Here is a 165,567-nt window from a genome sequence, read left to right as displayed (position 1 = left end):
TCCGGCACGAAGACGTCGTTCAGGCCGATGTCGCCCGTCACCGAGGCGCGCAAGCTGAGCTTGTCGCCGATCTTGCCCGTGGTGAAGCCGTCGAAATCGCGCTCGACGATGAAGCCCCTGATCTTGCCGTCCAGCTTGGCCCAGACGATGGCCAGGTCGGCGATGGGCGAGTTGGTGATCCAGTATTTGCCGCCGTTCAGACGATAGCCGCCGTCGACCGCGACCGCCGTGGTCTTCATCGAGGCCGGGTCCGACCCGCCGTCGGCCTCGGTCAGGCCGAAGCAGCCGACCAGTTCGCCCGCCGCCATCTTGGGCAGGAACTTCGCCTTCTGCTCGTCCGAGCCGAAGGCGTAGATCGGATACATGGCCAGCGACGACTGCACGCTCATGGCCGAGCGATAGCCGCTGTCGACCGCCTCGACCTCGCGCGCGATCAGGCCATAGGCGACGTGCGATGCTTCGGAGCCGCCGTACTGCTCGGGCAGCATGGCGCCGAGGAAGCCCATCTCGCCCATCTCGGTCATGATGGCGCGATCGAAGACCTCGTCGCGGAAGGCGGCGACCACGCGCGGCAGCAGGGCCTCGCGCGCATAGGACCGCGCCGCGTCCTGAACCATCCGCTCCTCGTCCGTCAGGCGCCCCGTCAGGTCGAACGGGTCGTCCCAGCGGAAGGTTTGGGCGGAAGAAGCGGCGGAGTTCGACATGATGGGCGTTCCTGATGGACTGGAAGGTGCGGGAAGGCGCTTGCCAAGGCTGCGCGTTTAGATGATATAAAGCTATATCATTTGATCCAGCAATGCCCTTGTGCGGCGTATCATCGGGAGAAGGCATGGGCCGGGGCTCCACCCTCGTTGAAAAGATCATCGCCCGAGCCGCCGGTCTGGACCGGGTCGCGCCCGGCCAACTGGTGACGGCTCAGGTTGATCTGGCCTTTGCGCACGACAGTTCGGGGCCGCGTCGCTGGGCGCCGATGCTGCGCGAGCTGGGTGTGGGGCTATGGGATCCGCAGAAGGTCGCCATCGTTTCGGACCACTATGTCCCGGCGGTGGACGCCGAATCCGCGCGCATCCTGAAGCTGGCGCGAGAGTTCGCGGCCGAGCATCAGGTCGGCGCCTTCTTCGACATGGTGGGCATCTGTCATCTGGTCCTGCCCGAGCATGGCCTGATCCGGCCGGGCGCCTTCGTGGCGGGCGGCGACAGCCATTCGCCGACGGCGGGCGCGTTCGGCGCCTATGCGGCGGGCTATGGCGCCACCGACATGGCCGCCATCGTCGCCACGGGCGAGACCTGGCTGGCGGTGCCCGAGACGATCCGCGTCGAGTGGTCGGGCCGGTTCGGCGCGGGCGTGGCGGCCAAGGACATCATGCTGTTCCTGTGCCGCGAACTGGGCATGGACAACGCCTTCAAGGCGATCGAGTACGGCGGCGACACGGTCGAGGGCCTGTCGATGGCCGAGCGTATGGTCCTGTGCAACATGGCCGCCGAACTGGGCTGCGAGGCCGGGGTCGTGGCGCCGGACCGGACCACGTTCGACTATCTTCGCGCGGCCGGGCGTCCGGTCGAGGATGAGGCGGCGGCTCTGGCGCTGGCGTCGGACCGCGATGCCGCCTACGCCGCCGTCCACTGCTTCGATGCGGCGACGCTGCAGCCCCAGATCGCCGCGCCGCATGATCCGTCGCGCACTCAGGACGTGACCGAACACGCCGGGATCAAGGTGGATCAGTGCTATATCGGCGCCTGCGTCGGAGCCAAGATCGAAGACCTGCGCATGGCCGCCGCCGTGCTGAAGGGCCGCAAGGTGTCGCCGGACACCCGACTGTTGATCGCCCCGGCGTCGCAGAAGACCACGACGACAGCGACGCAGGACGGCACCTTGCAGACGCTGATGGAGGCGGGGGCGGTCCTGCTGCCGTCCGGCTGCGGCGCCTGCGCTGGCTATGGCGCCGGGGTGCTGGCGGATGGCGAGGTCTGCATCTCTTCGACCAACCGCAACTTCAAGGGGCGCATGGGGTCCAAGGAGGCGCAGGTCTATCTCGGCTCGCCCTATTCCGTGGCCGCCGCTGCCGTTGAAGGCCGCATCGCCGATCCGCGTCAGTTCCTGGGAGAGGCGGCATGAGCGGTCGGGCCTTCGTCTTCGGCGACAATATCGACACCGACGTCATGGCGCCTGGCACGCTGATGAAGCTGCCGCCCGAGGAACTGGCGCAGCATTGTCTGGCGGCTGTCGATCCTGACTTCGCCCGCACGGTGGCCAAGGGCGACTTCGTCGTCGGCGGCCGCAGCTTCGGCATCGGCTCGTCGCGCGAGCAGGCGGCGGTGTCGTTGAGCCTGCTGGGCGTGCGCGCCGTGATCGCGCGCTCTTTCGCTCGTATCTTCTGGCGCAATGCGATCAATCTGGGGGTGCCCTGCATCACCCTTGAACAAGCGGGCGAGATTTCCGCAGGCGACCGGCTGGAGGTCGATCTGGCGGCCGGGCGTCTGACGAATCTGACGACGGGGCAGGGCTATGATTTCGCGCCCCTGCCGCCGCACCTTATGGCCATGATGGATGACGGGGGGCTGATGTCGCACCTGAAGAAGAAGCTGGGGGGCGCCGCATGAGCGAGCGGTTGAACCTGCGTCGCCGGCTCAAACAGTCGCACGCCCTGCTGGCGCCGGGATGTTATGACGCCCTGTCCGGCCTGTTGATCCAGCAGGCGGGGTTCGAGGCGGCCTATTTGTCGGGCGCCTCGGTCGCCTATACCCAGCTGGGGCGGCCTGATATCGGCTTGGTCAGTCTGGATCACGTCGTTGACGTGGCGGCGCGCATCACCGAGCGTATCGACATCCCTCTGATCGTCGACGCCGATACCGGCTTCGGCAACGCCCTGAACATGGGCCGGACGGTGAGGCTTTTCGAGCGCGCGGGCGCCCGCGCGATCCAGATCGAGGACCAGACCTTCCCCAAGCGGTGCGGCCATCTGCGCGGCAAGGGCGTGATTTCGGGGCAGGAGATGGCGGGCAAGGTCCGCGCCGCCGTCGATGCGCGCCACGACGACGACACCCTGATCATCGCCCGCACCGACGCTATCGCGGTCGAAGGCTTTGAAGCGGCGATGGATCGCGCCGAACTGTTCCTTGAGGCCGGGGCCGACGTCCTGTTCGTCGAGGCGCCGCGTGATCTGGATCAGATGCGCGCGGTGGCCCAACGCTTCGCCGCCCGCGTTCCCCTGCTGGCCAATATGGTCGAGGGCGGAGACACGCCGCTGAGTTCGGCCGACAGTCTGTCCGAGCTGGGTTATCGTCTGGTGATCGCGCCGGGGGCCATGGTGCGCGCCGTCATTCCGGCTGTCGAAGCCTTCCTGTCGGTGCTGAAGCGCGACGGCGGCACGGCGGCGCACCGGGCGCACATGACCGACCTGATGGGGGTCAACGCCCGCATCGGCCTGGATGAGATGATGGCGCTGGGACAGCGATACGAAGCGCAGGAAGAGGAGAAGGCATGACCGTCGCGGACCCCAACCTCTACGACTACTGGCCCTATCGGGACCGGCCGAAGATCGTCTGGCCCGGCGGCAAGAAACTGGCCTTCTGGGTCGCGCCGAACATCGAGTTCTATGAGTTCGATCCCGCGAAGAACCCCGGCCGCGCCGGCTGGCCCAAGCCTGCGCCCGATGTCGTCGCCTATTCCCAGCGCGACTGGGGCAACCGCGTCGGTCACTGGCGACTGATGGAACTGCTGGACAAATACGGCCTGCGCGGCTCGGTGTCGCTGAACGTCGCCCTTTGCGACCACCATCCCGAGATCATCGAGGCCTGCGTCGAGCGGAACTGGGAGTTCTTTTCGCACGGCGTCTACAACACCCGCTATTCCTACGGCATGGACGAGGCGCAGGAGCGCGCCATCATCGAAGACGCCATCCGTACGGTCGAAAAGGCCAGCGGCCAGCGTATCCGCGGCTATCTGGCACCAGCGTTGACGCACACCGAGCGGACGCTGGACCTGATCGCCGAGAACGACTTCTGGTACACCTGCGACCTGTTCCAGGACGACCAGCCGCAGCCGGTGAAGACGGCGTCAGGCAAGTTGATTTCGCTGCCCTATTCGCTGGAGGTGAACGACGTCATCACCTACGGCGCACTGGGGATGAGCCCGGCGCGCTACACCGACATCCTGAAGCGGCACTTCGACCAGTTGCTGGAAGAGGGCGAGCAGAGCGGCACGGTCATGTGCATTCCCCTGCACGCCTATCTGGTCAGCCAGCCGCACCGCATCGGCCCGTTCGAAGAGGCGCTGAAACACATTATGGGCCACGCAGACGACGTGTGGTTCGCCACCGGCGCCGAGATCGCGGGCTACTATCGCGACCACTGCTGGGACCAGACGCAGGCCGATATCGCGGCAAGAGGCTGCGCGACCGGAGGAAAGGGGTTCGGCCATGGCGCTGCCTGAGGACTATCTGACCTATCCGCACCGCTCCTACGGCATGGATCAGACGCTGTATCCGTGGCGTCCGGCGACCGAGCGGTCGAAGATCGTCTGGCCGGACGGCAAGACGGCCGCCGCGATGATCGTGGTCCCGCTGGAGTTCCATCGCCTGAACCCGCAGGGCAAGCCGTTCAAGCACCCCGGCGCCATGCAGACGACCTATCCGGATCTGCGCCACTTCACGACGCGCGACTACGGCAATCGTGTGGGCGTTTTCCGCATTCTGGATGCGCTGAAGGCGAGGGGGCTGAAGGCGGTGTTTCCGACCAATGGGGTCCTGCTGGAACGCGTTCAGCCCTTGGTTGAGGCCATCCTCGCCGACGGGCACGAGATCGCCGCCTATGGCTGGGAGGCGGACTGCATCCACTGGAGCGGGCTTGAGCCGGGCGTCGAAGCGGAATGGATCGGCTGCACGCGCGACGCCTTCGACAGGGCGGGGCTGAAGCCGCGCGCCTGGATGAGCCCGGCGCGGCAGCAGTCGTTCCAGACGCTGGCGCTGATCGCCGAGGCAGGCTTCGATATCTGCCTGGACTGGGAGCAGGACACGGTTCCCGTGCCGATGCAGACGGAAAAGGGCGTGGTCTGGGCGGCGCCTTTATCGAATGAACTGGATGACCGCACCCTGCTGACCGTGCGCCTTCAGACCGAGGACGAATGGGCCGATCAGGTGCTTGAGGCGATCCGCCTGCACAAGGCCGAGGCCGACCGTTTCGGCGGCCAGGTCGTCGGCTTCACCCTGACACCCTACGTCAGCGGCCTGCCGTTCCGGATGAAGCCTGTCCGCAGCGTGCTGGACGGTCTGGCGCAGGACGACGCCGTATGGACCGCCGGCGTCTCAGAGATTGTCGAGGCGGCGCGCGCCTGAGGCCGCCGTCGTCCCGGCTCCAGACTCGGTCGTCGCCCCCAACCTTCGGCCGGGAAGCGTAAAAGCGTAAAAGGAAGGGCGGCGGATTTCGGTCCGCCGCCCTTCAATTCTTCAGGCTGCCGTCGGCTCAGCGCGAGGAAAGCCAGTCCAGCACGTCCTGCGCCGACACCACGTCGGCGTACTTCAGTTGAAGGTCCGTCAGATTGGCGTAGTGGTAGCTCTCGTGCTTGTCCGCCACGCACTCCTCGGCGACGATGGTGCGGAAACCATAGGACAGGCTGTCCACCGCCGTGGCGCGCACGCAGCCCGAGGTCGAGCCGCCCGTCACCAGCACCGTATCCACCTTGTGCCAGCGCAGGTAGGAGTTCAGCGGCGTCTCGAAGAAGGCCGAGGGCATCCGCTTGGTGTAGATCAGGTCCACAGCCTCATCGATCCGGCAGCGCGGATCGAGGGCGTGGCGCTCGGACCCGTATTTGATGTTCTGCAGGCTGTCGGGCGTGTCGGTGCGCGTGCCCCAGACCCCGGCGTCGCCGGCGTCGGCCTTATAGGCGACATGGCTCCAGATCACCGGCATCCCCTTGGCGCGCGCGGCGGCCGAGATGCGATTGGTGAAGCCGATCTGGTCAGGGTGGGTCACATAGGCCGTCTTTGGAAACAGATCGGGGCGGGTGTAGGATTGCTGGAAATCGACGTTCACCACGGCCAGTTTCTCGCCGAATCCAAAACGAGCGCGGGCGGGATTGGCCTTGACCGCTTCGAACAACTCGCGCGCTGTCTTGTTCTCGCGGATCATGGTCGGTTCGAAGACAAGGTCGCTCACAGTCGGTCTGTCCTTAATGGTATAAAGATAGGTCAACTATAGCCCGTCCTGCGGCGGGCGCCAGCCGATCCTGAAGCGGCGCAGCGGAAATCAGGCGCCGTCCTGCCAGTTTCCTTCCTCGCGGCGGCTGAGCAGGTGATAGCGGAATCGGTCAGCGTGATAATGGGCGTGAATGTACTGGACCGGCGTCCCGTCGGACCGGCGCATGATCCGTTCGATCCTGAGCAGGGGCGATCCGATCGCTACCTCAAGCGCCGAGGCTGCGGAGGTGTCCGCCCCCACGGCTGAAATCCACAGCTCGGCTTCATGCGGGGTCGCGCCGGCTCGCTCCAGAAGATCCAGCATGGACTGTTCGGCAAAGGCGGCGTCATCGCAGCTGCTGGCGACGAAATCCGGCAGCCACGACACCAGATAGGAAAAGGGCGTCTCGCCCAGTCGGCGAAGGCGGATGATGCGTTGGACCGGCGCGCCGGGGTCGACCGCCAAGGCGCGCGCGACATCGGCGTCGGCCGCCTCGACCCGGCTCTCCAGTAGTTCGACCTGGGTCTCGTGTCCCATGGTCTTGAGCGAATCCATCAGGGTGGAAAACGAACCCGTCACCACAGGCAGTTCGACCTGCGGCGTCACCACCGTGCCGCGCCCGCGATGACGTGTCACCAGACCAGCCTCGGCCAACTCATTGAGCGCCCGCTTGACCGTGATGCGCGAGGCGCCCAGCATTTCCGATATCTGGTGTTCGCCGGGCAGAAGGGAGCCAGCCGGAAACGCGCCGCGCCGGATGCGCTCGGCCAGCAGCAGACGGATCTGGTGGTAAAGGGGGACGGGCAGCTGATCGTCCAGAAGGTCGGGACGAAGATCCAGGGCGGCGTCTGTCGGCGAAGCGGATGTCATGCCGTCTTGTGTGGCTTGCCGCGGCGACGGAGACAACCCGCAGTAGCCAAGCCGCTAAGGTCTGATAATAAGAACAAGTTCGCTAATTGACGACGCAGGCGCAGACGCCGGCGTGTGGAGGATAAGCTTGGCCAGACAGGGCGCTGGGGCAGGAGCCGACATCGGTCGGCGCAGCCTCAAGGCGGACGGCGGATCCAGCAGTCTGCCGATCTACCACCAACTGACCACTATCCTGCGCCAGCAGATCAAGGACAGCGCCTTTGCGCCGGAACAGCCGCTGCCGTCCGAAATGCAGCTGGCGGCGGCCTATGACGTGTCGCGGGTAACCGTGCGGCGCGCGCTTGATCTGTTGGAGCGCGAAGGCTGGATCCGGCGCAAGCATGGCGTCGGCACCTTTGTCGCCCCTCGCGCCGACGAGGCGCAGCGAGAGGAGAGCCGAGTGTCCGGCCTGGTCGAGAACCTCATCACCCTGGGGCTTGAGACGACCGCGCGGTTGCTGGCCTATGAACCGGAGGCGCCGACTCCTGCCGCCGTGCTTCAGGCGCTGGATCTTCCGGCTGACGATCGCGCGCTGCGCATCGAGCGGCTGCGTTTCTTCAAGGACAAGCCGTTGTCGGTGACGACGGTGTGGCTGCCTCGCTCCGTCGCCCAACTGACGCCCAGGAGCGTTATCGATGACCGCCCGATCATGCGTATTCTTGAAGGCGGCGGGATTCGCGCGCAGCGCGCCGAACAGACCATCAGCGCCATTCCAGCCGACGATGCGGCGGCCAATAAGCTGAATGTGGCTATCGGGGCGCCGCTGCTGCGCCTGCGCCGGACGGTGTTCGACGGCGACGGCCGCCCGTTCGAGCATCAGGTCGGCCTCTATAATCCCGATCAATATGAATACCACATGCTGCTGACGCGCGATAACAGCTCGGCCCGTCCGCAGTGGCGCCACATCGGTTGACGCGAAGCGCGGCGGGACAGGCCCGCCGCAACCCCGTCGGGATCAGACGCCGAATTTGCGCAGCGGGACGTCGGCCAGAGGAAGGGTCGTCGTCTTCTCTTCGGTGAAGAAGGCCATGGAGGCGGCGGCCCCGTCGCGGCCGAGGCCCGAATCCTTCACGCCTCCGAAGGGCGCGCGCAGTTCACGCACCATCGGGGTGTTGACCCACATCAGACCGGTCCGCACCGCCTGGCTGACGCGCAGGGCCTTGTCGATGTTCTGCGTCCAGCAATAGCCGACCAGGCCGAACTGGCTTTCATTGGCCATGCGGACGGCGTCTTCCATGTCGCTGAATTTCACGAAGGCGGCGAAGGGGCCGAAGATTTCCTCCTGGCAGACGCGGTCGCTGTTGCTGGGGGCCAGGACGGCGGTCGGCTCGATGAAATAGCCCGGCTGGTCCAGCGCCTTGCCTCCGGTCAGCAGCGTCGCGCCCTGGCTCTGTGCGATGTCGACATAGGACAGGATATGCTGGCGGTGACGGGCTGAGGCGATCGGCCCGATTTCGGTGGCGTCGTCCAGAGGGTCGCCGACACGGATTTTCTGCGCTCGTTCGACGAAGCGGCCGACGAACTCGTCGAAGATGGAATCCTGGACAAGGATGCGCGACCCGGCCAGACACTGCTGGCCGTTGTTCGAGAAGATGGAGATCAGGGCGCCGTCCAAGGCCCGTTCCTGATCGGCGTCGGCGAAGATGATGTTGGCCGATTTTCCACCCAGTTCCATCGCGGCCGGCTTCAGCCGACGCCCGGCCGCCTGCATGATATGGCGGCCTGTCTCGGTGCCGCCAGTGAAGGCGATCAGGTCGACCTCGGGGTGATCCACCAGGGCGGCGCCTGTCGCCGCGCCGCGCCCGTTCACCAGGTTGACCACGCCCGGCGGTGTGACGGTGTTGATGATCTCGACCATCCGGGCCAGCGACAGCGGCGTCTGCTCCGACGGCTTCAGCACGCAGGTGTTGCCGAAGGCGATGGCCGAGGCGACCTTCATCGAGGCCAGCGCCAGCGGCGAGTTCCACGGCGCGATCAGGGCGGCCACCCCGACGGGGTGGCGGGTGACGAAGGTCAGGTGATCCTTGATCTGCTGCCAGACCTGACCCGGTTGTTGGCTGATCGCCTCGGCGAAGAAGCGGAAGTTGTAGGCGGCGCGCACAACCTGACGGCTGAGCACGTCGCGGCGGACGATCCCCGCATTCAGCGTCTCCAGCGTCGCGAGTTCCAGGGCGTTTGCGTCGATGGCGTCGGCGATCTGGTAAAGCACCGCTTGGCGGGCCTCCACCGACATGTCGCGCCACGCCGGGTCGTTGAAGGCCCGTCGGGCAGAGCGGACTGCGCGATCGACTTCCTCGGCGTCAGCCTCCTGCAGTTCGGAGATGATCTCGCCGTTGCCGGGGTAATAGGCGGGCAGGCGTTGGCCGCCGCGCTCACCGACATAGGCGCCGTCAATCAGGCTGGTGACGAGTTGGGGAGCCCAGTCGAAAGGAGAAGCGGGGAGAGCCATGAGCGGGCGTCCTGATACTGTGGCGACTTGTGTTGTGTTTAAGCTAATACGTGATGGGGGCGGATCGCAAGGCGAGACGATGCGGCGGTGTCAAAGCAGCAGTGCGTCTGATTGGACTGCCTACTGTTCGGAAGTCGAACCCCGTCCGCACATGAGGTTGCAACTGCCCTCTTGTCGGATCGGCGAACAAATGTATTAAGTCAGATACAAGTAGGCATGAGGTCGCCAGTATGCAGCAATGGGACGCCCAAGTGGTCATCGTCGGCGCCGGCCCGGTCGGGCTGAGCGCGGCCTTGCGGCTGGAAGCTTTCGGGATTTCGGCCGTCGTCCTTGAGGCAGAAGCGGAGTTGCCGGAAGACCTGCGGGCCTCGACGTTTCACCCGCCGACGCTGGACATGCTGGCCCAGTACGGCCTGGCCGATCCGTTGATCGCACAGGGTCTGAAGTGCGAGCAGTGGCAGATCCGCCAGCATGAGACGGGCGAGCGCGCCGTATTCGACCTGTCCTACCTGAAGGGCGAGACCCAGCATCCCTTCCGGCTTCAGTGCGAACAATTCCGTCTGTGCCGCATCCTGGCCGACCATCTGGCGGACGCCCGTCACGTCGATATCCGCATGGGCGCGACGGTGTCCGGCGTGACGCAGGACGAGGACGGCGTCAGCGTGCTCTATGAGCAGGATGGCCAGACGCAGGCGTTACGCTGCCGCTATCTGATCGGCGCCGATGGCGCCCGCAGCGCGGTGCGGACCCTGCTGGGCTGGGATCTGGACGGCAAGACCTATCCCGAGACGACCATTCTGGCGATTACCGACTTCCCCTTCGAGGACCACCTTGAGGGCCTGTCGAACGTCAACTACTGCTGGACCGAGGGCGGGACATTCTCTCTGCTCAAGCTCAAGGATTTCTGGCGCTGCAGCCTCTATCCGCGCGGCGAGGAGTCCATTGCGGACGCGCTGGACTGCGCCAGCATCGAGCGCAAGCTTCAGGCCATCGTCGCTCGGGATGAGCCCTATAGAGTGCTGGAGATCCGCCCCTATCGCGTGCATATGCGGATCGCGCCTGATTACCGCAGCGGCCGGGTCGTCCTGGCGGGCGACGCCGCCCACATCAACAGTCCTTCGGGCGGCATGGGCATGAACGGCGGCGTCCACGACGCCTTCAATCTGACCGAGAAGCTCAAGGCGGTTCTGGAGGGCGCCGATGAAGGTCTGCTGGACCTCTACACCCGGCAGCGCCGTCCCATCGCGGAGCAGGAGATTCTGGCGCAGGCGGATCGCAACCGTGGGCGGATGCAGGAGCGCGACCCGGAACGTCGCAAGGTCATGATGGCCGAGATGCAGGCCATGTTGGCCGATCCCGTGCGGCACAAGGACTATGTGATGCGTTCGTCGATGATCGATGGCCTGCGCAAGGCGGCGACGCTGACCTGAGGCGAGCTCCTCCGCGCGCCGCTGCTTGAGGGAGCGTCGGCGAAAGCGGAGCGGGGCGAGGGGCCGCGGGCCGGGATGCAGGGCGTCCCGGCCCGTTTTCATATCAGGCGCCCAACTGCCCCTTGAGGGCGTCGACCTCTTCCTGAAGCACATAGAAGACGCGGTCGGTCAGCGCCGCGTGGCGCGCGCGACGGGCCGTCTGCTGCGCCTCGGTCAGAATATGATGATCGACCGCGTCGGCTGTCAGGACGCCCTGGGCGGCCAACAGGTCCTCAAGCGTGGCGACTCGGTCGCTCAGGCCCGCGACCTCGGTGACGAGGGCGGTGATGATGGCGGTCAGGCGGTCGTTGGCCGTGTCCTCGAAGAAGGTGGGGCGGGGCGGTTTGGGCGTGGACATCAGAAAACTCCTCGAAACGAAATCAAAATAGGATGTCAGGCGCTCATCAAGCGGTCGCGAACGGCGGGAAAGCGGCTCCATAGCCGTTCGCGCCAGGGCGCATCGGGCGTCAGCCAGTCCGTGATCGACGGGCGGTCTTCAATTCCCAGGTTGCGCGCGACGGACCAGGCTGTGGCCAGGTTGGATGACAGGATCGGGACGTCGGTCTCGTCGCTGACGACGGCCAGGGCGGCCAGGCTGGGGGCGCCGGTGCCCATGGCGACGACGGCGTCGGCGACGCCGGCCTTCGCGCCCTGGCGCAGTCCCGTCAGCAGGGTGGAGGCCGTCTGGCCGTAAATCGGGTGGGCTGCGCCGGGCGCCAGGGGCGACTGGACGACGGCGACGACATCATAGCCGGCGGCGCGCCAATGAATCTCGGCGGCTGACGTCAGGGCTGACGGATAGGGGCTGACCAGAATGATGCGGCGCGCGCCGAGAGACTGCAGCGCGTCTTTCAGGGCGTCGGCGGCGCAGACGACGGGGCAGGGACCATCGAGACGTTCCAGCGCCTGTGGTCGACGTCGCGAGGGGCCAAGCAGATAGGTCGAGCCCGTGCAGGCGAAGGCGACGGCGTCTAGCGGCGCCTCGCTGAATGGCGTGAGCCATTCCTCCAGCCGTGTTTCGTAAGCCTTGAGCCTGACGGTCATCTCGGCGTTCGGTGCGTACATGCGCGCGGTCAGCAGATTGATGTCGGGGGGTAGCAGGACCGACAGTTCAGGCTCGGCTGTCGGGTTCTCGGCCGGGGTCAGCAAGGCGACGACGCCGCGCGCGCCTAGATCCGGTCGATGGCGATCCGTCGAGCGGATGGCACGAGCAGGAAGCGACGTTGAGGGCATGATCCGGTCCGACGAAGAGACTTCCGCACAAGAGGTATTTGAGATAATACATCATGAAGGACTGAACGCCAGTCGAACATGGAGGAGAGCGCATGATCATCGACCGTACGGCCACCCATGAGCTTCTGGCTCGGCCGCTTCACGACGAGGCGGCGCGCACTCAGTACATCGTCCAACTGAAGAACCGACTGCGCCGCTACGAGGCCGCCAACAGGACTGCGCTCGACGCCCGCGCCGGCCCTGCCTACGCCGCGATGTCCGGCAAGGCGCCTGAAACGGTCGAGGAGATCACGGCCGCCATGGTCGGCGATCCCTTCTACCAGATCTGGAGCGCCTTCAGCCGCAGCGCCCAGGATGTCATGTGGAACTCGGTCGGCGAGACCATCCAGCGCGAACTGCCGCGCATGAAGGCGGTCGCTGCCGGCTTGGCCAATGCGCCGGCCGGCGGCAGTTGCGAGACCAGCCCGACCTTTGTCGCGCCCTCGGACGCCTATGCGGGCCATATCCACGGCCAGCCGGGCGGCTACATGCTGGGCGAAGGTTCGGCGGACGATTTTGTCGCGGGCGCCTTCTATGAGAGCGGGGGCAACGCCTATTCGCTGGGCGTAGGCATCGGTACGCGCGACTCCAAGTCGGCGGCTGTCATCGAATTCCTGGCTGAGCGCTATCCCGGCTTCAAGCCGCGTCGCATCCTGGATCTGGCCTGTTCTTCGGGCGGCGCCACGGTCGGCTATGCGGCGGCTTTCCCCGAGGCGGAGATCTATGGCGTCGACGTGGCGCCGGGCCTGCTGCGCTACGCTCACCTCCGCGCTGAGGCGATGGGATTGAAGGCGCATTTCCGTCAGATGGATGCGGGCGACATGCCCTTCGAAGACGAAAGCTTCGATCTGGTCGTGTCGCACAACATGATGCACGAGGTCTCGCGCGACTCGCTCGGTCGCATTTTCAACGAGGCGCGCCGCGTGCTGCGCCCCGGCGGCGTGGTGGTGCATCAAGATGTGCCGATGAAGGGCGCCGATTTCAGCGCCTTCGAGAAGTTCATCTTCGCCTGGCAGACCAAGAACAATGACGAGCCCTTCTGGGACGAGTTCCTGGCGACCCAGGCGCCCGAAGTCATGCTCGAGGCGGGGTTCGCTCCCGACGAGGTGCTGGAGACGACGGTGCGGATGCGGGATGGGCCGCGCGCCTGGTACGTCGTGCTCGGCGAAAAGCCCGATGCCGAAGGGCGTCGGGGTTCGGCCCTTATCGGCTGACCAACTGCGGTCTGGTCCTAACAGGCCCCGGATGCATAGGCGTCCGGGGTCTTTTTGCATCCGCGCCCGCTTGGCTCGCCTTCAGTCTGCAAAGAAAAAGGCCCGCGGCGTGAACCGCGGGCACTGGGCCGGCTTCTGGGAGGAAGGTCAGAAGTTGGCTTCGTAGGTCAGTCCGATCTGGCGACCGCGAGGCAGGGAGCCTACGAAACCGCGACGGTTGGTGGTGAAGTCCGAGTAGCGAACGATGCCGACCGGATCGATGTTGTCGAAGATGTTGCGGCCGAACAGGATCACCCGGTGCGGCCCGCGCTCCCAGCCAAGCTGCACGTTGGCGGTGTCGCGGCCGTCGACCCAGGCCAGGTTGGCGACCTGATCATACTTCTTGGAGCGGAAGGAATAGGTGCCGTCGACGAAGAAGCGGTTCTCGCCGACGTACCAGGCGTAGTTGCTGCCCAAAGAATACTGGATCTTGGGCGCGTTGGGGATCGCCTTGCCGCGCACGTCGCCATCGCCGCCGGTCAGGGTGGCGAAATCCGGGTCCGTGGCGTTGGTGTATTCGGAGTCTGCATAGGCGAATGTGCCGCGCACAGACCAGTCGGAGGTGATCTTGGTTTGGGCCTCGACCTCGACGCCCTTGACCTCGACCTCGCCGACGTTGCGGATGAAGGACACGGTCTCGGTCGCCGACAGGTTGGCCACCTGCGTCATCTGCTGGTTCGACCAGTCGATGTAGTAGCCGGCCACGTTCAGGCGGACGCGGCGGTCAAACAGATCGCTCTTGAAGCCCAGTTCATAGTTCCAGGCGGTTTCCTCGCCGTAGGAACGATCGGCCGAGCTCAAGCGCACGTCGGTGTTGAATCCGCCCGGCTTGTTGCCGCGCGCTGCCAGGCCGTAGAACATCAGGTCGTCGGTGGCCTTGTACGACAGGGTGAAGCGAGGATTGGTCGAGCGGTAGGTCGCCTCATAGTCGAAGTTGGAGTCGCCGCCGGTCAGGTGCAGTTTCTCCTCGGCGACGCGCACCTCGGCCGTGCCCGACAACTTGTCGGTGAAGTCGAAGCCGACCAGGCCGAAAGCCGCCAGGTTTTCGGTTTCGATCGTGCCGTTGTTCTGCAGAGCGCGTGACACATAGCGATAGCGTCCGTCCCAGCGATCGCTGTTGAAGTAGTAGGCGCCCGCCATCCAGTGCAGGCGTTCGGCGCGCGGCGAGGCGATACGGAACTCCTGACTGAAGCCCTTGATGTTCACCCGATCATCGACATGCAGCGAGCCGCCCAGCAGACGCTGGGGCAGGTAATCGAGGTCGGCCTTACGGTGCTCTTCGGAGTCGTTGTAGGCGCTGATCGAGGTCAGGGTGTAGCCGCCATGATCGTATTCAGCGGTCAGGCTCAGTCGTCCGGTCTTGCGTTCGACGCCGCCGCCGCCGACTTCGTCCAGATTCAGGCCGATCATGTCGGGAGTGACGTTGATGGCGCCGCAGTAGTACTGGGTGCGGGTATCCAGGTAGCAGTTGTTGGCGGTCGAGCGCTGGATCGCCATCGGCTCATGGCCATCGTTGTTGTGGGCGTACGACCCGCGCAGGATGAAGCTCAACTCCGATGTCGGCGTGTACATCAGCGCAAGGGTGCCGCCGACGGTCTTTTCCTGACCGATGGTCTTGCCGTCACTGGGCGTGCCGGGCGCATTGTTCCGATACTCGCCGCCATAGGTGTAATAGTTGACCGAGGCCTGGGCGGACAGCACGTCCTTCACCAGCGGCCCGCTCAGACCCATCAGGAAGTTGTATTCGTCATGCTCGGCTGCGGTCGCGCGGATCAGGCCCTCGACCTCCTGCGAGGGTTTTCGCGTCGTATAGCTGATGGCGCCCGAGAACGTCTGACGGCCATACAGAGCCGACTGCGGTCCTTTGATCACTTCGACCTGGTCGACAAAGGCCATTTCGGTCGCGAACAGGCTGTCGGGGATATAGACGCCATCGATGAAGGAAGCGGCGTTGGGCGAGCCGAAGACGTTGGCCTGGCCGCGAATGACCGGGCGCTCGAAGCGGCGACCCTGATCCTTTTCGATGTTCAAGCCGGGCGCGATCGAAGACAGGTCCGTGACTTCGCGAATCCCGCGGCGCTGCATCTCTTCGGCGTTCAGCGCGGTGATGGCCAGGGGCACTTCTTGCAGGCGTTCGCTGGTCTTACGCGCCGTGACGATGATCTCATCGACCTGGACGGCGTCCTGTGCGGAGGCGGCGCTCGCCAGGACGGAAAGGCCGGCCGCGACGGCGGTCACGGCCAAGGCGTGGGTATGATGTCTCACGGTCACTCCCCTTTCATGCCCTTATTGCTGAGCATGTATCTTTATGAATACGAGCGATGTCGCCACAACCCGAGCTCTCTGTCAATCATTCGACGATTTTGCCCTGCAAGTTGGGGCAGGAGCGTGGGGCGCTGAACCAATGCGTCTGGCGTGAGGTATTCAAACTAACGCTTCGTGGCCCAGATTTTCGACTAGCGTCGGCAAGCGCCGCGAACCGATGAGCGAGGTGTTGGCGCCCTGCCGCACTGCCCCACTTACGGGATCATCAAAGTTGGAAGGGTGGAGCGCTGCCCGGCGTGGTCGACGCAGCTATGAACCACATCGCTTGATGCGTGGAACCTACATTGCTTCTGTCTGGCCTTCCGGCCAGCAGAGAGGGTAGTACTGGAAGAAATAGAGTCCTACGGCCGTTCTTTCGAAAAAGACGAAACAGGCAAATCGCTAAACTCCGCAACTCCAGACCTGCCAGAGACTGGACGCCAAAGGCCCTCAGAGCCGGGCCCAGAAGGCCAGAAATCAGGGCTAAGCAGGCGGTTTTGCGAGGAAGAAGGCGGGGATACGGAAGGCTGGCCCTCGGCCCCGCAGCCAGAGACGAGCTATGCGGGAAGTGTGGCGGACAGGGTGGGATTCGAACCCACGGTAGGCTTCCACCTACGGCGGTTTTCAAGACCGCTGCCTTAAACCACTCGGCCACCTGTCCCACGCGACTCGACTCGCGCTCGCCCGTGCATAGCGGCAAGCCGAGCGCGACCCAAGCGGAAAGCGTCAGGCGATCTTGCCGTTCGGCGGCGCATTCGGGCGGGTGACGAGCCAGATGCCGGCGCAAACCAGAATGAGGGCGATCAGGTAGCTCCAGCGCAGCATGGATTCTCCCAGAAAAACCGCCGACAGCGAGACGCCGAAGACCGGGATCAGAAAGTTGAAGGCGGCGATCATCCCCACCGGGTTGTGCTTCAGGAGCAGGCTCCACACCGCGAAGGCCACCGACGAGAGCAGGGCCAGATACAGGAGCAAAGTCCCCGATGTCAGGTCCAGTCCCTGAATCCGTCCGCCCATCGCCATGCCTGCGGCCGTCAGAATCAAGCCGCCGATGGCCAGTTGCCAGCCTGTCATGACCATGGGGTCCAGATTGCGCGACAGTCGCTTGCCATAGATGGAGGCGGCAGCCAGGACAAAGGCCGCGATCACGATGAAACCTTCGCCCAACAGGGTGAAGTCGAAGCCGAATTCACCCCCGCCGCCGAGGTTGACCACGACGACGCCCAGGAATCCGATCAGGCAGCCCAGCGCCTTGCGGCCGCTCAACCGATCATCCGCATAGATGAAGTGGGCCAGAACGACGCTGAAGAAGACGCTGGTCGCGTTCATGATGGAGGACTTCACGCCCGTGGCGTGCGCCAGGCCGATGTAGAAGAAAACGTACTGAATGGCCGTCTGGGTCAGCCCGAGCAGGGCGACTTGCCCGGCCTGACGGCCGCTCATGGCCAGAACCGGCTTCTTCATGCCCACGGCCACGATCAGCAGGATCACGCCGGCCAGGGCGAAACGCCAGCCCGCGAACAACAGTTGGCTCGCGATGTCGGTCGGCGCGACCTGCAACAGGGCGTAGCCGCTCTTGATGGCGGGAAATGCGCTGCCCCACAGGGCGCAACACAGGATCGCAAGAAGGAAGACCCCGGTTCGGGTCTTGTAGAGGGAAGTGTTCAAGGCGCTCAGTTCTGACGTCCAGCCGGGGAGGGGCTTTGACGCAAGGCCATACGCGCAAACTGAGCGTTAACCAAACTGGAAACCTCTGCCTCTATTCTCGCTCCGATTTCCTGTCGGCTGGAGTGCAGAGCGTTATGTGGGCGAGATTGTTGAAAGGGGCGATTATTCTCGCCGCCTTCTCAACCCTGGCGGCCTGCGCCAGCCTGGGCGGCAAGGGCGATGCGCCCATCAGCGCGCCCGTGGTGACCGACCCCGCTCCGTTCGTTTCGGGCACCATGCGTCCGTATCAGGTTCGCGGCCGCTGGTATCACCCCAAGGAACAGCCGAACTACGACGAGGTGGGCCAGGCGTCCTGGTACGGCAGCTATCATCACGGACGCTCCACCTCCACCGGCGAGCGCTTCGACATGAACGCCCTGACCGCCGCTCACAAGACCCTGCCGTTGCCTAGCCTGGTCGAGGTGACCAACCGCGCCAACGGCCGTCGGGTCATCCTTCGCGTCAATGATCGCGGTCCATTTGTCGACGGCCGCATCATCGACCTGTCGCGCGGGGCGGCTGAAGAACTGGGTCTCCTGCAGCAAGGCGTCGGGGACGTGCGGGTCCGCTATGTCGGGCGGGCGCCGCGTCAGGGCGGAGGAACCTCTCTTCGCCGAGCCGAGGTCGATAACGCGCCTCAGCCTCGAGCCCAGGTTCAGGCGCAAGCGACGCCTCAGTCCTCGGGACCGCGTCCCTATTATGAAAGCGTGACGGCCTCGAGCCCGCCCGCGCCGGTGTATGCGGCGGCGCAGCCAGCGGCCTTGAACGCCTATTGGGTGCAGGCGGGGGCCTATTCGGATCGTCGCGGCGCAGATCGGGTGGCGCGACGTCTCGGCGACAAGGCTGTGGTCCAGAACATCGACCGGGACGGCCGCGCGCTGTTCCGCGTCGTGGTCGGTCCCTGGCCCGATGCGGGGGCCGCTGAGCGGGCGCGTCAGGCTGTCGTCGCACGCGGGTTTGGCGACGCCCTGTTGATAGGCGGCTGAACGGGCTTGCTTCCCGCGCCTCGCTCGCCATTGTGCGCAGGTGCAGCGAGGCAGATTCATCACTTTCGAAGGCGGCGAGGGCGCCGGCAAGACGACCCAGGCGCGCCTGTTGGTCGAACGCTTGCGTGCGCGCGGGCTCGACGTGCTTCAGACGCGCGAGCCTGGCGGGTCGCCGGGCGCCGAGGAAATCCGCGGTATCGCCGTTTCGGGCGAGGCGGATCGATGGTCCGCGCGGACAGAGACCCTGCTGATGTATGCGGCGCGCTCGGACCATCTGGAACGGACCATTCTCCCCGCCCTGGCGGCTGGACGCTGGGTGGTCTGCGACCGCTTCGCCGATTCCAGCCGCGTCTATCAGGGCGCTGGCGGGGGAACGCCCGAAAGCCTGATCGAGGCCTTGGACGACGCCGTGGTCAATGGCGATCAACCCGACCTGACTCTAGTGTTCGACCTTCCGGTTGAAGTCGGACTGGATCGAGCCTTCGGGCGCGGCCTGTTCGAGACCCGTTTCGAATCCAAGGGATTGGCCTTCCACCAGAAACTGCGTGACGGCTTCCTCCAGGTGGCTGACCGTCACCCCGAACGGTGCGTCGTCCTCGATGCGACTGGAGAGGTGGAAGCGGTCTCGGCCCGTCTCTGGGCCGTGGTGGAGGAGCGGCTGCTTTGAGCGAGCATCCGCGCGACCGTTTCGATCTGATCGCCGATGCCCAGGCTGAGGAAGCCTTTCTGGACGCCCTGAACCGCGGCCGGTTGCACCACGCCTGGCTGCTGTGCGGAGTCGAGGGATCGGGCAAGGCCAGCTTCGCCTATCGCGCCGCGCGCCGCCTGTTGGGGGCCGCGCCGGACCCGTCGCGCGGGCCGCTGGGCGCCGCGCCGCATGACCCCGTCAGCCGCCTGGTGTCCGCCCAGGCCCATCCGGATCTTCTGGTGCTGGAACGCGCGGTGGAGGGCGGCAAGCTGAAGCGCGCCATTTCGGTCGATCAGGCCCGCGACCTGCCCGAATTCTTTGCCAAGAGCCCTTCGCAAGCCCGAAGCCGCGTCGCCATCATCGACGCGGCGGACGACCTGAATGTCAACGCCGCCAACGCCTTGCTCAAGATTCTTGAGGAACCGCCTGAAAACGGCGTGCTCTTCCTGGTCACCCATGCGCCGGGTCGGTTGCTGGCCACCATCCGATCGCGCTGTCGGCGGCTGACCTTTCCCATCTGGCCGGAAGCGCGCCTGGCGGAACTGGTCGAGCGGCGCACCGGCGTATCCCGCGATGAAGCGGTCGCGGCGGCGAGCATGGCGGGCGGTTCGCCCGGCGCAGCCCTGGATCTGGCCTCCGGAGCCATGACCGAAGTCGACCGTCTGGCTCGCGCCTGGGTCGAGGGGCCGGACGTGGACCGCGCAGAGCAATTGGCGATCGCCGACGGTTTCCGGGGCGCCGAAGGACAGGCGCGTTTCGAAGCCCTGATGGACCGCCTAATCGCCGCTGTGAAGCGTCGGGCCGTCGAATCCGAGGGGCGAGAAGGCGCGCGCTGGGCCGAGCTGTGGGGACGTCTGTCCGAGCTGCCCGATCGCGCCGCCGGGCTGAATCTTGATAAGGGAGACGTCCTGGCCGGAGCCCTGGCCGATATCGCCCGCACGAAAGCCGCCGCCTGATATGCTCATCGACAGTCACGTCAACCTTCACGCGCCTCAGTTCGATGAGGATCGCGAGGCGGTGATCGACCGTGCGCGCCAGTCGGGCGTGCGGCTGATGGTCGAGATTTCGGACAAGCTGTCGACCTTTGAGGCGACCCACGCCCTGGCGATGAACAATGCCGACATCTGGTGCACGGTCGGCGTCCATCCGCACGAGGCCAAGGACTATGCCGATCTGACCGCCGATCGCCTGATCGAACTGGCGGATCGTCCGCGCGTCATCGGCATCGGCGAATGCGGCCTGGACTTCCACTATGATCTCAGCCCGCGCGATGTTCAGGCCAAGGTCTTCCGCCAGCATATCGAAGCGGCGCGGCGCACCGAGCTTCCGTTGGTCATCCACACGCGCGAGGCCGATGAAGTCATGGCAGACATTCTGCGCGAGGAGCACGCCCGCGCGCCCTTCAAGTTCTTGATGCATTGCTACACAAGCGGCCTGGAACTGGCTGAAACAGCTATGGAACTCGGCGCCTGGTTCTCCGTTTCCGGCATCGCCACCTTCAAGGCGGCCGAAGAGGTGAGGGAGGTCATCCGCCGGATGCCTGAGGATCGCATCATCGTCGAAACCGACTGTCCCTATCTGGCGCCGATCCCACATCGCGGCCGCCGAAACGAGCCGGCCTACGTCGGCCTGGTGCTCGAAAAATTGGCCGAGGTCCGCGGCTGGACGCTCGAGCAGGCGGATCAACGAACAACCGACGCCTTCTTCAACCTGTTCGACCGCATTCCGAGGCCCGCGGAATGAACGGGCAGGACGAGCTGGAGGTCGTCATTCTCGGCTGCGGCTCGTCCGGCGGCGTGCCGCGCGGCGATGGCGACTGGGGCGACTGCGATCCTGCCGAGCCGCGCAACCGGCGCACCCGCTGCTCCATGCTGGCGCGACGCCATGGTCCGGACGGCGTGACTAGCGTGGTGATCGACACGTCTCCGGACTTTCGCCAGCAGATGCTGAGCGCCGGGACACGCCACATCGATGCGGTTCTCTACACCCACGATCACGCGGACCAGACCCACGGCATCGACGATCTGCGCGTCTTCGCCGTTCATGCCCGGCGACGAATTCCCGCCTGGATGGATGCGGCTACCCATCAGGCCCTGACACGGCGTTTCGACTACATCTTCGAAAGCCATCATGGCTATCCGGCCATTATCGAAGCCCAGCGGATCCCGCCGCACGGGCAACACTGGCGGATCGAGGGGCCTGGCGGCCCGATCCCCGTCAGGACCTTCGATCAGGCCCACGGACCGATACGCTCGGTGGGTTATCGTCTTGGGCCGATTGCTTATTCAAGCGATGTTTCCGGCCTGGACGACGCCGCCCTCGAGGCCGTTCGCGGCGCTGAACTCTGGATTATCGACGCGCTACGCTACACGCCGCATCCGACCCACGCCCACGTTGATCGGGCGCTGGAATGGATCGCGCGCGCAGAGGTGTCGAAAGCCGTGCTGACCAACCTGCATATCGATCTGGACTACAACGTCCTGTCGCGGTCTGTGCCTGCGAACGTCGAAGTTGCGTTCGACGGCTGGCGGGGAAGCTTTGGCGTCTGACGGCACGGGTCAGATCGATATCCGATATTTCGCAGACTGCTCGAGGTCTTGGTACCCAAACTCCGCTGGAGCTTGAAACAGATCGAGCGTTCCCCATCAAATGGGTCTTAAGCCTAGCTCGAGTGGCGAGGAAATTCTATAAAATGGGGCGCATAATCTGATTGATATCGATGTTCTGTCCACGTGAAGTAGGGGCCTATGTATAGTTTGCTGGAAAGTATTATTCCGTCCGCGAAAAACGTCTTGTTCGTTGTTGTTTTCCTGCTTTGGATAAGGACGATATTCGTCATCACTCCACAGCAACACGTCAGAGTGCTTGAAACTTTCGGTCGGTACAGCGGTTCCCGGGCGGCCGGTTTGTCGATCAAGGCGCCATGGCCTCTTCAAGTCGCGCGCCGGCCCTTCTCGCTTCAGACGAGGCAGATCGCCCTTCAATTGGGAGTGAAATCGAAGGACAACGCCTTCGTGACCATGCCGATCAGCTTGCAGTATCGCGCTATCCCGAACGCCGTGCAGGCGGCCTTCTACGAACTTCAGGACGCGGAAAAGCAGATCGAATCCTATGTCGCGACCGAGGCCCGGGCAGTCGCTGCGGCCAAGACCTTTGACCAGCTCTACACGGATCGGGACGAGTTTACGCAGACGGTGCGGGAGTCGCTTGATGAGGCCATGAATGGCTATGGATACGAGATCCGGGCCGTGCTGATCGACGATCCGCGACCGACGGAAGAAATGATCTCCGCCTTTAACGAGGTGCTCGCATCCCAAAGACGGCTTGAGGCTGCTGAGAATGACGGCGAGGCCGAGAAAATCAAACGAACCAAAAGCGCTGAAGCTTCGGCGGCGGCCATGACCATCACCGCCAGAGGGATCGCGGACAGTCGAAGCATCATCGCCGAAGGCAACGCCAAGGCCCTGGCGGCCTTTCGAGAGGATACGACGCTAACCGACATTGATGCGATGACCTTCATGATGGAGATCAACCGCCTCGAGGCGCTCAGGGATGCTGCCGCCCATGGAGGACGCACCGTTCTTGTCACGGGCGACGGCCCTGGCGCAGGTGCGGCGTCACCGGCGCTGTTTGGTGCGCTTGCAACCGAACAGGCGGCCAGTCCGGCTACGAAGAAACAGGCGACTGCATCCAGGCCTGCGTCGGCGTCTGGGTCATCCGATCCAGAGCCTGCGACCTAGACCCGAGGCGGTCGCTGGTCAGAGCCGCTGTGATGCTTGGCAGAGGCGTGGGGCCGCCTTCCTCGCCTTGACGGCGACCACCTTCGCGTGATGGGACGCGAACGTCTGCCTAGCGCGGGCGACCCATCTCCCGCCTCCGGACGGGGATGTCGTCGGCAGGCGAAAGCTCCATGTGTGAGAGCGTGACGTTCAGGTGCGTGCGTACCCGGTTGTGCTTCAAGCCTCGTCAGCGGTCGTGCTTGAACCTGATTGATCCTACTCCGGCCACAGCTCTCGCATCCGCTGCACCAGATCGTGAGAGGGCGGGCGGCCGCCCTGGGCGCCTGGGGGAGGCCATCGCCCGGCGAGAACGTCGGCGCGGACCGCCTGCGCTGAGGGCGGAGGAAAGCGCCAGCCGGCGGCGGTCAGGCGGGCTTTGACCTGCGATTCGGCTTGGGATTCGATGGGTTCAGCGGGGCGGACGGGAGCGTTCAGGGCGGAGGCGATGGTGTCGCCGTTGACGCCGACCGCCCAGGGATCGGCTCCGCGCTCCAGCAGCAGTTCGGCGATCCGGTAATTCCGCATGGCCACGGCGGCTTCCAGCGGCGTGCCCCCGGTGCGGTCGGCGCGGTTCACGTCGGCGCCGTGATCCAGCAGGAGCCGCACCGCGCCCAGGGAGTTCAGCGCGATGGCTTCGTCCAGCGGCCAAAAGGCGTCGGGTGCGACCGGGTCGGGCGATGCGCCTGCCTGAAGCAGGGCTTGGGCATGCCAGGGCTCGCGGGCGCGCAGGGCCAGGCTGAGCGAGGTCTCGCCGTTCGGACCGTCAGGCGGTGCGCCCTTTTCCAGCAGCAGGCTGACCATGGCCCGGTCGTCGCGCGCGACGGCCAGGGTCAGCAGGTCCAGATTCTGTCCGTCGCCGATGCGGGCAAGTGAAGGATCGGCGTCCAACAGACGGCGGGCCTTCGCCAGGTCGCCGTCGCGGACCGCCTCGACCATGTCGCGGGTGGAATGGCCGTCCCGGCCTAGCGCGGCCACGCTGGCCGGGGAGGGCAGGACGGTGCCGACGACGAAACCGTCGGCGCGGGCGTCGCAACCGCTCATCAGAACTCCAGCGAGAAGGATCGGCGTGAAGAGGCGCATCTTGGCGTTGAACGGCCTGCGGGTCGAGGCCGTTCCGCCGCCTTATCGCATGGCGTCCAGGCTGGACTGGAACCATTCGACGCCGTGTAGGGCGCCGGGCGTCCAGTTCCACCAGGACTTGTCCTCGGGCGGGGTCGGGGATACGGCGATGCGGTCGCCTACGGCCCCGGGCGCGTCGCCCGCCCATCCGCCGACCACGCCGCCGAGCGGGCCGAGCAGAGCCGACCCCAGACCGCCCAAGATGATCCGATCGCCGCCGTCCTGCAGCAGGCTGAGCGGATCGCCCTTGAGATAGAAGGCGTCGATGTCGGGCGTGGGGCGTCCGCCCGCCTGCGCGCTCTCGATCGTCGAGGCGTGCAGGCCGGAGGCGTTGAAGGTGTCTGCGTCGTGGCCCGACGCCAGGGACGCCGCCGAGGCCATGCCGCCGCCCAGCGAATGGCCGGTCAGGGTGACGTCCGCCTCGACGGCGGCCAGTCTCTGGCCGATGCGCAGGGCCTTGTCATAGTGCTCCGAGGACAGCCCCAGCGCCTGCTGGCCGTTGTTGAGCCAGTCCTCGCCCGCCTGGGAGCCGCGGAAGGCGACGACGTAGCGGGCCTGGCCGCCCTCGTCGCTGACATAGACGCGGGCGCGGAATTCGGAATCGGCGCGCTCCAGCAGGTCGGGCGTCAACCGCAAGCGGTCCAGGTCGTCCGGTCCGGCTACGCGCCAGCCGTCAGGCGGCGAAGGCGTGTCGTTGTAGACGTCGGCCGACAGCGCCAGATGCGTCCGCGCCGCGTCCAGGTCGACGACATTGTCCGAGCGGGCGGGGGCGGCGACGGCCTGGGTCTGCACCGGCATGGCGGGCGGCGGCGCCCAGTCCAGGGCGACGCGCGGATCATCGTCGAAGCGCGCTGTCGCGGGCGTCGTCTGAGGTTGGAACGATGTCGCGCCGATCCGGTCGATCTGCATGGTCGCCTCCCGATCCTATGCAGTCACCCTATCGCTGCTCGCCGAACCGCGCTGCTAGGGTCTTCCCTAGAGGTCTTCCCTCGACTGGGGGCCTTAGCGCACCGCGCCTGCGTGCAGGGCCTGGTCGAAGGCGGCGCGGGCGGGGCGAGGCAAGGCGTCGATGCGCGCTGACAGCCATTCGGAGACGTCCTGGCCGGGAGCGGGCGGGGCGACGCCTGCGCCTTGAGCGAAGTCGGGTAGGGCCTTGGGGTTGTGCGACAGCGCGGCGGCGATCCCGCCGGTGAAGAAGCCGGCGTCCTCGGCGCGAGGATGCCAGACGCCTCCGTCCTTCTGTTCTGAGGCGGACAGGGCGGGGACATCGGCCGTCAGCGCCGCCCATTGCCGCCCCAGATGCGCCGCCTCGCCGTTCTCCAGCATGGCGGCGGCGTAGGCCTGCAAGGCGCGGCGACCGCCCAGGCTGCTCTGAAGCTGGTTCGCCACGCCCGAAGGGTCGGCGTCCACGGCGGCGGCCAGGGCGGGCAGGGACGTCGCGTCGATCCGTGCGGCGGCCGCGATGAAGCTTTCGGCTGTGACGGCGGCCGAGGGCGTGGTTTCAGGCGTCTCGGGGGAGGAGTCGCAGGCGGTCAGCATGGTCAGGGTCGCCAGGATCGGAAGCCAACGGGGGGCAGGCAAGGCCGCGTCCTTTCCGTCCGGGCGCGGCCAGACTCTGAGGATCAGTTCAGCGGGATCCGCGTCACGGACTCCCAGCCCTCGTTGTAGCTGACTTCAGCCGGGCCGTCATAGGGGCGGCGGCCGTCCGCGCTGGTCGGGGTGGTCAGGGCCACGATGCTCTCGAACAGATCGGCCTGGCCGCTCTGATACTGGCTCAGGGCCGTGTCGAAGACCTGGTCGCTCAGCCAGCCAGTCGCATCGCTGACGCCCGGCCCCGGCAGCTTGCCGGTGGCGAAGCCGAAGATGGTCTTCAGAGTCTCGACATTCTCGGCGGCGCCCTTGTTCACGCCCTCGAAGGCTTCATGCAGGGCGCCGGAGAAGTAGCCCATGCGCTCGGCGGCCGGATAGAAGACGCCGCCGTCCTGCTGTGTCGGGGCGGTGAAGCGTTGCAGCATGTCGCCCTTCAGATCATTGCCGCGCGCCAGCTGGTCGACCAGGCCGCGGATCGTGTCGGCGCCGCCGTCCTGGCCCAGGGTCTCCTGCAGGAAGGCGGTCATGCCCTTGCCGGCCTGATAGTCCTGCTCCAGCGCCTCGACCACGCCGTTGACGTCGGATTTCAGCAGACCCTCCATGCTGGCGCGAATTTCGTCGGCGGCGTCGCCGGTTCCGATCGACGGCGTCAGCACGCCGTTGGCGCCCGAGACGCTGGCCATCTGGCGCCCCGCCAGTTCGAACACCCGCGCCTTCAGCTCGGCGTCGGGACTGGTGGCGGCGGCGTCGACGGCGGCGGCCAGCGGTCCGGCGTCATAGCTGTAGGTCGGCACGCCTCCCTGCATGTTCGTGTACATGGTCTGCTGGGTCCCGGCCTCGAAGACGGCCGACAGCTGGGTGTCGCTCAACGATCCATAAGCGGTGCTCAGCGCCGAGGCGTTGCCGCCCAGGCTGCCCAGCACATGGGCCACGGCCAGGCCTTCGGTGTCGCCCTGATCGGAGATCATCACGCCGCCCATGCCGTCGGCCTCGGTCGTCTGGGGCGCCAGGGCGGCGATGAAGCCGGTCTTCACGTCGGATGTCGCGTGGGCGGCGACGCCTTGCGCCAGCTCAAGCTTCTGCTCGCGGTTGTCATAGGCGTTGTAGACGCGCTCCAGCTGGGTGGCGTCCAGCGAGCCGCCCAGCGTCGTGTGCAGGTCGCGGCGCTCGTCCACGTTCAGCCCGCCGCCCATGCCGAGGAAGCCGGAGTTGTCGAGCTCGTCAGTCCACTTGTTCAGCTCGTCGTCGGACAGTTCGGAGACGACGGCGTTGCGCTCGTCCGCCGTCAGGCCGTTCAGCGTGGCGTTGATGTCTCGTAGGTCGCCCTGGGAGACGTCGTTGAAGAAGCCTTCGTCCAGGCGGTCGCGGATCGTGTTCAGCGCCTGATCGACCCGGCTGGTCGAGGGCGATCCAGCGACGGGGCCGCTGACGGGCGAAGCCAGGGCGCGGGTGTCGACGGACGGCGAAAGAGGCGTGACGGTCATGACCGGCTCCTGCACGATACGAGCGAATACTGGGGCGAGCCTATGGCCGGGACGGCGGCGGCATAAGCTGGGGGCGTCCTTAGCTAGGGACATCCCCTATGCCGGGCCGCCTGCGAACGGCGCCGCTAGGGAAAGCCCCCAGATTTCAGGCGCGCGGACAGACAGCAGAATGGCTGCACGGATCACCGCGTCTTCTGGAGCCGACCCATGTCTCTCGCCGCTTCTTCCGCCGCCAGTCAGTCAGCCGCCGCCGGCGTCCAAGGCTCAGCGCCCGCCCACACCGTCCGCTCGGGCGAGACCCTGTCCGCCATTGCTGAACGCTATGGCGTCAGCGTGGGCGACCTCTTGGCGGCGAACCGCCAGATCACCAATCCGAACCTGATCCATCCCGGCCAGACCGTCACCCTGCCGGCCGGCGCGGCGGAAGGCCGGGGCGCCGTACAGGCCGAGGCGGCCGCCTCCCATACGGTGCGCGGCGGGGACACCCTGTCGGGTATCGCCCAGCAATACGGGATGAGTTGGCGCGAGCTGGCGGCGGACAACGGCATCGCCAATCCGTCGCGGATCCAGGTTGGTCAGCAGATTCGTCTGAACGGCGCGGCGCCCGAGATGGCGACGCCGGCTTCCGAACCCGCCGCTGAAGCGACGGCGGCTGGGCAGGAAGGCGTCAATCCGAACCTGGGCGCCCTGTCGGCGCGCTATGAGACCGGCGGGCGAGGTCCCGGCACGGTGTCTTCCGGCTCGGGCGATCCGGGCGGGGTGTCCTACGGCTCCTATCAGCTGGCGGTGAACCGCAACCGGCCGCAGGAGTTCCTGGCCGCTGACGGCGCGCGCTGGGCCGATGAGTTCGGCGGGGCGGCGGCGGGCACGCGCGCCTTTTCCGACACCTGGCGCGCCATCGCCGCGCGCGAACCGGAAGCCTTCCAGGCCGCCCAGCACGCCTTCATCGAACGCACCCACTATGACGTGCAGTCCGCCCGGATCGAGAATGCGGGCCTCGACATCTCCAACCGCTCGCACGCGCTTCAGGACGTGGTGTGGTCGACCTCGGTCCATCACGGTCCGAACACGGCGGTCGTCACCCGCGCCATGGCGGCGGTCGAGCGCCAGGGGATCGACGCCTCCAGCCCCGACTATGACCGCGCGTTGATCAACGCCGTCTATGACGAGCGCGGCCGTCGCGACGGCAACGGCGAACTGGCCTATTTCTCCAGCTCGCGCGCCGATGTCCAGGCGGGGGTGGCCCAGCGGTTCGAGGACGAGCGCCGCGACGCCCTGAACATGCTGGACGGCCGCTGATTGCATGACTGAAACCAGCGCCATCTCTGGCGCGTCCGGCGCCTCGGCGGTCTCCGCCGGGGCGTCTTCTGCCGACAGCCGCTCATTGGCGGTCGGCGCCGCTGTTCACGCCATGGCCGAACTGGCCGGCGCGGTCCTGCCTGATCCGGCGGACAGTCTGGATCGCGGCGTGGCCCTGTCTCAGGTCTGGGCCGAGCAGGGCCAGCAGGGCGGGGCGGTGGTCGGCGACGACATGCGCGTGCTGGCCGCACAGACCGGCCAGGCGGTCGCGGCGCGGCTGAGCGCCGTCTCTCCGATCGAAACGGGCCGCATCGACCGCGCCCTGACCGATTTCGTGCGCGCGGTTCAGGATCACGCCCGCGCGACGCCGCACCTGACCGCGCCCTCCATGGTCGAGCCGATGCTGCGCGCCCTGGCGGCGGGCCTGGCGCGTGAAGAAGGCCCCGCCGCCGCCCGCGACAGCGCCGTCGAGCAGTTCGCCCGCATGGTGGACGCTGCGACCGCTTCACTGGAGCGGCGCTGAGGCAGATCCCTTGAAAAGCAAACCCCGCGGACCGAAGTCCGCGGGGTTCCACACTGAACCGCAGGTGAAGTTCAGCGCGTCGGCGTTGGGCCGAGGGCGATGCGCGGGCTGCCGGGCTCGCTGGTTTCAGAGGCGCCGCCCAGGGCTTCAGCCAATCCGCTCAACACGCCGGTCAGCAGCCAGGCGCCCAGGACGCCGCGCAGAGCGTCGCTGAAGGCCTGAAGCGCCTCGGGCAGGCCGGCGTTGCCGATCTTGGTCAGGTTGAAGTCTTCCTGGCTGACGGCGTCGCCGGTGATGCCGCTGGTCCAGCCCGATCTGACGGCGTCGTCCTCGCGGATGGTCAGGCCGTCGCGATAGGCGGCGTCGATGGCGTAGCCGTTGTTGCTCATGCTGATGTTCAGGTCGCCCAGCTGGTTCTGGCTGACGCCGTCGATGATCATGGCCTGGTCGCCGCGCGTGATGACCAGCTGGCTGGTGACGGTGGCGTTGGGGTTGTTGCCGAAGGGCTCGGTGTTGACGGTGATCTTAGTCCCGTTCTCGAGCTCCAGGGTCATGGTGTCCCAGAAGTCGCCGACGTGCTGGCCGTTGTAGTTGAAGTGCGGATCGCCCCAGATCTGGGTGACGTTGCCGTCGGCGTCGCGCACCACGAACTCGGAGTTGGCCTCGTTGATCTCCAGCGTATAGCCGTCGCCCAGGTCCACCGTGGCCTTGCCGTCCTGTGGCATGGAGGCCGAGAAGGCGGGGGCGGCGGGCTGGAAGGCGCCGTTGAGCATCACGCCCAACTGGAAGCCCATCTGGGCGAAGTTGGCCGCCGTGGCCATACGGTCGGCCACCGCGCCGAGCGCGAGCGTCCCGACGGCGGTGGAGAAGGCGGTGTTGATGTTGGTCATCGCGTGCAGCCCCGAGGTTGATCTTGCTGATCGGCATCGGACCACGCGGGGGCGGGGCTTCACAGTCAGGACGGTCCCCATCAGGGACGACCCTAGCTTCCTAACTCGAGCGCCGCCCCATCGCCTTCAACACCTCCAGAACCGTGTCGTGGCGGCCCATGATCTCGTTCAGCAGGGTCTGCACCAGGCCGGTCATCATGATCAGGATGATCAGGGTCGCCAGCCACGCCTTGATCGACAGCGACAGGGAGAAGACGTTCAGCTGCGGCGCATAGCGGTTGACCAGGCCCAGGGCGCCGTCGGTGACGAACAGCACCACCAGAACCGGCGAGGCAAACAGCACGGCCAGCGTCATCAGCCGCGTGAACTCGCCCTCGAACAGGCTGAGGCTGCTCATGGTCAGCACCGGCGTCAGGCTGCCGATGGGCCAGATGACGAAGCTGTCCAGGATTGTGCCGACCAGCAGCAGCAGGCCGCCGGAGAACATGAAGACGAAGTTGGCCAGCCGCCCCAGGAACTCGCCGTTCAGCGAGGTCTGATGGCCGCTGAGCGGGTCCACCACCTGGGCCATGGTGGCGCCGACCTTGGTGTCGATGATCTGGCCGGCGGCCTCGAACGCCCACAGCATGGTGGCGAAGAAGGAGCCGATGACCACCCCGACCAGGGCCTCCTTGCCGAACAGCAGGATCCACTGGACCGTCGGCAGGGTCATCTGGGCCACCTGCGGCTGCATGGTCAGCACCGCCAGGCCGAAGACCAGGAAGATGGAGTTGCGAACCATCGCCGGCACCGTCTGCGGCGACAGCAGCGGCATCAGCAGGAAGGTCGTCGCCACCCGCGTGGTCGACACCGCCACCAGGATGGCGTTGTCGAACAGACTGTCCAGACCCTCGAACACCTAGCGGCGCACCAGGGCCGGGAACTCGGTGAATATGCGGTCGCTGAACTGATACAGCGAGCCGCCGATCAGCGCCGCCGTGGCGAACAGGGTCAGCACGATGGCGAAGAATTTGGCCGTATACTGCAGGGTCTGTTCCTGAAGCTGCGTCGCCGACTGGATCACCGCCACGATCAGGCCGACGATGGAGGCGGCGATGATCGGCGGGGCCGACAGGAACAGGACGAGCCAGAGCGCCTGATTGACGAGCTCGATGGCCTGGGCGTTCATCATGGGCGTTCTCCTAGACGTAACTGAGCACAAGGCCGTGAGACAGCTTCACCCACCCGTCGATCAGCACGAACAGCAACAGCTTGAACGGTAAGGAGACTGTGGTCGGCGACAGCATCATCATCCCCATCGCCAGCAGTATGTTGGACACCACCAGGTCTATGATCAGGAAGGGCAGGAAGATCAGGAAGCCGATCTGAAAGGCCGTCGCCAGCTCCGACACGGTGAAGGCGGGCACGACGACCAGGAAGTCGCGCGCGGTGATCTCGGCGCGTTTTTCAGGCGTCGAGATGCGCTGGGCGGTGCGCAGGAAGAAGGCGCGCTCGCGCTCGGAGGAGTGCTTGATCAGAAAGTCGCGCAAGGGCTCCTTGGCGCTGTCGGCATAGGCGAACAACTGCTGGGTGTCGCTGAGGGCGGCGGTGGGCGGCATGTGGTTGGTGGCTTCGGCCATGCGCTGGCCGACCGGGAACATGACGTAGAGCGTCAGGATCAGCGCCATGCCGTTCAGCACGATGTTCGGCGGCACCTGCTGCAGGCCCAGGGCGTTGCGCAACAGGGACAGCACCACCACGATCTTGGTGAAGGACGTCACCATCACCGCCACGAAGGGCGCGAGCGCCAGCAGGATGACGGTGACGAGCGCCGAACCCGGCGAGAACTGGGACAGGTCCATGTCAGACGGCCTCCTTCGGGTCGGCGACGACGTCGATCAGCACGGCGTAGGCCTCGCCCAGCGACACCAGGCGACCGCGCGCGAAGGCCTGGCCGGCGCTGCGCAGGGTGACGCGCATCTCGGCGTCCAGTCCGGTCAAGGGTAGGACGGCGCCGGGGCGCAGGTCGGCCAGCGTCTTCAGCGGCACGACGGTCTCGCCCAGATCGACGGTCAAGGCGATCGGCGTGTCGGCCCCCGGCGTCAGTCCGTGCTCGTTCTCGGCAGGCGGGGCGGCGGCCTCGGTCATGCGGCTTTCCTTGCGTTGATGGGTGAAGTTTCGGGACGCGGGGGCGAACAGGCCGACGGCCGTCCCGCCGGGAATCGACAGGCGCGCGGACCAGGCGCTCTCCAGAGCGGGGATCAGCAACAGGTCGCCCGCGCGCAGGCTCGACAGATCAGCCGGAGACAATCGCGGCCCTTCGACGAGCAGTCGGGCGGGCAGGGGCAGGTTCAGTCCCGACGCTGCGTCTCCGGCGCGGCGCAGGCGCAAGGCCACGCCGGGCGGCAGGGACAGGCGCGCCTCATGCAACGTGCGCTCGCCGTCGCCGAGGCGGACCTCGACGTGCGCCGCATCGAACGTGTCGGAACGCACGCCGACAGGCGTCAGCGCCTCGGCGCCTGCGTCTTCCAGCGCCGCTAGCAGCGGCTCCAGCGTCGAGACGGCGGCTAGCAGGGCGGCGTGGTCGCCATTCTCGAAGGCCGCGCCGTCGATCGTCAGGGGCGCGACGCGGACGGGCCCGTGCGGCGTGGCGAAGACGGCCTGTTCGCCGACAAAGGCCTCGTCCTGATCGGGGATCAGAATGCTGACGCGCAGTTCATCCAGCGTCAGGCCGTCCAGGGCGGCGACGACGGCCGCGCGGGCGCGCACGGTCGGCTCGTCCAGCCGAAGCGGGCGCGCGGGCGCGAGCGAGGGAGGCAGGGCGTCCAGGGCCACGCTCACGCCTCCTCGACCTGGCCGGACACGGCCATGCGGACCAGATGAGTCAGGGTCGGCGCCTCCATCTTGGTCATGATGCGGGCGCGGTGCAGCTCGACCGTCTTGGGGCTGATGCCCAGGTCATAGGCGATGACCTTGTTGTAGGAACCGGCCACGACCAGATCCATGACCTCGCGTTCGCGCGCGGTCAGGCGTGACAACCTTTCCTGATAGGCGAGGGAAAGCGGAGAAGCGGTTGTTTCATATTCTGTTTCCGGTTGCGTGACGCGGAAGGCCAGGGCGATGGCCTCTTCCAGCGCCTTCTCCTGAAAGGGCTTTTCCAGAAAGGTGACGGCGCCGCGCCGCATGGCCTCGACCGCCAGGGGCACGTCGCCGTGGCCGGTCATGAAAATCACCGGCTGATCCAGCCCGCGCTCGCGCGCCGCCTCCATCAACTCCAGCCCCGACATCCCCGGCATCCGCACGTCCAGTAGGAAGCAGGCGGGTTCGGCCGGGCGCTCGGTCATGGCCTCCAGAAAGGCGACGGGCTCTTCCCAGCACTCGACCTCATAGCCCAGGCTTTCAAGCCACCAGGCGGCGGATTGGCGGAACTCGGCGTGGTCGTCGACCAGGCAAATGCGGCCGGACGGTCCTTCTGCCGGCGTTGCGACGGCGCTCATGGGCGGGCCTCCTCGGTCGGGATTTCGGCCGCGGCCAGCGGCAGGGCGATGTGAAAGACGCTGCCGCCCGTCTCGCCGGGCGTGAACCACAGGCGGCCGCGATGCAGTTCGATGATCGAGCGGCAGATGCCCAGGCCGACGCCCATGCCTCCGCTGCGCGTGCTGAAGAAGGGCGAGAAGACGCGGGCGCTTGCCTCTTCGGGCACGCCCGGCCCGGTGTCGGTCAGGGTCAGCTCGATCTGGCGCGCGTCGAGGCTGTGACGCGCCTCTATGGTCAGTTCACGCTGGGGCAGGTCGACGCCGCGCATGGCGTCCAGGGCGTTGCGCGCCAGGTTGACCAGCACCTGCTGGATCATGACCGGGTCGCCCAGGACGGCGGGCAGGTCCGGCGGCGTGGCGGCGCGCGCCGTCACCCGGTCGCGGGTGATCTCCCAGTCCAGCAGGTCCAGGGTGTTGCGGGCCAGCCGCGCCAGATCCAGCCGCTGCACCTGGGGCTGGCGCTGATCGACGAAGGTGCGGACGCGCTGGATCACGCCCGAGGCGTAGAGCGCCTGCTCGGTCGCGCGGTCCAGGGCCTCGGCGCCGGTCTCGACCGTCAGGGCGCCGCGCTGCAGCCGCGCCTTCAGCCCGCGCAGGATGTTGGCGATGGAGCCGATCGGCTGGTTCAGTTCATGGGCGATCATGGTGGCCATCTCGCCTACCGACAGCACGCGCGAGGTGGTCAGCAGCTCCTCGCGGTCGGCCAGGTGGCGCTGCTGGGCCTCCTGCCGCTCGGCGGCGTCGGACAGCTCCAGGAAGACCAGGCCGTCGGACAGGGCCAGGCGCGCGTCATGCACCCGGCGGCCGCCTAACTGGACGATCAGCGCGTCCGAGGCGCCCTCGCGCCGCGCCGCCGCGATCGCCTCGGTCAAGCCGGGCAGGCGGGCTTCGACGACCGACAGGGCCTCGCCCTCGCGCCATTCGGGGAAGGCGGCGGCGAAGGCGCTGGAGCGCCACGTCAGGCCGCGCGCGTCGAAGGCGGCGGCGCAGATGTTCAGCGCCGACAGGGCGGCGTCGGTCCATTGCGGCGCGTCGAGCGGGCGAAGGGCGGCGGTCATCGGCGCGCCTCCGGGCCGCAGGCGGCTAGGGAAGTCCCGCATGGCGGGGGCGCGCCGATGCGCCTAGATTGGCGGCCTAGCGTGGAGCGTTCCACGTCGAGGAGGCCGCCATGACCACGATCCGCACCGATAACGCGCCCCTTTCCGGCGTCTGGTCGCGCGATCTGTCGGCCTCGACGCCGCTGGGCGCAGAGGCGCGGGCTCACGGTCGCGGCGGCCAGGCCTTCGGCGATTTCTCCGCCTTCGCCGGCGACGACGTGCGCGTGCGGGTGTCGGATCGGCTGGATATGGACGCGGCCGCCCGCGCCATCGCAGATCATCTGACCGAAACCCGCGACAACGGCTTCGGCTGAGGCTATGCCTCGGTCATCGTGACCGATCTCGTTCTCAAGGCTGAACCCGACTGGGCCGGCGCGGCCCAGGCTCTGATCGACGGCTTGCATGGTCAGTCGACGCCCGATGCGCGCGTCACCGTGCTGCAGCGCGTCTGCGACGGTCTGGGCGAGGCCCTCTATCCCGGCTTCGTCAAGCTGCTGGCCGCCGTGGCGCGCTTCGGCGACGAGGAGGCGCGGCGTCTGGCCGCCGACGCCCTGGCGCGGGCCCTGACGACCGATCGCCTGCCCGCCACGCGCCTGCCCGCCTGGGGCGCGGCGGCCTTTTCGAGCCTGTCCGGGCCCGGCGGGGGGCTGATGACCAACGCCCGCAGCGTGGGGCCGCTGGAGTTCCTGTGCGTCTGGCTGACCCGCGACGTGGTGGGCCAGCCGCTGGAGGACGAGGCGTTCGAGCGCGCGGCCGCCCTGGTGCTGACCCTGATCCAGACCTCGCCCGAGGCGACGCGCCTCTATGCCGGAAAGTTGGCGGCGGACGCCGACAGCCCGACCGAGGGATTGCACAACCGCCAGAGCCGTCGCCTGGTGCGGCTGACCGCTGAAGGGTTGGCGGCGGGCCGCGCTCCGGCCGAGACGGCGCGCGCCGTGCTGGACGCCGCCCGCGCCGATCGCGACCAGGGCCGCTGGGATTTCACGCCGCGTTGAGATCATGGCTCACCGCACCCCGTCCGGCGGGCGATGCTCGCTGTCGGGATCGGCGGGGGCGACGCGCACCTCGGACACGGCCACGCCGCGCGCCTCCAGCCGACGGCGCATCAGCTCCAGCGCGCGCTCCAGCTCGGGCGTCGGCCGCTGGTGGGCGGCCAGTTGCAGCGTCAGGCCGCCGTCGGCCAGCCGCATGACCCCGAACCCGGCCAGGGCCAGGGTCCGGTCGGTGAACTGCACCTGCATGCCCTTGGCGGCGTCGGCCTGGGCCGCCAGCCAGGCCTTCTCCATCATCGACGCCATGGCCTCGACGTCGCCGGTGAAGCCCGCCGCTGCGGCGGGACCGCCCTGGACGGCGTTCAGGCCGGTCGCCCCTGCAATGTTCAACTGGCCCTCGGCCTTGTCCGCCTTGTCGTCGGCCTTGGCCTCTTCGCGCCGCGCGTCGTCGGGGCGGTCGCGGACGGGTTCGGCGTCTTCGTCGCGGCGGGCGAAGCGGGGCTGGCGCTCTCCCGCTTCGAGCGCATGGCGGCGCGCGGCGGCCTGATCCAGGGCGGCCTCGAAGGCGCCGCCGCTCCAAGCCGAGGGGGCGGGGCTGGCGGACCGTGCGGCGGGCGCGGACCGGGCGGGGGCGGAGTTGTTCACGGCGTCGGCCATCAGGCGCGGCCTCCCATAAGCAGTTGCAGGCGCGGGCGGCCCCGTTCCTCAAAATCGAGCTGTTCCTGGTCCTCGCGACGTCCGGCGCGCAGGGCCACGGCGCGACAAAGTTGGCCGTCGACGGCGTCGTGGCGGGCCGTGGCGCGCATCAGGGCGCGCAGGGCCTGATCCCGCTCGGCCTGGGCGGCCTCGACTGTGCGTTGGTCCTCGGCGCGGGCTTTGATCTCGGCCTCGCGGCGGTCGGCGATCAGGCCGCGTCGCGACAGGGCGCCTTCGATCAGGCGCGCGTCGCCGCCCCCGCCCGAGGCGAACCATTCGTCCAGGGTCTCGATATGGCGGCCCAGGGCAGCGATGGACTCCTCGCGCGCCTGCAACGCCGCCTGCGCCCGCGCCAGGGCGTCCTGGGCGACGGCGACCAGGCGGCGCGCGGCCTCGACCCTCTGCGCCCGCAGCCGGGCCAGGCGCCGCAGTAGGGTGATGCGGTCGCGCCCGCTCATGACGCGGCCTCGGCCAGCTGGGCCAGGGCCGCCTCGGCCGCGACGCCCTCATGCGCGCCTTGCTGCAACAGGGCGCGAAGGGCGGGCATTCGCTGCACGGCCTCGTCTGCCAGGGGATCGCCGCCGGGCTTGTACTCGCCGATCTGCAGCAGGAACTCGATCTCGGCGTATTTGGCCAGCCAGGCGCGGACCTTGCCCGCCGCCGCCTGATGCTCGGGCGAGGTCACGCGGGGCAAGACGCGGCTCAGGCTCGTCAGCGGGTCGATGGCCGGATAGTGGTTCGCCTGCGCCAGCTTGCGCGACAGATAGACGTGGCCGTCGAGGATGGAGCGGACCTCCTCGCCGATCGGGTCGCCGCCTTCCTCGTCCTCGATCAGCACGGTGTAGAAGGCGGTGATGGAGCCGCCCTCGATCGCGCCCGCCCGTTCGAACAGTCGGGGCAGTTCGGCGAAGACCGACGGCGGAAAGCCGCGACGCACGGCCGGTTCGCCGACCGACAGGCCGATCTCGCGCAGCGCGCGGGCGAAGCGGGTGACGGAGTCCATCTGCAGCATGACGCGCAGGCCCTGGGCGCGGAAACCTTCGGCGATGGCGGTGGCGGCGTGGGCGGCGCGGACGCGCTCCATCGCCGGGCGGTCTGAGGTGGCGACCACCACGACCGAGCGGGCCAGGCCCTCCGATCCCAAGCTGTCGTCGAGGAACTCGCGCACCTCGCGCCCGCGCTCGCCGATCAGGGCGATGACGTTGACGTCGGCGGCGCAGTGGCGGGCGAACATTCCCATCAGGGTCGACTTGCCGCCGCCCGCCATGGCGAAGACGCCGACCCTTTGGCCCACGCCGACGCTCAGCAGCGTATCGACCGCGCGCACGCCGGTCGGGAACAGGGCGCTGATCGGCGGTCGGGCCAGCGGATTGGGCGCGTCGGCATAGACGTCGCGCAGGGCGACCGGTCCCGCGATGGGGCCCAGGCCGTCCAGCGGGCGGCCGAAGGCGTCGATGACCCGGCCCAGCAGGCCGGGGCCGCTGGGGACTTCCGTCCGGTCGTCGGCGGCGATGACCTCGGCTTCGGGGCCGAGGCCGTTCAGGCTGGTCAGGGGCGTCAGTATGGCTGCGCCGTCGCTCAGGCCCACGACCTCGGCCTTGACCACGGGGCCGCCGGCGGGGTCGTGGATCTCGACCTGCTGGCCGATGCGGGCGTTCAGGCCGGTGGCGCGCACCGTGGTGCCGAAGGCCTGAACGACCCGCCCGCGCCGGTCCAGGGTGCGGGCGCGGCGCAGGGCGTCGTGCAGGCGCAGTTCGACGGCGTCGTGGCTCATGCAGCGCGCCCCCGCTCAAAGGCGCGCTCAAGGGCGGCGAGCTGGACTTCAAGCCCGGCGTGGCTGCGCCCGGCGGCGGTCTCGATGACGCAGTCGCCGGGGGCCAGGGCGTCGTCGGGCCGCACCTCGATCGCCGCGCCGATGGGCCACAGGCGGGTCGAGACGGCGCCGACGCCGTCGGGGGCGACGTGAACCACGACCGGCGCCTCGGGCAGGACGTCCTTCACCGCCCGCTCGGCCAGGGCCGCCAGCACGGCCTCTGGCGCTAATTCGGCTGCGATGCGGCGCACCACGTCCAGCGCCAGGCGCCCGGCGGTCTCGCGCAGGCGCTCGCGTTCGGCCTCCATCTCGCGGTGCAGGCGGGCGGCGCGTTCGGCGACGTCGCGGGCGGCGGCGGTCAGCCCGGCCTCATAGCCGGCGGCGTAGCCGTCGGCGCGACCCGCCTCGCCCTGGGCGGCGCGATGGGCTTCGACCTCGGCCAGCCGCGCCTGGGCCTGGGCCAGAAGTTCGACCGCCGCCTCGACGACGGCGCGCTCCTCGCGGCGGATGACGGCGCGGTCGGTCAGCAGAGCCGCGTCGGGCGCGGCGGCGATCAGGTGAAAGCTCATGCGGCGATCCCGCAGAGGGTCAGGGCCAGACGGCGCGCGGCCTCGGCTTGGTGGGCGTCGAGGCGCAGCAGGGGCGGAGCCAGGCCGTCGGCCAGGCGTCGGGCCGTCTCGCCCGACAGACCGGCCAGCAGGGCGGCGGCGCCCAGACCTTCCAGCGCCTCGGCGTCCAGCGCGCCGACCGGCGGCGTCTCGGGCCGCTGGGCAGGGGGCATGGCCAGAACGGCGTCCAGCGCGCCTTCGCCGATGCTGCGTCCGACGACGCCGAGCATCCGTCCGTCGATGCTGGTCGCCAGCCGCTCGGCCAGAAGCACGGCACCGCAGGTCGCAGCCAGGCGGCGGCGCTCGTTCAGGGGCAGGGCCGACCATGCGGGCGCCTTCAGGATGGCGGCGTAGTCCATCGGCGCGCGCGGCGGCGTCAGGCGGCGAGCCAGGGCGCGCGCGCGCGGCGAGCGCGCGGCGTCATCCGCGCCGTCCAGGGTGCGGGCCCGGCGCCACAGGGCGGCGCGTTCGGTCCTGGCGGCGCCCGGCGTCAAGCTTCGCCTCGCTTGGCGTCTGACTTGGCGCGCGGCTTGGGTCGCCGATAGAGGCCGTAGATGCCCAGTCCCGCCGCGCCCAGGATCAGCACGCCCAGCGGCAGGCTGAGCTGGGTGACGGCCGGGGCCTGCGGCTGGGTCAGGACTTCGGACGCCGGGAAGGCGACGACCGTGACCTTGTCGTATGGCAGGCCCTCGATCGAGTTGACCACCAGGGCCTTGATCGAACCTGTCTGGGCCGAGATGTCGTAGTCGGGCCGGTGCTTGATGAAGACCGAGGCGGAGGAGGGCGGCTTCTCCTGCGCCAGCGGGTCGCTTTCTGGCACGGCGATGTGGACGCGCGCCTGCACCACCCCGTCGATGGAGGAGATGGTCTGACCCAGCTCCTGCTGCAGCGCGTACATCATGCGCATCCGCTGCTCCATCGGCGAGGAGACGAAGCCCTCCTTCTGGAAGACCTCGCCCATGCTGGCGAAGTTCTGGCGCGGATAGCCCCGGTCGTGCAGCAGGGCGACCGCGCGGGAGAAGTCGCCGCGATCCGCCTTCAGCACCCAGTTGTCGCCGTCGCGAGTCTTGGAGGCGTCCAGCCCCTGAGCCTTGAGCACGGCGACCATCTCATTGGCGTCGCGTTCCGTCAGGCCGCCGTAAAGCTCCTGCTGGCCGCAGGCGGCGAGCAGGAGGGCCGCGCCCGCGAGGGCGGCGAGCGATCGGATTCGCATGACCGCCTCCCTCAGGACTGTTGCCGGAACAGCTGCTGTAGGCCGTCCGAGGTGCGGTTGGCCATGTTGGAGGTGAGTTGGCAGTTGAACATGAACTCGTGCGCGCGGACGGTCATCATGACCATCTCGCCCGGCGTCATGCCGCCGGCCTTGCCCTCGGCGGCCTGGGCCAGGGCGGCCAGGTCCGAGGCCTGACCGTTCACCTGCTCCAGGGCGCCCATCATGGTCTTCATGACGCCATTGGGCTCGGTCGGGGCGGCCGGAGCCGACAGGGGCGTGACGTGCAGCAGGTTCTGGAACTGCACCGCCTGACTGAGGGTGGCGTTGTAGCCGACGTCGATCTGCTGCGTCTGGAGTTGCAGCATCTCGGGCGGCATGGCCGCTGCGGCGGCTGAAGCTTCGAAGGACATGAGCCCCTCCTGTTGAAATGAAGGGCTCAGTTCTTGCGAGCCATGGTCTCCAGCGCCTTGCCGACGGAGTCGGTCGAGGTGGAGGAGGAGTTGGCCATGAAGTTCATGCGCATCGACTCGGCGGTCAGCATGGCCATGGTCGAGGGCTTGTCCTCGCCGCCCGGTCCGATCTGTTCGGACAGTTCGACGATGCGGCCGGCCTGGGCGTCCAGGGTCTGACCCCACGAATGGGCCATGGCCTCGAACCAGGAGCCGGGGCGCGCCTTGTCGCGCTCGCTGTTCAGGCCGGGCGAGACGGCCAGCATTCCGAGGCCGTTCAGACTTTGGGATGACATGGGAATTCTCCTTTTGGGCTGGGGTCAGAAGTTGAGTTCGGAACGGGAGCCGTTGCGCTCGACCAGGACGCGGGTGTCCTCGATCGAGACGATGCGGTGGCCGGTCGGCAGGACGGCGCCGGGGAAGTAGCGGGCGCCGTCGGCGGTGGTGACGTGGCCGCGCTCGCCGCCGATTACCGACACCACCCGCTTCCCGCCGCCCTGTTGAATGTCCTCGAAGCGGCCGCCCTCGTCGGCGCCCGGCAGCAGGCTGACGTCGATGCGACGCAGGCCCTTGACCTCGCCCATGGCCAGTCGCTCCAGACGGGCGGCTTCGTCAGGGTCGCTGCCGGTGACGTCCAGGCGCACCATGCCCGCGCCGACCGAGCGCGCGGCCGCCCTCACCCCGTTGGCGAGGTAGAGCTCCTCGACCTGGCGGGCGATGCCGTCGTGAGTCTGAAGCTCCAGGCGGGGGCGCCATTCGCGGGCCGCCAGGACGCGCTGCAGGCGCACGCGTTCGGCGTCCGAGGTCAGCATTCCCTCGATGCGCAGGTCGCCGGCCTCGGTCTTGATGACGACCAGCTTGTCGAAGCCTTCCTCCGACAGGACGGCCTGAACCTTGGCGGGCTTGGGCTGCGACTTGGGCCAGGCGGGGATGCCCGAACTGATGGCGAAAAGGGCCGAGATGGTGACCACGGCGATCAGCAGCACCGGAACGAACTTGGCCGAGCGCGACACCAGGGCGTTGGTGTTGTTCAGTAGATACTGCCAGTTGCGGCCGTCGTCGGCCGGTGCCGCGTCCTCATCGCCGTCATCGTCCGGCAAGGGGCGGGCGGCGGCCAGGATGCGCTCGGCCTCGCTCCAGCGCGGGCTTTCGGCCTCGCCGATGGCGACGGCGTTGTCGCCGATCAGCAGCGGCAGATAGAGGGGCAGGATGGCCTGGGCCGGGGCGGTCAGCTCATGCCCCAGCAAGGTCACGGCGCCGGAGGTCAGGTCCAGGTCGGCGGCGTCCGCCCGCGCCTTCAGCGTCAGCCGCACTCCCTCGGCGCTGGCGTCGCGCAGTACGATGTCGGCGTCCAGGTCATGGCCCACGGCGATGACGCGGCCCCGCTCCAGAGGCGCCGAGGCGCCGCGCACGCGCCCGGCCAGGACGCGAAGGACCAGGCTTTCGATCTCGGGGGCGGCGACGGCGTCGGCGGGCATGGCGGATCAGTCCTTGGCCGGTTCATAGGGGGTGAAGCCGGGCGGCGGCGCTTCGCGCACGGCGACGGCGGGCGTAGCGGCCGGGGCGGGCAGGGGGTCGTTCGGCGCCGAACCCTGGTTGAAGCCCATGCGCGATCCGCCCTTGGGCAGGGCCGGGGCGGCGGGCAGGGGCTGGGTTTCGGGCGAGCCGGGCATTGCGCCGAAGTCGAGACGCGGCGCAGGCGCTTCCTCGCCGATGGAGGCCAGGCGCGGCGTGATCAGGAACAGGCGCTCGATCCGGCCCGTCGAACGCTCCGAGCGACGGAACAGCAGGCCCACAGCCGGGATGTCGCCCAGCACCGGCACCTTGGTCACAGCGTTGACGTCCTGCTGCACCACCATGCCGCCCAGCAGCAGGCTTTGGCCTTCCAGGATCATGGCCTGGGTGTTCAGGGCCGCACGTTGCACGACCGGGATGTCGTCGACATCGGCGTCGGTCAGGGAGCCGTCCTCGATCTGGATCTGCATCCGGATGCGGGTCTGGTTCTGGTCGCGCAGGACGTGGGGCGTGACCTTCAGCGTGGTCCCGGCGGTGACGTTGTAGAGATCGACGTCCCGTTCGCCTTCCAGGCCGACGTAGAAGCTGCGGGTGTTCTCGAACAGGGCCTGGACGTTCGACAGGGTGACGATCTGCGGCCGCGAGACGATGCGGGCGACGCCTTCATCCTCCATCGCCGTGATGCGCGAGACGAAGTAGTCCCCGTTGCCGATGATGGTCGAGATGGCCAGGCCGTTGTTGCGCGGGGTGATGTCCTGGCCGCGACGCAGGCGGTCGTCGTTGCGTGTGCCGTCGCCGAACAGCACTCCGCCGCGCCCGTCGTCGAAGCGCCAGCTGATGCCCAGTTGACGGGCGCGAGTGGTGTCGATGTCGATGATGGTGGCCTGGATTTCGAGAAGCTGCGGCTCCTTGTCCAGGGCGGCGATCAGCGCCTCATAGGCGCCCATGCGGTCGGCCGTGTCGCGCACGATGACGGCGTTCAGGCGCGTGTCGGCCTGGATGCGTGCGTGCTGGACCGGCGCGCCGCCCGCCATCTGCTCATCCGCCAGCGCCAGACCGAGCGTGTCCGGCGTGGAGGTGAAGCCGCCATCGACATAGCTGGCGTCCATCAGGCCGTTCTGCGCCGCGCCCTGCGACGCCAGGCCCTGACCGCGCAGGCCCCCGACGCGCGGCGAGCGTCGCGTCTCGATGCGGCGGGCGACGGCGCCGTTCGGGTCGTTGCTGACCATGGCGCGCAGGATGGAGGCGACGCCTGGAATGGTGACTTCGCTCTGGGCCGTCTCAAAGGTCACGTCCTCGGCCCAGGCATAGCGCAGGGTGAAGACGCGATACTCATAGGTCGGTTGGGCGGCTTCGGCGCGGGCGCCGGGGCCGGCCCGGGCGATCTCGTCGATCTGCTGGATGAAGCGGCGGGTGCCGTTGGCGATCAGCATCTGCCCGGCGGGCTGAAGGGTGTTGCGGCTGTCCAGCAGGCCCATTTCCTGCGCCGTGGCGCGCACGCGGCGCAGCATTTGCGGCGAGGCGGGGATCGACTGACTGGTCAGTTCGGAGGTCTGATAAATGTAGACCGCCCCGCCGTCGTAATAGGCCACTAGGTCGAAGGCGTCCGCCACCTGGCTGAAGATGGTCGAGGCCGGGCCGCTGAAGGCGCCGTTCACCGTCCCTCGCAGGTTGGGGCTGATGATCACCGGCACGCCCAGCTGGCCGAAGAAGCTTTGCAGGAACTGACCCACCGGCTGTTCGCGCGGGGCGATCTGCAGGGTCTGGTTGCTGATCGGCGGGTCGCCCGCCGCAGCGGGCGCGGACAGGCCGAGCAGCGTGGCCAGGGAAGCCATGGCCAGGAGGGCGGTCTTGAAGCTCTTGCGGGCGGTCGGCGTCTTGATCGTCATGCAGGGTCCGTCGTTTCAGGCCGCAGCGGCCGTGGAGGCGGGGGGAGCGGAGGGGGCGGGAACAGCCGCCGGCGTCGCCGCGTCGAGGTCGGGCAGGGTGACCCGGCCGACGATCTCGAGCTTCAGACTGGGCAGCAACTCGTGGAAGGACAGGGCGGGGGTGTCGAACAGCTCGGGCTCGACCAGCTTGCGGATGTGACGGCGCAGGTCGATGGCGGCCAGCACGGCGTCGGCGTTCGTGTCGCGCACCGTCTTCTGAACGGCCTCGATGATCTGGCGGGCCATGTCCGGCTCCAGCGCCAGCTGCTGACCGGCGCCGCCGACGCGGATGGATTCGCGCAGGTGCTTCTCCAGCGCGGGCTCCAGCACGGCGGCCTTCAGCACCCCGTCGGGGGCGTAGCGGTGGCTGATCTGGCGACGCAGGGCCACGCGGGCGAACTCGGTCAGGGCCAGCGGATCCTTCTCGCGCTGACCGGCGTCGGCCAGGGATTCCAGGATGTCGCGCAGGTTGCGCAGCGGCACCTCTTCCTCGGCCAGGCGACGCATGATCTCGGCGATGCGGGCCAGGGGCAGGGCGCGCGCGACCTCCTTGACCACCTCGGGATAGCTCTCGCCGGCGCGGTTCAGCAGGATCGAGGCCTCCTGAATGCCGATGAACATCCCCGCGTTGCGGCGCAGCAGGCCGCGCACGCCGGCCAGAGTCGCATCCAGCGCATCTTCGGCCAGGCCGGGATCGCCCGCGCCCAGAGGCGCCTCGAACGCCATTAGCCGCCAGCGGTCGGCCGCCTCGGCCGGGCCGTAGCGCACGGTCACGCGCGGGAGGGCCACGCCCAGCGACGCCTCGAACTCGTCCAGCAGGGTCTCCAGGGCGGCGGTCAGGCGCTCCGGATCGGTCGCGCGCAGGGCGCGGCCGTCGATCTCCAGCAGCAGAGGCGTCATGGCGGCGCCTTCTGTCGGGCGTGTCTGGGTCGAGGCGATGGGACCGTCGGCTTCGGCGGCGGCGCGGCCGGTCAGGGCCTTGACCCTGCGCCCGGCCGACTTGCGCCAACGCGGCTCGATCATGACCGAGGCGGTCATGGCGACCGCGCCCAGCAGCAGGAAGACCACGGTCGGAAAGCCCGGCACTAGGGCCAACAGCCAGCACATCCCGCCCGCGACCAGGAAGACCTTGGGCTGGGCCGACAACTGGCGGTGCATCGAGGCGCCCAGGTGGGCGTCGGTCTCGGAATCGCCGCCGCGCGTCACCAGCAGGCCCGCCGACATGGCCGCCAGCAGGGCCGGGATCTGCATCACCATGCCGTCGCCGATGGTCAGGATGGAGTATTTCTGGACCGCCGCGCCGAAATCCATGCCGTTCTGCAGCATGCCCACGGCCAGACCGCCCAGCAGGTTGATCACCACGATGATGATCCCGGCGATGGCGTCGCCCTTCACGAACTTCATCGCGCCGTCGAGATTGCCGTTCAGCTTGCTCTCCATCTCGAGCAGGCGGCGACGGCGCTTGGCCTCGTCCTTGTCGATCAGGCCCGAGCGCAGATCGGAATCGATCGACAGCTGCTTGCCCGGCATCGCGTCCAGGCTGAAGCGGGCGGCGACCTCGGCCACCCGTTCGGCGCCCTTGGCGATGACGATGAACTGCACGACGGTGATGATCAGGAAGACCACCAGGCCGACGACCAGATTACCGCCCGCCACCATGTTGCCGAAGGTGTTGATGATCGCCCCGGCGTGGCCTTCCAGCAGGATCATCCGCGTCGTCGCGATCGACAGCGCCAGCCGGAACAGGGTCGTGATCAGCAGCAGGCTGGGGAAGACCGAGATGTCGACGATCGAGGCGATGTAGATCGACACCAGCAGCATCACCACGCCCGCGCTGATGTTGATCGCCACCAGGGCGTCGATCGCCAGCGACGGCAGGGGCATGATCATCATGGCGATGATCGCCGCCACCCCCGCCACCAGAAACAGGTCCGAGTAGCGACCGACGCCTCCGCCGTTATGGCGCAGGCCCAGCAGTTTCAGCGGGCTGGCGAAGGACATGGACGCGCCTTGTGGCTGCCGGCGGATCAGGCCGAACGGGAGATCGGTGAGAATTATCGGAAGGAGGAGCGGCGGGCGGTGAGGAGCTGGTCGTAGCGAGCCATGACCTTGCGGACGTAGTCCTGGGTCTCGCGGTAGGGCGGGATGTTGCGGCCGTAACGCTGCACGGCGCCTTCGCCGGCGTTGTAGGCGGCCAGCACCAGGCGCAGGTCGTTGCCGAACAGGCCCTGCAACGTCTTCAGGTAGCGCGAGGCGGCGCGAATGTTGGTTTCCGGTTCGTGCAGCCGCATCTCGTCGGCGACGCCGAAGCGACGGCCGGTGGCGGGCATCACCTGCATCAGGCCGCGAGCGCCGACGGGCGAGCGGGCGTTCGGGTCGTCAGCGGATTCCACGCTGATGATCGCCTGCAGGAGGGCCGGGTCGATGTCGTGTTCGCGCGCCGCCGCTGTGATCAGATCGCCGTGCGGAGTCCTGTTGCGATGCGGTCCCGCGCCGGTCGTGACACTTTCCGACCTGTAAAAAGCAACGGTTTCTGAGGAACCGATCACCTCGGTCGGCGACTCATTGTCGTAGATCAGCAGTTGCTGCGCCGCCTGAACCGCTCGCGGGGCGTGTGCAGAACAAGGCGTTGGTCCGACCGCTCCGCTTCCCAGCGCCAGGGAAAACTGGCTGACGGAAGCGGCTGAAGCGACCAGTTGCGGCGAGGTGACGCTACAGTCTTCCGCAATTGCGGAATGATTCCATGCAGTAATAACAAGTATTACTGTGCCGGTTACCGAGCAAAATTGTCTCACTTCGTATTTCGCCCGAAGCTATGTGAATTTCGATCTTGTGTGACAGCGATATTATTGCTCATGAATGTTGTCAACGAGATCGGTAATGAAAATTTTTGCCAGTAGGGTTAACCCTAGCTTGCTTTTTTTCTGAAGCGGTCAGGGTTCGGATAAAGTGTAAGCTTGACCATAAGCTTTGCCGTTTCTGTATTCGGCAAAGCTTGTTTTTGATGTTTTTCATCCCTGTTCGATGAAGCGGAGCGCGCGTGGCGGAGAAGAACGACGGCGGCGACAAGACAGAGCGGCCGACACCGAAACGGCTTCAGGACGCGCGCAAGAAGGGCGACGTCGCCAAGAGCAAGGACATCGGCTCCACCGCCGTGCTGCTGGCCTGGCTGCTGGTCGGCCTGATGCTGGCGGGGGCGGTGTTCGCGAATTTCGCCGCCCTGTTCGACGATGTATTCCGCGTGATGGACCAGCCGTTCGGCGACGCCTTCGAACAGGTCGCCTGGTCGGCGGCGCGGCGGTTCGTCTATCTGACGGCGCTGTTGCTGCTGCCGGTGGCCCTGTTCGCGTCGCTGATGGAGTTCCTGCAGACCGGGCCGGTCTTCACCCTCGAGAAGATGACGCCCAAGCTGGATCATCTGAACCCCGGCGAGGGGCTGAAGCGGATGTTCAACACCGACAACCTGTTCGAGGTGGCGAAGTCGCTGGTGAAGACGGCCTTGCTGCTGGGGCTGGCGGGGCTGATCCTATTCGGCCAGTTCGATCGCATCCTGCGCCTGCCGGCGGCGCAGCCGGGCGAGGTGCTGGGTGCGTTCGGCGCGGCGGGCTTTCACCTGCTGGGCTGGACCCTGGTGGTGTTCGTCTTTGTCGCCATCCTGGATTCGGCCTACCAGCGCTTCAGCTTCATGAAACGGCTGCGGATGAGCCGACGCGATATCCGCCAGGAGGCGAAGGACATGGAGGGGGATCCCACGGTCAAGGCGCGCCGCCGCGAACTGGCTCAGGAGTGGGCTCAATCCAGCGCCGTCGGGTCCGTGCGCGGCGCGGCGGCCCTGGTGGTCAATCCGACCCATATAGCCGTGTCCCTGGCCTATGATCCCGGCGAGCACGTCGTGCCCGTGGTGGCGGGCAAGGGCGACGGCCTGATCGCCCGCGCCATGCGCGGCATGGCCGAGCGCGAAGGGGTGCCGATCATCCGCAACGTTCCCCTGGCCCGCGCCCTGCACGAACAGGTGCCGGTCGAGGCCGTGGTGCCCGAGGACATGTTCGCCGCCGTCGCCGAGGTGATCCTGACGGCGCGCCGCTTGCGCGATGAAGCAGCGCGCGGCGAGACGCTCGACCCCGTCGATCTGACCGACGAGCTCGAAGGTCAGGGCGCAGATCCGGGCGAGGGCGCTGCGGTTGAAGCCGCTCCTGTCCGCAACGGTCCTCTCTTTCCCGCCATGCCCGACGACGGCGTGGCTTCCTCTCCGGAGACGCAATGACGCCGTTCGCCTTGTTGATGGACTTTCTGACCGTCCTGGTCGCGCTCGCCCTGGTGCTGGGGTTGGCCTTCTTCTCGATCCGCATGTTGAAGAAGGTCCAGAGCGGGGCGCCCAGCGGCGATGAGATACGCTTCATCCGTTCCCTGCCGTTGGGTGCGCGCGAGCGGGCGACCGTGGTGGTCTGGCGCGACGAGGTGCTGTTGCTGGGCGTCACGGCGGGCGGGATCACCGTTCTGGACCGTCGCGCCCGCACGGCCGAAGAGATCGCCGAGGATGCCGCCCGCGCCGAGGCCGCGAGCGTCCAGACAGCGGCGGTCGCCGCCCGCGTCCCGCCGCGTCTGCGTCGTTGGCTAGGGAAGTCCCTAGCTGGGGAACGGCCTGACTACCGAGGATAAGGGGCGGGTGGTTTCGTGAGGTCGTCGGGTTTCCGGGCGAGGCGCCTGGCCGGCGAACCGGAAACGCACACCATTCGGAGGAAAGATCATGTTCGGCATCGGCGGCGGCGGCTTCAATATCGGCAGCCTCATCAGCCAGGCGGCCCTGGCGGTCGCGACGGGCGGCACCTCGGCTCTGGTTCAGGCGGCTCTGACCCAGGTCGTGTCGTCCATCGGCCAGCAGGTCCTGCAACAGGTCGGTCAGGCTCTGGGCCTTCCGCAGTCGGTGATCGATCTGTCGATCGGCGCTTTCGCAGCAGCGACGGGCAACACGGGAGGCGCCTTCCAGAGCATCGGCGAATCCGCGGCGGGCCTGGCGCAGGCCACGGGCGGCGGCGCCTTCGAAGCCGGCGGCATCGAGCGTCAGATGAACGACATCGTTCAGGATCTGGTCGACAAGACCCTGGAGAAGGCCCGCACCGGCGGCCGCGATGAAGAAGGCAACGCCGTCCCCGGCGGCCTGAACGGCAAGAGCTTCATGCTGCGCCTGGCGCTGGCGCTGGGCAGCGTCCTGGACGCCAAGATGGAGCGCATGGCCGAGATCGGCGAGAAGATCGACGCCGAAAGCCAGAAGAAGAAGCCGAAGATGGGCAGCCTGTCTGCCGAAATGACGGCCGTCGGCAAGGAGTTGGATTTCGTGTCCCAAGCGCTGAACAACGCCCTGAAGTCGATCGGCGAATCCGCTTCGACCCTGGCTCGCAAGCAGGGATAAAGCCGGAAAGGCTGATTTGTGGAACGGCGGGCGAAACCTTCGCCCGCCGTTGTGCTTTTGAGGAATGAGCGTTTTTCAAAGTGATGGAGAGGCGGAGATGAGCGGCAAGCAGGTGTTTCTGGCGGGAGCGGTCGCAGCGGTTCTGCTCTGCGCGTCCCAGACTCAGGCTCAGGACTACGCCTTCCAGGGCTTCGCGACGGCGGACGCGATGAACCAGATGCACGCCGCCATGCGCGACAACATGATGGAGTCGTCCTCTCAGGCGCGTGCTCCCGCGCGAGGCGGAGTGGCGGCTGGAGCGGCGGCATCGGGCCGTCGCGCCGCCGCCTCCGCCCGCACCACATATCAGTCGTCGCCGGCCATCACGCAGCGCGTCAAACGCCAATTCGCGGACTTTGTCCGCTCGACAGGCGGCGACGGGGCGGGAATCGCGGCGGCGATGGATCAGCAGGACTTCTTCGCCCGCTGGGGACAGCACGTTTCACAATACGGCTTGCGTCGCGGTGATGTGGCGGACGCCATGACGGCCTACTGGATGCTGAACTGGCAGATCGCCAACGATGTGAGATCCGTCAGCAGGGCTCAGGTTCAGAGCGTTCAGTCGCAAGTTCGCGCCATGATGGGCGACAATCGTTCCTTTACAGGCCTGAATGACGCGCAGAAGCAGGAGATGGCGGAGGTACTCATCCTCAACTTCATCGCTCAGAGCGTCGCCTATGAAGACGCCATGCGGGACAATGACGCGACGATGCAGCGTCGCCTGCAGAACGCGGCGACGACACGGTTCCAGAATGAGATGAACGTCGATCTGCGCCAATTGCGACTGACGGGAAACGGGTTTGTAGCCGCTTCTTGAAAGGGGCAGGGCGGGAGCCCGGAGGCCAAACCCTCGTCTGAGAATATGCGGAGCGGTCTCTCTCCGGACCTTATGGTCTATGGGGCGGCTGGATTGGCGACCGTAGCCCTCGCCGTTGCGGCGATTGGCGCGGCCTTGCTTCGGCGACGGTAGGGTGAGGCGGGGACGCCCGGAGGACGGGCCCGGCGCTCACTCGGGAGATCCGGTCCTGCGGTAGAAGCCGTCGATATCGGATCCCATGCCGCAGAAACGGGCTGCGGCTCCGCCATCCTGAACGAACGCGCCCTCCGGCCCCATGCGGACTTGAATAACCGGTGCGTCCGCCCCGATGTCGGCGGCGGTGATCACGTTCAGTTCGCCCTCGAACGGAACCACGCGCGCAGCGATGACGTCCTCTCGGTTCTGCAGCCCGACCGCCTGAAGTTCACAGTCGGCGGCGGTCGCGGGGCCATTCGGCACGCCTCCGGCCCGGAAGGCGACGCGCCAGCCGGCGCTCTCGCGATTCAGGGTCATGGTCGCGTCCGCCGGTTCGTCGCGCTTGAACAAGGCGTCGTCGTCGGCGCCGGAGGCCGGCGCTGTATCCGTCATGACTCGAGGCGCGGCTTGCGAAGCTTCAACTACAGGCTTCTCGTTGGGAGCGCTGTCGGGGGACGGGCTGCAGGCCGTCAAACCGAGGAGAGCGATGGCGGCGGCGGCGGCGGCGGACAGGAAGTGCATGAAATCCTCGCAAAATCGACGCGTTAGGCAAGGAAGCATATCCAGAAATGAGCAACGGACAATATGCGGCGTGGTGCTCCGGTGCTCGATGCGCGTCGTAAGCCCCAGCGCTGGGTTGAGGCTTCCAGGCGACGTGAAGCAGAGCTGTCAGCGCTCCTGAATCGTCAGGCCCCAACTCGCTGAATTCCATAGAACTGCAGGTTCCTGGTTCATTGGAAACCAAGCGGCAAGGATTCTGGCTAACGGTCTTGCTCGGCCAGAAGTCGTCGCCGCTGTTTTTCGGAGAGAGACATGGCTGCCCGCACCTCCAGCGTTCCTAGTCCTAGGACGGGTATGTTCAAGGTGCGTTTTACATCGCCAGTGTTCGACAGGAGCCACGGATTGGATCGTGCCAAGCGGCGCAAAACCCATACTAAGCCTCGCTTGCGTGAGAACGACCTTAGCCGTTGCAGACGACAAAATCGGTCACAGCCCTCAGGACTTCGGGCGGAGAGCACGATACAACGTGCTACGGGAAACGCCCAAGGTAGCTGCGATCTCGGCCATCGTCTGATCGGGATGCTGCATCAGATGCCGCGCTTGAGTCAGTTGTCTCGGTGAAAGGGCAGGGGGAGCCCGCCCATCCGGCCTCGGGCGCGGGCAGCGGCTAAACCGGCCATTGTGCGTTCCCGGGTCAGATCGCGCTCCATTTCAGCTAGAGCCGCCATCATATGGAAGAAGAACCTTCCAGCGGGCGTGGTCGTGTCGATGCTATCAGTCAGGCTTCGAAACTCGATGCTTTCCTAGTTCAGCTTGGCGACGAGCTGACGCACCGTGCATCCAAGGCGATCAAGCTTCCACACAACCAGAGTGTCGCCTGAACGGAGGTGAGACAGAGCGGCGGCCAACCCAGGACGGTCCAGTCTGCTGCCGCCCAGCTTGTCAGAGAATATGCGGTCGCAGCCGGCCGCACTTAACGCGTCCGCCTGGAGCTCCAAATTCTGCTCATCAGTCGAGACTCTCGCGTAACCCAAGAGTATTTGCGTCAAAACCCGTTAGTGTGACGTCCGTTGAGACGCTGATTTCGCAACAGGTTACTGCAACACGACCGGCATAGAAATCCTGCCAGAGTGATCTGTACCGACTGTCATGTATCAGAAACAGTCATTTATGACGCAGCTGATTAGGTCTGTTTCTGACTCAAAGCAGTGCTTCGGAAGGTCCGCTTTCTGCATCATGCGGGTGTCCGCTGGAGCAACCCCTCAGCATACGCGCGACCGTGCGGGTGAAATTGTTTGGCCCTGACCGAGCCGCTACCGATAACGGGATGTCGCTCCTTCGGGCTGTTGGCGGTTTCTCTAGTCTCGCAGGGCATCAGCCTGTCTCTGTAGCGCCCTAGCAATCCGTTCAGCTTGGCGCTGGTGCTGGAAGGGCGTTGTGCGGGCCTCGCCCAAGGTCACGCACCAACCCTCGCCTGACGCGACGACCCGGTATTGGCGGGGCAATGCGGGATGCATCGGACGCCCCTCGATGTAACCGGTCATCATGGGCGACGCTCTCCGGCGGCGCCGGCTGGGCGCACGCCGAAAGCGAGGCCGACGAGCGTCATAGTCATCCACCAGACGTCAGGGGCGATGACTTTGACGGGCGTGCCGGTCAACGACTGCCGAAGAAGGCTGCAGCGGCTCATGTGTCGAGTTCCTTTCCTCGCCATGAAAGCCTGACCGGCCATAATCGGGCGATGCTGTTTGGAAGCTTCGGCGTAAGGCCCGCGTAAGGGGCTCTTTACGCGCGCCTTATGCGGGGGGCTGTGTTCCGCATGGCTCCCTTATGCCTCCAGGGTGTCTCCTCCGGCTCTCAGTCGAGCTGGAGGTGTCGGCATGGCCGATGTGATTTTTCTGGCGGTCGGCGGCGGGGCCTTTCTGGCCTTCGCCGCTCTCGCCGCTGCGTTGAAGAGGTTGTGACATGTGGCTGAACGTCCTGTGGGGCGCCGGAGCCCTCATCATCGCCGGCTACATGGTCGCGGCCCTGCTGCGTCCCGAGCGGTTCTGAACGGAGCCGCCTTCTCATGAACATTCAAGGATGGGCGGAGATCGCCCTGACCCTCGGCCTGGCCGTTGTGCTCGGCTGGCCGATCGGGGTCTATATGTCGCGCGTCTGGAACGGCGAGCGGACCTGGCTGGACCCGGTGCTGAAGCCGGTCGAGGGCCTGTTCTATCGGGCCGCAGGGGTTGATGCGGCACGCAGTCAGGGCTGGCTGGGCTATGCTGGGGCGCTGTTGGCGTTCAACTTGGCGGGCTTTCTGCTGCTCTATGGAATGCTGCGCCTGCAGGGCGTGCTGCCGATGAACCCGCAGGGGTTCGGCGGCCTTAGCCCGCATCTGGCCTTCAACACCGCCGTCAGCTTCGTCACCAATACCAACTGGCAGAGCTATGGCGGGGAAACCACCGTCTCGACCTTCAGCCAGATGGTCGGGCTGACGGTGCAGAACTTCGTCTCGGCGGCCACCGGCGCGACCATTGCGGCGGCGCTGGCGCGCGCTTTTCTGGCCGATCGCGGCGAGGGCGTCGGCAACTTCTGGGCCGACCTGACACGCACCAGCCTCTATGTCCTGCTGCCCATCGCCTTCATCGTCGCGGTGGTTCTGGCCGGTCTGGGCGTGGTGCAGTCGCTGGCGGCCTCGGCGCAGGCGACGACGCTGGAGGGCGGATCGCAGACGATCAGCCTGTTCCCGACCGCCAGCCAGCTGGCCATCAAGCAGTTGGGCATCAACGGCGGCGGCGTGTTCGGCGTCAACTCGGCGCACCCGCTGGAGAACCCGACCCCGTTGACCAATCTGATCACGGCGATCAGCGTGAACGTCCTGGGCTGGGCGGCCTTCTTCGCCTTCGGCCGCAGCGTCATGGCCAAAAAGGACGTGCGCGCCCTGGTCGTGGCGGCGGTCCTGTTGCTGAGCGCGGCGGGATCGGCCCTCTATGTCGTCGAGAGCCAGCCGGCGCCCGCCCTGGTCGCGGCCAGCGTGGATACGTCCGCCGGGAACATGGAGGGCAAGGAGGTCCGCTTCGGCGTGCCGTCGTCCGTCGCTTGGGCGGCCCAGACGACCGGCGCCTCGAACGGCTCGGTCAACTCCATGCACGCCAGCTATATGCCGCTGGGCGGAGCGGTGACGATGTTCCTGATGCAGTTGGGCGAGATCCTGCCCGGCGGGATCGGTTCGGGCGTCGCGGTCATAGTGCTGATGGCTATGCTGGCGGTCTTCGTGGCGGGCCTGATGGTCGGCCGCACGCCTGAATATCTGGGCAAGAAGATCGAGGTGCGCGAGATCCAATTCGCAATGCTGGTGGTGCTGGTCGTGCCGTTGTCGGTGCTGGGCTTTTCAGCGGTTGCGGCGGTCCTGCCTGACGCGCTGGCCAGCCTGCTGAACAAGGGGCCGCATGGCCTGTCCGAGATCCTCTACGCCTACACATCGGCGACGGGGAACAACGGCTCGGCCTTCGCCGGATTGAGCGCCAACACGCCATGGTGGAACACCACCCTGGGTCTGGCCATGCTGTTGGGCCGGTTCGTGCCGGCTGTCGCAGTTCTGGCCGTGGCGGGGGCGCTGGTCGCCAAGCCGCGTCTGGCGCCGTCGGTCGGCACCTTGCCCACGCATGGCCCGCTGTTCATCGGCCTGTTGATCGGGGTGATCCTGATCCTTGGCGGCCTGCAGTTCTTCCCAGCCCTCTCTCTGGGTCCGATCGGGGAGCATTTCGACATGCTCCAGATTGTGGCCCGGTTCTGATCGGATATCCGTCATGACCCAAGTCTCGCTCGATCCGTCGAGCTCCCGATCTGCTGCGCCCATCGCGGGCGGGCTGACCGGGGCCATGCTTGGCCGGGCGCTCGGCGACGCTGTCGTCAAGCTGAACCCGACCCGGCTTCTCAGAAACCCGGTGATCTTCGCCACCTGGATCGTCGCAGCCCTGGCCACTGTTTCAGCGGTCGCCGCCGTGGCGATGGGGCAGGCGGCAGGCTTCGCCGTCCAGCTGGCCCTGTGGCTGTGGGCCACGGTGCTGTTCGCCAACGTCGCCGAAAGCATCGCCGAGGGGCGGGGCAAGGCGGCGGCCGACAGCCTTCGCGCCTCACGCGTCACCACCAAGGCCAAGCTGATCGTCGATCCTAAGACCGGCACGCTTGTCCCGACCCCGGCGCATGAGCTGGAGATCGGCGCCATCGTCCTGGTCGAGGCCGGCGACGTCATCCCCTCAGACGGGGAAATCATCGAAGGCGTCGCCTCGGTCAATGAGGCCGCCATCACCGGTGAGAGCGCCCCCGTCATCCGTGAAAGCGGCGGCGACCGCTCGGCCGTCACGGGCGGCACTACGGTTGTCTCCGACTGGATCAAGGTGCGCATCACCTCGGCGCCCGGCTCGACCTTCCTTGATCGCATGATCGCCATGGTCGAGGGCGCGGACCGTCGCAAGACGCCGAACGAACTGGCTCTGTCGGTGCTGCTGGCCGGTCTGAGCCTGATTTTTCTGATCGCGGTCGCGGCGCTGCTGGGGCTGGGCGCCTACTCAGGGATCAGGCTGGATCCCATCATTCTGGGCGCCCTGTTCATCACCCTGATCCCCACGACGATCGGGGGCCTGCTGTCCGCCGTCGGCATCGCCGGTATGGACCGGTTGCTGAAGGTGAATGTTCTGGCCACATCGGGCCGCGCGGTGGAGGCGGCAGGCGACGTCGACACCTTGCTGCTCGACAAGACCGGCACCATCACCTTCGGCAACCGCATGGCGACCGAGGTCATCCCCGCGCTGGGCGTCCGTCCCGAGGCGGCCATGCGCGCGGCGGTTATGGCCTCGCTGACCGACGAGACGCCCGAAGGCCGCTCCATCGTCGCGCTGGGCCGCAACGCGGGCGTGACGGGCGATATGCCGGAAGGGGCGAAGACCATTCCCTTCACCGCCGTGACCCGCCAGTCAGGACTGGAAGCGGACGGCTGCTCGTGGCGCAAGGGGGCGGTGGACGCCGTGCTGAAGGCGCTAGGCGTGGCCGAGAGCGCCGCTCCGGCCGAGTTTCGCGCCGCCGTGGACCGCATCGCCCGCTCGGGCGGCACGCCCCTGGCCGTGGTCGAGGACGAGGCTCTGGTCGGCGTCATCCACCTGAAGGACGTGGTCAAACCGGGGGTGAAGGCGCGCTTCGCCGACCTGCGCCGCATGGGCCTGCGCACCGTCATGATCACCGGCGACAACCCGGTGACGGCGGCGGCCATCGCGTCCGAGGCCGGGGTCGACGACTTCCTGTCCGAGGCCACGCCCGAGGACAAGATGCGTCTGATCAAGGCTGAACAGGCCAAGGGGCGTCTGGTCGCCATGTGCGGCGACGGCGCCAACGACGCGCCCGCTTTGGCTCAGGCTGACGTGGGCGTGGCCATGCAGACCGGCGCCCAGGCGGCCCGCGAGGCCGGCAACATGGTCGATCTGGACTCTGACCCGACCAAGGTCATCGAGATCGTCGAGGTGGGCAAGCAACTGCTGATCACGCGCGGCGCCCTGACCACCTTCTCGATCGCCAACGACGTGGCCAAGTATTTCGCCATCATCCCGGCGATGTTCGTGGTCGGACTGCCGTCGCTGGCGGCGCTGAACGTGATGAAGCTGTCCAGCCCGGAAAGCGCCATCCTATCGGCCGTTATCTTCAACGCCCTGGTCATCGTCGCCCTGATCCCGCTGGCGCTGCGCGGAGTGAAATACCGCGCTGTGGGGGCGGGCAAGCTGCTGGGCCGTAATCTGCTGATCTACGGCCTGGGCGGTCTGATCGCGCCCTTCATCGGCATCAAGCTCATCGACATCGTCATCTCCGCCCTCGGCCTGGCCTGAGGGGAAGGAAACATCATGCGTAAACGCAACACCACCAAGGTTTCGGGCGCCAACGACGCCCTGTTCGGCGGGGCCTGTCTGGTCGCCATCATCGCCCTGGGCCTGTGCAGCAGCTCGGCCGAGGCCCAGGAAAAAGCCGGACCTGACATCGCCTTCAACGCCGCCGCAGCCTCCGATTATGTCCTCCGAGGGGTCAGCCAGACCGAGAGCGATCCGGCGATTTCCGCCGGGGTCGATGTCACCCAAGGCCTGTTCTACGCCGGGGCCTGGGCCGGGAACGTCTCCTTCGCCGGTGACGGCGACACCGACGCCGAGATCGACCTCTACGCTGGCGTCCGGCCCGAGTTCGGCGGCTTCAACTGGGACTTCGGCGTGGTCAGCTACTTCTACGCCGGCCAGCCGGACGGCGCCGATTACGACTATGTCGAGCTGAAGGCCGCTGCCTCGCGCGCCGTCGGTCCGGCGACCCTGGGGGCGGCCATCTACTGGTCGCCCGACTTCTTCGGCGCGTCCGAGGACGAGGCGACCTACGCCGAGATCAACGGTGCGATCAGCCCGGCGGACAAGTGGACGATCTCGGCGGCGGCGGGGCGTCAGTGGGTGTCGTCCGACTTCGACTACGTCACCTGGAACCTAGGCGCGGCCTATCAGCTGACCGATCATCTGGCGCTGGACGTCCGCTATTTCGACACCGACGAACACGACTTCGGCGACGCCTATGACAGCCGCGCCGTGGCCAGTCTGAAGGCGGTCTTCTGATGCTGAACCATATCCGTCCGGCGGTCGTGATGATCGCCCTGTTCACCGGCGTTTTGGGCGTTGCCTATCCCCTGGCCGTGACCGGCGTGGCTCAGGCGGCCTTTCCGGGTCAGGCGAACGGCAGCCTGGTCCGCGACAAGGCGGGCCAGGTGGTGGGTTCGGCCCTGGTCGGCCAGTCCTTCGCCCAGCCCGGATACCTGCACCCGCGTCCTTCGGCGGCCGGCAAGGGTTATGACGCCGCCGCCTCGTCCGGCTCTAACCTCGGCCCGTTGAACCCCGATCTGATCGCGCGGGTGAAGACGGACGCCGACGCCTTGCGGGCCGAGACGGGGAAGGCGGTTATCCCCGCCGACGCCGTGACGACCTCGGCTTCGGGCCTCGACCCGCATATATCTCCGGCCTACGCTGAGCTCCAGGTCGCCCGCATCGCCAGCGCGCGCGGGGTAGGAGAGGCGCAGGTGCGCGAGGTGATCCGACAGCATGAGGAAGGCCGCACCTTCGTGCTGGGCCAGCCGCGCGTCAATGTGCTGCTGACCAATATGGCGCTCGACGCCCGCTTCCCGCATCCCGCGGAGGGCTGATGGCGACGCCTGCTGTCACGACGGACAGGACCCCGGCCGCCCCGCGCAAGCGTGGGCGGCTGAAGGTTTTTCTGGGCATGTCGCCCGGCGTCGGCAAGACCTATGAGATGCTGCGCGCCGCCCGCAGGCGTAAGGCCGAGGGCGACGACGTGGTCGTCGGCGTGGTCGAGACCCACGGCCGCAAGGAGACCACGAGCCTGCTGCGCGGGTTGGAGGTCATGCCTCGCAACCCCATCGCCCACCGCGAACGGACCCTGCTGGAGTTCGACATCGACGGGGCCATGACGCGACGGCCCGACCTGCTGCTGGTCGACGAATACGCCCATTCCAACGCCCCCGGCTCGCGCCATCCCAAACGGTGGCAGGACGTGGAGGAGATTCTGGACGCCGGGGTCGACGTCTGGACCACCCTGAACGTCCAGCATCTGGAAAGCCTGTCGGACGTGGTGCTGCGCATCACCGGCGTCCGCCAGCGCGAGAGCGTGCCCGACAGCGCCCTGTCGCGCGCTGACGACATCGAGGTGGTGGACATCACCCCCGAGGAGCTGCGCAAGCGGTTGACCGAGGGCAAGGTCTATGTGCCCGAGACGGCGCGGCTGGCCTCGGACAACTTCTTCAAGGTCGAAAATCTGACGGCCCTGCGCGAACTGGCCCTGCGTCGCGCGGCCCAGACGGTGGACGATCAATTGACCGCTCGCCTGCGCGAGCAGGGGATGACCGGGCCGTGGGCGGCGGGCGAGCGGATTCTGGTCCTGGTCGCGGGCGACGCCGTGGCCGCGCCCCTGGTTCGCGCGGGGCGGCGGTTGTCGGACATGATGATGGACGCGCCCTGGACCGTGGCCCATGTCGACCGCCCCTCGGGCGCGCGACACGGTGTCGGCTCGGCGGGGAAGTTGTCGGATGCGCTGAAGCTGGCGGAACAGCTGGGCGGGCGCACCGTGGTGCTGTCCGGCGACGACGTGGTGCGCGCCGTCATGGATCATGCCCATCAGAACAACGTCACCCAGATTGTCCTGGCCAAAAGTCGCGACAGCCGCCTGTCCGAGTGGCTGGGCCGGTCGCTGGCCGCGGAACTGCTGCGCCAGGCGCGCGGCGTGGCGGTCCATGTCATCACCGACGGGGCCGATCTCGAGGACAAGACGCTGCGCGAGCCGCGTCTCCGTCTGACGGGCGGTTGGCGCGGCTACGCCGTGGGGGCGGCCATCGTGGTGGCGGCGACGGGCTTGGCCCTGCTGCTGGACCGGATGTTCGAACGGGTCGACCTGGGCGTCATCTATCTGTCGGCGGTGCTGGCGGCGGGGGTGCTGTACGGCCTGCGTCCCGCCCTGGCGGCGGCGACGGTCGCCTTCCTGACCTACAACTTCCTGTTCCTGCAGCCGAAATACAGCTTCTCCATCGGCTCGCCCACCGACGTCCTGACCCTGATCGTCTTCTGGGCCGTGGCCCTGACGGCAGGCTTTCTGGCCGGGCGGGTTCGTGAGCAGGCGCGGGCGGCGCAAGGCCGGGCCTCGGCCGTCTCGGCTCTATTGGCGGCCAGCCAGCGCCTGACCGGCGTCGGCGACCGGACAGCCGCCGCGCGCATCCTGGCCGAACAGACGGCCGCCGCCGCCGGGGCTGGAGCCGTGGTCCTGCTGCCGGTCGAAGGCGAACTGAGCCTGATCGCCGCGGCGCCAGGCAAGCCCGAACTGGACGCAGAGGCCATGGCCGCCGCGCGCTGGGCCTGGGAGAAGGGCGAGCCCGCCGGTCACGGCACCGGCACCCTGCCGCAAGCTCGCTGGACCTTCCGGTCCTTGCAGGGGGTGCGCGACCGCGCGGGCGTGGCTGGGATCGAGGCGGCGGCCCTGTCGCCGGGTTCGGACGAGGAGAAGCTGGCCCTGGCCCTGCTGGATCAGGGCGCCGTGGCGGTTGAGCGCGCCGACCTGGCCGGTCAGGCGGTGGAGACCGAAACCCTGCGTCGCACGGATCGGTTCAGGGGCGCGCTGATGAACTCGGTCAGCCATGACCTGCGCACGCCCCTGTCCACGGTCCTGGGGGCCTCGACCACCCTGATCGACCTCGGCGACAAGCTGAAACCCGAGGTTCGCGCCGACCTGCTGCTGTCGATCCGCGAGGAGGCCGAGCGGCTCAGCCGCTATGTCGGCGATCTGTTGGACATGACCCGGCTGGAGGGCGGGGGTCTGAACATCCGCGCCGACTGGGTCGACGTGCGCGACGTGCTGAACGCGGCGGGCAAGCGGGTGGCGCGGCGTCTGGGCGAGCGCAGGATGACCCGCGACTTCCCGGTCCAGCTCAGCTTGGTCATGGTCGATCAGGGGCTGTTAGAGCAGGCGCTGGTCAACATCCTCGAGAACGCTGTCGCCTACAGCCCCGATGGCTCGACCATTGAACTGGCCGCCTATGAGGACCGGGGATCCGTGGTCATCTCCATCGAGGACGAGGGCAAGGGCATCCCGACTGCCGAACTGGAACGGGTCTTCGACAAGTTCCGCCGCATGGAGGAGCCCTCGGACCGGACCAAGGGCGCGGGCCTCGGCCTAGCCATCGCCAAGGGCTTCGTCGAGGCCATGAACGGCCGCATCGCCGCCGTCAGCCCCATTCAGGATGGAAAGGGCACTCGTATCCTGATCAGCCTCCCCAAGGCCGTCGTCACCCACCCGAGCCTGCTCTAGACTTTCTTCATGGCTGCTGTCCGCCCCCAGATTCTCGTCATCGACGACGAGCCTCAGATCCACCGCTTCCTGTCCCCGGCGCTGGACGCCGCAGGCTATGAGCCGCGCCGCGCCGACAGCGGGCAGGAGGGCCTGCGCGGCATTGCCCTATGGAGCCCCGACGCCGTCGTGCTGGACCTCGGCCTTCCCGACATGGACGGCAAGGACGTGCTGGCCAGGGCCCGCGAATTCTACGCTGGGCCCATCATCATCCTGTCGGCGCGCGACAAGGAGGCCGAGAAGATCGCGGCCCTGGATCTGGGCGCGAACGACTATGTCGAAAAGCCCTTCGGCGTCGGCGAACTTCTGGCCCGGGTCCGCGCCAATCTGCGCCAGGCCGCGCCGCGCCTTGAGTCGACCGGGCCGCTGACGGCAGGCGAGGTGGTCATCGACCTGGAGCGCCGCCTGATCACCCATGCTGGCGCCGCCGTGCGTGTCACGCCCAAGGAATACGACGTCCTGGCCTATCTGGCCCGCAACGCCGGCAAGGTCGTCGGCCACCGCGACCTGCTGACCGCCGTCTGGGGCAAGGCCCACGCCGACGACACCCAGTACCTGCGCGTCGTCGTAGGCCAACTGCGTCAAAAGCTGGAATCTGACCCCGCCCAGCCCCGCCTGATCGTCACCGAACCGGGGGTTGGCTATCGGCTATTGGATTGATCAACACCTCAAGGCACGACTTCGGATCGCAATCGAACTGGTGTTCACTTCGCATAATATATCTTAGGCGATTTTATGGTATCTGCCTTCACAGGTCGTCGATGTTGGCCTCTGCTGCGCTTTGGGCCTCATGCTTGAGCCAGGCGGCGAACGCCCTTGCCGGCGCTGATGCGCCGCTGCGCTTGGTCAGGACGTAGTAAGCTAGGTCCGTAGTCAGAGCGCCGTCAGCGAAAGGCGCCACCAGCCGGCCGGACGCAAGATCTTCAGCGACAAAGGCGTACGGCGCCAGGGCCACGCCCTGACCATGAGCCGCCGCTTCAATGGCCAGGGCCGTCTGATCGAAACGCGGCCCGGCCTGGGCGTCGATGTCCGTCAATCCCCGGGCCTTGAGCCAGGCCGCCCAGTCCGGGCGCGGTTCTTCCAATTCGCTGGGCCGCAGATGGATCAGGACGTGGCGCGCCAGGTCCGACGGCCGACGCAAGGCGTTGTCGCCCATGGTTAACGAGGGCGCGCAGACCGGCGTCACATCGGCGTTCAGCAATCTTTCCGAGCGCACGCCGGGATAGTCGCCCCGTCCGTAACGGACCGCAACGTCGACCCGGCCGCCGCTGACGTCAGCCAGCCGCATGTCGGCCGACATCCAGACCTCGATTTCAGGATGCGCTGCCGCGAAACGGGCAATGCGCGGCGCCAGCCATTTGGAGGCGAAGGACGGCGGCACGCTGACCGCCAGGGCGTGGCGGCGGTCGGGCCGATAGAGCAGGTCCCCTGCCCGTTTCAGATAGTCGAACCCGTCGCGCAACAGCGGATAGAGTTCGGCGCCCAGCTCCGTCAGCGCAATCTGACGACCTTCGCGATGGAACAGCGGGGCTCCTGCGTGCTCTTCCAGAATGCGGATCTGCTGGCTGATGGCGCCGGGCGTGACGGATAGCTCCTCGGCGGCGCGGGTGATGTTGAGCCGACGGGCGGCGGCCTCGAAAGCCTTCAGGGCGTTGAGCGGCGGAAGCCGGCTGTCGACGGCGGAATCCTTGCGGCGGGTCATCAGCGCATCCAGTTCGGCGTCGGCAGGCCGCGAGCGTTCAGGAACGCCGGGTCATAGATCTTGCTGGCGTAGCGCTGACCGGCGTCGCACAAGACGGTCACGAGGGTATGGCCGGGCCCCATATCCCGCGCCATGCGGATGGCGCCGGCGATGTTGACGCCGCTCGAGGGACCGAGCGACAGCCCTTCCTCGCGAACCAGGTCGAAGAGGATCGGCAGGAACTCGGCATCCTCGATGCGATAGGCATGGTCGACCAAGAGGCTCTTCAGATTTCCGGTGATGCGATTTACGCCGATCCCTTCGGCGATTGAACCGCCCTCGCCTTTCAGCACGCCCTCGGTAAACCAGCTGTAGAGGGCGGCGCCCGGAACGTCGGCCAGTCCGACCTGCAGGGCTGGATTGCGCTCACGGAGGTAGGCTGAGGTTCCCGCCAGAGTGCCGCCCGAGCCGACGGCGCAGATGAAACCATCGACGCGGCCGTCCATCTGCTTCCAGATTTCCGGCCCAGTGGCTTCATAGTGGGCCTGACGATTGGCCGGATTGTCGAACTGGTCGGCGTAGAAGGCGCCGTTCGGCTCGCTGTCGTTCAGTTCCTCGGCCAGACGGCGCGAGAAGTGGACGAAGTGGTTGGGGCTGGCGAAGGGCGCCGGATCGACCTCGATAAGGCGGGCGCCGTGCAGGCGTACGGCCCGCTTCTTTTCTTCCGTCTGGGTGCGCGGCATGACGATGACGACCGGGTGGCCCAGCGCCGCCCCGACCAGGGCCAGGCCCACGCCGGTGTTCCCCGCCGTGCCTTCGACGATGGTTCCGCCAGGCTTCAGCACCCCTGAGGCGCGCGCCGCGCGGATGATGCTGAGCGCGGCGCGATCCTTGATCGAGCCGCCGACGTTCAGGAACTCGGCCTTGCCCAGGATTTCGCAGCCGGTCGCCTCAGAGGCGCGCTTGAGGCGCACCAAGGGCGTGTTGCCGATCAGGCCGAGGACGTCAGGCGCGACAATCATGGAAAATCCGAACCATGGGGAGGAGCGATCCTCTTAGCCACAGTTCAGATTTTCTAACAACCGCCCTAGATGTGGATCACGCGGCCATAGGCGTCCAGAGCGGCCTCGTGCATGGCCTCGGACATGGTCGGGTGCGGATAGACGATGCCGTGGATGTCCTCCTCGGTCGCTTCCATGGTGATGGCGGTGACGTAGCCCTGGATCATTTCGGTGACGTCGGCGCCGATCATGTGAGCGCCGATCAGGGCGCCGGTCTTGGCGTCGAAGATGACCTTGACGAAGCCTTCAGTCTCGCCCGCCGCGATGGCCTTGCCGTTCACCTTGAACGGGAAGCGGCCGATCTTGACCTCGCGCTTCTCGGCCTTGGCCCCCTGCTCCGTCACCCCGACCGAGGCGACCTGCGGCTGGGCGTAGGTGCAGCCCGCGATGGGCGAATGGACGTTCGGCGTCTTGTAACCGGCGATGTGCTCGGCGGCGTGGATGCCTTCATGCGAGGCCTTGTGGGCCAGCCAGGGCGCGCCGGCGCAGTCGCCGATGGCGTACAGGCCCTTCACATTGGTCTGGCAGTGGCTGTCGGTCTTGATGTGGCCGCGGTCCAGTTCGACGCCCAGCGCCTCCAGACCGATGCCGTCGGTGTTGGCGGTGATGCCGACGGCCGAAATACAGACCTCGGCCTCCAGGCTTTCAGCCTTGCCGTTGACTTCAAGATCGACCTTCACGCCCTTGGAATCCTTGGAGACCTTCGTCACCTTGGCGCCGAGCTTGAACTTGATGCCGCGCTTTTCGAAGCCCTTCTGAGCGGCCTTGGAGACCTCTTCGTCCTCGACCGGCATGACGCGATCAACGGCTTCCACGACCGTCACCTCGGCGCCGAGAGCGCGGTAGAAGCTGGCGAACTCGATGCCGATGGCGCCCGAGCCGATAACCACGAAGGTCTTGGGCAGTTTTTTCGGCGCCAGGGCGTCGCGATAGGCCCAGATCTTGTCGCCGTCAGCCTCAAGCCCGATCTGCGGCAGAGCGCGGGCGCGGGCGCCGACGGCCAGCATGACGGTCTTGGCTTCGATCGTGCGCGAGCCGCCGGCCTTCAGAGCCACGACGACCTTCGGCGCAGCGGCGCCCTTCTCGAGCTTGGCCGAGCCCTCGATGACCTCGATCTTGTTCTTCTTCATCAGGAAGCCGACGCCCTGATTCAGTTGCTTGGCCACGCCGCGCGAGCGCTGGATGATGGCGTCGAAGTCGAACGAGGCGCCCGAGGCCGACAGGCCGTAGTCCTTCAGGTGCGACAGGCTTTCGAACTTCTCGCCGGACTTCAGCAGGGCCTTGGTCGGGATGCAGCCCCAGTTCAGACAGATGCCGCCCAGGTTCTCGCGCTCGATGATGGCGACCTTCTGGCCCAGTTGGCTGGCGCGGATGGCCGCGACGTAACCGCCGGGGCCCGAGCCGATGACGACGAGATCGAATTCAGCAGCCATGATCAGATCAACTTCTCGATGTCGGCCTTGATGGCCTCGGGTTCAGTCTGGGGCGAATAGCGCGCGACGACGCGGCCTTCGCGGTTGGTCAGGAACTTGGTGAAGTTCCACTTGATGGCCTGGGAGCCCAGGAAGCCGCGCTTCTGTCGGGTGAGCCAGGCGTAGAGAGGGTGGCGGTTCGGTCCATTGACCTCGACCTTGTCGAACAGAGGAAAGGTCACGTCGAAGCTGCTGGCGCAGAAGGCGGCGATTTCCGCCGCCCTGTCCGGCTCCTGCTGGCCGAACTGGTTGCAGGGAAAGCCCAGGACCTCGAACGGCGCGTCGACGAAGTCGCGGTGCAGCTTCTCCAACCCGGCATACTGGCCGGTGAAGCCGCACTTTGACGCCGTATTGACGATCAGCAACGCCTGACCGCGAAAGCGGTCCAGCGCCACGTCCGCGCCATCGATGGCCCGGGCGGAGAAGTCATAGACCGAGGTCATGACTTCACCCTCCCCTTACGCCAGCATCGCCACGGGATCTTCGATCAGCGGCTTGAACGCCTGCAGGAAGCGGGCGCCCGTCGCGCCGTCGACCACGCGGTGATCGCAGGTCAGGGTCACGGTCATGACGGTAGCCGGCACGATCTGGCCGTCCTTGACGACCGGACGTTGTTCGCCGGCGCCCACGCTCATGATGCAGCCCTGCGGCTCATTGATGATCGAGGTGAACTGCTTGATGCCGAACATGCCCAGGTTGGATACCGAGAAGGTGCCGCCCTGGAACTCTTCGGGCTTCAGCTTGCGCTCACGGGCCCGCTTGGCCAGGTCCTTGGACTCGGTCGCGATCTGGGCCAGGCCCTTGGTCTCGGCCTTGCGGATGATCGGGGTGATCAGGCCGCCGTCGATCGCCACCGCCATGGAAACGTCGGCGTTGTGATGCATGGCGATGCCTTCGGGGGTGTAGGAGGCGTTCGCCTCCGGCACCATCTTCAGCGCGAGCGCAGCGGCCTTGATGACGAAGTCGTTCACCGAGACCTTGACGCCCTGCGGCTCCAGCATCTTGTTCACCTTGGCGCGGACGGCCATCAGTTGGTCGATCTCGACGTCGATGAACAGCGGGAAGTGCGGCACGTTCTGCACGCTCTCGACCATGCGGCGGGCGACGGCCTTCTTCATGCCGTCCAGCGGGATCAGGTCATAGCTGCCGCCCGGAATGCCCATCTGAGCCAGCGACAGGGCCTTGCGCGGCTCGACTGCGGTCGCAGTCGTCGCGGCGGCCGGTTGAGCGCCGCCCTTGCCGGCGGCCTCCACGTCGCGCTTGACGATGCGGCCGTGCGGGCCGGTGCCCTTGACGGCCTTCAGGTCCAGACCGGCCTGGGCGGCCAGACGGCGCGCCAGCGGCGAGGCGAAGATGCGGCCGCCATCGTCAGACTTCGGTGCGGCCGGAGCGGGCGCGGCTTCGGCCTTGGGAGTCTCCGCCTTGGGCGCTTCAGCCTTCGGCGTCTCGGTCGGAGCATCAACTTTCTTGGGCGCGGGCGCCACGTCGTCGCCGGACAGGCGGGCGATCGGCGTGTTGACCTTCACGCCCTCGGAGCCTTCCGGGACGAGAATTTCAAGAACTTCGCCTTCGTCCACGGCTTCGACTTCCATCGTCGCCTTGTCGGTCTCGATCTCGGCGATCACGTCGCCGGCCGAGACGGTGTCGCCGACCTTGACGTGCCACTTGGCCAGCACGCCCTCCTCCATCGTCGGAGACAGGGCGGGCATCAGGATATCGGTCATGCCATCACCTTCTTCACGGCGGCGACGATCTTGTCGACGCCCGGCAGGGACAGGGCTTCCAGGTTGGCGGCGTAGGGCAGCGGCACGTCTTCCTGGTGCACGCGCAGCGGCGGCGCATCCAGATAGTCGAAGGCGTGCTCGATCACGCGGGCGACCACTTCGGCGCCGACGCCCATCGGACCCCAGCCCTCCTCGGCCGAAACCAGGCGGTTGGTCTTCTTGACGCTCTCGACGATCGTCTCGTGATCCAGCGGACGCAGGGTGCGCAGGTCGACGACTTCGGCCGAGATGCCTTCTTCAGCAAGCTTTTCAGCGGCCTGCAGGGCGAAGCCGACCATGCGGCTGTGCGCCGTGATAGTGACGTCCGTGCCTTCGCGGCGGACCTTGGCCTTGCCGATCGGAACGACGTAGTCCTCGACGTCCGGCACGTCGAACTCGTGGCCGTACATCATCTCGTGTTCGAGGAAGACGATGGGGTTCGGATCGCGGATGGCGGCCTTCAGCAGCCCCTTGGCGTCGGCGGCGTCATAGGGCGCCACGACCTTCAGGCCCGGAATCTGGGCGTACCAGGCGGAGTAGTCCTGGCTGTGCTGGGCGGCCACCCGGGCGGCGGCGCCGTTCGGACCGCGGAAGACGATCGGACAGCCCATCTGGCCGCCGGACATGTACAGGGTCTTGGCCGCCGAGTTGATGATGTGGTCGATCGCCTGCATGGCGAAGTTCCACGTCATGAACTCCACGATCGGCTTCAGGCCCGCAAACGCCGCGCCCACGCCCAGGCCGGCGAATCCGTGCTCGGTGATCGGAGTGTCGACCACGCGGCGGTCCCCGAATTCCTGCAGCAGATCCCGGCTGACCTTATAGGCTCCCTGATACTGGGCGACTTCCTCGCCCATCAGGAAGACGGCCTCGTCGCGGCGCATTTCCTCGGCCATGGCGTCGCGCAGGGCGTCGCGGATGGTGGTCTTCACCAGCTTGGCGTCGGCGGGAATCTCAGGATCACGCAATTCGACCTTGGGCTGAGCAGGCGCAGCGGCGACCGTTGCGGCGACAGGCGCCTCGGCTTCAACGGCCGTCATCGGCTCAGCGGCTTTCGGCGCGGGCGCCGCAGCGCCGTCTTCGCCCGCCAGACGCGCGATCGGCGTATTGACCTTCACGCCCTCGGCGCCTTCCGGCACCAGGATTTCGAGGACTTCGCCCTCGTCCACGGCTTCGACTTCCATCGTCGCCTTGTCGGTTTCGATCTCGGCGATCACTTGGCCAGCCGACACGACGTCGCCAGCCTTGATGTGCCACTTGGTCAGCGTGCCCTCTTCCATCGTGGGGGACAGCGCCGGCATCAGAATGTCCGTCACGTATCAGGCCTCCACGTAGACGTCGGTGTAGAGCTCGGACGGATCCGGCTCAGGGCTCTCTTGAGCGAACTGTACAGCTTCGGCCACGACGGCCTTCACTTCATTGTCGATCGCCTTCAGTTCGTCCTCGGTCGCCTTGGCGGCGGCGAGAAGCATCTTGATGTGGTCGATCGGGTCTCGGGTCTTCTTGACCTCGTCCACCTCTTCCTTCGTCCGGTATTTGGCCGGGTCGGACATGGAGTGGCCGCGATAGCGGTAGGTCTTCACTTCCAGGATGTAGGGACCTTCGCCGGCGCGGGCGCGCGCCACGGCGCGGGCGGCGGCGTCACGCACGGCTAGGACATCCATGCCGTCGACCTGCTCGCCGGGAATGCCGAAGCTGGCGCCGCGCTGATACAGTTCGGTGGTAGACGACGAGCGCTCGATGCTCGTGCCCATGGCGTACTGGTTGTTCTCGATGATGTAGATGGCCGGCAGCTTCCACAGCTGGGCCATGTTGAAGCTCTCGTAGACCTGCCCCTGGTTCGAGGCGCCGTCGCCGAAGTAGACGAAGCTGACCGAGTCGTCGCCGCGGTACTTGCCCGCAAAAGCCAGACCCGTGCCCAGCGCGACCTGCGCGCCGACGATGCCGTGACCGCCATAGAAGCCGGTCGGCACGTCGAACATGTGCATCGACCCGCCCTTGCCCTTGGACGAACCGCCGATGCGGCCCGTCAGCTCGGCCATGACTTCCTTCGGGTCCATGCCCGCGGCCAGCATGTGGCCGTGGTCGCGATAGCCCGTGATGATCTTGTCGTAGCCCTGCTTGACGCTCTCCTGAACGCCGACGGCCACGGCTTCCTGACCGATGTACAGGTGGCAGAAGCCCCCGATCAGGCCCATGCCGTAGAGTTGGCCCGCGCGCTCTTCAAAGCGACGGATGAGAACCATCTCGCGGTAGAAACGCAGCAGGTCTTCCTTGGAAGCCTGCGGCGTGTTCGGAATCTTTTCGCCCGTGCTGGGCGAGTTTTTCTGAGCGGCGGCTTTCGCCATCCGGCATCTCCCGGCTTACACCCCTGTTTCAGGGACTCTTATCGTTACAGAAAGGGGCTTTAGCAGCCTTCGTTCCCGAAACGCAAAGCAGCCAGCCAGGCTGTAACAATAGTTCAGGAGGCGCGGGTCGCGCCACGGTTGTGGCCAGCGGGGCCGTTCAGCCGAACCACATAGTCGCGCGGGTCGGCGAAGCCGATCACCGCCCTCGCCCGCTCCTCCAGAAGATCCTTCGAGAGACTCTCGGTGCGCAGGTAGCGGACGCGGACTTCCAGGTCCTGGCGCTGCTCGGTCAAGCGCGTCAGTTGGGACTGTCGCTGGGACAGCAAAGCGTCGCGTTCACCGCCACTTAGCAGGCCGCGTTCACCCGTCAGGGCTTGTACGCCCAGATAGGCGATCAGCAACAGCAGCAGGACGGACGGCAGGTAGGGCTTCATCTGCTCGGGCACAACGGACGCTCCTTCTGAGCGCGCACAAACACGGTGACCTATCAGTGAGCGAAAATGCCTAACGAACCGTAGCTTGGCCGTAATTGCGAACGCCGCCCCCGAGGTTCGGAGGCGGCGTCCAGCACATCTTCGTGATGCAGCTTATTTCAGCAGCATGCCGTCGCCGAAATAGGCGGCCTGGTCGCCCAGCATCTCTTCGATGCGCAGCAGCTGGTTGTACTTGGCCGTCCGGTCCGAACGGGCTAGCGAGCCGGTCTTGATCTGACCGCAGTTGGTGGCCACGGCCAGGTCGGCGATGGTCGAGTCCTCGGTCTCGCCCGAACGGTGCGACATCACGGCGGTGTAACCCGCGCGGTGCGCCATATCGACGGCGTCCAGCGTCTCGGACAGGGTGCCGATCTGGTTGACCTTGATCAGAATGGAGTTGGCCAGGCCCTCGCCGATGCCGGCGGCCAGACGGCGCGGGTTGGTCACGAACAGGTCGTCGCCGACCAGCTGGACACGGTCGCCCAGGCGATCCGTCAGCAGCTTCCAGCCGTCGAAGTCGTCCTCGGCGCAGCCGTCCTCGATCGAGACGATTGGGAAGCGTTCGACCAGATCGGCCAGATAATTGACCATGCTCTCGGCGTCGAAGGACTTGCCCTCGCCCGCCAGCTCATACTTGCCGTCCTTGAAGAACTCGGTCGAGGCCACGTCGAGAGCCAGGTGGAAGTCCTCGCCCGCCAGATAGCCGGCCGCCTGACCCGCCTTGGTGATGAAGGTCAGGGCTTCGTCGGCAGAGGCCAGGTTCGGGGCGAAGCCGCCCTCGTCGCCAACGTTGGTGTTGTGGCCGGCGTCCTTCAGCGCCTTCTTCAACGCATGGAAGATTTCGGCGCCCATGCGCAGGCCTTCCGAGAAGCTCTCGGCGCCCGTCGGCATGATCATGAATTCCTGGATGTCGATCGGGTTGTCGGCGTGGGCGCCGCCGTTGATGATGTTCATCATCGGCGTCGGCAGGATGCGGGCCGAGACGCCGCCGATATAGCGGTGCAGCGGCAGACCGGCCGAGATGGCGCTGGCCTTGGCCACGGCCAGCGACACGCCCAGCATGGCGTTGGCGCCCAGACGCGACTTGTTCTCAGTGCCGTCCAGTTCGATCAGGGCTTCGTCGATGCGACGCTGGTCCTCGGCGTCCATGCCGGACAGGGCGTCGAAGATCTCTCCGTTGACGGCGTCGACCGCCTTCTCGACGCCCTTGCCGCCCCACACATCCTTGTCGCCGTCGCGCAGTTCGACGGCTTCGTGGGCGCCGGTCGAGGCGCCCGACGGCACGGCGGCGCGGCCGAAGCTGCCGTCTTCCAGGATCACGTCCACTTCAACCGTCGGATTGCCCCGGCTGTCGAGAATCTGGCGGGCGACGATGTCGACGATATCGGTCATGAATCTCTGCGCTCTGACTGAGTTGGGAAAGGTCGGGCCGGTTTAGACCAGACCCGCTTGAATCGCCACAGGCGAGACGACGGCGAACATATGCGAAAACGGCGCGCGAGAGGCTCGCGCGCCGCTGAATTTGCGCCCGGCCGGAGCCGGATCGCCAGAGGAGAACTTAGTCTTCCTGCTGGGTCAGAACCTGACGGCCCTTGTACATGCCGGTCTTCAGGTCGATGTGGTGCGGACGACGCAGCTCGCCAGTGTCCTTGTCTTCGACATAGGTGTTGGCGCCCAGGGCGTCGTGAGCACGACGCATGTTGCGACGCGAGGGGGAAGTTTTGCGCTTCGGAACGGCCATGTCCGTCTCAATCTCTAAGTCGGTGCGCCGGTGAAGACGCGAAAACAACAGCGGCGGCCCCCCGATAAGAGCCGCCACGCGAGGGCGGGCTTATGCATGAAGCCGCAAGGGATTTCAAGTCGCGGAATGATAATGGTTCGGCCTGCCGCCGCCTCGACGAGGGTGGCGTCCGGCCCATCCCTACGGCAGAGTTCCGGCGCTGAATATCATGGGAGGACGACATGCGCGATTCTTGGCGCGATTTCTGGACGACGGCGGGGTCTGTCGCCTTCATCGGCCTCCTCGCCGGAACCCCGGCTCAGGCTCGGGAACCGTCCACGTCGAGCATCGCGGTTCTGACTCTACCCGAAGCGGCGGCCTACCCCGAGGGCGTGACGGTCGATCCGGCCACCGGCGCGATCTACACCACCAGCGCCAATACCGGCGTCGTCGTCAGCGTTGATCCCGAAAACAGGGCGACCATTGTGATCGGCGATCCGCTGGATATGGCCGACGCCCGCCCCGCGACGCCGGTTTCAGTGGCTCTGGGCCTCAAGGCCGATGGCGAAGGACGCCTGTGGGTCGCCGGGGCGCGGACAGGCTCGATGCATGTCGTCGACATCGCCACTGGTCGACGGCTGGCGCGCTTCACCACCCCCGAAGGCGCGGCGCTGATCAACGACGTGGCCCTGACGACCGACGCAGCCTACTTCACCGACACCGTGCGGCCGGTCCTATGGCGCGCGCCGCGCGATCCCATCGCCGATCAGGCGCTGCAGCCTTGGCTGTCGTTCGAGGGAACGGCCATTCGCTACGGCGAGGACGCCAATCTGAACGGAATCGCGGCCACGCCGGACGGACGCTATCTGCTCGTCGTGCAGATGAAGGCCGGCAAGCTTTTCCGAATCGATACGAGCACCCGCGAGATCACGGCGATCGACACAGGTGATTCGGCGCTGGACGGCGGCGACGGCCTGGCGTTGCACGGCCAGAGGCTGTTCGTGGTGCGTCAGTGGTCCGAGGAGATCGTGGCCCTGGATCTGTCGTCCGATTTCACCACGGCGACAGAGGCGAAGCGGCTGACGTTCGCCGAACTGGCCTGGCCCGCCACGGCCGCCGTGCGCGGCGACCGCCTCATCGTCGCCAACAGCCAGTTGAACCGTCGCGGCTCGGGAGACCCCGTCCTGCCGTTCAGCCTCGTCTCAATTCCGCTGTCGGCGTTCGACTGATCGTCAGGCTCAAGCCGAGCCCGCCAACGCCTCGGCCGCCGCCTCGCCGATCGCAAGGGAACTGGTCAGGCCGGGGCTTTCGATGCCGAACAGGGCCATCAGGCCGTCGATGCCGTGATGCTCTCGGCCGTGAAGCTGAAAGTCCGGCTGCGGCTCGCCAGGACCATGCAGCTTGGGCCGGATGCCCGCGTAGTCGGGCGTCAGGCGCTCGACCGTCACGCTGGGCCAGAAGCGGCGGATGTAGCGGGCGAACTCTTCCGCCTTGGCCGGATCGACGGAGTAATCCTCGGCCTCGACATAGGCCAGGTCGGGGCCGAACACCCCCTGCCCGCCCAGATCCTTGCGGTAGTGGGTGCCCAGCGCGCCGGGGATCGGCGGCGGATAGATCAGGCGGTTGAACGGCGCCGCGCCCGTCAGACGGAAGTAGATCCCCTTACCCAGATGATGCGCGGGAATATCAGCGGCGGGATAGCCGTCGATTCGAGCTGCGATGTCTTGAGCCGACAGGCCAGGCGCCGTGACCAGAAGGCGGCTGGTCACGGTCATCGCCCCCTCCCCGCCCACGCGAACAGAGAAGCCGCCGCCCGGCAGGCCTTCCGCCCCCTCGAAAGGCGCGGAGATTACGACCGCGCCGCCCGCGTCCTCGATCTCGCCCTGCAGGGCCAGCATATAGCCGTGACTGTCGAACACCCCGCTCTCAGGCGACAGGATAGCGGCGTGGGCGTTCAACTCCGGCTCCAGCGCTCGCGCCTGCGCGCCAGTCAGGTGCTCAAGGTTTTCGACGCCATTGATCGCGGCCTGCTGGAAGATGGCCTCGATGCGCGGAACCTCGGCTTCCTCGGTCGCCACGACCAGCTTGCCGCACTTCCAGTGGTCGACCTTGCGGCTTTCCAGGAAATCATAAAGGGCGCGCCGCCCTTCGACGCAGAACTTCGCCTTCAACGAGCCGGTCGGATAATAGAGTCCGCCGTGAATCACCTCGGAATTGCGCGCGGAGACGCCCTGACCGATGTGCGGCTCCTTCTCCAGCACCAGCACCGTCAGGCCGCGCCGCGACAGCGCTCGACCGCAGGCCAGCCCCACAGCTCCCGCGCCCACGACCGTCGCATCGAAGTCGAAAGGCGCGCCCATGGTTCTACCTCTTGCCGTAGAGAGCCTTGGCCCGGCTCTCGAAACACTGGATCAGCTTGTCGACCGCCCGGTCGAAGTTCGCCTGAAGCATCATGTCCAGCATGCGCGACTTGAAGGCGAAGTCGATGGAGAATTCCAGTCGCGTCCCCTGCGGGTGCGGATGGAACTCCCAGCGGTTCTTCAGGTGTTTGAACGGGCCGCGGATCAAGCCGACCTCGACCTTGGGCGCGTGCACGTCATGACGCACCCAGGTCGAGAACTTCTCGGTCAGGAAGGCGAATCCGACCCCGGCCTCGGCGTCCAGCAGATGCACGCCCGGCGCCTCGTCCCGCACGTTCCAGACGCGCATGGCGGTGATCCACGGCACGAAGTCGGGATAGGCGCGCACGTCCGCCACCATGGCGGCCAGTTGCTCGGGCGCATAGGGCAGGATGCGCGTTACGCGATGGACGGCCAAAGGATCAGCGGCCGTTCCGGGACGACAACTGGGCCTCACGCGCCGCCCGGAGCCAAGCGAAGTCGTCGCCTGCGTGGTGCGACGAGCGCGTCAGCGGCGAGGACGACACCATCAGGAAGCCCTTGGCCCGCGCGATCGCCTCATAGGCCTTGAACTCTTCGGGCGTGACGAAGCGGTCGATGGCGGCGTGCTTGCGGGTCGGCTGCAGATACTGGCCGATGGTGATGAAGTCGACGCCGGCGGAGCGCATGTCGTCCATCACCTGCATGACCTCTTCCTTGGTCTCGCCCAGGCCGACCATGATGCCGGACTTGGTGAACTGGTTCGGGTCGCGCTCCTTGACCATCTGCAGCAGACGCAGGGAGTGGAAGTAGCGGGCGCCCGGCCGGATCTTCAGATACAGGCGCGGAACCGTCTCGAGGTTGTGATTGAAGACGTCGGGCGTGGCGTCGATCATGACCTCGGCCGCGCCGTCCTTGCGCAGGAAATCGGGCGTCAGGATTTCGATGGTGGTGTTCGGCGCCTGGATGCGAATCTGGCGCACCACCTCGGCGAAGTGGGCGGCGCCGCCGTCCGACACGTCGTCGCGGTCCACAGAGGTGATGACGACGTGGTTCAGTTCCATCTGCGCCACGGCCAGACCGACCTTGGCCGGTTCTTCCGGGTCCAGCGGCTGCGGCAGGCCGGTCTTGACGTTGCAGAAGGCGCAGGCCCGCGTGCAGGTGTCGCCCATGATCATCAGGGTGGCGTGCTTCTGGCTCCAGCATTCGCCGATGTTCGGGCAGGCGGCCTCTTCACAGACGGTGTGCAGCCCCTTGGAGCGCACGATGTCCTTGGTGGCGTTGTACTGGCCCGAGCCGGGCGCCTTGACGCGAAGCCAGTCAGGCTTCTTCAGCACCGCCGATTCCGGGCGGTTCTGCTTTTCAGGGTGACGAAGCTCAGACGGCTTCTTCTGCAGGGTGTCGATCAGCGTGACCATCGCCGGCGGTCTGGCTCCTGTTTCTGAAGGCGGTATGTCGGCCTTCCGATGTGCAAAGGCAAGGCACAGTCGGTTTCAGTCCGACATCGGAACGGCTTCACGCGACGTTACGCATCTTTTCAAGGCGACCTTACGTCACTAGGTTCCGGCCTCTTGTAACCGAGAGGGCCGCGCCAGAGCTCTCCGAAGGAGGACGTGCTTGCTGCGGGCAGCCCTGGACCCCAAGGTCTATGAAGAGACCCTGTTCGACGCGCTGATCGATGCGCGCGCCCGCTACGGCGACAAGGAGATTCTGGAGGACCAGGATCGCCACCCCCTGACCTATACCGGCTTGATCCGCGCCGCCTTCGTGCTGGGCCGCAAGATCGCCAGACTGACCCAGCCCGGCGAGCGCGTCGGCGTGCTGCTGCCGTCTAGCGCAGGCGTGGTGGTGACTTTCTTCGCCCTGCACGCCTTCGGACGCGTGCCGGTCATGCTGAACTTCACCTCGGGCGAAGCCAATCTGAAGGCCGCGCTGAAGACGGCGGGCGTGAAGAAGATCCTGTCGGCCAAGCGTTTCGCGACCCAAGCCAAGCTGGACGACCTGATGGAGGCCCTGGGCGAGGTTGCCGAGATCGTCTGGTTGGATGATATCCGCAAGACCATCGGCCTGGCCGACAAGCTGTACGGCCTCAGCGCCGGCATGGCGCCCAAGCGGTTTCGCGTGAAGACCGCCCCGGATTCGGCGGGCGTGGTCCTGTTCACCTCGGGCAGCTTCGGCGCGCCCAAGGGCGTGGTGCTGAGCCAGAAGAACCTGGTCGCCAATGCGCGCCAGGTGGCGGCCCACATCGACCTGGACCCCGACTGGGTGATGTTCAATCCGCTGCCGACCTTCCACTGCTTCGGCCTGACAGGCGGGGTCATCCTGCCGCTGCTGCAGGGGTTGAAGGCGTTTGAATATCCCTCGCCGTTGCACGCCAAGCAGATCACCGATCTTCTGCCCCAGGTGAAGGCGTCGATCCTGTTCGCGACCGACACCTTCCTGAACCAGTACGCCCGTGTGGCCGAGCCGGGCGACTTCGCCACCCTGAAGTTCGCGGTCGCCGGAGCCGAGAAGGTGCGCGAGGAAACCCGCGCCGCCTTCGACGCCAAGTTCGGCGGCCTGACCCTGCTGGAAGGCTATGGCGCCACCGAGGCGGCGCCGGTCGTCGCCGTGAACCATCCCGACCGCAACCGGCCGGGCACGGTGGGCCAGATACTGCCGGGCATGGAATACCGCATCGAACCGGTTGAAGGCATCGAGGTCGGGGGGCGCCTGTATCTGCGCGGACCGAACGTGATGGAAGGCTACATCTCGCCGAACGACCCGGACAATCTGGAGCCCCTGGCGGACGGCTGGCACGACACCGGCGACATCGTCGATATCGACGCCGAGGGCTACATCACCATCCTGGGCCGGGTGAAGCGCTTCGCCAAGATCGGCGGTGAGATGGTGTCCCTGACGGCGGTCGAAGGCATGGCCGGCGCCGTCTGGCCGACCGGCCACCACGCCGTCGTCGCCGTGCCTGACAGCAAGAAGGGCGAGCGCCTGGTACTGGTCACCGACGTCGCGGAGGCCGAGAGCTCACGCCTGACCGAATGGGCGCGTGACAACGGCGCGCCCGAACTGGCGGTGCCGAAGAAGATCATCAAGGTCGAAAGCATTCCGGTCCTGGGCACCGGCAAGACCGACTATGTGACCATCCAGAAGAAGGTCGAGGATGAATTGAAGAGCGCCTGACAAGGCGCTTGCCGTTCGACGCCAGTGTCATAACCTCGGCCGTCCGGTCCCGCTCGCGGGGCGCAACGGCCGAGGAGGTTTCATGGCCCGACGTTCGACATCCCTGGCCGGCTGGGAGCCGCATTTTCTCAGCCTTCTGAGAATTGTCTCCGGCCTGCTTTTGCTTCAGCACGGCGCGCAGAAGATTCTGGGTTTTCCGCCGGGCGGTCGCGGCGGCGGAGTCGATCTGTCGACTCTGGCGGGTTGGTCCGGTCCCATTGAACTGGTCGGCGGCGTCCTGTTGGCGCTGGGTCTGTTCAGCCGCCCGACGGCTTTCATCCTGTCAGGCTTCACCGCCGTGGCCTATTGGATGGTTCACGCGCCGCAGAGCCCCTACCCCATCAACAACGGCGGAGAGCTGGCGGCCCTCTACTGCTTCGTCTTCCTGTACCTGGTCTTCGCTGGGCCGGGGCCGTGGTCGCTGGACAACGCCCTGCGCGGCGGTCGACGCTAAGAAACGAAACGCGGCGTCCGGTCAGCCGATCCGGACGCCCGTCATCGAGATCGATCCGCCTTCGATCACATCATTGAAGAAGCGGACGGACTCGCCCGACGCCTGCTGCGCGGCGACATAAAGCAACGGCAGATAGTGTTCGTCCGTCGGAACGCTGAGCTGCGCCTGTTCGGCCAGGTGGACCCAGTCGATCAGGGCGTCATGGTCGCCCGCCATGAAGACCCGCTTGACCGCCTCATTGAAATCGACGGCCCAGTCATAGGGCTCGCCGCCCGCCCGCTTCCATGTCCGCAGATTGTGAACGAAGTCGCCCGACCCGGCGACGATGACGCCTTCATCCCGCAAAGGGCGCAGGCGCTGGGCCAGTTCATAATGGGCGCGGGCGTCAAGGGTGCGGTCCAGAGACAATTGCACCACGGGCACGTCGGCGTCCGGCCAGACATGGGCCAGGACGGACCAGGTCCCGTGATCCAGCCCCCACTGCGTCGTCTGCACTGCGCCTGTCAGTTCCGCCACCCGGTTCGCCAGCGAGGGCGAGCCGGGCGCGGGATACTGCATGGCGTGAAGTTCGGCCGGGAAGCCTCCGAAATCATGGATGGTTTCCGGCAGCTCCTGCGCCGTCACGCCCAGCCCGCGCGTCTCCCAGTGAGCCGAGACCATGACGACGCCTTTCGGCTTGCCGATCTCCTGCCCCAACGCGCGCCAGGTGTCCGCGAAGGGACCGCCCAGAGCATTCATGGGGGAGCCGTGACCAAAGAAGAGTGCGGGCTGGCGCATGATCTTAACCGTGCAGCTTCCTGGCGATTTCCGCGACATGCTTGCCCTGGAAGCGCGCGCCGTCCAGTTCATTCTGGCTCGGCATGCGCGAGCCGTCGCCCTTGGTCAGGGTCGTGGCTCCGTATGGGGTGCCGCCGGTGATCTCGTCCATGTTCATCTGGCCGGCGAAGGCGTACGGCAGGCCGACGACAACCATTCCCTGGTGCATGAAATAATGATGCAGGCCGAGGAAGGTCGTCTCCTGGCCGCCGTGCTGGGTGGCCGAGGCGCTGAAGGCGCTGCCGACCTTGCCGACCAGCTTGCCCTGCGCCCACATACCGCCCGTCTGGTCCAGGAAGGCGCGCATCTGCGAGGCCGCGGTGCCAAAGCGGGTGCCGGCGCCCAGGATGATGGCGTCATAGTCGGCCAGTTCCGCCACCGAGGCGATCGGCGCAGCTTGATCCATCTTGTAGCCTGAGCTGCGCGCCAGCTCTTCCGGCACGGTTTCGGGGACGCGCTTGATGTCCACGAGGGCGCCTTCGACCTGCAGCGCGCCTTCGGCGACGGCTTCGGCCATCTGTTCGATGTGGCCGTAGGTCGAGTGGTAGAGGACGAGAATCTTGGGCATGGCCGCTCCGGCAAAACTGAAACGATGCATACAGCAACAGCATCAGTGCCTGATTTAACGTCATGTTGCGGCGCCGCAAAGCCTTCTTGTCAATTTTCTCAACGATCGCCGATCGGACAAACGCGATCGTAAAAGGCGCTTTCGCCCGGAACCCGCGCGCCCCGCGACAGCAGGAAGCGGTGTTCGACCACCATGGCCTGCTGCTCGATGTTCAGGCTGATCCATTCGCAGCGCTCATCGACAGGATAGGCGTACGCGCCCGGCCCGTCGCCCGCCTTGAGCTTGCTGGTCAGCAGGTTGACGCCGCTCTGGGCCTGCCAGACGTGAACCAGCTCATGAATGAAGACCGCCTGAGTTCGCAGCGACGCCTGCGACAAATCCGGCGCCAGGGTCGCCTTGGGCCAGACGATCCAGTCGCGCCCGAACCAGCGCCCCGGCACGAAGGCCCGGTTGAACGGCCAGGGCGAGCCCAGGAAGCGGATGTCGTCCAGCCGCAGGTCGCGCCCGAACACTTCGCGCGCCAGCGCCGCCTCGCCATGCGCAAGCGGTCGGATCATCGACCGACCCACTCCCAGTGCCAGGGCTCATAGACATAGGGGACGAAGCCGAACCGCCCGGCGTTCTTGACCAGCCAACGATAGGTCGGCGTCTGGCTCATGTAGCGGCGACTGTGAACGTCGGTGGAATCGACGCCCATGCCCTGCAGGTGGCCGACATAGAGGTCGACGGCCGTGCCGGTCCGGTGCGGCGAGCAGACGGCGCGCCTCAAGCCGTCGCAGTTGCCGTCGCGCGCGCATCGCGCCGCGTCGGCCTCCGGATCGCGGAAGGAGGAGAAGATGCGCAGCAGTTCCGGTTCGGCGGCGATCTCCGGAACTTCGGCGCGGGCCGCCGTCGCCATGGCGCGATAGGCGTCCAGCACGTCGCGACGCAGCAGACGCGTCAGGCGTTCGGCGTGTTCCTCTCCTGTCGTCAGATAGGCCAGGTCGGCGACGGGGGGCGGATCCGGGCATTCTCCCCTCACTCGCGCCATGACGAAGGGTCGCCGCTCCTGCCACAGACCTCGCAACACCTGAAAGGTCGCCTGGTCGAACCGGCCGCTGGCCGTGACCCCATAGCGCGCCTGGAACGCGGCCAGGGCTTCGGCGAAGCCCGCCGATGTCGGATCGCAGGGCGAACCAACCTCCTGTTGGATCAACGGGACATAGGCTTCCCAGCCCAACTCGAACGGCCCGAACGGAACCCACTCCAGCGCATAAAGGGAGATGGCGTTCGCCTCGGCCGTATCGTCCCAGGCGCCGGACGCCCGGTCGCAGATCTGGGTGGTCGGCACAGGTTCCGGGGCCTCGGCGTGAGCCTGTCCGGCGAAGGAGGCGATCAAGGCGGCGATAACGAAGGCGGAGGCTTTCCACATGACCACAGCAGGCCTCAGGTTGAGAGTCGCCGCAAGCCCTCCGCGGTCTTCGCGCCTGCGCCGAAAACCTGCATGGTGACCGTTGCGGCCGACTCGCGCCGCGAACAGGCCGTGACCGCATGACCGCAACCGCAGCGCCTTCGTCCGCCCTCGCCGCGCCCGACGCGCCGCGCCGTTCCAACGCCATCCTGGCCGCCTTCTCAGGCCCCTGCCTGCCGCTGGCGGCTTTCGGCGTGGCCCTGCCCGTCACCTTGCCGGAATTCTACGCCACCCACGTCGGCATAGAGATGGGCATGGTGGCCGCCGTCTTCATGGCGGTGCGGCTGATCGACATCCTGTTCGATCCCTTCATCGGCTGGGGCATGGACCGGACGCGCACGCGCCTGGGCCGCTATCGCCCGTGGATGGCGGTGGCGACGCCGATCCTGATGCTGGCGGCGCTGATGATGTTCGTGACGGTCCAGCCGGGCGCCGGGCCGATCTATCTGTTCGCCTGGCTGCTGGTGCTCTACCTCGGCTTCTCGATGGGCACGCTGGGGCAGTTGGGCTGGGCCGCCGTGCTGGCGCCGCAGTATGACCAGCGCAGCCGCGTCTATGGCTGGTGGCAGGTGTTCAACATCATCGGCGTGATCCTGATCCTGATCCTGCCGACCATCGTGGTGAAGACGGGCCTGGGGAACTACGTGGACGGGGTGCGCATCATGGGCTGGGCCATCATCATCGCCCTGCCCCTCACCATCGGCCTGGCCATGGTCGCCGTGCCCGAGCCCGTCAATGCGGGCGCCGCGCCGCACGGCGGACCGCGCGCCTATCTGGCCCTGTTCAGGATGAAGACGGTGCGCAAGCTGCTGATCGCGGACCTGCTGCTGGGCATTGCGCCGGGCATCACGGGGTCGCTGCTGTTCTTCTTCTTCGGCCAGATCAAGGGCTACGACCATACCCAGGCGTCGCTGTTCATGCTGATCTACTTCATGGCCGGCCTGGTCGGGGCGCCGGTCTGGGCCTGGCTGGCGACGAGGATCGGCAAGGATCGCGCCCTGGCCGTGGCCAGCCTGATCTTCGCCGTCTTCTATGTCGGCGCGACCCTGGTTCCCGGCGGGAACTTCGCCCTGACGGCGGCCGCGATGTTCATCGCCGGTCTGCCCTATGCGGCCGGCCTATTCCTGCTGCGCGCCATGATGGCGGACGCGGGCGACGAGGTGCGACTGGAAACCGGCGTGGACCGCACCGGCCTGATGTTCTCCATCCTGTCCGCCACGACCAAGATGGGCCACGTCTTCGCCCTGCTGCCTTACGCCATCCTGCCGCTGGTGGGGTTCAAGGCGCTGCCAGGGCCGGAGGGGAATAGCGACTTCTCGCTGTTGATCCTGCAGATCCTGTTCATCGCCGTGCCGGGCCTGCTATTGGCGGCCACGGCCTGGGTGCTGAAGGGCTATCCCCTGACCGCACGCAGGCACGATGAAATCCGCGCCGCCCTGGCGCAAAGAGACGCCGGACACGCCTGAATGACTCACCCCGTCGACCGCCTGAAAGACATCATGGTTCGCCTGCGCGATCCGAACGGCGGCTGTCCCTGGGACGTGGAGCAGACCTTCCAGACCGTCGCTCCCTATACGATCGAGGAGGCCTATGAGGTCGCCGACGCCATCGAGCGCGGCGACATGGACGAACTGAGGGTGGAACTGGGCGACCTGCTGTTCCAGGTCGTCTTCCACTCGCGCATGGCTGAGGAAGCCGGGCATTTCCGGCTGGAGGACGTGGCCGAGGCCATGGCCGACAAGCTGATCCGCCGCCATCCGCACGTCTTCGGCGACGAAGCCGCCAAGGCCACCGGCCCGGCCCAGAAGGACCGCTGGGAAGACATCAAGGCCGCCGAGCGCAAGGCCAAGGAACAGCACGGCGTGCTGGACGACGTGCCGGTCGGCCTGCCTGCCCTCACCCGCGCCGCCAAACTGACCAAGCGCGCGGGGCGAGTCGGATTCGACTGGCCCTCCACCGACGAAGTCTTCGACAAACTGGCCGAAGAGGTTCAGGAACTGCGTGTCGAGATCGCCGCCGGCGACAAGGAGAAGGCCCGCGAGGAGCTGGGCGACCTGCTGTTCGTCGTCGCCAATCTGGCCCGCAAGTTGGAGGTCGAGCCGGAAGACGCCCTGCGCGCCGCCAACGCCAAATTCGTTCGTCGTTTCGAGTTCATCGAGGCCGAACTGAAGAAAGACGGCCGCACGCCGGAGCAGTCCGACCTGTCCGAAATGGACGCCCTGTGGGACGCCGCCAAGGCCGCCGAGCGGGCGTGAACCGAAGTCCGTTCGACCTCATCATCTTCGACTACGACGGGGTCATCGCCGACAGCGAACTGCTGAACAATGCGATCATGGCCGAACTGCTCAGCGAAATCGGCTTGCCGACCACGCTGGACGACGCCCTGGCGACCTATCTGGGCAAGCGCTGGCTGGACTGCGAGGCGCTTATTTCGGAACGACTGGGCGCGCCTTGCCCGCCTGGCCTGCAAGACGAATGGACGCGGCGCTGTCACGATCGCGCCCGGCGCGACCTGACGTTCGTCGCGGGGTTCGACGCCTTCCTGGCTGGACGCGAGGAGCCGCGTTGCATCGCCTCCTCCAGTCCGCCCGACTGGATCGAGCTGGGTCTGCGCCATTTCGGGGCTCAAGACGTCTTCGGCGGCCCGATCTTCAGCGCCGCCGTTCATGTCAGCCGGGGCAAGCCGCATCCCGACCTGTTCCTCTACGCCGCCGAGGCGATGAAGGCCGCGCCGGAGCGCACCCTGGTGATCGAGGACAGTCCGACCGGCGTGCTGGCGGGTGTGGCGGCGGGCATGACAATCGTCGGCCTGTGCGCGGGCGGGCATATCCGCGGCGATCACTCTCAACGTCTGAAACAGGCCGGCGCGCACCAGGTGTTCGACAGCTACGCCGACCTGGCAGGCTGGATCGCCGAGACGGCCTAGACGTAGCGCAATTCCTGCAGGTCGATCTCGCGGATCAGCTTGCGCGCCGTCTCTTCGTCGATCAGTCGCTGGCGGCCGAGGCGCACCAGTTCCTCACGCTCCGCCGCAAGGCCGGTCAGGCGCAGGCGGCGCTCGATGTCATCGGCGCGGCGCGCCTGGACCACGGCGTCCTCCTCCATGCTGGCGCGCATGTCGATGCGGTGGCGATAGACCTCCATCACCCGCGTGGCGGTTTCGGCATAGAAGTCGGGATCGACCTTGCCCTCGGCCATGGCGTGCTGAGCGTCCTCAATGGCTCGGATCGCGGCCCAGGCGGCGGCGACGCGGGATCGGTTCTCTTCGGCCTGATGGTCATCCTCCGGCGGAAGCTGCACGCCCCTCAAAAGACGAGGCAGGGCGATCGTGGCCAGCACCAGGGAGACGATGATCACTCCCGCCGCCAGGAAGATGGCCAGGTTCCGCGCCGGCATGGGCGAACCGTCGCTCAGGTAGAAGGGCAGCGTCAGAATGCCCGCCAGGGTGATCGCCCCGCGCACCCCCGCCAGCGACATGACGGCCACCAACCGCAGCCCGACCTTGGGCGGGGCGCTGCGGCCCTTTCGACGGAACAGGGTCAGCTTCAGCGACGTCCACACCCAGACGAAACGCAAGGCCGCCAGGGCCGCGACGATGGCGAAGACATAGACGGCCAACCACCAGATCTCGTCATGATCGGTGGAACGGATCACCTCGGCCGCACGCGCCATGATGGACGGCATCTGCTCGCCCAGGATGACGAAGATCAGGCCGTTGGCGACGAACTGCACCGTGTCCCACACCACGGCGCGCCGAATGCGGGTCGCAGCCAGGGCCGAGCCCTGACGCTCGGTGAAACTCATCGTCACGCCCGCCGCCACCGCCGCCAGAATGCCCGAGGCATGGATGGCTTCCGCCGCCAGATAGGCCGCGAAGGGCATCAGCAGACTGATCAGGATCTGCCCGCCGACGTCCTCGCCCCAGCGGCGGCTGATGAAGGCCTTCACCAGGCCGATGGCGAGGGTCACGACGATGCCGACGGCCACGCCGGCCAAGGCCAGCCAGGCGAAGGTTCCAAAAGCGCTGCTCAGGGAAAAGGCGCCGGTCGTCGCCGCCAGCACGGCGATCCGCATGCAGGTCAGGCCGCTGGCGTCGTTCAGCAGCGACTCGCCCTCCAGGATGTGCATCAGCCGCTTCGGGATCGGCGCCCGCCCGGCGATGGCCTGGACTGCGATCGGGTCGGTCGGCGACAGGATGGCCGCCAGGGCGAAGGCCACGGCCAGCGGCATGGCCGGGATCAGCCAATGGATCAAGAAACCCAGCCCCAGGACGGTGAAGACCACCAGTCCCAGCGCCAGCTCCAGGATCACCACCCTGTCCCGGAACAGCGCCTCCTTGGGGATGCGCCAGCCGTCCACGAACAGCAGGGGCGGCAGGAACAGCAGGAAGAAGATATCCGGCTTCAGATCGACCGACTCGCCGGTGATCAGCACCACCCCCGCCCCAAGCGCGATCTGCACCAGCGGCAGGGCGATGCGCGTGATCCGAGCCAACCACCCTGACAGCACCACGGCCAGCAACAGGAAGAGGATGGTCTCGATCAGGTGCATGACAGGATCAGTCGATCACGTCCGGATACAGCCGTTCAAGTCGCCCCAGCGCGGCGGGATGCAGTCGGACCGTCAGATGGACCCGACCGTCATCGTCCGTCTCGCGCCCCGTCACACGGCCGTTGGCGTACAGCCACGCCAGCAGGTCGCCGCGATGCGGCTCGACCGTCAGATGAGTCTCCGGATCGTCGTCGATCAGACCGGCGATGGTCTCGCGCAGGGTCTCGATCCCCTCGCCCGTCCACGCGGACACGGCGACAGCCTGACCGTCGCGCGCCAGACGCTCGGCCTGGCCGACGATGGATTCGCGGGTTTCCGGCTCCAGGAGGTCGATCTTGTTCCAGACTTCGAGGATGCGGCGCGTCTTGCCCTCGGGCGTTGGAATCTGCTCCAGCACGGCCTCGACGTCCTTGGCCTGGGCCGCGCTGTCGGGCGAGGCGATGTCGCGCACATGCAGGATCAGGTCCGCCTCGCCGACTTCCTCCAGGGTGGCGCGGAAGCTCTCCACCAGTTCGTGCGGCAGGTCGGAGACGAAGCCCACGGTGTCGGCGATGATGGCCGGCCGCCCCTGGGGCAGACGAATGGTGCGTTGGGTCGTGTCCAGCGTGGCGAACAGCAGATCCTTGGCCAGCACCTCCGACCCGGTCAGCCGATTGAACAGCGTCGACTTGCCCGCATTGGTGTAGCCGACCAGGGCGACCGACGGGAACGGAACCTGTCGACGCGCCTTGCGGTGCAGGCCGCGCGTGCGGCGCACCTCTTCCAGCTCTGCCTTCAGCCGCACGATGCGGTCGGCGATCATGCGCCGGTCCAGCTCGATCTGGGTTTCGCCGGGGCCGCCCGTGCCGCCCGTCCCGCCGCGCTGGCGTTCCAGGTGGGTCCAGGTGCGGACGAGGCGCGAGCGTTCGTACTCAAGCCGCGCCAGCTCGACCTGCAGCCGCCCCTCGCGCGTGCGAGCGCGGCGGCCGAAGATCTCCAGGATCAGACCGGTGCGGTCGATGACCTTGATGTCCCAGAAACGTTCCAGGTTGCGCTGCTGCACCGGCGTCAGCTGGTCGTCGACGACGACCGCCTCGGCGTCGGCGGCCAGGATCAGGGCCGAAATCTCTTCCAGCTTGCCTCGACCGATCAGGGTGGCGGGCGTAACGGAGCGCAGGCGCACGATTTCCTGCGCTCGCACGTCAAGATCCAGCGCCTGGGCCAGGCCCACGGCTTCTTCCAGGCGTTCGGACGCATGGCGCGCATTGTCGCCACGACGGTCAGGATGGATGACGACGGCCCGGATCAGCGGGACGGCGTGGTCAATGAGTTTGGAGGTCAATCAGTCTTCTTCGGCGTCGGGCTCGTACAGTTGCACGGGCGCGGACGGCATGATGGTCGAGATGGCGTGCTTGTAGACCAGCTGCGATTGGCCATCGCGACGCAGCAGCACACAGAAGTTGTCGAACCAGGTGACGATGCCCTGAAGCTTGACGCCGTTCACCAGGAAGATGGTCAGCGGCGTCTTCGTCTTGCGGACGCTGTTCAGGAAGGTGTCCTGGAGGTTCTGTCGTTTGTCTTGCGACATGGCAGGTTGATCCTGTTCTTGGTCTTTTTCATCAGCGGCGGAATGGCCGCGAGGCGGAACATCGCCCGCATCCGCGACCTTAGCCAAGCCCCCGCCGGTGCGGCAACGCCTTAAATGGCTTCGCGACGCGCCTGTTCCAGATAAATCTCGCGCAGACGGGTCGCAACCGGGCCCGGTTTGCCGTCGCCGATGCGGGTTCCGTCCAGCGAAACGATCGGCATGACGAAGGAACTGGCCGCCGTGACGAAGACTTCGCGCGCGCGCTTGGCCTCCTCGACGCTGAAGGCGCGCTCTTCCAGCTCGATACCTTCCGCCTCGACCAGCTTGAGGATCGCCGCGCGGGTGATGCCGCGAAGGATGTTGGCCTGGGTGTCGCGGGTCCGCAGCTTGCCGTTTTCGTCGATGATCCAGGCGTTGGTCGAGGAGCCTTCGGTCACCATGCCCATTTCATCGAACAGGATGGCTTCGTAAGCGCCGCGTTCACGCGCCGCCTGCTTGGCCAGGGCGTTGGGCAGAAGGCCGACCGTCTTGATGTCGCAGCGGCCCCAGCGCATGTCGGGCTGGGTGACGCCGGCCGCGCCCCTGGCGGCCAGAGCTTCGCCCTTCCTCAGGTCGATAGACTTGGCGGTGATGATGACGCTGGGCGCCACGTCCGTCGGGAAGGCATGATCGCGGGGCGCCGTGCCCCGCGTGATCTGGATATAGACGATGCCGTTGCGCACCCGGTTCCGGCGGATCGTCTCGCGCAGGACGATGCCCAGCGACTCGGCCGACATGGGAATGTCGATCCGCAGCTCGGTCAGGCTGCGGGCCAGACGGCTCAGGTGCCCCTGATAATCGGCCAGCCTGCCGTCGAAGACCGACCAGACCTCATAGACGCCGTCAGCGAACTGGAACCCGCGATCCTCGATATGGACCACAGCCTGGCCGTGCGGCTGATAGACGCCGTTCACATAGGCGACCCTGGACATCAGGCGCCCTCTCCTTCCTCGTCTCCGCCGCGTGCAGGCGATACGCCCAGCGACTTAAGCTTGCGATGCAGCGCAGATCTCTCCATGCCGATGAAAGCGGCCGTGCGCGAGATATTTCCGCCGAACCGCATGATCTGGGCCGACAGATATTCCCGTTCGAACACCTCGCGCGCCTCACGCAACGGCAGGGCGATGATGCGGTCCGCGCTGAGCGAGGCGGGGCTAGCGGATGAAGCCACCTCCTGCGGCAGCATATCGGCGGTGATGGGCTCGTCCGGCCCGCCGGTGGCCAGGATCAGCAAACGTTCGATGTTGTTGCGCAACTGGCGGACATTGCCCGGCCACGGATGAACCTGCAGCACAGCCAGGGCGTCGTCGGCGATGCGACGATGCGGCAAGCCCTGGGAGGCCGACAGATTGTCGACGAAGTATTCGACCAATTCGGCGATGTCCTCGCGTCGCTCCGACAACGGCGGCACGCGGATCGGCACAACGTTCAGCCGGTGAAACAGGTCCTCGCGGAAACGCCCCTCGGCGATCTCGGTGCGCAGGTCGCGGGCGGTGGAGGTGACGACGCGCACGTCCACCTGCACGTCCTGCTCGCCGCCGACGCGGCGGAAGCTCTGTTCGACCAGGACGCGCAGGATGCGGCTCTGGCTTTCGCGAGGCATGTCAGCCACGTCGTCCAGATAGAGGGTGCCGTTATGGGCCCGCTCGAAGACGCCGATCTTGCGTGGGCGGCCGTCGCCGCCCTCCTCGCCGAACAATTCGACGTCCAGGCGCTCGGGCGTCATGCCGGCGGCCGAGATGGCGACGAACTCCGCCTTCGCCCGGGGGCTGGCTTCGTGAATCTGCCGGGCCACCAGTTCCTTGCCCGAACCAGGAGGGCCCGAGATCAGGACGCGGCTGTTGGCCGGCGCCACCTTGGTGATCGTGGTGCGCAGCACCTGGGCGGCGACCGACTTGCCGATCAGTCCGGTGGGCGTCAGCGTCTGGGCGCGCAGGCGCCGGTTCTCGCGTTTCAGCGCGGCCGCTTCCAGGGCCCGCTCCACCACCACGACCAGGCGGTCGGACTTGAACGGCTTCTCGATGAAATCATAGGCGCCGCGCTTCAGCGCGCTGACCGCCGTTTCGATGTTGCCGTGACCCGAGATCATGACGACCGGCAGGTCCTCATCCAGTTCGCGCACGACATCGAGCAGTTCCAGCCCGTCCAGACCGCCGCCCTGCATCCAGATGTCGAGTACGGCCAAGGAAGGCTTGCGCGCGCGGATGGCGGCCAGCGCCTCGTCCGAATTGGCGGCCGTGCGGACCGAATGGCCCTCGTCCTCCAGCAGGCCTGACACCAGTTCGCGGATGTCGGCCTCGTCGTCGACGACCAGAATATCAGCACCCGTATTACGCATGACGCCTCGCTTAACTCGCCGCAGCCGCCACGCCAGAGGCGCGATGGGCGGACTTGTGGTCCTGGGTCAGGGGGAAGATCAGGCATACGCGCGCGCCCGACAATGTCTCCGCGTCAGCCAGCCGCAGCTCGCCGCCGTGGTCTTCACAAATGCGCTTGACGATGGCCAGGCCGAGGCCCGTGCCCTTCTCGCGCGTGGTTACATAGGGTTCGGTTAGCCGGTCGCGATCCTTGGCCGGCAGGCCGACGCCGTCGTCCTCGATCACGAAGACGGCGCGTCCGTCTTCGACATCCAGCCGGGCGATAACGCCCAGCGTCCCTTCGGCGACCGGCTCGAGCGCACGTTTGGCGCCTACGGCCTCGCCCGCGTTCTTCAGAATGTTGGCCAAGGCCTGACCGACCATGCGGCCGTCGCACTGAAGCACGACCTCCGGGAGAGGTTCGATCAGATCCACGCCGATGTCGGGCATGGCCACACGCTGGGCGAAAACCGCCTCGCGCAGCATTTCCGCAGGATTCTCCATTGAAAAGCGCGGCGCCGGCATCCGGGCGAAGGACGAGAACTCGTCCACCATCCGGCCGATGTCGCCCACCTGACGGATGATGGTCTCGGTGCAGCGATCGAACACCTCGACATCATCGCCCACCCGCTCGCGATAGCGGCGGCGCAGCCGCTCGGCCGAGAGCTGGATCGGCGTCAGCGGGTTCTTGATCTCATGGGCGATGCGGCGCGCCACGTCACGCCAGGCCGCATTACGCTGAGCCGTGACCAGGCGGGTGATGTCGTCGAAGGTCAGCACCATCTCGCCGCCCTGCCCGCCCTCAATGCGGACCCGCAGGCGCAGGGCCTCGCCATCGCGGCTGACGTCGATATCCTCCTCGATATGGGCTTCGCCCCGTTCCGACAGTTCGCCCAGCTCGGGCGCCACCTCGGCCAGACGCCGGCCCTGGACCTGTTCCGGGTCGAGGCCCAGCAGCTGGCTGGCGCTGTCGTTGATGGCGGAGATCCGTCGCTGGCGGTCCAGGCCGATCACGCCCGCGCTGACGCCTGACAGGACCGTTTCAATGAAGAGGCTGCGTCCCTGAGCCTCGTCCGAAGCGGTCTTGAGCGCCGCCTGCTGGGTTTTGATGTCCTCGGTCATCCGATTGAACGCTTCGGACAGGACGATGATCTCGGACGGCGCGCCGTCGTTATCGACGCGCGCATCGAGGTCGCCGCCCGCCACCTGATCCGCCGCCCGCACCAGCCGTCCGATCGGCGCCGAGATCGAACTGGCGGCCGACATGGCCAGCCAGACCGCCCCGACCAGCACCAGCAGCGCCGTTTCCAGATAGCTGAGCGCAAAGGCTCCCTGGATGCGAGCGCGGCTTTCCTCGGCCGCACGATAGGCGGTGATGGACTCCTCGCCGTTGCGCATTCGCTGGATCAGGCCCGGCGCCAGCGGCCGCACGACATAGAGATAGGCGTGACCGTAATCCGGGAGCGGATAGAGCGCCCGCACCATGTCAGGGTTCTCGGTCACCGTCGTCGGCGCCACCTCGCCGCCCGCCACCGTCTCGAAAGCCTCGCGCGGCGGGGCGACATAGGGCGGCGCGCCCGGTTGCTCGCCGCTGGCCAGGACGCGTCCTTGCTCGTCCAGAATATAGAGGGCCGGGTAGCCGAAGAAGTCGCCGATCTGCGACAGGGCGCGCGAGAACTGGATTCGATTGTCGAACAGATCCCGGACGCCGCCCAACTCGGTCGCCATCGTATCCAGGTCCACCTCAAGCCCGGCGCCCACGTCCGCGACATAGGCGCGGCCGATCTCGGCCCCGTTCTCGACAGCTGAACGGACGTTGGTGCTGAACCACTGATCCACCCCCCGGTTGACCAGCAGGCCGAAGACCAGGGCGATCAGCACCGCCGGCACGACCGAGACCAGGGAGAACAGGGTGACGAACCGCAGATGCAGACGCGCGCCCGGATCGTTCCGATTGCGCGTCAGGCGCAGCACCCGTCCGCCGATCACCGTCGCGAGTCCTGCAATCAGGACCAGATTGGCCAGAAGGACATAGAGAACCGCGCGACTGGCCGCCGTCCGGGCGTCCCCGCCTGCGGCGGCTCCCGGCGCAATGGCCACCAGCCAGATGGCCGCCGCCGTGACCAGGAAGGCGACGACATAAGCGGTTCCGAACAAGGCCCGCGCCCGACCGTCGGCGAGACGCCCCCAGAGCGAGCGCTCTGAGACCTGTTCTTCAACCGGGGCGACGGGCGTGTCCGACATTACGCCGCAACTTCGGACACCTGTGTCTCGTTTTCAACAGCGAAGTTGCCCAAATACGTCACATCTCGCCACAAGGTCGCCAGCGCCGTTTCGACCTCATCCGGCGTCTCCAGCCGGCACAGCCTGGCCTTGGCGGCCCGACGCTGGGCTGGATCGGCCGGCCAGGGGGCCTGCTCGATGTACCAGCCCAGATGTTTGCGGAACATCTTGAGACCCAGCGGCAAGCCATAGAAAGCGACCGACGCTCGCAGGTGCTCGATGACGATCGCCAGTCGTTCTTCGCGATCCGGCTCTCGAAGGCGCGTCCCGTCCGCAAGGGCGCGCTCCAGATGCGCCGCCAGCCACGGCCGCCCGTAAACCCCGCGCCCCAGCATCAGCGCGTCGGCGCCGGATCGGCTCAGCGCCTCGCGCGCCTGTTCGGCGGTGATGATGTCGCCGTTGACGATGACGGGTATGGCGACCGCCCGTTTGACCTCGGCCACCGCGTCCCAGTCGGCGACGCCGGTGTAGAACTGCTTGCGGGTGCGGCCATGCACGGTGACGGCGGCGACACCCAGGTCTTCGGCCCGGCGCGCCAGGTCAGGGGCGTTATGACTGCTCTCGTCCCAGCCCAGCCGCATCTTCACGCTGACCGGGCGGCTGACGGCCTGAACGACGGCCTCCATGATCTGCGCCGCCTGATCCGGCGTGCGCATCAGGGCCGAGCCGCAGGCGGCGCCGGTGACCTCCTTGGCCGGACAGCCGAAGTTCAGGTCGATGATGTCGGCGCCCGCCGCCTCGGCCATGCGCGCGCCCTCGGCCATGGCGGCCGGATCGCCTCCGACCAGCTGGATCACTGTCAGAGGCAGGCCACCGCCGACGGCGGCGCGGCGCACCACGTCGGGACGCGCGCGCGCCAGCTCGGCCGCAGCCACCATCTCGGTCGCCACATAGGCGGCGCCCAGCCTTGACGCCAGCACGCGGAACGGCAAATCCGTGATCCCGGTCATGGGCGCCATCAGCACCCGCCCCGCGATCTTCACATCGCCAATCTGCAACCCGATGGTCATGAGGCTCCTTAGCACCGAAGAAGGCCCCTCTCGTCAAGCGGAACCGGGACGCCTAGAAGACCCGCATGGGATTCTCAGCGATCGTCGTGGCCGCCGGCTCGGGTTCTCGGGCGGGCGGCGCCAAACAGTGGCGCAGGGTGGCCGGCAAGCCGGTCGTGCGCTGGTCGGTCGAGGCGCTGCTGGACGCCGGCGCGCGCGATGTCGTCGTCGTGATCGCCGCTGACGCCCGCGAAGAGGCCGACGCGGCCCTGGCCGGTCTGGACGGATGGCGCGCGGTTCTCGGCGGCGCGACACGCGCCGCGTCGGTGTGCGCCGGCCTCGCGGCGCTGAGCGGAGCTGACGACGAGCCGGTGCTGATCCACGACGCCGCCCGTCCCTTCCTGAGCGCCGAGGTGATCGCGCGCCTACTGGCGGGTCTCGTCGACGTCGACGGCGTCCTGCCCGCCCTGCCTGTCGCCGACAGCTTGCGCCGAGGGCGTGAGGGCATGGTCAGCGGCGCCGTCGATCGGGAGAACCTGTGGCGCGCCCAGACGCCGCAGGCCTTTCGACTCAAGACCATCCGCGACGCCTATGCCGTGTGGCCCGCCGATGAAGCCGCCACCGACGAGGCCGCCGTGGTCGAGCGCGCGGGCGGCCGCGTCCGACTGATCCCAGGCGACGGGCGCCTGACCAAACTGACCTATCCTGAGGATTTCGCCATGGCCGAGGCCCTGTCCCCTGCCCGCACCACCATCCGCATCGGCCAGGGTTTCGACGTTCATCGCTGGGGACCGGGCACGTCGGTCTGGCTGTGCGGGGTCGAGATTCCGCATGACCAGACCCTGATCGGCCATTCGGACGCCGATGCCGGTCTGCACGCCCTGACGGACGCCATCCTCGGCGCCATCGCCGACGGCGACATCGGCGACCACTTTCCGCCCAGCGATCCTCAGTGGAAGGGGGCGTCATCGGACCGCTTCCTGGTTCATGCCGCCGAACGGGTGGCGCTGCGCGGCGGGCGCATCGTCAATGTCGATGTGACCCTGATCTGCGAACAGCCCAAGGTGAAGCCCCATCGCCAGGCCATGCGTGAACGGCTGGCGGCCCTGTTGAAGCTGCCGCTGGACGCCGTCAGCGTGAAAGCCACGACCAGCGAAGGCCTGGGTTTCACCGGCCGTGGCGAAGGTCTGGCCGCCCAGGCCGCCGTTTCGATCGAACTGCCCGCCTGAATTCAGGACCGAGGCGGCCGCCGTCGCCAGGCTTCACTTTACGCTCGCCTCTGAATGTCAGGCTGGCATAGTCGCCTGATGCGAAGCCTGCTGTTCAACATCGCCTATTGGGCGCTTTCCATCACCTACGGCCTGGCCGCCGCCTTTGCGGCCCTGGCGCCCGGCCGCAAGGCCACAAGCTGGATCATCCGCCGCTATGTCCGGCGCATGGTGCAGGCCATGAGCCTGTTCGCGGGCATCCGCATCGAGACGCGCGGCAAGGAACGCCTGCCGCAGGGCGCCTTCATCATCGCCTCAAAGCACCAGAGCTGGGGCGACGGCTTCGCCACCTATGACCAGTTCGACGACGTGGCCTTCGTCACCGGCGACCATCTGGAGAAATTCCCCCTGTTGGGAACGGTGCTCAAGAAACTGGGCGCCATCGTCGTCAACAACTGCGGCGGCCACGCCGCCCGCGCCGCCCTGAAGGAACGCGCCGCCGACGCCCATCGCGAAGGGCGCAAGATCCTGATCTATCCGGAAGGTCATCTGGCCAAGGTGGGCGAGAAGTTCCGTTATCGCTCAGGCGTCTGGCATATGTATCGCGACTTCGACATGCCGGTCGTGCCGCTGGCGACGAACCTGGGCCTGTTCTGGCCATTGGAAGAGTTCCACAAGAACCCCGGCACGGCGACGCTGGAATTCCTCGAGCCCATTCCGACCGGGCTGCCCAAGGCCGAGTTTCTGGAACGCCTGGAAGCCGCCGTGGAGGGCAGGACAGCCGAACTGATCGCCGAGGCGACCGGACAGCCGGTCACGCCCGCCGTCCTCGTCGCCTCTGACGGTGAAGGCGCCAAGGCCGCCGCAGCGGCCAAGGCGGTCAGCGCCGCAGCTTAGGCCGCCGGGATCACCGCGCCTTCGTATTTTGAGGCGATGAAATCCTTGATCGCCTGGCCGCGCAGGGCCTTGGCCAGGGCCTGGACTCGCGGGTCGTCCTGATTGTCCGGTCGCGCGACCAGATAGTTCACATAGGGGCTGTCGGCGCCTTCAAGCTGAAGGGCGTCTGTCTTGGGTTTCAGCCCGGCGTCGAGAGCATAGTTGGTGTTGATCACCGCCCCATCGACCTGAGGCAGGATGCGCGGGATGGTCGCGGCCTCGACCTCCTGGAACTTCAGGCCCTTCGGATTGGCGGCGATATCGCGAACGGTCTGCAGCGGATTCTGCGGATCCTTCAGGGTGATCAGGCCCGCCGCCTGAAGCAGCAGCAGGGCGCGGCCGGTGTTGGAGGCGTCGTTGGGCAACACCACCTGGGCGCCGTTCGGCAACTCGGCCAAGGTCTTGTGCTTGCGCGAATAGAGGCCGAGCGGCTCGACGTGGATGCCGGCGACCGTGATCAGGTTCGTGCCGCGCGCCGTGTTGAACTCGTCGAGATAGGGCTTGGTCTGGAAGTAGTTCACATCCAACCGCTTTTCAGCCAGTTGCACGTTAGGTTGAACGTAGTCGTTGAAGACCTTGATCTCGATCGGCACGCCTTCGGCGGCCAGAATCGGCTTCACCTGCTCCAGGATTTCGGCGTGCGGCACGGCGGTGGCGCCGACCAGCAGAGGCGCGCCCTCGCCGCCCGCCTTCTTGCCCGCGCCCTGACCGCAGGCGGCGAGCGTCAAAACAGCGGCGGCGGACAGCAGCAGCGAACGGCGGATCATGGGGCGGGCTTTCGTAAAATCAGCGGTGCGAGACCTTAGCGACCAGACGGTCGCCGATCATCTGCAGAATTTGTACGAGGATCAGCAGCAGAACTACGGTCACGGCCATGACGTCGGTCTGGAAACGCTGATAGCCGAAGCGGATGGCCAGGTCGCCCAGACCGCCCGCCCCCACCACGCCCGCCATGGCGGTGTAGCTGACCAAGGCGATGGCGGTGACGGTCGCGCCGGCGATGATGCCCGGCATGGCCTCGGGCAACAGAGCGCGCGTCACGATCTGGAAGGTCGAACCGCCCATGGCCTGGGTCGCCTCGACCACGCCCTTGTCCACTTCACGCAGCGCCGTCTCGACCAAGCGCGCATAGAAGGGCGCGGCCCCGACGACCAGCGGCGGAATGGCGCCCGCCACGCCCAGCGATGTGCCGACCAGCAGCACCGTCACCGGCAGCATGACGATCAGCAGGATGATGAAGGGCACCGAGCGCAGCACATTGACCACAAAGGACAGTGCGGCGTTCAGCATCGGATTGGCCGCCAGCCGCCCCTTGCCCGACAGATACAGAAGCACGCCCAGCGGCACGCCCAGGATCACGGTCAGAACCATTGATCCGCCCAGCATCAGCAGCGTGTCGATCGTCGCCTTGCCGATATCGGCCCAATCCACATTGGCGAACATCAGACCGCCTCCACCACGACGCCGCGCGCGACCAGTTGCGCCAGAGCCGTCTCGGCGTCGCCGCCGGTGAAGGCCACCGTCATCTGACCATAGGGCTCGCCCCGGATGCGGCTGATGCGGCCCGATAGGATCGAATAATCCACGCCGACAGTGCGCGCCACACGGCTCAACTCCGGCTCATAGGTCGATGGCCCGCGGAAGGTCAGTCGGGCCATGCGAGCCCCGGCGGGCGCGACAGAGGCGTCGACCGCCTCCTCGCCCTCGGCCAGCATGGCGCGAGTCACGGCGTGCTGCGGATGCAGGAAGACGTCGGCCGTCGCGCCCTGTTCCACGATCCTGCCGTCCTTCAGCACCGCCACCCGGTCGCAGACGCGGCGCACCACCTCCATCTGGTGGGTGATCAGGACGATGGTCAGGCCCAGATCACGGTTCAGCCCGTCCAGCAGGGTCAGGATGTCCTCGGTCGTCTCGGGGTCGAGGGCGCTCGTCGCCTCGTCGCACAGCAGGACGCTGGGGCCGCAGGCCAGGGCGCGGGCGATGCCGACGCGCTGCTTCTGGCCGCCCGACAGTTGGGACGGATGCTTTTTCGCATGATCGGCCAGCCCCAGTTGGGCCAGAAGTTCCGCCGTGCGGGCCTTCACCTCGGCTTCAGGCCGTCCTTCCAGCCGCAGGGGAAAGGCGACGTTGTCCTCGATCGTCTTGGCGTTCAGCAAGTTGAAGTGCTGGAAGATCATGCCGATGCCGCGTCGCGCAGCGCGCAGTTCGGCGGCGTTCAGGGCGGTGATCTCCTGCCCATCGACGAAGACCTTGCCCGCGTCCGGCGTCTCCAGTCGATTGATGGCGCGGATCAGGGTGGACTTGCCCGCCCCCGAACGGCCCACCACGCCGAACACCTCGCCGCGCGCGACGTGCAGGTCGACGGCGTCCAGCGCCGTGCGGTCGCCCGCCGCGCTGCGATAGCGCCGGGTCACCCCCTCCAGTCGGATCATGTCAGTCGGCGTCCACAGCAGCGGCGGGAATGATGGTGACGCTCTCGCCGCAACCGCAGGCGTCCGTCTCGTTCGGATTGCGGAAGACGAACTTGGAGGCCAGCTTCGTCACCTCATAGTCGATCTCGGTTCCGATCAGGAACAGGACCGCCTTGGGCTCGATCAGAATGGTGACGCCCTTGTCCTCGACCACCTCGTCCAGCGGCAGGGCTTCTTCGGCATAGGCGAAGGTGTACTCCTGCCCGGCGCAGCCGCTGTTTTTCACGCCGACGCGTAGCCCGACGTAATCCTTTTCAGCGTTGTCCATGATTTCGCGCACGCGCGCGGCGGCGGCGTCCGTCAGGGTCACCGCCTTGGGCCGGGGGCGTCGGGGTCGGGCCGTGGTCTGAAGCTCGGTCATCATGGCCTCGTCAGAACATGTTCAGGGCCAACTTGGCCTCGTCGCTCATCTTGGAGGCGTCCCACGGCGGATCGAACACCAGATTGGCCCTGGCGCTGCGAACGCCCTCGACCTTGGACACCGCCGTCTCGACCCAGCCGGGCATTTCGCCGGCGACCGGGCAGCCCGGCGCCGTCAGCGTCATCTCGACCAGCACGTCGCGATCGTCGGACACGTCGACCTTGTAGATCAGGCCGAGCTCATAGATGTCGACCGGGATTTCCGGGTCGTACACCGTCTTCAGCGCCTCGATCAGGTCGTCCGTCAGCTTGTCCAGCTCGGCCTGAGACAGGGCGCTCTTCTGCGGCTCATCCCAGCTGGCGGCGAAGGCGTCGCTGTCGCTGATCGCGTTGTCGGTCTTGGCGTCCATACTCGTCACACGAAGAAGTTGCGCGCCTTGATCAGCGCGTCCACGAAGGCGTCTGCATCCTCCATGGTGTTATATAGGGCGAAGGAGGCGCGCGTGCTCGAGGTCACGCCCAGTCTTTTCGCCAGCGGTTCGGCGCAGTGCAGACCGGCCCGGACGGCGACGCCGTATCGGTCCATGATCTGGGCGACGTCATGAGCGTGCGCGCCCTCGACGGAGAAGGTTAGGATGGCGCCCTTCCCTTCCGCTTCGCCCAGAATCCGCAGCCAGTCGTACTCGCGCAGACGCTCGACGGCATGATGATATAGAGCCTTCTCATGCGCCTGGATCGTCGCCGGCTCATACTGCGCCAGCCACTCGATCGCCGCGCCAAGGCCGATCGCTTCCAGAATCGGCGGGGTGCCGGCCTCGAACCGGTGCGGCGGACGCGCATAGGTCACGCGCTCCTTCTCCACGGTCTCGATCATCTCGCCGCCGCCCTGATAAGGCGGCAGGGCCTCCAACGCCTCCGCCGTGCCGTACAGGACGCCGATGCCCGTGGGTGCGAACAGCTTGTGCCCCGTCAGAACATAGTAGTCGCAGCCGATGGCCTGCACGTCCGGCGCCGCGTGAACCGCGCCCTGACAGCCGTCGATCAGCACCTGCGCCCCGGCCGCATGGGCCAGACGGGTGATCTCGGCGACCGGATTGATGGTCCCCAGCACGTTCGACATGTGGGTGACGGCGACCAGCTTCGTCTTCGGCCCCAGCAAGGCGGCGAAGGCTTCCATGTCCAGCGAGCCGTCATCCTTGATCGGCGCCCATTTCAGCACCGCCCCGCGCCGCTCGCGCAGGATGTGCCAGGGCACGATGTTGGAGTGGTGCTCCATCTCGGTGACGATGATTTCGTCGCCCGGCTGGATCGACAGGCCGACGCCGTTGGCCACCAGGTTGATCGCCTCGGTCCCGCCCTTGGTCCAGACGATGGTCTCGGCCGACGGCGCGTTCAGGAAGCGGGCGACGATCTCTCTCGCGCGCTCATAGGCCTCGGTCGCCTCGTTCGACAGGGTGTGCAGGCCCCGGTGGACGTTGGCGTAAGAGCCCTCCATCGAGGCGACCAGGGCGTCGATCACCGCGCGCGGCTTCTGGGCCGAGGCGGCGCTGTCCAGATACACCAGCGGCTTGCCGTTCACCTGACGCGACAGGATCGGGAACTGCGCGCGGGCGGCACAGGGGTCGAACCCTGTCACGCCAACCTTGTTCATAGGTACGTTGGTCACAGGCGAGCCGTCAGCCATTCCCGCACCACCTCTCTGGCGCCTTCATGCTCGATGCGGTCGACAACCTCGATCAGGAAGGCGTGGGTCAACAGGGCGCGGGCTTCATCAGCCGAAATGCCGCGCTGCTGCATGTAAAACAGGGCGCTTTCATCCAGCGTCCCGACGGTCGCGCCGTGGGCGCACTGCACCTCGTCGGCGTAGATGATCAGTTCGGGCTTCACGTCGATCTCGCCGCGATCCGAAGCGATCAGGCCGTGGTGCCCCATGCGGGCGTCGGTCTCGTCCGCGCCCTTCTGGACCAGGATCTTGCCCTGGAAAACGCCGCGCGCCTCGTCGCGGACCACGCCCTTGATCAGTTGGCTGGTCGTGCCATTCGGCGAGACGTGGTCGATCACCGAAGTCTGGTCCGAATGGCGCGCGCCGCTCAGCAGATAGAGCCCGTCCACGCGCGCGTCGGCGCCCTCGGCCCCGTGACGCAGACGGGTCTCGTGACGCTGCAGTTTGGCGCCGGTAGCGACGATGGTCTGGCGATAACGGCCGCCCGCCTCCAGTCGCACCTCGGCCTCGGCCACGGAAATGGCGTCGGCGGGTTCGTCGGTCAGGACGATGCGGGTCACCTCGGCGTCGGCCGCGACGTCAATCTCGACCTTGTTGTGAGCGACATAGGCCGAGCCCTTGCCCTCGTGCGTCTCCAGCAGCAGCAGGCGCGCGCCGGGCCGGGTGACGATGCGCGCCGCCGCCGTATGACCGGTGCCCGTTGCATCCGAAATGAAGCGCAGGCGTAGCGTCTGATCGCCCGAGGCGATGTAGTCCTTCACCCCGACCGGTCGGCCGTTGGCGAAGACGACGGCGTCGCCGCCCAGATCATAGAACGGCCCCGGCGCGCCCACGACGGCGGTGCCGGACGGCTCAGGCGCTTCACGAAGAAAACGCTTCAGGTCGCTGTATTTCCACTCCTCGACCCGCCGCGAAGGGAAGGTCGCGGCGTCGGTCAGGTCCAGCCGGGCGAGCGCCTTCATGCCGCCTCCGGCAGGAACTTGTCGTAGCCTTCCGCTTCCAACTCATGCGCCAGCTCAGGTCCGCCCGAGGCGACGATGCGGCCGCCCGCCAGGACGTGGACGCGGTCCGGTTTGATGTAGTCCAGCAGGCGCTGATAGTGGGTGATCACCAGCATTGACCGCTCCGGGCTGCGCATGGCGTTCACCCCATCGGCGACGATGCGCAGGGCGTCGATATCGAGGCCCGAGTCCGTCTCGTCCAGGATCAGCAGCGACGGCTCCAGCAGGGCCATCTGCAGGATTTCCATCCGCTTCTTCTCGCCGCCGGAGAAGCCGACGTTCAGCGGGCGCTTCAACATGTCGAAGTCCATCTTCAGCGACTGCGACGCCGCCTTGACCAGCTTCAGGAAGGCCGGGGCCGAAACCTCTTCCTCGCCTCGCGCGCGCTTCTGGGCGTTCAGCGCCGTGCGGATGAAGGTCATGGCCGGAACGCCGGGGATCTCGATTGGATACTGGAACGACAGGAACAGGCCCGCCGCCGCCCGCTCGGCCGGTTCGATATCCAGCAGGTCGATGCCGTTCCACGAGGCGGAACCGTCCGTCACCTCATAGCCGGGGCGGCCCGACAGGCTGTAGCCCAGCGTCGACTTGCCCGCCCCGTTCGGCCCCATGACCGCATGAACTTCACCCGCAGGCACTTCGAGCGTCAGACCTTTGAGGATCGGCTTATCGGCGACGGAGACGTGGAGGTTATTGATCTTAAGCATTGTTTTTCTTCTTCAACTCACTCAGCCGACCGAGCCTTCAAGGCTGATCGCCACCAGCTTCTGGGCCTCGACGGCGAACTCCATCGGCAACTCCTGCAGGACATCGCGGACGAAGCCGTTGACCAGCAGAGCCACGGCTTCTTCTTCCGACAGGCCGCGCTGCTGGGCGTAGAAGAGCTGAGCTTCGGACAGGCGGGTCGTGGTCGCTTCGTGCTCCAACTGGGCCGAGCCGTTGCGGACCTCGATGTAGGGGATGGTGTGGGCGCCGCACTCCTTGCCGATCAGCAGGCTGTCGCACTGGGTGAAGTTGCGCACGCCGGTCGCCTTGGGATGGATCGACACCAGGCCGCGATAGGTCGAGTCCGACTTACCCGCCGAGACCGTCTTGGCGATGATGCGGCTGCGGCTGTTCTTGCCCAGGTGCAGCATCTTGGTGCCGGTGTCGGCCTGCTGATGGCCGTTGGTGATGGCGATGGAGTAGAACTCGCCCGAGCTTTCCTCACCCTTCAGGATGCAGGACGGGTACTTCCAGGTGACGGCCGAGCCGGTCTCGACCTGGGTCCAGCTGACCTTGGAACGGTCGCCGCGGCAGTCGGCGCGCTTGGTCACGAAGTTGTAGATGCCGCCCTTGCCCTCGGCGTCGCCGGGGTACCAGTTCTGAACGGTCGAGTACTTCACCTCGGCGTCGTCCAGGGCGATGATTTCGACCACTGCGGCGTGCAGCTGGTTCTCGTCGCGCATCGGCGCGGTGCAGCCCTCCAGATAGGAGACGTAGGAACCCTTGTCGGCGATGATCAGGGTGCGCTCGAACTGGCCGGTCTGGCTGGCGTTGATGCGGAAATAGGTGGACAGCTCCATCGGGCAGCGCACGCCCGGCGGGATGTAGACGAACGAGCCGTCGGAAAAGACCGCGCTGTTCAAGGCCGCGAAATAGTTGTCGCTGACCGGCACGACAGTGCCCAGATACTGACGCACAAGATCAGGATATTCGCGCAAGGCCTCGGAAATAGGCATGAAGATCACGCCCGCCTTGGCCAACTCCTCCTTAAAGGTGGTGACGACGGAGACGCTGTCGAACACGGCGTCGACCGCCACCTTGGGCGCGCCCTGAACGCCGGCCAGGACTTCCTGCTCCTTCAGCGGAATGCCAAGCTTTTCGTAGACGGCCAGCAGTTCGGGATCGACCTCGTCCAGCGACTTCGGCCCTTCCTTCTTCACCGGCGCGGCGTAGTAGTAGAGGTCCTGATAGTCGACGGGATCGTACTTCACCGCCGCCCAGGTCGGCTCTTCCATGGCCAGCCAGCGCTCATAGGCGGCCAGGCGCCACTCCAGCATCCACTCCGGCTCCCCCTTCTTCTCGGAGATGAAGCGGATAATGTCCGGGTTCAGGCCCTTGGGGGCGAACTCCTGTTCGACGTCCGTGATGAAGCCGTACTTGTACCGCTCCAGTTCCGCGACCGTATCGATTGTTTCCTGAACGATAGCCATAACTTACGCGACTTCCTTTACGCGCTCTTGTAAGCGCGCCTTGTGCTTGTCCCAGGCCGCGACCCAGGCGTCGGCGAACCGGGTCCAGTCGGCCTCGGTCGTGCCCCAGCCCCCGGAGACGCGCACGCCCCCGGTCGCCAGGTGGTGCAGGCCCATGGCGCTGATCGCCTTGGACGGCTTGACCTTGCCCGACGAGCAGGCCGAACCGGCCGAGACCATGACACCGACCAAATCCAGGGTGATCAGCTGTTGCGGGCTGTCCCAGCCCTCGACCGCCATGAACAGGGTGTTGGGCAGCCGCTCAACTGCGCCGCCGATGACGGTCGCACCCGCGGCCTTGACCTTCGCCTCGGCCGCGTCGCGCCAGACGACATGAGCCCCGGCGACACCCAGATCACGGGCCGCGCAGTCGGCGGCGACGCCGAACCCGGTGATGCCCGGAACGTTCTCGGTCCCAGCGCGCAGGCCGCGCTCCTGACCGGCGCCGTGCAGAATGCGAACGGCGGATACGCCGTCCTTGAGCACCAGGGCGCCCACGCCTTGAGGCCCGCCCAGTTTATGCGCCGAAAGGGTCAGGCTGTCGGCGCCGAGCGCCCGCATCGTCACCGGAATCTTGCCTGCGGACTGGATGGCGTCGACGTGCAGCCAGCCGCCCGCCGCGCGGACGAGCGCCGCCGCCTCAGCGATCGGCTGGATCACGCCGCTTTCGTTATTGGCGTGATGAATGGCGACAACGGCCCGCCCCGGACGCGCCAGCGCCTCAGCCAGCCAGGCCAGATCGACTACGCCATTGGCGTCCACCGGCAGAACCTCGACCTGCGCGCCGCTCGCCGTAGCGGCTTCGGCCACGCACGGATGCTCAGTCGCGCCGACGAGCAGCCGCTCGCAGCCGGCGGCCAAGGCGCTGTGGATCGCCTGGGCGTTGGACTCGGTTCCGCCCGAGGAGAAGATGATCGCCGTCGGATCGGCGCCCACCAGATCAGCCACCTGAGCACGGGCCGTCTCGACGCGCGCACGCGCACGGCGGCCGGCGGCGTGAACGGCCGAAGGGTTTCCATTGTCAGCCAAGGCCTTAGCCATGACTTCCTGAACTTCAGGACGAACCAGGCCGGAAGCGTTGTAATCCAGATAGACGCTCACGCCGCCGCCTCCATGGACCCGACGTCCTTCTGTCCCATACGGGCGCGGCTGGTCCGCTTTTCGATCACGTCCTCCAGGCTGACCCCGGCCAGATACCGATGGATCTCAGCGCCGAGGTCTTCCCAAAGATCATGAGTGATGCAGCGCGCCCCGCCGTTCATGCAGCCTCGCGGCGTGCCATGGGCGGCGCAGCGGGTAGCGCGGATCGGCTCATCGACGGCCAGGACGATGTCGGCCACGACCGTCTCGTCCGGCCCCTTGGCCAGGCGATAGCCGCCGCCCGGCCCGCGAATGCTCTTGACCAGGCCGCCCTTGCGCAGTCGCGCGAACAGCTGTTCCAGATAGCTGAGCGAAATCTCCTGACGCGCCGCGATTTCAGCCAGGGACACGGCCCGGCCCGAGCCGTTCTTCGCCAGATCGGCCATCGCCATCACGGCGTAACGTCCCTTTGTCGACAGGCGCATCCCGATAACCTCAAAATTCTAACGCTTTTCGGAGCGGTCATGCTAAGACCCCCGGCCTCGCTGGCGAGTGCGTCGCGCACCGGGGACTTAGAAAGTCCTACCTCCCTGGTCAAGTATTATCCGTCCGGCGAAACCTCTGTTGATTGTAGGGATCGCGATCCATGCCTGAAGTCATCCTGCCCGGCGCCGCTGGCCGCATCGAAGGCCGTTACTCGCCCGGCAAGCGCCCCGACGCGCCGATCGCCCTGATCCTGCACCCGCACCCGAAGGCGGGCGGGCACATGAACAATCCGGTCGCTCTGACGATGCACCAGCTGTTCGTTCAGCGCGGCTTCGCCACCCTGCGCTACAATTCGCGGGGCGTCGGCAAGTCGCAGGGCGAGTTCGACAGCGGCATCGGCGAACTGGCCGACGCGGCCACGGCGCTGGACTGGCTGCAGGCCAACAACCCGGCCGCCACTCAGACCTGGGTCGCGGGCTATCAGTTCGGCGCCTATATCGGCATGCAGCTGCTGATGCGCCGCCCCGAGACCGACGGCTTCATCTCGGTGTCGCCGCCGTCCAACATCTACGATTTCAGCTTCCTGGCCCCCTGCCCGGCCTCGGGCCTGTTCCTGCACGGCACCGCCGACACCGTGGTGCCCCCGGCCGAGGTGGAGCGCGTAGTCAACAAGCTGCGCACCCAGAAGGGCATCGTCATCGACTATGAGCTGGAAGAAGGCGCGACCCACTTCTGGCAGGATCATATCGGCGCGGTCGAGCGCCGTGTCGGCGCCTACCTGGACAAGCGACTGGCTGAAAAGCCCGCCTGACGTTCTGACGATCAGCGCGGAGGCCCGGCCTCCGCGCGGGTCCGCCACAGAGACCAGACCACCCCTGTCGCCAAGATCGCCGCTGTCACTGACAATGAGATAACGGGCGGCGTCTTCTCGATTCCCAGCAGGGGCGCGGCGAACACCTTGGCCCCGATAAAGACCAGCAGGACCGCCAGCGCCTGCTTCAGATAGGCGAAGCGGTGGATCACCGCCGCCAGGGCGAAATAGAGCGCCCTCAGCCCCAATATGGCGAAGATGTTGGACGTGTAGACGACATAGGCGTCCGTCGTGATGGCGAAGACCGCCGGCACGGAGTCCACCGCGAAGATCACGTCGGCGATCTCGATCGTCACCAGGGCCAGCAACAGCGGCGTGGCGTGCAGCTTCATCTCGCCCGAACGGGTTGGCGCCTGGACGAAGAAGGCATGACCGCGCAGGTCGTTCGTCACCCGCATCCGCCGCCGGAACCATTTCAGCAGCGCATTATCGGCGATGTCCGTTTCCTCGCTGCGGGCAAAGAACATCCGTACGCCGGTGAGGATCAGGAAGCCTGCGAAAAGGTACAGCACCCAGTGATAGCGGGCGACCAGCGCCGCACCGCCGCCGATCATGATCGCCCTCAGGACGATGACGCCGAGCACGCCCCAGAACAGCACGCGATGCTGATAAAGCCGGGGCACGGAAAAGGCGCTGAAGATCAAGGCGATGACGAAGACATTGTCCATCGCCAGGCTTTTCTCGACGGCATAGGCGGTCAGGTAGTCGATCGCACTGTCAGCCCCCAGCCACGACCACAGCCACGCCCCGAAGGCCAGGGCCACGGCGATATAGAAGGCGGAGAGCCCCAGACTTTCCCGCACGCCGATTTCATGATCGCGCCGATTGAACAGCCCCAGATCGAGCGCCAGCAGGGCGAGAACGACCGCCATAAAGCCCGCCCACATCCAGACTGGCTTGCCCAACCACTCCAACAGCAACAGGTCCATCGACGCCTTCGCGAGCCGTTTCAAACGACGCGGCCGACATCGCGATGAAGGGTCGCCAGAGGGGCCCGGTCCGCCCTACCCCAACGCCTGAGGCCTGCGGGCGTTGCTCAATGATCACCTTCAGCGGCGGCCAGGGCTGCCGGGCGATGGGCGCGGACGCACCAGACGACGCTGACGATCATCAGGATCATGGCGACGACCTCGATCACAGTCGGCCCGCGCTGTTCCCAGATGAAACCGTAGATGAAGGCGAACAGGGTCTCGGACACGATCATCTGGCCCAGCATGGTGAGCGGCAGCAGGCGACTGGCTTGGTTCCAGAAGGCGTTGCCGATGACCGAGGCGAAGACGGCCACGCCCGCACTGACCCCGATCAGGCGCATCCAGGCGTCATCCGTCATGCCTCCCAGCATGAACAACGACGGAATGACCAGCGCCAGCGCCAGGGCGCCGGTAACCACGCCGGTCAGCAGCGACCACTCATGCGGGGTGATGTCGGGCAACCGCCCCATCCAGCGGCTGTTACCGACGGCGAAGGCGGTCCAGGACAGCAGGGCCGCAACCGCGCAGACCAGACCGATCAGGGTGGCGCTGCCGCTCTGCGCCGCTGCGCCGCCGCCCTGGCTGAGCGACTCCCACCCGATCAGGCCGACGGCCAGCGCCGCCACGGCGATGGGCGGAGCGACACGGGACAGCGGCGGCGACTCCTTGTCCCTCAGGCCCCATAGAGCCACCACCACGGGCACCATGCCGACGATCAGGGCCGAGGCCGCGACGCCCGCGTAATGCACGCCGACCACCAGGAAGGCGAAGTAGACGAGATTCCCGGCGAGGCTCAGCCAGACCAGAGCGCCCCACGCCTTGCGCGTCAGGGCCGCCGTCACCCGACGCCAGCGCGGCGCGATCAACAGAGCCGCGATCAGGCCATAGGCGAGGTAACGCCCCGCCGTCAGCAGCAGGGGCGAGGCCTCAGGCACGACCTTGGGCGCCAGGAAGACCAGCCCCCACAGAGCGCCCGCCGCCAGACCGCTGGCGACGCCCCAGAAACGAGACGAGGCCGCCACTATTCCGCTCCCGGCTCGACGATCCGGCCGCCAGTCATCGGCGCCGGAACGCCTGTCGTGCCGGGGAAGCTGATCGGCAGGCCCAGACGGCAGCGCGCCGCCAGAAAGGCGAAGGCCTCGGCCTCAATGGAGTCGCCGCGCCAGCCCTTGTTCTCGGCCGTCGAGACGGGGGCGCCCACGCGATCACGAATGGCGGCCAGCAACACCGGATTATGGCGACCGCCGCCGCAGACGACGATCTCCTTCGGCTGCTCCGAACAACGGGCGACGCCCAACGCCACGGCCTGCGCCGCGAAGGCTGTCAGGGTCGCGGCAGCGTCCTCAAGCGACAAGCTTGCAACCGGATCCAGCGAGAAGTCGAAACGATCCAGCGACTTCGGCCCGGTCGCCGCGAAATAGGGATGGGCCAGATAGGCGTCCAGCACGGCCTGATCGACCGTCCCGGCCGCCGCCAGACGGCCACCCTCGTCCATCCGCTTCTTCATGCGGGACTGGACCAGCAGATCGACCATGCCGTTGGCCGGACCGGTATCGAAGGCCTCCAAATGGCCGTCGGCGCGGATCAGGGTGATGTTGCCGACCCCGCCCAGATTCAGCACCGCGACCGGGCCCGACATTCCCGCCTTGCGGACCAGGGCCGCGTGATAGACGGGCGCCAGCGGCGCGCCCTGCCCGCCCGCCGCCACGTCGGCGCTGCGGAAGTCAAAGGCCGTCGGCACGCCCAGCCCCTCGGCCACGCTGATCGCGTCGATCAACTGGACCGTGCGGCCGGGCCGCTCGGGCGTCGGCGCCTCATGCAGCACGGTCTGGCCGTGGACGCCGACCAGATCCAGCGCGCCGGACTTTACCCCGTTCACCGCCATGAAGCCGAGCGCGGCGGCCAGATGCGCGTCGGCCACCGCCATGCGCGAGTCCTCAAAGCTGTCCGGTTCCTCTTCGTCGCGTTCCCAGTCGAAGGCGTCCTCGATCGCGTCCTCGATGATGGCGCGGGTTTCGCCGTCCAGCTTCATCTCTCCGGCGGGGCCGAAGGACAGGATGTCGTGGCCGTCCGTCTCGATCACCGCCATGTCCACGGCGTCGAGCGAGGTGCCGGTCATGAAGCCGAGCACGCGCAGGGTGTTTTTCGGGGAGGTCGTCATGGCGGCTTGACTGCCACGTCAGGGGCGACGTAGCTAGCGCCCATGATCGCGCAACCGGCCCTTTTCGCCGCCTATTACTACGGCCTCTACTAGAGAGCGGCCGCGATCCTTGCCGCCCTTCCCTCGGCGGCAATATTCCTCGGAAGACGGCCGCCGGTTCTGATGCTACGGACCCGACCATGACCGAGCCCACGACCCAAACCGTTTCCGAAACCGCCTTCAAGTCGGACTTCCTGCGCCTGATGAAGGCGCGCGGCTATATCCACCAGATCACCCACCCGGTGGAACTGGACGAGGCGGCGGCGGCCGGCGTGGTCACGGGCTATATCGGTTTCGACGCGACGGCGCCGTCGCTGCACGTCGGCCACCTGATCCAGATCATGCTCCTGCGTCGTCTTCAGCAGGCCGGACACAAGCCGATCGTCCTGATGGGCGGCGGCACGACCAAGGTCGGCGACCCTTCGTTCAAGGACACCCAGCGCCCCCTGCTGACCGAGGAAAAAATCGCCGAGAACATCGCCGGCATCAAAGGCGTGTTCGAAAAGTTCCTGACCTTCGGCGACGGCCCGACCGACGCCGTCATGCTCGACAACGACGAGTGGCTTTCGCAGCTGGGCTACCTGCAGTTCCTGCGCGACTACGGCACGCATTTCACCATCAACCGGATGCTGAGCTTCGACTCGGTCAAGCTGCGCCTGGATCGCGAGCAGCCGCTGACCTTCCTCGAGTTCAACTACATGCTGATGCAGGCGACCGACTTCCTGGAGCTGAACCGCCGCTACGGCTGTTCGCTGCAGATGGGCGGGTCGGACCAGTGGGGCAACATCATCAACGGCGTCGAACTGACCCGCAAGGTGGATCACAAGGCCGCCTTCGGCCTGACCACGCCGCTGCTGTCCACCGCTTCTGGCCAGAAGATGGGCAAGACGGTCGGCGGCGCCGTATGGCTGAACGCCGACGCCCTGTCGCCTTTCGACTACTGGCAATACTGGCGCAACACTGAGGACGGCGACGTGGGCCGCTTCATGCGCCTGTTCACCGACCTGCCGCTGGATCAGATCGAACGCTATGAGGCGCTCCAAGGCGCCGAGATCAATGACGCCAAGAAGGCGCTGGCCGACGCCACCACCTCCATGCTGCACGGCGTCGAGGCCGCACAGGCCGCCCGCGCCGCCGCCGAGGCCGCCTTCGAAAAGGGCCAGCTGTCCGCCGACCTGCCGACCGTCGAACTGCCGCGCGACGAGGTCATCGGCGCCATGATCGCCGCCGTCACGACCAAGGCTGGCCTCAGCGGCTCCAACGGCGAAGCGCGTCGTCTGGCCCAGGGCGGCGGCCTTCGCCTGAACGACGAGGTGGTTAACGACGGCGCCCGCCTGATCGAAGAGGCCGACCTCAACGCCGACGGCGTGCTCAAGCTCGGCGCCGGCAAGAAGAAGATCGTGCTGGTGCGGCCCGTTTAACCCGCTCATCCCGGCGGACGCCGGGACCCAGTGCTTTGGCTTCAAGCGCGGCGAGAACGTCTTGCTGCTTTCAATCGGCGCGGCCGGGGCTCTTACTGGGTCCCGGCGTCCGCCGGGATGAACGGAGAGATTGATGGTCGACATCACCGAAAACACCCCCGCCCCCGCCTTCGACCTGGCGACCGATGGTGACGGCCGCCTGTCCCTGGCCGACCTGAAGGGCAAGAACGTCGTCCTCTACTTCTATCCCAAGGCCGACACGCCCGGCTGCACGACCGAGGGACAGGACTTCTCAGTCCTGATCGACCGGTTCACGGCAGCTAACGCCGTGGTGATCGGCGTGTCGCGCGACACGGTGAAGAAGCTGGACCGCTTCAAGGCCAAGCATGACCTCAAGGTCGTGCTCGGCTCGGACGGAGACGGCGCGGTCACCGAGGCCTGGGGCGTGTGGGTGCTAAAGAAGCTCTATGGCCGCGAATATATGGGCATTGAGCGCGCCACCTTCCTGATCGACGGTCAGGGCGTGGTTCGTCGCGCCTGGCGGAACGTCAAGGTGAAGGGGCACGCCGAAGAGGTGCTGGCCGCCGTCGAAACGCTCTGATCGGCGAGCGGGGTTCGGAAGGCCCCGCTTGACCTCTCCGTCTCAGCCCCCCCTAAGTATTGTCAGGGATTGTATCCTCAGGGGCTGACATTGACCAAACGCCGGTCGTCCCGGCGTGACGCGGAGAGTAAAGATGTTCAACAAGAACAAACCCCTCGACAGCAACCCTTCGAGCGGGCTGGGCATTCCGAAGCCGCCGGAGCCCGCCGCTCCGACCCCGGCGCCCGCCGCCGCCGCCACGCCTGCTCGAGCACCTGAACCGGCGCGACCGGCCGCCGTCCGCTCATCCAGCCTTTCGACTCTGTCGGCGGGCGTGAAGTATGAAGGCAATATCTCCGGCGCGGGCGAACTTCAGGTCGACGGCTCCCTGAAGGGCGACATCCGCGTGGTGCGCGTGGTGATCGGTGAAGGCGGCGCCGTTGAAGGCACGGTCCACGCCGACATCCTGGAGGTGCGCGGCCGCGTTTCTGGCGCCATCGTCGCCAAGCAGGTCAAGCTGTTCGCCACCTCTCGCGTCGAGGGCGACATCACCCAGGAGCAGTTGTCGATCGAACAGGGAGCCTGGTTCCAGGGCCGCTGCACCCAGGCCAAGCGGGACACGCCGGGCGCCAACATGCTCGAATCCCCTGCCCCCGCCGAAAAGCCTGCGCCCGCCAAGACGGACGCCAAGGTCGAGGCCAAGCCCGCCGCCTGATCGGCGCGGACACGGATAACGAGAAAGGGCGGCCCGCAAAGGCCGCCCTTTTTTGGTATCGATCGAGCGAGGTCGATCAGCCCTCGCGGGTCTCGCCCACGCGGGCCGCCAGGGCGGCGCCCATGAACGGATCCAGATCGCCGTCCAGAACCCCCTGGGTGTCGGAGGTTTCGACCTCTGTCCGAAGGTCCTTCACCATCTGATACGGCTGCAGGACGTAGGATCGGATCTGGTGACCCCAGCCGATGTCGGTCTTGGCGTCGGCCAGAGCCTGCGCCGCAGCCTCACGCTTCTGAAGTTCCAGCTCATACAGACGCGCGCGCAGCATCTTCCACGCCTGATCGCGGTTCTGGTGCTGCGAGCGGCCCGCCTGACAAGCCACCACGGTATTGGTCGGAATGTGGGTCAGGCGCACGGCCGAGTCCGTCTTGTTGACGTGCTGGCCGCCTGCGCCGGACGCGCGATAGGTGTCCGTGCGGACGTCCGAAGGGTTGATGTCGATCTCGATGCTGTCGTCGACGACCGGCGACACCCCGACCGAAGCGAAGGAGGTGTGCCGCTTGGCCGCCGCGTCATAGGGGCTGATGCGGACCAGACGGTGAACGCCCGATTCCGACTTCAGCCAGCCATAGGCGTTGGGGCCGGAGACCAGCAGGGTCGCCGACTTGATGCCCGCCTGTTCGCCGGATTCCTCTTCCTGGAGCTCGACCTCATAGCCGTGCGAGCGCGCCCAGCGGCTGTACATGCGCAGCAGCATTCCGGCCCAGTCGTTCGACTCCGTGCCGCCGGCGCCCGAGTTGACCTCCAGATAGGCGTCATTGCCGTCGGCCTCGCCGGACAGCAGGGCTTCCAGCTCGGCGCGCGCGGCGCGGTCCTTGATCGCCTTCAGCTGTTCACGGGCTTCGTTGAGAGTGGCTTCGTCGCCCTCTTCGTCCGCCATGTCGGCCAGCATGATCCCGTCTTCGAGACCCTGCTCCATGTCCTTGACGGCGCTGACCTGGGCTTCAAGGCGCGAGCGTTCACGGCTGACGGCCTGGGCCTGTTCGGGATTGTCCCACAGCGTCGGATCCTCGACCCGCGCGTTCAACTCATCGAGCTTTCTTAGAGCGACATCCCAGTCAAAGTCGCCTCCTGAGCAGAGCGACGCTCTGCTCGATGTCGGCCTTCATGGCCTCGACATCCGGTCTCATCGCAATCTCCAGCGATACGGGGGTGAAAGGGCGCGCCAGGGCATCCGGCGCGCCGAAGAGGGGTGTAACTAGAGCGTCAGTAGAGGTCGCTCAAGTCCTCGGCCGGCTGCTTTTTGGGCGGCGGCGGAGCCACGGGCGGCGGCGCGACCGGCGCCGGAGCCTGGGACCTGGCTTCCTGCTCACGACGGATGACGTCGTAATAGTTCTGCGGCCCCTCCGGCTGGACCGGGCGCGGCGCTTCTTCGCGCAACTGGCGTTCGGTGCCCGGACGGAAGGCTTCCTCAATGCCGTTCACGGTGCGGAAGATGGCGTTCTTCGGCTTCACAAAGGGCCGCGCCGGGCGCTCCTTCAAGGCGTCTTCCATGAAGTCGATGAAGATCGGCACGGCGGTCGAGGCACCGGCTTCGCCGCCGCCCAAAGAGCGGTTGTCGTCAAACCCGACGAAGACCCCGACCACGATGTCCGCCGAAAAGCCGACGAACCAGGCGGAACGGTATTCATTGGTCGTGCCGGTCTTGCCGCCGACCCAGGGGCCGAGGCTACGCGCCCTGGCGCCGGTGCCGCGCTGAATCACGCCCTCCAGCATCGAGGTGATCTGATAGGCGGTGATCGGGTCGATCACCTGGGTTCCACGATCCTGCAGGCGCGGCGACTCCTGGCCGCTGAAGCCACGGCCGCAGTCGCGGCATTGGCGTCGATCGGCGCGATGGATGGTCTGGCCGTTCCGATCCTGAGCCAGTTCGATCAGATAGGGATCGATCCGCCGGCCGCCGTTGACGAAGGCGGCATAGGCCGCAGTGATGCGATAGGGGGTGGTCTCGCCCGCGCCCAGCGACATGGCCAGGTTCGGCGACATGTCATCGACCACGCCCATCTTCTTGGACAGGTCGACGACGTTCTTCATGCCGACCGCCTGGGCCAGGCGCACGGTCATGACGTTACGCGACAGCTCCAACCCGCGCCGCAGAGTCTGCGGGCCATAGAACTGGCGGCTGTAGTTCTGGGGCGTCCAGGCGCGGCCGCCGGGGCCGCCGGGGAAGCTGATGGGCGCATCCAGCACGATGGAGGCCGGAGTGAAGTCGCCTTCCAGCGCCGCCGCATAGACGAAGGGCTTGTAGGCCGAACCCGGCTGACGACGCGCCTGCGTCGCACGGTTGAAACTAGACAGGGCGTAGGAATAGCCGCCGACCATCGCCAGGACGCGACCCGACTGCGGCTCGATGGCGACCAGAGAGCCGTTGACTGCGGGAACCTGTTTCAGGGCGAACTGTCCGCCCTGGCGCTCGACGAAGATCAGATCGCCGCGTTTCAGGGGACGGCGTCCAGCGTTGGACCAGGCTACGTCGGCGGCGCGCAGCGCGCCGGTCTGATCGTCCCTGGCCATGCGGACCCGAACCGTGCTTCCGCTGACGTTCTCGACGGCGGCGGCCTGCCACGAACGGCGCTCGGGCGGGGTCGTGCGCTTCTGGGCTTCGGCCTGCCAGCCGTCGGCGAAATCGGTCGTGCCCCAGGCGCCGCGCCAGCCGTGGCGACGGTCGTAGTCTTCAAGGCCGCGCATCAGGGCGTCGCGCGCCGCCGACTGCAGCTGCGGGTCCAAGGTGGTGCGCAGGTAGTAGCCGCCGCGATTGACCTCTTCCTGACCGAACAGGGCGATGGCGCGACGACGCGCCTCCTCCACGAAGAAGTCCGCGTCGGCGTATTCCGCGCGGCGCGGCGCCGAACGGGTGTTCAAGGGGCGCGCCAGCGCGGTCTGCAACTGCGCGTCCGTCAGCCACTTGTTGTCGGCCATTTCGCCCAGCACCCAGTTCCGCCGCCCCAGCGCGGCCTCAGGGTAGCGTTTGGGGTGATAGTTGGTCGGCCCCTTGGGCAGGGCCGCCAGGAAGGCCGCCTCGTCCGGCGTCAGCTGATCCAGCGACTTGCCGAAATAGTTGTAGGCCGCCGAGGCCACGCCGTAGGAGCGATAGCCCAGGTAGATCTCGTTCAGATACAGCTCGAGGATCTGCTCCTTGCTCAGCGTCGCTTCCAGACGGCTGGAGAGGACGGCTTCCTTGAGCTTGCGGTTCAGACTGGTCTCGCTGGTCAGCAGGACGTTCTTGGCCACCTGCTGGGTGATGGTCGAGCCGCCTTCCAGGCGACGACCGGACAGCACGTTGAAGACGTTCTTGAACATGGCCCGGCCGATGCCGGACACGTCGATGCCGCCGTGGCTGAAGAAGTTCTGGTCTTCGGCCGCCAGGAAGGCGTGAACGACCGTCTGCGGCACCTGGTCATAGGTGACGTAAATCCGGCGCTGATCCGAGAACTCGCCGATCAGGGTGCCGTCGCCGGCGTAGACGCGCGTCGCCGTCGCCGGGCGATAGTCCGCCAGCTCGGACGCGTCGGGCATGTCGTGCAGGACCCAGGCGGCGTAGATCGCCACCACCACCCCAGCCACGGCGATGGCGCCCAGCAGGGCCACGCCCGCCATGACGAACCAGCGTTCGGCTATCTTCACCGTGAACTCCGCAAGACGCACCCCATCATCGCTCGTTTATCGCGCGTCGCGCGGCGCGCAAAGCGGAACCGCACTTATCCCTTGTCGCGCAGCAGGCGCGCCTTGTCTCGCTGCCAGTCCCGTTCGGCCGAAACCTCGCGTTTGTCGTGCAGCTTCTTGCCCTTGGCCAGGGCGATTTCCAGCTTCGCCTTACCCGCCTCGTTCAGATACAGGCGCACCGGAACGATGGTGCGGCCGTCCCGCTGGACGGCGCCGATCAGTTTGTCGATCTGCTTGCGGTGCAGCAGCAGCTTCCGGTGGCGGCGCGGCTCATGGTTGAAGCGGTTCGCCATCTTGTAGGGCGGGATATCGGCGTTGATCAGCACCATCTCACGCCCCTCCGGCGAGACATAGCTTTCGGCGATGTTCGCCCGCCCGTCGCGCAGGGCCTTGATCTCGGTGCCCAACAACTGGATTCCGGCCTCGATGTAGTCCTCGAGGAAGTAGTCGAAGCGTGCGCGCCGATTTTCGGCGATCGTCTTTTGCTTGGGCGCGTCAGCGGCCATCAGGCGACCCCGGCCTCGGTCAGCGCCTTGTCGATGGCTGGCTTCACGGCGTCGGCCGTCAGCGACAGCGGCAGCCGGACCTCTTCCTCGCATAGCCCCAGCCTGGCGAGGGCGTATTTGGCCGGCGACGGGGAGTTGTCGAGGAACAGCGCCTTATGCAGGCCGATCAGGCGCTCCTGCCAGGATCGGGCGACGGCGAAGTCGCCGGCCTGAATCGCATCATACAGGGCGACCATGGCCTCCGGCGCGACATTCGAGGTCACCGAGATCACCCCGACGCCTCCGTGGGCGGCATAGCCCAGATAGCTGGAGTCATCCCCCGAAATCAGGTCGAAGGGGCCGTGGATATTCGCTCGCATCCAACTGGCCCGCGCCACATCCGCGCTCGCATCCTTGATGCCGACGATGTTCGGATGCGCCGCCAGGGCCGCAACGGTTTCGTTCGACAGGTCCACGCCGGTACGACCGGGCACGTTGTAGAGCAGAATCGGCAGTTGCACCGCATCGGCCACGGCCTCGAAATGGGCCTGCATCCCGGCCTGCGAGGGGCGGTTGTAATAGGGCGTGACCACCAGGGCGCCGTCGGCGCCGACCGTCTTGGCGAAACGGGTCAGTTCGATCGCCTTGTCCGTCGCTGAAGAACCGGCGCCGGCGATGACGCGGATGCGCCCGGCGGCGATCTCCGCGCACTGTTCAACCACGCGCTTGTGCTCGTCCAGGTGCAAGGTCGCGCTTTCGCCCGTGGTGCCCATCGGCACGACGCCGTGAACCCCGGCGGCGATCTGGCGTTCCAACAGACGCCTGAAAGCGGCCTCGTCCACGTTTCCGTCACGAAGAGGTGTGATCAGGGCGGTGATCACGCCCTTGAACAAGGGGGCGGTCATGGGAACAACATACCTGCGCGGAGAATGGGCGGCGGTCCGCCCGTCACTAATCGGCAAAGGGTAGGTTGCCCGCCGCTTGGCCGCAACCAAAGATGAATGAGGATCAGATATCTGATGATCGCGACGACCGTGGCCGCCGCCCTGGCGATACTGACTCCACCGGCTCAGGATGTGCTGAACAGCGCGCCGGTCCCCTACTCCGCCAGTCAGGGCGGAATCATCAACAGCCAGGACGCCGCCCTGGTGCAGCAGGGCCTGACGGCCGCGCGGGCGCGCGACGTCGTCGGAACCCAGTCCATCATGGCCCGCATTTCCGATCCGACCGCACGCAAGCTGGTCGAATGGGCCCTGGTGGACACCTCGGACAAGCAGATGTCCTACAGCGACCTGGCGCTGGCTCAGACCGATCTGGCGAGCTGGCCCCGCGGCGATTCTCGTCGAGCGGCGGGCGAGCGCGCTCTGGACATGGCGGGCCAGTCGCCGGACGCCGTCCTGGCCTTCTTCAACGGAACCGCCCCCACCACGGCCCAGGGCGCCATCGCCCTGGCCGGCGCGCTGGAGCAGACGGGCCGCCGCCATGAGGCCCAGGCCCTGATTCGCGACTGGTGGCGCACCCAGAGTTTTGAGGAAGCCCAGCAAAGCCGGATCTATTCGCGCTGGAGCGGCGGGCTGACCAGCGACGACCATGTGGCGCGGCTGGACATGCTGCTGCTGGGACCGCACGGCCCGGCGACGCGCGCCATGGTCGCCCTGGTTCCGGCCGACCGCCAGGCCGTCGCCAACGCCGTGATGTCGCTTCGAACGGCCTACGCCCCGGACGCCATCGTCGCCGGCCTGTCGCCCGCTCAGGCCAACGACCCGGCCGTGGTGCTGGAGCGGGTGCGCCTGCTGCGCTCCGCAGGTCGTCAATCCGAGGCCTTCCCGCTCCTGTCCGCCCTGCCCGCCGCCCCCTCGCACGCGGACGGCCAGAACACCCTGTGGAGCGAACGCCGCAACTATTTCCTCGACGCGCTGCAACAGGGGAACGCTCGCGCCGCCTACGCCGCGATGAACGGCCACGGCTTCCCTTCGGGCGAACGCAAGGTCGACGCCGAATTCTTCGCCGGCTGGGTGGCTCTCACCAAGCTGAACGACCCGGCGACAGCCGCCCAACATTTCGAGGCGCTGCGCAATGCCTCCTCGACCCCGATCACCCAGGGGCGCGCCCTCTACTGGCTGGGTCGTGCGGCGGAAGCGCGCGGCGACCGACAGGGCGCCCAGAATTGGTATCAGGCGGGCGCCGCGCACTGGCAGACCTTCTACGGCCAGCTCGCCGCGGAAAAAGCCGGCGCGACTACCCTGACCCTGCCTGGCGAGCCCACGCCCTCGCCCGAGGACGTCAATCGCTTCGAGGGCAATGAGGTGGTGCGGGCGACCCGCATCCTGGGCCAGATCGGCGAGAAGAACCTGATGCGGGTCTTCGCCTACCACCTGGATGACACCCTGCCCTCGCCCTACGATCTGTCGCAGTTGTTCGACCTGATGCAGGGCTATGGCGATCAGTTCGGATCAATGATGGTCGGCCGCGCGGCCAGCCAGCGCGGCTTCGTCATGCCGGAGCGGATGTATCCGATCCGCCTTCCGCAGCAGGTTCCGGGCATGGCCCCCAATGAGTTCGCCCTGGCCATCACCCGTCAGGAATCCAGCTTCGACCCTCTGGTTCGTTCGGGCGCCGATGCGCGGGGGATGATGCAGCTTCTGCCAGCCACGGCGCAGGGTGTGGCGCGCCGCATGGGCCGCGCATTCAGCGCCGAACAACTGTGGGACCCCGAGATCAACATGACTCTGGGCAGCTATCATCTGGGCGAGCTGATGAACAATTTCGGCGGATCGCCCTTGCTGGCCGCCGTCGGCTACAACGCCGGACCGGCGCGTCCGCCGCAATGGACCGCCCGCTGCGGCGATCCGCGTCAGGCCCAGGTCGATCCCATCGACTTCATCGAGTGCGCGCCCTTCACCGAGACGCGCAACTACATGATGCGGGTGATGGAGAACATGCAGGTCTATCGCGCTCGGCTGAACGGCGGCTCGGCTCCCCTGACCCCGTCGGCGGATCTGGCGCGCGGCACGCCGCCGAACGCAGGCCCGCGGCCCTATCAACCCTGACTACAGGCGGCGGGCCGCTAGAATCGGCCCGTCCAACGCCTCCAGCCAAACGGCGTCGAGGTTGAAAACGGTCTTCAGAATGCGCGGCGACAGGGCCTCGGTCGGCGCGCCTTCAGCCGCCGTGCGCCCCTGATCCAGCACCACCACCCGGTCGGCGAAACGGGCCGCCAGGGTCAGATCGTGCAGGCTGACCAGTATCCCGCGTCCAGCATCGGCCCGGGCCCGCAGCCGCTCCAGCACCAGAAGCTGGGCGTCGGGGTCCAGCCCCCCGATCGGCTCGTCCGCCGCCAGCAAGGGCGCTGGAGCCGTCAAGGCGCGGGCCAGCAGGACGCGCGCCCGCTCACCGCCCGACATCTCGGCCACGCCGCGATCCGCCAGATGGCCGACGCCCAACTCGTCCAGCGCGGCGCGAGCCCGGCCCAGGGCGGCGGCGCCCGCCAGGAACGGCGCACCCAGCGCCGCCAGCTCGACCGCCGGAAGATTCCAGGCGATGGAACGGTCCTGCGGCAGATAGGCCGCGCGCTCGCCCCGCTGACGCTCGGACAGCCGTCGCGCCTCGTCGCCGCCCAGACGCGCGGCGCCCTGCGTCAGTCGGACCAGCCCCAATGCGGCGCGCACCGCCGTCGACTTGCCCGCACCGTTCGGCCCGCACAGGGCGACGACCTCGCCCGGCCGCACGGACAGGGAAGCGCCCTTCAGCACTTCCGCGCCGCCCACACGGGCGTGCGCGTTCGCAAGCTCCAGCAGCACCGCCGTCACAGCCGCCACTCCCGCGCGGCGCGCCAGGCGATCAGGGCGAACAGGGGCGCGCCGACCAGGGCGGTGAAGACGCCGAGCTTCAACTCCTGATCCGTGGGTAGCATCCGCGCCGCCAGATCGGCGATCACCAGCATCAGGCCGCCCGCCAGCGCCGAGGGCGGGAGCAGCCTGCCCGGATCGCCGCGCACCGCCGCACGCACCAGATGCGGCGCCGCCAGGCCGACGAAGCCGATGACGCCCGCCACCGCCACCGCTGCACCCGCCGCCAGGGCCGCCGCCGCCAGCGCCAGGATCCGCATCCGACCCATCGACAGGCCGGACGCCCTCGACGCCTCTTCGCCCAGCGTCAGCATCCGCAGGCCGGGCGACGCGCTTCGCGCCAGCAGGGCGGCGATCAGGACGGCCGGCGCGACCCAGGCGACGTCGATCCAGCTGCGGTTCTCGACCGACCCCAGCAGCCAGTTCATCACCTCGGCCGAGGCGATGGGCGACGGCGAAAGGTTGAAGATCAGAGCGGTCAGCGCGCCGGCGAAACTGGACAAGGCCACGCCGAACAGGATCAGCGCCTCGGGCGTCCGCACCCGCGCAGCCAGGGCGATCAGCAGCCCGCCGGCCACAGCAGCGCCGAACAGCGCCGAAACCTCGACCGCGCCGGGAACCGCCGCCAACCCCAGAACGATGGCCGTCGCCGCAGCCAGGGCCGAGGCGGCCGATACGCCCAGCACGCCAGGCTCAGCCAGGGGATTGCGCAACAGGCCCTGCATCACCGCGCCGGCCAGCCCCAAGGCGGCTCCCACGAAGAGAGCAGCGATGGCGCGCGGAGCCCGCACCAGCCACAGCACCTCGCCGGGCCCGGAAGCGGGATGGCTCAAGGCTTCGGCGTAGTCAGTGGCGCTGAACCGGGTCTCGCCCAGCGTCACAGCCAGCGCGACGGCCAGCACGATCGCGCCCGCCAGAACGAGGTTCAACACCCAGACCCTGCTCATGAGGCTTGTTCGGCCAGCTGGGCGGCGGCGTCCGCTGCGAACCAGGCGGGACACGTCAGCACCGCGCCAGGCAGCTCCGCCGCCGTCCGTCCTTGCATGGCGCGACGCATCATCGGATGCCGCCCCGCCCCGCGCCAGTCGGAGCGCGCCAGATCGAAGAATCCCTTCACGAACAGGGCGGGCGGCGTCAGCAACACCCCCTCCAGCCTCAACGGCTGATAGCCGGGCCGCTCAACGCCGTTGCGAAACCCTGCGGCGCGCAGAACGGCGTCCATCAGGGAGCCTGGCCCGGTCGTGAACCCGCCTGCAGTGACATAGACGGCCTTCCGCCCCCGCCCGGTCCCTTCCGCCTTCGCCAGTCGAGAGTCCATACGCGCGATCAGGGCCTCGCCGCGTTCGACGGCGCTCACGGCCTCGGCCACGGCGCGGATGTTGGCGCGAACCCCATCCATGTCCGCAGCGTCGGTGATCGTCACCGTGCGAACCCCATCCCGCTTCAAGGTCGCGAGCAGGCGCGGATCTCCGCCCCAGTAGCGCACCGCCACGTCCGGTCGGAACCCGACAGCAGCCTCCAAGGTCGGGCGGACCCGCCGATGTCCTTCGGCCTTTGCGCGCAGCCAGGAGTCCGGGTCGTCAGCCCTGGGCGACAGGCCCAGTTCCGCATCCGGGGCCAAGGCAAGGACGAACTGATCGGCGCATTGGTCCAGAGCCATGACGCGCAGGGGAGCGGCGATCGCCTCGTCACCGCCGAAGCCGGAAATCGCCAAGGCCAGGGCGACCGCCCCGATCATGGACCTCACGAGGCGGTCAGTCCCGCGAACAGGGCGTCCATCTGCGTGCGAACCAGCGTCTCGCGGTCCGCCCAGTCGAAGTAAGGCTTGGTCGTCATGATGGAGACCAGGCCATGGGCGCTGGCCCAGATGACTTGCGCCAGAGTGCGCGGCTCGCCTCGCAACGCGCCCTGATCGACCGCCTCTTCCACCACGCTGACGAAAGCCCTGAACAGCTCCGCGCCGCTCTGCTGAGCCACGGTCTCGGCGCCGTGGCGCGTCTGCACCGGCGGTGTCAGGTAGGCGAGGCGATAGGCGTTGGGATTGGCGAAACCGAACGCCATGTAGTTCTCGATGATCCGACGCAACCGAGCCAGCGGCGGGGCGTCTTCCGCCAGGGTTCGACGGTGCTCCTCGGCCAGGGTGTCGAAGGCGTTGCGGCAGATCTCATTGAGAATCTCGCCCTTGTCCGCGAAGTGCATGTAGAGGGCGGTCGACGACAGCCCCACTTCATCCGCGATCTTGCGGATAGTGGCGCCCTCATAGCCCTGCTCGACGAAAATGCCCTCCGCCGCCGCCAGAATTTCCGCGCGGCGCTCGTGCCCTTCGCCCTTGGGCTTGCGGGTCGAACGCGACGATGCGGCAGGTGCGACCGACACTTGAGTGCTCCCCAACCTGGAACTCCTGTGAGAGGGCCGTGATAGCCGCAAATGCCCGTTCAGGCCAAATATTTCACTTTACAGTCTTGTCAATATAACCTTGATATCTATCAGGGAGGGCGAGAATGCGAAGGGGAACGATCGTTCCAGCGGACGGCGATGCTCTAAGGTCCGCGCGCATCACGCTGACGCTTGGTCAGGCCGCGAGCTTGGCCTTGTTCCTCGCCAGCGGTCTGGTCGCCGCCGCCCTCGCGCCGGTATCCGGTTCGGCCGTGTTGCTGGGCCTGCAGATCGGCTTCATGAGCCTGGCCGCCTGGAGACTCTTCCTGCTCTGGACCAGCCGGGGTTGGAGGCAGCCTGAGGCATCGCCCCAACCGCCGGATCAATGGCCGCGCTACACCGTTGTGGCCGCCCTGTATCAGGAGACCGCCATCCTGCCGCAGTTGATCGAGCGGCTTTCCGAGATCGACTATCCCAGCGACCGGCTTGAGGGCTATCTGGCGCTCGAGGCCGACGACGTCGAGACGATCAGGGCGGCGCAGGATCTGGCCCGTCCCGACTGGCTTCGGGTTCTGATCGTGCCACCGGGCGCGCCGAAGACCAAGCCTCGCGCGCTGAACCACGCCCTGTCCCGCTGCACCGGCGACCTCATCACCATCTATGACGCTGAGGATGATCCGGATCCGTTCCAACTGCGTGAGGCGGCGGCGCGGTTCAGCCAAGAGGGAGAAGGCCTGGCTTGCCTTCAGGCGCCGCTTCGCATTCGACGCCGGGGCAAGGGCAGCGCCAGCCCCTTCCTCGACCGACAGTTCGCGGCCGAATACGCCGCCCTGTTCGAAGTCACCCTGCCGGCCATGAGCCGCCTCGGCCTGCCCTTTCCACTAGGCGGCACCAGCAACCATTTCCGCGTCCCGGTGCTGCGAGCACTGGGAGGTTGGGACGCCTGGAACGTCACCGAGGACGCGGACCTGGGCTTTCGAATCTGGCGCGCCGGCTATCGGCTGGGAGTCATCGAGAGGCCGACCTACGAGCCTCCGCCAGGCCCCCTGCGTCTCTGGCTTCCGCAACGCACGCGTTGGCTGAAGGGCTATCTGCAGACCCTGGCCGTCCATACGCGTTATGCGGAAGGGATGGGCTGGAGAGGCTGGACCGCGCTGGCCGCGACGGTTGGCGCCGGGGTTGCGTCCGCCGCCATCCACGCCGTCTGCGCCGCCTGGGTGTTCTGCGTGGCCCTGACCGCCCTCGTAGCAGGAGGCTTGCCTCATTTCTCGCCGCAAGGCAGCGTCGTCCTTGTGTCGGGCATCGTCGCCGCATGGCTTTTGAAGCATCGAGGAGCGCGACAGGCGGGCGGCGCCTATGGCCTGGGCGATATGGCGGCCTCCCTCGCCTATTGGTGCCTGCTCAGCCTGGCCTTCGCCCATGCCGTCATCCGGCTGATCTTGGAACCTCATCACTGGGACAAGACGCCCCATCATGCGGAGCCCGATCCAGAGATAAGCGCGATCGACGGCGCAGACGCTGGACGAGCGGCCGCCTGAGCGCCTAATCAGCGCCCATGGCTCCGGTTCTTTCCCCCACGCCCGAAACCCTCGTCACGCGCGGGTGGTCGGACTACGCCCTTCTGGACAGCGGCGATGGCCGCAAGCTGGAGCGCTACGGCCGCTACACCGTGGTGCGCCCCGAGCCGCAATGCTTCTGGAAGGCCCATGACGAAGCCGCCTTCGGGTGCGCCAACGCCATGTTCGATCCGCAGCAGGAGGAAGAGGACTCCGGCCGCTGGCGCTTCGACGCCCATGGCCCGATCGACGCCTTCCCGTTGAAATGGCGGGACGTGCGGTTCATGGGCCGGTTCACCCCGTTCAGGCACCTGGCCTTCTTCCCAGAACAGGCGGCCAACTGGGAATGGCTGGACGCCCGCGTCCGCACCTTGAAGCAGCCGAAAATCCTGAACCTGTTCGGCTATACCGGTGTCGCCAGCCTGGCCTGTTCGGCGGCAGGCGCGCACGTCACCCACGTCGACGCCTCGAAGAAGTCCGTGACCTACGCCCGCGAAAACGCTGAGTTGTCAGGTCTGGCTGATCGTCCCATCCGCTGGATCGTCGAGGACGCCCGCAAATTCGTGGCTCGCGAAGTGCGGCGCGGCAGCCAGTATGACGGCATCATCCTCGACCCGCCGAAGTACGGGCGCGGCGCCAATGGCGAGGTCTGGCGCCTGTTCGAGGATATGCCGGACCTGCTCAAGGACTGCGCCGCCCTGCTGTCCGACGACGCCTCCTTCCTGCTGCTGAACGCCTATGCGGCGCGGATTTCCGGCCTGTCGCTGGCGCATATGATGGCCGAGGCGACGCAGGATCGCGGCGGCCGCATCGACTGGGGCGAATTGGCGCTGTCAGAGGACGGGCAGTACGCACGCGCGATCGGCCTCAGCTTCTTCGCCAGATGGAGCGCCTGATGTCCGAACGTCTCATCACCTCCCTGACCAACGACACTATCAAGGCCGTCCGCGCCCTGCACATGCGCAAGGAGCGCGAGGCGACCGGCCGCTTCCTGGCCGAGGGGCTGAAATTCATCGGCGAGGCGCTGGATCAGGGCCGCGCCCCAGTCATGCTGCTGATCGGCCAGGACGCCCGGCCGCATCCCCTGCTGGACCGCGCCAAGGCCGAGACGACGAAGGCCGGCGGCCAGATCATCGTCGTCACCCACGCCATCCTCGAAAAGATCAGCCGTCGCGACAATCCGCAGACGGTGCTGGGCGTATTCGATCAGGTCTATACGCCGCTGGACGCCATCCGACCTGACGCCAAGCCCTGCTGGGTGGCGCTGGAGCAGGTGCGCGATCCGGGCAATCTGGGCACCATCATCCGCACGGCGGACTCGGCCGGCTGCGGCGGGGTCATCCTGATCGGCGACTGCGTCGATCCCTTCTCGGTCGAGGCGGTGCGGGCCACCATGGGCTCGGTCTTCGCCGTCGCCATCAGCAAGGCGACGCGCGAGGAATTCCTGGCGTGGCGCGCCTCATGGCCTGGCAGCGTGATCGGCACCCGTCTGGACGCCACCCACGGCTATCGCGACAGCCCGGTTCGCCATCCGGCGCTGATCCTGATGGGCAACGAGCAGGCGGGCCTGACCGACGACCTGGCCGCCGCCTGCGACCTGAACGTCAAGATCCCCATGCGCGGCCGCGCCGACAGCCTGAACCTGGCCGTCGCCACCGGGATCATGGTCTATGCGGTGACCGACGCTGCCTACGGCTCCAGCCTCTAGGCCTCGCCCTCGGTCCTGATGCGGCCCATGCCGATGAGGGCCAGGGCCGTCAGCAGGGCCGCGACCGTCAGATAGGCGCCGACCGCCTGAAGCCCGTAATGGCCCGCCAGCCAGGTCGCGGCGTAGGGCGCCAACGAGGCGCCGAGGATGCCCGCCAGATTGAAGGTCATGGACGCGCCGGTGTATCGCACCGCCGTCGGAAACGGCCGCGCCAGCGCCGCGCCCAGCGGGCCATAGGTGCAGCCCATCAGGCTGAAGCCGATGATGAAGAAGGCGATCACTCCGACCATGCCTCCGCTCCCGAACAGGGGCGCCAGGATCAGGCCGAACAGGGCGATGGCGACCGTCGTCGCCAGCAACGTCCGCCACTGCCCCCAGCGATCCGCCGCCAGCGCCGCCAGCGGAATGAACAGGCCGAAGAAGCAGACGCCCAGAAGCTGGATCGGCAGGAACTGCTCTCGCGTGTAGCCCATCGCCGTCGTGCCCCACCCCAGGGCGAAGACGGTCATCAGGTAGAAGAGGACGAAGGTCGCCAGCCCGGCCAGCGTCCCGGTCAGCAAGGCGAACTTGTGATGCGCGACGAGGGTCAGGGCGGGCGCCTGGACCCGTTCGGCGCGATCGATGGCGCGCTTGAACTCGGGCGTCTCGGTGATCTTCAGCCGCATCCACAGGCCGACGATGACCAGCAGGGCGCTGGCGATGAAGGGGATGCGCCATCCCCAGGCCATGAACTGGCCCTCGCTCATCAGCTGACCCAGAACGATGAAGGACAGCGTCGACAGGATGAAGCCGATCGGCGCGCCCAACTGGGGGAACATGCCGAACCAGGCCTTCTTGCCCGGCGGAGCGTTCTCGGTCGCCAGCAGCACAGCCCCGCCCCACTCGCCGCCCAGGCCCAAGCCCTGACCGAACCGACACAGGGCCAGCAACAGGGGCGCCACCACCCCGACCGAATGCCAGGTCGGCAACAGGCCGATGGCGATGGTCGATAGGCCCATGGTCATCAGGGCCGCCACCAAGGTCGCCTTGCGTCCCACCCGGTCGCCGAAATGGCCGAAGACGACAGCGCCGACCGGCCGGGCGAAGAAGGCGATGGAGAAGGTCGCGAACGAGGCCAGCATGGCCGTCATCCGGTCGCCGCCGGGGAAGAACAGATCCGGAAAGACCAGCACCGCCGCCGTGGCGTAGATGTAGAAGTCGTAGAACTCGATCGTCGTGCCGATCAGGCTGGCGAACAGAACGCGCCGCTTGGAGGCGGACGGCGGTGAAACAGCGGCGTCGGTCACGCGAAATCCTTACGGTTGACGCACGATCATTGCGGCGCGCCGCCGTCAGGCGTCAAGCGGACATCAGGTTCCGCGCGGCTTGGCCCTGCTGGTGGCTGTCGCATTGGCCGGGTCTTCCGGCCATGGGTGGCGCGGATAGCGACCGCGCATCTCGCTCCGCACCGCCGACCACGATCCAGCCCAGAAACCCGGCAGGTCCTTGGTCACCTGAACCGGCCGTCGGGCTGGCGACAGCAGGCTGAGTGTCAGGGGCGCACGCCCGCCGCCGACGGTCGGATGGGCCTTCACTCCGAACAGCTCCTGCACGCGGATTTCGACGCGCGGCCCGCCCTCGGCGGCATAGTCGATGCTTGCGCTGCCCAGCGGCGTGGTCAGGCGCGTGGGCGCCAGATCATCCAGCTTGCGCTGCAGGTCCCAGGGGATCAGGCCGCGCAGAGCCTCCGCCAGCCGACCGTCGCTGATGTCGGCCAACGACCGCGCCCCGTCCAGCAGCGGCCACAGCCAGTCCTCGCGCGACGCCATCAGACCTTCGTCCGAAACATCAGGCCAAGTCTCATCCAGCCCCCGCAGGAAAGCCAGGCGCGCCCGCAGCGCCCTCGCCTGTTCGCCCCAGTTCAGGACGCCGAGGCCGTCCGTCTCGATCTCCGCCTTCAGCGCCGCCGTCATCGTCGCCCGATCCGGCGCGCCGACGACCTTTTCATCCAGCACAAGGGCGCCGATGCGGCGAATGCGGCGGATCACAGGCTTGCCTGACGGCTCGCGCGCCAGCCGATCCTCGACCTCGATCAGATGCGCCAGGTTACGCTCCAGCGTCGACGCATCCAGCGCCGCCGCCAGGCGGACGCGATCACGCGTGTCGCCGCCGCCCAGTTCCGCTACGGCCAGCCAGGCCTCGCGCGCCAGATGATCCGTGGGTTCGATGAAGGCCCCGCGCCCCGAGGCCAGCAACAGCTCGCCCGGCTTGCCCCTGGCGCGCGCGATGCGTTCGGGAAAAGCCTCGGCCAGCAGCAGCCCTGCATCGGCCTCGCCGTCCCGCCCTGCGCCTGCGGCCCGCGCCCAGCGCTCGGCCAGCTTCATCGCGTCGCGTCCACGCGGCGACCGGTCCCGCTCCAGCCCCCTGAGCCGGTCGTGCAGATCGACCCCATTTCCGCCAAGGCCCGGCTCGCTGAGCACCGCGGCGATCCTCGCTCCGCCAAGCGCATCGCCCTGATCCGAGGCGACGGCCGCCATATGCGCCAGTCGCGGCGCCAGGGGGATGCGCGTCAGGCGTCGACCATGGGCCGTCAGATCGCCCTTGGCATCCAGCGCCCCGAGACGTGTGAGCGCCTTGCGCGCCTCGGCCATCGCTCCGGCGGGTGGCGGATCCAGCAGGGCCAGCCCTTCCACCGACTTCGCCCCCCAGCGCGCCAGATCGAGGGCGAACGCGGTCAGGTCCGCCTCCTGAATCTCAGGCCGCTGATGCGCCACCAGACCACGCGTCTGCTCCTCGTCCCACAGGCGGTAACAGACGCCGGGCTCGACACGCCCCGCCCGGCCGCGCCGCTGCTCCGCCGAGGATCTGCTAACCTTGACGGTGGCCAGGCGGGTCAGGCCGCTGGACGGCTCGAAACGCGGCACGCGCGACAGGCCGCCGTCGATGACGACGCGCACCCCCCCAATCGTCAGGCTGGTCTCGGCCACCGAGGTCGCCAACACCACCTTGCGGCGACCATGTGCGGCGGGCTCGATGGCCCGGTCCTGCTCGCCCTTGTCCAGCGCGCCATACAGGGCGACCACGTCGACCGACGGATCACGCAGCCGCTCTTTCAGGCGCTGGACCGTGCGGTGAATCTCCCCCTGCCCCGGCAGGAAGGCCAGGACCGAGCCGGTCTCGTCATGCAGGGCCTGAACCACGGCCTTGGCCATGGCGTCCTCGAATCGTTCGACCGGGTTGCGGCCCAGATAGCGGGTCTCGACCGGGAACATCCGCCCTTCGGCCTCGATGACGGGGGCGCCGTCCAACAGCTTGGACACGCCCGCGATGTCGAGCGTCGCCGACATGACCAACAGGCGCAGATCGTCGCGCAGCACGGTTTGGCTGTCACGCGCCAGCGCCAACCCCAGATCAGCGTCCAGACTGCGTTCGTGGAATTCGTCGAACAGGACGGCGCCGACGCCTTCCAGCCCCGGATCGTCCAGGATCATCCGCGTGAAGACGCCCTCGGTCACCACCTCGATTCGGGTGTCCGGGCCGATCCGGCTTTGCAGGCGAGTGCGGTATCCGATGGTTCCTCCCGCCTTCTGGCCAAGGCTGGCGGCCATGCGGTCGGCGGCGGCGCGCGCGGCCAGTCGTCGCGGCTCCAGCACGAGAATCCTGCCGCCGCCCAGCCACGGCTGATCCAGCAACGCCAGAGGCACGACCGTCGTCTTGCCCGCGCCCGGCGGCGCGGCCAGCACGACCGCAGAGGTCTGAGCCAGGGCGACCTTGAGGGGCTCCAGAACGGCGTGAATCGGCAACATGACACGCGCTGTAGCGCCTTCGGCCGGGGTCACGAAAGCGTCGTCGGCGCGTCATCCTTCGTAAACCGCGTTGCGCCGAGGCCCTCAGATGGCTAGCGTCCCCGGCCAAGAAGGCGACCCGGGAGGGGTCGTCGCATAAATGTTGGGGGCGCACCTGCATGTCTGCAGACGGCGTAAAGCCTGCCGGAAACCGGCTATTTCTTAAAAAATCCATCGCCCAGATTCAGAAGGAAGCCGCCAAGAGCGAGCTGAAACGGACCCTCGGTCCGCTCAATCTGATGAGCCTGGGCATCGGCGCCATCATCGGCGCGGGCATCTTCGTGCTGACGGGTCAAGTGGCTTCGGCCCATGCCGGCCCGGCCATCATGTTCTCCTTCGTCATCGCCGGCATCGCCTGCGGTCTGGCGGGCCTGTGCTACGCCGAACTGGCGTCGACCATGCCGGTGTCGGGTTCAGCCTACACCTATGCCTACGGCACCCTGGGCGAGATCTTCGCCTGGATCATGGGCTGGCTGCTGGTGCTGGAGTACGGCGTGGCGGCTTCGACCGTCGCGGTCGGCTGGTCCGGCTACGTCGTATCGATCCTGAGCGACTTCGGGGTCAGCGCCAGTCTGTTCCCGACAATAAGTTATCCCGGCGGAGAAGGGCCCCAGTGGGCCACTCCGCTGATCCAGTACGTCGCCTCGGGCGCCGATGCGGGCTTCCCGCTGACGGGCACCTTCAACCTGGTGGCGGCTGTCGGCATCGCCGCCGTGTGCGGTCTGCTGGTGCTGGGCGTGTCGGAATCGGCGAACATCAACAACGCCATCGTCGTCATCAAGATCATCGTCCTGCTGACCTTCATCGCCGTGGGCCTGCAGTACATCAACCCGGCCAACTGGGACCCCTTCATCCCGCCGCAGGGCGACAGCTGGGACCAGTTCGGCGTGGGCGGCATCTTCCGCGGCGCCTCGATCATCTTCTTCGCCTATGTCGGCTTTGAAGCGGTTTCGACCGCCGCCGCCGAGGCCAAGAACCCGTCGAAGGACGTTCCGATCGGCATTCTGGGCGCCTTGTTCGTCTGCACCTTGATCTACATGGTCGTCGCCGCCGTCATGACCGGCGTGGTGCCCTACCTCGAGCTGGCTTCGCCGGCCCCGATCGCCGTCGCCATCGACCGCATGGCGCTCAGCTGGGCCGACGTTCCGCTGGCCGGCGCGCCGGGCGGCAAGCTGAACATGATCGCCTTCCTGATCAAGATCGGCGCCATCACCGGCCTGTCCTCCGTCATGCTGGTGCTGTGCTACGGCCAAACGCGTATCTTCTACACCATGGCGCGCGACGGCCTGCTGCCCAAGGCGTTTGCCGTGGTGCACCCGAAGTTCCGCACTCCGTGGATCGGCACCATCCTGCTGGGCATCGTCATCGCCATCGCGGCGTCCTTCCTGCCCATCTCGATCCTGGGCGACCTGGTGTCGCTGGGCACTGCGACGGCCTTCGCCATCGTCTGCCTGTCGGTCATCGTCCTGCGTATCAAGCACCCGGAGATGGAGCGTCCGTTCCGCGTTCCGGGCGGCATGGTCACCGCCGTTCTGGGCATTCTGGCCTGTCTGACGCTGGCGTCGTTCAACTTCGTGCCGATGGTGCAGCACGCGCTGAACGACAACCCCCTGCCGCTGACCATCCTGGGCGTCTACGCCCTGGTCGGCGCCCTGATCTACGGCCTGTACGGCTTCGCCCACTCGAAGCTGGCCAAGGGCGTAGACATTACCGAGGACACCGCGCTTGAATCGGCGGTCGAGGCCTTAGGCCACGGCGTCGACAACAAGAAGGACTGATCCCGGTCGGTCCTTCGGCCTCAAGCAGCGCGAAGCGCGGTAGGCCAAATAATGAGAAAGGCCCCGGAGCGATCCGGGGCCTTTTTCATGCTCGCACGGGATTGCCGAAACCGCCGCCCTCGCCTACAGCCTCCGGCGAACCTATGCGGATGTGGCGGAACTGGTAGACGCACCAGATTTAGGTTCTGGCGCCGAGAGGCGTGGAGGTTCGAGTCCTCTCATCCGCACCAGGCTTTTCAGCCGTTCATAAGATCAGCCAGGACCGCCGGAAGCCCTTGCGGCAGATCCTCGGAGATCAGCCCCGGTCCAAAGCGTCGCGCGGCCTCCGAATGCATCCACACCGCCGCCCGCGCCGCGTCGAAGCTGTCCATGTGCTGGGCGATCAGCCCCCCGATCATCCCGGCTAGCACATCGCCGCTGCCCGCCGTCGCCAGCCAGGGGGAGCCGTCGCCGTTGACCGCCAGGCGGCCGTCAGGCGCAGCGATAACCGTCGCGGCGCCCTTCAGCACGATGATCGCGCCTGCTAGCCGTGCCGCCTCCTGCGCCGCGCCTTCCCGTCCCTGTCTCTCCAGCAGGCCGGGAAACAGCCGCTCGAATTCGCCTTCATGCGGCGTCAGGACATCGTCTCGGTCCAGCCAGGCGAACAACTGCTCAGGCCTGTCGCGAAACAGCGTCAGCGCGTCCGCATCGACCACCAGAGCCGCGCCCGTACGCGCCAGAGCCGCCAGGTTCAGCGCCGTGTTCTCGTTCAACCCGGCGGCCGGGCCGATCACGACGGCGTCCATCGGGTCGGCCATGATCTGAAGCTGGTCCGGCGTCGCGAAACTGGCCAGCATCACCGCTTCCAGCGTGGGCGCCAGAACCGCAGCCGCGTCCGGCGGGCAGAAGACCTTGACCAGACCTGCGCCGATCCTCAGCCCGGCCCTGGCCGATAGCCGAGCCGCGCCGGTGGACAAGGGGCCGCCCGAGACGACGCCCAGCCGCCCACGGGCGTGTTTGTGGCTCTGCGGCCCCGGCTGAGGGAGCAGATGGCGCCATTCCGAAGGGGTGTTACCGAACTTCATGTGGATTTCCGTTCACGGATGGCCTCTGGGTACGAAAATCGCTTGCCAAATTGTGCGATGCAATGTCCCTTTACCGCCCGAGCGTCGGACCAAACAAGGAGCCGCCTCGGGATCCGCCATGAAGAAGATCGAAGCCGTCATCAAGCCATTCAAGCTAGATGAAGTAAAAGACGCTCTCCAGGATATCGGAGTGCAGGGCATGACCGTGCTGGAGGCCAAGGGATACGGCCGCCAGAAAGGCCATTCGGAACTCTATCGCGGCGCCGAGTACGTCATCGACTTCCTGCCCAAGATCAAGATCGAGGTCGTGGTGTCGGATGACCTGGCCCCCGCCGTGGTCGAGACGATTCAAAACGCCGCCCGCACCGGCAAGATCGGGGATGGCAAAATCTTCATCACCACGCTTGAAGACGTCATCCGCATTCGCACCGGTGAAACCGGCGCCCAGGCCATCTAGACCAACGGCCGCCTCTCGGGGCGGCCGATTTCAATTCTCCAGCTACAGGACCTCCTCCCCATGAGCGCCGCCCAAAAGATCCTGCAAGACATCAAGGACAAGGACGTCCAGTACGTCGATCTCCGTTTCACCGACACGCGTGGGCGGGTCCATCACGTGACCTTCGACATCGGCATGGTCGATGAGGATTTCCTCGAAGAAGGCACCATGTTCGACGGTTCCTCCATCTCCGGCTGGAAGACCATCAATGAGTCCGACATGCTGTTGAAGCCCGACCTGGCGACGGCCTTCATCGATCCCTTCTATCAGCAGACGACGCTGTTCCTGTTCTGCGACGTGCTGAGCCCCGACACGGCCGAGCCCTACAACCGGGACAGCCGCTCCATGGCCAAGAAGGCCCTGGCCTACGTCCAATCGTCGGGCGTGGGCGACACCGTCTACTTCGGCCCCGAAGCCGAGTTCTTCGTCTTCGACGACGTGCGCTGGAGCACGGCCGCCCACGACACCCGCTACAGCTTCGACTCGACCGAACTGCCCGCCAACACCGGCGCTGAGTACGCCGAGGGCAATCTGGGGCACCGCCCGGGCGCCAAGGGCGGCTATTTCCCGGTCAATCCGGTCGACTCGGGTCAGGACCTGCGCGGCGAGATGCTGGCGGTCATGAAGGACCTGGGCCTGGATCCGGAGAAGCACCACCACGAGGTCGCCCCCGCCCAGCACGAACTGGGCCTGAAGTTCAGCGACCTGCTGACCATGGCCGACCGGATGCAGCTGTATAAGTACGTGATCCACAACGTGGCCCACGCCTATGGCAAGTCGGCGACCTTCATGGCCAAGCCGATGTTCGGCGACAACGGCTCGGGCATGCACGTCCACATGTCGATCTGGAAGGACGGCAAGCCTCAGTTCGCCGGCGACAAGTACGCCGGCCTGTCGCAGGAATGTCTGTGGTACATCGGCGGCATCATCAAGCACGCCAAGGCGATCAACGCCTTCGCCAACTCGACCACCAACTCCTACAAGCGTCTGGTGCCCGGCTATGAGGCGCCGGTGAAGCTGGCCTATTCCGCCAGCAACCGTTCGGCCTCGATCCGCATTCCGCATGTCTCGTCGCCCAAGGCCAAGCGTATCGAGGCCCGCTTCCCCGATCCGATGGGCAACCCCTATCTGACGTTCGTCGCGCTGCTGATGGCGGGCCTGGACGGCATCGAGAACCGTATCGATCCCGGCGCGGCCGCCGACAAGAACCTGTACGATCTGCCGCCCGAAGAGCGTCACTCGATCCCGGAGGTCGCCGGTTCGCTGCGGGAAGCCCTGGACGCCCTCGACGCCGACCGCGCCTTCCTCAAGAAGGGCGGCGTCATGGATGACGACTTCATCGACGCCTACATCGAGCTGAAGCAGCAGGAAGTCGCCCGGCTGCAGTTGCACCCGCACCCGGTCGAGTTCGACATGTACTATAGCTGCTGATCCTCGGATCAGCCTGATGCAGAAGCCCCGGACGGTTCGCCGCCGGGGCTTTTTCTTACGCTTGGTCGTAGCGGGCAGACGCTTCGATCAGAGCCTCAATGTCGTCAGCACACAACAGGGGGCGCAAGGCCTCGAACTTCCTTTCGGACCAGCCATAGACGTCGAGCGCCAGCAGAGCCTCGATCACGGCGTCCGGGAACCGCTTTCGGATCGGAACCGCCGGATTGCCCGCCACGATGGCGTAAGGCGCCACGTCCTTGGTGACGATGGCTCCTGAGGCGACGACTGCGCCCTCGCCGATCGTCACGCCAGGCATGATCATGGCGCGCATCCCAATCCAGGCGCCGTCCTTGATGACAGTGTCGCCCTTGCCCTGATAGGCGTCGAGGATGACCTCTGCGAAGGGGTAGAGGCTGAACCAGTCCGTTCGGTGAGTATGGTTGCCGCCCAGCAGAATCACCGCCTCCGCGCCGATGCAGACGCAATCGCCGATGAACAGTTGGTCGATCGGCCACTGCGGCGTCCACGCCTCGAGGCTGTACGCATCGCCATAGAGATAGCGGACGACGCTTTCTTCGAAGGAGCCGCTCCAGGCGTTGCTGTAGTAGCTGCGCCGGCCCTTGATGTGGATGTTCGGGTTGGCGACCGTCTCGTGCAGCAGCTCAACCTTGGACCAGTGCCGGTCCGGGGCGGTATGGGACATGAAGCGACCTCAAGATGCTTGTCAGCGTCCGGACGCCTCACCGCTCCACGGATCAGACCGCCAGTCCCTCAGCCTGATCGGCCTTCTTGCGGCGCAGCTCGATGATGCGGACGCACCAGATGGAGACCTCGTAGAGCAGGACCATCGGCACCGCCAGCATCAGTTGGCTGATCGGATCGGGCGGCGTCACCACGGCGGCGACCACGACCACGGCGACGATGGCGTATCGACGGCCCTTGGCCATCATCTGGCTGTTGATCAGGCCCGCCAGACCCAGCAGGGTCATCACGACCGGCAACTGGAAGCACAGGCCGAAGGCTAGGATCAGCGCCGTCACCAGGTTCAGATAATCCGACACCTTGGGCAACAATTCAGCCGCCACGCCTTCGCCGATGATCTGCTGGCTCAACGAGAACCACATCACGAAGGGCAGCATGACGTAATAGACCAGCGCCGCGCCCAGCAGGAACAGCACCGGCGCTGCGATCAGGAAAGGCAGGAAGGCGCCCTTCTCGTTGCGGTAAAGGCCCGGCGCGACGAAGCGGTACAGCTGCCAGGCCAGAACCGGGAAGGCCACGATGACGGCGCCCAGGCCCGCCAGCTTCATCTTGGTGAACAGGATCTCCAGCGGCGCGGTGTAGATCAGGCGCACGCTGTTGTGGTCCACGTCCGGCACCGGGATCAGACCGGCGGTGCCCAGGATCAGGTTGAACGGCGACACATGGCCGTGCGCGCCTACCGTCTGATGAAAGGCGGCCGAAACCACATAGGGCTTCACCAGGAACAGGTAGAGCGTCTCCGAAAAGGCGAAACAGCCGATGAAGGCGATGATGAAGGCGACCACGCAGATCATCAGCCGCGAACGCAGCTCGATCAGGTGATCCATCAGGGGCGCGCGCGAAGCCTCGATCTCGGCTTCATCGTGGTCGGCGCGGCTCATAGGTCGACCTTCTTGGTACGCGCGACCTTGGGCCGTGAAGCCGGCGGTTTCAGCGAGGATGTCTTAGCGTCAGGCTTTGCGGCCGTCTTTCGCGTCCTGGCCTTGGCGCCGCCGTCCGCAGAAGCGGCGCTCGCCTTCTTGGCGCGCGGTTTTGGAGCGGGCTTGGGCTCAGGATTCAGGACGGCAGGCGCCGCCGCCGTATCCGGCCACTCGTCGACGCCCGTGGCCACGGTTTGGGCTGCCTCGTCCGTCTTGGTTGCGGCGGACGTGGCGACGGTCGGCGTCTCGATCGGCGCCTCCAGCTCCTTGCGGATATCCTTGAAGGCTTCGTCCGCCTCGGCGCCGAGGACGTACATCCCCTGCCCCGATCGCAGCGCCTCGACCTCCTTGCGCAGGTCGTCCAACTCGGACTGGCGCGCCATCTCGTCAAAGCTGGCGCGGAATTCATTGGCCATGCCGCGCGCCTTCGCGACAAACTGGCCGACCTTGCGCATCAGCACAGGCAAGTCCTTTGGCCCTACGACAAGCAGGGCCACCAGACCGATGACAAGGATTTCGAACCCGCCGATTCCGGGGCCAAGACCACCCATGATTCAGCGTCTTTCGGCGAGGATCAGCGGTTCAGTTCTTCTTTTTCGGCCTCGGTGCGCGGCAAGGCGCCCGGGGCTTCCTTGCCCTTGGCGTCCGTGTCGTCCTTCAGGCCGTCCTTGAAGGCGCGAATGCCCTTGGCGGCGTCGCCCATAATGCCCGACAGCTTGCCGCGGCCGCCGAAAAGGACCAGCACGACGACGACGACGATGGCCCAGTGCCAGATGCTCATGGAGCCCATGGCGATACCTCCTCAAGGGGACTCACCGAGACGCGGCCCCACCAACTGATTGTTGTGCGTCATATAGGCTGAGTGATGGCGACGCGCCAAGGGACGCTGTACGCATCGCGGCCATGAGTCTCAACGATCACGTCATCATCCATACCGACGGCGCCTGCAAGGGCAATCCCGGCCCTGGCGGCTGGGGGGCGATCCTGCAAACCGCCGGCGGGCACGAAAAGGAACTCTGGGGCGGCGAGCCCCTGACAACCAACAACCGCATGGAGCTGATGGCGGCGATCATGGCCCTGGAGGCGCTGAAACGCCCCTGCCGCGTCGACCTGCACACCGACAGCAAATACGTCATGCAGGGCGTGACCGAGTGGATTCGCGGCTGGAAGGCGCGCGGCTGGAAGACGGCCGACAAGAAACCGGTCAAGAACGAGGACCTGTGGCGGCGCCTGGACGAAGCCCGCAGCCGCCACGAGGTGAAATGGCACTGGGTCAAAGGCCACGCCGGTCATGCCCTGAACGAACGCGCCGACGGCCTGGCCAATCGCGGGGTGGCGGAGATGCGCGGGCGCTAGACCGCCCGCACCTTCAGCAGGGGACCGGATACTGATTCGATGATGACGCTCTCGCCCGCTAGGGGCGAGGCGCCCTCGATTTCCGCCGGCCATTCCGAGCCGGACACGAAGACCCGGCCGCGACCGCCGACGAAGGCTTCGACCACGCGGGCGCGTTCGCCGACCAGACGGATGTCGCGATCATTGATGTCGGGCTGATCCTTGGGGTTCACCCGCTTGATCAGACGGCGCGACAGAATGGTGGACGCCACGGTCAACGCGGCGAAGACGCCGATCTCGACCGGCAGGCCCAGTTGCGGCGCCAGCGCCGACAGCAGGGCTGTCAGCCCCGCCGACACCGCCGGCCACAACAGCCACTCGGTCGAAGCCGTAGCCTCGATCCCCAGCAGGACGACGCCGACCACCAGCCATAGCCAAAACGGCTGGGCGGCGTAGAGGGAGACGAACCAATCCATGGCCTACTCCGTCGTCGGCACGGCGCCGCCCGAACGACGCTGCGCAGCGCGCGGCGCGGCCTGACGCGCGTCCGTGCGGACCTGCTGCTGCTCCTTGGCCAGGCCGACCAATTCGCCGACGCCGGCGATGGTGCCGACCAGGGCGCCCATTTCCGACGGCACGATGACCGTCTTCTGTTGCGGGCTGCGCGCCAGTTCGGCGAAGGCCTCCACATACTTCTGGGCCACGAAGTAGTTGATGGCGTTGACGTCGCCGCGGGCGATGGCCTCCGACACCATGGCGGTGGCCTTGGCCTCGGCCTCGGCTTCACGTTCGCGCGCCTCGGCGTCGCGGAACGCGGCTTCGCGCCGGCCCTCGGCTTCCAGGATCGCGGCCTGCTTGGCGCCCTCGGCGCGGGCGATGGCGGCCTGCTTCTCGCCGTCCGCCTCGGTGATGACGGCGCGACGCTCGCGCTCGGCCTTCATCTGACGGGCCATGGCGTTGGTGATGTCGACCGGCGGCGTCAGATCCTTGATCTCGATGCGGTTGGCCTTGATGCCCCACGGCTCGGTCGCGGCGTCGATGACGTGCAGCAGGCGGGTGTTGATGCTGTCGCGCTGGCTCAGCACCTCGTCCAGCTCCATCGAGCCGACCACGGTCCGCAAGTTGGTCATGCACAGCTGGGCGATGGCGTAGGTCAGGTCGTCGACGCGATAGGCCGCCTTGGCCGCATCCATCACCTGGATGAAGACGATGCCGTCGACCTTCACCATGGCGTTGTCGCGGGTGATGACCTCCTGGGTCGGCACGTCCAGGACCTGCTCCATCATGTTCATGCGACGGCCGATACGCTCGACGAACGGAGTCAGGATGTGGATGCCCGGCGTCAGGGTCTTGGTGTATTTGCCGAACCGTTCCACCGTGAATTCACGGCCTTGCGGCACGATCTTGATCACGCTGAACAGGAAGATGAGCGCGAAGACCGCGAACATCACAAAGAATATCAGCGAAAAATTCATAAGGCCCTCCAGTTGGAAGGAGAGCTTAACCGCCCCGACGACGGCGCGCTACAGAATCCGGTTCCGTCAGCATGACATCCGCGTCAGCCATCGTGCGCGCGATCCCGATAATGCGGCGCGTCTCTTCCCAGTCCACCTTGGCCAGGGCGGTCTCGAACGGAAAGAAGGCCGCCTCGGCCGCATCGTCGCCCGCGACTGGCGCGCCAGACAGCCACCGGGCCGCATAGTCGATCAGAACGTAATGTCGCCCCGCCTCCGGAAAGAGCCCGTCCACCACATCGACCAAACCGATCAATTCCGCCTCGACGCCGGTTTCCTCCCGCAGTTCGCGCAGGGCTGCGTCAGCCAGACGTTCGCCCGGCTCCAGACGCCCGCCGGGCAGACTCCATTCCCCCACGCGCGGCGGCGTGCCGCGACGGATCAGCAGCACATCATCGCCTTTCAGGCACACCACGCCCACAGCCGGCGTCGGAATCATGTTTTGCCCTTGAATTGACCGCCAGAAGGCAAGGTTTTGCGCTTCCACCACGGCGCGCCTTTTGCCACAAGGCCGATATGACCCTCCCGACGCCAGAATCGCTCGCTGAACTCAAAGCCGCCCTGCCCGGCGCCTGGACCCAGGACGCCGCCGAGATGGCGCCGTGGCTGACCGAATGGCGCGGCCGCTGGACGGGCGAGACGCCGCTTCTGCTGCAACCGCGCACGACCGAAGAGGTCGCCCGCGCCGTAGAGATTTGCGCCCGTCACGGCGTGGCCATGGTGACCCAAGGCGGCGGCACCGGCCTCGTCGGCGGCCAGATTCCCTATGGCGAGGTCTTGCTGTCCACGCGCAAGCTGCGGACCGTGCGCGACGTGACGGCGCTGGACGACGCCATGACCGTCGAGGCGGGCGTGACCCTGCTCGAGGCGCAGGAACTGGCCAAGGAGAAGGACCGCTTCTTCCCCCTCAGCCTCGCAGCCGAAGGCTCGGCCACCATCGGCGGCGTCATCTCGACCAACGCGGGCGGCACGGCGGTTCTGCGCTACGGCATGATGCGCGACCTGGTGCTGGGCATCGAGGCCGTCATGCCCGACGGTCAAGTGTTCAACGGCCTGAAGCGGCTGCGCAAGGACAACACCGGCTATGACCTGAAGCAGCTCTTCATCGGCGCCGAAGGCACCCTGGGCGTCGTCACGGCTGCGACGCTGAAGCTGTTTCCGATCATGCGCAGCCGCGCCACGGCCATCGTCGGCCTGGAGAGCCACCACGACGCTGTGGTTCTTCTGGCTCGCGCCAAGGCCGAGACCGGCGGCGGAGTCGAGGCGTTCGAACTGATGAAGCGGCTGGGCATGAGCCTGGTTCTGAAAAACATCCCCGACACGCGCGAACCGCTGGAATCGACGCCGCCCTGGTACGTGCTGATCGAACTGGCCTCGGGCGAGCCGGACGGCGCCGAGGCTGCGATGGAGCGGCTGCTGACAACCGCCTTCGAGGAAGGGCTGATCGTCGACGCCGCCATCGCCCAGAACGACGCCCAGAAGGCCGAGTTCTGGCGTCTGCGCGAAGAACACTCTGCGGCCCTCAAGCCCGAAGGCGGCGGCTGGAAGCACGACGTGTCGGTCCCAGTATCGCGAATCGCCGACTTCATCGACGAGGCGACCGCCGCAGTCGAACGCTTCCATCCAGGCTGCCGCGTGTCGGTGTTCGGCCACGTCGGCGACGGCAATCTTCACTATGATGTGATCCCAGGCGTGGGCGAGGATGTCTCAACCTTCATCGCCCGCTGGATGAAGGGGTCAGAAGTCGTCCACGATGTGGTCGCCCGTTACGACGGGTCGATTTCCGCTGAACACGGCCTGGGGCGGCTGAAAACCGATGAGGCGCGGCGATACAAATCCCCGCTCGAAATCGCGACCATGCAGGCGATCCGACAGGCCCTCGATCCCAAGCGCATCATGAATCCGGCGGTCCTCTTCTGATGACTTGCGACCGTCTGTGACGTTTCAGGCGGTTCAAAACGTCATGGAAGCGGCCTATGAGGCCCGCTCTTGAGACGCATAGGGAGTCGATCGTCTTGCTGATCGTCCTGTCCCCGGCCAAAAAGCTGGACTTCAACCCGCCCGCCATCGACGCCCCCGTGACGCAGCGGCGATGCGCGGGCGAGACCGCCGAATTGGCCAAGGTGACGCAGAAGCTCAGCCGGGCCGATCTGCGTCGCCTGATGTCTATCTCCGACGCCCTGGCCGAACTGAACTACCAACGTTTCCAGGCCTTCGACAACGAAACCTCCGACGGCGCGCTTCAGGCCGTCTTCGCCTTCGCCGGCGATGTCTATGAGGGATTGTCGGCGCGCACCCTGTCGACCGACGACCTGAACTGGGCCCAGGATCACTTGCGCATCCTGTCGGGTTTCTACGGCCTGCTGCGGCCGTTGGATGCGATCCAACCGTACCGCCTGGAGATGGGCGTCCGGCTGAAGACCAAGCGCGGCGCCACCCTCTATGATTTCTGGGGCGAGCGGATTTCCCTGCGCCTCAACGAAGACGCCGAGAAGCTGTCTGAACGCACCCTGGTGAACCTGGCCAGCCACGAGTATTTCGGCGCGGTGGACGCCAAGGCGCTGAAGCTGCCGGTCGTGACCCCGCACTTCAAGGAAAAGAAGGACGGCGAAGCCCGCATCATCTCCTTCTACGCCAAGAAGGCGCGCGGCGGCATGGCCCGCTTCGCCATCGAGAACCGCCTCGAAAAGGTCGAGGACCTGAAGGGTTACGATCGCGACGGCTATCGGTTCGACAAGAGCCTGTCCACCGATACGGACTGGATATTCATCAGGGAAGGAAATTCCTGATCGCCAGATTGAACGACTGCGGTTAGGTTGCGTTGCAGCATCACTATCCAACGGGTTCTTTCTGTCATGTTCGCGATGAACGATCTCAAGGGCCGCGTCGCGGTCGTTTCCGGCTCGACCTCGGGCATCGGGCTGGCGCTGGCGCGGGCCGTGGCCCTGTGCGGCGGCGATGTGGTGCTGAACGGTCTGGGCGACGCGGACGCCATCGAGAAGACGCGCGCCGATCTGGCCGCTGAAACCGGCGTGCGCGTCCTCTATCACCCCGCCGACATGACCCGGCCGGATCAGATCGAGGACATGATCGCCACGGCGCATCGCGAACTGGGCCGCCTCGACATCCTGGTCAACAACGCCGGCATCCAGCACGTCGAGGCCGTCGAGAACTTCCCCGCCGACGCGTGGGAAAAGATCATCGCCATCAACCTGTCCTCGACCTTCTACGCCACCAAGGCGGCGATCCCGATCATGAAGGCGCAAGGACGCGGCCGGATCATCAACATCGCCTCGGCCCACGGCCTGGTCGCCAGCCCGTTCAAGTCGGCCTATGTCGCCGCCAAGCACGGGGTGATCGGCTTCACCAAGACGGTGGCGCTGGAACTGGCGCAGGACAACATCACCTGCAACGCCATCTGCCCCGGCTTCGTCGAGACGCCGATCGTCTCGAAGCAGATCCAGGACCAGGCGCGCACCCGCGGCATGAGCGAGGAAGACGTGATGAAGAACGTCATTCTCGGCTCGCAGCCGACCAAGCGTTTCGTCACGACCGATGAACTGGCGGGCGTCTTCCTCTACCTGGCGTCGGACCTCGGCGCCTCGGCCAACGGCGCCCACTTCTCCGTCGACGGCGGCTGGACAGCCCAATAGGCTTCACCGCGGCCACACGGGTCGGAAGACGGAGAGGCTGATGGGAGCGAAACGCAAACCGGTCTGTCTGGCCCTGCAGGGCGGCGGAGCTCACGGCGCCTTTCAGTGGGGCGTGCTGGACCGGTTGCTGGAAGCTGATGTTCTGGACGTGCGCGCCGTCACCGCCGCCTCGGCGGGAGCGATGAACGCCGCCGCCCTGATCACCGGACTGGAACGCGGCGGAGCCGAGGGCGGGCGCGAGGCGCTGGACCACCTGTGGCGCGAGGTGAACCAGTCCGGCGGCCGCAACGTCTTCGGCGACAGCGCCGTCTGGTCCAAGGCCCTGACGCCCGAATGGCTGAAGGGGACGCCGATGTGGCAGGCGGGTCAGACCCTGGCCCTGTCGATGAGCCCCTATTCCTTCAACCCCTTCAACCTGAACCCGCTGCGCCGGGTGCTGGAGACGGCGGTGGATTTCGAGGCCCTGCGCGCCTCCGACATCCAGATGTTCGTGTCGACGACGGCGGTGCGCGCAGGTCGCTCCCGCATCTTCAGGTCCGACGAAATGGCGCCCGAGGTGCTGCTGGCCTCAGCCTGCCTGCCCCAGTTGTTTCAGGCGATCGAGATCGACGGCGAGCCCTATTGGGACGGCGGCTATCTGGCCAATCCGGCGCTGTGGCCGCTGTTCTACACCGACACGCCGGACGATATTCTGCTGTTGCCCCTCAATCCGTTCCAGCGCGATGAGACGCCGCGCGAAGCGGGCGAGATCAACGACCGGCTGAATGAGATCGTCTTCAACGCCCCGCTCGTCGCCGAACTGCGGGCCGTCGCCTTCGTTCAGGACCTGATCGCCGAGGGCAAGCTGAAACCCGGTGAGGATCGCCGGCGCGGCGTCCGCATCCACGTCATCGAAGCCGACGAATGGCTGGGCGGCCAGTCCCTACATTCCAAATTCGATACGGAGTGGAGCTATCTGAACGAGCTGAAGCAGCATGGCCGGACGGCGGCTGACGCCTGGCTTGAAAACTGCCTGCCAAAGGTCGGCAAGGCGTCCAGCGTGGACGTGAAGGCGCGCTTCCTCTAGCCGACGAAGCCCGCCGCACGGCGCAGACGGTCGTTGATCGCCTCGCCCAGTCCTTTGGCTGGAATGGACGACACGGCGATCCCGGCGGGTTTAGCGCGATCCGCCTCGCGCAACAGGCGGAACAGATTGGCCGCCGCCTCCCGGAGGTCGCCGCTTGGGCTGAGGCTCCAGCGTGGGTCGCCGACGCCAGCGCCGAAGCCCAGCAGGATTTCGTCCTCCCTGGCGCCTTCCGCCTCGATGCGCACCGGCGCGTCAGGCGCATAATGGAGAGCTAGGCGGCCCGGCGAGCGATGCCCTTGCCCGCCTTCGGCCAACGGCCCGGCGACCGCCTCGATCTCTTCGCGGGTGACGGAACCGGGACGCAGCAGAGCCACCTGCCCGTCCAGCACCGAAACGACGGTGCTCTCAACCCCCACAGCGCAGGGCCCGCCATCGACCGCCGCGCCCACGGCATGGCCCGTCTCTTCCATGGCGTCGTCGAAAGTCGTCGGGCTGGGCCGCCCTGAGCGATTGGCCGACGGCGCGACGACCGGCCCGCCGAAGGCGCTGATGATCGCCCGCGCGCGCGGATGGCCCGGCACGCGCACGGCCACGCTGTCCAGCCCCGCCCGCGCCAGATCGCATACCCGCTCGCAATCCCGGACCGGCGCCACGATGGTCAACGGCCCCGGCCAGAAGGTTTCGGCCAAGGCCCGCGCGCGCGCGTCGAACACCGCGATCGTTTCCGCGTCCAGCGCATTGGCGACATGCGCGATCAGGGGATTGAAGCGCGGCCGCCCCTTGGCCTCGAAGATGCGGGCCACCGCCTGAGGATTGGAGGCGTCGGCCGCCAGCCCATAGACAGTCTCGGTCGGCAGGATGACCAGGCGTCCCGTCTTCAACGCCTCGGCGGCGATTTCGGGGCTGTCGCCCCTGGCGGGTCGGTCGGCGGGCACGGTCGCTCTTTCCTTACGCGGCGTCAGCCGTTCAAACAGGCGCGTAGAGTGCGCGGAAACTCGACCAAAGTCCAAGCGGGCTTGCGCCCCGAAGCGCGGCGGCCGACAGAAGCGTGACGTCTTTCTGAGGATAACCGATGAGCTACCGCGCCCCCGTCCGTGACATCGCCTTCGCCCTCGACGCCGTGGCCGGAATCGGTCAGGTGGCGGCGACCGGCGCCTTTCCAGATTACGACGCTGACGTCGCCTCGGCCGTGCTGGACGCCGCCGGTCAGTTTTCGGAAGAGGTTCTGGCTCCGCTGAACCGTCCCGGCGACCTGGCGGGCGCCAAATACGCCAACGGCGCCGTGACCGCCGCCCCCGGTTTCGCCGACGCCTATCAACAGTTCGCGGCGGGCGGCTGGACCAGCCTGACCGCGTCGGTCGAAGCCGGCGGCCAGGCCCTGCCCAAGGCGCTGGAGCTGGCGGCCTATGAAACCGTCCACGCCGCCAACATGGCCTTCGGCCTGTGTCCCATGCTGTCGCTGGCCTCCATCGAAGCGCTGGAGCAGGTCGGAAACGAATATCAGAAGGCCACCTACCTGCCCAAGCTGGTCAGCGGCGAATGGACCGGCGCCATGGTGCTGACCGAGCCGCACGCAGGGTCCGACCTCGGCGCCCTGACGGCGACGGCGGTTCCCAACGACGACGGGACCTACGCCCTGACCGGCCAGAAGATCTTCATCACCTGGGGCGACCACGACGCGGCCGACAACATCGTCCACCTGGTGCTGGCTCGCCTGCCCGACGCCCCTGCGGGGCCGAAGGGCATCAGCCTGTTCCTGACGCCCAAGTTCGCAGTCAACGCCGACGGTTCGCTGGGCGAGCGCAACACCTTCCGTCCGGTCGGCGTCGAGCACAAGCTCGGCATCCACGCCTCCCCCACCTGCGTCATGAGCTATGAAGGCGCCCGCGCCGAACTGGTCGGCCAGCCGAACCAGGGCCTGGCCCATATGTTCGTGATGATGAACGCCGCCCGCCTGGCCGTCGGCGTCGAAGGCGTGGGCGTCGCCGAGCGCGCCTATCAGCACGCCCTGGCCTATGCGCTGGAACGCCGTCAGGGCCGCAGCGCCTGGACCGGCGAGAAGGACGCGCCGATCTTCGATCACCCCGACGTGCGCCGGATGCTGGCGGTGATGAAGGCCAAGGTCGCCGCCGCCCGCGCCATTTGCCTGTCGACCGGCGTCGCCGCCGACCTGGCCCGTCATGCCGCGACCGAGGAAGATCGCAAGGTCTGGAAGGGCCGCGAAGACCTGTTCACCCCCATCGCCAAGGCCTGGTCCACCGACGTCGGCTGCGAGGTCGCCTCCATGGGCGTTCAGGTGCACGGCGGCATGGGATTCATCGAGGAGACCGGCGCGGCCCAATACTATCGCGACGCCCGCATCACCCCGATCTATGAAGGCACCAACGGCATTCAGGCCATGGACCTGGTCGGCCGCAAACTCTCGATGGACAACGGCGAGTCGGCCAAGGCCCTGATCGCCGAGATGAAGACGACGCTGGCCCAGATCGACCGCCTCTATACCGGCAAGCCGGTCGAGCGCTTCGCTGCCGCCATCGAGGCGGTCGAGGACGCCACCCTGTGGCTTCTGGACGCCAAGTCGGACCCTGCCCGCGCCGCCGATGTGCTGGCGGGCGCCGACGCCTATCTGAAGCTGATGGGCGACGTGGTCGGCGGCTGGATGTTGGCCAAGGGCGCCCTGGCCGCCAAGGCGAAGCTGGACGCCAATGACGGCGATGCCGCCTGGCTGCAGGGCAAGCTGGACCTCTATGAGGTCTATGCCGCCAACGTCCTCGGCCACGTCTCCAGCCGCCTGGCCGCCGTCGGTCAGGGCGGCGACCTGCTGCAACGGATGACGGTGGAGGCCCTGGCCGGCTAACGTCCAAGGCCGTTTAGGAGGACAGGGCGATGCTAGCCGCTCTCTTATCGCTCGCGGCCATCGGCGCCGGCGACATCCAGGCCGATCGCTCCATGAGCGAGAAAGCGCCTGTGGTCATCGTCAACCCGTCATGGCTCGAGGCGCCCCAGCCTTCCTATGACGACTATCCGCCCTTCGCCTGGATGATCGGCGTCAACGCCAGGGTCGATGTCGAGTGCATGTCCAACGCCCAAGGCGTGGTCAAGGACTGCCGGGTGACGCGCGAAACCCCTTACGGCCTGGGTTTTGGCGCCGCGGCCCTGGCGATCGTGCCGCGCGGGCGTCTCTCTCCTCGCAGCGTCGACGGCGTGCCCACCGCCAGCGCCATAGCCCTGTCGCTTCCGTTCTCCACTAACCCGCAGGTCCGAACCCCGCCCAAGGCGTGGCGGGAGCCGGAACCGTCGCCCGCCCATCTCGCGGCGGCGGACGCCTATGTGAGCTCCGTAGGCGACTGGCCTGTGCTCAGCTTCGCCCCCGTCGTTCAGAGCCTCGCGGAGGATCGCCGCGAAATCGTCCTGCGCTGGCTGACCGACGTGCTGCCTAACGCCGAACAATCGCGCAAGATTTTCGTCCGCGCCCTGGCTCGGACCGTGCCTCAGACCACCTTGAACCGCTGGGCCAGCGGAACCTTTGACGAGAAAGACTTCCAACTCTTCGCGGACATCCAACTGGCGGTCGACGACCAATTCGACCTCAACGCCGCCGAGATCGAACTGCGCCGGCGCTATTGCAGCCGTTACGATTGCGACGTTCCTTTGGATCGATAGACTGGCGCTTTCGAAAAGCGATTGTGGAGGGCAGCGATGGCAGGGCTTCCATTTGTGCTCAGCTTGGCCTTGCTGGGACAGACGGTGACAGCAGAATCGCTGCCGGACGCGCCGCCGTTGACGGTCGTTCCTGCATGGCGCACGCCACCCGCGCCAACACCCGACGACTATCCTCATTTCGCTTCGGTTGTCGGCATCAACGGCGAGGTTCAGGTGCAGTGCCGCACCTCGGTCGAGGGACGCCTCTCCGCCTGCACCCCCATGTCGGCGCGTCCGGCAAACCTTGGCTTTGAGGAGATCGCTGTCCGACTGGTTGAAGCAGGACTGGTTACGCCCGCCCAGGACGCCAGCGGGCCGGTCGAAGCCGAAATTATCGCGCGCGTGCCCTTCAGCGTGCCCATGGCCCTCCCGCCTAAACCCCCGGCCTGGGACGGACCTGAACCGAATCCCTCTCAACGCGCCGCTGGCGAAGACTATGCACGACGCCATCGAGCTGATCCGCTGATACGATCACGGCTGCCCTGGGGTCTGCAGCCCATGTCCCCGGAGATGCGACAAACCGTCAAATCATGGATCGACGAACTGTTCGCACGAAGCGATCAAGTTCGAGGCCTCGGCATGGCTCGCGTGCTCGCAAAACGAGATCTGGACGTGTTCCCTCGAACCAAGCCTGACGACTGGGACGACTGGACAAAAGAGATGGCGAGCGCAATGGCCGATCTATTTGACGGGACGGAAGCCGTCGCCGAACTGCGTCGACGGTTCTGCGCCCGCTATGACTGCGGTCCGGCCCTGGAAGGCGACGCCGCGCCTTGAGCTGAGTCCAGCCGCTCAATCGTCTCGCGCACATACTGGGCATGAGCCACGACGCCGAGGTCCAGCCCTTCGCCGCCGCCCTGCACCTCCTGCACCAGCACCCCGGCGATAAAAGGGTGATCGGGCGCGGGCGCGCCGGGCACGCGCCGCGCCGCCGGGGTCCAGAAGACCGGCCCGCCGGAATTACCCTGGGCCACCACGAAATCGAGCAGGAATATCGGGAAATGCCGGATCGGGGTCAGCGGCCAGGAACTGATCCGGCCCAGGCGCAGGATCGGAAAGCCCGCTCGATTCGCCGACAGCCCGTGCGGATACCCCAGCGCCAGAAGTTCGTCGCCCGGCCCCATCCGCCAACGGTCGAAGGCGTCAGCCTCGGCCAGCCAGCCGACCGGGATCGCTGCTTGGGCGAAAGCGGGCGGCGCCGTGATCTCCATCACCGCCACGTCGCGCTCAGGGTGGGCGGTCCACAGCGGCGCGCCGGCCGCGTCGCGGATGGTCAGGGTTCCGGGCGTGAACTTCCAGGCGCCGTCAGCCTCGGCCGTGCGCCAGCCAATCCGCGCCTCATTACCCGGCATGACGTCCAGCACGTGCCGCGCCGTCACCAGCACGACGCGCGGCGCGCCGTCAGGTCTAGGCGCGGCGATCAGGAAGCCTGTGCCGACCTTCCTCTGACTGCCGCTGATCGGCTGGTCCAGTTGCACCGTGGCGTTGATGACGCCGACCGTCAGGTCCCATTCGGGCGGCGGCGCGGCGACGACAGCCGGTTGTTCGGGCGGAAGATCCTGAATGACCATGACGCCATTTGACGCCGAGCGTCGCCGGGCACAAGGTCCGGCTCAAATCATATGCTTGGGGCACGCCATCATCATGAACCGTCGCGAACTGATCGCCTCGACCGCCGCCATCGGCGTGGTCGCCGTCTCCCCCGCCCTTGCCCGCCAGACTACCGGAGCCTCGATGTCCAAACCCGCGCCGCCCGTCGCCAAGAAGGTCCCCGTTCGCATCGAACAATTGGGCCGGGTCCGCACCGACGACTATCAGTGGATGAAGGACGACAACTGGCAGGCGGTGCTGCGCGACCCGTCGCTGATCAAGGCTGACGTCAAGGAGCACCTGACCGCCGAGAACGCCTATCGCGAAGCCATGATGGCCTCGACCCTGCCGCTGCAGGCCGCGATGTTCGAGGAGATGAAGGGCCGCATCAAGGAGGATGACAGCTCCGTGCCCGCCGCTGACGGCCCGTGGGAATACTTCACCGAGTACCGCACCGGCGAGCAGCACCCCCGCTATATGCGGGTCGAGCGCCAGGGGACCTGGATGGTCGGCGGTCAGCCCGTGACCAAGAATTTCGTCAAGGCCCCGACGCCTGAGTTGCTGCTGGACTGCAACGCCCTGGCCGAGGGCAAGGCCTATTCCGAGGTCTCGGCGACCGAGCATAGCCCCGACCACGCCCTGTTCGCATATGCCGAGGACGCCCAGGGTTCGGAAGTCTACAAGATCTATGTGAAGGACCTGGCCAGCGGAGAGGTGCTGCCCAACCCGATCGAATCGGCCAGCGCCAACTTCACCTTCTCGCCCGACAGCCAGTGGATCTTCTGGACCAACCGCGACGACAACGGTCGTCCGGACAAGATCTTCCGTCGCCCGGCGCGCGGCGGCGAGACCGCCCTGGTCAACGAGGAAGCCGACGAGGGCATGTTCCAAGGCATCGGCCGCACCGCCGACGACGCCTTCCTGGTCATCAACATCGCCAATCAGGAGACCTCGGAAAGCCGCATCATTCCGGCTTCCGATCCGACGGCGACGCCCGTGGTGGTCGAGCCGCGCCATGTGGGCCGTCTGTACGACTTGGACCATTGGGGCGACCGCTGGGTGATCCGCACCAATGCCGACGACGCCGTCGACTTCAAGGTTGTGGAGGCGCCGACCGCCTCCCCCGCCAAGGCGAACTGGAAGGACCTGATCCCGCATACGCCGGGCCGCTTCATCGAGGGCGTGGCCCTGGTCAAGGACTACCTCGGCCGTCAGGAACGCGCCGACGCCAACACCAAGATCGTCATCCGCGACCGCGCCGGCGCCGAGCATGAGATCGCCGTCGATGAACCCGCCTACGCCCTGTCGCTGGGCGGAGCGTCGGAGTTCGACACCACGGTCATGCGCTATGGCTACAATTCGCCGTCGACCCCCACTTCGACCTATGACTACGACCTGAGGACGCGCGAGCGCGCCCTGCGCAAGGTCCAGGAAATCCCCTCGGGCCATAACCCGGCCGACTATGTGGTCGAGCGCCTGAACGCCCCCGCCTCGGATGGCGAACTGGTGCCGGTGACGGTGCTGCGCCGCAAGGACACGCCGGTCGACGGCTCGGCGCCGCTTCTGCTCTACGGTTACGGCTCCTACGGCATTCCGATGGCGGCCAGTTTCGCGACGAACCGGCTGTCTCTGGTGGATCGAGGCTTCATCTACGCCATCGCTCACATCCGCGGCGGCTCGGACAAGGGCTGGAACTGGTTCCTGGACGCCCGACGCTTCACCAAGAAGAACACCTTCACCGACTTCATCGCCGCCGCCGATCATCTGATTGCAGAGAATTACGCCCGGTCGGGCAACATCGTCGCCGAAGGCCGGTCGGCCGGCGGGCTTCTGATGGGCGTGATCACCAATATGCGGCCGGAATTGTGGGCCGGCGTGATCGGCGGCGTGCCCTTTGTCGACCTGATCAACACCATGTCCGACATCACCCTGCCCCTGACCCCGCCCGAGTGGCCTGAGTGGGGCAATCCGATCGAGGACGCCGACGCCTACGACTACATGTATTCCTACAGCCCCTATGATCAGATCGAGGCCAAGCCCTATCCCGCCCTGCTGGCGACCGGGGGCCTGTCCGACCCGCGCGTGACCTATTGGGAGCCTGAGAAGTGGGTGGCCAAGCTGCGCCCGGCCTCCACATCGGGCAAGCCTGTGCTGCTGAAGATCAATATGGAGGCAGGCCACTTCGCCTCGTCCGGCCGGTTCGATTATCTGAAAGACATCGCCCACGACTACGCCTTCGCCGTCTGGGCGGTGGAAAAGGGATGGGAAAAGGCGTGATCGTCCGACCGTTTGCGGAAGCCGATCTGGCGGCCGTGACGGCCATCTACGCCGACAGCGTGCTGAACGGCACAGGGACGTTCGAACTGGACGTCCCCTCAGCCGACGAGATGCGGACGCGTCTGGCCGCGCCCGCCGCCTTAGGCCTGCCCGTCCTGGTCGCTGAAATCGACGGCCCCGACGGACTTAGACAGGTCGCCGGCTACGCCTATGCCGCTCCCTATCGCCTGCGCGCCGCCTATCGCTTCATGGTCGAGGACTCGATTTACGTCGCCCGAGCATGCCGGGGACGTGGCGTCGGAAAAGCCCTGCTGGACGCCCTGCTCGAGACCTGCACGACCTTGGGAATGCGTCAGGTTGTGGCGGTGATCGGCGACAGCGCCAACGCCGGCTCCATCGCCCTGCACGAGGCTGCAGGTTTCGCCCACGTCGGCGCCTTTCGCGACGCCGGCTGGAAATTCGACGGCTGGCGCGATGTCGTCTTCATGCAGAAGGCGCTGGGTCCCGGAGGGGCGACGCCGCCCGACGCCGCTGGCCTGGATTGCGGCCGCTAGAGCCTGATTTCGCAGATTTTTTGTAGAAGCGCCACAATGCGCTTGACCCCAGGCGCGACGAACCGTATTCGCCCCTCCTCTCCTCCGCGTGGGGAGAGAAACGCGGGTGTAGCTCAGTTGGTTAGAGTGCCGGCCTGTCACGCCGGAGGTCGCGGGTTCGAGCCCCGTCACTCGCGCCACTCCTCTCAGGGATCTGAGGGAGTGGCGCACCGCCCTTCCTCTATTCTCTGAACATCAAAAAATTCGGGACCGGTACGTCGCCGTCGATCCAATTCGCTCGCCTACTCCTCTAGACGCACCATTCCGACCTAACCGCAAAACAGAAAGGCGGCGGACCGAAGTCCGCCGCCCTCCATATCTACGCTGGCTTCCAGACTTAGAAGCGAGCGCGAGCCGAAATCGAGAACATGCGTCCCAACAGGCCCGGATAGTACAGCTGGGTGTCCGTGTTCGCCTGGCCGTTGTAAACGCCGATCGGCGTCTGCGGCGCATTCTTGTCGAACACGTTGCCGATGAAGGCTGTCAGCTGGAAGTTATCGGTGACATTCCACCTCGCCGACAGGTCGAAGTAGCTCGCCTCCGGCATTTCATACTCGCTGTCATCCACAGCGTTGACGAAGACCGGATCCTTCAACGGCGGGGTATAGCTCCACCGGGCGAAGATCGTCCAATCCGCAATGTCATAGGTAACCGACAAGACAGACTTCCAGTCGAAGTTGGCGCCGCCGATAGACGAATAGCCATAGCCGACAGAATCATCCCCATCGAAGTTCAGTTCATCGACGTAGGTGAACAGTTCATTGACACGCAGGCGCCCCGGAAGACCGAACTCTTCCATATCGACAGACCAGTCGATCTGGGTATCGATGCCCTTGGTGCGATAGAAACCGCCGTTTGTGCGCGTCGTGTTCACGAAATCAAGCTGACCCGTAACTTGGTCACGCACGACGCGTCCGCAAGCTTCAGACGTCAGGCTGAGAGAGTCGTAACACGCCTCAATCCAATAGTTGGCCCCGAGCGACGCAATGATATCGGTAATCTCGATATCATAATAATCAACAGTCGCGCGGAAGTTGCCAACTGGGAAGAAATCTGGCTGGAAGACCACCCCGAAAGTGAGGGTTTCGGCAGATTCCGGCTTCAGATTCGGATTACCAAAGGCGAATGCCTCAACCTGAGTGTTATTCTGGGTGATGCCGCCCGCGAAATCGATCCCTGGCGCCTGTTGGGCGCAGAATGCAGCGATAGCGCTTGAAGGTGCAGAACCGCCTTGAATCATGCAGGGGTCGATGGCGCTGGGGAAACCTTGGTCCCCGTTTTGATAAAGTTCGAACACGCTAGGCGCGCGAACCGCGGAGTTGAACACCGACCGGAACTTCAGCCAATCGAGGGGCTGATACTCCAGACCGATCTTATAGGTGTCGAGACCGCCGACAGACGAGTAGTCCGAATAGCGATAGCCGAAGTCCATCCCCAGATATTTGGCGCCCGGCAGATCACGAAGCAACGGCACGGAGAGTTCGGCGTAAAGTTCCGAAACGCTGATCGAACCGCCCTGATCCTGAATGGCGTTGAAGCCGTAGATGTTGCCGGTCCGCTGTTCGTTATCGACGCGGAACTCAGCACGGCTTTCACGCCATTCGAAGCCGAACACCGCCGCCAGAGGGCCCGCAGGCAGGGTCATCAGGTCGCCGCGCGCGAAGCCCGCGATACGCGACTCTTCGATGTCGGTCGTCGAGAAGGTCGGCACCGTGATGAAGTCGACCATCTCCTTCGTCAGCGTGCCTTCGCCGAAGATATCCAGCGGCACGCAGCCCGGCAGGGCGTTGATCCCCAACGGCGCGCCCGACGTCGGATCCTGACACCCGGCCAGCCCCTGACGGATAGCCGTCTTGTTCACGCTGTTCCGGCCGAGATCCTGGAGTTGGTTCTTGCCGTAGCTGGTGGTCAGGCTCCAATCCCAGCCCGAGCCGCCGAAGTCGCCGCTGAGCGTCGCCAGCATGGCCAGCGAGCTGTTCTTGGTTTCGCCGAAGCGGGCGCCGACCTCGTTCGTACGGCGGTCCATGGTGAACGGCGCGTCGGGATCAGCGCGGCTTTGCAGAGCGGCCCACAGATCGGAGTGCTTCGTCTGAATCAGATCGCGCATGGCTGGCGTCAGATTGACGGTCAGACCGGTCGCCGGCGTCGGCGCCAGAGACACTTCCTGCCACGTATTGGCGTAGTTCAACTGAACGTCCAGGCGCAGCGAATCGGTAATGTCGTAGTGACCGATCGTCGTGATGTTAAAGCGTTCGGCCGGCAGAATCAGATAGTTGTCGGGACCATAGTTGTAGCGCGAGGAACCGGCCGCACGATCAGGCACAGCGCAAGCGCCGCTGCCGGCGTAGGGCGTCAACGCCCCACTAGTGTCGAACGACAGGTTCCCACTGTTATACGCACCGGTATTAGCCACGCCGTCGCAGTTCGTATCATATCCGCCTGCGCCGAAGTTGGTATTGCCTGTGGCGCCGACAAGCGCTCCCAGGTTGCTGAAGGGGTTGCTCGGATCGTTGTAGACCGTGCCCCATGCCGAGGTGCCTGAACCACCCGCGAAATAGGTGCCGCCGCCGCCGGCGATAGCATCCAGGTACTTCTGGGCGGAATCGACGACGATCGGCCGCCCGCTGGCGTCATAAGCGATGGCCGCAGAAACCGCCGAATAAGGCAGTTCCGCTTGGCTCACGCCTTCGCGGCTGTAGTAGCTTGCATAAGCGGTCAGATTGCCACGACCATCGGCGAAGTTGCCGCCGAACAGACCCGTAAGCGACACTTCCGGCTGCATGCCGTCGAAGGACGCGCCATAGGTCGCCGACAGTTCAGCGCCTTCATAGTTGTCCTTCAACACGAAGTTCACGACGCCGGCGACGGCGTCTGAGCCGTAAACAGCCGAAGCGCCGCCCGTCACGACTTCGACGCGGTTCACCAGCGACGTCGGAATGGTGTTCAAATCCACCACACCGGTGGTCGAAGAGGCCGGCAGGCGCTCACCGTTGATCAGCACCAGGGTGCGGTTCGGCCCCAGGCCGCGCAGGTCGACGGTCGCGAAGCTTTCGCCGCCCGAGTTATTTGAGGTGGCCATGTTGCCAGCCACAACCGACGGCAGCTCGTTCAGCAAATTCTCGACCGAAAGCGTGCTGGTCAGTTCGATGGTCTCAGCCGTCACCGTCGTGACCGGGCTCGGAGCGTCATAGTCCTGGCGGACAATACGCGAGCCGGTGACGACCACGTCCGAAACCTGGCTCGCAGGTTCACCGCTCTGCGTGGTCTGGGCGAAAGCGGGGCTGGCCATGCCCGCCACCGCCAACCCGGCAATGAATGTCGACGCAAGCAGGCGCTCACGCTTCAATTGGATCTTCAAGATAAATCCTCCTGTGTTGCACCTGGCCCCCAACGGAGTTTTTACCCCATCTGCCGGCGCGGCCACCTCGCTCCCGCCCCCCAACAGGGAGAATCGAACGAACGGCTAGACGATCCATAACCGGCACCACAGAAGGAATTCTAGGCCAATTACTTTCACGCAACGAATCTACCTCATTCATGTCACAAAATAGCCACGGCCTTTCGTAGAGAACACTCAACCGAGAGGCGAGCGCCTTTTTATTGACCAGAATGAAGCTTCGAAGAAATGTCAGAAAAACAGAAAATTTCCGCAAAATTTGCCACCCTACTGGCAGTTATCGCCGGTATCTCAATGTGGAGCTCGCAAGCTTTCGCCGCCGATCAACGTTCACCAGTGGACGAGATCGAGGCCTGCCGTTCAATTGCCGACCCCGCGCTGCGCCTGCCCTGCCTGGACCGCGCATCTGAAAGGCTGCTCCAGGCTCATAAGGCGGGAGAGTTGACGATCATCGATGGAGCTCAGGTACGAGAAGCGCAGCGCAACCTCTTCGGCTTCAACGGCGTGACCTTGCCATCATTCCTCGGAGCAAGTGCAGAGCGGGAGGAGATATCATCGATCCAGACCACCCTGAGGAGGGCGTCCAGAGACGGCTATGGGCAATGGACATTCCATCTCGCCGACGGCAGCGAATGGAAGCAGATCGACAATGAAACACCGCGCATTCGCGACCAAAGCGGCGTTGAGGTTCGTATTCGCCGCGCAGCTTTTGGCAGTTACCTTATGAATGTAGGCGATGCTCGCGCCATTCGAGTGAAAAGACAGTGAGCACAGTCCTGGCAGCAATAGGCGTGAAATGTCGGGAAAGATCGTCCATATTGAGAACGAAGCACCGTCATGATCCCCTACCTCCGCCAGTTCGATTTCGCCTATGGACGTCGAGATCAGGTCTCGCCTCTGATCCAGCGCGTGATCGCAGACAATCCGGGGCCTTTCACATTCACCGGCACGGGCGTCTACATCATCGGACGGGACCGGCCGGGCGCCGAGGTCGCTGTGATCGATCCCGGGCCGATGGACGAGGCCCATCTTTCGGCCCTGATTCGCGCGATTGAAGGCCGAACGGTCAGCCATATCCTGGTGACGCATACCCATCGGGACCATGCGCCCCTCGCCCGCCCCCTGGCCGAGGCGGTCGGCGGCGCGCCCATCCTGGCGGCTCGTCCGCCGGACCGGACCGTGCACGCCTCGGGCGCTCTGGATGAGGACGACGACGCCGACTTTCAGCCGGACGTAATCCTGGTCGGCGGCGAGCGGATCGAAGGGGACGGCTGGACGCTGGAGGCCCTGGCGACGCCGGGCCACGCCTCCAACCATATGGCCTTCGTCCTGCGCGAGGAAAACGCCCTGTTCAGCGGCGACCACATCATGGGCTGGTCGACGACGGTAGTGGCGCCGCCGGACGGAGACATGGCGGACTATATGAAGAGCCTGGACGCCGTTCTCGCCCGTGGGTTCTCGACGATCTGGCCCACGCATGGCCCAGCGATCACCCAGGTCGCGCCCTTCCTGAAGGCCTATCGCGCCCACCGCCTGGAACGGGAGGCTCAGATCATGGCCCGACTGGCCTCGGGGGATCGGAGGGTCGCCGACATGGTTCCCGCCCTCTATGCAGGGGTTGACCAGGGCCTCTGGCCCGCCGCCAGCCTTTCGGTGCTGGCGCACCTGATCAAGCTGGAGAAGGAAGGCCGAGTTCGCCCCTCGCCCGGGGCTGAACTGGCCGCGACCTGGCGGTTGGTCGACCCGGCGCTCTGAAGCTTAAGGCGCTAGGTGCGCGACCACGGCCCTGGCTAGACGACAGGCCTCATCCCCGACCTCCAGGTCGTCGCGTCCCGCGACACGCACGTCCGTGCGCCCAGGGCGAATACGAACGCTGACATCATACGTCAGGCCGAACCAGGCGCCTTCCTTGCGTCCATCCACACGAAAGGGCGCGGTGCCCAGAACAGTGAACCCGGCCTTTTCGAGAGCCCAGGCCGCCGTCTCCGGCGCAACCTGGGTCGGCGCGTGGGTCAGGCCTTCGCAGGCCTGAGGCTGGCTTTCCGTCACGCCCGCCAAGCGCCTCTCCGCCGCCAGGATGCGGGCGAAGGCGGGCGGATCCGATGGGTCCGTCGCGACGTCGAGCGGGGCGGCGATGAAACGCCGCTCCTGAACCAGATAGCCCCCTACCGTCACCCCGGCGATCGCCAAAGCCGCGCCGGCGATCCCGACCAAGCGCCGCTCACGGAATGCCAAAAGGCAGGCGACCAGAGCGGCCGACAATCCCGCGAAGGCCAGGATCCGACCGATTTTCAGGGCCAGCACGCCCAGGCTGAATTCCGCGCTCCACACGCCCAGGCGCGCGCCGCAGACTGCGACCAGCAACAAGGCCGGCGCGAGCAGCGCAACCAGAAGCAACAGCACGGCCAGAGACTGGCTCTTGGGGCGGGTTGTCGACACGGCGTCCTCCGTCGAATCAACCGGCTGTGGGCAGCCGGTAGTCCGTCATTCGCTCACGCAGGGTCTTCTTGTCGATCTTGCCCGTGGCGCCCAGAGGGATGTCGTCCACGAAGACCACATCGTCCGGCATCCACCATTTGGCGATCTTGCCCTGCAGGAAGTCGAGATGTTCCTGCTTGTCCTCGACCTCGCCCTGCTTGAGCTTGACCAGCAGCACCGGCCGCTCGTCCCATTTGGGGTGCGCCGCGCCGATGACGGCCGCCAGGGCGACCTTGGGGTGGCCGACGGCGATGTTCTCGATGTCGATGGAGCTGATCCACTCCCCGCCCGACTTGATGACATCCTTGGCGCGATCGGTGATCTGCATGAAGCCTTCGGGGTCGACGCTGGCGATGTCGCCCGTGTCGAAGAAGCCTTCGTGATCCAGGATGTCGCCGCCCTCGCCCTTGAAATAGGCGCCGGCGATGGTCGGTCCCTTGACCATCACCCGGCCGAAGGTCTTGCCGTCATGCGGCATCTCCTGACCGCCGTAGTTCTTGATCTTGAGCTCGACCCCCAGCGGCGGCGTGCCCTGTTTCATGCGCCAGGCCATCTGCTGATCATAAGGCAGAGCCTTCAGTTCGGGCGTCAGGTTGGCGATGGTGCCGATCGGAGAGGTCTCCGTCATGCCCCAGGCATGGACCACCTCGACGCCGAACTTCTCCTGGAAGCCGCGGATCAGGGCCTCCGGGCAGGCCGAGCCGCCGATCAGAACCTTTTTCAAGGTGGAGAACTTCAGCCCGTTCTCGATCATATGTCCGAACAGCCCCTGCCACACGGTGGGCACGGCGGCCGAGAAGGTGACCCCTTCAGTCTCGATCAGCTCATAGAGCGCAGCGCCGTCCATCCTGGCGCCCGGCATGACCAGTTTCGAGCCTGCCGCCGGCCCCCCGAATGCGATGCCCCAGGCGTTGGCGTGGAACATGGGAACGACCGGAAGGATCACCTCATTGGGCGTCGCTCCCATCACCGTGGACTGAAGGCCCAGCAAGGTGTGGATGAAGTTCGAGCGGTGCGAATACAGCACGCCCTTCGGATTGCCTGTGGTGCCCGAGGTATAACAGAGGCCGCAGGCCGTCTGTTCGTCGAACCCGCCCCAGACCACGTCGCTCGACGCCTGCTCCAGCACCGCCTCATAGGCTTCGCCCTTCGGCAGCTTGGCCGAAGGCATATGAGCGGCGTCCGTCATCACGATGACGCGTTCGACGGTCGGGCAATGCGGGAGGATGGCCTCCAGCAGCGGCACGAAAGTCAGATCGGTAAAGATGATCCGGTCTTCGGCGTGATTGATGATGTAGGCCAGTTGCTCTGGAAACAGCCGCGGATTGAGCGTGTGGCAGACGGCGCCGATGCCCATGATGCCGTACCAGGTCTCGATATGATTGCCGGTGTTCCAGGCCAGGGTGGCGACACGGTCGCCCGGCTTGATCCCCCAGGCCAGCAAGGCGTTCGACACGCGGCGCGCCCGCTCGTGAATGGCGGCGTAGGTGGTGCGGACGATCGGCCCTTCCACCGAACGCGTCACGACCTCGCGCCGTCCGTGCCAGTTCTTCGCGTGATCGAGGATCTTGTCGACCGTCAACGGCCAGTCCTGCATCATACCCAGCATTCGGCGTCTTCCCTCGTCCATGCGCCTTGGTTGAAAGCGGCGCTTGCATCCACGCTAAGACAGGTGAACCGCGACAGGCAACGTGACGCAAGGGAAGGCTGGCCGCGACAGATCGCCGTTCCCGCACGTCATCAAGGCTTGCATCGCGCGCCATCCAGGTGAATGAGCCGCTCATGACCATTCTGATCGCCATCACCGGCGGCTCGGGCTCCGGCAAGAGCACCCTGGCCGAGGCCCTGATTTCCTCGCTGCCCGAGGGCGTCGCCACCCTTTTGCGAGAAGATTCCTATTATCTCGACGCGGCTTCCGTCCCCGGTTTTGATGCGGCGACGCACGATTTCGACGATGTCGCCGCGCGTGATCACGATCTGCTGATTTCCGATCTGAGCGACCTGAAGGCCGGACGTAGCGTGACCGCCCCGCTTTATTCCTTCATTCACCACGGACGCGAGCCGGGCGGCGAGCCGGTGCCGGCCGCCGAGGTGGTGGTGGTCGAAGGCACGCACCTGCTGTGCACCCCTGCCCTGGCGGCCCTGTTCGACATTCGGGTCTTCGTCGACACCCCCGCAGACATCCGCTTCATCCGTCGCCTTCTGCGCGACCAGACCGAGCGCGGCCGCACGGCCGAATCCGTTATCCAGCAATATCTCGCCACGGTCCGTCCCGGCCATGAGCGGCTGACGGAACCATCCCGGGTCCATGCCGATTTCATCGTCGCAGACGCCACCGCCGCGGTTCGCCTGGAAGATCCTCAAGCCGTGGTGCGCCTGGCGGCGCCGGTGTTGGCCCACCCGTTGCTTGAACCCTGGTTGAGCTAACCGGCGTCGCTGACGGCGTTAACCGTGATCGTTGCAATCGTGGCAAATTAAAGGCAGGATCGTCGTCCAATGATTGGGTGACAATCCGATGACCGTCTCGGTCCACGCCCTCGAAGACCCCCGACGCGACGCCCTGGTGCGCCAGGCTCGGCTGCACTTCGTCGAAGAAGGTTACGCCGGCACCAAGATGGAGCCGATCGCCAGGGAGGCCGGCGTATCCACGGCGACCCTCTACGCCATGTTCGAGAACAAGGCGGCGCTGTTCGCCGCCGTCATCGACGAAGCCTCCGCCGACTTCGCCGAGCGAATGGCCAAGGTGAAGACCTGCGCCGGCGCGCCCCGGCCGCGATTGAACGGCTTTCTGACCGCCTATGCCGAATTCATCAGCGACCCGTTCGTCAGGGCCATTTTTCGCCTGGTCATGACGGAGCGTCGTCGCTTCGAGAGCCTGGCGACAGCCTTCTATGAACAGGCCAAGCAGGATTTCGGCGCGGTGCTCGTCTCAACCCTCGCCGACATGAACGCAAAGGGCGAGCTGAAGCTTCACAAGCCGTCCTGGGCCGCCAGTCAGTTGATGGGCATGGTCGAACACCCGCTGTTCTTCGTGCCGACGGTGACCGGGGATCGGGTTCTTCCCGCCCGCTCGCCTGCAGCCATCGCCGAAGATGCGGTAGAGACCTTCCTGGCCCGTTACGCCGCCTGACCGCTTGATCAGGGCCAGAGCCGGCCGCGACGCCACGCCTGATCTTCCGCCGTCCGGTCAAACCGTAGACGATCATGCAGGCGGAAGGGACGATCGCGCCAGAACTCGATCTGGACCGGCCTGACCCGCCAACCGGTCCAGCGATCCGGCCGCGGAACCTCATGGCCGTCGAAACGCGCGGTCTGTTCGGCCACTCTCGCCAGGAGAGCCGCTCGATCCGCCAGGGGACGCGACTGGTCCGACGCCCAGGCGCCGATGCGGCTTTCGCGCGCGCGGCTGGCGAAATAGGCGTCAGCCTCCTCAACGCTGACTGGCTCCACCGGCCCCCGGATCCGCACCTGGCGACGCAGACTCTTCCAGTGGAACAGCAGGGCCGCGCTTGGATTGGCCCACAACTGACCGCCCTTGGCGCTTTCCTGATTGGAGAAGAAGGTGAAGCCTCGCGCATCGACATCCTTCAGCAGGACCATACGCACATCGGGATGGCCCTCGGCGTCGACCGTCGCCAGCGCCATGGCGTTCGGGTCGTTGGGTTCCGATCCCCGCGCGACCTCCAGCCATTCCACGAACAGGGCGATGGGGTCGCCCCGCTCGAAGATGGTCTGATCCGCATTCGCCTCAAGTTGGGCGGCGTAGTCTTCCCGAGACGGGCTGGGCGGGATCACGGACTGGGTCATGCCGACCCTATAGTCCCGCTTCAGGCCCACGTCACATGCACGCCGTTCAAACCTGCGTCAGCCTTTGCAAACAAGGTTAACCCTGTCTTGACCATGTGGTCTGCACAGTGGCCGCCATGCGCGCGGACAGCCCCTCATTCATGGACGCTCGACGCCTGCTCGGCCTCGACGGTCCGGCAGGCCCGCAGGCGTTGGCCGCCGCATTTCGTATAGCCGTAAAGGCCTCTCGTCCGGATCAGCCCGGCGGAGACGCAGATCGGTTTCGTCGTGTCATCGCCGCCTACCGTCTGCTGCAGACGGAGACTCGCGCACTGCCGGCGCCGCGCAAGCGGTCCGAAACCTCTCATGCTCAGGGCGCCCGTTCCGCGCCCCTTCCCCCTCCGCTCGTCGTGTTGACGCCGATGCAGGCTCTGACCGGGGGCAGCGTGATCGTCAAAGCCTGGGGGCGCAGCCTTCTGGTTCACGTCCCGCCGGGCGTGCGGACCGCTGATCGCATCCGGCTGAAGGATGGCCCGTCCCTGCTGCGCGTCTTGATCCGGCCCGCCGACGGATTATCGGTTCTGGGCGCCGACCTGTTCATGGACTGGCCGATAGCGCCGCGCCTGATGCGGGACGGCGGACGTATAGAAATCGACACGCACGCCGGCCTCCAGAGCGCCTGGCTGGTGCCGGACATGGTCGAGCCGGTTCGGCTTCGCCTTCCCGGCCTCGGCCTGCCCGCCCGAGGCAAGCGCGCCGCAGGCGACCTGTTCGTCAAGCTGATCCCGTCGGACGACCTGCCGTCGGCGGCGGAAGACATGCTGCTTCGCTTCACTCGGGTCTGGACGCCGGAGCGTATGGCGGCCTAAGCGAGAGGCCATGTCGCACAACACCTTCGGCCATCTGTTCCGCATCACCACCTGGGGCGAAAGCCACGGCCCGGCCATCGGCTGCGTCGTCGATGGATGCCCGCCGCTGATCCCGCTGACCGAGGCCGACATCCAGCCCTGGTTGGACCAGCGCAAGCCCGGCGGCAGCCGATTCGTCACCCAGCGGCAGGAGGCCGATCAGGTCCGCATCCTGTCCGGCGTCTTCGACGACGGGAACGGCCCGGTCACGACCGGCACGCCGATCACCCTGATGATCGAGAACACCGACCAACGGTCCAAGGATTACGGCGAGATCGCCCGCGCCTACCGTCCCGGCCACGCCGACTACGTCTACCAGACCAAATACGGCGTGCGCGATCCTCGCGGCGGCGGCCGGTCCTCGGCGCGTGAGACGGCCAGCCGCGTGGCGGCGGGCGCCGTGGCCAGGAAGGTGCTGGGCGACGACGTTCGAATCCGCGCCGGGGTGGTCCAACTCGGTCCGTACCGTATTCCTGACGAAGCGATTGATTTCGACGCCGTCTATGACAACGCCCTGTTCGCCGCCTCGGCCGAGATCGTGCCCGCGTGGGAGCAGTATCTGGACGGCGTGCGAAAAGCCGGCTCCTCCATCGGCGCCGTGGTGGCGCTGGAGGTCACCGGCGTCCCGGCCGGATGGGGCGCCCCCCTCTACGCCAAGCTGGACGCCGAACTGGCGGCGGGCCTGATGTCCATCAACGCCGTCAAGGGCGTCGAGATCGGCGCGGGTTTCGGCGCGGCCGAGCTGTCGGGCGAAGATAACGCCGACCAGATGCGCCTGGGCGACGACGGCCTGCCCGTCTTCCTGTCGAACAAGGCGGGCGGCGTGCTGGGCGGCATCTCCACCGGACAGCCGCTGACGGCGCGCGTGGCGTTCAAGCCCACCTCCTCCATCCTGACCCTACGACAGACGATCAACCGCGACGGCGAAGAGGTCGACCTTCGCACCAAGGGCCGCCATGACCCCTGCGTCGCGCTGCGCGGCGTCCCGGTGGTCGAAGCCATGGCCGCCATCGTGCTGGCCGACGCCAAGCTGCGGCATCGGGCCCAAGTGGGTTAGCCACTCGATATGAAACAGGCACGGTTGCCAATTGATTTCGGCGATCCTATCTAGGTCTCAAGCATTCCTCAGATGGGAGACCACACCATGATCGACGTCAGACCTTTCAAGACGCTCGGCGGCGCCAACCACGGCTGGCTGAACGCCAAGCATCACTTCTCGTTCGCCAACTACTATGACCCGAAGCGCATGGGTTGGGGCCGGTTGCGCGTCTGGAACGACGATGAGATCGCCGCTCAGTCGGGTTTCCCGCCTCATCCGCACGCGGACATGGAGATCATCACCTACGTCCGCACCGGAGCCATCACCCATCAGGACTCCATGGGCAATACGGGCCGCACTGCGGCCGGGGACGTTCAGGTGATGAGCGCAGGCACCGGCGTGCGCCACGCCGAGTACAACATGGAGAATGAGCTCACGACCCTGTTCCAGATCTGGATCGAGACGGATCGGCCCGGCGCTCAGCCCTCCTGGGGTCAGCGCGAGTTTCCGAAGAGCGACCGCTCGGGACAGTTCACCATCGTCGCCTCGGGCGATCCGGCGGACGAGGCCCTGACCATCAACGCCGATGCGCGCGTTCTGGCCGCCACGCTGAAGGCGGGCGAAAGCCTGTCCTATGACCTGGCGGCCGGTCGTCGCGCCTATCTGGTGCCCGCGGTCGGCCAGGTGGAGGTCAACGGCGCGGCGCTGAACGCCCGCGACGGCGCTGGCATCGTCGACGAACCGACGATCACGATCACGGCCCAGCAGGACGCCGAACTGGTTATGGTCGACAGTCTGTAAGAGGCGACTGATCGAAAAATCACAGGGGGCGCTTGAAAAAGCGCTCCCTTTCTTTTGCGCGCTGACAGGACTGCGGAGCGCGGGCACACTGTCCCCATGATCCAGCGCCTCCCTGCTCTCGCCCTCTTCCTGGCAAGCGCCCTGTTGCTCCAGGGTTGCGTCGCGGGCGCCGTCGTCGGCGCCGGGGCCGCCGTGGTCGGCGGCGCGGCCAAGGTAACCGGCGCGGCTGTCGGCGCCGGATTCGACGCGGTCACCACCTCGGACGAGGAAACCAAGGCCAAACGCGAGCGCGAACAGCGTGAATACGAGCGCGAACAACGCCGCTGCGAACAGAGGCAGCGTCAGGGCAAGGCCTGCTGATCGCTATCTCACCCCGATGTATTTGTGCGTCTGGACGCTGAGCCGCCATTGCGGATGAGTCAGGCAGTACTCAATGGCGGCGGCGGTGTTGGCGGCCTGATCAGGGCCATCCATGGGCTGGAGCCAGAAACGCTCGAAATCGAGATTCTCGAAGCGATCCGGCATGGCCAGCGGTTGAGGGAAGACCAGCTTCAGCTCCTGGCCCGAGGTCTGGACCACAGGCGCGTCGGCCTTGGGGCTGATGCAGATCCAGTCAATGCCGTCCGGCGCTGTCAGGGTGCCGTTGCTTTCGATGGCGACTTCGAAGCCGCGCGCATGCAGGGCCTCGATCAGGGGCGCATCCAGCTGCATCAAGGGCTCGCCGCCCGTGCAGACCACCAGCTTCGGATCGCCCTCGCGTCCGCGCCACATCCCGGCGACATGGTCTGCCATCAAGTCGGCGGTCTTGAACTTGCCGCCTCCATCGCCGTTCACGCCGACGAAATCGGTGTCGCAGAAGGTGCAGACGGCCGTGGCGCGATCCCGCTCCAGCCCGCTCCACAGGTTGCAGCCGGCGAAGCGCAGGAAGACGGCCGGACGCCCCGCCTGCCCGCCCTCGCCCTGCACCGTCAGGAAGACTTCCTTGGCCGAATAGGTCATGCGCCGACCGCCCATTCGGCATAGCCCGCCGCGCGCAGTTCGCAGGCCGGGCACGCGCCGCAGCCATAGCCCCAGGCGCGACGATGCGTCCGGTCGCCCAGGTAGCAGGTGTGGCTGAACTCGATGATCGCCTCCACCAGGGCGGAGCCCCCGATCCGGTCCGCCAGCGCCCAGGTCTGGGCCTTGGTCAGGAACATCAGCGGCGTTTCGACCGGCACGGACTTGTCCAACCCCAGCGACAGGGCGCGCGCCGTCGCCTGAATGGTCTCGTTTCGACAGTCCGGATAGCCGGAGTAATCGGTCTCGCACATGCCGCCGATGAGGATCTCCAGCCCCCGACGGTCAGCCAGAGCCGCCGCGGCGACCAGGAAGATCAGGTTGCGCCCCGGTACGAAGGTGTTGGGCAAGCCCCGCGCATCCGCCTCGATCGCGCGCTCGGTGGTCATCGCCGTCTCGCCGATGGCGCCGAAGCCGGTCAGATCGACGACATGGTCGTCTCCCAGCCGGTTCGCCCACTGCGACAGGACCTTAACCACTTCCTGGCGCACCGCCTGGCGCGCCCGCATCTCGACCGCATGACGTTGGCCGTAGTCGAAGCCGACCGTCTCCACCCGATCGAACCGCTCCAGCGCCCAGGCCAGGCAGGTGGCGCTGTCCTGCCCGCCGGAAAAGAGAACAAGAGCTGTTTTTTCAGAATGTTGCGCGATTGCGTTCATGACAAATCTGCGGTCGGCCGGCAGGCCGCGCGCATTCAAAAAAGAAACCGGGGTCGGATAGATGGGACGCCGCCCCCCTATACGCCAGAGACGCAGGCTCGGCAAAGGCGGCGAGACTGAAGAATAATCGCAGCGGCTTAACCCTTCCGCAAAAGATTCTCTGAGATTGTAAAAGAACCTCAGTAGGAGCCGGCCGAATGCCGACGATCGAAGTGCTGACCGACCGCGTCGAGCCGGTGGCGAAAACCGCCATGACCGGCGAGATTCTTGCGCGGTTCCAGCGCGAGCCAGACACCCTGGTGATACCGGTAGTCGACGGCGACCGTCCGATCGGTCTGATCGAGCGTGGGGATTTTCTGCTGAAGCTGGCGGGCCCGCTGGGCCAGAGCCTGTACGGGGCCCGCGAAGTCATTCACGTGATGGACCCGGAGCCGGCGGTGATCGAGGCCGGCGTTCGCGTGGACGCCTTCTCCTCCATCATACTGAAAAGCGGACCAGGCGCCCTGATGCGGGGCTTTATCGTCACGCGCGGCGGAGCCTATCGGGGCGTCGGCACGGCGGTGGCCCTGCTTCGCGCCATCAATGAAGACCAGCGCCACGAGAACCAGCGCCTTGTCGAAGAACTCCGCGCGTCCGACGCCGCCGAGCGTGCCTTCCGAACGGCGGCGCGCGATAAAAGCCGCTTCATGGGTCTGCTCAACCGCGAACTCAGCACTTCCATGAACGGGGTGCTGGCCGTCGCCGAGCTGCTGCATCGCCAGCCGCTGAACGAGGCGGCCAAGGCCCACGCCCGGACCATCATGGATTCGGCCGAGGACATGCTGGACAATCTGCGCGATGCGCTCGATCTGGCGCGCGCCGAGGCCGGGGAGCTGCAGATCGCCGCGACCGCCACTCCGCTGCGCACCCTGATGGATGAGTTGCAGAGCCATTGGTCGCCGCGTGCGGCTCAGGACGGCGTCACCTTGATGGTCGGCTATGAGGGCGACACGGAACTGGCGGCGATGGTCGACGCCGATCGCCTGCGCCAGGTGTTCAACAATCTGATCGGCAATGCGCTAAGGTTCGCTCGTCACGGCATGGTCGAAGCCAGCCTGAGGGCTCAGGCTCAGGGCGATCACGTCCTGATCGAGGCTCGCATTCGCGACGACGGCCCGGTCGACGACCGCCGCGCCGCCGATCTGCTTGATCCGGCCACAGACGACGCCGGGCTGGGTCTGGCCATCAGCCGCCGCCTCGTCGAGTGCATGGACGGCCGTATCTGGGCCGAGAACAACACCGGGCGCGGAGCCACTTTCGCCTTTGACCTGTTCGCTCCGATCGCCTTCATCGAACGCGAGGAGCCGACCAATGTCGCCGATCTGGACAGCCTCCATCTCCAGGCGCGCCCCCATGTGCTGATCGCCGACGACAACGCCACCAATCGCGTGGTCGCCCAGGCCCTGTGCGAAATGTTCGGCTGCACCTCCGAAACCGTCGAGGACGGCCAGGAAGCCGTCGAAGCGGTCCAGTCGCGCCCGTTTGACCTGATCCTGATGGACATCAAGATGCCGCGCCTGGACGGCGTCGGCGCCACCCGGGCCATTCGCGCCCTGGAAGGGCCTCAACGCGACATTCCGGTCATCGCCCTGACCGCCAACGCCGACCCGGACGACGCCAAGGCCTATCTGGCCGCGGGCATGGCCGCCGTGGTGGAGAAGCCCATCA

The 165,567-nt window shown here is 66.7% G+C and carries 163 protein-coding genes, 3 tRNA genes and 2 pseudogenes (1 of these 168 cut by a window edge); 69 read left to right on the top strand and 99 right to left on the bottom strand.

All coding sequences use genetic code 11. From position 1 onward, the window contains the following. A partial coding sequence (locus ACWGL1_RS13440; protein ID WP_452112267.1) for an acyl-CoA dehydrogenase family protein occupies positions 1 to 704 on the bottom strand: 704 nt, incomplete at its 3' end. A 125-nt stretch (positions 705 to 829) separates the two neighbouring features. Here ACWGL1_RS13440 and ACWGL1_RS13435 point away from each other — a divergent pair. The 5 genes from ACWGL1_RS13435 to ACWGL1_RS13415 are packed head-to-tail and all read left to right on the top strand — an operon-like array spanning position 830 to position 5,333. Next, entirely contained in the window at positions 830 to 2,116 is a 1,287-nt protein-coding gene (locus ACWGL1_RS13435) for a 3-isopropylmalate dehydratase large subunit (protein ID WP_338575106.1), read from the top strand. Continuing rightward, entirely contained in the window at positions 2,113 to 2,601 is a 489-nt protein-coding gene (locus tag ACWGL1_RS13430) for a LeuD/DmdB family oxidoreductase small subunit (protein ID WP_338575104.1), read from the top strand. The genes ACWGL1_RS13435 and ACWGL1_RS13430 overlap by 4 nt, the downstream gene beginning before the upstream one ends. Next, positions 2,598 to 3,485 carry an isocitrate lyase/PEP mutase family protein gene (locus ACWGL1_RS13425; RefSeq protein ID WP_452112266.1) on the top strand — a complete coding sequence of 296 codons (888 nt, stop codon included), beginning with the start codon at positions 2,598 to 2,600 and terminating at the stop codon, positions 3,483 to 3,485. The genes ACWGL1_RS13430 and ACWGL1_RS13425 overlap by 4 nt, the downstream gene beginning before the upstream one ends. Further along, positions 3,482 to 4,432, top strand: coding sequence for a polysaccharide deacetylase family protein (locus ACWGL1_RS13420; RefSeq protein ID WP_452112265.1), 951 nt, complete (start codon positions 3,482 to 3,484; stop codon positions 4,430 to 4,432). The genes ACWGL1_RS13425 and ACWGL1_RS13420 overlap by 4 nt, the downstream gene beginning before the upstream one ends. Continuing rightward, entirely contained in the window at positions 4,419 to 5,333 is a 915-nt protein-coding gene (locus ACWGL1_RS13415) for a polysaccharide deacetylase family protein (RefSeq protein WP_452112264.1), read from the top strand. Before ACWGL1_RS13420 ends, ACWGL1_RS13415 begins: the two co-directional genes overlap by 14 nt. Before the next feature lie 127 nt (positions 5,334 to 5,460). Here ACWGL1_RS13415 and ACWGL1_RS13410 read toward each other — a convergent pair whose 3' ends face one another. Together ACWGL1_RS13410 and ACWGL1_RS13405 are read right to left on the bottom strand one after the other, a co-directional pair. Continuing rightward, a complete protein-coding gene (locus tag ACWGL1_RS13410; protein ID WP_452112263.1) occupies positions 5,461 to 6,153 on the bottom strand; it encodes an isochorismatase family protein in 693 nt (230 codons plus the stop codon). 90 nt (positions 6,154 to 6,243) lie between these two features. After that, complete coding sequence (locus tag ACWGL1_RS13405; protein WP_291775924.1) at positions 6,244 to 7,044, bottom strand: GntR family transcriptional regulator; 801 nt, start codon at positions 7,042 to 7,044, stop codon at positions 6,244 to 6,246. A gap of 127 nt (positions 7,045 to 7,171) precedes the next feature. Here ACWGL1_RS13405 and ACWGL1_RS13400 point away from each other — a divergent pair, with 127 nt between their 5' ends. Further along, positions 7,172 to 7,996 (top strand): GntR family transcriptional regulator, encoded by an 825-nt coding sequence (locus ACWGL1_RS13400; RefSeq protein ID WP_291775950.1) that lies wholly within the window; start codon positions 7,172 to 7,174, stop codon positions 7,994 to 7,996. 42 nt (positions 7,997 to 8,038) lie between these two features. Here ACWGL1_RS13400 and ACWGL1_RS13395 read toward each other — a convergent pair whose 3' ends face one another. After that, a complete protein-coding gene (locus tag ACWGL1_RS13395; RefSeq protein ID WP_452112262.1) occupies positions 8,039 to 9,532 on the bottom strand; it encodes an aldehyde dehydrogenase in 1,494 nt (497 codons plus the stop codon). A 230-nt stretch (positions 9,533 to 9,762) separates the two neighbouring features. Here ACWGL1_RS13395 and ACWGL1_RS13390 point away from each other — a divergent pair, with 230 nt between their 5' ends. Next, positions 9,763 to 10,962, top strand: a complete 1,200-nt coding sequence (locus ACWGL1_RS13390; protein ID WP_452112261.1) for an FAD-dependent oxidoreductase — start codon at positions 9,763 to 9,765, stop codon at positions 10,960 to 10,962. Between the two features lie 103 nt (positions 10,963 to 11,065). Here the strand turns inward: ACWGL1_RS13390 and ACWGL1_RS13385 are convergent, their stop codons facing one another. Then, positions 11,066 to 11,359: a hypothetical protein gene (locus tag ACWGL1_RS13385; protein WP_291775969.1), complete on the bottom strand. Its 294-nt coding sequence runs from the start codon at positions 11,357 to 11,359 to the stop codon at positions 11,066 to 11,068. A gap of 35 nt (positions 11,360 to 11,394) precedes the next feature. Beyond that, complete coding sequence (locus ACWGL1_RS13380) at positions 11,395 to 12,234, bottom strand: maleate cis-trans isomerase family protein (RefSeq protein ID WP_291775978.1); 840 nt, start codon at positions 12,232 to 12,234, stop codon at positions 11,395 to 11,397. A gap of 92 nt (positions 12,235 to 12,326) precedes the next feature. On the opposite strand from ACWGL1_RS13380, the gene ACWGL1_RS13375 reads away from it, so the two are divergent. Continuing rightward, the gene (locus ACWGL1_RS13375; protein WP_291775981.1) at positions 12,327 to 13,487 is read left to right on the top strand and encodes a class I SAM-dependent methyltransferase; all 1,161 of its coding nucleotides are present in this window, start codon (positions 12,327 to 12,329) and stop codon (positions 13,485 to 13,487) included. A gap of 147 nt (positions 13,488 to 13,634) precedes the next feature. Here ACWGL1_RS13375 and ACWGL1_RS13370 read toward each other — a convergent pair whose 3' ends face one another. From ACWGL1_RS13370 to ACWGL1_RS13360, 3 genes are all read right to left on the bottom strand, one after another. Further along, entirely contained in the window at positions 13,635 to 15,791 is a 2,157-nt protein-coding gene (locus ACWGL1_RS13370) for a TonB-dependent receptor (RefSeq protein ID WP_452112260.1), read from the bottom strand. Positions 15,792 to 16,401: 610 nt separating this feature from the next. Next, positions 16,402 to 16,491, bottom strand: a tRNA-Ser gene (locus ACWGL1_RS13365). A 65-nt stretch (positions 16,492 to 16,556) separates the two neighbouring features. Then, positions 16,557 to 17,498, bottom strand: a complete 942-nt coding sequence (locus ACWGL1_RS13360; RefSeq protein ID WP_452112259.1) for a DMT family transporter — start codon at positions 17,496 to 17,498, stop codon at positions 16,557 to 16,559. Between the two features lie 149 nt (positions 17,499 to 17,647). Between ACWGL1_RS13360 and ACWGL1_RS13355 the strand changes: the two genes are divergently transcribed. The 6 genes from ACWGL1_RS13355 to ACWGL1_RS13330 all read left to right on the top strand — a co-directional run bounded on the left by ACWGL1_RS13355 (position 17,648) and on the right by ACWGL1_RS13330 (position 22,951). Beyond that, positions 17,648 to 18,523, top strand: coding sequence for a septal ring lytic transglycosylase RlpA family protein (locus ACWGL1_RS13355; protein WP_452112258.1), 876 nt, complete (start codon positions 17,648 to 17,650; stop codon positions 18,521 to 18,523). A 40-nt stretch (positions 18,524 to 18,563) separates the two neighbouring features. Further along, positions 18,564 to 19,190, top strand: coding sequence for a dTMP kinase (tmk, locus tag ACWGL1_RS13350; protein ID WP_452112257.1), 627 nt, complete (start codon positions 18,564 to 18,566; stop codon positions 19,188 to 19,190). Then, positions 19,187 to 20,167: a DNA polymerase III subunit delta' gene (locus ACWGL1_RS13345; protein ID WP_452112256.1), complete on the top strand. Its 981-nt coding sequence runs from the start codon at positions 19,187 to 19,189 to the stop codon at positions 20,165 to 20,167. The genes tmk and ACWGL1_RS13345 overlap by 4 nt, the downstream gene beginning before the upstream one ends. A gap of 1 nt (position 20,168) precedes the next feature. Then, entirely contained in the window at positions 20,169 to 20,954 is a 786-nt protein-coding gene (locus ACWGL1_RS13340) for a TatD family hydrolase (RefSeq protein WP_452112255.1), read from the top strand. Continuing rightward, positions 20,951 to 21,760, top strand: a complete 810-nt coding sequence (locus ACWGL1_RS13335; protein ID WP_452112254.1) for an MBL fold metallo-hydrolase — start codon at positions 20,951 to 20,953, stop codon at positions 21,758 to 21,760. Before ACWGL1_RS13340 ends, ACWGL1_RS13335 begins: the two co-directional genes overlap by 4 nt. Positions 21,761 to 21,958: 198 nt before the next feature. Further along, positions 21,959 to 22,951 carry an SPFH domain-containing protein gene (locus tag ACWGL1_RS13330; protein WP_452112253.1) on the top strand — a complete coding sequence of 331 codons (993 nt, stop codon included), beginning with the start codon at positions 21,959 to 21,961 and terminating at the stop codon, positions 22,949 to 22,951. Positions 22,952 to 23,206: 255 nt separating this feature from the next. Here ACWGL1_RS13330 and ACWGL1_RS13325 read toward each other — a convergent pair whose 3' ends face one another. The 4 genes from ACWGL1_RS13325 to ACWGL1_RS13310 all read right to left on the bottom strand — a co-directional run bounded on the left by ACWGL1_RS13325 (position 23,207) and on the right by ACWGL1_RS13310 (position 27,183). After that, positions 23,207 to 24,031 (bottom strand): ankyrin repeat domain-containing protein, encoded by an 825-nt coding sequence (locus tag ACWGL1_RS13325; RefSeq protein WP_452112252.1) that lies wholly within the window; start codon positions 24,029 to 24,031, stop codon positions 23,207 to 23,209. 81 nt (positions 24,032 to 24,112) lie between these two features. Then, positions 24,113 to 25,018 (bottom strand): hypothetical protein, encoded by a 906-nt coding sequence (locus ACWGL1_RS13320; protein WP_452112251.1) that lies wholly within the window; start codon positions 25,016 to 25,018, stop codon positions 24,113 to 24,115. A gap of 93 nt (positions 25,019 to 25,111) precedes the next feature. Beyond that, a complete protein-coding gene (locus tag ACWGL1_RS13315; RefSeq protein WP_343831390.1) occupies positions 25,112 to 25,690 on the bottom strand; it encodes a hypothetical protein in 579 nt (192 codons plus the stop codon). Between the two features lie 41 nt (positions 25,691 to 25,731). Then, positions 25,732 to 27,183, bottom strand: coding sequence for a hypothetical protein (locus tag ACWGL1_RS13310; protein ID WP_452112250.1), 1,452 nt, complete (start codon positions 27,181 to 27,183; stop codon positions 25,732 to 25,734). Positions 27,184 to 27,390: 207 nt separating this feature from the next. Here ACWGL1_RS13310 and ACWGL1_RS13305 point away from each other — a divergent pair, with 207 nt between their 5' ends. Then, a complete protein-coding gene (locus ACWGL1_RS13305) occupies positions 27,391 to 28,482 on the top strand; it encodes a LysM peptidoglycan-binding domain-containing protein (protein ID WP_338575054.1) in 1,092 nt (363 codons plus the stop codon). A gap of 4 nt (positions 28,483 to 28,486) precedes the next feature. Further along, positions 28,487 to 29,005 (top strand): hypothetical protein, encoded by a 519-nt coding sequence (locus tag ACWGL1_RS13300; protein ID WP_452112249.1) that lies wholly within the window; start codon positions 28,487 to 28,489, stop codon positions 29,003 to 29,005. Positions 29,006 to 29,076: 71 nt separating this feature from the next. On the opposite strand, the gene ACWGL1_RS13295 is transcribed toward ACWGL1_RS13300, so the two are convergent. The 7 genes from ACWGL1_RS13295 to ACWGL1_RS13265 all read right to left on the bottom strand — a co-directional run bounded on the left by ACWGL1_RS13295 (position 29,077) and on the right by ACWGL1_RS13265 (position 34,468). Next, on the bottom strand, positions 29,077 to 29,895 hold the full coding sequence (locus ACWGL1_RS13295; RefSeq protein ID WP_338575049.1) for a DUF1521 domain-containing protein: 819 nt from the start codon (positions 29,893 to 29,895) through the stop codon (positions 29,077 to 29,079). 100 nt (positions 29,896 to 29,995) lie between these two features. Beyond that, positions 29,996 to 30,793, bottom strand: coding sequence for a type III secretion system export apparatus subunit SctT (gene sctT, locus ACWGL1_RS13290; protein WP_452112248.1), 798 nt, complete (start codon positions 30,791 to 30,793; stop codon positions 29,996 to 29,998). Next, entirely contained in the window at positions 30,794 to 31,066 is a 273-nt protein-coding gene (gene sctS / locus ACWGL1_RS13285; RefSeq protein WP_003164547.1) for a type III secretion system export apparatus subunit SctS, read from the bottom strand. It abuts the gene before it with no gap. 10 nt (positions 31,067 to 31,076) lie between these two features. Then, the gene (sctR, locus tag ACWGL1_RS13280) at positions 31,077 to 31,736 is read right to left on the bottom strand and encodes a type III secretion system export apparatus subunit SctR (protein WP_003164548.1); all 660 of its coding nucleotides are present in this window, start codon (positions 31,734 to 31,736) and stop codon (positions 31,077 to 31,079) included. Between the two features lies 1 nt (position 31,737). Continuing rightward, a complete protein-coding gene (locus tag ACWGL1_RS13275; RefSeq protein WP_452112247.1) occupies positions 31,738 to 32,715 on the bottom strand; it encodes a FliM/FliN family flagellar motor switch protein in 978 nt (325 codons plus the stop codon). After that, positions 32,712 to 33,371, bottom strand: coding sequence for a response regulator transcription factor (locus tag ACWGL1_RS13270; RefSeq protein ID WP_452112246.1), 660 nt, complete (start codon positions 33,369 to 33,371; stop codon positions 32,712 to 32,714). The genes ACWGL1_RS13275 and ACWGL1_RS13270 overlap by 4 nt, the downstream gene beginning before the upstream one ends. Beyond that, a complete protein-coding gene (locus ACWGL1_RS13265; RefSeq protein ID WP_452112245.1) occupies positions 33,368 to 34,468 on the bottom strand; it encodes a sensor histidine kinase in 1,101 nt (366 codons plus the stop codon). The genes ACWGL1_RS13270 and ACWGL1_RS13265 overlap by 4 nt, the downstream gene beginning before the upstream one ends. Before the next feature lie 110 nt (positions 34,469 to 34,578). Here ACWGL1_RS13265 and ACWGL1_RS13260 point away from each other — a divergent pair, with 110 nt between their 5' ends. Together ACWGL1_RS13260 and ACWGL1_RS13255 are read left to right on the top strand one after the other, a co-directional pair. Beyond that, positions 34,579 to 34,821 (top strand): hypothetical protein, encoded by a 243-nt coding sequence (locus ACWGL1_RS13260; RefSeq protein ID WP_452112244.1) that lies wholly within the window; start codon positions 34,579 to 34,581, stop codon positions 34,819 to 34,821. An 18-nt stretch (positions 34,822 to 34,839) separates the two neighbouring features. Continuing rightward, positions 34,840 to 35,502 (top strand): hypothetical protein, encoded by a 663-nt coding sequence (locus tag ACWGL1_RS13255; RefSeq protein WP_452112243.1) that lies wholly within the window; start codon positions 34,840 to 34,842, stop codon positions 35,500 to 35,502. A 9-nt stretch (positions 35,503 to 35,511) separates the two neighbouring features. Here ACWGL1_RS13255 and ACWGL1_RS13250 read toward each other — a convergent pair whose 3' ends face one another. Genes ACWGL1_RS13250 through ACWGL1_RS13195 form a run of 12 tightly spaced genes read right to left on the bottom strand, consistent with a single transcriptional unit; the run spans position 35,512 to position 46,270 of the window. Continuing rightward, entirely contained in the window at positions 35,512 to 36,156 is a 645-nt protein-coding gene (locus ACWGL1_RS13250; protein ID WP_452112242.1) for a hypothetical protein, read from the bottom strand. Beyond that, positions 36,156 to 36,653, bottom strand: coding sequence for a hypothetical protein (locus tag ACWGL1_RS13245; protein WP_452112241.1), 498 nt, complete (start codon positions 36,651 to 36,653; stop codon positions 36,156 to 36,158). The genes ACWGL1_RS13250 and ACWGL1_RS13245 overlap by 1 nt, the downstream gene beginning before the upstream one ends. Continuing rightward, positions 36,650 to 37,969 (bottom strand): FliI/YscN family ATPase, encoded by a 1,320-nt coding sequence (locus tag ACWGL1_RS13240; RefSeq protein WP_452112240.1) that lies wholly within the window; start codon positions 37,967 to 37,969, stop codon positions 36,650 to 36,652. The genes ACWGL1_RS13245 and ACWGL1_RS13240 overlap by 4 nt, the downstream gene beginning before the upstream one ends. Further along, the gene (locus ACWGL1_RS13235) at positions 37,966 to 38,577 is read right to left on the bottom strand and encodes a FliH/SctL family protein (protein WP_291775214.1); all 612 of its coding nucleotides are present in this window, start codon (positions 38,575 to 38,577) and stop codon (positions 37,966 to 37,968) included. Before ACWGL1_RS13235 ends, ACWGL1_RS13240 begins: the two co-directional genes overlap by 4 nt. Beyond that, positions 38,574 to 39,110, bottom strand: coding sequence for a hypothetical protein (locus tag ACWGL1_RS13230; RefSeq protein ID WP_452112239.1), 537 nt, complete (start codon positions 39,108 to 39,110; stop codon positions 38,574 to 38,576). The genes ACWGL1_RS13235 and ACWGL1_RS13230 overlap by 4 nt, the downstream gene beginning before the upstream one ends. Then, positions 39,107 to 39,829 carry a type III secretion system inner membrane ring lipoprotein SctJ gene (gene sctJ, locus ACWGL1_RS13225; RefSeq protein WP_313039480.1) on the bottom strand — a complete coding sequence of 241 codons (723 nt, stop codon included), beginning with the start codon at positions 39,827 to 39,829 and terminating at the stop codon, positions 39,107 to 39,109. The genes ACWGL1_RS13230 and sctJ overlap by 4 nt, the downstream gene beginning before the upstream one ends. An 11-nt stretch (positions 39,830 to 39,840) precedes the next feature. Next, positions 39,841 to 40,239: a hypothetical protein gene (locus ACWGL1_RS13220; protein ID WP_291775209.1), complete on the bottom strand. Its 399-nt coding sequence runs from the start codon at positions 40,237 to 40,239 to the stop codon at positions 39,841 to 39,843. Positions 40,240 to 40,265: 26 nt separating this feature from the next. Next, positions 40,266 to 40,574, bottom strand: coding sequence for a hypothetical protein (locus ACWGL1_RS13215; RefSeq protein ID WP_112999251.1), 309 nt, complete (start codon positions 40,572 to 40,574; stop codon positions 40,266 to 40,268). Between the two features lie 24 nt (positions 40,575 to 40,598). Continuing rightward, positions 40,599 to 41,756 (bottom strand): SctD/MshK family protein, encoded by a 1,158-nt coding sequence (locus ACWGL1_RS13210; protein WP_452112238.1) that lies wholly within the window; start codon positions 41,754 to 41,756, stop codon positions 40,599 to 40,601. Positions 41,757 to 41,762: 6 nt separating this feature from the next. Then, the gene (gene sctC, locus ACWGL1_RS13205; protein WP_452112237.1) at positions 41,763 to 43,682 is read right to left on the bottom strand and encodes a type III secretion system outer membrane ring subunit SctC; all 1,920 of its coding nucleotides are present in this window, start codon (positions 43,680 to 43,682) and stop codon (positions 41,763 to 41,765) included. Between the two features lie 15 nt (positions 43,683 to 43,697). Further along, a complete protein-coding gene (locus tag ACWGL1_RS13200; protein WP_452112236.1) occupies positions 43,698 to 45,722 on the bottom strand; it encodes an FHIPEP family type III secretion protein in 2,025 nt (674 codons plus the stop codon). Between the two features lie 53 nt (positions 45,723 to 45,775). Continuing rightward, positions 45,776 to 46,270, bottom strand: coding sequence for a lytic transglycosylase domain-containing protein (locus tag ACWGL1_RS13195; RefSeq protein ID WP_338574994.1), 495 nt, complete (start codon positions 46,268 to 46,270; stop codon positions 45,776 to 45,778). A 491-nt stretch (positions 46,271 to 46,761) separates the two neighbouring features. Here ACWGL1_RS13195 and ACWGL1_RS13190 point away from each other — a divergent pair, with 491 nt between their 5' ends. The 4 genes from ACWGL1_RS13190 to ACWGL1_RS13175 all read left to right on the top strand — a co-directional run bounded on the left by ACWGL1_RS13190 (position 46,762) and on the right by ACWGL1_RS13175 (position 49,987). Continuing rightward, positions 46,762 to 47,985, top strand: a complete 1,224-nt coding sequence (locus ACWGL1_RS13190; protein WP_338574991.1) for an EscU/YscU/HrcU family type III secretion system export apparatus switch protein — start codon at positions 46,762 to 46,764, stop codon at positions 47,983 to 47,985. Next, the gene (locus tag ACWGL1_RS13185; protein WP_338574989.1) at positions 47,982 to 48,380 is read left to right on the top strand and encodes a flagellar biosynthetic protein FliO; all 399 of its coding nucleotides are present in this window, start codon (positions 47,982 to 47,984) and stop codon (positions 48,378 to 48,380) included. The genes ACWGL1_RS13190 and ACWGL1_RS13185 overlap by 4 nt, the downstream gene beginning before the upstream one ends. Positions 48,381 to 48,468: 88 nt before the next feature. After that, complete coding sequence (locus tag ACWGL1_RS13180) at positions 48,469 to 49,131, top strand: hypothetical protein (protein ID WP_087140545.1); 663 nt, start codon at positions 48,469 to 48,471, stop codon at positions 49,129 to 49,131. A 97-nt stretch (positions 49,132 to 49,228) separates the two neighbouring features. Beyond that, positions 49,229 to 49,987 carry a DUF6683 family protein gene (locus tag ACWGL1_RS13175; RefSeq protein ID WP_452112235.1) on the top strand — a complete coding sequence of 253 codons (759 nt, stop codon included), beginning with the start codon at positions 49,229 to 49,231 and terminating at the stop codon, positions 49,985 to 49,987. 189 nt (positions 49,988 to 50,176) lie between these two features. On the opposite strand, the gene ACWGL1_RS13170 is transcribed toward ACWGL1_RS13175, so the two are convergent. The 3 genes and pseudogenes from ACWGL1_RS13170 to ACWGL1_RS13160 all read right to left on the bottom strand — a co-directional run bounded on the left by ACWGL1_RS13170 (position 50,177) and on the right by ACWGL1_RS13160 (position 51,717). Then, a complete protein-coding gene (locus ACWGL1_RS13170) occupies positions 50,177 to 50,575 on the bottom strand; it encodes a hypothetical protein (RefSeq protein ID WP_452112234.1) in 399 nt (132 codons plus the stop codon). A 603-nt stretch (positions 50,576 to 51,178) separates the two neighbouring features. Next, positions 51,179 to 51,304 (bottom strand): annotated as a pseudogene (locus ACWGL1_RS13165) (helix-turn-helix domain-containing protein); the annotation flags it as partial. After that, positions 51,289 to 51,717: pseudogene (locus ACWGL1_RS13160) on the bottom strand (recombinase family protein). The pseudogenes ACWGL1_RS13165 and ACWGL1_RS13160, both read right to left, overlap by 16 nt. 931 nt (positions 51,718 to 52,648) lie before the next feature. On the opposite strand from ACWGL1_RS13160, the gene ACWGL1_RS13155 reads away from it, so the two are divergent. From ACWGL1_RS13155 to ACWGL1_RS13125, 7 genes are read left to right on the top strand one after another with little or no spacing between them, the layout of a single operon-like run. Continuing rightward, positions 52,649 to 52,735 (top strand): potassium-transporting ATPase subunit F, encoded by an 87-nt coding sequence (locus ACWGL1_RS13155; RefSeq protein ID WP_452112275.1) that lies wholly within the window; start codon positions 52,649 to 52,651, stop codon positions 52,733 to 52,735. Positions 52,736 to 52,751: 16 nt separating this feature from the next. Next, entirely contained in the window at positions 52,752 to 54,464 is a 1,713-nt protein-coding gene (kdpA, locus tag ACWGL1_RS13150; RefSeq protein WP_452112233.1) for a potassium-transporting ATPase subunit KdpA, read from the top strand. A gap of 13 nt (positions 54,465 to 54,477) precedes the next feature. Next, positions 54,478 to 56,544: a potassium-transporting ATPase subunit KdpB gene (gene kdpB, locus ACWGL1_RS13145; RefSeq protein WP_452112232.1), complete on the top strand. Its 2,067-nt coding sequence runs from the start codon at positions 54,478 to 54,480 to the stop codon at positions 56,542 to 56,544. 15 nt (positions 56,545 to 56,559) lie between these two features. Next, on the top strand, positions 56,560 to 57,303 hold the full coding sequence (locus ACWGL1_RS13140) for a TorF family putative porin (RefSeq protein ID WP_452112231.1): 744 nt from the start codon (positions 56,560 to 56,562) through the stop codon (positions 57,301 to 57,303). Further along, positions 57,303 to 57,884: a potassium-transporting ATPase subunit KdpC gene (gene kdpC, locus ACWGL1_RS13135; protein WP_338574977.1), complete on the top strand. Its 582-nt coding sequence runs from the start codon at positions 57,303 to 57,305 to the stop codon at positions 57,882 to 57,884. The genes ACWGL1_RS13140 and kdpC overlap by 1 nt, the downstream gene beginning before the upstream one ends. Beyond that, positions 57,884 to 60,553 carry a sensor histidine kinase KdpD gene (locus ACWGL1_RS13130; RefSeq protein WP_338574974.1) on the top strand — a complete coding sequence of 890 codons (2,670 nt, stop codon included), beginning with the start codon at positions 57,884 to 57,886 and terminating at the stop codon, positions 60,551 to 60,553. Before kdpC ends, ACWGL1_RS13130 begins: the two co-directional genes overlap by 1 nt. A gap of 9 nt (positions 60,554 to 60,562) precedes the next feature. Beyond that, entirely contained in the window at positions 60,563 to 61,252 is a 690-nt protein-coding gene (locus ACWGL1_RS13125) for a response regulator (protein WP_291775168.1), read from the top strand. A gap of 88 nt (positions 61,253 to 61,340) precedes the next feature. Here ACWGL1_RS13125 and gcvA read toward each other — a convergent pair whose 3' ends face one another. From gcvA to rpmF, 10 genes are all read right to left on the bottom strand, one after another. Continuing rightward, on the bottom strand, positions 61,341 to 62,294 hold the full coding sequence (gene gcvA / locus ACWGL1_RS13120; protein ID WP_452112230.1) for a transcriptional regulator GcvA: 954 nt from the start codon (positions 62,292 to 62,294) through the stop codon (positions 61,341 to 61,343). Next, the gene (locus ACWGL1_RS13115) at positions 62,294 to 63,295 is read right to left on the bottom strand and encodes a cysteine synthase A (protein ID WP_452112229.1); all 1,002 of its coding nucleotides are present in this window, start codon (positions 63,293 to 63,295) and stop codon (positions 62,294 to 62,296) included. Before ACWGL1_RS13115 ends, gcvA begins: the two co-directional genes overlap by 1 nt. 65 nt (positions 63,296 to 63,360) lie before the next feature. Then, a complete protein-coding gene (gene lpdA / locus ACWGL1_RS13110; protein ID WP_338574970.1) occupies positions 63,361 to 64,767 on the bottom strand; it encodes a dihydrolipoyl dehydrogenase in 1,407 nt (468 codons plus the stop codon). 2 nt (positions 64,768 to 64,769) lie between these two features. After that, positions 64,770 to 65,249, bottom strand: coding sequence for a glutathione peroxidase (locus ACWGL1_RS13105; protein ID WP_452112228.1), 480 nt, complete (start codon positions 65,247 to 65,249; stop codon positions 64,770 to 64,772). A 15-nt stretch (positions 65,250 to 65,264) separates the two neighbouring features. Next, entirely contained in the window at positions 65,265 to 66,530 is a 1,266-nt protein-coding gene (locus ACWGL1_RS13100; RefSeq protein WP_452112227.1) for a pyruvate dehydrogenase complex dihydrolipoamide acetyltransferase, read from the bottom strand. Further along, positions 66,527 to 67,885 carry a pyruvate dehydrogenase complex E1 component subunit beta gene (locus ACWGL1_RS13095; RefSeq protein ID WP_291775156.1) on the bottom strand — a complete coding sequence of 453 codons (1,359 nt, stop codon included), beginning with the start codon at positions 67,883 to 67,885 and terminating at the stop codon, positions 66,527 to 66,529. Before ACWGL1_RS13095 ends, ACWGL1_RS13100 begins: the two co-directional genes overlap by 4 nt. 3 nt (positions 67,886 to 67,888) lie before the next feature. After that, positions 67,889 to 68,917, bottom strand: a complete 1,029-nt coding sequence (gene pdhA, locus ACWGL1_RS13090) for a pyruvate dehydrogenase (acetyl-transferring) E1 component subunit alpha (protein ID WP_338574961.1) — start codon at positions 68,915 to 68,917, stop codon at positions 67,889 to 67,891. A gap of 113 nt (positions 68,918 to 69,030) precedes the next feature. Continuing rightward, the gene (locus ACWGL1_RS13085; protein ID WP_291776129.1) at positions 69,031 to 69,351 is read right to left on the bottom strand and encodes an FtsB family cell division protein; all 321 of its coding nucleotides are present in this window, start codon (positions 69,349 to 69,351) and stop codon (positions 69,031 to 69,033) included. 153 nt (positions 69,352 to 69,504) lie between these two features. Beyond that, positions 69,505 to 70,782: a phosphopyruvate hydratase gene (eno, locus tag ACWGL1_RS13080; protein WP_452112226.1), complete on the bottom strand. Its 1,278-nt coding sequence runs from the start codon at positions 70,780 to 70,782 to the stop codon at positions 69,505 to 69,507. A gap of 166 nt (positions 70,783 to 70,948) precedes the next feature. Continuing rightward, positions 70,949 to 71,131: a 50S ribosomal protein L32 gene (gene rpmF, locus ACWGL1_RS13075; protein ID WP_024352840.1), complete on the bottom strand. Its 183-nt coding sequence runs from the start codon at positions 71,129 to 71,131 to the stop codon at positions 70,949 to 70,951. A 221-nt stretch (positions 71,132 to 71,352) separates the two neighbouring features. On the opposite strand from rpmF, the gene ACWGL1_RS13070 reads away from it, so the two are divergent. Beyond that, positions 71,353 to 72,339 carry a hypothetical protein gene (locus ACWGL1_RS13070; protein WP_452112225.1) on the top strand — a complete coding sequence of 329 codons (987 nt, stop codon included), beginning with the start codon at positions 71,353 to 71,355 and terminating at the stop codon, positions 72,337 to 72,339. Positions 72,340 to 72,348: 9 nt separating this feature from the next. On the opposite strand, the gene ACWGL1_RS13065 is transcribed toward ACWGL1_RS13070, so the two are convergent. Genes ACWGL1_RS13065 through lipA form a run of 3 tightly spaced genes read right to left on the bottom strand, consistent with a single transcriptional unit; the run spans position 72,349 to position 74,906 of the window. Then, on the bottom strand, positions 72,349 to 73,470 hold the full coding sequence (locus tag ACWGL1_RS13065) for an NAD(P)/FAD-dependent oxidoreductase (RefSeq protein ID WP_452112224.1): 1,122 nt from the start codon (positions 73,468 to 73,470) through the stop codon (positions 72,349 to 72,351). Positions 73,471 to 73,474: 4 nt separating this feature from the next. Further along, the gene (locus ACWGL1_RS13060) at positions 73,475 to 73,927 is read right to left on the bottom strand and encodes a type II toxin-antitoxin system RatA family toxin (protein ID WP_291775143.1); all 453 of its coding nucleotides are present in this window, start codon (positions 73,925 to 73,927) and stop codon (positions 73,475 to 73,477) included. 4 nt (positions 73,928 to 73,931) lie between these two features. Continuing rightward, on the bottom strand, positions 73,932 to 74,906 hold the full coding sequence (gene lipA / locus ACWGL1_RS13055; RefSeq protein ID WP_452112223.1) for a lipoyl synthase: 975 nt from the start codon (positions 74,904 to 74,906) through the stop codon (positions 73,932 to 73,934). A gap of 202 nt (positions 74,907 to 75,108) precedes the next feature. On the opposite strand from lipA, the gene ACWGL1_RS13050 reads away from it, so the two are divergent. Beyond that, positions 75,109 to 76,665: an AMP-binding protein gene (locus tag ACWGL1_RS13050; protein ID WP_452112274.1), complete on the top strand. Its 1,557-nt coding sequence runs from the start codon at positions 75,109 to 75,111 to the stop codon at positions 76,663 to 76,665. Between the two features lie 82 nt (positions 76,666 to 76,747). Then, a complete protein-coding gene (locus tag ACWGL1_RS13045; RefSeq protein WP_291775137.1) occupies positions 76,748 to 77,158 on the top strand; it encodes a DoxX family protein in 411 nt (136 codons plus the stop codon). 21 nt (positions 77,159 to 77,179) lie between these two features. Here the strand turns inward: ACWGL1_RS13045 and ygiD are convergent, their stop codons facing one another. The 4 genes from ygiD to ACWGL1_RS13025 form a co-directional block, all read right to left on the bottom strand. Next, positions 77,180 to 77,935: a 4,5-DOPA-extradiol-dioxygenase gene (ygiD, locus tag ACWGL1_RS13040; protein WP_452112222.1), complete on the bottom strand. Its 756-nt coding sequence runs from the start codon at positions 77,933 to 77,935 to the stop codon at positions 77,180 to 77,182. A 4-nt stretch (positions 77,936 to 77,939) separates the two neighbouring features. Then, on the bottom strand, positions 77,940 to 78,542 hold the full coding sequence (gene wrbA / locus ACWGL1_RS13035; RefSeq protein WP_452112221.1) for an NAD(P)H:quinone oxidoreductase: 603 nt from the start codon (positions 78,540 to 78,542) through the stop codon (positions 77,940 to 77,942). 98 nt (positions 78,543 to 78,640) lie between these two features. After that, positions 78,641 to 79,099 (bottom strand): hypothetical protein, encoded by a 459-nt coding sequence (locus ACWGL1_RS13030; RefSeq protein ID WP_452112220.1) that lies wholly within the window; start codon positions 79,097 to 79,099, stop codon positions 78,641 to 78,643. Beyond that, positions 79,096 to 79,953, bottom strand: a complete 858-nt coding sequence (locus ACWGL1_RS13025; protein ID WP_452112219.1) for a D-alanyl-D-alanine carboxypeptidase family protein — start codon at positions 79,951 to 79,953, stop codon at positions 79,096 to 79,098. Before ACWGL1_RS13025 ends, ACWGL1_RS13030 begins: the two co-directional genes overlap by 4 nt. A 119-nt stretch (positions 79,954 to 80,072) precedes the next feature. On the opposite strand from ACWGL1_RS13025, the gene ACWGL1_RS13020 reads away from it, so the two are divergent. From ACWGL1_RS13020 to ACWGL1_RS13010, 3 genes are read left to right on the top strand one after another with little or no spacing between them, the layout of a single operon-like run. Then, complete coding sequence (locus ACWGL1_RS13020; protein ID WP_452112218.1) at positions 80,073 to 81,458, top strand: MFS transporter; 1,386 nt, start codon at positions 80,073 to 80,075, stop codon at positions 81,456 to 81,458. Further along, on the top strand, positions 81,459 to 82,247 hold the full coding sequence (mazG, locus tag ACWGL1_RS13015) for a nucleoside triphosphate pyrophosphohydrolase (protein WP_343829765.1): 789 nt from the start codon (positions 81,459 to 81,461) through the stop codon (positions 82,245 to 82,247). Further along, the gene (locus ACWGL1_RS13010) at positions 82,244 to 82,918 is read left to right on the top strand and encodes an HAD family hydrolase (RefSeq protein WP_452112217.1); all 675 of its coding nucleotides are present in this window, start codon (positions 82,244 to 82,246) and stop codon (positions 82,916 to 82,918) included. The genes mazG and ACWGL1_RS13010 overlap by 4 nt, the downstream gene beginning before the upstream one ends. Here the strand turns inward: ACWGL1_RS13010 and ACWGL1_RS13005 are convergent. From ACWGL1_RS13005 to dusB, 7 genes are all read right to left on the bottom strand, one after another. Further along, entirely contained in the window at positions 82,915 to 84,543 is a 1,629-nt protein-coding gene (locus ACWGL1_RS13005; protein ID WP_312217970.1) for a Na+/H+ antiporter, read from the bottom strand. The two genes, ACWGL1_RS13010 and ACWGL1_RS13005, sit on opposite strands and share 4 nt — an antisense overlap. 7 nt (positions 84,544 to 84,550) lie before the next feature. Next, the gene (gene hflX / locus ACWGL1_RS13000) at positions 84,551 to 85,864 is read right to left on the bottom strand and encodes a GTPase HflX (RefSeq protein WP_291775119.1); all 1,314 of its coding nucleotides are present in this window, start codon (positions 85,862 to 85,864) and stop codon (positions 84,551 to 84,553) included. Beyond that, positions 85,865 to 86,110 (bottom strand): RNA chaperone Hfq, encoded by a 246-nt coding sequence (gene hfq / locus ACWGL1_RS12995; RefSeq protein ID WP_003164861.1) that lies wholly within the window; start codon positions 86,108 to 86,110, stop codon positions 85,865 to 85,867. A gap of 110 nt (positions 86,111 to 86,220) precedes the next feature. Next, the gene (locus ACWGL1_RS12990; RefSeq protein WP_338574900.1) at positions 86,221 to 87,081 is read right to left on the bottom strand and encodes a D-amino-acid transaminase; all 861 of its coding nucleotides are present in this window, start codon (positions 87,079 to 87,081) and stop codon (positions 86,221 to 86,223) included. Then, a complete protein-coding gene (gene ntrX / locus ACWGL1_RS12985) occupies positions 87,081 to 88,487 on the bottom strand; it encodes a nitrogen assimilation response regulator NtrX (protein ID WP_338574898.1) in 1,407 nt (468 codons plus the stop codon). Before ntrX ends, ACWGL1_RS12990 begins: the two co-directional genes overlap by 1 nt. A gap of 10 nt (positions 88,488 to 88,497) precedes the next feature. Beyond that, positions 88,498 to 90,750, bottom strand: a complete 2,253-nt coding sequence (locus ACWGL1_RS12980; protein ID WP_338574897.1) for a sensor histidine kinase NtrY-like — start codon at positions 90,748 to 90,750, stop codon at positions 88,498 to 88,500. Beyond that, on the bottom strand, positions 90,750 to 91,799 hold the full coding sequence (gene dusB, locus ACWGL1_RS12975; protein ID WP_452112216.1) for a tRNA dihydrouridine synthase DusB: 1,050 nt from the start codon (positions 91,797 to 91,799) through the stop codon (positions 90,750 to 90,752). The genes ACWGL1_RS12980 and dusB overlap by 1 nt, the downstream gene beginning before the upstream one ends. A gap of 65 nt (positions 91,800 to 91,864) precedes the next feature. Here dusB and ACWGL1_RS12970 point away from each other — a divergent pair, with 65 nt between their 5' ends. Both ACWGL1_RS12970 and ACWGL1_RS12965 read left to right on the top strand, forming a co-directional pair. Continuing rightward, positions 91,865 to 93,007 carry a bifunctional 2-C-methyl-D-erythritol 4-phosphate cytidylyltransferase/2-C-methyl-D-erythritol 2,4-cyclodiphosphate synthase gene (locus ACWGL1_RS12970; protein WP_452112215.1) on the top strand — a complete coding sequence of 381 codons (1,143 nt, stop codon included), beginning with the start codon at positions 91,865 to 91,867 and terminating at the stop codon, positions 93,005 to 93,007. A 78-nt stretch (positions 93,008 to 93,085) separates the two neighbouring features. Next, positions 93,086 to 93,883 (top strand): lysophospholipid acyltransferase family protein, encoded by a 798-nt coding sequence (locus ACWGL1_RS12965; protein ID WP_452112214.1) that lies wholly within the window; start codon positions 93,086 to 93,088, stop codon positions 93,881 to 93,883. Here the strand turns inward: ACWGL1_RS12965 and ACWGL1_RS12960 are convergent. From ACWGL1_RS12960 to ACWGL1_RS12910, 11 genes are read right to left on the bottom strand one after another with little or no spacing between them, the layout of a single operon-like run. Beyond that, a complete protein-coding gene (locus ACWGL1_RS12960) occupies positions 93,880 to 94,689 on the bottom strand; it encodes a MetQ/NlpA family ABC transporter substrate-binding protein (RefSeq protein WP_338574888.1) in 810 nt (269 codons plus the stop codon). The genes ACWGL1_RS12965 and ACWGL1_RS12960 overlap by 4 nt on opposite strands. A gap of 19 nt (positions 94,690 to 94,708) precedes the next feature. Further along, a complete protein-coding gene (locus ACWGL1_RS12955) occupies positions 94,709 to 95,365 on the bottom strand; it encodes a methionine ABC transporter permease (protein ID WP_452112213.1) in 657 nt (218 codons plus the stop codon). Then, the gene (locus ACWGL1_RS12950) at positions 95,365 to 96,354 is read right to left on the bottom strand and encodes a methionine ABC transporter ATP-binding protein (protein ID WP_291775100.1); all 990 of its coding nucleotides are present in this window, start codon (positions 96,352 to 96,354) and stop codon (positions 95,365 to 95,367) included. Before ACWGL1_RS12950 ends, ACWGL1_RS12955 begins: the two co-directional genes overlap by 1 nt. A 1-nt stretch (position 96,355) precedes the next feature. Then, positions 96,356 to 96,754: a HesB/IscA family protein gene (locus tag ACWGL1_RS12945; RefSeq protein WP_452112273.1), complete on the bottom strand. Its 399-nt coding sequence runs from the start codon at positions 96,752 to 96,754 to the stop codon at positions 96,356 to 96,358. A 10-nt stretch (positions 96,755 to 96,764) separates the two neighbouring features. After that, positions 96,765 to 97,163, bottom strand: coding sequence for an SUF system Fe-S cluster assembly protein (locus ACWGL1_RS12940; protein WP_338574881.1), 399 nt, complete (start codon positions 97,161 to 97,163; stop codon positions 96,765 to 96,767). 5 nt (positions 97,164 to 97,168) lie between these two features. Then, the gene (locus ACWGL1_RS12935; protein ID WP_452112212.1) at positions 97,169 to 98,437 is read right to left on the bottom strand and encodes an aminotransferase class V-fold PLP-dependent enzyme; all 1,269 of its coding nucleotides are present in this window, start codon (positions 98,435 to 98,437) and stop codon (positions 97,169 to 97,171) included. Beyond that, on the bottom strand, positions 98,416 to 99,438 hold the full coding sequence (gene sufD / locus ACWGL1_RS12930) for a Fe-S cluster assembly protein SufD (protein WP_452112211.1): 1,023 nt from the start codon (positions 99,436 to 99,438) through the stop codon (positions 98,416 to 98,418). Before sufD ends, ACWGL1_RS12935 begins: the two co-directional genes overlap by 22 nt. Beyond that, a complete protein-coding gene (gene sufC / locus ACWGL1_RS12925; protein WP_452112210.1) occupies positions 99,435 to 100,184 on the bottom strand; it encodes a Fe-S cluster assembly ATPase SufC in 750 nt (249 codons plus the stop codon). The genes sufD and sufC overlap by 4 nt, the downstream gene beginning before the upstream one ends. 21 nt (positions 100,185 to 100,205) lie before the next feature. Further along, entirely contained in the window at positions 100,206 to 101,672 is a 1,467-nt protein-coding gene (sufB, locus tag ACWGL1_RS12920) for a Fe-S cluster assembly protein SufB (protein ID WP_452112209.1), read from the bottom strand. 3 nt (positions 101,673 to 101,675) lie between these two features. Continuing rightward, the gene (locus ACWGL1_RS12915; protein WP_291775086.1) at positions 101,676 to 102,812 is read right to left on the bottom strand and encodes a cysteine desulfurase family protein; all 1,137 of its coding nucleotides are present in this window, start codon (positions 102,810 to 102,812) and stop codon (positions 101,676 to 101,678) included. Further along, positions 102,809 to 103,276, bottom strand: a complete 468-nt coding sequence (locus tag ACWGL1_RS12910; protein ID WP_291775083.1) for an Rrf2 family transcriptional regulator — start codon at positions 103,274 to 103,276, stop codon at positions 102,809 to 102,811. Before ACWGL1_RS12910 ends, ACWGL1_RS12915 begins: the two co-directional genes overlap by 4 nt. A 161-nt stretch (positions 103,277 to 103,437) precedes the next feature. Between ACWGL1_RS12910 and ACWGL1_RS12905 the strand changes: the two genes are divergently transcribed. Then, positions 103,438 to 104,088 carry an alpha/beta hydrolase gene (locus ACWGL1_RS12905; protein ID WP_338574874.1) on the top strand — a complete coding sequence of 217 codons (651 nt, stop codon included), beginning with the start codon at positions 103,438 to 103,440 and terminating at the stop codon, positions 104,086 to 104,088. An 11-nt stretch (positions 104,089 to 104,099) separates the two neighbouring features. On the opposite strand, the gene ACWGL1_RS12900 is transcribed toward ACWGL1_RS12905, so the two are convergent. The 3 genes from ACWGL1_RS12900 to ACWGL1_RS12890 form a co-directional block, all read right to left on the bottom strand. Beyond that, the gene (locus tag ACWGL1_RS12900) at positions 104,100 to 105,077 is read right to left on the bottom strand and encodes a TerC family protein (RefSeq protein WP_452112208.1); all 978 of its coding nucleotides are present in this window, start codon (positions 105,075 to 105,077) and stop codon (positions 104,100 to 104,102) included. A 107-nt stretch (positions 105,078 to 105,184) separates the two neighbouring features. After that, on the bottom strand, positions 105,185 to 106,141 hold the full coding sequence (locus ACWGL1_RS12895) for a DMT family transporter (RefSeq protein ID WP_338574870.1): 957 nt from the start codon (positions 106,139 to 106,141) through the stop codon (positions 105,185 to 105,187). Continuing rightward, complete coding sequence (locus tag ACWGL1_RS12890) at positions 106,141 to 107,280, bottom strand: anhydro-N-acetylmuramic acid kinase (protein ID WP_338574867.1); 1,140 nt, start codon at positions 107,278 to 107,280, stop codon at positions 106,141 to 106,143. Before ACWGL1_RS12890 ends, ACWGL1_RS12895 begins: the two co-directional genes overlap by 1 nt. Positions 107,281 to 107,459: 179 nt before the next feature. Here ACWGL1_RS12890 and tyrS point away from each other — a divergent pair, with 179 nt between their 5' ends. The 3 genes from tyrS (at position 107,460) to ACWGL1_RS12875 (ending at position 110,035) form a co-directional block, all read left to right on the top strand. Continuing rightward, a complete protein-coding gene (tyrS, locus tag ACWGL1_RS12885; RefSeq protein WP_291775068.1) occupies positions 107,460 to 108,740 on the top strand; it encodes a tyrosine--tRNA ligase in 1,281 nt (426 codons plus the stop codon). 133 nt (positions 108,741 to 108,873) lie between these two features. Further along, entirely contained in the window at positions 108,874 to 109,341 is a 468-nt protein-coding gene (locus ACWGL1_RS12880; RefSeq protein WP_452112207.1) for a peroxiredoxin, read from the top strand. A 133-nt stretch (positions 109,342 to 109,474) separates the two neighbouring features. After that, the gene (locus ACWGL1_RS12875; protein WP_452112206.1) at positions 109,475 to 110,035 is read left to right on the top strand and encodes a bactofilin family protein; all 561 of its coding nucleotides are present in this window, start codon (positions 109,475 to 109,477) and stop codon (positions 110,033 to 110,035) included. 76 nt (positions 110,036 to 110,111) lie between these two features. Here ACWGL1_RS12875 and prfB read toward each other — a convergent pair. The 4 genes from prfB to dapA all read right to left on the bottom strand — a co-directional run bounded on the left by prfB (position 110,112) and on the right by dapA (position 115,148). Next, positions 110,112 to 111,225 (bottom strand): peptide chain release factor 2 gene (gene prfB, locus ACWGL1_RS12870; RefSeq protein WP_291775059.1). Its coding sequence is split into 2 segments (ribosomal slippage): positions 110,112 to 111,155 and positions 111,157 to 111,225, totalling 1,113 coding nucleotides; the frame shifts between segments, so codons are not numbered across the junction. A gap of 76 nt (positions 111,226 to 111,301) precedes the next feature. After that, complete coding sequence (locus tag ACWGL1_RS12865; RefSeq protein ID WP_291776123.1) at positions 111,302 to 113,692, bottom strand: penicillin-binding protein 1A; 2,391 nt, start codon at positions 113,690 to 113,692, stop codon at positions 111,302 to 111,304. 101 nt (positions 113,693 to 113,793) lie between these two features. Next, complete coding sequence (smpB, locus tag ACWGL1_RS12860) at positions 113,794 to 114,264, bottom strand: SsrA-binding protein SmpB (RefSeq protein WP_291775056.1); 471 nt, start codon at positions 114,262 to 114,264, stop codon at positions 113,794 to 113,796. Then, positions 114,264 to 115,148 (bottom strand): 4-hydroxy-tetrahydrodipicolinate synthase, encoded by an 885-nt coding sequence (gene dapA, locus ACWGL1_RS12855; RefSeq protein WP_452112205.1) that lies wholly within the window; start codon positions 115,146 to 115,148, stop codon positions 114,264 to 114,266. Before dapA ends, smpB begins: the two co-directional genes overlap by 1 nt. 114 nt (positions 115,149 to 115,262) lie before the next feature. On the opposite strand from dapA, the gene ACWGL1_RS12850 reads away from it, so the two are divergent. Then, positions 115,263 to 117,293, top strand: coding sequence for a lytic transglycosylase domain-containing protein (locus ACWGL1_RS12850; protein ID WP_291775051.1), 2,031 nt, complete (start codon positions 115,263 to 115,265; stop codon positions 117,291 to 117,293). Here the strand turns inward: ACWGL1_RS12850 and ACWGL1_RS12845 are convergent, their stop codons facing one another. The 4 genes from ACWGL1_RS12845 to ACWGL1_RS12830 are packed head-to-tail and all read right to left on the bottom strand — an operon-like array spanning position 117,294 to position 120,467. Next, positions 117,294 to 118,061 carry an ABC transporter ATP-binding protein gene (locus ACWGL1_RS12845; RefSeq protein WP_452112204.1) on the bottom strand — a complete coding sequence of 256 codons (768 nt, stop codon included), beginning with the start codon at positions 118,059 to 118,061 and terminating at the stop codon, positions 117,294 to 117,296. It abuts the gene before it with no gap. Next, the gene (locus ACWGL1_RS12840; RefSeq protein ID WP_452112203.1) at positions 118,049 to 119,038 is read right to left on the bottom strand and encodes a FecCD family ABC transporter permease; all 990 of its coding nucleotides are present in this window, start codon (positions 119,036 to 119,038) and stop codon (positions 118,049 to 118,051) included. Before ACWGL1_RS12840 ends, ACWGL1_RS12845 begins: the two co-directional genes overlap by 13 nt. After that, a complete protein-coding gene (locus tag ACWGL1_RS12835; protein ID WP_452112272.1) occupies positions 119,035 to 119,829 on the bottom strand; it encodes an ABC transporter substrate-binding protein in 795 nt (264 codons plus the stop codon). Before ACWGL1_RS12835 ends, ACWGL1_RS12840 begins: the two co-directional genes overlap by 4 nt. A gap of 5 nt (positions 119,830 to 119,834) precedes the next feature. Continuing rightward, complete coding sequence (locus ACWGL1_RS12830; RefSeq protein WP_291775039.1) at positions 119,835 to 120,467, bottom strand: TetR/AcrR family transcriptional regulator; 633 nt, start codon at positions 120,465 to 120,467, stop codon at positions 119,835 to 119,837. A 209-nt stretch (positions 120,468 to 120,676) separates the two neighbouring features. Between ACWGL1_RS12830 and ACWGL1_RS12825 the strand changes: the two genes are divergently transcribed. Genes ACWGL1_RS12825 through ACWGL1_RS12815 form a run of 3 tightly spaced genes read left to right on the top strand, consistent with a single transcriptional unit; the run spans position 120,677 to position 123,731 of the window. Then, entirely contained in the window at positions 120,677 to 122,005 is a 1,329-nt protein-coding gene (locus tag ACWGL1_RS12825) for a glycosyltransferase family 2 protein (RefSeq protein ID WP_452112202.1), read from the top strand. Between the two features lie 17 nt (positions 122,006 to 122,022). Continuing rightward, a complete protein-coding gene (locus ACWGL1_RS12820; protein WP_452112201.1) occupies positions 122,023 to 122,919 on the top strand; it encodes a class I SAM-dependent methyltransferase in 897 nt (298 codons plus the stop codon). Continuing rightward, the gene (locus tag ACWGL1_RS12815) at positions 122,919 to 123,731 is read left to right on the top strand and encodes a TrmH family RNA methyltransferase (RefSeq protein WP_452112200.1); all 813 of its coding nucleotides are present in this window, start codon (positions 122,919 to 122,921) and stop codon (positions 123,729 to 123,731) included. The genes ACWGL1_RS12820 and ACWGL1_RS12815 overlap by 1 nt, the downstream gene beginning before the upstream one ends. On the opposite strand, the gene ACWGL1_RS12810 is transcribed toward ACWGL1_RS12815, so the two are convergent. Both ACWGL1_RS12810 and hrpB read right to left on the bottom strand, forming a co-directional pair. Further along, on the bottom strand, positions 123,728 to 125,017 hold the full coding sequence (locus ACWGL1_RS12810) for an MFS transporter (protein WP_452112199.1): 1,290 nt from the start codon (positions 125,015 to 125,017) through the stop codon (positions 123,728 to 123,730). The two genes, ACWGL1_RS12815 and ACWGL1_RS12810, sit on opposite strands and share 4 nt — an antisense overlap. A gap of 63 nt (positions 125,018 to 125,080) precedes the next feature. After that, positions 125,081 to 127,516 carry an ATP-dependent helicase HrpB gene (hrpB, locus tag ACWGL1_RS12805; protein ID WP_452112198.1) on the bottom strand — a complete coding sequence of 812 codons (2,436 nt, stop codon included), beginning with the start codon at positions 127,514 to 127,516 and terminating at the stop codon, positions 125,081 to 125,083. Positions 127,517 to 127,674: 158 nt separating this feature from the next. On the opposite strand from hrpB, the gene ACWGL1_RS12800 reads away from it, so the two are divergent. Beyond that, entirely contained in the window at positions 127,675 to 129,333 is a 1,659-nt protein-coding gene (locus tag ACWGL1_RS12800) for an amino acid permease (RefSeq protein WP_338574833.1), read from the top strand. Between the two features lie 145 nt (positions 129,334 to 129,478). Then, positions 129,479 to 129,563: transfer RNA gene (locus tag ACWGL1_RS12795), tRNA-Leu, on the top strand. Between the two features lie 6 nt (positions 129,564 to 129,569). Here ACWGL1_RS12795 and ACWGL1_RS12790 read toward each other — a convergent pair. After that, positions 129,570 to 130,397, bottom strand: coding sequence for an NAD(P)H-hydrate dehydratase (locus ACWGL1_RS12790; RefSeq protein ID WP_338574832.1), 828 nt, complete (start codon positions 130,395 to 130,397; stop codon positions 129,570 to 129,572). A gap of 118 nt (positions 130,398 to 130,515) precedes the next feature. Between ACWGL1_RS12790 and ACWGL1_RS12785 the strand changes: the two genes are divergently transcribed. Continuing rightward, positions 130,516 to 130,854 carry a P-II family nitrogen regulator gene (locus ACWGL1_RS12785; RefSeq protein ID WP_121482972.1) on the top strand — a complete coding sequence of 113 codons (339 nt, stop codon included), beginning with the start codon at positions 130,516 to 130,518 and terminating at the stop codon, positions 130,852 to 130,854. Positions 130,855 to 130,914: 60 nt separating this feature from the next. After that, entirely contained in the window at positions 130,915 to 132,324 is a 1,410-nt protein-coding gene (gene glnA / locus ACWGL1_RS12780; RefSeq protein WP_291775014.1) for a type I glutamate--ammonia ligase, read from the top strand. Between the two features lie 55 nt (positions 132,325 to 132,379). Here glnA and ACWGL1_RS12775 read toward each other — a convergent pair whose 3' ends face one another. Genes ACWGL1_RS12775 through ACWGL1_RS12760 form a run of 4 tightly spaced genes read right to left on the bottom strand, consistent with a single transcriptional unit; the run spans position 132,380 to position 134,796 of the window. Continuing rightward, the gene (locus ACWGL1_RS12775) at positions 132,380 to 133,027 is read right to left on the bottom strand and encodes a CatB-related O-acetyltransferase (RefSeq protein ID WP_343829725.1); all 648 of its coding nucleotides are present in this window, start codon (positions 133,025 to 133,027) and stop codon (positions 132,380 to 132,382) included. Positions 133,028 to 133,079: 52 nt separating this feature from the next. Next, a complete protein-coding gene (gene tatC, locus ACWGL1_RS12770) occupies positions 133,080 to 133,967 on the bottom strand; it encodes a twin-arginine translocase subunit TatC (protein WP_452112197.1) in 888 nt (295 codons plus the stop codon). Then, entirely contained in the window at positions 133,964 to 134,557 is a 594-nt protein-coding gene (gene tatB / locus ACWGL1_RS12765) for a Sec-independent protein translocase protein TatB (protein WP_452112196.1), read from the bottom strand. The genes tatC and tatB overlap by 4 nt, the downstream gene beginning before the upstream one ends. Positions 134,558 to 134,580: 23 nt before the next feature. After that, the gene (locus ACWGL1_RS12760; protein WP_003166998.1) at positions 134,581 to 134,796 is read right to left on the bottom strand and encodes a twin-arginine translocase TatA/TatE family subunit; all 216 of its coding nucleotides are present in this window, start codon (positions 134,794 to 134,796) and stop codon (positions 134,581 to 134,583) included. Between the two features lie 113 nt (positions 134,797 to 134,909). On the opposite strand from ACWGL1_RS12760, the gene rnhA reads away from it, so the two are divergent. After that, complete coding sequence (rnhA, locus tag ACWGL1_RS12755) at positions 134,910 to 135,362, top strand: ribonuclease HI (RefSeq protein WP_291775001.1); 453 nt, start codon at positions 134,910 to 134,912, stop codon at positions 135,360 to 135,362. Here the strand turns inward: rnhA and ACWGL1_RS12750 are convergent. Genes ACWGL1_RS12750 through ACWGL1_RS12740 form a run of 3 tightly spaced genes read right to left on the bottom strand, consistent with a single transcriptional unit; the run spans position 135,359 to position 137,294 of the window. Further along, positions 135,359 to 135,817, bottom strand: a complete 459-nt coding sequence (locus tag ACWGL1_RS12750; protein WP_452112195.1) for an NfeD family protein — start codon at positions 135,815 to 135,817, stop codon at positions 135,359 to 135,361. The two genes, rnhA and ACWGL1_RS12750, sit on opposite strands and share 4 nt — an antisense overlap. A 3-nt stretch (positions 135,818 to 135,820) precedes the next feature. Beyond that, on the bottom strand, positions 135,821 to 136,789 hold the full coding sequence (locus tag ACWGL1_RS12745; RefSeq protein WP_434735051.1) for an SPFH domain-containing protein: 969 nt from the start codon (positions 136,787 to 136,789) through the stop codon (positions 135,821 to 135,823). A gap of 52 nt (positions 136,790 to 136,841) precedes the next feature. Continuing rightward, positions 136,842 to 137,294 (bottom strand): NUDIX hydrolase, encoded by a 453-nt coding sequence (locus ACWGL1_RS12740; RefSeq protein WP_291774990.1) that lies wholly within the window; start codon positions 137,292 to 137,294, stop codon positions 136,842 to 136,844. Between the two features lie 77 nt (positions 137,295 to 137,371). Here ACWGL1_RS12740 and ACWGL1_RS12735 point away from each other — a divergent pair, with 77 nt between their 5' ends. From ACWGL1_RS12735 to ACWGL1_RS12720, 4 genes are all read left to right on the top strand, one after another. Beyond that, on the top strand, positions 137,372 to 138,775 hold the full coding sequence (locus ACWGL1_RS12735; RefSeq protein WP_452112194.1) for an FAD-binding oxidoreductase: 1,404 nt from the start codon (positions 137,372 to 137,374) through the stop codon (positions 138,773 to 138,775). Positions 138,776 to 138,870: 95 nt separating this feature from the next. Next, the gene (yaaA, locus tag ACWGL1_RS12730; RefSeq protein WP_291776119.1) at positions 138,871 to 139,644 is read left to right on the top strand and encodes a peroxide stress protein YaaA; all 774 of its coding nucleotides are present in this window, start codon (positions 138,871 to 138,873) and stop codon (positions 139,642 to 139,644) included. A gap of 66 nt (positions 139,645 to 139,710) precedes the next feature. Then, positions 139,711 to 140,508: a 3-hydroxybutyrate dehydrogenase gene (locus tag ACWGL1_RS12725; protein WP_338574802.1), complete on the top strand. Its 798-nt coding sequence runs from the start codon at positions 139,711 to 139,713 to the stop codon at positions 140,506 to 140,508. A 40-nt stretch (positions 140,509 to 140,548) separates the two neighbouring features. After that, positions 140,549 to 141,574: a patatin-like phospholipase family protein gene (locus ACWGL1_RS12720; protein WP_452112193.1), complete on the top strand. Its 1,026-nt coding sequence runs from the start codon at positions 140,549 to 140,551 to the stop codon at positions 141,572 to 141,574. On the opposite strand, the gene ACWGL1_RS12715 is transcribed toward ACWGL1_RS12720, so the two are convergent. Next, entirely contained in the window at positions 141,571 to 142,509 is a 939-nt protein-coding gene (locus ACWGL1_RS12715) for an L-threonylcarbamoyladenylate synthase (RefSeq protein WP_338574797.1), read from the bottom strand. The genes ACWGL1_RS12720 and ACWGL1_RS12715 overlap by 4 nt on opposite strands. Before the next feature lie 137 nt (positions 142,510 to 142,646). Between ACWGL1_RS12715 and ACWGL1_RS12710 the strand changes: the two genes are divergently transcribed. From ACWGL1_RS12710 to ACWGL1_RS12700, 3 genes are read left to right on the top strand one after another with little or no spacing between them, the layout of a single operon-like run. After that, positions 142,647 to 144,431, top strand: a complete 1,785-nt coding sequence (locus tag ACWGL1_RS12710) for an acyl-CoA dehydrogenase (RefSeq protein WP_452112192.1) — start codon at positions 142,647 to 142,649, stop codon at positions 144,429 to 144,431. A 29-nt stretch (positions 144,432 to 144,460) separates the two neighbouring features. Then, complete coding sequence (locus ACWGL1_RS12705) at positions 144,461 to 145,237, top strand: energy transducer TonB (protein WP_291774971.1); 777 nt, start codon at positions 144,461 to 144,463, stop codon at positions 145,235 to 145,237. Positions 145,238 to 145,273: 36 nt separating this feature from the next. Next, the gene (locus ACWGL1_RS12700; RefSeq protein ID WP_452112191.1) at positions 145,274 to 146,053 is read left to right on the top strand and encodes a hypothetical protein; all 780 of its coding nucleotides are present in this window, start codon (positions 145,274 to 145,276) and stop codon (positions 146,051 to 146,053) included. Here ACWGL1_RS12700 and ACWGL1_RS12695 read toward each other — a convergent pair. Continuing rightward, positions 146,011 to 146,847 carry a trypsin-like serine peptidase gene (locus ACWGL1_RS12695; RefSeq protein ID WP_338574788.1) on the bottom strand — a complete coding sequence of 279 codons (837 nt, stop codon included), beginning with the start codon at positions 146,845 to 146,847 and terminating at the stop codon, positions 146,011 to 146,013. The genes ACWGL1_RS12700 and ACWGL1_RS12695 overlap by 43 nt on opposite strands. 73 nt (positions 146,848 to 146,920) lie before the next feature. Between ACWGL1_RS12695 and ACWGL1_RS12690 the strand changes: the two genes are divergently transcribed. The 3 genes from ACWGL1_RS12690 to ACWGL1_RS12680 all read left to right on the top strand — a co-directional run bounded on the left by ACWGL1_RS12690 (position 146,921) and on the right by ACWGL1_RS12680 (position 149,876). Continuing rightward, positions 146,921 to 149,143 (top strand): S9 family peptidase, encoded by a 2,223-nt coding sequence (locus tag ACWGL1_RS12690; RefSeq protein WP_452112190.1) that lies wholly within the window; start codon positions 146,921 to 146,923, stop codon positions 149,141 to 149,143. After that, a complete protein-coding gene (locus tag ACWGL1_RS12685; RefSeq protein WP_452112189.1) occupies positions 149,140 to 149,697 on the top strand; it encodes an N-acetyltransferase family protein in 558 nt (185 codons plus the stop codon). The genes ACWGL1_RS12690 and ACWGL1_RS12685 overlap by 4 nt, the downstream gene beginning before the upstream one ends. Before the next feature lie 102 nt (positions 149,698 to 149,799). After that, a tRNA-Asp gene (locus ACWGL1_RS12680) sits at positions 149,800 to 149,876 on the top strand. Positions 149,877 to 150,073: 197 nt separating this feature from the next. On the opposite strand, the gene ACWGL1_RS12675 is transcribed toward ACWGL1_RS12680, so the two are convergent. Further along, complete coding sequence (locus ACWGL1_RS12675; RefSeq protein WP_338574783.1) at positions 150,074 to 153,094, bottom strand: TonB-dependent receptor plug domain-containing protein; 3,021 nt, start codon at positions 153,092 to 153,094, stop codon at positions 150,074 to 150,076. Between the two features lie 267 nt (positions 153,095 to 153,361). Between ACWGL1_RS12675 and ACWGL1_RS12670 the strand changes: the two genes are divergently transcribed. Together ACWGL1_RS12670 and ACWGL1_RS12665 are read left to right on the top strand one after the other, a co-directional pair. Next, on the top strand, positions 153,362 to 153,901 hold the full coding sequence (locus ACWGL1_RS12670) for a hypothetical protein (protein WP_291774954.1): 540 nt from the start codon (positions 153,362 to 153,364) through the stop codon (positions 153,899 to 153,901). Positions 153,902 to 153,970: 69 nt separating this feature from the next. Then, on the top strand, positions 153,971 to 154,888 hold the full coding sequence (locus tag ACWGL1_RS12665) for an MBL fold metallo-hydrolase (protein ID WP_291774952.1): 918 nt from the start codon (positions 153,971 to 153,973) through the stop codon (positions 154,886 to 154,888). A 3-nt stretch (positions 154,889 to 154,891) separates the two neighbouring features. Here ACWGL1_RS12665 and ACWGL1_RS12660 read toward each other — a convergent pair whose 3' ends face one another. Both ACWGL1_RS12660 and ACWGL1_RS12655 read right to left on the bottom strand, forming a co-directional pair. Beyond that, positions 154,892 to 155,572 carry a DUF1499 domain-containing protein gene (locus ACWGL1_RS12660; protein WP_291774950.1) on the bottom strand — a complete coding sequence of 227 codons (681 nt, stop codon included), beginning with the start codon at positions 155,570 to 155,572 and terminating at the stop codon, positions 154,892 to 154,894. A 16-nt stretch (positions 155,573 to 155,588) separates the two neighbouring features. Continuing rightward, positions 155,589 to 157,220 carry a long-chain-fatty-acid--CoA ligase gene (locus ACWGL1_RS12655; protein WP_291774948.1) on the bottom strand — a complete coding sequence of 544 codons (1,632 nt, stop codon included), beginning with the start codon at positions 157,218 to 157,220 and terminating at the stop codon, positions 155,589 to 155,591. A 173-nt stretch (positions 157,221 to 157,393) separates the two neighbouring features. Between ACWGL1_RS12655 and udk the strand changes: the two genes are divergently transcribed. Both udk and ACWGL1_RS12645 read left to right on the top strand, forming a co-directional pair. After that, positions 157,394 to 158,038, top strand: a complete 645-nt coding sequence (gene udk, locus ACWGL1_RS12650) for a uridine kinase (protein ID WP_346486853.1) — start codon at positions 157,394 to 157,396, stop codon at positions 158,036 to 158,038. Between the two features lie 88 nt (positions 158,039 to 158,126). After that, complete coding sequence (locus ACWGL1_RS12645) at positions 158,127 to 158,741, top strand: TetR/AcrR family transcriptional regulator (protein ID WP_338574772.1); 615 nt, start codon at positions 158,127 to 158,129, stop codon at positions 158,739 to 158,741. A gap of 8 nt (positions 158,742 to 158,749) precedes the next feature. Here ACWGL1_RS12645 and pdxH read toward each other — a convergent pair whose 3' ends face one another. Then, complete coding sequence (gene pdxH, locus ACWGL1_RS12640; RefSeq protein WP_452112188.1) at positions 158,750 to 159,418, bottom strand: pyridoxamine 5'-phosphate oxidase; 669 nt, start codon at positions 159,416 to 159,418, stop codon at positions 158,750 to 158,752. 425 nt (positions 159,419 to 159,843) lie between these two features. Here pdxH and ACWGL1_RS12635 point away from each other — a divergent pair, with 425 nt between their 5' ends. From ACWGL1_RS12635 to ACWGL1_RS12620, 4 genes are all read left to right on the top strand, one after another. Then, complete coding sequence (locus ACWGL1_RS12635; protein WP_312217873.1) at positions 159,844 to 160,266, top strand: DnaJ C-terminal domain-containing protein; 423 nt, start codon at positions 159,844 to 159,846, stop codon at positions 160,264 to 160,266. A gap of 10 nt (positions 160,267 to 160,276) precedes the next feature. Continuing rightward, on the top strand, positions 160,277 to 161,362 hold the full coding sequence (gene aroC, locus ACWGL1_RS12630; protein WP_291774934.1) for a chorismate synthase: 1,086 nt from the start codon (positions 160,277 to 160,279) through the stop codon (positions 161,360 to 161,362). An 87-nt stretch (positions 161,363 to 161,449) separates the two neighbouring features. Continuing rightward, on the top strand, positions 161,450 to 162,145 hold the full coding sequence (locus ACWGL1_RS12625) for a pirin family protein (protein WP_291774931.1): 696 nt from the start codon (positions 161,450 to 161,452) through the stop codon (positions 162,143 to 162,145). 96 nt (positions 162,146 to 162,241) lie between these two features. Next, on the top strand, positions 162,242 to 162,505 hold the full coding sequence (locus ACWGL1_RS12620) for a hypothetical protein (protein WP_338574761.1): 264 nt from the start codon (positions 162,242 to 162,244) through the stop codon (positions 162,503 to 162,505). 3 nt (positions 162,506 to 162,508) lie between these two features. On the opposite strand, the gene queE is transcribed toward ACWGL1_RS12620, so the two are convergent. After that, on the bottom strand, positions 162,509 to 163,144 hold the full coding sequence (gene queE, locus ACWGL1_RS12615; protein WP_291774925.1) for a 7-carboxy-7-deazaguanine synthase: 636 nt from the start codon (positions 163,142 to 163,144) through the stop codon (positions 162,509 to 162,511). Then, positions 163,141 to 163,851: a 7-cyano-7-deazaguanine synthase QueC gene (gene queC / locus ACWGL1_RS12610; RefSeq protein ID WP_452112271.1), complete on the bottom strand. Its 711-nt coding sequence runs from the start codon at positions 163,849 to 163,851 to the stop codon at positions 163,141 to 163,143. The genes queE and queC overlap by 4 nt, the downstream gene beginning before the upstream one ends. Before the next feature lie 206 nt (positions 163,852 to 164,057). Here queC and ACWGL1_RS12605 point away from each other — a divergent pair, with 206 nt between their 5' ends. Next, positions 164,058 to 165,567, top strand: partial view of a response regulator gene (locus ACWGL1_RS12605; RefSeq protein WP_452112187.1) — the 5' portion only. 86 nt of this gene lie beyond the right edge of the window; only the first 1,510 of its 1,596 coding nucleotides appear in the window; it begins with the start codon at positions 164,058 to 164,060; its stop codon lies beyond the right edge, outside the window.

The sequence above is a fragment of the Brevundimonas sp. NPDC055812 genome, from assembly GCF_053616535.1.
The sequence above is the reverse complement of the archived record's forward strand: the minus strand, read 5'-3'. Positions and strand labels throughout refer to the sequence as shown.

Excerpts from the sequence above, each read along its gene's own strand:
- ACWGL1_RS13435 (WP_338575106.1), top strand. The coding sequence starts at position 830 with ATGGGCCGGGGCTCCACCCTCGTTGAAAAGATCATCGCCCGAGCCGCC.
- ACWGL1_RS13430 (WP_338575104.1), top strand. The coding sequence starts at position 2,113 with ATGAGCGGTCGGGCCTTCGTCTTCGGCGACAATATCGACACCGACGTC.
- ACWGL1_RS13425 (WP_452112266.1), top strand. The coding sequence starts at position 2,598 with ATGAGCGAGCGGTTGAACCTGCGTCGCCGGCTCAAACAGTCGCACGCC.
- ACWGL1_RS13420 (WP_452112265.1), top strand. The coding sequence starts at position 3,482 with ATGACCGTCGCGGACCCCAACCTCTACGACTACTGGCCCTATCGGGAC.
- ACWGL1_RS13415 (WP_452112264.1), top strand. The coding sequence starts at position 4,419 with ATGGCGCTGCCTGAGGACTATCTGACCTATCCGCACCGCTCCTACGGC.
- ACWGL1_RS13405 (WP_291775924.1), bottom strand. The coding sequence starts at position 7,044 with ATGACATCCGCTTCGCCGACAGACGCCGCCCTGGATCTTCGTCCCGAC.
- ACWGL1_RS13395 (WP_452112262.1), bottom strand. The coding sequence starts at position 9,532 with ATGGCTCTCCCCGCTTCTCCTTTCGACTGGGCTCCCCAACTCGTCACC.
- ACWGL1_RS13390 (WP_452112261.1), top strand. The coding sequence starts at position 9,763 with ATGCAGCAATGGGACGCCCAAGTGGTCATCGTCGGCGCCGGCCCGGTC.
- ACWGL1_RS13385 (WP_291775969.1), bottom strand. The coding sequence starts at position 11,359 with ATGTCCACGCCCAAACCGCCCCGCCCCACCTTCTTCGAGGACACGGCC.
- ACWGL1_RS13380 (WP_291775978.1), bottom strand. The coding sequence starts at position 12,234 with ATGCCCTCAACGTCGCTTCCTGCTCGTGCCATCCGCTCGACGGATCGC.
- ACWGL1_RS13375 (WP_291775981.1), top strand. The coding sequence starts at position 12,327 with ATGATCATCGACCGTACGGCCACCCATGAGCTTCTGGCTCGGCCGCTT.
- ACWGL1_RS13340 (WP_452112255.1), top strand. The coding sequence starts at position 20,169 with ATGCTCATCGACAGTCACGTCAACCTTCACGCGCCTCAGTTCGATGAG.
- ACWGL1_RS13335 (WP_452112254.1), top strand. The coding sequence starts at position 20,951 with ATGAACGGGCAGGACGAGCTGGAGGTCGTCATTCTCGGCTGCGGCTCG.
- ACWGL1_RS13330 (WP_452112253.1), top strand. The coding sequence starts at position 21,959 with ATGTATAGTTTGCTGGAAAGTATTATTCCGTCCGCGAAAAACGTCTTG.
- ACWGL1_RS13325 (WP_452112252.1), bottom strand. The coding sequence starts at position 24,031 with ATGAGCGGTTGCGACGCCCGCGCCGACGGTTTCGTCGTCGGCACCGTC.
- ACWGL1_RS13320 (WP_452112251.1), bottom strand. The coding sequence starts at position 25,018 with ATGCAGATCGACCGGATCGGCGCGACATCGTTCCAACCTCAGACGACG.
- ACWGL1_RS13310 (WP_452112250.1), bottom strand. The coding sequence starts at position 27,183 with ATGACCGTCACGCCTCTTTCGCCGTCCGTCGACACCCGCGCCCTGGCT.
- ACWGL1_RS13305 (WP_338575054.1), top strand. The coding sequence starts at position 27,391 with ATGTCTCTCGCCGCTTCTTCCGCCGCCAGTCAGTCAGCCGCCGCCGGC.
- ACWGL1_RS13300 (WP_452112249.1), top strand. The coding sequence starts at position 28,487 with ATGACTGAAACCAGCGCCATCTCTGGCGCGTCCGGCGCCTCGGCGGTC.
- ACWGL1_RS13295 (WP_338575049.1), bottom strand. The coding sequence starts at position 29,895 with ATGACCAACATCAACACCGCCTTCTCCACCGCCGTCGGGACGCTCGCG.
- sctS (WP_003164547.1), bottom strand. The coding sequence starts at position 31,066 with ATGATGAACGCCCAGGCCATCGAGCTCGTCAATCAGGCGCTCTGGCTC.
- sctR (WP_003164548.1), bottom strand. The coding sequence starts at position 31,736 with ATGGACCTGTCCCAGTTCTCGCCGGGTTCGGCGCTCGTCACCGTCATC.
- ACWGL1_RS13270 (WP_452112246.1), bottom strand. The coding sequence starts at position 33,371 with ATGAGCGCCGTCGCAACGCCGGCAGAAGGACCGTCCGGCCGCATTTGC.
- ACWGL1_RS13265 (WP_452112245.1), bottom strand. The coding sequence starts at position 34,468 with ATGACCGCCGCCCTTCGCCCGCTCGACGCGCCGCAATGGACCGACGCC.
- ACWGL1_RS13260 (WP_452112244.1), top strand. The coding sequence starts at position 34,579 with ATGACCACGATCCGCACCGATAACGCGCCCCTTTCCGGCGTCTGGTCG.
- ACWGL1_RS13250 (WP_452112242.1), bottom strand. The coding sequence starts at position 36,156 with ATGGCCGACGCCGTGAACAACTCCGCCCCCGCCCGGTCCGCGCCCGCC.
- ACWGL1_RS13245 (WP_452112241.1), bottom strand. The coding sequence starts at position 36,653 with ATGAGCGGGCGCGACCGCATCACCCTACTGCGGCGCCTGGCCCGGCTG.
- ACWGL1_RS13240 (WP_452112240.1), bottom strand. The coding sequence starts at position 37,969 with ATGAGCCACGACGCCGTCGAACTGCGCCTGCACGACGCCCTGCGCCGC.
- ACWGL1_RS13235 (WP_291775214.1), bottom strand. The coding sequence starts at position 38,577 with ATGAGCTTTCACCTGATCGCCGCCGCGCCCGACGCGGCTCTGCTGACC.
- sctJ (WP_313039480.1), bottom strand. The coding sequence starts at position 39,829 with ATGCGAATCCGATCGCTCGCCGCCCTCGCGGGCGCGGCCCTCCTGCTC.
- ACWGL1_RS13220 (WP_291775209.1), bottom strand. The coding sequence starts at position 40,239 with ATGTCCTTCGAAGCTTCAGCCGCCGCAGCGGCCATGCCGCCCGAGATG.
- ACWGL1_RS13215 (WP_112999251.1), bottom strand. The coding sequence starts at position 40,574 with ATGTCATCCCAAAGTCTGAACGGCCTCGGAATGCTGGCCGTCTCGCCC.
- ACWGL1_RS13210 (WP_452112238.1), bottom strand. The coding sequence starts at position 41,756 with ATGCCCGCCGACGCCGTCGCCGCCCCCGAGATCGAAAGCCTGGTCCTT.
- sctC (WP_452112237.1), bottom strand. The coding sequence starts at position 43,682 with ATGACGATCAAGACGCCGACCGCCCGCAAGAGCTTCAAGACCGCCCTC.
- ACWGL1_RS13200 (WP_452112236.1), bottom strand. The coding sequence starts at position 45,722 with ATGTCCTTCGCCAGCCCGCTGAAACTGCTGGGCCTGCGCCATAACGGC.
- ACWGL1_RS13185 (WP_338574989.1), top strand. The coding sequence starts at position 47,982 with ATGACGCCGTTCGCCTTGTTGATGGACTTTCTGACCGTCCTGGTCGCG.
- ACWGL1_RS13180 (WP_087140545.1), top strand. The coding sequence starts at position 48,469 with ATGTTCGGCATCGGCGGCGGCGGCTTCAATATCGGCAGCCTCATCAGC.
- ACWGL1_RS13175 (WP_452112235.1), top strand. The coding sequence starts at position 49,229 with ATGAGCGGCAAGCAGGTGTTTCTGGCGGGAGCGGTCGCAGCGGTTCTG.
- ACWGL1_RS13170 (WP_452112234.1), bottom strand. The coding sequence starts at position 50,575 with ATGACGGATACAGCGCCGGCCTCCGGCGCCGACGACGACGCCTTGTTC.
- ACWGL1_RS13155 (WP_452112275.1), top strand. The coding sequence starts at position 52,649 with ATGTGGCTGAACGTCCTGTGGGGCGCCGGAGCCCTCATCATCGCCGGC.
- kdpA (WP_452112233.1), top strand. The coding sequence starts at position 52,752 with ATGAACATTCAAGGATGGGCGGAGATCGCCCTGACCCTCGGCCTGGCC.
- kdpB (WP_452112232.1), top strand. The coding sequence starts at position 54,478 with ATGACCCAAGTCTCGCTCGATCCGTCGAGCTCCCGATCTGCTGCGCCC.
- ACWGL1_RS13140 (WP_452112231.1), top strand. The coding sequence starts at position 56,560 with ATGCGTAAACGCAACACCACCAAGGTTTCGGGCGCCAACGACGCCCTG.
- kdpC (WP_338574977.1), top strand. The coding sequence starts at position 57,303 with ATGCTGAACCATATCCGTCCGGCGGTCGTGATGATCGCCCTGTTCACC.
- ACWGL1_RS13130 (WP_338574974.1), top strand. The coding sequence starts at position 57,884 with ATGGCGACGCCTGCTGTCACGACGGACAGGACCCCGGCCGCCCCGCGC.
- ACWGL1_RS13125 (WP_291775168.1), top strand. The coding sequence starts at position 60,563 with ATGGCTGCTGTCCGCCCCCAGATTCTCGTCATCGACGACGAGCCTCAG.
- gcvA (WP_452112230.1), bottom strand. The coding sequence starts at position 62,294 with ATGACCCGCCGCAAGGATTCCGCCGTCGACAGCCGGCTTCCGCCGCTC.
- ACWGL1_RS13115 (WP_452112229.1), bottom strand. The coding sequence starts at position 63,295 with ATGATTGTCGCGCCTGACGTCCTCGGCCTGATCGGCAACACGCCCTTG.
- lpdA (WP_338574970.1), bottom strand. The coding sequence starts at position 64,767 with ATGGCTGCTGAATTCGATCTCGTCGTCATCGGCTCGGGCCCCGGCGGT.
- ACWGL1_RS13105 (WP_452112228.1), bottom strand. The coding sequence starts at position 65,249 with ATGACCTCGGTCTATGACTTCTCCGCCCGGGCCATCGATGGCGCGGAC.
- ACWGL1_RS13100 (WP_452112227.1), bottom strand. The coding sequence starts at position 66,530 with ATGACCGATATCCTGATGCCCGCCCTGTCTCCGACGATGGAGGAGGGC.
- pdhA (WP_338574961.1), bottom strand. The coding sequence starts at position 68,917 with ATGGCGAAAGCCGCCGCTCAGAAAAACTCGCCCAGCACGGGCGAAAAG.
- ACWGL1_RS13085 (WP_291776129.1), bottom strand. The coding sequence starts at position 69,351 with ATGAAGCCCTACCTGCCGTCCGTCCTGCTGCTGTTGCTGATCGCCTAT.
- eno (WP_452112226.1), bottom strand. The coding sequence starts at position 70,782 with ATGACCGATATCGTCGACATCGTCGCCCGCCAGATTCTCGACAGCCGG.
- rpmF (WP_024352840.1), bottom strand. The coding sequence starts at position 71,131 with ATGGCCGTTCCGAAGCGCAAAACTTCCCCCTCGCGTCGCAACATGCGT.
- ACWGL1_RS13070 (WP_452112225.1), top strand. The coding sequence starts at position 71,353 with ATGCGCGATTCTTGGCGCGATTTCTGGACGACGGCGGGGTCTGTCGCC.
- ACWGL1_RS13065 (WP_452112224.1), bottom strand. The coding sequence starts at position 73,470 with ATGGGCGCGCCTTTCGACTTCGATGCGACGGTCGTGGGCGCGGGAGCT.
- lipA (WP_452112223.1), bottom strand. The coding sequence starts at position 74,906 with ATGGTCACGCTGATCGACACCCTGCAGAAGAAGCCGTCTGAGCTTCGT.
- ACWGL1_RS13045 (WP_291775137.1), top strand. The coding sequence starts at position 76,748 with ATGGCCCGACGTTCGACATCCCTGGCCGGCTGGGAGCCGCATTTTCTC.
- ygiD (WP_452112222.1), bottom strand. The coding sequence starts at position 77,935 with ATGCGCCAGCCCGCACTCTTCTTTGGTCACGGCTCCCCCATGAATGCT.
- wrbA (WP_452112221.1), bottom strand. The coding sequence starts at position 78,542 with ATGCCCAAGATTCTCGTCCTCTACCACTCGACCTACGGCCACATCGAA.
- ACWGL1_RS13030 (WP_452112220.1), bottom strand. The coding sequence starts at position 79,099 with ATGATCCGACCGCTTGCGCATGGCGAGGCGGCGCTGGCGCGCGAAGTG.
- ACWGL1_RS13025 (WP_452112219.1), bottom strand. The coding sequence starts at position 79,953 with ATGTGGAAAGCCTCCGCCTTCGTTATCGCCGCCTTGATCGCCTCCTTC.
- ACWGL1_RS13020 (WP_452112218.1), top strand. The coding sequence starts at position 80,073 with ATGACCGCAACCGCAGCGCCTTCGTCCGCCCTCGCCGCGCCCGACGCG.
- mazG (WP_343829765.1), top strand. The coding sequence starts at position 81,459 with ATGACTCACCCCGTCGACCGCCTGAAAGACATCATGGTTCGCCTGCGC.
- ACWGL1_RS13005 (WP_312217970.1), bottom strand. The coding sequence starts at position 84,543 with ATGCACCTGATCGAGACCATCCTCTTCCTGTTGCTGGCCGTGGTGCTG.
- hfq (WP_003164861.1), bottom strand. The coding sequence starts at position 86,110 with ATGTCGCAAGACAAACGACAGAACCTCCAGGACACCTTCCTGAACAGC.
- ACWGL1_RS12990 (WP_338574900.1), bottom strand. The coding sequence starts at position 87,081 with ATGTCCAGGGTCGCCTATGTGAACGGCGTCTATCAGCCGCACGGCCAG.
- ntrX (WP_338574898.1), bottom strand. The coding sequence starts at position 88,487 with ATGCGTAATACGGGTGCTGATATTCTGGTCGTCGACGACGAGGCCGAC.
- ACWGL1_RS12980 (WP_338574897.1), bottom strand. The coding sequence starts at position 90,750 with ATGTCGGACACGCCCGTCGCCCCGGTTGAAGAACAGGTCTCAGAGCGC.
- dusB (WP_452112216.1), bottom strand. The coding sequence starts at position 91,799 with ATGACCATCGGGTTGCAGATTGGCGATGTGAAGATCGCGGGGCGGGTG.
- ACWGL1_RS12970 (WP_452112215.1), top strand. The coding sequence starts at position 91,865 with ATGGGATTCTCAGCGATCGTCGTGGCCGCCGGCTCGGGTTCTCGGGCG.
- ACWGL1_RS12965 (WP_452112214.1), top strand. The coding sequence starts at position 93,086 with ATGCGAAGCCTGCTGTTCAACATCGCCTATTGGGCGCTTTCCATCACC.
- ACWGL1_RS12960 (WP_338574888.1), bottom strand. The coding sequence starts at position 94,689 with ATGATCCGCCGTTCGCTGCTGCTGTCCGCCGCCGCTGTTTTGACGCTC.
- ACWGL1_RS12955 (WP_452112213.1), bottom strand. The coding sequence starts at position 95,365 with ATGTTCGCCAATGTGGATTGGGCCGATATCGGCAAGGCGACGATCGAC.
- ACWGL1_RS12950 (WP_291775100.1), bottom strand. The coding sequence starts at position 96,354 with ATGATCCGACTGGAGGGGGTGACCCGGCGCTATCGCAGCGCGGCGGGC.
- ACWGL1_RS12945 (WP_452112273.1), bottom strand. The coding sequence starts at position 96,754 with ATGACCGAGCTTCAGACCACGGCCCGACCCCGACGCCCCCGGCCCAAG.
- ACWGL1_RS12940 (WP_338574881.1), bottom strand. The coding sequence starts at position 97,163 with ATGGACGCCAAGACCGACAACGCGATCAGCGACAGCGACGCCTTCGCC.
- ACWGL1_RS12935 (WP_452112212.1), bottom strand. The coding sequence starts at position 98,437 with ATGGCTGACGGCTCGCCTGTGACCAACGTACCTATGAACAAGGTTGGC.
- sufD (WP_452112211.1), bottom strand. The coding sequence starts at position 99,438 with ATGAAGGCGCTCGCCCGGCTGGACCTGACCGACGCCGCGACCTTCCCT.
- sufC (WP_452112210.1), bottom strand. The coding sequence starts at position 100,184 with ATGCTTAAGATCAATAACCTCCACGTCTCCGTCGCCGATAAGCCGATC.
- sufB (WP_452112209.1), bottom strand. The coding sequence starts at position 101,672 with ATGGCTATCGTTCAGGAAACAATCGATACGGTCGCGGAACTGGAGCGG.
- ACWGL1_RS12910 (WP_291775083.1), bottom strand. The coding sequence starts at position 103,276 with ATGCGCCTGTCGACAAAGGGACGTTACGCCGTGATGGCGATGGCCGAT.
- ACWGL1_RS12905 (WP_338574874.1), top strand. The coding sequence starts at position 103,438 with ATGCCTGAAGTCATCCTGCCCGGCGCCGCTGGCCGCATCGAAGGCCGT.
- ACWGL1_RS12900 (WP_452112208.1), bottom strand. The coding sequence starts at position 105,077 with ATGGACCTGTTGCTGTTGGAGTGGTTGGGCAAGCCAGTCTGGATGTGG.
- ACWGL1_RS12890 (WP_338574867.1), bottom strand. The coding sequence starts at position 107,280 with ATGACGACCTCCCCGAAAAACACCCTGCGCGTGCTCGGCTTCATGACC.
- tyrS (WP_291775068.1), top strand. The coding sequence starts at position 107,460 with ATGACCGAGCCCACGACCCAAACCGTTTCCGAAACCGCCTTCAAGTCG.
- ACWGL1_RS12880 (WP_452112207.1), top strand. The coding sequence starts at position 108,874 with ATGGTCGACATCACCGAAAACACCCCCGCCCCCGCCTTCGACCTGGCG.
- ACWGL1_RS12875 (WP_452112206.1), top strand. The coding sequence starts at position 109,475 with ATGTTCAACAAGAACAAACCCCTCGACAGCAACCCTTCGAGCGGGCTG.
- ACWGL1_RS12865 (WP_291776123.1), bottom strand. The coding sequence starts at position 113,692 with ATGGCGGGCGTGGCCCTGCTGGGCGCCATCGCCGTGGCTGGGGTGGTG.
- smpB (WP_291775056.1), bottom strand. The coding sequence starts at position 114,264 with ATGGCCGCTGACGCGCCCAAGCAAAAGACGATCGCCGAAAATCGGCGC.
- dapA (WP_452112205.1), bottom strand. The coding sequence starts at position 115,148 with ATGACCGCCCCCTTGTTCAAGGGCGTGATCACCGCCCTGATCACACCT.
- ACWGL1_RS12850 (WP_291775051.1), top strand. The coding sequence starts at position 115,263 with ATGATCGCGACGACCGTGGCCGCCGCCCTGGCGATACTGACTCCACCG.
- ACWGL1_RS12840 (WP_452112203.1), bottom strand. The coding sequence starts at position 119,038 with ATGAGCAGGGTCTGGGTGTTGAACCTCGTTCTGGCGGGCGCGATCGTG.
- ACWGL1_RS12835 (WP_452112272.1), bottom strand. The coding sequence starts at position 119,829 with ATGATCGGGGCGGTCGCCCTGGCCTTGGCGATTTCCGGCTTCGGCGGT.
- ACWGL1_RS12820 (WP_452112201.1), top strand. The coding sequence starts at position 122,023 with ATGGCTCCGGTTCTTTCCCCCACGCCCGAAACCCTCGTCACGCGCGGG.
- ACWGL1_RS12815 (WP_452112200.1), top strand. The coding sequence starts at position 122,919 with ATGTCCGAACGTCTCATCACCTCCCTGACCAACGACACTATCAAGGCC.
- hrpB (WP_452112198.1), bottom strand. The coding sequence starts at position 127,516 with ATGTTGCCGATTCACGCCGTTCTGGAGCCCCTCAAGGTCGCCCTGGCT.
- ACWGL1_RS12800 (WP_338574833.1), top strand. The coding sequence starts at position 127,675 with ATGTCTGCAGACGGCGTAAAGCCTGCCGGAAACCGGCTATTTCTTAAA.
- ACWGL1_RS12790 (WP_338574832.1), bottom strand. The coding sequence starts at position 130,397 with ATGAAGTTCGGTAACACCCCTTCGGAATGGCGCCATCTGCTCCCTCAG.
- ACWGL1_RS12785 (WP_121482972.1), top strand. The coding sequence starts at position 130,516 with ATGAAGAAGATCGAAGCCGTCATCAAGCCATTCAAGCTAGATGAAGTA.
- glnA (WP_291775014.1), top strand. The coding sequence starts at position 130,915 with ATGAGCGCCGCCCAAAAGATCCTGCAAGACATCAAGGACAAGGACGTC.
- ACWGL1_RS12775 (WP_343829725.1), bottom strand. The coding sequence starts at position 133,027 with ATGTCCCATACCGCCCCGGACCGGCACTGGTCCAAGGTTGAGCTGCTG.
- tatC (WP_452112197.1), bottom strand. The coding sequence starts at position 133,967 with ATGAGCCGCGCCGACCACGATGAAGCCGAGATCGAGGCTTCGCGCGCG.
- tatB (WP_452112196.1), bottom strand. The coding sequence starts at position 134,557 with ATGGGTGGTCTTGGCCCCGGAATCGGCGGGTTCGAAATCCTTGTCATC.
- ACWGL1_RS12760 (WP_003166998.1), bottom strand. The coding sequence starts at position 134,796 with ATGGGCTCCATGAGCATCTGGCACTGGGCCATCGTCGTCGTCGTCGTG.
- rnhA (WP_291775001.1), top strand. The coding sequence starts at position 134,910 with ATGAGTCTCAACGATCACGTCATCATCCATACCGACGGCGCCTGCAAG.
- ACWGL1_RS12750 (WP_452112195.1), bottom strand. The coding sequence starts at position 135,817 with ATGGATTGGTTCGTCTCCCTCTACGCCGCCCAGCCGTTTTGGCTATGG.
- ACWGL1_RS12745 (WP_434735051.1), bottom strand. The coding sequence starts at position 136,789 with ATGTTCGCGGTCTTCGCGCTCATCTTCCTGTTCAGCGTGATCAAGATC.
- ACWGL1_RS12740 (WP_291774990.1), bottom strand. The coding sequence starts at position 137,294 with ATGATTCCGACGCCGGCTGTGGGCGTGGTGTGCCTGAAAGGCGATGAT.
- ACWGL1_RS12735 (WP_452112194.1), top strand. The coding sequence starts at position 137,372 with ATGACCCTCCCGACGCCAGAATCGCTCGCTGAACTCAAAGCCGCCCTG.
- ACWGL1_RS12725 (WP_338574802.1), top strand. The coding sequence starts at position 139,711 with ATGTTCGCGATGAACGATCTCAAGGGCCGCGTCGCGGTCGTTTCCGGC.
- ACWGL1_RS12720 (WP_452112193.1), top strand. The coding sequence starts at position 140,549 with ATGGGAGCGAAACGCAAACCGGTCTGTCTGGCCCTGCAGGGCGGCGGA.
- ACWGL1_RS12710 (WP_452112192.1), top strand. The coding sequence starts at position 142,647 with ATGAGCTACCGCGCCCCCGTCCGTGACATCGCCTTCGCCCTCGACGCC.
- ACWGL1_RS12705 (WP_291774971.1), top strand. The coding sequence starts at position 144,461 with ATGCTAGCCGCTCTCTTATCGCTCGCGGCCATCGGCGCCGGCGACATC.
- ACWGL1_RS12700 (WP_452112191.1), top strand. The coding sequence starts at position 145,274 with ATGGCAGGGCTTCCATTTGTGCTCAGCTTGGCCTTGCTGGGACAGACG.
- ACWGL1_RS12695 (WP_338574788.1), bottom strand. The coding sequence starts at position 146,847 with ATGGTCATTCAGGATCTTCCGCCCGAACAACCGGCTGTCGTCGCCGCG.
- ACWGL1_RS12690 (WP_452112190.1), top strand. The coding sequence starts at position 146,921 with ATGAACCGTCGCGAACTGATCGCCTCGACCGCCGCCATCGGCGTGGTC.
- ACWGL1_RS12670 (WP_291774954.1), top strand. The coding sequence starts at position 153,362 with ATGTCAGAAAAACAGAAAATTTCCGCAAAATTTGCCACCCTACTGGCA.
- ACWGL1_RS12665 (WP_291774952.1), top strand. The coding sequence starts at position 153,971 with ATGATCCCCTACCTCCGCCAGTTCGATTTCGCCTATGGACGTCGAGAT.
- ACWGL1_RS12655 (WP_291774948.1), bottom strand. The coding sequence starts at position 157,220 with ATGCTGGGTATGATGCAGGACTGGCCGTTGACGGTCGACAAGATCCTC.
- udk (WP_346486853.1), top strand. The coding sequence starts at position 157,394 with ATGACCATTCTGATCGCCATCACCGGCGGCTCGGGCTCCGGCAAGAGC.
- ACWGL1_RS12645 (WP_338574772.1), top strand. The coding sequence starts at position 158,127 with ATGACCGTCTCGGTCCACGCCCTCGAAGACCCCCGACGCGACGCCCTG.
- pdxH (WP_452112188.1), bottom strand. The coding sequence starts at position 159,418 with ATGACCCAGTCCGTGATCCCGCCCAGCCCGTCTCGGGAAGACTACGCC.
- aroC (WP_291774934.1), top strand. The coding sequence starts at position 160,277 with ATGTCGCACAACACCTTCGGCCATCTGTTCCGCATCACCACCTGGGGC.
- ACWGL1_RS12625 (WP_291774931.1), top strand. The coding sequence starts at position 161,450 with ATGATCGACGTCAGACCTTTCAAGACGCTCGGCGGCGCCAACCACGGC.
- ACWGL1_RS12620 (WP_338574761.1), top strand. The coding sequence starts at position 162,242 with ATGATCCAGCGCCTCCCTGCTCTCGCCCTCTTCCTGGCAAGCGCCCTG.
- queE (WP_291774925.1), bottom strand. The coding sequence starts at position 163,144 with ATGACCTATTCGGCCAAGGAAGTCTTCCTGACGGTGCAGGGCGAGGGC.